The following is a 230686-nucleotide window of genomic DNA, read 5'->3' on the forward strand; positions in this document are numbered from 1 at the left end:
GCTCCTGCCGGCTACGCGCCTCCGTCAATGCCCGCTCCAGGCCGCGGCGGCGCGCGGCCCGGGCCGACTCCTCGGCCCGGGCGGCCGCCCGCTCGGCGGCGGTGGTGTCCGCCGCCCCGGCCGCACCGCTCCGCGTCCCCCCGCCGGTACGCCGACCGGGCGCACCCGCCGGCTCCCGGCCCTCCGCCACGGGCCCACCCTCCGGCTCGACCGGCCCACCCTCCGGCTCGGCCGGTTCGTCGGCGTCCGGCTCGACCGGTTCGTCGGCGTCCGGGCCGCCGACGATCAGGCGCAACTGTGGCCGGGGCACCTCACCGAAGCCGGCGTAGCTGGCCGCCCGGACCAGCCGGCCGGAACGGGCCTGCTCCGCAACCTCCACGTCGGCCAGTGCCGCGTTCAACGTCGCCTCGACCTCGGCCAGCGGCAGCTTCCCCGCGGTCAGCCGGAGATCGGCCTCCAGGCCGAGCGCCCGGGCCTGACCGACCAGCGCGGCCACCACGTGACGCCGCCGGGTGGAGAGTTCCCGCAGCCGGGCGCCTCGCAACTCCCGCTGCGCGGTGCGGAGTGCGGTGGAGAGTTCGACCAGCTCGGCCATCAGCTCCGGCCGGCGCAGGGCCAGCAGGTTCACCAGCCAGGCGGCCACCGTCGGCTTGCGCAGCCCGGCGATCTCCCGTGCGACAGCCGGGTCTCCGGCGGCCCGGGCTGCCGCGACCGCCTCGGCGCGCGCGGCGACGAAACCGTCCGGTGGAGCGGCATAGAGCCGCTCGACGAGATCACGGGAGAGGCCGGCCATGGCCGCATCCGGTCAGTCCCATCGAGACTCCTCGGTCACCGAATCGTGATGTCCTGCGCGCAGTCTGCCGGAACCAGGTCTGCTTCGCGGCGCGTCTGACGGAACACCTCCACACGGGGCAGGGAGGAACGGAGATGACAATGAACGGACGAAGCACCACCACGCCCGGCCCGGCCCACGGCCGCCGCCTGGCCAGGCTGCTCGGCACGGTGGCGCTGGCGGCCGCCCTGCTGCCCGCCGGCTGCGCCGCCGGCGGGGACGACGCCGGCTCGACGTCGGAGGCTCCGGCCGGGGCCGAGCAGGCGCAGCCCGGCGCGGCCGAGGCGCCGGCGGCGGACCGGGCCGAGGTACCGCCGGCCGCAGCCGGCGAGCGGGCAGCGGAGCCGTCGACCGAGTTGGGGGTCGGGCAGCGGGCCATCGTCTACACCGGATCCGTCACGGTCCGGGTGGACGATGTCGAAGCGGCGGCAGCCAGCGCGGTCGGCATCGCGACCGGCGCCGGTGGCTTCCTCGGCGGCGACAACCGGAGCAGTGACGAGTCACGTTCCGAGGCCACGCTCCAGCTACGGGTGCCGGCCGACCGGTTCGGCACCGTGGTGGAGGAGATCGCCCGGCTCGGCGAGCAGCTGCGCCGGGACGTCAAGACCGACGACGTCACCGAGGAGACCCTCGACCTGGATGCCCGGATCGCCACCCAGCAGGCCAGAGTGGAGAGTGGCCGCCGGCTGCTGGCGCAGGCGAAGTCCCTGTCGGACCTGGTGATGCTGGAGAGCGAACTCGCCAAGCGGGAGGCGGACCTCGCCTCGCTGGAGGCGAAGAAGCGGCGGCTCGCCGACCTGACCGCGCTCTCCACCATCACCGCCGTGCTGCTCGGGCCGAACGCCCGCGCACCCGAGGACGACGAGCCGGCGACCGGGTTCCTGGCCGGCCTGGAGGGCGGCTGGACGGCGTTCGTCGCGTCCCTGCGGATCCTGCTGACCGTGCTCGGCGCGCTGCTGCCGTTCGTCGTCGCGATCGGCCTTCCGGTGCTCGGTGGACTCTGGCTGGCCCGCCGGCTGCGTGACCGGTCCTCGCGGCGGCGGGTGCCGGCTCCGTCACCCCAGAGTCCGCCGGTGCCGGCCCAGTCCTCGGCTCCGCCGGACTGAGCCGTCCCCGGGCGGCCGGAGCGGGGCCCGCCGGATCGGACTGCACCCGGGCGGCCGGAGCGGGGCCCGCCGGATCGGACTGCACCCGGGCGGCCGGAGCGGGGCCCGCCGGATCGGACTGCACCCGGGCGGCCGGAGCGGGGTGGCCGGCTCAGCCGGCCATCGCCTTGAGCGCGGTGTGGGCGAGCAGCCGGACGCCGACCCCGATGGCCCGCTCGTCCACATCGAACGTCGCCCGGTGCAGGTCGACGTTGGCCGCCGTCCGTCCCACGCCGAGCCGGGCCAGCGCCCCCGGTACGTGCTCCAGATACCAGGAGAAGTCCTCGCCGCCCATGCTCTGCGGGGTCTCGGCCACCCCGACCGGGCCGGACGTGGCCACCGTCGCCGCGGTCAGCACCTGGATCGCCTCGGCGTCGTTGACCACCGGCGGGCGGCCCCGTAGGTATTCGACGTCCACCGTGGCGCCGGTCGGTGCGATCACGTCCCGCACCACCTGGGCCACGATCTTCGGCGCCTCGTCCCAGGTGTCCCGGTCGAGCACCCGGAGCGTGCCGGCCGCCATCGCCTCGTTCGGGATGACGTTGTACTGGGTGCCGGCCGAAGCCTGCCCGAAAACCAGCAGCAGGCCGCTGTTGGCCGGCACCCGCCGGTTCACCAGCGCCGGCACCTCGGTGACCAGCCGGCCGAGCGCGTCGACCAGGTCCACCGTCAGGTGCGGCCGGGCGGTGTGCCCGCCGGGACCGCTCAGCCGTACGGTGATGTTGTCCGCCGCCGCCGTGATCGGGCCGACCCGCAGGCCGACCCGGCCGACCGGCAGGTTGGGGTCACAGTGCACGGCGAAGATCTGGGTGACGTCGGTCAGTCCACCGGCCTCGATGACCTCCAGCGAGCCGCAGGGCAGGATCTCCTCGGCCGGCTGGAAGATCAGCCGGACCCGGCCGTCCAGCTTGCCCCGCCGGGCGAGCTGGGCGAGCAGCAGCCCCACCCCGAGTACGACGCTGGTGTGCACGTCGTGCCCGCAGGCGTGACAGGCTCCTGCCACGGTGGACCGGTAGGGAACGTCCTTCACGTCGGTCAGCGGCAGTGCGTCGAGATCGGCCCGGAGCGCGATCACCGGCCCGGACGGCCGCCCGTCGATGTCGCAGATCACCCCGTTGCCCTTGGGCAGCAGGCGCGGCCTCAGACCGGCTGCCGACAGCTCCCGGGCCACCAGCGCGGCGGTCTCGAACTCCCGCCCGGAGAGCTCCGGATGGGCGTGCAGGAACCGGCGGGTCGCGATCAGATCGGGCAGCCGGAGGTCGAGCATCCGGTCCAGCCCGGCGGGCAGGGGTTCGGCCCCCGGCGGCGTCTCGGACTCCGACGACGCCGGCAGGCTGCCGGTCGGCAGTTGCAAAGCACTCGTCACGTCGAATTCTCGATCACTGTGAATGGGATGGGACTCGGACAGCCTAGACCGCCGACGGTGACGCTGCGCAACCTCGTTCTGGTGATGATCAGACAGCACAGAGTCACGAAAGCCCTGGTAGGAGCGCTCAGCAACGTACGGAGCGCGACTCATCCCGCCATCAGACCCCGCCATCTGTGCCACACCTCCTACAACGCGTGACGGTTTCGCCGGTCACGATCTCGCTCGGCAGCAACACCGCCCGTCCGATTGTCGAGCTGTCCGGCGTTCCTGGCAGGACGACGGTGCAGCACCACCGGGTGGGGTGGCGGGGGTCCCCAGGGTGGCAGTCGTCGTCAAACGGACTGCGCACAGGCTGTCCGTCACTGCACCCGTCGGACCCGGCTAGCGTCCTGATACCCGCAATCCCACACCCGCACTCCCCGGCCCGGAGTGCAAGGAAGGGCCCCCTCTTATCGCTTTCTGTTGTAGCGGGGGCCCTTCCTTACACCTCAGAAGCGGTCGGTGGGGCGGTGGGTTCCCCAGACCTCGCGCAGGACGCCGCAGACCTCTCCGACGGTGGCCCGGGCCCGCAACGCCTCCTTCATCGGGTAGAGCACGTTCTCCGTACCGAAGGCGGCGGTGCGTAGGTCGGCGAGGGCGCGCTCGACGGCGGCCGCGTCCCGACCGGCGCGCAGCCGGGCCAGCCGGTCGCGCTGGGCAGCCTCGATCGCCGGGTCGACGCGGAGCGGCTCGTACGGCTCCTCCTCGTCGACCGCGAACCGGTTGACCCCGACCACCACCCGGTCACCGGACTCGATCTGCTGCGCCACCCGGTACGCCGAGGTCTCGATCTCGCGCTTCTGGAAGCCCGCCTCGATCGCCTCCACCGCCGAGCCGTACTCGGCGACCCGGTCCAGCAGGGCCCGCGCCCCGGCCTCGATCTCGTCGGTCATCGACTCCACCACGTACGAGCCGGCGAACGGGTCGACAGTGGCGGTCAGGTCGGTCTCGTACGCCAGCACCTGCTGGGTACGCAGCGCCAGCCGGGCCGCCTTCTCGGTGGGCAGCGCGATCGCCTCGTCGAAGCTGTTGGTGTGCAGCGACTGGGTGCCGCCGAGCACCGCGCCGAGCGCCTGCACCGCGACCCTGACCAGGTTCACCTCCGGCTGCTGGGCGGTGAGCTGGACCCCGGCCGTCTGGGTGTGGAAGCGCAGCATCAGCGACTTCGGGTTCACCGCCCCGAACTCGTCGCGCATCAGCCGGGCCCAGATCCGCCGGGCGGCCCGAAACTTGGCCACCTCCTCCAGCAGGGTGGTCCGGGCCACGAAGAAGAACGACAGCCGGGGTGCGAAGTCGTCGACGGCGAGCCCGGCGGCGAGCGCGGCGCGGACGTACTCGACCCCGTTGGCCAGGGTGAAGGCGATCTCCTGCACCGGGGTCGCCCCGGCCTCCGCCATGTGGTAGCCGGAGATCGAGATGGTGTTCCACTTCGGCATCTCCTTGCGACAATAGGCGAAGGTGTCGGCCACCAGCCGCAGCGAGGGCTTGGGCGGGAAGATGTAGGTGCCCCGGGCGATGTACTCCTTGAGGATGTCGTTCTGGATGGTCCCGTTCAACGCCGAACCGGCCACTCCGGACTCCTCGGCCACGAGCTGGTAGAGCAGCAGCAGCACCGAGCCGGGCGCGTTGATGGTCATCGAGGTGGAGACCCTGTCCAGCGGGATGCCGGCGAAGAGGGTCCGCATGTCGTCGACGGAGTCGATCGCCACGCCGACCTTGCCGACCTCGCCGTGCGCGATCGGGTGGTCGGAGTCGTAGCCCATCTGGGTGGGCAGGTCGAAGGCGACGGAGAGCCCCATGGTCCCGGCGGCGAGGAGCTGGTGGTAGCGCGCGTTGGACTCGGTGGCGGTGCCGAAGCCGGCGTACTGGCGCATGGTCCACGGCCGCGAGGTGTACATCGTCGGGTAGACACCCCGGGCGTACGGGAACTCGCCGGGCGCGCCGAGCCGGGCGTCGAGCCCCTCCGGCACGTCGGCGGCGTCGTACACTTCCTTGATCGGGAAACCCGACTCGCTCGACCGACGTTCGCTCATACCGGCATGGTAGAGCCGGTGACCGGCCCCTCTCCGGGGGCCCGGATCGCCGGCACCGGCCGGTGAGCGGCCCAGCACAGTGCGTCGGAGATCCTGAACGGTGCGTGACCTAATCAACACTTAAGGTCGAGTTATCGGGAAGTCCGGCGGTTGTCTTTCCCTTCTGCGGTCGGAACCCGCAATATAGGGGGGTTCTGTCCTGTGCCCCCTCGATTCTCTTCGGTGGCTTTTCTGTGACTCAGATCCCGACGTGGAGTGGCGGACCGGCCAATCCCACCAACGGACGTGCGGCACCCGGCATAACCATCGGCGGTCGGTACTCGTTGCGGGCGGCGGTCGGCCACGGCGGCATGGGCACCGTGTGGCGTGCGGCCGACACCCTGCTCCGCCGCGACGTGGCGGTGAAGGAGGTCGTGCTCCCACCGGGGCTGGCCCCCAGCGACCGCGACGCGATGTACGAACGCACCCTGCGCGAGGCGCGGGCCGCCGCGGCACTCCAGCACCCGGCGGTGGTGCAGGTCTACGACGTGGTCCACGAGGGTGGGCGGCCATGGATCGTGATGGAGCTGCTCGACGCGCGCAGCCTGGCCGACATGGTGATCGAGGACGGCCCACTCGCGCCGCGCGCGGTCGCCAAGATCGGCATCGCGCTGCTCGGCGCGCTCGAGGTGGCGCACGCGATCGGGGTACTGCACCGCGACGTCAAGCCGGCGAACGTGCTGATCTGCTCCGACGGCCGCTGCGTGCTCACCGACTTCGGCGTGGCCCGGATGCCGACCGACGTGCAGCTCACCACCCCCGGCATGGTGCTCGGCTCGCCACACTTCATCTCGCCGGAGCGGGCCATGGGGCAGGACTTCGGCCCGCCCAGCGACCTCTTCTCGCTCGGCGTGACCCTCTACACGGCGGTGGAGGGGCGGCCGCCCTTTGACAAGGGCGACCCGATCGAGACCATGCACGCGGTGGTGGAGGACCCGCCCGCGCCGCCATCCCGGTCCGGCCCGCTGACCCGGGTGCTCCTCGGCCTGCTGGAGAAGGACCCGGCCCGCCGGCTCGACGTGACCGCCTCCCGGACCATGCTGCGCGAGCTGCTGGCCGGCCCGCTGGCCAGCAACGCCGCCGGGCACATGGTCACCGACCCGTACGCGGTGGTGCCCAGCCAGCGGTCACCGTGGCAGCAGCCGGGGGCCACCGCACCGCAGTCACCGGCGGCGGCCCCACCGACCGCCGCCCAGCCGACCCGCGGCACGCGCCCGCAGCCGACGCCGAACGGCGAGATCGGCGGCCGGGCCATGCTCGCCCCGGGCGAGTCCCTGGCCGACCGGATCGCCCGGAACGCCCGCGAGGCCGCCAGCACCAACCGCGCCCCGGCGAACGGCGCCAACCCGCTGGACACCCCGACGGGCGCGATGCCGGGCGCGGCCGGCCGACGCGGCGGGCCGCTCGACATGCCGACCGGGGCGATGGCCGGGGCCGGTGGCCGGGCCGGCACGGTACACACGGCTCGCGGCGGCGGCCTCGGTCGCGGCCTGGCCGGCGCCCGGCAGGCCGGTGACTCGGTGCTGCGGACCGTCAGGGGCTGGCCCCGGAAGACGCAGCTCGCGGTGGCCGGCGGTGTCGCCGCCGCGCTGCTGGTCGGCGTCGTCGCACTCTCGCTCGGCGGCAGTGGTGCCGACCCGGTCAACCCGGCGCCCCAGGCGGCGCCGTCCAGCCCCGCGCCGGTCAAGGCGGCCTTCGCCACCCAGTCGCACAGCGCGAAGGGTGTCTCGGTGAACGTGCCGAAGGGCTGGAAGAAGAGCGGCGGCACCGGGTTCTACACCGACTACACCGATCCGGAGGACAGCGGTCGCCGGGTCCGCATCCTGGTGGAGAAGGGCCGGACCCCGATGAGCTTCATGAAGGTCGCCGAGAGCGGCCTGAAGAAGAACAGCACCTGCAAGAAGCCGTACGAACAGGTGGCCCTGCAGGAGGTCGAGGTCGGCGGCAGGCCCGCCGCCGAGCTGGAGTACACCTGCGGCGAGGGTGCCGACAAGCGGCACGGGGTCTGGCGGGCGATCACCGCCGACGGCAACGCCTACTCCTTCTACCTGACCACTCCCGACGAGCGGTTCGAGGAGAGCAGGCCAATCTTCGACGAGATGGTCAACTCGTTCCGGCTCACCGACGCCGGCTGACACCTCCAGGCTGGTCCCGCTCCCCCGGCCCGTCGCGACAGCCGCGACCCCCCGGCCGGGGCCGGGCTGCGGGCCGGGCCGGTCGACGTGCTATCACAGTCCGATGGCGGCAGAACCTCACCAGTCGGACGACGTACCCGCGGGCGAGCTGGCCGGGCTGCGGGCCCGGGCCCGGGCGTGGCTCGACGACGATCCCGACCCGGCGACCCGGGACGAGCTGCGCGGCGTGCTCGACCGGCTGCCGGCGAGCGCGGCCGAGCTGGCCGACCGGTTCGCCGGCCCGCTCACCTTCGGCACCGCCGGGCTGCGCGGGCCGCTGCGCGCCGGCCCGAACGGAATGAACCTGGCCGTGGTCACCGCGGCGGCAGCCGGCCTGGTCGGCTGGCTCGCCGGCCGCGCCGCGCCCGGCCCGCTGGTGATCGGGTACGACGCCCGGCGCGGCTCGAAGGAGTTTGCCGAGCGGACCGCCCGGGTGGCCACCGGCGCGGGGCGGCCGGCCCTGCTGCTTCCCCGGCCGCTGCCCACCCCGGTGCTGGCGTACGCGGTCCGGGCCCTCGGTGCGGTCGCCGGGGTGATGGTCACCGCCAGCCACAACCCGCCGCAGGACAACGGCTACAAGGTCTACCTCGGCGCCTCCACCGGCGGGCCCCGGGGCGCGGGAGCGCAGATCGTGCCCCCGGTCGACGCCGAGATCTCCACCGCGATCCGGGCGGTCGGGCCGCTGGCGGCCGTGCCGCTCGGCGAGCCCGGCGAGGTGCTCGGCGACGACGTGATCGCGGCGTACGTCCGAGCCACCGCCGGGGTGATCAGGCCGGACGGACCCCGCGACCTGACCATCGCGTACACGCCACTGCACGGGGTGGGCGGCGCCGTGCTCACCTCGGTCTTCAGCCGGGCCGGGTTCGGGGTGCCGGGCATCGTCGCCGAGCAGGCCGAGCCGGACCCGAGCTTTCCCACCGTGCCCTTTCCCAACCCGGAGGAGCCGGGTGCGGTCGACCGGCTGGTGGCGCTGGCCGGAAAGATCGGTGCGGATCTGGCGATCGCGAACGACCCGGACGCCGACCGCTGTGCCGTGGCCATCCCCGACCCGGAGCGCGGCTGGCGGATGCTGCACGGCGACGAGGTGGGCGTGCTCCTGGCCGACCACCTCGTCCGGCAGGGCCGGACCGGGCTCTACGCCACCACGATCGTCTCGTCGTCGCTGCTGCGCGCCCTCTGTCAGGCGCGTGGCCTGCCCTACGGCGAGACCCTGACCGGCTTCAAGTGGATCGTCCGGGCCGAGCCGGAGTCCGGTGTCGCCGAGCTGACGTACGGCTACGAGGAGGCGATCGGCTACTGCGTCGCCCCGGAGCAGGTACGCGACAAGGACGGGATCAGTGCCGCTCTCGTCTTCGCCGAGCTGGCGGCGATGCTGAAGGCCGGCGGGCGAACCGTGGCGGACCGGCTGGACGAGTTGGCCGCCGAGTTCGGCGTGCACCTGACCGACCAGCTCTCGGTCCGGGTCGACGACCTGGCCGAGATCGCGAACGCGATGACCCACCTCCGGACCAGGACCCCAGGCACGCTGCTCGACGAGCCGGTCACGTCGGTGCGGGACCTCGCCCCAGCGGCGGACGTGCTGATCCTGCGCACCCGCTCCGCCCGGGTGGTGGTCCGGCCCTCCGGCACCGAGCCGAAGCTGAAGGCGTACCTGGAGGTGGTGGAGCCGGTCCCCGACGGCGACGTGCCGGCGGCTCGGGAGCGCGCCGCCGCCTCGGTACGCGCGCTGCGTACCGAGACCGCCGCCGCCCTCGGCATCTGGTAGCCGGTGCGGTGGAGGGCGGTCAGGTCAGGTCCGGCTGCCCAACGCGGCGTCGATGGCCCGGGAGAGCGCGGCGATCACCAGCGCCACCGACGGGCGGATGGTGCTCTCCTCCAGGCTGCCGTCGTCGGCGAAGCCCGCACTCCGGGCGATCTCCGTCAGCCGCTTTCGGGCGTCCTCGGCGGCCGGACCGGTCAGCCCGAGGCTGGGCTGCACCCGGATCGCCGCCATCACGGCGGCGAGCGCCGCCGTCCGCTCGTCCGGCACGGCCTCGCCGGTCAGCGCGTCCACCAGCCGGCCCCGGACCTCGGCCTCCACCGAGGGGTCGAGCACCGGGTAGCGGTGGACGTGGATGTAGCCGAGTTCGGTCTCGTCGACGTCGCTGACCACGCCCCGGGCGCAGAGATCGCCCAGGATTCGGTCGCGCAGCCCGTGCCGGAGACGCTGCACCCAGGAGGCCGGCGTGTGTGGGGAGTCCGCCGCGATCCGGGCGAGCACGTCGTCGGCGATCGGGTCGCCGGTCGGGGTGGGGTCGGTGGCCACGATCGATCCGTCGGAGAAGGCGATCCGGCCGGCGAGCGCGAGTTCGACCAGCACTGCGGCGGCCATTCCCAGGTCGAGTCCGATCCGCGACCCGGTCGCCTTGCCGGACTTGTCGTCGTAGCCGAGCAGCAGTAGTTCCTCGGCCAACCCAACACCACTCATGGCCCGAGACGGTAGCCGCTCGGCGCCACCCGCGCATGCGTCCCGGCCGACGTGGTCGCCGCCGGTTCGCCGCCCGCCCCGGACCGGGCGGGGCGATCCGGCCGGATCAGAACCGGGGCATGCCGCCGAACTGCCGGTCGCCGGCGTCGCCCAGCCCCGGCACGATGAACATCCGGTCGTTGAGCCGCTCGTCTATGGCGGCCGTGACCAGCCGCAGCGGCAGCCCGGACCGGTCCAGCCGCTCGATGCCGGCCGGCGCGGCCAGGACGCAGAGTACGGTGATGTCGGTGCAGCCCCGGTCGGCGAGAAGCCGGCAACAGTGCTCCAGCGAGCCACCGGTGGCCACCATCGGGTCGAGCACCAGCACCGGCCGGCCGGTCAGGTCGGTCGGCAGCGATTCCATGTAGGCGCGCGGCGCGAAGGTGTGCTCGTCGCGGGCCAGCCCGACGAACCCCATCGACGCCTCGGGCAGCAGGCCGAGCGCGGAGTCGGCCATGCCGAGGCCGGCGCGGAGCACCGGGACCAGCAGCGGCGGGTTGGCCAGCCGGAGGCCCTCGGTCGGCGCGACCGGGGTGTCGATCGAGAACCGTTCGACCGGCAGGGAGCGCGCGGCCTCGTACACCAGCATGCTGGTGAGTTCGCGTAGCGCGGCGCGGAACGACGCCGAGTCGGTCCGGGCGTCGCGCATCACGGTCAGCCGCGTCTGGGCCACCGGATGGTCAACCACGAGTACGTCCACGGTCGCCCAACCTACCGGTAACGTCGCCCACCGTCGGTAACCTGTCCCGGCGCGCGATGCACGGCCGGCACTCGCGGGCCGCCCGCCGGCGTTCCCGAGCTACGCGCCGCCGGCGTTCCCGAGCTACGCGCCGCCGGTACGCCCGGACCGCGCGCCGCCCCCGTCGCCCCGTGACCAAGATCACATGTCAGGCCGGTGCGTAAACTTGCCGCCATGACGGCGACAACGGCGTCCGCGGTGGCGGCAACCGCATCGGCGCACTCCGGCCGCTCCGACCTCTCCGAGGTGGGGCGTTCCGAGGCGACCCTGCGGATCTTCCTGCACGGCCTACCCGGGGTGGATCAGGTCGGGGCGGAGCAGCGGGCGGCGATGCTCGGCACCCGCTCGATCAAGACCAGCGCCAAGGCGTGGGCGATCGACATGGCGATCCGGATGGTCGACCTGACCACCCTGGAGGGCGCCGACACGCCGGGCAAGGTGCGGGCCCTGGCGACCAAGGCGCTGCGCCCGGACCCGGCCGACCCGTCGTGCCCGGCGGTCGCCGCGGTCTGCGTCTATCCGACGATGGTTCCGGTGGCCGCCGCCGTGCTCGCCGGGACCGACCCGGACGCCATGCGGGCGCTACCCGGTGGAGCGGGCCGGGGACAGCTTCTGGCCGGGCCGGACCGGGCGCAGCCGCCCGGCGGGCCGGGCCGGGTGCATCTGGCCAGCGTCGCGACGGCGTTCCCGTCCGGGCAGGCGCCGCTGGAGGTCCGGCTCGCGGACACCCGTGCCGCCGTGGCCGCCGGGGCGGACGAGATCGACATGGTGATCAACCGGGGCGCCTTCCTCTCCGGCCGCTACCGCGAGGTCTACGACGAGATCGTGGCGGTGAAGGCCGCCTGCGGGGACGCCCACCTCAAGGTCATCCTTGAGACCGGCGAGCTGGTCACCTACGACAACGTCCGTCGGGCCTCCTGGCTGGCGATGCTGGCCGGCGCCGACTTCATCAAGACCTCCACCGGCAAGGTGCCGGTGGCCGCCACCCTGCCGGTCACCCTGGTGATGCTGGAGGCGGTCCGGGACTTCCGGGACGCCACCGGACGGCAGGTCGGGGTCAAGCCGGCGGGCGGGATCCGGACCACCAAGGACGCGATCAAATACCTGGTACTGGTGAACGAGACCACCGGCCCGGACTGGCTGCACCCCGAGTGGTTCCGGTTCGGTGCCTCCAGCCTCCTCAACGACCTGCTGATGCAGCGGACCAAGCTGAGCACCGGGGTCTACTCCGGCCCCGACTACTTCACCCTGGACTGAGCATGTTCGAATACGCCCCCGCGCCGGAATCGCGCGCCGTGGTGGACCTGAAGCCGTCGTACGGACTCTTCATCGGCGGCGAGTTCGTCGACCGCGATGCACGCGACGCCGACGGGGCCGGGGAGCACGGCGGCGGCATGATCAAGTCGGTGAACCCGGCCACCGAGGAGGTGCTGGCCGAGGTCACCGTGGCCGGCCCCGGCGACGTGGACCGGGCGGTCCGGGCGGCGCGCCGGGCGTACGACGAGATCTGGGCGCCGATGTCCGGCCGGGACCGGGCCAAGTACCTGTTCCGGATCGCCCGGATCGTCCAGGAGCGCTCCCGGGAACTGGCGGTGCTGGAGTCGCTGGACAACGGCAAGCCGATCCGGGAGTCCCGGGACGTCGATCTTCCGCTGGTCGCCGCGCACTTCTTCTACTACGCCGGCTGGGCCGACAAGCTCGGGCACGCCGGCTTCGGACCGGACCCCCGCCCGCTCGGCGTGGCCGGCCAGGTCATCCCCTGGAACTTCCCGCTGTTGATGCTGGCCTGGAAGATCGCCCCGGCGCTGGCCGCCGGCAACACCGTGGTGCTCAAGCCGGCCGAGACCACCCCGCTCAGCGCGCTGCTCTTCGCCGAGATCTGCCAGCAGGCCGACCTGCCACCCGGCGTGGTCAACATCGTCACCGGAGCCGGCGAGACCGGCCGGGCGCTGGTCGAGCACGGCGGGATCGACAAGGTCGCGTTCACCGGCTCCACCGAGGTCGGGCGGCAGATCGCCCGCTCGGTCGCCGGCACCGGAAAGAAGCTCACCCTGGAACTCGGCGGCAAGGCGGCGAACATCGTCTTCGACGACGCCCCGGTCGACCAGGCCGTCGAGGGAATCGTCAACGGCATCTTCTTCAACCAGGGCCACGTCTGCTGCGCCGGCTCCCGGCTGCTGGTCCAGGAATCGGTGTACGACGAGGTGCTCGCCTCGCTCAAGCGCCGGATGGCCCGGCTGCGGGTCGGCGACCCGCTGGACAAGAACACCGACGTCGGCGCGATCAACTCGGCAGAACAACTGGACCGGATCCGGGCGCTGAGCGAGATCGGGTCGAGCGAGGGGGCCGAGCGCTGGTCCCCGCCGTGCGACCTGCCCGATCAGGGCTTCTGGTTCGCCCCGACCATCTTCACCGGGGTCAGCCAGGCGCACCGGATCGCCCGCGAGGAGATCTTCGGACCGGTGCTCTCGGTGCTGACCTTCCGCACTCCGGCCGAGGCGGTGGAGAAGGCGAACAACACTCCGTACGGGCTCTCGGCCGGGATCTGGACCGAGAAGGGTTCCCGGATCCTCTGGATGGCGGACCGGCTGCGTGCCGGGGTGGTCTGGGCCAACACGTTCAACAAGTTCGACCCCACCTCGCCGTTCGGCGGCTACAAGGAGTCGGGCTACGGCCGGGAGGGCGGCCGGCAGGGTCTGGAGGCGTACCTCGATGTCTGAGCGGGTGGCGGTACGCAAGACGTACAAGCTCTTCGTCGGCGGGAAGTTCCCACGCAGCGAGTCGGGGCGGTCATATCCGGTGCAGAACTCCAACGTGGCACTCGCCTCCCGCAAGGACGTCCGGGACGCCGTGCTGGCGGCGCGGGCGGCGGTCAAGGGCTGGTCCGGCGCGACCGCGTACAACCGGGGGCAGATTCTCTACCGGGTCGCCGAGATGCTGGAGGGGCGGCGGGACCAGTTCGTCGGCCTCGGCGTGCAGGCCGCCGAGGTGGACGAGGCGATCGACCGCTGGGTCTGGTACGCCGGCTGGGCCGACAAGCTCACCCAGGTCTACGGCAACGCAAACCCGGTCGCCGGGCCGTACTTCAACCTCTCCGCGCCCGAGCCGACCGGGGTGGTCGGGGTGGTCGCCCCGGCCGAACCGGCGCTGCTCGGGCTGGTCAGCGTCGTCGCACCGGCGATCGTCACCGGCAACACGGTGGTGGTGCTGGTCGCCGAGGCGAGTCCGCTGCCGGCGGTCACCCTGGCCGAGGTGCTGGCCACCTCCGACCTGCCCGGCGGGGTGGTGAACCTGCTCACCGGCCGGCCGGCCGAGACCGCGCCCTGGCTCGCCGGGCACATGGACGTGAACGCGCTCGACCTGACCGGGGTCGCCGACCCGGAACTCGCCGCCGAGCTGGAGCGGGCCGCGGCCGGGAACCTCAAGCGGGTGTTGCGGCCCGGCGCCGGCCCGGCGGACTGGAGCGCCGACCCGGGGATCGGCCGGATGACGGCCTTCCTGGAGACGAAGACGGTCTGGCATCCGAAGGGGGTCTGACGAGGGCTTCCTCGTCTGGCACACTGCCGTCCCATGGGCGAGGCGGCGCCACAGACCCGGAGCAGTCTCGTCCGGGACCTGCGCGAGTTGGGAGTACGGGCCGGGAGCACGATCCTGGTGCACGCCTCGCTGCGGGCGCTCGGCTGGGTCTGCGGCGGCGCCCCGACGGTGGTCCGGGCACTGCTCGACGTGCTGGGCGAGGAGGGGACGCTGGTCGTACCGGCGTTCACCTGGGACAACCGTGACCCGTCCCACTGGTCGCACGTCCGGGTCCCCGAGTCCTGGTGGCCGGCGATCCGGGCGGAGCTGCCGGCCTTCGATCCCGCCGTCACACCCTGCCGCGAGCTGGGCATGATCGCGGAGACGGTCCGGACCTGGCCGGGGGCCGCACGCAGCGACCATCCGCAGACCTCGTTCGCGGCGGTCGGCGCCCGGGCCCGGGAGCTGACCGCCCGGCATCCGATCACGTCGGAACTCGGACCGGACTCCCCACTGGGTGCGATCGAGCTGGCCGGCGGAGACACGTTGCTGATCGGCGTCGGATACGAGCAGTGCACCGCGTTCCATCTGGCCGAGTACCGGCTGCCCGGCCTGGGCCACCGGACCAACCGCTGCGTGGTGACGACTTCGGAGGGCCTGCGGCGGTGGACCAGCTATCGGGCGGCACTGCTGGACGACCGCGACTTCGCCGAGCTCGGCAGGGATTTTGAATCGATCTCCGCAAATGCTGTTCGGGTCGGTAATGTGGGTGTCGGGAAGGCGATGCTGTTTTCCGTCAGCTCGGCGGTGACGTACGCGATGACCTGGCTGCCTCGTCGTCGCCCGGCGTCGGGCCAGCGCACGTCTTCCCACTGACGGCGGCACGCCGAAGGTGGGCAGATGGATGTACCCCCACGTTCCGCACGACCTGCGCCGACGACGTCGCAGCATCAACATTCACCGATCACCCCGGGGCAGCGGCACGGCTTTACGGCCGAGCAGTTCACAGCGCTGGGGCGGGGTGGCGGGAGCCGCGACGCGATCGAGGTCCTGGTCGCCAGCCAGCGGTCGAAGCGCCTGGTGCAGTTGCGTGAGGTCAACCGGAGAGCGCGGCGGTTCGGCGGCTCGGCCACGACCTCGACAGAACGGGCCTTCGCGCTGCTCACCACCGCCGAGGCTCGCCGGCCGAAAGCCGTACGTAGGGTGCTGGCCCATCCTTACCTCGACAACTGGGCGAGTACCTGCCTGCGGCAGTTCGACATTGGTGGCAGCGACGACGGGCAACCGCTCGGCGCCCTCGACTACCTGACCGCCCTGGCTGCGGCTGCGGCGGCCCTGGCCGGCATGCGGTTCGAGGTCGAGCTGCCGAGCAGCGGTGGGACCGTCGTACTGCCCACCCTCGGCGCCGTGACCGGCCTCGGCCCGGGTCCGGTGCGGATCGTCGGCGGACCGGGCCGGCTGGTCTTCGTCGGGTCCGCCCGGCGGGTAACGGTCGCGCTCCCCCACCAGCAGCCCTCCGAGCACTGGGCGCCCCGACGGCTCATGCAGGTCGGCGACGCACGCCACCGCTACCAGCTGGCGATCGAGGACCTGGACCCGTACCGGGACTGTTACCAGTGGCAACCGACGGACCGGCTGACTGATCGGGCCGCAGCAGGGCTCGGCCGGCGATTCCGACTGGCTTGGAAGCTGATCACCCGGCAGTTTCCCGACTATGCCACGGGGATTCGGGCCTCGTTGGTCTCCGTGGTGCCGCTCGCTCCGGCCGCCGAGGGCACGACCCGGGGCGCCACCTCGTTCCACGCCTTCGGTTCGGTGGCGATTTCCACCGTCACCGAACCGGAATCCCTCGCTCTGTCGCTGATCCACGAGTTCCAGCACATGAAACTGGTGGCCATCAACGACCTGATCGACCTGCACGGAGCGGACCCGGGCGGGTGCTACCTCGCCCCGTGGCGGTCCGACCCGAGGCCGCTGCCGGCTCTGCTCCAGGGGACATACGCGCACCTTGGGGTCTGCGACTTCTGGCGGCGCCGCCGGCGGGGCCTGACCGATCCGGCGGCCCTGCGGTCCGCGCACTTCGAGTTCGCGCTCTGGCGCCGACTGACCCTGCTCGCCGCCGACAATCTGCTCGAAACCCGCGTCTTGACCCGCCTCGGTGCCGCCTTCGTCGAGCCGATGGCGCGGGAGCTGGTCGCCTGGGGAAACGAGGCGGTGCCGTCCGACATCGACCGGTACGCCGCCGACGCGGCGCTCGCCTACATCATCCGGTGGCGCGTGACGAACGGCGCGACGCCCACAGACGATCTGGGCTGGCTGGCCAACTCGCCCCGGCCGGCCTGGCTGCCGGAGCGGGTGGACCTGGCCACCCTGTTCCCCGTCGCCACCGCGTCGCAACCGGCCGACCCGGTGGCAGCCGAGCCGCAGCTGGTCACCCTTATCCGGGCCACGATCAGTGGCGCCGAGCCGGGCACGGGCGCCGCCGCACCGACGCCGAGCCCCGCCGACCTCGCATACCTGGACGGCCGCTTCTCCGACGCGGTACGCGGCTACGCCTCGGCAGTCCGGCGGGGGGACATCGAGGGGTGGACCAGGCTCGCCGTGGCGTTCGGCCGTGAGTCGGATCTATCCCGGCGGGTGACCGAGCATCTGGGGTTGGCCCGCCGGTTGCACGAGGCGGGCGACGGCCAAGCCGATCCAGCCGACGTGCTGCGGTGGTTGGTTGTCCGGCTGACGAGGCGATAGCCGGTGGTCCGCACCGCAACCCGGTCTAGGACGGCTCAAGCTCGATGTCGATGTTGATGCGCTGGCCGTCACGGATCGCGCTGGTGTTCGGGTGTTCGTCGCCGAAGACCTGCCGGGACAGTTCGAGCGCCTTGCGAAGCTGCCGCTGGCCGTCGTGCCCGGCGCCGGTGTCCCGGAGACTGATCGCCAGGTTGGCCGTGGCCGCGATCGTGGTCGGATGCTCTCGGCCCAGCCGCTCCACCAGCTTGCCCTGACTGCGCTCGTCGAGCCGCCGGGCGTCCGCCGCGTCGCCCGTGGCGGATCGGGCGTTGGCCAGGTTGAGCCGGCAGGCCAGGGTGTAGGGGTGATCGTCGGTGAGGACGTCGGTGAACCGCTCGGCGGCATCCGTCAGTATCGGTAGCGCGGTCGCGGCGTCCCCGGCCCGGAGCAGGACGATGCCGAGATCGTTCTCCGCGCCGAGGGTATACGGATTGTCCGCCCCGAATTCCTTCTGGAAGTATGTCACCGCATCCCGTGCCTGTGCCTGTGCCAGGATGTGGTCCCCGAACGCGGAGCGGAGGCAGGCGGACTCCAACAAACACGCCTTGGTGTCCGGATGACGCTCGCCGAGGGCCTGATGGGATCGGCGCAGGGTGTCGTCGAGCAGCCCGACGGCATCGTGGGGACGGCCCATCCGGCGGGTCGTCACCGCCAGGCTCTTGGCCGCCCACAGCGTCACCCAATCGTCGTCGCCAAGCAGGTTCCGGGAACCCTCCAGCGCCTTCTCCAGCATTTCGCGGGACGCGGCGTGGTCGCCCAGGGCCCGGAGGTCTCGCCCGTAGGCGATTGCCGAGTACAAGGTCCACTTGTTCCGCTCGCCGAGCACCTTGCGCCGGCGGCGCAGGGTGTCCGCGTCGATCCGCGCGGCCTCGCCGTAGTTTCCGGCCAGACGCTCCGTCAGCGCCACGTTGTTCGCCGCGCTCAGCGTCCGGATGAAGTCGTCGCCATAGGTGGCGCGCCACCGCTGCCAGGAGGCGCGGTTCAGGTCCGCCGCCCCGCGGTAATCCCCCGAGTACAGCAGGTCGGCGGCGAGGCCGCCCGCCGCTTCCAGTGTGTAGAAGTGGTCGTCGCCGAGCAGCTCGGTGAGCCGGGGCAGCACCTCTCTGCTGTTGGCCAACGAATCACGGATGCGGCCGGCGGTCCGTAGTGTGTTGGCGAGCAGCACCCGCAGCCGCAGCGCGAGGGCGTCCTCGGTCTCGAACATCGTCGACCACTGCTTGAGCGCCCGCTCGGCCAGCTCCTCGCTGCCCGTGAGGTCGTCGCGCAGCCAGAGGTAGCGCACCATGTCGAGGACCAACTGTCGTGTCGCGTCGTCCCGGGACTCCAGCGCGCCGGAGGGTTCGAGGTGCGGGCGCAGTTCCTCGTAGGTCGACCAGTTCTCCGGGTCGTCCACCCCGCCCTGTCTCGCCGCCGACGTGGCCGCGAGGATCTCCTGCACCTGCACCCGGCTCTCCGCCCTCGCCTCGACGCTCATCGCGTCCCTGATAACCGTTTGTACCAGCCGGTGAACCCGGATCGCGTTGTTTGCCGGATCGACGCGGGCAAGCGCATAACGACCGATATCCTGGATCAGCGCGCCGTGCAGCAGCGGGTCACGCATCGCCCGGTCGACCTTGGCCAGCTCGTCGACCATCCTCGGCGTCTGGAGCAGCCAGGTCGGGATCGGCTCCGGCGAGAAGAACGAGAGCAGTTCCAGCAGACGGGCGGCGGCGGGTCGGCCTTCCCTCAGCCGTTGCAGCGAGAGATTCCAGGTGACCGCCGCCGAGGTCGGATAGCCCTGCGGCGGTTTCTCGGCCAGCATCTCGGGCAACCGGGTGTCCAACAGTTGCAGGTAGCTTCGCACCGGCATCGCCGTGGTGGCCAACCAGGCCGCCGCCTGCTCCACCACCAGCGGAAGATCACCCAGCCGCTCGGCCACGGCGTCGGCGTCGCTCGGCGCCATCGTCTCGACCCGACGGGAGATCAGCTCGACGCTCTCGGCCCGCTCGAAGACCCCGATCTCGAGATGCTCGGCAACCTGTGTCCAGCCCTGGTTGCGGGTGGTGACGATCACGTCGCCGGGCCCGTCGGGCAGGAACTCCCGGAGTTGCTCCGGCTCCTCCGGGTTGTCAAAGATGATCAGCCACCGGGGGAAACGGCTGCCCTGCCGCAACGCCTGGAGGACGGCGTCGACCTGTTCGTTCACGGTCGGCCCGGACGGCAGTTTGAGCTGTCCGGCGAGCTTGGCCAGCTCGGCCCGGACGATCTGCGGCTGGTCCGCCGAGATCCACCAGACGATCTCGTAGTAGGCGGCGAACCGGTGCGCGTACTCCAGGGCGATCTGGGTCTTGCCGACCCCGCCCAGCCCGAGCAGGGCCAGCGGCTGCGCCGTCGGATGCCGGTGCAGCCGGTCCCGCAGCGTCTCGAGGATCGCGGCCCGGCCGGTGAACGCCGGGTTCCGGGCCGGCACCCGCCAGACCGGTGGCAGCGCGGCCGGAAACCGCGGCCAGGTCTGGCTCTCGCCTGCCGCACCGGGCGACGACGGCACGTCCACCAGGTCGAGCGCGGCCAGCAGGGCTTCCCGGGCCCGCGTCGCCGAGACCCCGTGCAGGTCGATCACGTCCCGCTCGTCGATCGTCGGCGGGGTCGGGGTGGTGTCGAACCGGATCGGGATGATGAACCGGCCGGGTCCGTCGTAATCCTTCTCCTGCCCGCGCCGCCACAGTCGCGCGGCATCCCGGGAACGTGCGTACTCCTGGGAGAGCAGCACCAGCATCCGGTCGGCCCGGTCGACCTCCTCCACCGACAGCCGCTGCTCGACCAGCCGGCTGGACTGGCTGACCCGGTTCAACTCGGCCGCGATCCACTCGGCCCAGATGCGGTCCCGTGGTGCGTAACTGACCACCACCTCGCCCGGTCCCGGCGGCGTCCGGCGTTCGAAGTCGGCCAACCAGCGCAGCCGCCGGGCCTCGGGCATGAGGACCGGCAGCTCGACCGGCGAGCCGACCACGATCCCGGTCAACCGCTCGTACGCGGCCAGCAGGGTCCCCTCCTGGCGGGGCCGGTCGCCGAACGCGGCGAGGATCTCCTCGTAGGCGTAGTAGACCTTGTAGGGGATCTCGACGGAGCCCCAGTACTTGTCGGCGTTCTGCCGCTCCAGCGCCCGGACGAAGGGCTCGAACTGCTGCCGGGCGTGCGTACGGCTGCGCTCCAGCTTGGTCTGCTCGCCGTCCTCGACCCGGGTCGGCACCGGGAAGATCTGGATCGGCTGTCCGCGACGCTGGTTGCGGATCGAGCGGGCGATCGAGACCGCGCCCTGGATGCTCTGGGTGCTCATGGTGAAGCAGTTGACCAGCACGTCCGGTAGCACGACCGTGCAGATCCCGGCGGTGTCACTGAGCCCGGTCCGGCTGTCGATCAGGATGTAGTCGTAGTTCGCCCGCAGGTCCTTGCGGAGCGCGGTCAGGAAGACCGCCCCGCCGAGCCGGTCGTAGAAGTCGTCCCAGTTGAAGGTGCTGACCCGGGCCGAGTACTCCGGGACCTGCCGGCCCGCCGGCACCAGGTCGATCCCACCGTCACCGGGGAAGGGAAACTCCAGCGAACTGGCGTAGCGCTGGATCCGGGCCAGGTCGAGGACTTCGGCGGAATCCAGCACCCCCGAGCCGTCCTCGGCAGGCCGGGTGGCCGCCCTGGCGTACTCGCGGACCAGGTCGATCACCCCGTGCGAACCGCGCAACTCCTTGTCCACGAGGAACGGGTGGAAGTAGCGGTGCAGCCCGGGAGACTCCAGGTCCCAGTCGATGGTCAGTACCCGGTGGCCGTTGCTGGCCAGCAGCCAGGCGACGTTGGCCAGCGCCATCGTCCGGCCGGTACCACCCTTGTAGGAATAGAAGGTGATTATCCGGCCGAGAGGTTGCCGGTTGTCCTCATGGTCGATCATGACCATCCCCCCACCCGGTGCGTGGCGCGGCGCCGGCGTCCCCGACCGGCTCTTCCGAGTCGGGACGCTCCAGGTCCTCCGCGGCTTCGAGACTGAGAATCGGCCGAGGTTGCGGTATGTCCGATGCGCCGGCGTTCCGCGGTATGCCCGATGTGTTGGCATCCTGGCTCGACCGGTCCCACGGCGTCGGCCTCGGTGCCGGTTCCGGCCGCGGGACCGCCTCCGGCCGGACCGGTTCGGCGGGTGGGTGGAACGCGCTGCTCACCGCCCGCAGGTCGGCCTGGGCGACGGAGCCCGGATCGACCTCGGGCAGCCGGCGATCCTGCTGAACGGCCTCGCAGACCAGCCGGGCGAGGGCCAGCACGAACCGGTCGTAGTCCCGGCCGTTCTCCCGGAGCAACTCGCGCAGGCCCTCCCGCTCGTACGCCGGGCCGAGCCGGGGGTCGTGATGCTGGATGTGCCCCAGGAAGTCGGGCACCGGGGTCGGCACCCAGAAGATCGGAATCAACCGGGCCTGGCGCGGTCCGGCGGCCTGTTCCCATCGGCGGATCCGTTCACTGAACACCGCCCATTCCCGTCCGCAGAAGTCGCTGCGGAAGTAGCGCGGGGAGAACAAGGCGATCATTGTCTGAGCACGACAGAGCGCCTCGAACAATTGCCGGGGCCAGTGGTCCCCGAGGCGCAGCGCCCCGCCATCGTGAAACCCGACCGGGGTGCCGACGTCCTCGCCGGCAAGCGTCCCGATCTCCATGCTCAGGTCGACGAAGAACCGCTGGACGCGGGCCTGGTCGTCACGTCCACCATGCGCGTAGCTCAAGAAGAAGTACAGCACCGGTCCTCCCCGGACTCCGCGCCGTACCGACCGGGATATCCGATCAACGCCGAAGTGGGAGATCACCGTACGGCACGGAGCTGCCGAAATGCGCGTCGTTCGCGAGCCGTACTCATTATAGGAAGACCTCGCATCGCGCTCTCGTGCTGAGTCGTGCCATCGCCCCCGCCGTCGAGCGGACGGCGAATGTCGGGTGAGGGTTCGCGGCGACATCATTGGTCCATTACGGACCTTGCAGGATCGGACGGTCGGCGGGCTCGTCCTGGGCTGGCCGGCGGAAGACCCGGCCATGGCTGAAGATGCGATTCTGTGCCTCCTCCAGCGCCGCCACGAGGTCGACCTCGAACGCCTCCGGACTGTCGATCTCGATACGGACCAGTTGGTCCCCGCGCGCCAGGTGGTGCGGAAGTGTCCGGGCCAGACCGGCCCGGAGTTCGCCACCGTGCCGGACCGTCTCCGCGTCGGTCAGGCTGGACGGCGCCAGCACCGCGACGCTCGGCTCCGCGTGGCCGTCGAACTCGGCGAGTATCCGCTGGTAGGGCGCTAGTTTCGTAACCCACGCGTCGACCAGCAGCACGACGATCTCGTTGTTGCGCCGGGCCTGGTCGAGCCGTTCGGACAGATCGTCGAGGTCGGCGACGTCCGAGCCGAAGAGACGCTCGGCCGCAAGTGTGCGGGCGTGCGCGACCAGCGGCTCCGGCAGCGACGGCCGGTACGCGGCCCAGTCTCTCCCCCGCTCACCGTAGCAGCGCAGGTCGTCACGGACGGCGCCCATCTCCGCCCGACTCCCGGCCGCCACGACGAAGTGCACCCGCTGCGTCGCGGCATCCGCCAGATCCTTCCGCGGCGGCGTCTGGATGCTCGGTTCCAGCCTCGTGTAGTCGAATGCGTTCGGCACCGTGGCCAGGTCGAAGTTCGGGTTGACCGAGGGGACGAGGTGCTCCTCGGTCGAGGCCACGATCTGCCCGGCCAAGGAGGCGAGCAGTGCCTCGTAGCGCGCCCGGTGACTGCGCAGTCGGATGAGTTGCCGGACGGCCTCGCCGCCACCCTCCGCGACACCGCTGTCGGACCAGAGCACCGAAAGCAGTGCCGGAGCGCGCCGCCCGGTCTCCCGCTCGTACTGCCGGAGCCGCTCCGCAAAGATCCACCACTGCCGCCCGCACCGCTCGCTGAGAAAGTAGCGCGGCGAACAGAGGGCGACGAAGACCTGGCAGCCGGCCAGGGCGTTCCGGGTCGCCGTGGACCAGGGCGAGCGGCTGTCACTGTCGACCGTCTCGACGAATCCGACGTCGCCGTCCGCGCCGGAGACCTGTCGGACCTTGGCCGACAGGTCGTGGAAGAAGCGGAGCGCGTAGCTGTCGTCGTCACCCGCAGCACGACTCAGGAAGAACTGCGTCAACAGCTCCTCCTAGGGCGGGGACGATTCATGCGGCCGGGCTTCCTAGATCACGTTTGCCGAGAAGGCCCGCAGAGACAGCGGGTCCCATTCTGGAGGCACGGACGTCCCGGCCGCAAGCCGCAATGCGGACATGTCCGAGCAGCTGATCGGCAGGGTGAGGTCGACGTTTACCGGAGAAACCCGTGGTCCACGCCGCACATTGCCTCCCGGGTAACCTTGGACGCGCCGCCAGGAAGCGTCACCTTCCTTGCTACCTCATGGACGCACGTCATAGCTGATCAATCCGACCTGCAAATGTGAATCGTGCCAGGTCAACGCGGCTTTACCCGCCGTGTAGCGATCCGACCAATCTATCTGGTCACCCAATGGCTACGCAATCGCCTGCCGAGCGTGCATCATGTCTGTGCGGATGTCCACCGCCCCACCGGCCACCATCCGCGTCCCTAATCGTCTACCGGCAGGACGGGGGTCGTTCGGGTGACCGCGGAGCAGCCCGGTGTCCCGCACCGCCTGCACTTCTTCCTCAGCTACGCGCGCAGCGACGACGACCCCTACGTGGAGCGGTTCTACCGGGATCTCTGCGCCGAGGTCCGGGTCCGGGCAGGGCTGGCGAGCAACGCCGAGGTGGGCTTCTTCGACCGGAGCAGCATCGAGATCGGTGCGACGTGGTCGGCGGAGTTGGTGGACGCCCTCGGCAACGCCTGTTCGTTCGTGGCTCTCGTCTCCCCGCGATATTTCACCAGCGAGCCGTGCGGCCGGGAATGGCAGATCTTCGCCGACCGGATGCGGCAGCACGAGGCGGCCGGCGACGCCCGCCTGGCCGCGTTGCTGCCGGTGCTCTGGCTGCCGCCCCGGCAGGTGCCGGAGGTCGTGCAGGCGGTGCAGTACGACCGCGACGTGTTCAGCGAGGCGTACCGGCGGGACGGGTTGCGCCAACTCATGCGGTTGCGCCGCAACGAGGACGAGTACCTCGAGGCGATCAGCATCCTGGCCGACCGGATCGTGGACAACGCCACCACGGACCCCCTGACGCCGCTGCCGAAGCACCGGCGCGTCGACTTCGTCAGCGTCAGGAGCGCGTTCCATCCCGACGTGGAGACCAGGGATCCGACGGCCGGCGAGAACACACCCATCCGATCCCACGCCGATCATGTGCACTTCCTGATCGCCGCACCCAACCAGCGGGAGGCGAGCACCGTCCGGCGTGAGGTGCAGTTCTACGGCGCGGCCGCGCTGGACTGGGCGCCGTACCGGCCGTCGCTGCCGGACCCGCTGGCCAGCTTCGCCCGGGCGATCGCCGCCCGGCGCGGCCTCAGCTCGGAAGCGTCGCCCCTGCCGATGCCCACCGGGACGGGCGTGCCGACGAATGGCGACTCCATAGTGGTGCTCCTGGTGGATGCCTGGGCGACCCAACTCGACGACTACCGGCAGGCCCTGACCGAACAGGACCGGCAGGCCCCGGCCACCGCCGCCATGGTCCCGCGTAGTCACGAGGACCGCGAGACGCACGACAACTGGCGACGACTCTCGGACGGGCTGCGTAGCGTCCTGCTCCGCCGGGTGGCCAGCGGCGAGGCGCTCACGTTCCGGGCGGACATTCTCAGCCACCGGTCCTTCGACGAAGACCTGCAGGTGGTTTTGGAGGTGGCCCGCAACCGGCTCTTCGCAGAGGCCGACCAGGTCGACTCCGGGCCGGCACCGCCGCGTACCCGCCCGATTCTCCAGGGACCGTGAGGTGGTGTCGATGACGGCAGCAGCCGCAGCCGCGCCACCCAGGACCGCCGGACAGATCATCACCTTCTACTCGTACAAGGGTGGCACCGGCCGCACGATGGCGCTGGCCAACATCGCCTGGATCCTGGCCAGCAACGGGCACCGGGTTCTCGCGGTGGACTGGGACCTGGAGTCACCGGGGTTGCACCGGTTCTTCCACCCCCTGCTGACCGATCCCCAGCTGCACGCCTCGGACGGCGTCATCGACCTGGTGCGGGACTTCGCCGCCTCGGCGGTGCAGGGACAGCAGCCGGCAACAGCCCCGACGGCGACGAGCCCCGACGTCCGGCGCTATGCCGTCTCCCTGGACTGGCGGTTCGGCGACGGTGGGGAGCTCGACCTGCTGCCGGCCGGGCGGCAGGGGCCGGCCTACTCCGCGACGGTGAGCACCTTCGACTGGCCCAGCTTCTACGACCGGCTCGGCGGCGCCGCCTTCCTCGCCGAACTGCGCCAGAACCTGCGCGACAACTACGACTTCGTCCTGATCGACAGCCGCACCGGGTTGAGTGACAGCGCCGGGATCTGCACCGTGCTGCTGCCGGATGTCGTGTTGAACTGCTTCACCCTCAGCACGCAGAGCATCGACGGCGCGGTCGCCGTCGCTCGGTCCATCCGCCACCTCCGGCTGGACGAGCCGGTACGGATCCTGCCCGTGCCGATGCGGGTCGAGGAGGGCGAGCAGAGCAAGCTCGAAGCCGGTCGGGAGTACGCCTGGGTCCGGTTCGCGCCCTTCCTCGACCACCTCGATCCGGAGGTCCGGGCCCGGTACTGGGCCGACGTGGAGATCCCGTACAAGTTGTTCTACGCGTACGAGGAGATCCTGGCGGTCTTCGGCGACCGGGCCCGGCAGCCGGCCACGCTGCTCGCCGCGTACGAGCGGTTGGCCACCGTCCTCGGCGGCGCGCACGTCCGGCCGCTCGCGCCGCTGGACGAGTCCGTCCGGCGGCACTGGCTGACCCGGTTCGAGCGCACCCGGCCGCGGGCCATGACCCGGGTGCTGATCAGCTACGCGGCCGAGGACCGGGTCTGGGCGGAGTGGGTGGCCGGGGTGATGGCCGAGGTGGGGCTGCCGACCGTCCTGCGGGAGACAGCGGATCCGGACCGGGACGGGGTGGCGGAGCCGGAGCCCGCCGCCGACGCCGACCTCGTCACCGTGCTGCTCTCCGCGTCGTACCGACCGCCCCGCAGGTTCGCGGAGTGGCTCCGCCGCCTGACGGCAACCGCGGAACCCGGCCGGCCGAGCGTGCTGACCCTCTCGTTGGACGGGACCCCACCGCCGGAGGAACTCGAACGACTCGGGGTGTTGGACGTGGCCGGAATGGCTGCCGAGACCGCCCGCAACGGCCTGTTGGCCATCCTCAACCGGCCGGTCGTCGAGCCCGGCACCGGGCCCGGGGCACCCCGTTTCCCGGCACCGCCCCGGGTCTCCCGGCTGCCGTTGCGCAACGTGCGGTTCACCGGTCGCCGCCTGCTGCTTTCCCGGATCCGCGAATATCTGTCGACCCGGCCCGCCCCGGTCCCGCCGCTGGTCCTCAGCGGCATCGGCGGAGTCGGCAAGACCCAGGTGGCGAACGAGTACGCACACCGGTTCGCCACCGACTACGACGCCGTGTGGTGGATCTCGGCGGCCCAGAACAGCATGGCCCGAGCCGGCTTGATCGACCTCGCCGACGAACTCGGGATCGCCGGCGCGGCGACGACCGGAGACCGCATCCGGTTGCTGCTCGACACCCTGGAACGACCTGCCACGGACCGGCGGTGGCTGCTCGTCTTCGACAACGCCGGGGCGCCGGCCGAGGTGGCCGACCTCCTCCCGCGCGGCGCCGCACATGTCCTGGTCACGTCGCGGGATCCGGTGTGGGGCCAGGCCGGGGAGCTGGTCGAGGTCCGGCCGTTCGGTCGGGAGGAGAGCGTCGAGCTGCTGCGGCAGCGGATGCCGGCCCTGAGTCAGCGGGAGGCCGAGCAGGTCGCCGAGGCGCTCGGCGACCTGCCCCTCGCCGTCGAGCAGGCCGGCTCCTGGCTGGCGGCGACCCGGATGCCGGTCGACCGGTACCTTGCCCTGCTCGACCGGCAGCTGTCCCGACTGCTCGCGGAGAATCCGCCGGCCGGATACGAACGCGCGGGCGCGGTGACCTGGCTGCTCTCCCTGGACCAGCTCCGCGAGGAGAATCCGCCGGCGGCCCGGCTCACCGAGTTGCTGGCATTCTTCGGGCCGGAGCCGATTCCGGCGACGCTGCTCTACAGCCGCAAGCTGATCGAGGTCGTGGCCGCCGAGGACCCGGCGCTGCGCGACGACGCCACCTTCGCCGGGCTGATCGCGCAGGCCCGGCGGTACGCCCTGGCCAGTTTCAACGACGCGCTGGGCAGCGCCCAGATGCACCGGCTGGTATCGGCCGTCATCCGGGAGCGGATGCCGAGCGAGGTGGCGGCCGGATACCGGCGGCACGTACACCAGATCCTGGTCGCCGCCAGTCCGGGCGATTCGGAGCGCCCGGCGACCTGGCCGGCCTTTGCCGGCCTCTGGCCGCACGTGGAGGCCGCCGGCGCGCTGGACTCGACCGACGAGGACGTCCGGCAGCTCGTCCTCGACGTCGGGCGTTACCTCTTCCGCCGCGGCGACTTCGTCGCGAGCGCCGAATTGATGCAGTCCGCGCTCATCGCCTGGCGGGAGCTGTGGCCGGAGAACGACCTGAAGGTGCTGGCCGCCAAGATCTTCCTCGCCAACGCGCTCCGCCCGGCGGGCAGGTACCGCGAGTCCCGGCGGCTGGGCGAGGATGCCTACCGGGGGTTGCGGGAGACCGTGGGGCTCCGGAACCAGTACGCCCTGCTCTGCATGGCCGGGCTGGCGGCCGATCTGTGGACCGAGGCAGAGTACGGCCGGGCACGCGAGCTCGGCGAGGAGGCACTGCGCCAGGCGGTCGACCTCTACGGCACCGACCACCGCCGCAGCTACCGGGCGATGAACAACCTGGCCGTCACCCTGGAGAAGATCGGCAACTACAAGGAGGCCCGCCGGCTGCACGAGCAGGCGTACCAGGGCCGGCGGCGACTCCTCGGCGAACGCTTCCCGGACACGCTCTTCTCGGCCACCAACTACGGCAGGGTGCTGAGGCTCTCCGGTGATCTACGGGCCAGCCGGCGGGTGCTGGAGAGCGCGCTGAGCGGGCACCGCGACGTCCACGGCGAGGACCAGGCGGCCACCATGCGCACCCGGATCGAACTCGTCGCCACCCTCCGGCGGCTGGGCCAGCTCGACGCCGCATTGGCACTGGCCAGGACGACCTACGCCACCTTCACCGCCACCCGCCCGGTGACCAACGCGGATCGGCTCGCCTGTGCCAACACGCTCGCGCTGACCCTCTCGGCGCTGGGCAACCAGGTGGAGGCGCTCGAGTTGGGCTGGGATGTGGCGCGGCGGCAGAGCGACATCCTCGGCGACGACGCACCGGACACCCTCACGCTCAAGGGGAATCTCGTCATCTACCTGCGACGCAACGGCGAGCTCGACAGCGCCCGCCGCTTGGTCGACGGGGTGGTCGGCGGTCTGCGGAGCAACCTGGGCGCCGACCATCCGTACACCCTGCAGTGCTCGGTCATCGCGGCGAACGTCCGGTTCGCCCTCGGCGATCCGGCAGCGGCGCTGGCCATGGAGATTCCCGCGTACGACGCGATGATGCTGGTGCTGCACGAGACACACCCGGACGTGCTGGCGGCCGGCTGCAACCTGGCGGCGAGCCGGACCGCGCTCGGAGTGGTCGACGGGCTGGCGGAGTTTCGGGCCGATCTGCTGGCCCGGGCCACCCGAGGCGTCGGTCAGGAACATCCGCTCACCGCCGCGATTCTCGCCGGGGAGCGGGCGGAGTGCGAGATCGATCTGCTGCAGTTCTGAACGCGGGGTCGGCTATCCGGGCTCGCGCGTCCGCAGCGCGGAGAGTTCCGTGCTCAGCCGGGCGTGGATGTGACGGATCAACCTGGTCAGGTCACGGCAGTACACCGACGGGTTGTCGAACCCGTTCGCCGCGCGGTACCGGTGGGCGTAGAGACCGCCGCCACAGACCCGGACGAGCGGGCAGGCCCGGCAGCTGGCCGCGAGTCCGGCCAGGCCGGCCTGCCGGGCCTGGAAGGACGGCTGCGCGATCGCCTCGTCGAAGGTCGACGACGCCACGTGCAGCCCGGTGGCCGCCATGCCCTCCTCGGTGGTCTTCAGCGCGTCGCCCTGCTCGATCGCGCCGTCGGTCTCCACCGTGATCAGGTCGCTCGGGCTCAGCCCCACCACCTCGCTGCCGCTGTTTCCTCCCAGCAGCAGATCGATGAGGGATTCGAAGAGCCGGATGCGGGTCCGCTGCGGCCTGGTGGCGTACCACTCGTCGAAGATCTGGATCAGCCACTCGGCGTACGGCGCGTCGGCGGTGTCGGTCCGCCGGCCGGGTGGTGGTGTGCTCCAGTTGCCGTGCGGGAGCAGGAAGTCCATCCGGGGCGGGTCGAAGGTCAGCAGGTGCCGGTACACCTCGATCGGATCGTTCTCCAGGTTGACGGTGCAGAGGATCCCGCCGTACAGGTGCCGGTGGCGCTCCCGACGCAGCCGGTCCAGCGCCTGCGCGACCAGGCCGTGACTGCCCTGACCCCCGGCGAAGACCCGATGCCTGTCGTTCGCCGCCGCCGGACCGTCGAGGCTTACCCCGACCCGGATGCCATGCTTCGCGAACAGGTCGAGGAACGCCTCGTCCAGCAGCACTCCGTTGGTCTGGATTCGCAGGTCGACGGTGGTGGTGACCGGCACCGCCATCCGGACCGCGCGGGCGGCGTGCGCGAGGAGTTCCCGGCCGGCCAGCAACGGTTCGCCACCATGGAAGATCACGGTCAGCCGGCCGAGATCGTGCCGTTGGGCGTGCTCCGCAGCCCGCGTCGCCGCCAGCTCGACCACCGACCGGGACATCGTCCTCGGCCGGTTGCGCCAGGTCTGGTCGACGTGCTGGTAGACGTAGCAGTAGTCGCAGGCCAGGTTGCACCGGCTGTGGACTTTGAGCAGCACCTGCCGGATCGGTGTTCCGACCACCCTGTCGGAACCGGCAGCACCGCCCCCGATCACCTTCCCCGGCAGCGCCTCAGACGTAGTTGTTGAACGCTGCCACGGTGTCCTGGGGGTCCCGCTGGGCCGCATCGATGACCCTCCGGATCGAGTTGGCCAGCACGCTCTCGTCGTCGTCCAGCAGCAGCACCTGGGCCAGCGGGATGTCGTCGAGATCGACCAACTGTCCCTCGACGTCCGGTCCGACTCTCTTCATGCCGCACTCGTCCTCCGCCGCAGTATGTTAGACAGAGGTTACCGTGCGCCGCGATGGCGGCGGCTACCTCACCATGGCGGCTAGCTGACCGGAGCGACGGCTAGCTGACCGCTGTGACGCCGGACGGGCTGGGCAGCCGGCGGGTCGGCATCTTACGACACCGGGTAGTAGGCTGGTGCCGTGACACGACTCGGTGATCTCGAACGTGCGGTGATGGACGTGCTCTGGGACCGGGGCGCCGGTGCCGGGGCGACCGTACGCGAGGTCGCCGATGTGCTGCGGGACCGTGAGCTGGCCTACACGACGGTGATGACCGTGCTCGACCGGTTGGCCGGCAAGGGCATGGTGGAGCGCGAGCGGGAGGGGCGGGCCTGGCGATACCGACCGGCGGCAAGCCGCGAGGCGCACATCGCCCGGCTGATGCTCGACGCCCTGGACCTGGCCGGCAGCCGGGACGCCGCGCTGGTCCGGTTCGCCCGCTCGGTCACCGGGACCGAGGCCGAGGTGTTGCGGGCGGCGCTCGCCGGGGAAGCCGGCGACATCGCGGCGCACGCACCGGTGGAGCCCGGTGAGTCGGAAGCACCGACCAGGCCCGCGCAGGCCGATCGACCGCCCGCCGCGAACCGCGAGGCCTGAGCCGATGACGTACGCCGCGCACTTCGCACTCGCCGTGCTGGCCTGCTATCTCGCCGCCCGGATGCTGACCCGGTCCGGCCGGCTCGGCGCGGGGTGGGCCTGGCACAGCCCCCGGGTCGCGATCATCTGCTGGCAGGCGGTGGGGTTGGCCCTCGGGCTCTCCGCGATCGGGCTGCCGATCGCCCTCGGGCTCGCCCCGTACGAGCAGAGCACCGGCTCGGCACTCCGCTCGCTCACCAGCGACCTCGTCGGCGGCGGTGATCTTCCGCCCGGCATGGGTGTGACCCACCTCGGGCTGGTCGGGATCGGCGTGGGGGTGGCGGCGGTGCTGCTCGGCTCGACCGCACGCAGCCTGCTCGGTGCGCTGCGGGCCCAGCGCCGGCACCGGGACCTGCTCACGCTGGTGGCCCGGGACGATCCGGCGGCACCCGGCGCGCTGGTACTCGACCATCCCAGCGCGGCCGCGTACTGCCTGCCGGGGGTACGGCCGCGGGTGGTGGTCAGCGCCGGCACCCTCAACCTGCTCGACCGGGCCCAACTCGCCGCGGTACTCAGTCACGAGCGGGCGCACGCCGACGAGCGACACGATCTGGTGCTGCTCCCCTTCACCGCACTCTGCCGGGCCCTGCCCGGCGTCCGCTGGGTGCGCGCCGCACACGAGGCCGTGGCGTTGCTGGTGGAGATGCGGGCCGACGACAAGGCCCGGCGGCTGCATGCCGACGCCCCGCTCGCCGCCGCACTGCTGCGCTTCGCCGGTGCCGGCTCCCGGGTCACCCCGGCCGGCGCCCTCGGCGTGGCGGATGGCGGGCTCGACGTCCGGGTCCAGCGACTGTTGGTGGCCCGCCGGCCAGGCCGGCTGCCCGGCGCGACCGCGCTGGCACTGGCCGTGGCTCTGGTCAGCCTGCCCGTGTCGCTCTTCCTGAACTGACCCACGGATCTCTACTACATAACGTAGTAAGATGGCCCCGACCCGGAAGCTGGCCGAGAAGTTGCGTGGTAGATGGATCCCCGATGGTCACCGGCCGAGCCGGATGAGCCGCCGGGCCGACGCCTCGGCCCGGCACCGCTGAAACGCCGGCCGTTCGATCCCCGTCTGCTGCGCCAGGTGCCCGGTGCGCGGCGACAGCTCGGGCTGCTCGGGGTCCTCGGCGTCGCCGGCGCCGCGCTGGTCATCGCCCAGGCCACCACGCTGGCCACGGTGCTGGCCGAGGCGGCCGGCGGGCGGCTCGACCGGACCGCCCTGGCCGGATTCCTGGCCAGCGTGGCCGGACGGGCGGCCCTGCTCTGGGCGCAGGGGACGGTGGCGGCCCGCGCCGCGGCGACGGTCAAGGCCACGCTCCGCGCCGACCTGCTCGACGCCGTCGGCCGACGCGGACCGGGCTGGCTCTCCGGGCAGCGTACGGGCCAGCTCGCCACCCTGGCCGGGCGCGGGTTGGACGCGCTCGACGCGTACTTCACCGGTTACCTGCCCCAACTCGTGCTGAGCGTCACGGTGCCACTGGCGGTACTGGCCCAGTTGGTCTTCGCCGACTGGAGTTCCGCCCTGGTCATCGCGGTGACACTGCCACTGGTCCCGATCTTCGGGGCACTGGTCGGCTGGCAGGCCCAGACCGCCACCGAGCGCCAGTGGCGCCGGCTCGCCCTGCTCGGCGGCCACTTCCTGGACATGGTGCGCGGGCTACCCACCCTGCACCTGTTCGGCCGGGCCTCCGCCCAGGTGGCGGTGGTCCGGCGGATGGCGGACCGGCACCGGGCGGCGACCATGCGGACGCTGCGGATCGCGTTCCTCTCCGCCCTGGTACTCGAACTGGTCGCCACCGTCTCGGTCGCGCTGGTCGCGGTCCCGATCGGTCTCCGGCTGCTCGGCGGCGGGCTCGCCCTGCAGACGGCGCTGCTGGTGCTGCTGCTCGCCCCGGAGGCGTTCCTGCCGCTGCGCGCCGCCGGCAGCCAGTTCCACGCCAGCCAGGAGGGACTCACCGCGCTGGACGAGGCACTGACCCTGCTCGGCCGCGAACCGACCGAGCGCCCGGAGAGCCGGGTGGCGGCCAGCCAGCCGGAGGGTCGGCCGGCGGCCGGGCGGCCGGGCGGCCGGGCGGCGGCCGGGCAGCCGCAGAGCGGGACTGCGGCCGGGCGGCCCGAGTTGGCATCCGCAGTGGGCCGGGCAGACCAGCCGGCCGGCGGAGGGGCGGACGGCGACGGGCCGGACAGGCGCGGGCCGGACGGCGACTGGACAGGCGGTGAGATCCGGTTCGAGTCCGTGACGGTCGAGTATCCGCGCACCACGGCGCTGCGGGACGTCACCCTCACCGTCCGGCCCGGCGAGCGGATCGCCATCGTCGGGCCGAGCGGCGCGGGCAAGAGCACCCTGCTCAACCTGCTGCTCGGGTTCGCCAGCCCGACGAGCGGGCGGATCACCGTCGGCGGCACCGACCTCGCCGTCCTGGACCTGGACCGGTGGCGCCGGCAGTTGGCCTGGGTGCCGCAGCGGGCGCACCTCTTCGGCACCTCGCTGGCCGACAACGTCCGGCTCGGAATCCCGGACGCACCCGTCGGGGCAGTCCAGCAGGCGGCCCGGGACGCCGCCCTGGACGAGGTCGTCACCGCTCTCCCCGACGGCCTCGACACCCTGCTCGGCGAACGCGGCCACGGGCTGTCCAGCGGCGAACGGCAGCGGGTCGCGCTGGCCCGGGCCTTCCTGCGGAACGCTCCGATCGTGCTGCTCGACGAGCCGACCGCCCGACTGGACGGCGGGTCCGAGGCTGCCGTACTCGCCGCCACCCGGCGACTGGTCGCCGGGCGTACCGCGCTGCTCGTGGCGCACCGCCCGGCGCTGCTGGCCGGGGCGGACCGGGTGCTGCGGGTCGAGGACGGGCGGGTGACCGAGGAGACCGTCGAGCCGGCCACCGGAACCGGGGCGGCGCCCGACGCCAGAACGCCCCGGGAGGTGGTCGCGTGATGTTGCGGCCCGAACGTACGGTCTGGCGGCTGGCCCGGCCGTACCTCGGTCGGCTGGTCGGCGCCGGTCTGCTGGCCGCCGGTACCGAACTCGCGGGGCTCGCCCTGCTGGCGACCGCGACCTGGCTGCTGGTCAGCGCCGCCGGCCGACCGCCACTGGACACCCTCACCGTGGCGATCGTCGCGGTGCGGGCCCTGGCGATCGGCCGGGGAATACTGCGCTACACCGAACGGCTGGCCGGGCATGACGCCACTCTGCGGGTCGTCACCGAGGTGCGGACCAGGGTCTTCGCCGCGCTGGCCGCCCGGGGGCCGGACAGCGCCCGGCAGCACACCGCCCGACAGCACACCGCCCGGCGGCACACCGCCCGACAGGATTCCGCCGGCACCGCTGGGCAGGATCCGCCCGACAGCGCTCCGGAGCGTTCCGGGGATCTGCTCAGCCGGCTCGTCTCCGACGTGGAAGCGGTGCAGGATCTCCTGCTCCGGGTGCTGGTTCCCGGTGCCGCGGCGGCAACCGTCGGGCTGCTCGCCGTGGCCGGCGCGTCCGCCGTCGAGCCGCTCGCCGGGCTGGCTCTGGCCGGCGGGCTGCTGGTCGCCGGAGGGGCACTTCCGGCGCTGGCGGCGCTGCTCACCCGCCGTACCGCCAACCGGGTCGCACCACTGCGCGGCGCGCTCGCCGCCGACGCGGTGGATCTGACCTCGGGCGCCGCCGACCTGGCCGCCTTCGGCGCGACCCGGTCGGCGTTGGACCGGGCCGACGCCCGGGCCCGCGAACTGGCCCGCCTGGAACGTCGGACGGCGGCGGTGGGCTGGGCCGTGGACGGCCTCGCGGTGCTGGTGGCCGGAGCGACCAGCGTCGCGGTGCTGAGCGTGGCGCTCCGGACGGGGGTCGACGGCGTACTCGTCGCGGTGCTCGCCGTCGGCACGCTCGCCGCCGTGGAGGCGGCCCTGGCGCTGGTCGGGGCCGCCCGGCAGTGGATCCGGTCACGTGCGGGGCTGGGCCGGGTGGCCGACCTGCTGGTGACGCCCGGCGGCGGGCCGACCGCCGGGCCGACCGCCGGGCCGACCGCCGGGCCGGGCGGCGACCACGGTGCCGAGGAGGTCGCGGGACGGTTGCACTGCCGGGTCGAGCAGGTGGGTCTCCGCTACCGCCGGCAGGGCGTACCCGCGCTCGACGGCGTCAGCCTGGATCTTCCGGCCGGGACCCGGATCGCCGTCGTCGGTCCCAGCGGCGCGGGCAAGAGCAGCCTGCTCGCCGTGCTGACCGGCATGGTCCGGCCGGGCAGCGGGCGGGTCCTCCTCAACGGCGTCGACCTCGCCGACCTCCCCGTCGAGCGGCTGCCCCGGGTCGTCGGCGGACTGCTCGCCGAGGCACACGTCTTCCACGCGTCGGTCCGGGAGAACCTGCTGCTCGGTCGGACCGGGATCTCCGACGACGAGCTGGCCGGTGCGGCCCGGGCGGCCGGCCTGCTCGACTGGGTACGGCAGCAACCCGCCGGCTGGGAGACGATGGTGGGCGAGGACGGGGGCCAACTCTCCGGCGGGCAACGCCAGCGGCTGCTACTCGCCCGGGCGCTGCTCGCGGCTCCGACCGGAGTACTCGTGCTCGACGAGCCGACCGAGGGTCTCGACCCGGACACCGCCGACCGGGTGCTCGCCTCGGCGACCGCGTACGCCGGTCCGGACCGGACGGTGATCCTGGTCACCCATCGACTCTCGGGTCTGGACCGATATGACGACGTCGTCGTGCTCGTCGCGGGCCGGATCGCGCAACGGGGCAGCCATGCCGGGTTGGTGGAGTGCCCCGGTTGGTACCGCGACCAGTGGCTCCGCCAGACGCAGGCCGAACGCGACCGTCTCGCCGTGGGCTCCTGAGGGCGGTCACGACAGCCCGAGGGTGACCTCGCTGACAGCCCGAGCGGCGATCGGCAACCGCCGAGGGGCGATCCGGCGGCGCCGGTCGGAGCGGTCAGGCGGGTGCGCCCGGCGAGGCCGCCCCGCCGAGGAACCGCCCCACCGTCGAGCTGAACTCCTGCCAACTGCTCCGCTCACCGGCCAGGGCGCGGTGCCCGGCACCGGTCAGCTCGTAGGTCCGCCGCTCGCGGCCGTTGACGGTACTCCAGGCGCTGCTGACGTAGCCGGCCCGCTCCAGCCGGCGCAGCGCCGGGTAGATGGTGCCGGTCGGCAGGCTGAGCACGCCACCGCTGCGGGCCCGGAGCGCCTCGATGATGGCGTACCCGTGCAGCGCGCCCTGCTCCAGCACCGCGAGCAGCAGTGCATCGAGATGGCCGTGCAGAGCCTGGGCGTTCATAAGTAGCAAGCCTACTAATATGCGCAGGGAACTCCAACGGGGTGCCGGCATCCGCGTCCGCCGCCGGCCTACTAGGGTGTGTGCGCAGAGTCACCGATCCGCCGGCTCCCCCCGCCGGTTGGGTGCCCATATCGAGCGCACACGGAGGTCAGCGTGGCCCGCCAGTCGTCCCACCGGCCCGACACCGACGAGCCCGGCAACCAGCCGGCCGGAAGCGACGAAGCTGCCGGCCCCGGGCAGAACGGCTCCGACTCCTCGGCAACCCCCGACGACGCCGCCGGCGTCGACAGCACGACGGCCGGCGCCGCCGACCGGTCGCTGTGGGAAGACGTCCGGATCGACCCGGTCGAGATCGCCCTGCCCAGCGGCGCCGGCTTCACCCTGCGGGCGTACCGCCCGGAGGGGGTGCTGACACCGACCGACATCGAGGACCGGGAGCAGGACGACATCTTCGCCAGCCGGTCGCGGCGGGCCGAGGTCGATGACGAGGAGGACGGCGACGAGACCGTCGTGATCCTCGACGAGGACGTCGCCGACCAGTTCGCCGAGGCCGATCGGGAGGACGCGGAGCGGGCCGGCGGCCGCAGGGAGTCCGACGACGACACGGACACCACCACCACCGACACGGCCGAAGAGGAAGAGGAAGAGGAAGCGGAGGAGGCCGAGGATGTCCCGGCCTTCCTCACGCACCGCGGCAAGTTGCTGCTCTTCAAGACCCCTGAGGCACTTGTCACATTCGTGAGGTCGGGGGCACCGCACGATCTGGCCGAGCTGGACACCTGGGACCAGCTCGTCGAACGGCTCGAGCCGGCCGACATCGCACCGCTTGACGAGGATTCCTACGAGTTGGACCTCGTCGTGGAGAACCTTCGCGGCGGGCACGACGTCTGGGACCCGACCCTGCTCATCGAGGCCGGCGAGGTCGCCCGTGACCTCGCCTACGCGCTCCGGCTCCCCGCCGTACTGGATATGCTTTCTCCCGGCTCCAGCCTGGACGACCTCGACGAGGCGCTACGGGCCACCGCGGCCGGTGGTTTCGGCAGGATCCGGGGTCGGCGGCGACTCAAGAAAATCGGGGCACAAACCGCAAGTCTCGGGTGGCGCACGATTATCGGCAAGATCTCTGCCGCCGTGGACTGGCGCGACTGACCCCTTACCAGGGAGCATCAGTCTTTGGCACACCACCTGTGTCTCGGGAGGAGGACGACGCCGTGGCGCTCGTGCGGGTGTACTGCGGTCTGGCCTCTGCGGATGTGGCGGGTCGACCGGCTCCGGCCGGTACGACGCTGACCTCCGCGGTGGTCGATGACGCAGGCAGGCTGCTCCACGTCTGCGAGATCACCGACGATCCGGCTGGCTACGCCCAGCTCGGTACGGTGCTCGTCGAACGGAGCAGCGGACCGAGCGGCGCGGCGGTCGCGGCGGACAGCGACGACCACCTGGTGACCTCGCTGCTGAGTGCGGCCGGTCGTCCACTGGCCATTGCCGACGACGACTCCGTCGATGATTTCGCCGAGCGCTTCGCCGACGACGAGTCCGTGGAGGAGCGGGAGTCCGCCCCGGCCGAGCGGCGCGCCGTCGGGCTCGCCCGGGCCCTGCAGGCCGGCGCGCTCTCCGCGGCCAGCCTGCCCCCGCCGCGCGAGCTGATCAGCTTCAAACCGGTACTCGCCGCGCACGCCGCGCTCGCCAACGGCCGGCACGCCGCCGCCGTGGCTCTGCGCGAGGTGCTGCGCGAGCTCTACCCGGCCGCGCTGCGGGCCTATCCCGATCCGGCCGAGCCGGTCTCCCTGGCCGTGCTGGACGCCCTTCCCGAGCCGGGCATGTTCGGTGGGACCAGCGCTCGGGGTCGGGACACCTCGGTGGCCACCGATGCCATCGCCGCCCACCTCGCCGCGGACGGCGTCGCCGAGAGTGACGTCATCACCGAGGCGGTCACGGCGCTGCGGGTCGCGATCGCGGAGACACCGCCGCGGGGCATCACCAACAAGGCCTTCACCTCCGCCTCGGCCGAGGCGGTCCGGCAGGCGGTGGCGGCGGTACGCGCCTGCGACGCCGGTTGTGACGCGCTGATAGCCACCCTCTCCGCCCGGGTCACCCCAGCTCCGGGCCGGCGCGCGGCGGGGCGGCGCAGCGCGGGCGAGGCCGCCTCACCGACGCCGAGCGGCACCGGACTTTCCGGTCCGGCCCGCGAACCGGTGCCCAGTTCGGGCCGGCGTGGCCGGCACCAGCCGGCAGCGGCCAGCAACGGCCCCGCCACCCCGCAACCGCTGGGGCCGCCGCCGGTCGCACCGCCGCCGGTCGCACCGCCGCCCATGGCGCCGCCACCGGTCACTCCCGCCTCCGCACCCCCGCTCTCCCCGGCCGCGACGCTCGCCATGCCGGCGGTGCCGGTCTCCGGCGCGCCGCGCGGGTCCCGCTCGGCGATGCCCTCCTCGGCGCCACCGGCGTACCAGAACGATCCGCTGGCGAACCGGCCGGTCTCTGCGCCGCCGCCCCCGCCGCCCGGGATGACTCCGATGCCACCGACGCAGCGGGGGTCGATCCCGCCCGCCGACGCCGGCGAACCATTCCGGGCCACCCTGACCACGGCGGCGATCAACAGTGCCCGTAACGAACGCCGGCCGACCCCGATCACGCCCCGCCCCAAGACCAACGGGGACGGAGCGGCGCGCCCGGGCACGATCTCGGCCGCCGGCCTGACAGTCTCGGTGCCGGCCACCCGGCCCGAGCCACCGCCGCCGCCCGGCTCCCGTGCCAACTGGCCGCTGGTACCGGGCGATGACCACGACGACCGGGCGACCGGTGCGGGACACCCGGCGTACGGGCAGTCCGGTGAGCGGAACGCGCCGGTCAGCACTCCGCCCGGCGACGGCCGGGTGACCCCGCCGTGGCAGGCGGACGACCTGCCGCCGGAGCCTCCCACGCTGCGCCTGGTCGAACCGCCGCCGGCCGAGCGGGGCGGCCGCGGTGACCTGCCCGCCGACAACCCGCCGCTGCGCCTGGTGGAGCGGGAGGAGCCGGCCCGGGGCGGGCCGGGCCTGCCCCGGCGTGGCGTGGAGCCGACCGAGTCCCCCGTCTCCGACGACGACGGCGACCTGCTGATCTTCGCGGCCGCCAAGTCCGCCTGGTTCACCGGCCACGCCGAAGAGACCGAGGTCGAGTGGGCATCGACGGCCGACAGCGGTTGGCAGGCCGCCGAGCAGGCGGCCCGGCCCTCGGTGGGCGCCTCGACCAGCGCCGGCCTGCCCAAGCGGGTGCCACAGGCCAACCTGGTGCCCGGCTCGCCGCTGCGGGACGAGCGGCCACTGCGGATCGTGCGTGACGCGGCGCGGATCGCCGAGCACACCACCGGCTACTTCCGGGGCTGGCGGCGCGGCCAGGAGATCGGCGGCTACGCCGTCGGCGGCCGCCCGGGGCGGGAGGCCGCCGGTGGCTGGGACTTCAGTCGGGATCCGGACGAGCGGGCGGACAACCGCGACTACGAATACCGCTCCGCCGGCTACCGCTCCTGACCCCGCTGGACCCGACCACTCCCGCCCCCGCAGGACCCCACCACTGCTCGTCACCCGGTGGCACCCGCTCCTGGGCACGCTTCTGAATGCCGTCACGAGCCCCGCCGTGAGCCGGCGCGATCGGCCGGTGGGAGAAGCCGGCGGCGGCTGCGCGTACTCGGCTGGACACCCGCCGCCACGACCCGGTCCGCCGGTCGACGCCGGCCGCCGGCCCGTACGGCCCGAGCCGGCCGACTGACTGGCCACTCAGCCTCATACCTCGGTCCACCTGGTGTTTCTCGCCACACCCTGTGGTGTTGACGGCATCTGCCGCTTGCCGCAACATACCCGGGACCGTGGGCGACACCTACGACCAGCGCATGGAGGGTGGCAACGATGGCCAGACCGGCAGTCGAGGCGTGGACCCTGAGCGATGCGTGGACCCTGAGCCGCCGGGGACTCCTGGCGGCAGCGGCCACCAGCCTGCTCGCCGCCTGCGGGCGGGACGACGAGGGCGGCCCCGGACCGCGCGGGCCCGGCTCGACGGAGCTGGTCGTGGGCGCGAGTCTCGAACTGACCGGCGCCGGCCAGGCCCTGGGAGTCCTCCAGGAACGCGCCCTGCGGATCACCGCTGACAAGTTCAACGAGCAGGGCGTACCGGTCGGCAACCTTCGCCGCACCATCCGGCTGGTCGTCCGGGACAACGCCAGCGAACCACGGCTCGCCGCCCAGCACGCGACCGAGTTGGCCACCCGGGAGAACGTGCACGCGCTGATCGGCGGATGCCTTGCCGAGACGTCGCTCGCGATCATCCCCATCGCACAGCAGCAGCAGGTGCCGTTCATCTCCTTCGCCTCCGCCGACAACCTCACCGTGCCGCTGGCGCAGCGAACGTACATCTTCAAGCTCACCCCCGACTCCCGTGACGTCGCCCGCACGCTGGCCCCGCTGATTCGCTCCCAGGGCTTCGAACGGGTCGGCCTGCTGGTCGCAACGGGCGGGCACGGCGATTCGGGCCTACGGGCCGTCACAGCGGCCCTGAAGGCCGTGGACGTCGAACTGGTCAGGTCCGCCCGGCTGCCGCGGGCCGAGAACGCCGACTTCCGCCCGGCGGCCCGCCGGGTGGCCGACGCGGAGCCCGAAGCCGTCATCATCTGGGGCACCGCACCCTTCTCCGGCACCGCGGCCCGGGCGCTGCGGCGGATCGGCTACGAGGGCCGGCTCTTCTTCGACTCCGGCGCGGTCGCCGAGGACACCCTCTCGGAGACGAACGCACCGGCGGTCGAGGGCGCCTACGTGGTGCATCCCAGCTCGCTCGGAAGCTCGTCGCTGACGAACACCACCACGGCAGGACTGGACCGGCGGGATTTCATCTACCGCTACATCCACCTGCACGGCTCGTTCAGCGGATTCGCGCCGTATGCGTCGGACGCGCTCCGGCTCGTCGTCAACGCCGCCCGACTCGGCAAGAGCGTCGACCGGGGTCGGCTCCGCGCCTACCTGGGCAATCAAATTACCGACGGGATCGCCGGGGCGTACTCGTTCGCACCGATCCGGCACGGCGGGATGGAGCCGGACTCGCTCGGGGTCTTCACTGTCATCTCCGGAGCCTGGAGCCGGGTCTCCTGACCGTCCCGCGAGTCACGTTCGCAGCAGTCCGTTAGCGGCGGTCCGGCAGTCCGTTGGCCGACGTCCGTCCATCGAGCGACCCGGCGCAGCCATCAAGCGACCCGGCGCAGCGACCGGGCTGGAGGGCGCGGAACATCGCGGGTCACCGGCCGAGAACGGCGCATCACCACGCGAGGAGCGCAGCATCGCGGAGGGTGCGTCGCACCGCGACGCGGGCGTCGCCGACCTACCGGCGACCGTCGCCCCGGCGAGGGCCGGACGGCCTCGTCGGGCACGACGGCACCGACCCCACGGCCGGGCCTCCCGACGAGCGGCGTACCGCGCCGATCAGGCCGGGGCGACGGCGCGCGAACGCCGCATGGTGAGCACGTACTCGACCAGCGAGATCAGCACGTGCTTGGTCGACTCCCGGTTCCGGGCGTCACAGGCGACGACCGGCACCTCGTTCGAGATCGCCAGCGCGTCCCGCACATCCTGCGGGTCGTGGTACTGCATCCCGTCGAAGCAGTTGATCGCCACGAGGTACGGCAGCCGCCGGTGCTCGAAGAAGTCGATGGCCGCGAAGCAGTCGGCCAACCGACGGGTGTCCACCAGGACCACCGCCCCGATCGCCCCTCGCACCAGCTCGTCCCACATGAACCAGAACCGCGTCTGGCCCGGGGTGCCGAACAGGTAAAGGATGAGATCCCGGTCGATCGAGATCCGACCGAAGTCCATGGCGACCGTGGTGGTCGTCTTGCCCGGCACCTGGCGGGTGTCATCGACACCCACGCCCGCCGATGTCATGATCGCCTCGGTGGTCAACGGCGTGATCTCCGAGACCGATCCGACCAGCGTCGTCTTGCCGACGCCAAAGCCACCGGCGATGACGATCTTCGCCGATGTCACGCGCCCGGCTGTCGGGCGGTGCGACATGTCAGAGCCTGCGAAGTCCACTCAGCACCCTCTCCAGCAGTTCAGTGCCCACCGCGTCGTTCGAGTCGTCCAGGATTGTCGGTTCGTGCACCGCCACCAGGCCATCAGCGGCCATGTCGGCGATCAGGACCCGAGCCACTCCGAGCGGTAACTGCATCCGCGCCGCGATCTCCGCGAGCGACTGCAGCCGACCATCACACAGCGCGGCGATGTATTGATGCTCCCGGCCCTGGCCGCCATTGCCGTTTCCGGCGGACCGACCGCGCACCGTCGTCTCGACGAGCGCCTCCAGGGCGATGTCGAGCCTCGGCCGGGTACGACCACGGGTGACGGCGTAAGGCCGCACCAGAGCACCCGTCGGCTCGTCGCGTTCGGCCATCATCGCCGTTCACCTCCTTTCGCCGTACCCGAGGCTCAGAGCCTGGAGTTCGTCATTGTTCCATTGTCGTCGCACCGGCCGGCGAGCCACACCGGCCGGGGTACCACCTAGCTCAGCATCCCCGCCGCGGCCCGGGGCTGCGGCGTCAGCGCGTCGCCCACCCGGTCCACCAGCAGTGCCATCTCGTATCCGACCTGCCCGACGTCGGAACTGCGGGCGGCGAGGACCGCAAAGGACGAGCCGTCCGAGATGGACATCAGGAACAGGAAACCATTGTCCATCTCGACCACCGTCTGCAACACCGCCCCACCCTCGAAGCAGCGTGCCGCCCCCTGGGTGAGACTGACCAGGCCGGATGCGATCGCGGCGAGTTGGTCCGCCCGGTCGCGCGGGAGGTCCCGTGACGACGCCAGGAGCAGGCCGTCCGCCGAGACGGCGATCGCGTGGGCGACGCCGGGAACACGATCGGCGAAGTTGGCCAACAGCCAACCGAGATCCTGGGTAGATGTCATCCTTCATGCTCCTTCTGGCCGCCTGCGGTCGCGGGGCCCACCTCGGCCTGCGGGGATTGCTGCCCTGCCGGAGTCGCCTCCGGGCTGGTCGACTGGTCGTCCGTCGGGTTCGTGCGGCCACGCTGAACCCCACGGTGGTACGCGGACAGCAGCCCGCGCACCCCCTCAGGCGTGCGACGCTGCACCGAAGTGGTCGGCTTCTCCACGGCTCCGGGCACCAACTGGGCCATCGGCACCCGCTTGGGCAGCCCGGTCTGGGTGGTCTGCCCCTCCGGAGCGCCGGCGGCCGTCGTGGCCGCCATGGCTGCCCGCCAACCGTCGTCGGCGGCCGTACGCCAGCCGCCCGCCGACGCATCCGGTCGGCCGGTGCCGTTGGTGACCGGCCCGTTGCCCGGCTGCTGGCCACCGGGCTGCGGGCGCATCGTCGCCGCGTTGCCTGTCGATGTCGATACGGATGTGGCCTGGCCCATGCCGGGGACTGCGGTGTCCACCGCGACGGCCTGGCCAGCCGGCTGGGTGACCGAGCCGGCTCTCTGGGGTTGACCGCCGGTCTCCTCGGGCTTCCGGCGGGTCCGGAACCAGGCCGACTCCAGCTCCCGGAAAATCGGCAGTTCCATGGTCTCGTCGGCGAACTTCGGCCGGCTCTCCGCCGCGTTCGCCGCCTCGGCGGCGGAGGTCCGAGCCATCCGGGGCAGTTCGGCGGTCATGTCCAGCGCCGCGGCCAGGCGTTCCGGAACGGGTGGCGCGCTGGCCTCCCGGTCCGGTGTGTTCACCGGTGGCCAGGCCGGCGGTGCGTTGCCCGCCGGGACGGGCGGCTGCGCGACCGGCGGCGGCGCCTGCGGCGAGGTCAGGCCGAACGGTGGTGCGGAGACCGGTGGTGCGGAGACCGGTGGTGCGGAGACCGGCGGCAGTGCGTTCAGCCCGTTCGACTGCGGCTCCGGCGTGACCGGACGCTGCCGTGGGATGAACCCCGACATCGTGGTCTCGTTCGGCGAAAGACCCGACGGATCCGACTCGGCCGCCCGCCGCTGGGGCAGCGGCTCGGTGCCGTGCCCGTTGGGGGTCCGTGGCGTGAACGCGTCGTTGCCGTTGCGTGCCGCCCGGGCACCGGTCAGGTCGCCCCAGGCCGGCATGTCCCGGGGCCGGCCCGCCGGCGGACCGTCGGCATGCCCGCCACCGTTCATCGCCGGCTCGTACGGCCGGTCGTACGGCCGACCGTGCGGCGCGGTGTCGCGGTCGCCGAACCGTGGGGCCGGCGGCATCGCCGGACCGCTCTCCAGAGCGAGCGGGGCGCCGAACGTCGGCCGGGCGGACGGCTCCGGTGCGACGGGTCGGCCACCCGGCTGCTGCGGCCGACCGGAGAGCGCCCGGGGAATCAGCATCGAGGCGGGCAACGTGACATCGGCGACCGTGCCGCGGTCGTGACCGGGACGCAGTTCGACGATCACCCCGTGCCGGGACGCGAGCCGGGCGACCACGACCAGGCCCATCATCCGGGAGACGGTCACGTCGACCGCGGGCGGTGTGGCGAGCCGTTCGTTGAGGTCCTGCAACTGCTCGGCGGTGATGCCGATGCCCCGGTCCTCGACGAAGAGGGTCGCCCGGTCACCCACCCGACGGGCCTCCACCATCACCTGCGAGTCCGGCGGTGAGAAGGCCGTGGCGTTGTCGAAGAGCTCGGCGACCAGGTGCACCAGGTCGTTGACGGCGCTGGCCTGGACCTCGATGTCCCGGTCGACCGTGCCGAACTCGATCCGGGTGTAGTGCTCGACCTCGGACTGCGCTGCCCGCAGCACGTCGATCAGCGCCGCCGGCTCGCGCTGCACCCGGGTCGAGTCGGCACCGGCGAGCACCAGCAGGTTCTCGTCGTTGCGCCGCATCCGGGTGGCCAGGTGGTCGAGCTGGAAGAGCTCCGCCAGCCGGTCCGGGTCCTCCTCGCCCCGCTCCAGCCGGTCCAGGTGACCGATGAGCCGGTCGACCAGGATCTGCGAGCGGCGGGCCAGGTTGACGAACATCGTCGCGACCGAGGCCCGCAGCGCGGCCTGCTCGGCCGCGGTCCGGACGGCCTCCAGGTGGACCGCGTTGAACGCCTCGGTGACCTGGCCGAACTCGTCCTTGCTCCGCACGGGTAGCGGCTCGGCGATCTGGTTGGCGGCCTGCACGGGTGACATCTGTCCCATCACCTGCGGGTCGCGCAGCCGGGACACCGCGTGCGGCAGGCCGTACTGGGCGATGGAGAGCGCGCCGTGTCGCAGCTCGCGCAGCGAGCGGGCCATCGAGCGGGCCACCAGATATGCGAAGAGCACCGCCAGCAGCAGCATGCTGAGCAGCAGGCCGGTCTCCAGGAAGACCTGGCGCTGCACGTCGTCGCGGAGCGCGCTGGCCTCCGCCAGCACGTCGGAGTCGAGCCTGCCCTCCACCGCGCGGATCAGCTCGGCGTTGCCGAGCATCGCGGAGTCCCAGTCCTCGGCGTCGAACGGGGCGTCGGACATACTCTCGTCCGTCCGACCCCGGATCCAGCCGCCGTAACTGTCGACCTCGCGCACGTCGGCGCCGGTGACCGTCTCGTCGTAGAAGGCGGACTCGGGACCGGTGGCGATCGCCTTGAAGGTCTGCAACGCCTGCTGCTGACCGGTCTCGGTGGCGATGTAGTCGGTCTGCAGCGCCGCGGTGAGCCGGTTGTCGATCAGCGCACGGTGCACCACGACCCGGCGCATCGACAGGAACTCCTTGCCGCGCGCGTTGGCGGCGGCGGCCCGCATCCGGTCGCTCAGCGAGGAGTCGCCGGCGAGTTGCGAGGCGAGGTCCCGGATGTTCAACAGGTCGTTGATCAGACCCTCGTACGACTGTGCCGCGTCGGTCAGCTTCAACTTGGAGTTGATGACCTGGCTGCGGATCCCCGGCAGGTCGGCCAGGCCCTGGTCGATCTGGCCGAGCAGGGCGTCGAAGTTGGCCGGCAGCTCGTCGAGCTGCGCCCGGCGCTCGGAGTATGGCGCCTTGGCCCTGTCGACCTCGGGGTGCACCTTGCTGTAGGTCTCGCGGTTGGTCTTCCGGTCCGCGTCGTTGCGCGAGCCGAGCAGCAGCACCGCGCCCGCCCGCTCGTCCTGGAGCTCGTGCACCAGCCCTCCGGAGGCCTGGGCGAGCGTCGCCAGGGTGTGCGCCCGGTTCGCGTCGTCCAACGTCTCCATGTGGTCGACGATGCTGGTCGTACCGACCACGACGACCGCGATGGTCGGCGCGATCATGATCAGACCCAGCTTCGACCAGATCGGCATGTCGCGCAGCCGGCCGGCGACCGGCCAGCGGAGACGCGACAGGATCGGGCTTGCTGTCTTCGGCCGCTTGCTCACGTCACCGCCTTCCCATCCAGTACCCGGCCAATGGCCCAGGGCACCGCTGATCGACCGACCCGGGCGGGTCGGACCTCCGAGATTCCATCACGCCGCAACTCAAGAAGAAAGCCCAGGTTGTCACCGATTGAAAGCGCATCGGGATGTCCCGGCGATTCGACAGCAGTCTGTCTTTCTGGCGTTACCCAGGGTAGTCACGCATCCTGTCCATGCTCTACTGCCATCGACCCTCCGAAACCGGAAGGTCACCACTCGGCCCGAATCGGCCCGAACCCGGAACCCGCACCGCAACATATCGAACGTTGCCGGCACGGGAAACCCTACGCCCCCGCGTCGGGCGGCTGTACGCGGCTCCGGTCCCCACCGCGAGCCTGGCACTTCCGAGGCGGAGAAACCATTGCCCGACCGGTCCGCTCCGGCAAGGTCGAAGTGCCGGATTACGCGGTCCGTGCGGACAGCGGATGGCCGGCCGGACAGTCGGACTGACCAGCCCGGCAGTTTTAGCGACCGAAAGAGACACCGGCCGAGGAAATCGTCGGAATCGCCCCTGCTCAGCGCCATGCCGGCGTAGCGAGACCGGACGGACCGCACCAGCACCGAACCCGCGTACGCCTCAGGGCAGCACCGCGGCATACGCCGGTTTGATCACCTCGTTGATGATGGCGAGCCGCTCGTCGAACGGGATGAAGGCGCTCTTCATCGCGTTGATGGTGAACCACTGCAACTCCGCGTAGCCGTAGTCGAACGCATCGACCAGCAGCGCCATCTCCCGGGACATGGAGGTGCCGCTCATCAGCCGGTTGTCGGTGTTGACCGTGACCCGGAACCGCAGGTCCCGCAGCAGCCCGATCGGGTGCTCCGCGATCGACGGCGCGGCACCGGTCTGCACGTTGGAGGACGGGCAGAGTTCGAGCGGGATCCGCTTGTCCCGCACGTACGCGGCCAGCCGCCCCAGCACCGGCCGGTCGTCGCCGGGGGTGATGTCGTCGACGATCCGTACGCCGTGCCCGAGCCGGTCCGCCCCGCACCACTGGATCGCCTGCCAGATCGACGGCAGCCCGAACGCCTCGCCGGCGTGGATGGTGAAGTGGAAGTTCTCCCGTTGCAGGTATTCGAAGGCGTCCAGGTGCCGGGTCGGCGGGAAACCCGCCTCGGCACCGGCGATGTCGAACCCGACCACGCCGGTGTCCCGGTGCCGGACGGCCAGCTCGGCGATCTCCTGCGACCGGGCGGCGTGCCGCATCGCGGTCAGCAGCGTGCCGATCCGGATCGGCCGTCCGGCCGCCGCCGCCCCGGCGGCACCGTCGGCGAAGCCGGCCAGCACCGCCTCCACCACGCCGTCGAGATCGAGACCGCGTTCCAGGTGCTGCTCCGGCGCGAACCGGACCTCCGCGTAGACCACACCGTCGGCGGCGAGGTCCAGCGCGCACTCGGCCGCCACCCGGCGCAGCCCCTCCGCCGTCTGCATCACCGCCACGGTGTGCGCGAAGGTCTCCAGATAGCGCTCCAGCGAGCCGGAGTCGGCCGCCTCGACGAACCACCGGCCGAGTTCCGCCGGATCCGTGGTCGGCAGCGGGTGCCCCACCGCCTCGGCGAGTTCGACGATCGTCGCCGGGCGCAGCCCGCCGTCGAGGTGGTCGTGCAGCAACGCCTTGGGAACCCGGACGATCTCGTCGTAGCCGATTGCCGCCATGCACCGACCCTAGTGGCCCGGCCACCCCGCCCCGGACGGGCCCACCAGGCATCGAAGTATCGTGACCGGGTGCCTCCCGAGGTCCTGCGGCGGCTCCGCTGCCCGGTCTGCGGCCGGCCGCTGGCTGCCGTACCACCCGCCGCCGTGGTCGCGCTCCGCTGCCCGGCGGGGCACAGCTTCGACCTGGCCCGGCAGGGGTACGTCAACCTGACCGCCGGTCGGACCACGCACTCCGGGGACAGTCCGGCGATGGTGGCCGCCCGGGAGGAGTTCCTCCGCGCCGGCCACTACGACCTGATCTCGACCGCCCTCGCCGATCTCGCCAGCACCGTCGCCGGGGAGGCGCCGGAGGCGTACCCGGAACTGGTGGTGGACGCCGGGGCCGGCACCGGCCGGCACCTCGCCGCGGTGCTCGACGCCCTGCCCGCCGCCGCCGGGCTGGCCCTGGACGTCTCCAAGCCGGCGCTGCGCCGGGCCGCCCGGGCCCATCCCCGGGCCGGCGCCGCGCTCTGCGACACCTGGCGCGGCCTGCCGCTCGCCGACGGCGCCGCCGGGCTGCTGCTGAACGTCTTCGCGCCCCGCAACGGCCCGGAGTTCCACCGGGTGCTCCGCCGCGACGGCGCCCTGCTGGTGGTCACGCCCGCCGCCGACCACCTCGGTGAACTGGTCGACCTGCTCGGCCTGCTCCGGGTCGACCCGGCCAAGGAGGCGCGGCTCGCCGGCAGCCTGGCCGGGCACTTCAGCCAGGGTGCGACCGCGACACACCGGAGCACGCTCCGGCTCGACCACGCCGAGCTCCGCACCCTGGTCGGGATGGGCCCGAGCGCCTGGCACACCGACCCCGCCGACCTCGACCGGCGGATCGCCCGCCTCTCCCAGCCGACCACCGTCACCGTCGCCGTCCAGGCCACCGCCCACCACCCCACCTGACCGCCCACCTGACCGGCCCGCACCCCGCCCGCACGGATACATCCCGCGGGTGGATCCGCCGCCCGGCTCAGGTCGAGAGGTCGACCTCCTCCCAGCCGGCCGGCGGGTCGTGGAACGGCCCCCGGAACACCACCGACCACTCCAGCGCCCACCGCCGCTGCCCGATCGCGTTGCTGTCGATCATCCCGGGCAGGTGCAGCCCCTCCTGCTCGGCCTCCAGGTAACCCCAGTCCAGGCAGTAGTAGAAGTCGAGCACCGCAGCCACCTCCGCCGCGTCCCGGGGCGCCGCCAGGGTGCGGGACCGCCACTGCGTGAAGGTCTCCCCCGCCATCAGGTCCGGCAGCCGCTCCATCAACCGCTCGTCGCTGGGCTCGGTCGGGTCGAGATGCCGACTCAGCCCGAGTACCCAGGCCAGGGCGAAGACGGCGTCGTGGTGCAGTACGAAGGACCGGTGGTCGCCCCGGCTGCCGATCACGAACTGCCACTCCGGCGGTGTCACCCGCTCCACCAGGTGCGAGCTGAGCAGCCAGCTCATCCCCTCCTGCGGCGGCATGCCGAAGCACCGCGCCAGCACCAGGTGCAGTACTGCCGTGCGGGCCTCGATGTCAGCGGTGGGACGCAGCTCGACCGTGTCGCCCGGCTCCCAGACCAACGGAAACTGCTCCGGCGGCAGGGGCAGCCCCAACCGTTCCAGCTCGGCCACGTTCGCGGCACGGACCGCCTGCGGGTCGGGAACGAGAACGCTCACAGTGTCGTTTCCTGTCGCGTCGGCGCCGGTCGGGCGTGCCTCCGGCACCGGTTACGCCCGGGTCGACGCCGAACCGGACTCCGTGGTCCCCCGGCGAGCGAGGGTCCCCCGGCGAGCGAGGATAGCGGCTCGGGGACGCTCACACCATGCCCGCCGCGCCCACCGCCGCCGCTCAGCCGATCCGGTCGATGACCAGCGGCGTCGCGGCCGGCGGCCGGTCCGAGATCGACACCGCCGCCACGGCGTCCGCCCGGGCCGCCGGGATCCGTGCCGGGTCGTCGGCCCGGAGTTCGCAGAGCGGGTCACCGGCGCGGACCGGATCTCCCGGCTTCCGGTGCAGCAGCACCCCGGCGCCGGCGCTGACCGGGTCCTCCTTGCGGGCCCGTCCCGCGCCGAGCCGCCACGCCGCGACCCCGATCCCGTACGCGTCGACGCCGCCGACGTACCCGTCCCGCTCCGCCCGGACGACCTCCACCTCCGGGGCGGCCGGCAGCGGCGCCTCCGGGTCCCCGCCCTGGGCCCGGATCATCGCCCGCCAGACGTCCATGGCCCGGCCGTCCCGCAGTGCCGCCTCCGGGTCGGCGTCCGGCAGCCCCGCCGCCGCCAGCATCTCCCGGGCCAGCGCGACGGTCAGCTCCACCACGTCAGCCGGCCCGCCACCGGCCAGCACCTCCCGCGACTCGGCCACCTCGACCGCGTTTCCGACCGCCAGCCCCAGTGGCGTCGACATCTCCGTCAGCAGCGCGACCGTCCGCACCCCGTGCGCGCCGCCCAACTCGACCATGGTGCGGGCCAGCTCCCGGGCGTCCGCCTCCGACTTCATGAACGCGCCGGAGCCGACCTTCACGTCCAGCACCAGAGCCCCGGTGCCCTCGGCGATCTTCTTACTCATGATCGAACTCGCGATCAGCGGGATGGCCTCCACGGTGCCGGTCACGTCGCGCAGGGCGTACAGCTTCCGGTCGGCCGGCGCCAGCCGCTCACCCGCCGCGCAGATCACCGCGCCCACCTCGCCCAACTGCGCGATGAACTCGTCGTTGCCCAGGGTCGCCCGCCAGCCCGGGATCGACTCCAGCTTGTCCAGCGTCCCTCCGGTGTGCCCCAGCCCTCGCCCGGAGAGCTGCGGTACGGCGGCACCGCACGCCGCCACCAGCGGGGTCAACGGCAGCGTGATCTTGTCGCCGACGCCACCCGTGGAGTGCTTGTCCACGGTAGGCCGGCGTACCCCCGAGAGGTCCAGCCGCTCGCCGCTGGCGATCATCGCGGCCGTCCAGCGGGCGATCTCGCCGGCCGTCATGCCGCGCAGCAGGATCGCCATGGCCAGCGCCGACATCTGCTCGTCGGCGACCCGCCCCCGGGTGTACGCGTCGACCACCCAGTCGATCTGCTCGGCCGAGAGCGCCCCACCGTCCCGCTTAACCCGGATCACGTCAACCGCAGCGAACCCGCCCACAACTCTTCCTCACGTCTCCTGTCGCATCCCGGCTCCTGTCGCATCCCGGCTCCTGTCGCATCCCGGCCTCCCGGGCGGCGGCACAACCTGCCGGATCAGGAACCCCAGCGTCGGGGGATCTCGACCGGCGGCTCCCCCTCGCCCGCCCAGAACATCGCGCCGTCCGCGTCGACCACCACCACCCGGGGGGTACGGGCCAGCCCCCAGGTCACCGCCTCGTCCGGATCGTCCCAGCTCGGCGCCTCCTCCAGCACGCCGGTCTGCGCCCCGGCGGAGTCTCCGGCGGCCCGCTCCCAGTAACCCGTCCAGACCCGCCGCCCGCCCGACAGGTCGGGGTGCACGAAGACGGTCCCCCGCCCCCGCCACGCGGCCAGTTCCTCCGGCACCGGCGGCACCTTCACCGACGCCGCGATCGCCTCCAGGTCCTGCACGCCGAACGCGTGCGGCAGCAGCTCCGCCATCCGCAGCGGCACCGGATCCGCCTCGACCAGGCACTCCGGGCCACCGTTCTCCCAGAGCAGCTGCCGGCACCGCCCGCACGGCATCAGCGGCTCACCTGTCGCACCCACGCAGGAGAGCGCCACCAACCGACCGCCCCCCGAGGCGTGCAGCGCCGACACCACCCCGCACTCGGCGCAGAGCGCCACCCCGTAGCCGGCGTTCTCGACGTTGCAGCCGACCACGATCCGGCCGTCGTCGACAAGCGCCGCCGCGCCGACCGGAAAGTTCGAGTAGGGCGCGTACGCGTGCCGCATCACATCTGTCGCGGCAGCCCGCAGCTTTGCCCAGTCAATCTCCATCGCCACCCTCCCATCCTGCCGCGCCGCTGGTCAGCCCTTGATGTAGGGCTTACCGTCGGCGGCCGGCGCGCGTACCTTGCCGACCAGGCCGGCGACGGCCAGCAGGGTGGCGAGGTAGGGCAGCATCGCCAGGAACTCGCTCGGGATGCTGCTGTCGATCGCGCCCAGATAGGTGCCGAGTTGGTCGGCGAAACCGAAGAAGAGCGCCGCCAACAGGGCGCCCGTCGGGCTCCACCGTCCGAAGATCAGCGCCGCCAGTGCGATGAAGCCCTTGCCGCCGATCATGTTCTTGCTGAAGGTGTAGAGCGCCAGCGTGTACGACGCGCCGCCCACCCCGGCGACCATGCCGGCCAGCAGCACGTTCCGGTAGCGCAACCCCAGCACCTTCACCCCGAGGGTGTCGGCGGCGGTGGGATGCTCGCCGACCGAGCGGGTCCGCAGCCCCCACCGGGTGCGGAAGAGCGCCACGTGGACCACCACCACCAGGATCAGCGCCAGGTAGAGGAAGATGTTGCCCCGGAACAGCGCCGGCCCGATCACCGGGATCTCCGACAGCACCGGGATCGGCCACGCCTCGAACCTCGGCGGCTGGTTGTACTTCGCCGCCTCCGGCTGCATCAGCCGCTCGTAGAGGAAGCCGGTCAGCCCGACCGCGAGGAGATTCAGCACGATGCCCATCACCACCTGGTCGACCAGGTAGCGGATGGTGAAGATCGCCAGCAGCAGCGAGACCAACGCCCCGCCCAGCGCCGCCGCGACCAGCCCGACCCAGGCGCTCGCCGCGATGGTGCCGACCAGGGCACCGGCGAAGGCACCCATCAGCAGCTGCCCCTCGATCGCCACGTTCACCACGCCGGAGCGCTCGCAGAGCACCCCGGCCAGCGCACCGAAAATCAGCGGCAGGGCCAGGATGAAGGTGCCCCGGACGATGTTGACCAGCGGCATGAAGTTCTGCCCGGCCGGCGCCGCCGACACCTGCCAGCAGAGGAAGGAGAGCACCACCCCGACCACCGCCACGCCGAGCAGCGGGGTGAACCAGCGCCTCGCCGGCCCGGCCAGCAGCGCGGCGCCGGCCGCCGCCGCGACCAGCCCGAAGACGATCGCCCCGAGGGTGCCGTCGACGGCCAGCGCCGCCCCGCCCGCGTCCTCGCTCAGGGTGAACCGCGCGTCCGCCCCGGTGGCCAGCGCACCGAAGAGGGCCGCCGCGAGCAGCCCGAGCGGCAGGGCACCGGCGCCGACCCGGCGTTCCCGGGTCCAGAAGCCCGGACGCACCGCGACGGCGACGTCCTCGACAGCCATTGTCGACATGTACGCCTACCAGCCCTTCGCCATGCTCGTGGACAACCTGGCTGCCCGGGCGGCCCGGAGCCCGAAGATCGCCTTCACCAGTGCCGGTGCGGCGATGAAGATGACGATCAGCGCCTGCAACACGGTGACCAGTTCCAGCGAGATGCTGGCGTACGACTGCATCCGGTTGCCGCCGGCCTGGAGCGCCCCGAAGAGCAGGGCGGCGAGCGCGACCCCCCACGGCTTCACCCGGCCGAGCAGCGCCACCAGGATGCCGTCGAAACCGATCTGGGCGACCACCAGCGGGGTGAGCGCGGTGGCGGTGGTGCCGAGCACCATGTTGGCGCCGCCGAGCCCGGAGAGCGCTCCGGCGATCACCATCACCAGCACGTACGTCCGGCCGACACCGATGCCGGCGGTCCGCGCGGCGTCCGGGTTGGCGCCGACCGCGCGCAGCTCGAAGCCGAAGGTGGAGCGGTTGAGCAGCCAGCCGACCGCCCAGGTGACGGCGACGGCCAGCACGATGCCGAGGTGCACCCGCAGGTCGCTGCCGAGCAGCCGGGGCAGTTGGGCGGAGCCGTCCACCGGCCGGCTGATCGCGTCGGTCCGGTCCGGGTCGTGGATCCCGTTCTGCACGATGATCCAGGCCAGGAAGGAGAAGGAGACGTAGTTGAGCATGATCGTGGTGATCACCTCGTGCGCGCCGGTGCGCGCCTTGAGGAAGCCGGGGACGAATCCCCAGATCGCCCCGCCCAGCGCGCCGGCCAGCACCGCCACGATCAGGTGCAGCACCGGCGGCAGCGGCAGCAGGAAACCGGCGAGCGCGGCCAGGATCACCCCGATGGTGGCCTGCCCCTGTGCGCCGATGTTGAACAGGCCGCCCCGGAAGGCGAGCGACACCGCCAGCCCGGTGAAGACCAGCGGGGCGGTGTAGGTCAGCGTCTCCGAGATCGGCGCGAAGACCGGCTGCCAGCCGCCGGTGCCGTCCGCCCAGGCCTGCACCGCCGCCGGGTCGACGACCGCGCCCTTGAAGAGGTTCGCGTACGCCTCGCTGACCACCGTCCAGCTGGCGTCGAGCGCGTCGGAGGGCTGGGCGGTGAAGTAGCCCCAGGTGGCCAGCACGTCCGGGTCGGAGACGATGATCAGCACGGCGCCGATCAGCGTGGCCAGCACGATCGCCAGCACGGTGACCGTGACGGTGTTGGCCGCCCAGAGGTTCTGCACGAACGTCCGGAGCAGCAGCGCACCGCCGCCGTCGCGGTCGGCCAGCCCTCGGCCGCCGCCGGAGCCACCGCCGTCGTCGCCCGCCGTGGCGCCGGCCGGCCCGGCACCACCGCCGGCCGCCGTCGGGCTGGCCGGGTCGCCCGGCCCGGTGCTCGTCGTCTCCCGGCCCGGCCGCTTCCCGGCCGGGCTCGTCTCCGGCGACGCGGCGTCGGGCCGCTCCGGCGACGCGGGAGTGCTGCCGTCGGTCATCGAGCTTCCTCGCTACCGGGGACGTCGGGGGTCGGCTCGGCCGGCCCGTCCGGGGTGCCGGTCGGTGTGGCACTGTCGGACCCGGCTTCGGCTCCGGGCGCGGACTCGGCTCCAGACCCGGCTTCCGCTCCGGGCCCGGCTTCGGCTCCGGGTGCGGCTTCGGCTCCGGGTGCGGCTTCGGCTCCGGGATCGGTGATGCCGGCCATCAGCAGGCCGATCGCCTCGCGCGGGGTCTCCGGCCCGACCACGCCGAGGATCCGGCCCCGGTACATCACCGCGATCCGGTCGGCGAGTCCGATCACCTCGTCCAGCTCGCTGGAGACCAGCAGTATGGCGGTGCCGACGTCCCGCTCGTGCACGATCCGGCGGTGGATGAACTCGATCGAGCCGACGTCCACCCCCCGGGTCGGCTGGGCGGCGACGAAGAGCTTGAGCGGCCGGGACATCTCCCGGGCGATGATCACCTTCTGCTGGTTGCCGCCGGAGAGCGTGCCGACGGAGGCTTCGGCCGAGGAGGTGCGCACGTCGAACTCCGGGATCCGTTCCCGGGCCGAGGCGGTGATCGCGTCCGGCCGGAGCACCAGGCCGGAGCCGAAGGGCGGCCGGTCGTACATGTCCAGCACCAGGTTCTCGGCGACGCTGAACTCCTTGACCAGCCCGTCGACGCTGCGGTCCTCGGGGACGTAGCCCACGCCGGACCGCAGCACCCGCTTGGTCGGCCAGCCGTCGACGCGCTGGCCGGCCAGGCGTACCGAGCCGCGCAGCACCGGGCGGAGCCCCATCAGAGCCTCGATCAGCTCGGTCTGCCCGTTGCCCTGCACACCGGCGATGCCGAGCACCTCGCCGGCCCGGACGGTCAGGTCGACACCGTCGACGGCCCGCACCGCGCGGTCGTCGTCGACGACCAGTCCCTCGACCTCCAGCACCGGGTCGCCGGGCGCGGCGGTGCGCTTCTGCACCGTCAGGTTGACCGTACGCCCGACCATCAGTGCCGCGAGTTCGTCCTCGCTCGCGCTCGGGCTCGCGGTGCCGACGGTCCGGCCGCGCCGGATCACCGTGATCCGGTCGGCGATCGCCTTGACCTCTTTGAGCTTGTGCGTGATGAACACGATCGACTTGCCGGACTCCTTGAGCGACCGCATGATCCCGAGCAGTTCCTCGGTCTCCTGCGGGGTCAGCACGGCGGTCGGCTCGTCCAGGATGAGCAGGTCGACGTCCCGGGTCAGCGCCTTGAGGATCTCCACCCGCTGCTGCACGCCGACGGGCAGGTTCTCGACCACCGCGTCCGGGTCGACCCGCAGGTTGTAGCGGGTGGAGACCTCGGCCACCTGGCGGCGGGCCCGCCGCCGGTCGAGCAGGCCGACGATGCCGCCCCGGACCTGTTCGGCGCCGAGCATCACGTTCTCGGCGACGGTGAAGACCGGTACGAGCATGAAGTGCTGGTGCACCATGCCGATCCCGGCGGCGATCGCGTCGCCGGGCCCTCTGACCTTCAGCGGACTGCCGTCGACCAGGATCTCGCCCTCGTCGGGCTGGATCAGGCCGTACAGGACGTTCATCAGGGTGGACTTGCCCGCGCCGTTCTCACCGAGCAGCGCGTGGATCTCTCCGGGCTCCACCGTCAGGTCGATGTGGTCGTTGGCGACCAGCTCACCGAAGCGCTTGGTGATGCCCCGCAGTTCGAGTCTCAGCGCAGCCTCCTGGGGAGTGCGGGCGGATGGTGCAGCCTAGCTGCTGTGCGAAAACCGGTCGCCCCGATCGGCGCGGAGACACTCTCCACGACGATCGGAGCGACCGGATCGTCGACGTCGACGCCGTCCCGGTCGGCCGCCCGAGCGGGGTCGGGCGGCCGGGATCACCGGGTCACTTGGGCTGGCTGGCCGAGGTGACGGTGATCGCGCCGGAGCTGATGTCGGCCTTGAGCTTGTCGATCTCGGCCTTCAGCTCCGCCGGCACCTTGTCGTCGAACTCGTGGTACGGCGCCAGTGAGACGCCGTTGTTGGCCAGGGTGCCGAGGTAGCCGGGGTCGTGTGCCAGCTTGTCACCCTTGGCCGCGGTCACCACGGCGTCCTTGACGGCATCCTTGATGTTCTTGACGACGGTGGTCAGCAGGGCCGGGCAGTTCGGGGTGCTCTCGCAGCCGTCGACGTCGACCCAGATCACCGAGTACTTGCCGCCGGAGGCCTGCGCCGCCGCCGTGGTGCCCAGACCGGCACCGCCGGCCACCGGCATGATGATGTCCGCGCCCTGGGCGACCAGGGTGTCGGAGACCTTCTTGCCCTCGTCCTGCTTGACGAAGTCGTTGGTGAAGGAGCCGTTCTGGGTCTCCTTGTTCCAGCCGAGCACCTGGACGCTCTTGCCCTTGACCTTGTTGTACTGGGCAACACCGTCGACGAAGCCGTCCATGAAGATGGTCACCGGACCGATCTTCATGCCGCCGTAGGTGCCGACCTTGCCGGTCTCGGTCATCCCGGCCGCCAGGTAGCCGGCGAGGTAGCCGGCCTGCGCGGTGTCGAACTGCATCGGGAAGACGTTGCTCTCCGGCAGCTTCGCGTCGACGATGCCGAACTGCTGGTCGGGGTTTGCCTTGGCGATCTTCGAGGTGGCCTCGCCCATCAGGCCACCGACGGCGAGGATGAAGTCGCAGTCCTGGTTGACGTACTGGGTCAGGTTCGGCTCGTAGTCTGCCTCGGCCTTGGACGCCACGTACTTGATGTCGATGTTGTCGTCGGCGGCCTTGGCCGCCTCCAGCCCCGCCCAGGCGGAGGTGTTGAACGACTTGTCGTCGATGCCTCCCACGTCCGTCACCATGCACGCGGTGTACTTGTCGGCGGCGTCGCCGCCCGCGCCGTTATCGTCCGGAGCCTCACCACACGCGGCGGCTGCGCCCAGTGCGAGCCCACCTGCCGCGAGTACCGAGGCGATCCGCATCCCACGCACAGAGCGCAAGACGGTCTCCTTCCCATTGCGCACCGCCCACCGCGGTGGCAGCCCTGAGCCGGCCTGCGCATTTGCCGCCGGCTGTCCCACGTTACGGACGGGAGCGTACGCCCGCGCCTGTCCACCGGCCGACAATCGTGCCTGACTGTTGAGTGCCCGTTACCCTTACGTAACTTCAGGGTGCGGGAGATCACTCCCAGGGCCGCCCGATGCGTGACCTGGGGATATGGCCCGTCCCGTTTCGACCCGTTCCGCGCGGAGCCGTCCGCTCACTCGCCGCGACGACCGGGCCCGGGCCGACGCGGCAGGCGTCAGCGCCAGAAGACCGCCACGGCGGCGTTGACCAGGGTCAGCCCGATGATCGCCAGGAAGTGGCCGCGGTTGACCTGCTCCCGCCTGCGGGAGAAGAACACCATCACGAAGATCATCAGGCCGATCACCAGCTTCGTGACCAGCTTCGCCGGAGCCGGCTCGTCGCCGTCTCGCAGCGGCGCGGAGAGCCCGATCCCGGTCAGCACCTGGATGACGGCGCCCCAGAGCATCAGGGAGTTGATCCGGATCCGTCCGGTGACGTACTGGGCGGCGGCACCGCCCAGCAGCAGGGCGAAACCGATCAGGTGGGCGTAGAGCAGGATCAGCCGGAGAGGTTCCACGGCGGACATCCTCCCCCATCACCCCTCGCCGCGTCGTCCCCGCCCCCGGCGGTGCGGCGGCGGGGACGACGCGGCGGAGCGCCGGGGTCCCGGCGGAGAGGAGTCCGGCGCGGGGCCGCGCTGCTGGTGACCGGTGCGCCTCGGCTGGCGGCGGCCGGCGGCTCGGGGTGGAGTCAGGCCCGGGCGCGGGCCAGGTCGGCGGCGGCCGGTGGCTCGGCCGAGCCGGTGGCGGCTGCGGCGGGCGGCTGCCGTACGCGGCCGAGAGCGACCAGCAGCAGGCCGGCGGTGGCGTACCCGGCGAGGACCAGCAGCGCACTGGCGGCTCCGGCGCCGTCGAAGAAGGCCGTCGAGCGGAGCAGGGTGCCACCGGCACCGACCGGCAGCCACTGGCCTACGGCGCCCCACGGCTGGGGCAGCAGTTCCGGCGCGGCGGCGACGGCCGAGAGCGGGTTGCCGACCAGGAAGACCAGCACCGCGCCGAGCCCGAGACCGGCCCGGCCCAGCACCGCGCCGAGCCCGCAGACCGAGGCCGCCACGGCCAGCCCGACGAGCCCGAGTACCGCGCCGTTGGCCACGGCGTCGCCGGGGAGCAGGCCGAGCCAGCCCTGTAGCACCAGCGGGCCGGCGAGGCCGACCAGCACGCCGAAGCCGACCAGCCCGGCCAGCCGGGCGAGCCGGCTGGGCACCAGCAGGAAGAGCAGCGCCCCGGCGATCATGCCGGTCAGGGCGAGCGGCAGGAACCCGGCCGCGAAACCGGCACCGCGCGGGTCGTCGGGGTCGGCCGGCACGACGTCGACCACCGGCACGGGCTGGCCACCGGAGAACTCGCCGGCCGCCTGGGTGAGCAGCGCGGCCACGGCCGGACCCGCCGCGCTCGCGGTGTGCAGGGTCGGCCCGTCCGGGCCGACCACGAACGCGGCGTACGCCTCGCGGTCGCGCAGCGCCCGGTCGGCCGCCGCGCCGTCGGGGAGCCGGATCACCTCGAAGGCGCCCGGGGCGGCCACGTCGAGCTGCTCGACCAGCCGGTCGGTGGCCGGGGCCGGGCCGGCGACGACGATCGGCAGGTCGCGCGGTGCCAGGTTCATCGCCGGCCCGGCGAAGAGCGGCACGAGCAGCGACTGCAGCAGCACCACCGCGACGGCCAGCAGGACGGCGACCGCCAGCGGCCGGCGTGGCTGCGCGGTGGTGGGTGGCGGACCGGAGTGCTCCGGTGGACGAGTCATCTCGGCTCCTTCTAAAACGAATGCTCGTTCTCTTAGCTGAGAGTCCCTCCTCCGCCGAGATCCCGTCAAGAACGAGCGTTCGTTTTACAATGTGTGTCGTGCCACGCGTATCCGACGAACACCTGGCGGCCCGGCGGCAGCAGATCCTCGACGCCGCCCAGCGCTGCTTCCGGCGCAACGGCTTCCACGCCACCTCGATGCAGGATGTGATCAACGAGGCCGGCCTCTCGGTGGGCGCGGTCTACCGCTACTTCGGCAGCAAGCACGAGTTGGTCACCTCGATCGCCGAGTCCGTCCTTGACGACGCCGACGAGATCTTCGTCGCGCTCACCGAGGCGGCCCCACCGCTGCCCCTGATCGAGGCGCTGGACCGGGCGCTCCGGTTCATCGAGGCCCAGACCGGCCCGGAGGGCATCTTCCGGTTCGCCATCCAGGTCTGGGCGGAGTCGCTGCGCGACCCCGCACTGGCCGAGTTCGCCGCCCGCCTCTACGGCCGCGTCCGGTCCCGCTTCGTCGCCCTCGCCCGCCGGGCGCAACAGGCCGGCGAACTGTCGGCCGACGCCGACCCCGAGGCGGTGGGCGCTGTCCTGTTCGGCCTGATGCCCGCCTTCGCCCTGCAACGGGTGCTCACCGGCGGCCCGGACCCGAAGACCTATCTCGACGGCGTAACCGCCCTGCTGGCCAGCCAGGGCGTGCGACAGTAGGCAGCGGGAGGTCAGCTCTCCGCTCGGCCCTGCCGGCGGGCGTACTGGATCTTCCACGGCCCCGGTGGCCGGGCTACCATCGGCCAACCCGGGGTGGACGGCCCGGCCCCGGTGCGAAGTCCCAGCTACGCCACCACTGGCCGGCAGGGCGGACGGGAGTCACGCTGTGGTGTTGGCCAGGAACGCGACCGGAAGCAGCCGTCGCCCGGTGATCGCGTTCCTCGCGGCGGTCGAAGCGGTGGCGCTGCTGCTGGCCGCCGGCGTCGCCGCGGTCGCGACCACCCGGGACGACGGCGCACCGGCGGGCTCCGTCGCCACCACCCCCGCACCGGCGCCGACGCCCTCCGTGCTCCCCACCGATGCGATCGGGACGGCACCGGTCATCCAGCCCGGCCGTCCGGGCGAGCCGGCGCAGGTGCTCCGGCCGGACCAGCTGACCCCGCCGCCCGGTGCGCCGCACAACGCGGCCGACATCCGCTTCGTCACGATGATGGTGCCGCACCACGAGCAGGCGTTGCAGATGGCCGCGCTGGTGCCGCAGCGGGCGGGCAGCACCGGCGTGATCGCGATCGCCGACCGGATCCGGGCCGCCCAGCAGCCCGAGGTCGAGGTGCTGAAGGGCTGGCTGCGGGACCGCAGGCTCAACTCGCTGCTCGGCGGGACCGGGCACGAGCACCCGGACATGCACGGCATGCAGAGCCCGGAGGCGATCGCCGCACTCACCGCGACCACCGGCACCGCCTTCGACCGGATGTTCGTCGAGATGATGACCGCGCACCACCAGGGTGCCATCGCGATGGCTCAGGAGGTGCTCGCGAGCGGCGTCGACCAGCGGATCCGGGAACTGGCCCGGAACATCGCCTTCGAGCAGGCCGTCGAGGTCAACCGGATGCGCGAGGTCATCGATCCGCCGTCGAAGTGAAGCCTGCCGCGCCCGACAGCCCGGCCCCGCCACCCCACGGCAGTGCGGCCCCGCCACCACGGCAGTGCGGCCCCGCCACCAGACCTCACCGGCACCGCGCCGGTCCACGGTGGCCGCGGTGAAGCGCGGCTCGCCGTCCGGGGTGCTCCGGACGAAGACCTGCCGGACCGGTGCCGCCGCCGGCACCCGGAGGAAGACGTCGACGGTTTCGCCGAGCACGGGTGCCTGCTCCGCACGTGGTACGCCGACCCGTCGTGGTGCGCCCGGTGGGTTGCCCCGTCACTCCTTGATACCGCCGCCGGTGAGGCCGGAGACCAGGTGCCGCTGGGCGACGAGGAAGACGATGCCGGCGGGGATGGTGACCAGCACCGCCGAGGCGGTGAGGTATTCCCACTGCGGGTTGAACTGCGGCACGAACTGCTGGAGCCCGTACGCGAGGGTGAAGTTCCGGTCCTCCTGGATGAAGGCGGAGGCGTACGCGACCTCGCCCCAGGCGGTCAGGAAGGCGTAGAAGCCGGTGACCGCGAGCGCCGGCCGGGCCAGCGGCAGCACCACCCGCCAGAAGGTGGCGAAAGGGCCGCAGCCGTCGATCGCCGCCGCCTCGTCCAACGCGGTCGGAATCGAGTCGAAGTAGCCCTTGAGCATCCAGGCGCAGAACGGCACGGCGATGGTGAGGTTCGCGATGATCAGCGACGGCGGTGTGTTGATCAGCCCCAGCCCGGCCATGATCATGTAAATCGGCACGATCAGGATCGGCATCGGGAACATCTGGGTGACCAGGAAGACCATCATCAACGGGCGGCGCCCCGGGAAGTTGAACCGGGAGACCGCGTAGCCGGTGGTGGCGGCGATGAAGATGCCGATCAGCATGGTGAAGGCCGCGACCACTACCGAGTTGAGGAACCAGCGCAGGAACCTGGTCTCGGTCAGCACGTAGAGATAGTTGGCCAGGGTCGGGTCCTTGACCAGGGTCAGCTCGCTGCTCTGCACCGCGTAGCCGGGCTTGAACGACGAGAAGAGCACCCAGACGATCGGGCCGATCGCGATCAGCGAGGCGACGACCAGGGTGGCGTGCAGCAGCACGGAGCGCAGCGGCGACCGGCCCCTACCTCGGGCACCAGCGCGCCGGGCCTGGGTGGCGCGGGCGGCGGGGGCGACGACCGCACCGGCCGGCGGGACGCTGGTCTGGCTCATCGTCACCACACCTCGCCTTGCTTGCGCAGTGCCCGCCGGTAGAAGACCGAGAAGACGAGCAGGATCGACAGGATGAGCACCCCGTAGGTCGAGGCGAGGGAGTAGTTCCGGATCCCCTCGAAGGCGGCCCGGTAGGCGCCGGTCACCAGGATGTCGGTCTGGCCGGCCGGCTGGCCCTCGGTGACCAGGAAGATCACCGGGAACATGTTGAACGTCCAGATGGTGCCGAGCAGCACCACCGTCATGCTGACCGGGCGCAGCCCCGGCAGGGTGACGTTGACGAACCGCTGCCACGGGCTCGCGCCGTCGATCTCGGCCGCCTCGTGCAGCTCCCGGGGGATGGACTGCATCCCGCCGAGCAGCGCCACCATCATGAACGGCACGCCGAGCCAGATGTTGGTGACGATCGCGGTGAAGAGCGAGCTCCACCGGTTGGCGAACCAGTCGACCGGGTCGACCCCGAACGCGGTGAGCAGCGAGTTGGCCAGCCCGAACCGCTCGTTGAAGATGAACTTCCAGGCGAAGGCGCTGACGAAGGCCGGCACCGCCCAGGGGAGCACCAGCAGCACCCGGTAGAGGCCGCGCAGCCGCATCGGCCGGTTCAGCATGGTCGCCAGCCCGAGCCCGAGCCCGTAGTGGAAGACGACGCAGACCGAGGTCCAGATCAGGGTGACCAGGGTCCACTGCCAGAACTCGCCGACCTCGCCGCCGAGCACCCGGAGGTAGTTGTCCAGGCCGACGAACTCCCAGCGGTTGGGGTTGGGTCTGCAGTCCTCGGTGCCGGTGATGGAGCGGGTGCAGATCTCCGCCACCTGGTTCGCCTCGTTGATGTTCGTCAGCGAGATCCAGATGCCCCGGCCCAGCGGATAGAAGACCAGCACCGCGAGAACCACGACGACGGGGAGCACCATCGCCCAGGCGTACCAGTGTCTGTCCCAGCTCCGCCGCAGCCGGGACCGGCGGGCGGGGCGACGGTCGGGCGGCGCGGGCGCCGCCGCCCGACCGGCGGTCACGGTGCTCATCACTGCGCTCCAGGAGGGGAGCCGGCGGGGCCGCCGATGTCGGCCGGCCCCGCCGGGTTGCCAGGTGTTGCCAGGTGTCGCCGCCGGCCAGGCGCCGGCAGGTCGGATCACATGCCGTACGCGGGGACGACCTCGGCCTTGTACTTGCCGGCGACGCCGTCCAGCGCCGCCTTCGGGTCCTTGTTCTGCACCAGCACCTCGGTGGCCATCTGGTCCAGCGGCCCGAAGAACTGACCGCCCTCCGGGATCCAGGGCCGGGCCACGGCCGAGTCGACGACCGGCTTGAACGCCGAGATCATCGGGTTGGTCTTCACCGTGTCGAGCGCGTAGGCCGAGGTGCGGGTCGGCAGCAGGCCGAGCCGGTCGGCGACGTACGCCTGCGACTCCGCCGAACTCATGAACCTGACGAACGCGACGGCGGCGTCGACCTTCTCCTGGGGCATGCCGGACCAGACCACGTAGTTGTGCCCGCCGACCGGTGCGCCGGCCTTCACCGAGCCGGCCGGCACCGGGGCGACGCCGAGGTTCTCCAGGCCGCCGAAGGTGGGGGCGCTGCCGACGTTGTTGACCTCCCACGGCCCGTTGATGATCATCGCGACCTTCTTCTCCTTGAAGAGGGTCATCATCGTGCCGTACGCGTCGTTGGCGGCCGGCTTCGCCGCCGCACCGCTGGCGATCAGGTCCTTGGCGACCTGCAGCCCCGCGACGTTCTGCGCGGAGTTGACGACGATCTTCTTCGCCTGCGGGTCGACCAGGTCGCCGCCCTCGCCGTAGAGGAAGGGCAGCAGGAAGTAGCCGGCCGGGTTGAGGTAGAGCCCCTCCACGCCGGTCTTCTGCTTGATGGTCAGCGCGGCGGTCTTGAGGTCGGCCCAGCTCTTCGGTGCCTCGGCGATGCCCGCCTGGTTCAGCAGTTCCTTGTTGTAGAGCAGGGCCAGCGAGTCGGTCACCTGCGGCACGCCGTAGGTCTTGCCGTCGTACTTGTTCGCCGACAGGGGGGTGGCGAGGAAGTCGGACTCGTCGGCGAGCAGCTCCGACCCGTCCAGCGCGTAGAGGTAGCCGAGCGAGGCGAACTCCGGCACCCAGGCCACCTCGGCCCGCAGGATGTCCGGGGCGCCCGTCTTGGCCTGGGCGGCCGTCTTGAACTTGTTCTGTGCCTCACCGAAGGGCACCGACTGGTAGTTGATCGTGACGTTGGGGTACGTGTCGTTGAACTTCGCGATGAGTTCCTGGAACGCCGGCCCCTCGTTCTTCGGGTCCGATGTGTCCCACCACGTCAGTTCGGCTTTCAGGGCGGCGGGATCGGTTGTCGACTTCGGATCCGCCGCCTCGTCGTCGCCGCACGCGGCGAGCGTCAGAGCGAGGGCCGTGGACGCGAGTACGACGACCCCCTTGGCCATGCGACGCATGTGCGCTCCTAGGGTCTGCCTGCTGGGTATCGGCGGGACAGTAGCAAGGTGTTGCTGATTTCGAAACCCCTTGCACATCTGCTTGCAACAACTGCCTCCGGATCGTCATCTTGACCGTCCCGCTCGTCGCTTTTGTGCGCCTCCCCGGCACGGACCGACCGGTGGTACCGCCCCATTCGTCGCCACGCGGAGCTCGCCGGCGGCCGGCACTGCAAGTTCTTGCCGTGACCTACGCAAGAAACGTTCGATGGGCTAAGGTTCCGCCATGCGTGCACGACTGGCCGACATCGCCCAGCAGGCCGAAGTGAGCGAGGCCACGGTGTCGCGGGTGCTCAACGACCGCCCCGGAGTGGCGCCGGAGACCCGGCAGGCCGTCCTCACCGCGCTCGACGTGCTCGGCTACGAGCGGCCCGCGCGACTGCGCAAGCGCAGCGCCGGACTGGTCGGGCTGGTGGTGCCGGAGCTGGAGAACCCGATCTTCCCGGCCTTCGCCCAGGTGGTCGAGTCCGGGCTCGCGCAGGCCGGCTACACCTCGGTGCTCTGCACCCAGACCCCGGGCGGCGTCACCGAGGACGAGTACGTCGAGATGCTGCTCGACCGGCAGGTCTCCGGGATCGTCTTCATCTCCGGGCTGCACGCCGACACCGCCGCCGATCCCGCCCGCTACCGCACGCTGATCGCCCGGCCGCTGCCGATCGTGCTGGTCAACGGCTACCAGACCGGGCTGCCCGCGCCCTTCGTCTCCTGCGACGACCGGGAGGCCGGCGAGTTGGCCGTGGCGCACCTGGTCGCGCTCGGGCACCGCCGGATCGGCCTGATCACCGGGCCCGGCCGGTTCGTGCCGGTGCAGCGGAAGGTCGCCGGTTTCAAGGCCGCGATGAAGCGCCTGGTCGGCCTCTCCGACCGGGACCTGGACGAGCTGGCCGAGCTGTCGCTCTTCGGTGTGGAGGGTGGCGAGGCCGCCGCCGGCCGACTGCTGGACCGGGGCGTGACCGGGCTGGTCTGTGGCTCCGACCTGATGGCGCTGGGCGCGGTCCGGGCCGCCCGGCAGCGCGGCCTGTCGGTACCGGCCGACCTCTCGGTCGTCGGCTACGACGACTCGCCGCTGATGGCCTTCACCGACCCGCCGCTGACCACCATGCGGCAGCCGGTGACCGCGATGGCGGTCGCGGCGGTACGCGCCCTGGTCGACGAGATCCACGGGCACGCCGCGCCACACTCCGAGTACGTCTTCCGGCCGGAGCTGGTGGTGCGCGGCTCGACCGCGGTCGCGCCCGGGGTGGCCGAGCGGCCCACGACCGAGGCGCAGCCGTCGGCGGAGTTGCCGCTCCCGGTCTGAGTGGCGGCGTTTCTTGCGCAAGGAATGCTTGACTCTTGCAATGCCGGCCCGGCATCCTGCTCTGACACCCTCCCGGCATACCGCGCCCGACGCCCGACGAACGGAACCCCTGATGAGCGTCTCCCCCGCACCCGGCCGGCCCGCCGAAGACTGGTGGAAGTCCGCGGTGGTCTACCAGGTGTACGTCCGCAGCTTCGCCGACGCCGACGGTGACGGCGTCGGCGACCTCGCGGGAGTCCGGAGTCGCCTGCCCTACCTGCGCGACCTCGGGGTGGACGCGCTCTGGCTGACCCCGTTCTACCGGTCGCCGATGGTGGACGGCGGCTACGACGTCGCCGACTACCGGGACGTCGACCCCGTCTTCGGCACCCTCGCCGACTTCGACCACATGATCACTGATGCGCACGCCCTGGGACTGCGGATCATCGTCGACATCGTGCCGAACCACACCTCGGACGCGCACCCGTGGTTCACCGCCGCCCTGGCCAGCCCGCCCGGCTCCGCCGAACGTGACCGCTACCTGTTCCGGGACGGCCGGGGGCCGGGTGGTGACCTGCCGCCGAACGACTGGGAGTCGATCTTCGGCGGTCCGGCCTGGACCCGGGTCCCGGACGGCCAGTGGTACCTGCACCTCTTCGACCCGGCCCAGCCCGACCTGAACTGGCGGCACCCCGAGGTACGCGCCGAGTTCGAGGACGTACTCCGGTTCTGGCTCGACCGGGGCGTGGACGGCTTCCGGATCGACGTGGCACACGGGATGATCAAGGCGGAGGGGCTGCCGGACGTCGGCGACGGCGTCCCGGCCGGCCAGCGTCAGGTCGAACTGCTCGGCCGGGCCCGGCTGCCCTACTTCGACCAGGACGAGGTGCACGACATCTACCGGGCCTGGCGTCCCATCCTGGACAGCTATCCGGGTGGCCGGATGGCGGTCGCCGAGGCGTGGGCCGAGACACCGCAGCGGCTGGCCCGCTACATCGGCCCGGACGAGTTGCACCAGGCGTTCAACTTCGACTTTCTCGACGCCACCTGGTCGGCCGACTCGTTCCGCAAGGTCATCGACACCGCGCTGGCCGAGGCGACGATCGTCGGCGCGCCCACCACGTGGGTGCTCTCCAACCACGACAAGCAACGGCACGTCACCCGCTACGGCGACGGAGCCCTCGGGCTGCGCCGGGCCCGCGCCGCCGCACTGATGATGCTCGCCCTGCCCGGCAGCGTCTACCTCTACCAGGGCGAGGAACTGGGCCTGCCGGAGGTGCTCGACCTCCCGGACGAGCTGCGGCAGGACCCCGCGTTCCGCCGCACCGGGGAGAGCCGGGACGGCTGCCGGGTGCCGCTGCCCTGGAGCGGCGACGTCCCGCCGTACGGCTTCGGTCCGGCCGGTGCCGCCCCGGCCTGGCTGCCGGCCCCGCCGACCTGGCGGGCCCGCTCGGTCACCGCCCAGACCGGCGTCCCGGACTCGACCCTGGAGCTCTACCGGGCGGCGCTGCGGCTGCGCCGCGACCACCCCGCACTGCCGGGCGACCCGGCTGGTGCGGGCGACCCGGCTGGTGCGGGCGGCCCGGCTGGTGCGGGCGGCCCGGCTGGTGCGGGCGGCCCGGCTGGTGCGGGCGGGGTGCGGTGGCGGGAGAGCGAGCCGGGAGTGCTCGCCTTCAGCCGTGCGGCGCCGGCCGGCGCACCGGAGTTGACCTGCGTGGTCAACTTCGGCGACGAGCCGGTGACGGTACGGGATTACGGCACGCCGATCCTGACCAGCGAACTCCTGGCGGGCGATGCCGACGGTACGACGCTGCCGACCGACACGGCCGGGTGGTTCGTCCGGCCGGTAACCGGGTAATTCCTCGAGCGACCTGGTCGTCGTCGCGCCCCGCGCCGGCGGGCGACCGGGGCTACGACCCCTTTGTGGTGGAGGGGATGGTGGGGCCGGTGTCCCGGGAAGCGCGCGCTCCCCGGGGCACCGGCGTTTCACGAGCCTGCCGGCGTTTCACGACCCTGCCGGCGTACCACGACCCTGCCGGCGTTTCACGACCCTGGCGAGCTGAGTCGGGCCGAGCCGGGTCAGCGGTGCGGCCGGGTGAGCATGGCGGCGATCCGGGCGATGCCGGCGCGGACCTCTGTCGCGTCCGGCGGCTGGCCGGCCTGGACCGGCCGGCGGGTGCCCTCGCCGATCACCTCCTCCGCACCGAGGTCCTCGTAGTCGCCGTAGATGCTGGTGTCGGCGAGATCCGCCGCCTCGTCCTCGGCCGCGGCCGCGAGCTGCGCGGCGGCGATCTCCGCGCGGATCTCCTCGGCGGAGACCCGGGGCAGCAGCGGCTCGACCACCGCCATCAGCTCCTCGTCGGCGACGACCGACTGGGCCAGCGCCAGCGCGTGGGCGCGCTCGTACGGGCCGCAGACCACCGGCTCCCACTCCTCGTCGTCGTCGAGCGGTCCGAAGGTGATGATCCAGGGCAGGGCGAGGATCGGCGAGTCGTCCGGCAGTTCCAACGTCACTAGTGCGCCCACGCGACCCATCATCGCGGTGACCCGCGTGTCATTAGTGGCATTTGCCCGAATAGCAGTCCTGGTCTCTTTCCTCTCACGCCGGGCACTCCGGCCGGCTCATTCGGTCGACGGCGGCTCCGGGCGGGCCGGGTCGGGCACCCGGGGTGCGCGGGTCAGGTCCAGGACCCGCCCCTGGTGACTGGTTGCCGCCAGCGCCGCCCCGAAGAGCAGCAACTGGTTGAGCAGATAGAGATAGATCAGCAGGCCCACCGCGCCGGCCACCACCGTGTACGCCGGGTTCCGCTCCCAGCGCACCACGTAGTAGCGGCCGACCGAGTTCAACAGCGTCACGCCCAGCGCCACCAGCAGCACCGCCGGCAGCCAGCGCCGCAGGCTCATCCGCAGCCGCGGCACGGCGAGCAGCAACGCCGAGGCCAGCAGCATGTTGACCATGAATGCCAGGAACCAGCTACAGATGGTGAGGATGATCGAACGTGCTCCCAGCAGCCAGCTCAGCAGCGATTCCAGCGCGTCCACGGCACCGATCGAGAGCCCCAGCAGCACGAAGATCACCAGCAGTACCGCCAGGTCGACCAACTGGCGCAGCACGATGTAGCCCGGATGCTGGGCCAGCCCGTGGATCAACCGCTGCGAGGAGCGGATCGACTCCACCCAGCCGATCCCGGTGACCGCCAGCAGGATCAGCCCGACGATGCCGGGACGACCGCTGCTCTGCCGGATCTGCTCGGGATCGACGAACGGAAGGTTCCGCTGGAGAAACCCGACGACCACCTCGCCGCTCTCCGCGCTGTCGCCGAGCAGCGCCGCCAGCACCGCGTACGCCACCAGGCCGAGGGCGAAGACCGCGAAGAAGCCGTAGTAGGCGATGGCCGCCGCGAGCCGGGTACCGAGCACGTCCGTGTAGCGGCCCACGGCCCGGGCGAGATGATCGAACGACGGCGACCGCTCCCGGTATGCCGTCAGCCGGGCGTCGATCCGCAGCACCACCCGCTCGAACGCGTTCACGCCGACATCCTTGCCCATCGCCACCGGGCGTGGGTGCAGCAACGGCCCGGCACGCCACGACCGCGACGGCTGCCGCTCAGCCGCCGAGCGGGAAATCCCGGCGGGGCTGCCAGCGGGCCTCGCCGCTGTGCGAGAAGAGGGTGAACTGCTCGACCTTGAAGAGTGCGGAGAAGTCGGCCAGGTCCTCGTACACCCGGTCCAGTTCCTCCGGCGCGACATCCTGGGCGACCGTGACGTGCGGATGGTACGGAAACCGGCTCTCCCGGCGCAGCTCGGGCGCCCGCCCGATCGCCGCGGCGAGCAGCTCGCACTCACTGATCCCGGCCGCGACCGCCACGAAGACCACCTCGGTGATCGGCCGGAAGGTGCCGGTGCCGCGCAGATGCAGCGGGTAGGGCCGGTGCGCCGCGGCGACCTCGGTCAGGTGCCGCTCCACCGCCGGCAGGCTCGCCACCGGTACATCGGTCGGCCCGAGCAGCGTCAGGTGGGCCGGCACGTACGCGGCCTGCGGATCGCCGGCCTCCGCCCGCCGCCGGGTCAGGAACTCGCACCACGGCTCCGGTACGTCGACGGCCACCCCGACCCGGGTCATCGACGTCCCGGAATCCTGCGACCCGTCCGCGACAACCACACTCCGCTCCACTCACCCGGGGCCGGCACCGCACCGACCGGCGACTCGTTGCCGGCGTCCGGTGGCTGGCACCACCGGGACCCGGCGTCAGCCGGCCCGCATGCCGGGAAGGAACCCGACCCGCTCGTACGCCTCGCGCAGCGTGACCGAGGCGACCGCGCGGGCCTTCTCCGCGCCGATCGCGAGCAGCTTGTCAAGCTGCGCCGGATCGTCGAGGTAGCCCTGGGTGCGCTGCTGGATCGGCCGGACGAACTCCGCCACCACCTCGGCCAGGTCCTTCTTGAGGTCGCCGTAGCCCTTCCCCGCGTACGCCGCGACGAGATCCTCGATGCCGCGGTCGGTCAGCGCGGCGAAAATGGTCAGGAGATTCGAAATCCCCGGCTTCCCCTCGGGATCGAAGACGATCTCCCGCCCGGTGTCGGTCACCGCCGACCTGATCTTCTTGGCCGACCGGGCCGGATCGTCGAGCAGCATGATGATCCCGGCCGGTGACGAGGACGACTTCGACATCTTGGCGGTCGGGTCCTGCAGGTCGGTGATCTTCGCGGTGTCGCGCAGGATGTACGGGGCCGGCACCGTGAAGGTCCGGCCGAACCGGGTGTTGAAGCGCTGCGCCAGGTCGCGGGTCAGCTCCAGGTGCTGCCGCTGGTCCTCGCCGACCGGCACCGCGTCGGCCTGGTAGAGCAGGATGTCGGCGGCCTGCAGGATCGGGTACGTGAAGAGGCCGACGCTGGAGCGGTCGGCGCCCTGCTTCACCGACTTGTCCTTGAACTGCGTCATCCGGCTCGCCTCGCCGAACCCGGTGATGCAGCTCAACACCCAGCTGAGCTGGGCGTGCTCCGGCACCTGGGACTGGACGAAGAGGGTGGTCCGCTCCGGGTCGAGGCCGACCGCGAGGAGCTGCGCCGCCGCGATCCGGGTGGAGTTGCGCAGTGCGACCGGGTCGTGCCCAGCGGTGATCGCATGCAGGTCGACCACGCTGTAGAAGGTGTCGTGCGTGTCCTGCATGGCCACCCAGTTACGCACCGCGCCCAGGTAGTTGCCCACGTGGAACGAGTCGGCGGTCGGCTGGATCCCGGAGAGGACCCGGGGCCGGGCAGGAACGTCGGACATGCCGGCAATTCTGACAGCAACCCTGGGAACGTGTCCCGACGCCCCCGTGCCATTCCGCCCGTTACCTTTTTGATCGTCCCCATCCGGGGACTGCTCGGTCGCTCGGTCCGGTATGACTTTCTGCCCCTGTCGTACGCATGATCCGGGGGGTGTTGTCGCCGGGCCGGGTGGCGTCGGCGGACCGCTGATAGGGACCCGGCCACCCCGTCCGTGGGGTAGGTCTCTCCGTAACGTGGATGCCGGCAGTCCGGCGCTGTGACCAGCGGCCGAGCCAGGACATCGCGGTGAGGAGGGCAGGCTGTGCACGACGGGTTCGGCGTCTTCATCGGACTCGATGTGGGCAAGGAAGGACACCACGCGGTCGCGTTGAACCGTGAGGGCAAGCGGCTGCACGACGCGACCCTGCCCAACACCGAGACCGGGCTGCGGAAACTGTTCGACAAACTCGCCCGCCACGGCCGGATCCTGGCCGTGGTCGACCAGCCCGCCTCGATCGGTGCGCTGCCTGTCGCGGTCGCCCGCGCCGGCGGCCACCAAGTGGCCTACCTGCCCGGTCTGGTCATGCGCCGGCTGGCCGACCTGCACCCCGGCACCGCGAAGACCGACGCCCGCGACGCCTACGTCATCGCCGACGCCGCCCGCACCCTGCCCCACACCCTGCGTCGGGTCGACACCGGCGACGAGACCCTGGCCGAACTGGAGGTGATGGTCGGCTACGACGACGACCTCGCCAGCGAGGTCACCCGCGTGGCCAACCGCATCCGGGGCCTGCTCACCCAGATCCACCCACCCCTGGAACGCGTCCTGGGACCGAAGCTGCAGCACCCCGCAGTACTCGAGGCGCTCTCGCGGTGCGGCGGACCCACCGGTCTGCGCAAGGCCGGCCGGGCGAAACTCACCGAGATCGTCAAGGCCCGCGCGCCGCGCATGGGCACCCGCCTGGTCGAGCAGATCTTCGCCGCACTCGACGCGCAGACCGTCGTGGTCCCGGGCACCACCGCCGCCGAGACCGTCCTTCCCCGACTCGCCGACAACCTGCGTGACCTGCTGCGACAACGCGACCAGGTCGCCGAACAGGTCGAAGGGATGCTCGATACGCACCCTCTTGCCCCGGTCCTGACGTCGATGCCCGGCATCGGCGTCAGGACCGCAGCCCGAATCCTGCTCGAAGTCGGCGACGGCAGCTCGTTCCCCACCCCCGGCCATCTGGCCGCGTACGCCGGCCTGGCCCCGGTCACCCGCCGCTCCGGCACCAGCATCCGCGGTGAACACCCACCCAAGGGTGGCAACAAGCAGCTGAAACGCGCGTTCTTCCTGTCCGCGTTCGCCGCTCTCGCCGACCCGCTCAGCCGCGCCTACTACGACCGCAAACGCGCTGAGGGCAAGAAACACAACGCCGCCCTCATCTGCCTCGCCCGCCGCCGCGTCGACGTCCTCCACGCCATGCTCCGCACCCAGCGGCCATACCAGCCCAAAACGGCGGACGAACCCCGCCTCGCTGCTTGACACAACCCATAGGGACACCCCCCGGCCACCCGCCCCCGTCGCCGTCACGCGCGGCGTGCGGTGCACGAACCGGGGAACCGACCGCCACCTCGGTGACTCGTACCCTCGACACCGGAGTCGGCCGGCGACTTCGCCGCAGCCCGCTGCGCCGTACCGCCGGGCCGGGGAGGACAGCGCTTGGTACGCAATCGGGGCGGGCACGGCGCCGGCCGCGGGCAGGGCGCGCCGGACGAGGCGTTGGGCGAGCTGTACCACGCCTGTTACCGGCGCCTGGTCGCCCAGGTCTACGCCTTCACCACGGACCTGGCCGAGGCACAGGACGTGGTGCAGGAGGCGTTCGCCCGGGCCATCGCCCGGCCGCGGGGGTTGACCGACGTGGACAACCCGGAGGCGTGGCTGCGTACGGTCGCGGTCAACGTGGTCCGGCGGCGCTGGCGGCGGCGCCAACTGCTGGACAGGATCCTGCTGCGGGACCGTCCGGTGGCCCGGCTGGTCGAGTCCGCACCCGGACCGGAGCGGACCGACCTGCGGCAGGCCCTGGCCGACCTGCCGGTCAGCTATCGGGAGGTGATCGTGCTGCACTACTTCGCCGACCTGCCGGTCGACGAGGTCGCCACGCTGCTCGGCGTGGCGACCGGCACGGTGAAGTCCCGGCTGTACCGGGGGCGGGCGGCGCTCGCCGAGCGGCTCGGCGACTACCAGGAGACCGGCGACGAGCCGGCAGGACCCGGTGACCCGGCGGCGGTCACCGGAGGGGACCCACCGACCCGGATGCGACCGGGCGGCTCGACCGGGGTGAGACATGCCTGACGACCGGGAGTTTTCCGATCCGACCCTCGACGTACGGCTGGCAACCGGCCGGGCGGCCCTGCTGGACGACATCGACCAGCCACCGCTGGCCCGGATCAGGGACCGGGCGGCGGCCCGGCGGCGGCACCGCACGGCGAGGGCGGCCGGTGGTGCCGCCCTGCTCGGCGTGACGCTCGCCGCGGTCCTGGCGATCCAGTTCTGGGCGCCGGACGACACCGACCGGTTGCCGCCGCCGGTCGCCGACGCACCGCCCGGCGGTCCCGTCTACACCGGCGCCGGCATCACCATCAACGGCCTCACCGAGGCAGCGGTCGCGCACGTGCCCGGCACGATCACCGACGTCGAGTTCGCCGATCCGGACCACGGATACCTGCTGACCCGCTGCCCGACCGCCGACGAGTGCCCGGCGAGTGTCGCCCGTACCTCGGATGGGGGCCTGAGCTGGCAACACACCGAACTGCCGGCGGAGATCGCCGGCCAGCAGCCGCTGGACCTGGCGGCCTTTCCCGGCGGCCGGCTGCTGATCACCGTGCCCGGCGGGGCGTTCGCCTCCACCGACGGCGGACGAAGCTGGCCGGCGGCCGGGACCGGGACCAGCGGCACCGCCGACGCGACAGGAGCTCCGGCGGCGAGCGGTGACGCCCTGCTCCGGGCCGGTCCGGGCAGCGGCCGGTGTGGCCTGGAGGTGCAGGTGTGGCTGCCGACGCCCCCCACCACCGGCGTCTCCGGCAACCCGGAAGCGGGGCCGACCGGACCGCACGCCCCGGCGACCCGGCCCGATCTCGACGTCTGCTGGGTGGCCCCGGCCGCCACCGCCGACGGCGCCTGGTGGGTCGGCGGCTTCCGGGACGGTGCGCCGGCGGCGGCGGTGACCCGGGACCGGGGAGAACACTGGCGTACGGTGCGGCTGCCCGGAGCCGCCTCGGCGGCCCGTACGGTCGAGGTGACCAGCCTGGGCAGCCAGGCGTACGCGACGGTGCTCGGCGCCGACTCGACGGTGCTGGCGCTCCTGCACTCCGGCGACGGCGGTGCCACCTTCACACCGACCCGCTCCGCCGGAGCCGGCGCACCGGCCGGCTTCGCCGGGGCGGTGGTGCCACTGCTGGACGGCCGACTACTGGTCGCCGGCACCGACCGGCACCTCCACGTCAGCGACGACGACGGTGCGACCTTCCGCCGGGCCGGCGGCAGCCTGCCCGTCGTCGGCCGGCTGGACCGGACCGCCGCCGGATACGTCGCGTACGACCTCTTCGGCTCCGGCTGGGCCGCCTACTCGGCAGACGGCGCCACCTGGCGCAAGCTCCAGGTCAACTGATCCGGCACCTGCTGCTCCGACGGCCGGGCCGCCGAGATGCCGACCCGGGCCACCCGCCGGCCCTCCACCGCCAGCACCAACAGCAGCCAGCCGCCACCACCGCCACCACCGGAGCCGTCCTCCGGATCGCCGCCGTTGCGGAACCCGCCCGTCGACCGTCCGGCGCCGCCGCTGCCGCCAGCCGCCTGCACACCCGGCACCCGTACCTCGTCGCCTCGGACCGGCAGCCGTCCGAGGGCGGCCATCACGAACCCACCGACCGTCTCGTACGGCCCCGGTGGCAGCGCGAAGCCGGCCCGCTCGGCGAAGTCGGCGAGGTTGAGCCGGCCGTCCACCTCCGTCGGCCCGCCGACCGGCACCGGGTCGGGTGCCGTGTCGTACTCGTCGTGTATCTCGCCGACCAGCTCCTCGATGAGGTCCTCCAGGGTGACGATCCCGGCCGTCCCGCCGTACTCGTCGATGACGACCGCGAGGTGGTGGCGCTCCCGGCGCATCTCGGTGAGCGCGGCCAGCACCCGGAGGCTGGCCGGGATCTTCTTCACCTCCCGGGTGAGGTCCCCGATGGTGGCGCAGGCGTCGTCGTCGGGGCGGAGCAGCACGTCGCGCAGGTGCACGAAGCCGATCACGTCGTCGGAGGTACCGTCGACCACCGGATACCGGGTGTGCGTCTCGACCCGGACGAGTTGGGCCGCCTCCGTCAGGGGCAGTCCGGCGGCCAGGAAGACCACCTCGGTCCGGGGCATCATCACCTCCCGGACCAGGCTGGCGCCGGCAACGAGTACCTCGTCGATGATCCGCCGTTCCACCGGGTCGAGCCGGGTGTTCGCGGCGACCAGGTCGCGCAGTTCCGCCTCGCTGATCTGCTCGCGACCCGCCGTCGGGCTGGCCCCGAGCAGCGCGGTGACCAGCCGGGTCGAGCCGTCCGCCGCCCGTACGACGAGCCGGGCCAGGGCCCGCGCGAGCGGGCCCGGTCGCCGTCGAGTACGCCCCGGCGATCGTCGCCGGGGCCCGGTACTGCCACCGTCCCGCATGTCAGAGATGGTAGACACCACACGTGCACAATGCGGGCATCTGTCAACCTGCTTCATCCCCGACCGATGTTCGACTCTGTGCAGAATTGGCAGAACGTGGTGGAATGCTGGGGGCGTGCGGTCGAGGAGCCCTGCAGTGGTCCGCCGCGCGACACTCGAAGATGCACCGGAGCCAGAAGGAGCCACAGGCGTGAAACTGCTCGTCACCGGAGGTGCCGGCTACGTCGGCAGCGTCGTCACCCGGCTGCTGCTGGACGCCGGACACGAGGTGGTGGTCCTCGACGACCTGCGTACCGGACACGCCGAGGCGCTGGCCCCGGAGGCCACCTTCGTCCGGGCCGACGTCGCCGAGGCCGCCACCGTGCTCACCCCGGACGCCGGGTTCGACGGCGTGCTGCACTTCGCCGCGCTGATCGCCGCCGGCGAGTCGATGGTCGAGCCGGAGCGCTACTGGGCGGTCAACACCGTCGGCTCGCTGGCGCTGCTCGACGCCGCCCGGATCGCCCGGGTGCCCCGCTTCGTCTTCTCCTCCACCGCCGCCGTCTACGGCAACCCGACCGAGCTGCCGATCGAGGAGACCGCCGCTCCGCTGCCGACCAACACGTACGGCGCCACCAAGCTCGCCGTCGACCTGGCGCTCACCTCGATGGCCACCGCGCACGGCCTCGCGGCGGTCTCGCTGCGCTACTTCAACGTCGCCGGGGCGTACCTGCGGCCCGGGGTGGCGCTCGGCGAACGGCACGACCCGGAGACGCACCTGATCCCGATCGCGCTCCAGGTCGCCGCCGGCCGCCGCGACAAGCTGCAACTCTTCGGCGACGACTACCCGACGCAGGACGGCACCTGCGTCCGCGACTACATCCACGTCGAGGACCTGGCCCGGGCCCACCTGCTCGCCCTGGCGGCGGCCCAGCCCGGTGCGCACCGCGTCTACAACCTCGGCAACGGCAACGGTTTCTCCAACCGGCAGGTGGTGGAGGCGGTCCGCGAGGTGACCGGGCACCCGCTGCCGGTGGAGATGGCACCGCGCCGCTCCGGCGACCCGGCCGCGCTTGTCGCCTCCGCCGCGCGGGCCCGCGCCGACCTGGGCTGGATCCCGGCCAAGCCGGGCCTGCCGGAGATCGTCGCCGACGCCTGGACCTTCTACCAGGAGCAGATCCTGGGCGGCGGTGCGGCGGCATGAACAGCCACCCCGACGGACCGGCGGGATCGGTCACCGACCGGGCCACCGCCGGCTTCACCAGCGAGTACGCCGAGCCGCCCGCCGGAGTGTGGGCGGCACCCGGCCGGGTCAACCTGATCGGCGAACACACCGACTACAACGACGGTTTCGTGCTGCCCTTCGCGCTGCCGCAGCGCACCGTGGTCGCCGCCGCACCGGAGCGGGGACGGCGCTGGACGGTCTGGTCCGAGCAGGCCGGTGAACGGATCTCGTTCGGCCGGGCCGACGCGGCCGAACCGGGCCGGGTCTCCGGCTGGGCGGCATACGTCGCCGGGGTCGTCTGGGCACTGCGCGAGGCCGGTCACGACGTGCCCGTCGCCCGGCTGGCGATCACCTCCGACGTACCGCTCGGGGCCGGGCTCTCCTCCTCGGCGGCGCTGGAGTCCGCCGTACTCACCGCACTGGTCGACCTCGGCGAGCTGGACCTGCCGCTCGCCGACCGGCCGGCACTGGCCCAGCGGGCCGAGAACGACTACGCCGGGGTGCCCTGCGGCATCATGGACCAGTCGGCGTCACTGCGCTGCCAGCCAGGACATGCACTCTTCCTCGACTGCCGCAGCCTCGCCGTCGAGCAGGTGCCGTTCGACCTCGACGCCGCCGGCCTCGCCATCCTGGTGATCGACAGCAACGCGCCGCACCGGCACGTCGGCGGCGAGTACGCCGCCCGCCGCGCCGCCTGCGAGTCGGCCGCCGCCGCACTCGGCCTGCCGGCGCTGCGGGACGTCGCCGCCGACAAGCTCGACGCCGCCCTGGCCCGGCTCGACGACGAGACGGTACGCCGCCGGGTGCGGCACGTGGTGACGGAGAACCAGCGGGTGCTGGAGACCGTCGAGCTGCTCCGCGCCGGCCGGCTCGCCGAGATCGGGCCGCTGCTGACCGCCTCGCACGCCTCGATGCGGGACGACTTCGAGATCACCGTCCCGGAGGTGGACACCGCCGTCGAGGCGGCCCTGGCCGCCGGGGCGTACGGTGCCCGGATGACCGGGGGCGGCTTCGGCGGCTGCGTACTCGCCCTGGTCGACGCGGCGGCGGCCGACACGGTGGCCTCCGCGGTGACGGAGGCGTACGCCGAACGCGGCTTCCGCGCACCGACCCCCTTCACCGTGACTCCCGGGGCGGGAGCCCAGCGGGTGCGCTGACAGCGCCCCGACCAGCGCCCCGACCAGTTCGACGACCAGCTCGACGACCAGCTCGACGACCAGCTCGACGGTAGCGGGCCGCATGGGCGCGGCGGCCGGGAGGCGGTCTGTCTCCACAGAGACTGTCGAGCTGCCCCGCCTGCGCCTCCGGCAGCCCTGCCACCGCACGCCGATGCACGGTGGAGACCGTCACCTGGACACCAGAGGCGTTATCCGGCATCGATAACGCCTCTGGTGTCCAGGTCACCGATCCTGTCGGGCACCACCCGCCACGGTCGGACAGCCCGGGTGTGATGAGTGTGCGCCTCTGCCGGTCGGCGTGGAGGCGCTGGTGGTCGTAGCCTTGGGCCATGGGCCATACCGCGAGCAAACTGATCGCTGCGGCAGCGGGTGCGCTGGTGGGCGCCGCGGTCGCCAAGGAACTGGACAAGCCGCCGGAGCAACGCACCTGGCACGGCGACGTCGTCGGCGTACCCTACGACTTCCGCCCGCCCACGGCGGAGAAGCTGCGCCGGTCGATGTGGAACCCGGACGACTCACGACTGCTGGTGCCGCACGCCTTCGGCATGGGCTGGAGCATCAACTTCGCCGCCCTCAGCGCCCTTGCCGCCCAGGTGCGTCAGGAGGTCGACACGGCCGACGACCGCCGCTGACAACGAGCCCGCCGGATTGCCGTGTGCCGTCACTCGACGAAGGCGAGGCCCTGCTCCGCTAGCGCGGCGTCCAGGATGCGGATCGCCTTCGGCCCGACGCCGTGCAGGGCCAGCAGATCCCGGCGGCTGTGCGTGGCCACCTGCGCGAGCGTCGTGATGCCGGCGTCGAGCAGGGCACTGTTGGCCGGTCGACCGATCGGCGGCAGGTCGCCGATCTGGGCGGGCACGTCGCGGGTACTCATGCGGTCACGTTAGCCCGGCCAGGTAACCGCGGTGGCCGCCAGGCCGGCGCACCGGTGCGGGGGCGCCCCTCGTCAGGTGACGACGAAACGGCTGGGCTCGCGCAGCACCTCGCGCGCGGCCGGCAGGTCGGCCAGCCGGGTCGCCAGGGTGGCGAGCGCGAGCCGCTGCGGTAGCGCGCTGTTGAACTTGAGCCCGGTCAGCGCCTTCTCGTCGACCTCCGGCAGGCAGAGCCGGTCGGCGGCGTCCGCGATCCCGCTCCGCCACTGCGCGGGGGTCAGGTCCCGGCGCAGCCGGAGGTAGAGGTCGGTGTGGTCCTGCATCGGATCGGTGAGGTCGGCCAGTGTGCTGGTCAGGGTGGCGTTGGCGCGGAAGCCGGCCCAGGTCCACCAGCGCACGTCACCCGAGGCGAGCCGGGTGACCACCGTCCCGCCCGGATGCGCGGCCGGCAGGTGCTGCTCCCGGAGTTCCCCGAGCTGGTCGGTGGCCCGTCGGGTGATAGCCACCGGTGGTTCCGCCCCGAGCACCACCGCACGCATCGCGCGGCTCAGCTCGTATGAGAGCCCGGCGATGCCGGCGCTGGTCCAGCGGGCCTTTCCGCCGCCGTCGACGGGTTCGACGAAGCACCGGCGGCGGTGCCAGTCGATGTAGGTGACCTGCCAGCTCCGACCGCCGAGGAGGAGCCGGCGTGGCCCCGGCACCTGTTCGGCCAGCAGGCTCGGGTCGATCCGGCCGAGTTCGGTGCGCCCGGCCAGCACCGTGAACTCGGGCGGCGCGGTGAAGACCGCCGTCATGCCCATGAAGTGGCGGTGCCCGAACCGCAGCTCCGCCTCCGGGCCGATGAAGAGCATGTCGCCGTCCCGCTGCAGGTAGCCCTCGTCGACGAGATGGCGCAGGATCACGTCGGCGGCGGTCCTGGTGAAGGGTTCGAGCCCGTTCCACCACTCGGGCCAGACCTGCCCGCCGACCTGCCGCTCCTGCAGGCAGAGCGCCAGAATCTGCTGGGCGACGATGTGCCGTGGCTCGGGCGGCGGGATCACCGGCTCCACCCAGCCGCGTCCCCAGAGCAGCAGCAGGCCGGCGGCGCGGAGCAGGCTCGGCCGGTCGGGTGTCAGGAAGAGGCAGTTGCGGGTGGTGCCGGGTCGCCGCCCGGTGCGGCCGAGCCGTTGCAGCAACGACGCGACGGAGCGCGGCGCCCCGATCTGGACGACCCGGTCGAGGTCTCCGACGTCGACGCCGAGTTCGAGGGTGCTGGTGGAGACGATGACACAGTCCCGGGCCTCGGCGAACGCCTGCTCCGCCCGCCGCCGTTCGTCGAGCGAGAGGGAGGCGTGCGAGAGGAACGTGCTGACACCCTTTGCCCGGAGCAACTGCCCGAGCTGTTCCACGTCCTGGCGGGACTCGCAGAAGACGAGCCGCTTCTCGCCGCCGTGCAGGGCCGCGATCACCGTCGCGGCGTTCGCGAGCGAGCCGACGTAGTCCAGCTCGATCTCTCCGGGCGGCACCGCGGTGCCGGGCGTGGTGGCGGCCGGCACCGTCGACCCGGGCGCGGGCGGGTCGAGGTGCGGCGCCACGACCCGCCCCGGCCGGCGCCCCGCCGCCGCGCCCTGCAACCAGTCGAGCAGCTGCGCCGGGTTGCCGACGGTCGCGGAGAGCCCGATCCGCTGCAGCGGCCGGCCGATCGCGTGGCCGAGCCGTTCGAGTACGGCGAGCAGGTGCCAGCCCCGGTCGTCGCCGGCAAAGGCGTGCACCTCGTCGACGACCACCGCCCGCAGGTCGGCGAAGAACCGGTCGTGGTCGACGTTCACGCTGACCAGCATCGCCTCGATCGACTCCGGGGTGGTGAGCAGCAGGTCGGGCCGGTCGCGCAGGATCGCCTTCCGGGTCGGGGCGGTCACGTCGCCGTGCCACACCGCGACGCGGCGGCCGAGCCACGAGCCGTAGGCGGCGAGCCGGGGTTCGAGGTTGTTCAGCAGCGCTTTCAGCGGGCAGACGTAGAGCACGGAGAGGCCGGCCCACTGCTCGCCGGCCATCCTGGACAGCAGCGGGAAGACCGCCGCCTCGGTCTTGCCGCTGGCGGTGGCGGCGAGCAGGACGGCATCGTCCCCGGCGAGCAGCGGCGCGACCGCGGCCTCCTGCAACTCGCGGAGCTGCCGCCAGCCGAGCGTGTTGACGATGTGGTGCAGCAGCACCGGGTGGAGCCGCTCGGCCGCCTGGCCGTCGGCAGGCCCAGCGGTCACGGCAGGTCCAGCGCGGTCACGGCAGGTCCAGCGCGGTCACGGCAGGTCCAGGACGGTCACGGCAGGTCCAGGGCGATCTCGTCGGCCCGGGTGGCGTTCCGTTCCACCTCGGTCAGTTCGGCGTCGGCGACGGTGGGGGCGAAGTCGCGGCGCGGGTCGAAGTCCGGGTGCAGCTCGATCGGGTCCAGCACCCCGGCCACCAGCTTCTTCAGGTAGAGCCGGGGAGCGATCCCGACCTTCCCGCCGAGCCGGCCGGCGAGCGCGGTCGCCAGGTCGGCCAGGTACGCGTCGTCGGCGAGCCGGAGCAGCCGGTCCCGGGCCGGGTTGCCGGCGGCGAAGAGGTCGCGTACCCGGGCGCCGAGTTCGACGAGCGCGTCGGCGGTGAAGCCGGGCAGGCGCAACTGCACCGCCCGGGGGTTGTCGAAGCGCGGGTCGGCCGGGAAGTCGGTGGCGAGCCGGCCGGCGAGCGGGGCCAGCCGGGCGACACCCTGCGGCCCGTCGTAGAAGGCCGGGGTGCCGGTGATCACCAGGTACAGCCCGGGGAAGCGGCCGGAGTGCACCTCGTCGACGAGTTGCCGGAGCGCGTTGAGCGCCTTGTCGCGGGCGTCGGAGCGGACCCGTTGCAGGGTCTCCACCTCGTCCAGCACCAGCAGCAGGCCCGGATATCCGCAGTCGCGGAGCACCGCCAGCAGCCCCTGCAGGAAGCCGAGCGCGCCGAAGTGGTCAAGGTCGCCCCGGATGCCGGCGTGCCGGCGGGCCGCCGCCGAGACGTGCGGCTGCCCGCCCAGCCAGGCGAGCACGGCGTCGGCCCCGGCCGGGTCACCGGCGGCGACGGCGGCCCGATAGCCCCGGAGCGCGTTGGCGAAGGTCGGCGCGGTCCGGCCGACGACGCCGAGCCGCTGGCCGAGCAGGTCCTCGACGGCCCGGTCCACCGCCGCCTGGTCGGCCGGGTCCACCGTCCCGCTGCCGAGGACGTCGTCCTCCAGGGCATAGAACCAGGCGTCGACGACGGGGCGCAGCGCGCTGGGCGGGAAGGTGGCGGTGCTCAGCCGTTCGGTGAGCCGCCGGTAGACGGTCTCCAGCCGGTGCAGCGGGGTCTCGTTCTCCGAGATCTGCACCTCGGCGGTGGCGAGGTTGGCCCGCTTGGCCTGCTCGGCGAGCCAGCGGGCGAAGAAGGTCTTGCCGGAGCCGTACTCGCCCCGGATGGCTTTGAAGACGGCGCCGCCGGTGCGTACCGTGTCGATCTCCTCGGCGACGGCGGCGGCGAACCGGTCCAGGCCGACGGCGAGCAGGTCCAGGCCGGTTTCGGGTACGGCGCCGCGCCGCAGCGCGTCCAGCACCTGGCGACGCCGCGCACTGCTGACCCCGCCGCCGATCCCGGTGCCGCTCACGACCGCCGCCCCGCCGACGACGGCGGCAGTTGGAACTGCTCGCGCAGCAGCGCCAGGTCCAGCCGGACGGTACGCCCGTCGTCGACAAGCGAGAGCACGGGAAAGTTGTCGACGTTGAAGATCCGCTGGAGCGTGGTGACGAATCCGGTGGCCCGTGCGGGCTGCTCGCCGGCCTTCTCCGCGACGAGTACGGCCGGCAGCACCCCGTTGGCGTCCAGCAGCGCCGTCAGGGCTCCCCGGATCTTGCCGATCGGCACCTTTCGGGGTGTCAGCGAGTGCTGTGCCTCGAACATCTCCGATCCAAGCAGCGCGTCGACAAGCGCCCCGGGCCCCTCGGCCCGCTGCGGTGCCGCCCCGCCGCCTGGCGGGGCGGTCCCGGTCACCTCCTCGACGGCGGGCAGGTCGAAGAGCGTGCTGCCCGGCTCGGGAGCCGGCACACTCCGCCGCGCCCCGGACCGCTCCCGCCGGGTCGGCGGCGTCCCGCGCCCGGTCGCCGCTGTCGCCCGCCCGGCGGGCGACGTCGGGGCCGCCGGCAGCGCCTGACCCGGCACGGTGCCGTCCGGCGTGGCCGCCGTCCACCATGCCGGCTGCTGCGGGCCGAGCAGGCGCCAGCCGGGCGGGGCCGCCGCGCCGAGCGGCAGCAGGGCGAGCAGCGGCACGGTCACCTCGGCCAGCGAGGCGCCGCCGTGGTAGCCGGCCTGCCGGGGCAGGTAGCGCAGCTGCGGGTCCCAGAGCGCGACGACCCGCCCGCCGTCGGCGACCACCCGGGGGCCGGCGAGTGCGACCTCGCCGTCGCCGGCCGGGGCCGGATCGGTGCGGTGCCGGGCCGACGCCGGGTCGGCGGCGATCGGCCGGGCGCTGGTGTCGCGGTCCAGCACGTGCCCGTGGTCGCTGGTGACGATCACCGCCCGGCCCTGGTAGCGGGCGTAGTCGAGCAGGGCGCGCAGCGCACCGAGGTTGTCGAGCCGCCAGCCGGCGTCGGCGCTCTCCCGGCCGTACCGGAGCGCGTCGTCGACGGTGTTGACGACGACGCCGACGACGGTGCCCGGGTCGCCGAGCGCCTGGATCAGTTTGTCGCTGAGCACCTCGCCCGCGTCGCCGGTCAGGGTGCTCTTGTGGAACAGCGACGCCGGCCGCCCCTGCCAGAGCGGGTTACGTTCGAACGCGGCCCGCTCCTCGGACTGGCCGCCCGCGCGCAGCTCCCCGGCCAGCAGCGACGTACGCGACACCGCCGTCACCGTCGGCAGGGCCGCGACGACCCCGCGCCGCCGGGGGTCGGCCTTCCGGCCGGGGCGGACGGCCAGCGGGTCGTACTCCAGCCAGCCCTGCCGGGTGAGCTGGTCGGCGAGGTCGGCGGCGATGGCAGCGGTCATCCCGTCGACCACGACGACGAGTACCGGCCGGTTCTCCTCGCGGACCACCGGGGCGACGACCCGGGACAGCACCGTCTCGACGGTGAGCAGCTCCGCCGTTCCCCCGCCACCGGCGGCGGTCCACTCGGCCAGCCGGGCGGCGAAGTCGCGGTCCAGGTCGCGGCGGCGCTGCCGCACCTGGTCATGGATCAGCCGGTAGGTCGCGGCCAGCTCGGCGTGGGCATCCTCACCGGTCCAGACGTGTTCGAGTGCGAGGTCGACCCAGGACCACTGCGCGACCTGCCGGCCGATTCCCTCGGCGACGCCGGGCGGCGGTGCGGCCGGCTCGGCGAGCCAGCGGGCGAGCCGCAGCGCCATCTCGGCCCGCTCGACCCGGTGCGGGTAGTGCGCCGCGAGGCGGTGTGCGGCCAGCCGCGCGACCGCCTCGGCGGCGGCCGGCAGTGTCTCCGGCAGCACCTGGCGGCGGGTGACGGTGTCGCCGAGGGCGCGGGCGACCTCGCCGAGCCGGTGGGTGAAGCTGGCGCGGAGGATGTCGCTGTGCCGGGCGGCGCCGGTCGCGGCGAAGCCGAGCAGCAGTTCCTCGGCCCGGTCGAGCACGGTGTAACCGAGCTGGCGCGGGTCGAGCCCGGTGTGGCCGGGCTGGCGGGGGTCAGCCTCGGGGTGGCCGGGCTGGCGCGGGTCGCGCCCGGCGCGACCGGTGTGGCCAGGTTGGCGCGGGTCGCGCCCGGTGCGGCCGGTGTGGCCGGGCTGACGCGGGTCGCGCCCGGTGTGGCCGGTGAGGGCGGCGCCGTCGGAGAGCAGGCCGAGCATGGTCTCGTGGGCGGCGGCGGCGAAGGCGGCGACGACGTCCCGGTCGAGGTGGATCCCGCCGAGGTACTGCTCGACCCGGCCCTGGGCGCGCAGGCTCTCCGGGTCGTCGGCGGCCCAGAGAGCCCCGCAGACCAGTCCGAGCGGCAGGGTGTCGGTGACGTGCCCGACGTCGTGCAGTGCGGCCAGCATCCGCAGCGCCGGCCCGAACTCGTCGCCGAGCCAGCCGAGCAGCCCGACCCGTTCCGCCGCGGAGAGCGCGCTCAGGGCCTGCGGCGCGGCCGGCAGGGCGCTCCAGCGCAGCAGGGTCGCCGGGTCGATGTCCTCGGCGGCGGTGCCGAGCCGGCCGAGCTGGAACCGTTCGACGGTCAGGTGGCGCAGGGCGGTGTCGCGTTGCAGGACGATCCCGGGAAGCTGCGGCCAGCCGCCGGGCGGGGTGGCCTCCAGCAGCGCGCGCCCGGCCCAGGGCAGGTCCTCCAGCCGGGAGTCCGACTGCCGGGCGCCGAACGCCTCCCTGATCAGCGTCCACGGCTTCATGTCGATGATCCGGTGCTGGTGCACCCGGCTGAGGATGCCGATCCCGAGATCCTGCTCGGAGAGGTCGGTGAGCAGCACGGTGGGCAGGTCGTGCGCGTCGGCGACCTGCTCCCAGACGGCCAGGACGGAGCGGCAGGCGACGACCCGGACCTGGAGCTTGTCGTCGACGGTCAGGATCGGGTCGTACGGCCACTCCGGCACCGCCTCGACCAGCAGCACCCGGGGCAAGCCGTTGCCGGTGCGCTGGTTGCGGAGCCGGGGTCTGATCCGCTGGGCGAGGGTGCGGGGGTTGACCGGCAGCGCCCGGTGGGACGATGCGGTGACGGTCACCGGCGTACCCGCCAGACGACCTCTATCCGGCTGCCGGGGTGGCGGCCGGCGACCTTGCGGAGCGTCTCGACCAGCTCGGTCAGGTCGTCGCCGTCGAGCAGCACGCTGCCCTGCTCGGTCGGGCCGGTGTCGCGCACCGCACGGTCGGCCGCCATCACCGGCTCCCGGGCCGGCGCAACGGTCACCCCGGGCGTCACGTCGGGCGTCGCCGGGCGGGGCTGGCTGCGGGTGACCCGGCGGAGCAGGTCGGTGCTGCGGCTGCGGGCCCGGCTCAGCGCCGCCGCGAGCGGGGTGGTCAGCTCGTCGTCGTTGGCGGCCCGGCGCAGCGCCGACAGGATCTCCGCCGCCTCGGCCGCCCACGGCTCGGCGAGGTCGTCGAGGAGGTCGAAGGTGTCCCAGGAGGTGTTCCGGAGGGCCTGGACGATGTCGTCGGCGCTCCGGATGCTCCGCCCGGCCCGCTGTGCCGGCCCGCCCAGGTCGGTCCGGGCGAGCTGGGTGATGATGTCGATGTCCCGGTGCCGGCTGTCCAGGCCGTCGAGCAGGTCCCGGGCCGCGTACGCGGTGTGCAGCCGGCCGGCGGTGGCGGCCGGGTCGAGGCCGAGCCGGTCGGCGCGCCGTTCCAGCTCGTCGACGAGGCGGTGCGCGGCCTCCCGGTGCTGCCGCGCCTGCCGGGAGAGGTCCTGCACGAACATCGCGACGAGCCGCCCCCGGGCCAGGGTCGGCCCCATGAAGCCGAAGAGGTGCATGGCCCGCTCCCGGGCCTCGGTCCAGTCGTCCTCGGCCGGCCGTTCCGGGGTACGCAGCGCCAGCTCGCCGTTGATCGCGGTGAGTTCGGGTTGCGGGGTCAGGATCGCGCCGTGCCGGACCCAGGTCCGGTCGGTCTGCTCGGCGAAGGCGGCCAGCACGAGCTGGGCCACCGCCGGTTCGAGGCCGCGCGGCTGCGGCTCGTCGAGCCAGCGCAGCAGGTCGGCGACGCGCAGGTCCCCGCCGATCGCCTCCTGGTTGGCCCTGCGCTGGAAGTGCTCGACCCAGTCCCGGCCGAGCACGACCGCCGCCTCGTGCATCACGCCGAGGCCGAGCGGGTTGACGACGCGGCGTACGACGGTCCGGTCCTTCTTGTCGACCTCGGTGCGGTCCTCGCCGGACTCGACGGCCCGGCGGACGTACTCCAGGGCGGTCTTGAGGTCGGTGACCCGCAGCGGTTCGCCGCGCCGGTCCGGGTCGAAGTCCGGGTGTGCCGGATACTGCGCGGAGAGCATCTGGTCGGCGAGCCAGGGCAGCACCGCGCTCAGCTTCGCGCCGACCGGCAGGGTCAGCTCGCGCGGGTCGCTGAGGCTGAGCAGGTGGTCGGTGTAGGTGGTGAGCACGTCCGCGGCCTGCTTGTTCGCCACCCCGTACGCCTGGCGCAGCACACCTTTCATCGCGACCAGCAGTGCGTCGCGCTGGTTGGTGAGGGTGGCGTGGGCCCGGCGCCGGTCGTCCTCGCTGAGGTGCCGGGCGGCGGTCTCGAAGCGCTGCGCCGCCTGCGGACCGCTGAGCAGGGCGTCGAGCAGCACGAGCCGGCCGAGGTCGTGCTGCCGGCTGGTGGTGAGGGTGGCCGGGATCCAGCAGACGGTACGCGCGGTGAAGCTGAACCCGAGCACCCGGTTGCGGTCCTCGGCCGGGCTGTGCGTGCCCTCGTCGAAGGGGTAGTCGACGATCAGCCGCCAGGTCTGCGGGGTGAACGGGTGGAAGGCGTCCTCGCGCAGTTCGTCGGGGTCGCGGATGTTGCCGTAGACGACCTCGATGCCGCGCCGGCTGCCCCGCCAGACCAGGTGCGCCTGGTCGAAGTAGCCGTCGGTGGCGGTGATGCCGAGTTCTTCCCAGAGCAGCCGTTTGACCATGTTCTGCCGGCCGCCGTCGGAGTCGAGGTGCCGGGCGTTGTTGAGCACGCTGCCGACGTCGACGCCGACGAGTTCGAGGCGTACCCCGTCACCGTCGAGCATCTTGATCTCGCCGAACCGGGCGGCCCACTGCTCGATCTTCCGGCCGATCAGGCCGACCTCGCCGCCGGGGATCGGGCTGGTGATGCTGCCGTGGTTGAGCGCGGAGAGCTTGCGCGGGGTGAGGTTGTGCAACGCTGGCACCGAGGGGGCGAGGGCGGCCAGCAGCAGGGTCTTGACGATCCGGTCGTCGCCGGTGAAGGCGCGGACCCGGGCGGCGAGCGCCCGGTCGAGCGGCTCGCCGCGCCGGGCGCGTTCGAGGTCGTCGTCGCTGACGCCGTGCTCGGCCATCAGGTGTGGCCGCAGCCGGTTCTGGTAGAGCTTCTGCGCGGTCTCGAACTCGACCTTGAGCCGCTCGGTGAACGGCTGGTCGCCGCCCCGGCTGAGCACGTCGTAGAGGTCGCCGAGCGGGATGAGTTGGCCGAGCCGTAGCTCGTCGCGGCGGTCGACAAGCATCTGCCGCATCAGTTTGAGGCCGGTGCGGGAGCGTTGCAGGGCGCTGGAGACGTAGACCAGCGTGGAGAGGAAGGCGGGGCTGAACGGATAGCTGAGCCGGAAGGAGTCGAGGTCGGCGCCGCTGCCGGTGTCGGTGCCGAGCAGTACGTCCCAGACGTCGGAGCGGACCCGGGTGATCCGCTCGAACGCCTCGTTTATCGCCGCCTCGGCGGGGGCGTGCTTCTTCTCGTCCTCGCCGACCCGCTTGAGCACCCGGGCCCGGGTGATCTCCGGCAGGTTCCGGTCCTCCAGGTTGATCACGTCGAACCGGCCGCTGGCCAGGTTGAGGGTGTCGTGGAAGGCGAGGTCGTGCGCACCGGTGACGTCCTCGCCGACGAGTTCCCGCAGGTCGCGCTGGCGCGCGATGAAGGTGACGATCGGGATCGGGCGGCTCGCCTCCGAGCCCTCCACGAAGTTGGTGATCTTCTGGATCTCGCGGGCGACGAAGCGCTGGTCGCCGATGCTGTTGGCGAGCCAGAGGATCAGCTCGTCGAGGAAGAGCACGAGGCCGTCGTAACCCAGCTCCCTGGCGTGCGCGGCGATCTCGGTGAGCCCCCGGTCGAGGGAGACGAAGCCCTCCTTGTCTTCGAGAGCGTTCCGGAAAAATCCCTGCTGCCAGGTGCTGAGCAGGTCGTTGACCAGGTCGCGGCGGATGCTGTCCTCGGGGGCGGCGGCGAAGGCGGCGTCCAGCTTCTCGCTGGTCCAGCCGTCGGTGTCGCCCCAGTCGTCTTCCTCCTCGCCGCCGGGCAGGCCGGCGATGAACGCCTGGTCGCCGATCTGGGCGCGCAGGTGCTGGCTCTGGTCGAGCAGCGCGTCGGTGCGGTGCACCGCCGGGATCCGGGCCTCCGGGTGCAGCCTGCGGACATACTCGACATAGCCGCCGAGGACCCGCTGCTCAAGCGACTTCGCCCCCATCATGTGATAGGGCACGAGCAGGAATCGCCGGCCGTCCAGCCAGCCGTCGTGCCGGGCCAGCAGCGGGGCGAACTCTTCCCGGCGGCGCGCGGCGTGCTCGCCGCGCAGCAGGGCGTGCAAGGCTGCCATGAAGTGTGACTTGCCGGAGCCGAACGAGCCGTGCAGGTAGGCGGCCCGGGAAACCCCGGTGGTGAGCGCGTTCTGGATCAGCCGGAGCGCCTGGTCGAAGTTGTCGACCAGGCGGGGCGGGATGACGTACTCCTTGAAGGTCGCCTCGGCGTCGGTGATGCCGTCGGCGAGCCGGAGCACCAGGTCGCTCGCGGACGGCGACTCCGGGATGACGATGACGTCGCGCAGCAGCGGTGGGGGGGTCTGCTCCGGCATGGCTACACCGTATCGGAACCGTCACCCCAGGCCAGTGACCCGGACTCGGGTCCGGGACGCCCTGTCGCGGCGGCCCGGACCAGGCCCGGCGGGGTCGGTTCGGCGGTGGTGCCGTAGGCGCGGCCCCAGCGGTCCCGGCAGGCGTAGGAGAGGCTGGCGTGGATCCAGTTGTCGTCGTTGTCGCGCAGCACAGCCAGGCCGCAGTGCCGGCAGGGACAGACCCGGGGGTACGGCGGAAGGGTCCCGCCCCGGGCCGGCCGGCTCACCGATCCTCCGTCCGGTCGCAGTAGCTGGCCGAACCGGTCGGCTTTTCGATGCTCGTGTTGTCGATGCGCCAGCAGGAGCCGCCGAGGACGCTGTCCCAGTGGCAGCCGGGATGGTCGGCGGCCCGGACACAGACCTCGCCGTCGGGTCCCGGGCGACCGCAGGTGACCGGCTCGTGGTGGTTCCACTGGTCGGCGCGGGACAGCAGGGCGGGGGCGGCGGTCAGCTCGGGGCGGAGCAGGAGGAGCGCCTCGGTGTAGGCGGCTGCTTTGCTGCGGGCGGCGAGCAGGCCGTGGGCCGGGAAGGTGACGTGCAGGGTGTAGCGGCGGCGGGGTTCGGTGGTCCGGCCGAGGGAGCGGAGGCGCAGGTTGGGGCTGGTCTCGCGGGCGGCGTGGAGGCGGCGGTGTGCGTCGGGGTCGGTTGGTAGGTCGGGCGGGGTGGATGGGTTGAGGGCGTGGGCGAGGGCCGCGCGGACGGCCTCGGAGACGTCGGCCCGGTCGAGGACCGCGAAGAGATCGGCGTACGAGTCGGAGGGTGCGGTGTCGGCGGCCGGGTCGGGGTGGGGGTCCTCGGGTGGGGTCCGCTCGCGACGCGACCGGTCCCAGTGCGGCGAACTGTTCTGCGTCACGTAGACCTCCAGGCGTTGATCGTCGTGGGTGAACGGTGCACTACAGAGAGCATGGACGAGGCGCCCGTGTTTTGCAACGTCGCATCAGCAGAGAACTTTTTCGAAACTCGGCGAGAGTTGACTCGGTACTGCGATGAAGCAATCATCAGCGTTGGTTGCCGGAAGGGGTGAGTGGTGGCGCAGATTCCCAGCCCGACCATCAGGGCTCGCAGACTCAGACGGGAGTTGCGGCGGCTCCGTGACCACGCTGGTTTGATCGCCGAGGACGTGGCCGCCGACCTCGGCTGGCATCGAACCAAGGTGATCCGGATCGAGCAGGGCCACTCCCGCGTCACACAGAAGGATGTCCAAGACCTGCTGACCCTCTACAAAGCTACCGAGGAGGAGCAGGCATCGATCGCCAGTCTGGCCCGGCAGGCGCGTCAGAAGGGCTGGTGGAACGCGTATGGTGATGTGCTGCCTGACGCCTACGTGGGCTTCGAGGCCGAGGCTTCGTCGATCAGCTCATACGAGAGCCTCCTCGTTCCGGGCCTGTTGCAGACCGAGGAGTACATCCGGGCGACCATCCAGGCCGGACGGACAACCGCCGACGAGGACGAAGCCGATCGGATCGTCGCCGCCCGACTGGCACGCAAGGCGCTCTTCTCCCGAGACGTGCCGCCGAATCTCTGGATCGTGCTGGACGAGGCGGTGGTCCGGCGAGTGGTCGGAGGACCGAGCGTGATGCGCGCACAGGTCGCCCGTCTCATCGAGGGGTGCGCGAACCCATCAATCGTGTTGCAGGTGTTGCCGTTCACTGCCGGAGCCCACGCTGCCATGAGCGGGCCGTTCACGATCCTGGGCTACGACGATGAGGCGCTCGACCCCACTCTCGTTTACGTCGAGAACGATACGAGCACGCTCCTCATGGACAAGGAGTCGCAGGTGGCCCGGTATAGACTCAGCTTCGACCACCTACGGGCGAAGGCGCTCGATCCCGACCGCTCGGGTGAGTTCCTGGCTCGGGTCGTGGATGACTATCCCAAGTAGCCCTGCAAGGAGACGATCGATGACCGCCCCCGACCGGAAGCCCGTCGCCTGGTGCAAGAGCAGCCGCAGTAGCCCGAACGGCTCAAACTGTGTCGAGGTCGCCGACCTGGCTGGGACCGTCGGGGTCAGGGACTCGAAGGATCCGACAGGGCCGGTGCTCCGGTTCACCCCGCACGCCTGGGCAAGCTTCACTAACGGTCGCCGACTCACGGCGCGCTGAGCGGCAGGGCCTGAGCCGAAGGATCCCGCCTGCAGCGGCAGCGCCGAATGCTCGTTCGGAGGCTGACGTCCGCTCATGGACAGAAGCCGAACCACAGCCGCAGGCTGCGAGCAGCATCCGCTCCCGGCGAGATTGGTATCAGCGTGCCATCAGGCGGCAAATGAGGATGCGGCATCTCGCTCGCCTGCGCTGACCGCCTCAAGACCGCAGGCGACTGCCTGAATGGCCAACCGATAGGAGCCATCGGGATAGTGACGGAGCCGACAAGAACCGCTTAGCGTGATCTCACGCGCACCGAAAGCGAGGCCGGGATGTACTTCAGCGACTACTTCGGCATCGCGGACCCGGACCAGCACGACTGGTTCGATCCTACGCTGGAGCGCGATACCCTGCTCTTCGTCGATCCGTTCCTTCTCTTCAGTGACACTGAGGAGAAGTGGCGCAAGTCGCATGATCGCCTTATCGGGCATTTCCAAGACGCACTCGAGCTACTCGCCCAGACCGGGATGAATCGGCAGCATCAGTATTACAAGCGGGTTCTTATCCTCATGGAGTCCAAGGAGCCGAAGGAGTTCCGGCTCGGGTTTGCAACCAAGAAGGGAGTCGACGGTAGCGGCTCAGGGAAGTGGCTGGCCGCACAAATAGTGGAGGCGATGGGAGAGGCGATCAAGCGCGGCCTGAGCGATATCGAGCACTTCGAAGAGCTAGGTATACTCGTAGAAGGTATCGACAAAGACCGAATTTCGGACCTGGCGTGCAATCTCTTGAAGCCCGAGTTCATTCAGTACACGCAACATATCTGCCACAGCCTCGGCATTGAGATGCACGAAGTAAGAGTTCCCCACAGCAAGTTCGACGAGCAGCGCCGACGATGGATGCCAGCGACACATATACTGCCGGTAGATCAGAAGGACAAAGCAATCATTCTGGTCCCGAAGCGTTTTCTCCGCGAACTCCCCACCTTAAATGGCTGGGACTGGGTGGATGAGGATTCCATTCGCGATGACCTGAACATCGAGATTTCACGGAACATCAAGAAGTCGGAGATCGTCGCACTTGCCAGACAAAATCCTCAGGCGTTACGTGCTTGGATCCGAAGCAAAGCGTCTTCAACAATCCCCGATCCGTACGACGTCCTGCATGACCCAAAACTGCTCGTCAAATGGCGGCGAGCCGCCAGTCAGGCTTTGGACGCTGAGCCATTCACTGGCTTCCCTCCAGTTCGAACCGAGGAGGACCTCATTGAGTTCGTTCGGTTCGGGGTCGAAAAGTTCCGTCATTGGGCGGAGAAGAAAGGTGGGTGGCGGGTCTTTTGGCAAGACGCAACTTACGAGAACGCCATTCCCGAGCCGTCCATGCAACTTCTTTTCCTCGCCGTCATCGATAGCTATTGCGAGATGGCGGGTATACAGGTGGACCGAGAGGTCGAGACTGGAAGGGGTCCAGTCGACTTTACCTTTAGCGGTGACCGACGCATGCGGGTGATCGTGGAGATGAAGAGACTGACGAGTGGCAAATTTTGGCATGGTCTTCAGACTCAGACGCCCATCTACATGAACAGCCAGCAAGTACGGCGCGCTATCTACCTAGCTGTAAGAGACTCGGACACGTCGGCCATGCGAAAACGCTGGCGTGCCATGTCAGATGAAGCTGCCCTAGTAAGCGACAGGCATTCGGTTCAAGTGCTCGTTGAAGGTGTCGACGTACTTCCCAAGGATTCTGCGAGTAGGGCCCAGTTGTAGCGTCGCGCCACCTCCCGAATCCGTCGGTCGCCGTTCATTCATCAAGCTTGTTGCGACTATCCAGCGCATTCAATCCGGTAAGAGAGGAAGCCAGTCGATAAACGTACCCAGGGCGTTCGACGCGGAGGGGACTAGAGTGGCCACCGGCTAGCGTAGCCGGCAGCCGCTGATGGCAGCGCTTGGCTCAGCGAATCGACACAGCAGCGTAGGGTTCGACCTCGGGGTTGCGGGTGCTGGCGATCCTGCACGGCAAGGCTGGTCCGGTGAGGTACTCGTATCGGGAGAGTACATGGTGAGAAGCACCCACGTCCGCATCTACACGGTGCGACCTGAGCGGTTGGACGAGTGGGTAGCCAAGTGGCGTACGTTGGTGGTGCCGCTACGCCGGCAGTTCGGATTCGAGATCTCCGGCTCCTGGGTCGACCGGGAGCGCAGCGAGCACATTTGGGTGATCTCCTACGACGGGGACGACTCGTTCGAGGAGGCCAACGCCCGCTACTGGGCGTCGCCGCAACGGAAGGCTATGGACCTCGATCCATCGCAGTTCTTGCTCGCTGAGCAGGTCCGCCAGGTAGAGACAGTGCTGTAGATCCCTACTCGTGCTGGACGGGCAGCAGATGCGCACGGCGCTCGTCGGCCGTCAGGCCCCGGAACACCCGGGCACGCGCGGTGGCCGCAAGTTCCTGTGAATCGACCTCGACCGCCCAGATGCGGGCGGATGCGTCGGCGGATCCGGTGACCACATGTTCGCCGTCCGGCATCCAGGCGATGCTGGTGACGGCGTCGCGATGCACCCCGATGATCTCGGACCGGAACTGGTGGTCGTGCTCCCAGAGGCGGACGGTGCGGTCGTCGGACCCGGAGGCGAGCCAGCGACCATCGGGGGACCAGGCGACATCTCGCACCCGGCGTTCGTGCCCGGTGAGGACCTGGGCGCAGGTGCCTGCGGAGAGATCCCAGACGCGGATGGTCCAGTCTGCCGAGCAACTGGCAAGGGACTGTTCGTCGGGCGCCCAGCACACGCCATCGACATAGTTCTGGTGCCCGGCCAAGACGATCACGTTGCCCGGGTTTTCCATGTCCCACACTCGCACGATGCGGTCATCAGAGCCTGATGCCAGGTAGCGACCGCTGGGCGAGAAGGCCAACGACCCGACCCAGTCCGTGTGGCCCCGAAGGGTGCCGGCAACGGTTCGCGTGCGTGCGTCGAAGAGATGGATGGCGTTGTCTTTGCCGCCAGCGGCGAGCCTCGTCCCGTCCGGTGACCAGGCGAGCGACTCGTACTCCAGACCGTCGGTGAGCAGCACGTTCTCACCATCGGCTTCGACGAGGCGCACTGAGCCGTCCTGCAAGGCCACGGCCGCGGTGTCGGCGCCCGGGGGCAGCGCCACCGCGACGACGGGCGCCCCCATCGCGACGGTTGACCGGCCGGGCGTGAAGGGCGTCCAGCGGCGCACGGTCGCGTCAGACGAACCTGTCACCACCACGCCTGCATTCGACACCGACACGGCGGTGACGCGGTCACGATGGTCGGCCAGGATCGCCCGCTCCGCCCCTGGTGGATACACGGACCAGAGCCGAGCGGTGCTGTCGCCGGAGCCGGTGAGGACGCGTCGGCCGTCCGGGGAAACCGCCACACACCAGAGGGTCTGCGAGTGACCACGCAGCGCGGCGATCTCTCGCGACTGGTGCACGTCCCACACTCGGGCCGTGCCGTCGCCGCTGCCGAACACGATCCGTTCTCCATCCGGCGTCCACGTGATCGACCAGATGGGGTCGCGGTAGCCACCGATGGAGGTGTGCTGGTCACCGGTGCACGCGTCCCAGAACCGGACCGTCTGGTCTCCCGAGCCGGTCGCGATCCGCTGCCCATCCGGCGACCATGCCACCGCTTCGACGAAGTCCTGGTGCCCGCTCAACCTGACGTCCGGACGACCAGTAACCACGTCCCACACGATCACAGTGCGGTCATGGGAGGCAGTGGCGAGGCGGGTGGAGTCCGGAGCCCAGTGGACACCCCAGACGTCGCCATCGTGGCCGGTCAGCGCGGTCCGAGGTTGCCAGGAGGCGGTGTCCCACAGTCGGACGGCGTGATCGCGGCTTGTACCAGCAAGCAGTGTTCCGTCCGGCGACCACGCCACCCCTCGGGCGGAGTCACCGCACTCCAACACCTCGATCTCGGCCCCGGTTTCCACGTTCCAGACCCTGACCGTGGCATCCCGGGACGCCGTCGCGACCTTCGTCGCATCCGGTGACCAGGCGACGGCCTCCACCATCCCGGTGTGCCCGCGCAGCACGCGCAGCACCGTTTCGCCATCGGTGTGCCAGATCCGTGCCGTGCCATCCCGCGAGGCGGTCGCCACGTGCCGCCCGTCGGGAGACCAGGCGACGCCGCGCACCGCGTCGGTGTGGCCGGCGAGCACGGCCTCACCATGGCTGAACGCCAGAGCCGCCATCAGCGCATGGCGGGCGATCGGCGTGGGCGGGCACTCGACGAGCGCGGCCGAGGTGAGCAGGATCGCCAGCTCCGGATATCGGTCGATGTTGGTCATCGCGTACCTGCCGACCGACTCGGAGACGCGGCGGAGAAACGCGGTGTCCCGCGCCTGCGATGCCTCCACAAGTGCGCGGGCGCGCGGCGAGTCCTGGCCGGCGGAGACCATCGCCTCCAACCACTGCCCTGCCAGCTCAAGCCGGGCGCCGGTGAGCAGATAGTCCGGGCTACGCCCGGACCGCAGCCAGTCGCCCGCCCAGCGGTCCAGTTCCGTCCGCCGCTTCAGCGCCTCCGCCCGCGCGGCGACCTGCTGGCGCAACGGCGGCCACTGTCGGAACAGCGCCTCGTGGGCGACCTGCACAATCGGCACGCCGTCGGAGACGTCGGTGGTCAGCAGCCGCGCATCGGTGAACACCTGCACGATCCGTCGTTCGTCGGCGGAGAGTTCGGTTGTCGGCACTCTGCGCCGCGTCGGCTCTGGGCCTTCCATTGCCACCAGGCGAAGCAGGGTGGAGAGAATCGCCTCTGGCTCGTGGTAGCCGCGCAGCTCGGCGAGGACCGTGTCTGCCTGCCGGGCCAGAGCCCCAGCGACCCCGCCCAACTCATCGTACGCCCGCCGGGTTGCCACCCGATCCGGGCCGGTTGCAAGATAAAGCTCCTGTAACAGGTACGCCAGCAGCGGCAGCGCGTCCGCTGTTCCGGTGTCTTCGACGATCTCGTCGACCAGTCCGGGCTCAAAGCTCATCCCCGCGAGCCTGGCCGGCTGCTCGATCACCGCCACCAGGTCGACGGGACGCACGGTGCCCAACGCCACCGGCGCCGCGAACAGCGACGCGTGTTCGCCGACGAGGACATCCGACAAGAACTCGACCCGCAGCGTGGCCAGCACCCACAGCCGCCGGTCCGCAGCCAGCGCGGACGCGATCCGACTGAGGAACAGTTCCCGCTCGGTGGGTCCGGAGAGGGTGATGAGTTCCTCGATCTGATCGATGACCAGCAGCACCCGGCCGAATCGGTTGCCGCTGCTGACCCGCCACCTCGCCAGTGCCTGGGCAAGGCCGTCTGGTCGGGAACGCAACTCCCGCAGCAGTGCCACTCGGTCACTACCGGATAGATCTGCTGCCATCGACACCATCCTGGCCAGCGGTTCTCCGGCCGGGGCAACGGTCGGCAGGACATGCCACCGATGACGCCGCAGGCGCGGCACTACACCCGCGTGCACCAGAGAGGACTTCCCACTGCCGGACGCCCCCGTGACGCATACAAACCGGGAGGATCCTTCGGCGCCAAGGGCGTGCAGCCGGCCTACGAGATCCGAGACCTGCGCTTCACGGCCAAAGAAGACCGCTGCATCTTCCTCCTGGAAGGCCGCAAGCCCCGGGTACGGCGAACGGTCCGCGCTCCACGTCGGCCGCCTACTGCGCGGGTTCTCCCACCAGAAGACGACCGCGTTTCCCAGGAGCAGGCCGGCCAGCAAGATGACCAGCGCTGGCCCTGCAATCGTCTTCATCAGCCCGACGAACCATGAGCTGTCGTCGTTGGCGAGGATGTTGGTCGCCAGTTCGAGGAACACTGCCACGACCAGGAGGGACAGTTGCAAGACTCCTGATGAGCATCGCCGCTGCCCCAAACCTTGCCTCCCCACCATCCGGCCGCATCTACAGTAGTCGACCGCAAGCATTCAGTAACAGGGCTGGACCCACGGAGGGGTGCGGCTCTTCTGGAGTGATGGCTGGCCTCTGGGCCAGACTCAGCCTACATCGGGGTCACGAAGTCGACGCGGCGCGCTTGCTGGGGCGACGAGACCTGCGGCCATCGCCTGCGGGTGACATACCACGGAGATATTTACGACCCCGTTCAATGATTTGGGTGGTGACGTGCTCACTCTTGGCGAGGCGGTCGTACATTCGGATCTTCCGTGCCCGATCCGCCTTGGCGTACTCATCCTTGATCAAGGCAACCAGCTCGTGTGCCGTAGTGTTGGGGAAGCTCTTGTCGAGAACATGCGCGACATCCTTCGGGCCTGGCTGCTCCTCGCCCGTTAGCGCCATGCCAAGCAACATTGCTAAGTGATAGCGATAGTCGTCGACCGCACTGAGCCCCTCCTTGATGAGTAGATAATCACCAGCGGCCCTGAGGATGTCGATGCATGCACCATATGTCGCTAGATCCCAAGACGACTGAAACGCCTTCTCATAGATCTCCGGATCAAAGATCTTGCCAGGGCTGACACGGGCGATGTGAGGCGTCTGCACCAGCACGCTCAGCACGGCCTGCCCCATCTCGTCAATGCTGACAATGCGATCCACTGGCTTGTTCTGGTTGAAGTAGTAGCGGCGCCGCCGCTCGTAGAACAGATCCCGCTGCGCTAGGTACTCCTCGATTTGCCGCTGCACCTTGTCCGTCGCACGTAGAGTACTCGGCCCGAACGGGGTTTGACTGTTTGTTGCCCGAATAATCCGCTCACGCCGGGTATTCTCCGCTGCCTCGATTACCTTTACGAGAACGCTACGCTCGTCCCGCCCTGGACCATTTGCCCTTCGTTTGAAGATTTCATGAGACGTCTGCAAACCATTGACGATTTGCGGAGACTCCAGCTCAAGGACCTTGTTCGCCGGTTGCACTTTTGACGCGACGATCGTTACACCATTATTGAGCCACCAGAAGTCTTCCCCCGGACTCGACGTCTCCAATGTTTCCTGGATGCTTTTGTTGACCGCCGTTTCACCCTCGTAGTCACGGACGTTCGCCTCGAAGAGAGTGGAGTCTAGTTCACCTGTACGGGTAGTGATGAACTTGTCATAGTCCGTCAGTCTCACGACGCCGATGTACCCACCGATGCTTGTCGAGATGGGATTTTCAGCCAGCATGAGCTTGCGGGTTGTATTGTCAGGCTTCCGTACCATGTCACTCAGGCGGACCGCATCAAGGAAGTCGACACGCGGAAGGCAGCCACCAAATAGATGCTTCAAGCAAGCGTTGAGTTCGACAGCCTTTCGCTCAATCGAAGGGTGCAGATGGTCTGCCTTCAGTGCTGCGAATACCACAGAGATGTGCAGTTCCGGCATGTCGAGACGGCGGTATGTGTCCAGGAATCGACGAGTAACCTCGATGACTCGGCGATTGGCGAACTCAATTAGCGCGTCCTCATCACGCCCAAAGTCAAGTAACTTCGGCAGAGTTACCAACAATTTGTCGACAGGCGGCTCGGTAAAGCCGGCCGTATTCTTAACTTGCATCAACACAAGATCGATCGTCGCTCGCCGCCCGAAGTTGTGGTGATCATCATCCCGGAGACACATGGAATTCACGAAAAGGTAGGCAGCATCAATCCCGCAGTCTTTTTCGCCGTCAACGATTCCACTGAGAAGATCGTCGTGTCCGGGGCTAAACTGCTGCCGAAGGTAATGACGCGCGGCAAAGAAAGTATGGTGATCGACTGCGGATAGTTTCGGCGCAGACCTCTGATGGTCCTTCTCGACCATCGATTTAAGCAGGATCACATCGTTGCTACTCAAGCCGCTTATCCTTCCCACGCTGCGGAACGTACAGTGCCTCGTGACTGGGGTTGCCCCCGATCTCCTCAGCACAACATTATGGTCACCGAGATGGCCGTGCACCTCAAGCTGCAAGCGATGGAAAGAGATCCATTCTCATAGCCTGCGGACAGCGACAATTAGGGCATTCATGAGTAGGCAGCAGGATCAGTTCGCCGTCGGCCACGATTCGGGGTAGTCGGACGCCAGGCAGACAATTTATCTTCGGTGAGGCCGTGGTTGTTTAGGCGATCAGTGAGGAAGCCGTCGTAGATGGCGTCGGGAGAGTCCCCGATCTCCGGGTCGAACTCGCCGTGCCACTGCTTGACCCAGGGCAGCACTTCCCGCAGCCCGGCCAGCAGCGGCGTCAGCTTCCCGGCCGGCCAACCCGCCTGCTCATCACGCTGCACGATGAGTACGGCCAGCGCCTGGGCCTGCTCGCGATGGTCCCAGCCAGCCCAGCCGATCAGCAGCGACGGATCGTTGTCCCGACCCGCCTGCGGGTACGAGATGAACCGCTCCTTTGATACGTCGAGCTTGCCCCGATTGCTCCAGTAGCTGTTCTTGCGGAAGTCGGCCGGCTTGTACTTCTCCGGCACCGGGATCTGATCCCGGATCTTCCGCTTGGCTGGCTCGTCGGGCGCCGCGTCCTCCTGCCGTTGCAGGTCCCACACGTGCTCCCAGCCGGCCCGCTTCTCCAGCCCAGTGGCGGTATACCGCAACGCCGCCAGGTACGGCACATGCTCCGGCTCGATCAGCTCGGCGAGCAGGGCCGACAGATCCTTGCCCGGATCGTAGAGATCCGCCACGGCGAGGAAGTCCGGATCCCGATGCAGCTCGTCGGCAAGCTGCGCGACCGACAGCGGACGAGGCTGCGGAACGCCGTTCTCGTCCGGGGCATACCACAGCTCATGTGCCTCGCACCGGTCCAACAGCCAGTCCCGTAGCGCCCTGTCGAGCAACCGATCCCAGCCTTCGGTGGCCCACCGCCGCTTACACTCCGGCCGCTCGATCAACGCCAGATAGCGGTTCTGCTCGATGACCGCGATCCGCTTCTCCACCACCGCCCGATACCCGGGTGCCCAGTGCTCCGGCAGCTCGGTAATCGGCGTCGACCCGTGCCGCGCGAACCACTGCGTCTCGGCCTTACCTGCCGCCATCTTGCGGGCAAGCACGATCTCGAAGGCCCGCTCACCGAGCCGCAACTCCGGCACAGACTCAGCCGGCGCGGTCAACTCGTCCGGCAACAGCCCGTACTGGTGGTAAACCTGCCAGTCCAGCTCCTCCTGGAGCGCGATCATCCGCCCGCGCGTCGACTCCCACTCAGCCTCCGCTGCGGACAACCGCTCCCGCGTCGGCACACACTCCCCCGCGACCGCCGCCGGACTCACCGCCGTCAAGCGCTGCGCCGCCCCATCCAACCCCCGAGCCAACTCCAGCGGGTACGCCTCCGGTAGCGGAAACTCCTGCAGTTTAGTGCCGTTGAACTGATAGAATCTTTCCCAGTCGTCACTTGTGAATCCTCCTCCTTCGCCACGTATCCCCTTATCGTGACTCACCTGTTTGAGCCAGAAGCAGGCGGTAGAGCTATTGAGGCAGCCCAGCAATGCCAAATGTTCTCTCTCCCCCACCTCCTCGGGAAGCTTAATTACGGGCGCAGTCTGCTTGAAGAGCCTCCCACCGCGGTCAAGGCCGAAGTGATTATGAGTCGCGACCTCCGCGTACGCGATAGAAAGGACAACGGTTAGTTTGTGTGCCGTCAATCTGCCATACTCACTCCATTTCAACCCAACTTGAATCTTGCTTCGCCCACCAAACATCTGATTGTTACTGAGCGACGTGCGCCCAGGCCACATGAATTTTAGAAGCTGCGGCACCTCCTCAACGACAACTGGTTTGAAGTCGGATCCGTAAGGTAAGACTGCCCACATCGGCGAGCGTAGGCCCCACTCGCGAATTCCGTCACCCAGAAGCATCGGACGAGTGAATTCTGGAGGGACTCCCAAGCGCCGAAAGGCGGGTTTCGGCTGAATATAGAGATCATCCTCAAGGGTGAAGCTTGTGATCCCGATCGACGTACTAATCGAACCTAGAGTCTTTCCCGCATGACTGGCGATTTTGGCCATGACCGAACTTGCCCCGCCCCCAGACAAGCTCCACGGAAAGGAGCTAAACACCTCCCGTGGCCGGTCGACAGTAGATAGCCACTCGCTCTCGGAATCCGGATGACTATACTGGCCCAGAATTGCCCGCCAAACCTTGCCCTCTGCTGGACGCTCCGGCACACCCGGTTCTCCACGTATACCCATAACTGTACGAATAGTTGCGGCGCGCTGGGCCTTGGGTGTCCGACGTCCGACTAGGATTACCGTAGGCGTGCCATGATTGGGTATGTACGCACCAGAGGTGTCGATGACATACCTCAGGTCAATTTTTTCGGTTAAGTAGTGCTCGATAAGCTTTCGGCCGAACTCGCGCTTCATGAATGAGTTCGAGGTGATCTGGCCAACATAGCCCGATCCACGCCCATCGCGTTCTGGTCGCTTCCCCAGTTCAAACAGGCGTTGCACATAAGGTACTGATAGAGCATACTTTCCAGAACAAACCTTATCGTAATCCCCACGGTACCGCTCGTTGAGTTCCTTATCCTTCGGCGTAACATATGGCGGATTCCCGACGACAACGTGATATCGCCCCTCGGCCAGCAACTCCGGGAAGTTGTCTATATCCTCGGTGGCATACCGAAACCGGGCCAACTTATCTACGTCATCGAAGAGGGTTGCCTGACGGTTCTTTATCAGCGAATCGCCAACGGCGATCTGAATCGGGAAGGCGTATTTGCGAGCCTGTTTGAAGTCTGCGAAGTGGGCGCCACGCATCGCTTCCAGCAGCAGCCGAAACCGGGCAATCGCGACCGCGAACGGGTTGATGTCCACCCCATGTACCGACTCCAGCGCCGCCCGCACCATCTCCCACCGGTCCCGCTCCGGGTCCTGCTCCTCCCACTCCTTCATCAACCTTCGGAAGATCCCGAGCAGGAAGTGCCCCGACCCACACGTCGGGTCGATCGCCTTGATGGTCTCGTGGCCGAACTCGTTGATCGCCGGGGTCAGCGTGAGGTCGAGGATGAACTCCTCCACGAACTCCGGCGTCTGCAACAGCGCATACCGCTTCCGCGCCGCCTCCGACAGGTCCTGGTAGAGGTCGCCGAGGAACCGGGTCCCCCACTCCGGGTCGGTGAAGTCGTGCACAAGCGTGCCGGCCTGGTCGCGGCGTCGCCAGAACGCGATGAGCGCCTTGGCCGCGTCGTGGCTGATCGGGATCCGGTACGCCGGGTTGTGCTCGGGGTCGAAGAGCAGCCGCCCGGCCTGCGTCCCGCCGATGTGCTCAAAGGATGCCAGCAGCCAATCCCGGTCGGTCCTGTCCCGATGGCGCCGAAAGTAGTCGTCCTGCGACTCCTCGGCCAATACTGCCCGGTCCTTCTCCGGCCCGGCCAGATAGCAGACGTCGCCGAAGAGCCCGTTGTCCTCGCAGAACCTGACGAAGACCGAACCCAGCACCCAGGCCACCGCCGTCTGGGTCACCCGCTCGTCCCGCCACGCCGGCCAGGTCGCCGCCGTGCGCTTCAATCCAAACGCCCGGTCGTACTCCGACCGCAGCTTCGTGTAGTGCTCGCCGGAGTCGCCGATCTGCTCGACCAGGTCCTTCTCCAACGCCCTGACCTGGCCCTGAAGGTCCTTCAGCAGCGCCCGACGATCGATCACAGTCCGTCCACCTCACGCTTGGCCCGCACCGAACCGCCCCACCGTACCGGGCTGGCGCCGCCGCTCTCCGCAGCCGTCCGGCCGCAACCCGTGCACCACCCGTCCGCCGGGCGGACGCCGATCACAGCGTCGCGGGCGGCGAACAGAAGAGATGTTGTGGCCCGTTCAGCGGATATTTCCCGCGACCGTCGGCGGGCCGGCTTCGGCGCGGCGGCCTCGCTCTGCATCACGACACCGAGGCAGAAGACCACGTCCCGCACCGGCTCGGGCAGCGTGACCGTGGCGACGTAGGGACGGCGACCTTCCAGTGGCAGCGAAACCGAGAACTCCTCGCTGACGTCCTCGCCGGGCGGGACGACCGTGCCTTCGATGGTGCCGACCGCGTCGGCGTTCACCCCGGGCAGGATGGCGAAGGTGCGCTTGGCCAGCTCGACCGTGCCGTCCTTCCGGGCGGTCACATAGACGTCGTAGGCGTGCGAGGCGGCGTCCCCCTCCACCCCGACGTAGCCGACGATCGGCTCCGCGCCCTGGTTGCGCAGCGTGTAGCGGATGGCCAGGGCCTCTGGCCGAGGAGTGATCTCGGCGTCGAAGCTCGACCCGACATCGTCCGGCCCGGCCCCACGTGGGTGCCCGGGGCTGACGTGTTGTTCCCGTAGTCGTAGACGTGCGCAAACTCGTGGCACAGCCGCCCTGGCCGTCGGCGCCAGCCCGGACATGCTCAGGCACAGCCGGGCCACGACCTCGTGATGGCGGTACGCAACCATCCGATCACTTGGCTATGGTGTGGCCCATGTCTCTGGTCCGGATGGCGCTCGGCAACTACCGGTGCTTCGCCCAGCGGCAGGACATCGAGCTGCGCCCGATCACGGTGGTCCTCGGCCGCAACAACTCCGGTAAGAGCGCCCTGGTCCGCGCCCCGGTGCTGCTCGACTCCGGCATCCACACCGACGCGCCGACCCCACTCGACCTGGACGCCCTCGGCGAAGGGCTGGTCGGCCTCTTCGTCGACCTGATCCACGGCCGCCGCCCGCACGGCAGCGTCAACCTCGCCCTGACCATCGACGGCCCGCTCTCGCCGACCCGGCTCAGGGCCACGGTGCAGAACATCAACCGTGACCGCTACGACACCCAGGTGGTCTCGGAGCTGGAGCTGTCCCAGTCCGGGATCCTGTGGGCCCGCCTCGAATGGGAGCTGAACGACCCGTCCGAACCACCTCGATACTCGGTCGAGTTGGGCGACCAGGCGTGGAGCGACCTGCCGATCCCGTTCCACGGACTGCTACCCGCCGAACCGCCCCTGCTGCGGCGAGACGACGCGTCGCTGCCGAACGAGATGGTCAACGCGTTGCTGCTTGCGCTCGGCGACTTCCGGGAACGCTTCCCCGCCGTCCGCTATTTCGGACCGTTCCGGGAGCAGCCGCAGCGGCGCTACCTGCTCCCCGCCCGGATGCCCAAGGAACTCGGCAGCACCGGCCTGCACGCCGCCGGCATCCTCGCCAGTGACACCGCCGGCCGGCAGGGCGAGCTGATCCGGCAGGTCAACGCCGGTCTCGCCGAACTCCTGCCCGGTTGGAGACTCGATCTGGTCAGCCGGGGTGAGGTCTGGTCCGTCGTACTCCGCTCGGCCGCCGGCACCGACTTCGCGGTCAACCTGGCCGACGCGGGCACCGGGGTCGCGCAGGCACTGCCGATCTTCGTGCAGCGGGCACTCGACGTGGTCAGTCCGCCGGATCGACCCGTACTCGAAATTATCGAGCAGCCGGAGCTGCACCTGCACCCGGCCGCGCACGCGGACCTCGCCGACCTCTATCTCGCGGCGGTCGAGGCGACCCCCGTCCGCTTCCTGATCGAGACGCACAGCGAGACGTTCCTGCTCCGGCTCCGGCGACGCATCGCCGAAGGAAAGGTGGACCCCGACACCGTGGCCGTCTACTTCGTGGAGCAGGCAGACGGCTCCGCCCAGGCTCGGCGGATCACCATCGACGCCGACGGCAACCTCGACTACTGGCCGACCGGCGTCTTCTCCGAGGACTACGCGGAGACCCGGGCGCTGGCCCGGGCCCAGTGGGCGAAGCGAGACGCCAGTGCGAGTTGAGCTGGCCCCGGAGATCTTCGCGGACACCGACGAGCACACCGGACCGTACGCCCTGTCGGACCTGCACCGTCTCTACGACCTGCTCCGCTGCTTCGCCGAGGAGCGGCACGAGTGGGTCGTCGCGGACGTCGCCGTCGTCGCCGCGGTACGCGACTTCGTGCCGAGGCACCTGCCGCAGCTCGCCGACACCTACGTCGCGCTCGCCGAGGACGCGGCGGTGGCCGTCAACGCCTGGACCGGCACCACCCAGGCGACCACCGACCCGATAGCCGTGTCCCGGGCCGACCTCGCCGATTATGCCGAGGACCTGTGCCAGCGTGCGGTGATCGTGGTGGAGAACCAGGAGTCCGACGGCTACTTCCTGGAGACCGTCGCCTACGTACTCAATCATCAGCGGATCCTCACCGCGCTCCGCAACCGCTGGGTCGAGATCGGGCACGGCGGCGGCAGCGACCTGGTGAAGGCGGCGCTGGCCGCCGGCAACCGCTTCCGCCGGGTGATCCGGGTCGTCGCCGTCCTCGACAGCGACCGGCTCATCCCCCGCCAGCGGACCGGCAGCCACGACAAGGCCACGACCCTCCAGGAGTTGGACATCGGCGTGCACGTCCTGGTCCGTCGGGAGGCGGAGAACTACGTACCCGACAGGGTGCTCGCCGGCATCGGCCAGCTCGCCGAGGCGTCCGCCCGGCTCGACCGGCTCAAGCACCTGACGCCGGAACAGCGCGGCCACTACGACATGAAGCACGGCTTCAGCCGGCTGCACCGGTCGGCGGAGGTGACCGGCGCCCACCAGCAACTCTTCCCCGACCTCGACCACCGGACGCGGTCCGCCCTGCACGACGGCTTCGGCTCCGACCTGCTGAGCCGGATGTACACCTACCGGGAGGCGCTCACCGAGCACGACTTCGCAAGACTCGGTGACGGCGTCGTGGCCGAGCTTCGCGAGCTGCTCGCCACCATCGCCGGCAAAATCTGACGGTACGACGACAAGCTGCCACACCAGCGGAAGCAGGGAGAACGGATGGCCGTGCGGGCCGAGGACTTCAACATCAGGGTGGAGGTGCTGCTGCTGGAGCAGCTCCTCGACGAGGTCCGCGCCGGCCGGCTCCGGGTTCCCCGCTTCCAGCGCCCCTACGTCTGGCACCCGCACCAGATGCTCGACCTCTACGACAGCATCGAGCGCGGCTATCCGATCGGCAGCATCCTGGTCTGGGAGACCAGCCGTGCCCTGCCCAGCCTAGACCGGGTCGCCGACATCGAGGTCCCGCCCGCCCCGGAGGGCACGGTCGCATACCTGCTCGACGGGCACCAGCGGCTCTCCACCCTCTTCGGCACCCTCGTGCACCGCCCCGAGCCGGCCGGCACCGGCCGGGACCGGCAGTGGTGGATCTATCGCACCCTCGGCGCCCCGGACCAGCGCGACCTGCTGTTCCAGCACTGGGGCAGGCATGCCCCGCCGGCCAACCTGCTTCCCATGCAGGCGGTACTGCGCACCATGGACTTCCTCGCCCACGCCCGCCGCCTCGCCCGCGATCCGACCACCGCCGACACCTCCGACGCCCTGGTCGACGAGGCCGAGCAGGTCGCGCAGCGGATCAAGGCGTACAAGATTCCGGTGATCCGGCTCTTCGGCGGCGACCTGGAGCACGCGGTCGAGGCGTTCTCCCGGGTCAACAGCAGCGGCCGGCAGATCAGCCCGGACCAGATGGTCTCCGCGCTCACCTACCGGACCGAGCAGGGCGAGACCCTCAGCGACCGGATCGCGTCGATCCGGGAGAGCATCGCCGACAGCGGGTTCGGCGACGTCGCCGCGGAACCGGTCTTCCAGACCATCGTGGCGATCACCGGCGAGGACGACGTGCAGGGCGCCCGCTGGACCGCGCTCGCCGACCGGGTCGGGCCGACCCTCGACGGGATCGTCGCGCAGGCCGAGGTCGCCCTGCACCGGGCGGTCCGGTTCCTCCGGTACGAGGCGGGCGTGCCGGTGGCCTGGCTGGTGCCGTACCCGCAGCAGCTCATGCTGCTCGGGCTCTTCTTCCACCACCGGCCCGACCCGGACGGCGCGCAGAGCCGAGCCCTGGTCCGCTGGTTCTGGAACACCTCGTGGTCGACGGCCTTCGTCGGCAACAACGCCTTCCAGCTCCGTCGCGCCCTGCACCAGATGCGTGCCCACGCCACCGGCCGGGCCGGGCTCAGCTCCCAGGGGCAGTACGCTCAACCGCTGCCCGAACGCTTCGACACCGAAGACGGCCGGGTGCGTGCCTTCCTGCTCTGGGAGCTGAGCCACTTCGGCCAGCGCCACGGGCTGGACGGCGAGCCGATCGAGCTGGTCGACCTGCTCGCCCGATCCGGGCCCGGCGCCTACCGCCGGGTCGTGACAGGTATCCGGGACGCGTCCGGCATCGCCAACCGGATCGTCCTGCCCACCCCGCCCGGCGTTCCCGTACGCGACGCACTGCTCGACCTGCCGCCGGCCCGGCTCCGGACGGTGGCGGTCAGTCACGGCATCCCGCCGGCCGCGCTGGCCCGGCTCCTCGCCGACGACCGCGACGGTTTCCTCCGGGAACGCACCGCGACCCTCGCCGGCCTGGAACAGGAGTTCATCCAGGAGACCGGCGCGGAGTTGGCGGCCGACGAGTCGGCCCGGGAGAACGGCCCCTGATCATCCGCCGTACGACTCGACGACCCCGGAGATCCGTCCCGCTAGGAACGTCCCGTCAGGAACGTCCCGTCAGGAACGGCCTGTCAGTACGGCGGGAGGTAGTCGGTCGTCGTGATGCCGGCGTCACGGCTCGAGCTCACGATGGTCTCGGCGCTGGTGCAGCTCGCGTTGGATGCGATGCTGCCCGGGCTCCGCCAGTAGCCGTACCGGTAGGTCGCCTTCTTGCTCGACTGGTTCGTGCAGCGAGCCCAGGCCCGGTAGTACCCGCTGCCGGACTTGCACACCGCGGCGTTGCTCCGCGTCCTCACCAGTTTGCTGCAGTTGGACGGGATCGCCTCCGCCGGTGCGGCCGAGACGACGACCACGCCCAGGCTGGCCACGGCCGCCAATGCCACGGCCGCGGCGATCCGCCGCACCCCGCCGGCCTTCCGGCCAGGCTGTTTCGCTTCCACGTGCACGGTTGTCGCTCTCCTTCGATGAACCCGATCAGCACTCGCATGATCGACAAGTGCGGTTGGCACCGTAGGCCGGCAATGTCACCCACGCAACGTGTGTTCAACCTGCTCCCTGCGGCACGCATACCTCCTGGTTGGACATGATTCCGACTCCGGGGCTGCCGTTGGGATGCAGCACGAACTTCAGCCCGGGATTCGCCCAGGAAGGCCAATCCTGATCGGAGGGTCGGGGTGGTGCGGGCATCGACGTTATCCACAGGTTCCCGACTGCAGGGTGACGAGGCGGTCGCACTTCGTGCTATAACCTCCGAGGCGATTTCACCTGTAACCGGGGGTAACGGGATCATGGAGACAGCCGAGCCGGGCTGGCGACCCGAGTATCGGGGCGGTGACGCCCGCGTCGGGGCTAGCCCAGGTAGAGGGCTGAGCGCGCCCTCCTCTCCTGGTGCACCCGCAGAGGGGAGCTACCGTGCCTAAATCCGGCAGGGACCTGGGGGTGGACCTCTACGAGCTATGGGTCGCAGGCGACAGGATGTTGCCGGAGGTGGCGCACCAGTTCGCGGACGCCGGAAAGCTGTTTGGCCAGACAGAGTCGGGAGACGGCTACTTCTCCCGTCCGGCCGAGATCGGCGGTGGCGGCTATGGCCCGGCGCAGCAGGCCTTCGCCGAGTTGCGGATGACCATGTCCGCAATCTTCCGGGACAGTCAGAGCAATCTGGAGCTGGCGGGGCAGGCCCTCAAGATGGCCGCCGACAACTATGCGACTTCGGACCAGGCGGCCGTGGATCAGTTCAACGCTATGAAGAACGATGCCGGGCAGGGACGCTTCTGATGGCCAGCTACACCTACGAGACCCTTGCCGCCGGGGCGGAGGCGTTGCGTGCGGCTGCCATCAAGACGGCCTGTGAACAGGCGGCGATCCCTCCTCTGCCGGAGGCCCAGTCCGGCCAGCAGAAGCAGGACGTCATCGCTATCGAGGGGGCGTTCGCCGGCGTACCGGCGATGTTCTATCCGTTTCTGACCATGCCGGGACCGGCCGACTTCGAAGGCATCCTCGCCGATCTGGAGACGAGCGCTACGGTTCTGATGACGACCCAGAACTCACCGGATCCAGGGCTCAGAATCCCTGCGCCGAACAACGACAAGTTTTCCGCTGTAACCACTGTTGGCGACAACCTGGCGAGTTGGAGTGGCGCCGCCGCGCGTGAGTTCAAGTCGCAGTACCTCGACAAACTGCCATCTCAGCAGGCCGGCCAGTTCAACGTCGTCGTGACCTGCATGAAGCTGATCCAGCAGGAGCAGGCCATCTGGACGGAGGCCCGCAAGAACGTCGCGGATATCGTCAACCAGGCCATCGAGGTCCTGGAGAACATGCCGAGGCGGTGCAGCAAGGACAACTGGACCGTGGCGTTCACGGTGGTCGCCGCGGTGGCGGGCATCGCCACCGTGCCGCTCGGCGTCGCCGCTGCCGGCACCGGCATCCTGGTCAGTCTCGCCGTGGCCGACAAGGTTGCTGGGGGCGCCACCCTCTTGTTGGAGGATGACCCGCCGGAGAACCGGCGCTTCGAGGCGTCGACGGCCGATGGCGTGATCCGCGAGGTCGACCGCGGGGTGAAGGAGCTGATCGCGCGTATTGTCGAGCAGGAAGGCAAGATCGCGGCGGTGTTCAGCGGCGCCAACGCATTGGTCCAGGCCACTCGGGATATGTTCGTGCCAAAACGGCCACTACTTGCGAAGGCAACCCCAGCAAACGTTACCGACCAAGACATGCTGGGTTTTTCGAGCTGAAGAGGACGGACAAGCCATGGGCGCGATGGCGGACCGGATCAACGCGATCCATGTACATGCCTCGGCACCAGGCGGCGGGGTGCATGGTGAGGTACGCGGGCACGACGGGGTCGAAATCTACTTCTCGTCCGGCTACTACGACCAGGCGAACGAGCGGCAACTCGAACGCCAACTCGAAGGCTTGGCCCGGCTGCTGTGGACGGCCCGGGAGCGCGCCGTGCAGGCGAGCATGGCGGCGTTCAACGTCTACCCCGACGAATCCATCTCGTCGTATGAGGACGAGAAGTTCCACGAGGAGCGCGCCCAACTACTCGCCGTCGGCCGCTCGGACGACGACCGGATCACCATCTCGGTGCGCGGAATGCAGGAGTGGCGGGTCCAAGTCGCCGCCGGGACGCTCGAGGCACTCAGCGAGCGCTCCTTCCTCGCCGGGCTGCAGGCCGCCGCACACCGGCTGATCAGCGACCAACTCCAGCAGGTTAACCAACTGAAGGTGCGGGTGTACCAGTGAGGCGCCGGACTATCCTGCTCGCCAGCACGGCCGTGGTCGCACTACTGGTGGCGGCGAGCGTGTGGTGGCTGCTGCGGCCGGACGATGCCCCAGAGGCCGCCGCCTGCCCATACCCGGTGGTCTCCAGCGAGGTGACCTCGGCGAGGCCGATCGGAGACGACCGGACAACGATCCCGGCGCCGTCAAGCGGCGCCCTCACGGTGACCGAAACCGGCTTCACACAAATCGCGAACAAGGGCGAGGTCAGCATCGGTGCCGTCGTCGAAAACACGAGTTCCCAGGTGGCATACCAGGCCCGAGTGATCTTCGAGGCTTTCGACGCGGACGGCAGCTACGCGCTGGGCGAATCCGGGCGGTTCAACTACTTCTTCGAGATCCCGATCGTCCGGCCCGGTGAGCGTGCAGTCGTCGGCACATACGCCTTCCTGAACCGGGACAGCTTCAACCGGACCGGCGTCTTCATCACCGTTGCCCGTGCCAGCCTGGACCTGGTGCAAACACAATGGATTCCGGAATCGGACACGGAGACGTTCCCGGCGATCAGCGCCCGACTCCACCCGGACAGGCCACCATTGGCTCAGGACGGTGCTGTCACCGTACATTTCACGGCGAATTCCAGTGCCTGCCGAGAGCTCGGCAGTCGAGGCAATATGGTGGTGTTCCGTGACACTACCGGAGGGGTGGTCGGCGGCTCCTACTATCCTTCCCGGAAGGAAGACGTCTGTCCCGGGGGGGACTCCACTGGGCGGGCCCAGGTGTTCGACAGCAAACTGCCGGACGCGGATCTCGCTCGCACCGAGATCAATGTCTACTGCGATCTGACCCCGAGCAGCCACCTGCCGGCCGGCCCAACCCAGCCCGTCAACTGACCGGGCGGGCACCGGGCGGGCGGCCGTTCCGGTGTTCGTTCGCGACCCAGGCGTCCGGCAGGGTGACCCACTCGTCCTGGGCCACCGGCACCACCGTGGCGTCGAGCCGGGGAAGCTGCCCCGGATCCTCCATCGGACAGAGCAGCCACACCGCCCCCGCCCCACCCCGGGCCAGGTCCGCCAACTCCTCCAGCAGCTCCATCGCGCCATACCTAACCAGCGGTGCGGCGTCGAAGAGCAGCAGCGGCAGCCGGCGGTCCGGCAGGGCCAGCAGCTCCGGCCGGAGCTGCTGCCAGGTCCGGGTCGCGAACTCGGCCAGCTTCAACGCGTCCCGGGAGTTCGGGTCGGCCGCGTCGGCGGCGAGCACCGTCTGCCAGGTCGGCTTCGGGCGGGCCTCGACGAGGGTACGCAACTGCGCCAGGAACCGCCCCGCCACGTTGCACGGCCGCGCGTTCCACCGGCTGACCAGCTCCTGCTGGGCGGCCGGATACCGGTCGGTGCGCACCGTCAACGCCCGGAACCCGCCCTCCTCGCCGGTACGGCCGAGCTGCTCCTCGGCGCGGAACGCAGCGGCCAGCTCCGGCGAGGCCGCGTTCCACATTGTCATCCTGCTGTCGGTCGAGCGCCGCTGCTGCGACGACATCCTCGTCGACGAGCCGGCGCCGGGCCGGGCGTGGTAGGCCCCGTTCCGGTAGATCAGCGGGAACCCGGCCTCGGCGAGCAGGTGTCCCAGCCGGGGATGGCTCGGCAGCGGCGGCATCTCGGGAAACCGTGCCCGGACCCGTTCCTGGATGTCCTTCTCGCGCAGCTCGGCGGGGCGGTCGGCGACCGACGGCGGCACCAGGCCGGCCTGGGTCAGCCGCAGTGCCCGCACCGGGTCGAGGTCGCGGGGATAGATCTCCAGCCGGGGCGAGGCCGCCGCCCGAGCTGAGGCCACCGCCGCCAACTGCACCATCCGCCGGTCGTCGAGCCGGAACCCGCCATCGCCGACGGTGACGGCGGCCAGCTCGCGCAGCACCGTCGCCGGGCTCGGCAGCACCTCCAGCTCGGCGAGCCGGTCCGCCGCCTTGCCGAGGGCGTCGGCGAGGTCGAGCAGCGCCGGTGCGGACGGGGTGTCCGGTGACTCGTCGGCCGCCACCTCCAGGGCGATCAGCAGCCGGTCCCGGTGCTGGCCGGCCGGCGCCGGGTCGCCGTGCCGGCGTACGGCGAATCTCGGCTCGTCCGCGAGCGGGTCGATCTCGACGGCGGCCCGGACCACGGCGAGTGCCACCGCCCGGCGTACCGGTTCGGCGTCCTCCGCCGATCCGCGTCGCATCAACAGCGCGGTAGCGAGTTCGGTCGCCTCCATCACCCGGCCGCTCTCCGCGAGCAGGGTGATCAGCTCCGCGCGGACGCTGGCCAGCACCCGATCGGCGTGCCAGCGCTTGCGCTCGGCCATCAGGTACTGCGCCACCCTGCCCGCGCTGACCCCGATCCGCTTCGCCACCTGCGCCTGCAACGGCCAGGGTGGCAGGTCCGGCAGCGCACCCGTCTCGTCCGGCAGGCCGAGCAGCAGCCGCACCGCCTCCACCTGCTTCTGGTTCGGATGCTGTGGCACCAGGAAGGCGGTGACCGCGTCCAGCCCGATCCGGGCGAGGTCCGCCGGTGACCTGCCGTCGGCACCCTGCTCCGCTTCCGCGCGTACCGTCTCGGCGGTGATCTCGGCACGCGCCTCCGCGCGGTTCCGCGACGGCGCCGGACCGGCACCCTGCTCGCCCAGGCGTGCCCGCCACTCCCGCAGCCGTTGCTGCAACTCGCCCCGGGTCTTGGCACCGAGACCGGGCAGGGTGAAGAGCTGCTTCGAGCCCAGCCCGAGCAGGTCGCCGACGGTGGTGGCGTCGAGCCGGTGCGCCGCCGACACCGCCCGGGGGGTTAAACCGGAGGCTTCGAGTACGGTCGCCCGGGTCGCCCTCGCCGCCGCCTCGTCCCGGTCCGCGACCGTCGTCTCGACCTCGACATCCGGGTGTTCCGAAGCCGCCGGATGCGCGGAGCCGACCGGGGCGGTGTGGTCGGACTGCCGGAACACCTGCTGCCAGGCGTCCCGCATCTCCTTCAGCGACGCGTGCCGCTGCGCGGCGTCCCGGTGCAGCGCCCGGTGGAAGAAGCCGACAAGCGCGCCCCGGATCGCCGGGTCGAACGCCTCGACCGCCAGCACCGGCGGCCCCTCGGTGTGCAGCGGGTTGGTGAGGTCGTCGCCCCAGACCGGGATTTCGCCGGAGGCCATCTCGTGCAGGGTGACCGCGACGGCGTAGCGCTCGGCCTGCTCGTCGTAGACCGGCCGGCTGGTGGTGCCGAGGAACGGGTCGAGATAGCGGGGCGTGCCCGCCTCGATCTCGTCGACCGGCAGCGCGGCCAGCGAGAAGTCGAAGAGGACGAGCTGGCGGGTCCGGTTCGGCCGGATCCTGATCGCGATGTTGTCCGGCTTGATGTCCCGGTGGAATACCCCCTCGCCCTGGAGGTGGTCGACCGCGCCGAAGAGGTAGTCGGAGTACGTCTCCAGCTCGTCGACGGTGAGCCGACCGTCCTCGCGGAGCTTGCGGGCGAGCGTCGTCTCCCCGGCGTGCTCCAGCACGATCATCCAGCGCGGCGGTACCTCGATCGGCTCCTCGCGGGCGAGCCGGATCACCCGGGAGTCCTTGTGCAGCCCGCGCAGCACCTGCGCCTCGTGGGTCAGCCGGGCCGCCTTCTCGTCGGAGAGCGCGACCTTCAGCACCTCCAGGGCGCCGGTCCGGGTGTTCTGGGCCAGGAAGGCCCGGGAGGTCGAGCCGGTGCCGAGCTTCTTCCGGATCTGCCAGTCGAGGACCGTGTCGCCGATCTTCGCCTCGAGGGCGTCGATCTTCTCCTCGGCGACGGCTGGCGGTGCGGTGAACTCCTCCTCGACCAGCTGGAGCATCTCCAGCAGCTCGGCAACGGTGGCGAGCCGGCGCGCCGGTATCGGGGCGGTCGCCGCCTGCACCAGCTCGTCCATGAACTCCGAGACCGAGTCGACCGACGACGACGGGCGGAGGCCGTCCTCCCTGGCGAGCCTGGCCAGCAGTTCGGCCCGGCTCGCGGCCGGCGGCTGGCCGGAGAGCAGGAGGTAGGCAAGGGTGCCGAGGCCGAAGACGTCCAGTGCCACCGGGTCCGGTGCCGGCGCGCTCAACTCCGGCGCCAGGTACGCCTCGGCGGAGCGTTCCAGGTGCGGGCCGAGCCGCGACGACGGGGAGATGCGCAGCGCGTCCGCACTGCCGCCGACCGAGTCGGGCCCACGGGTCGCCGCCTGCCAGTCGCTGATCTGGAGCTGCGGGCGCAGCCAGGCCGCCTCCTCCGACTCCCCGCGCTGCCGCTGTCCCGGCGTGACCAGTACGCCCCGGGCGGAGAGGCTGCGGTGGTAGAGCCGGCGGCCGTGCGCGTAGCCGATCGCCTCGACGAGTTGCCGGACCATGCCGATCCGGGTGCCGACGTCGAGGCGCTCGCCGTACTGGGCCATGAAGTGGTCCAGCCGGACCGCCCGGGGATCGTGCCGGAAGATCAGCGCCGGGCCGCCCTCGTGCGGTTCCATCGTGTCGACCTGCACGATCCCCGGATGGCTGATCCCGTGCAGGGCGATCATCTCGCGACGGGCGGCCCGCTCGATGCTGGCCCGCTCCGCCCTGGCGGAGTTGCGCTCCAGGAGGTAGATCCGGATCCGGCGGTGCTCGTGCGCGAACTGGGCGTGCTGCGCCAGGTGGTCCTGCCAGGTCGGGCCGACGTCGAACGGCTTCGCTTCGAGCTGCCACGAGCCGACCTGCTCGTAGCGGCGGCTCCGCGCGATGCCCACCTCCCTGAGCAGCTTGGGCAGCGCCCTCGACACCTCCGGCGTCACCTGCCGGCGCTCGTCGCGGGGCAGCGCGCCGAGCAACTCGGACCAGATCCCCGGCAGCGCTCCGGCCGGCTGGCCCGGGTGCGGCTCCGGCCCGTACACCCAGTGCAGTTGATGCTCGTCGAGCCTGACCTGGAGATCCGGCGCGGAGAGGAAGACCGCGCCCTGGATGAACGGCACCCGCACCTTGAGTCTCTGCTTCGCCGCCTGCCGTTCCAGCAGCGAGCGGAGCCGCTTGGCCTTGAGGTCGGCCAGGTGCAGCGGGTTGTCGAAGGTGCGGACCGTTCGGTCGTTGTCGGCGATCCAGTTCGCACCGCTGTTGGTCAGCCGGCCGTGCAGGCTCTTGATCTCGACCAGGTAGAGGCCGGCCCGGGTGGCGACCAGCAGGTCGATCTCGTAGACGTGACCGGTGTCGGCGGTGAAGGTGAAGTTCGACCAGGCACGGTACGGCTCGGCGTCCGGCAGAAGCCGGCGGACGTGCTCCAACGCGGCCCGTTCGTGGTCGAACTGCGACGGCGTTATCGTCGTCCACCGTCCGTCCTGCATCGGTGCACGCCTCCCTGTTCCGTCCACGCCGGTGTCACGTCCGCGCCGGTGTCACGTCCGCGCCGGTGTCACGTCCGCGCCGCCGTGCCCGCCCCGCGCGGGTCGGCGGCAGGCATCCCAGCGTAGTTAACCCGCGACAACCCGCGCGCTCAGGTTATCGGCGGACAACGTCCGGTGGCCGGCCCGGGTGGCGAGCTTTTCGACCGAGCGCCGGGCGTACGTTACGGCGGCAACGGCCCGGAACCCCTTCCCAACCGGGTAGGGGTCCCGGGCCGCTCAGCGACAGCCCCAGGTCAGCGGCGCCACGTCAGCGGCGGCGCCAGGTCAGCGACAGCCCCAGGTCAGCGGCGCCACGTCAGCGGCGGCGCCAGGTCAGCGAGAAGCCGAAGACTCCGGCGACCGCCGCCAGCACCCCACCGATCGACGTCCACAGCCACCGCATGGACAGCGCGGGCACCCAGTCGAAGATGCCGCCGTCGTCGGCGGCGGCTGCCCGACCGGGCGGCGCATCCGACCCGTCCGTCGAGGTCAGCACCGCGCCGGGTCGGGCCGGCGGAGCCAGCGGCGCCCGCAGCTCGCCGTCGTCGGCGCTCGAGCCACCGTCCGTGGTGCCGATCAGCAGGTCGACCTCGACCGGCAGACCGAGGTCCGCCTCCGGCAGCTCGACGACCGACAGCTTGGCGTAGTACGTCCCGGGGAGCGGATCACCGGACCACGGCTCCGCCCACGACCGTACCCGGCGCAGCACGCAGCCGAGGCGTACCTCGGTGGCGTCCCGGGCGGCCGTCGGCGTCTGCGCTCCTGCCGTGCACGCCTGCCGGCGCCGCAGCCCGTCGAAGACCTCGATGCTCCAGGTCGACGGGCCGGACCGTTTCGCACCGGCCGGGAAGCGGAGTGTCGCCGCGATCTCCGTCACGTCGCCGGCCTCACCCGGGAACGACCAGTAGAGGTAGTCGCCGGTCGAGGCGTCGAGGCGTACCGGCTGGCCGGCGGTGACCGGCGCGGCGGTGAGGAACGACGTGCCGGCCCGATCCAGGGCTGCTGCCCCGGGTGACGGGGTGGGGGCGGCCAGCGCGGTTGCCGGAGACAGCACTCCGGCCAGAACGGCCGGCACCGCCAGGGCTGCCGCGACGGCGGCGGGTCGAATCCGGGTACGCATCAGTTCGTCCTCCAGGTCGCGATCCACCACCGGGTCAACCAGCCCGCCAGTACGCCGGTGAGCAGACCGGCCACGGTCAGCACGCCCAGCAGCAACCAGCCCCGGCCGAGCCCTGGCGCGGCGGGCGGGTCCGAGGCGTCCACCACGTCCACGACCAGCTCGAACGGCAGGCCCGGCTGCCCGTCCTGCCGATCGACCGGGGCGAACGAGTTGCTGATCACCAGACAGACCTCGGTGGGCCGCCCGTCGTCACCCGCTGCGGCGCTCGGCGACGCCTCCGGATCGCCCGACGACGTTCCGCCCGACGACGTTCCGCCCGACGACGTTCCGCCCGACGACGTTCCGCCCGACGACGTTTCGCCCGACGACGCCTCCGGTTCGCTCGCCGACCAGCGCAGTCCTGCGGAGAGTACGTCGGTGCGCCCGCTGCCCGCGTCCGTACCCCGGACGAGTTCCCGCCCGTCGACGGCGGTGGCCCGCAGCAGCACCCCGTAGTCGGGGTGGACCGGGCGGTCCGGCGCGACGCTGACCGCCGCCCGCAGTTCCTGCCCCTCGGCCACCGGCACCCGGTACCACCGGTGCTCGGCGGACTTCTGTCGGTCGGTGTAGACGCCGGGCCCGAGCAGCGGCGCACCGGCGCACTCGCGGGCGCCGGCGACCGGCGTCGGTGCGGGAGCGTTCAGGTCCTCGGCCCGTCGCACCAGTTGCTTGATCCGGTCGGTGAGTTGCTCGGGCGTCTGCGCGGCGGCGTACGTTCCGCCGGTCGCGCCGGCGATGCAGAGCAGCTGGCGGCGGACCTTCTCGTCGGGGGCGAGTCCGAGGGTGTCGACCACCAGCCTGGTCCCCTGGGCCGCCAGCTCCCGGGCGACGTCACAGGGGTCCGGCGGGGCGCAGGTGTCCTCGCCATCGGTGATCAGCACGATCCGCCGGTTGCCGCCGTCGGTGCCGAGGTCCTCGGCGGCCCGGCGCAGCGCGAGACCGATCGGCGTGTGTCCGGTGGGCCGCAGCGTGGCGATCGCCTCCTTGGCGACCGCCCGGTCAACCGGCCCCACGGGTACGAGCTGCTGGGTGTCCCGGCAGGCCACCTTCTCGTCCTTGCCCTTGTATGTCGCGCCGAGTACCCGGATGCCGAGCAGCGTGTTGTCCGGCAGCGCGTCGACCACCTCGTTGAACGCCTGCTGGGCAACCGAGATCCGGCTCCGGCCGCCGATGTCGGCGGCCCGCATCGAGCCGCTGACGTCGAGCACCAGCTCGACGCGGGGCGGTTCGGCGGCGGCCTCGGGTTCGGGCTCGTCGGCGAAGGCAGGCAAGGTCGTGAAGGGACAGAGGACAGTGGCCAGTCCTATCAGGACTGACAGGGATCGTGTTCCGTTGAGCACCGGGACATCCTAGTGATCAACAGATGTCCCTGAATCCCGCTCCCCTCGCCCCTGTCGCCGGTCCTCCGGCCCGGCCCGCCACCGCAGACCGTCAGCCGGTCTCGACGATCATGCCGGCGGCGACGGTGCGGTTGGTGGCCTCGTCAATCAGGATGAAGCCGCCGGTGGTGCGGTTGCGCCGGTACTCGTCGGCGAGCAGTGGCACGGTGGTCCGCAGCCGTACCCGGCCGATCTCGTTGAGCCTCAGCTCGGCGGCGGCCTCGTCCCGGTGCAGGGTGTTGACGTCGAGCCGGTAGTGCAGCCCCCGGACCACCGTCCGCGCCGTCCGGGTGGTGTGCTTGACCGTGTATTTACCGCCGACGCGCAGCGGTCGGGTCTCGTCCATCCAGCAGAGCATCGCCTCGATGTCCTGGGCCACGGTCGGCGCGTTGTGCGGCCGGCAGATCAGATCCCCGCGCGAGATGTCGATCTCGTCGGCCAGCCGCACGGTCACCGACATCGGCGGGAACGCCTGCTCGACCGGCCCGTCCGCGGTCTCGATCGCGGCGATCCGGCTGGTGAACCCCGACGGCAGCACCATCACCTCGTCGCCCGGCTTCAACACCCCCGACGCCACCTGGCCGGCGTACCCCCGGTAGTCCGTCACGGTGGTCGACTGCGGCCGGATCACGTACTGCACCGGGAACCGCACATCCACCAGGTTCCGGTCCGAGGCGATGTGCACGTGCTCGAGGTGGTGCAGCAGCGACGGCCCCTCGTACCACGGCATCTTCTCCGACCTGGCCGCGATGTTGTCACCGTGCAACGCCGAGATCGGGATGACCGACAGGTCCGGCGCCTCGAGCTTTGCCGCGAACGCGGTGAACTCGTCGGCGATCCGCTCGAACACCTCCTGCGACCAGTCGACCAGATCCATCTTGTTGACGCAGAGCACCAGGTGCGGCACCCGCAGCAGGGAGGTCAGGAACGCGTGCCGCCGCGACTGCTCGACCAGGCCCTTACGCGCATCCACCAGGATCAACGCCAGATCCGCCGTCGACGCACCCGTCACCATGTTCCGGGTGTACTGGATGTGCCCCGGCGTGTCCGCGATGATGAACTTCCGGCGCGGCGTCGCGAAATACCGGTACGCCACGTCGATCGTGATGCCCTGCTCCCGCTCGGCCCGCAACCCGTCGGTGAGCAGCGCCAGGTTCGTGTATTCGTCACCCCGGGCAGCGCTGACCGCCTCCACCGCCGCCAACTGATCGGTGAACAACGACTTCGTGTCATACAACAACCGGCCGATCAGCGTCGACTTACCGTCGTCGACGCTACCGGCCGTGGCGAACCGCAGCAGATCCATCGCCCGGGACTCCACCGGCACCACCGAGGCCGTCATCAGAAGTACCCCTCCCGCTTACGATCCTCCATCGCCGCCTCGCTGACCCGGTCGTCACCCCGGGTGGCACCCCGCTCCGTCACCCGGGTCGCCGCGATCTCCTCGATCACCAGCTCCACCGAGTCCGCCGCCGAGCGCACCGCCGCCGTGCACGAGGCGTCCCCGACCGTGCGGTACCGCACCCGCTCCACGAACGGCGTCTCGCCGTCCCTCGGCCGGATGAACTCGTTGACCGCGTAGAGCATGCCGTCCCGCTCGATCACTTCCCGGTCGTGCGCGTAGTAGATCGACGGCAGCTCGATCCGCTCGCGGGCGATGTAGTGCCACACGTCCAGCTCGGTCCAGTTCGACAACGGGAACACCCGGATCGACTCTCCGGCATGGTGCCGACCGTTGTAGAGCGACCACAGCTCCGGGCGCTGGTTCTTCGGATCCCACTGCCCGAACTCGTCCCGGAAGCTGAACACCCGCTCCTTCGCCCGCGCCTTCTCCTCATCCCGCCGCGCCCCACCGAACAACGCGTCGAACCGGTATTTCTCCACCGCGTCGAGCAGCACCGGCGTCTGGATCCGGTTGCGCATGCCGTCGGCCGGCTCCTGCACCAGCCCCGACTCCAGCGCCTCCGGCACGCTCGCCACCACCAGGTGCAGCCCCATCCGTGCCACTCGCTGATCGCGGTAGTCCAGCACCTCGGGGAAGTTGTGCCCGGTGTCGACGTGCATCACCGGGAACGGGATGCGGGCCGGCGCGAACGCCTTCTCGGCCAGCCGCAGCATCACGATCGAGTCCTTGCCACCGGAGAAGAGCAGCACCGGCCGCTCCAGCTCGGCCACCACCTCGCGGAACACGAAGATGCTCTCGGCTTCCAACTCGTCGAGATGCGACACCCGGTAGGTCGCCGGCTGACTCATGCCGTCACCATCCGCTGGTGCTGCTCGCCCATGGGATTCCAGACCCTTCCGGTCGGTTAAGTCTCCAGGCCTCGCCTAGGGTACCCGGAGATGGCGTTGCAGCGCTGCCAGCAACCGGGGGGCGAGATCCTTCCGGCACACCACGAGATCCGGCAACCGGGGATCGGCCTGGTTGTATTTCAGCGCGGATCCGTCGATTCGGGAAGCGAAAAGCCCGGTGGCCGTCGCCACAGCGACCGGAGCGGCCGAGTCCCACTCGTACTGGCCACCCGCGTGCACGTACCCGTCGACCTCGCCGCCGATCACGGCCGCGATCTTCGCCCCGGCCGAGCCCATCGGCATCAGCTCGGCGCCGAGCTCGGCGGCCAGGTCCGTGAGGAAGACCGGCGGCCTGCTCCGGCTCGCCGCCAGCCGGATCCGCCGGCCGATGCCGTCCTGGCCGTCCGCCCCGCTCCCGCCGCTCCCGCCGCTCCCGCCGGTTCCGCCGCTCCCGCCGGTTCCGCCGCTCCCGCCGCTTCCGCCGCTCCCGCCGCTTCCGCCGCTCCCGTCGGTCGCCGCCGCCAGCGACATCGGCGGATACGCCGGCGGCTGGTCCGTGGCGAGCACCCGGTGCTGGGCCGGGAGCGCGACCGCACCGGCGGCCAGCCCGTGCGGGGTGCCGGCCCGGCGGGCCCAGAGCCCCACGTGCACCGCCCAGTCCGCCCGGCCCTCCTCGGAGAACTCCCGGGTGCCGTCCAGCGGGTCGACGATCCAGACCCGCTCGGCGGTGAGCCGCGGCGCCACCTCCGGCTCGGCTCCGGCGGCCCAGGCCAGCCGGGCGCCCTCGTCCTCCTCCGAGAGCACCGCGTCGGCCGGGCGCCACCGGGCCAGCTCCGTGCGGAGGAGTTCGTGCGAGACCTTGTCGCCGGCCGCCTTCAGCGCCCCTGGGTCCGAATGCCCCATCTCGGCGCGCAGCTCCAGCAGCGCCTGGCCGGCCCGGCCGGCCAGCCAGCGGGCGAACTCACCGTCGATCACCGGTGGCGCGGCCATCAGCGCACCCCCGGAATGCCGGCCTCGCCGCTGACCCGAAAGCCGCCGCTGACCCGAAAGCCGCCGCTGACCCGAAAGCCGCCGGTCACCTGAAAGCCGCCGCTGACCTGAAATCCGCCGGTCACCTGAAAGTCGCCGGTCGCCGGCCCGTCGCCGGTCGCCAGAAATGAGATCATTCCACTCAGCCTCCTCACCCGAGGCGAAAAGACTACCGGTCGGGATGCGGCGGACCGGAGGACCGGCCCCCGCCACACCGTGTTGGGCGATTCGCCAGCGCCATGCGACCCGCCGCGGGAGCGCACCGCCGGACCGCGCGCCCCCGCCGCACCGGCCCCGCGGTCCGTCCGTCGCCGCTCAGCTTCCGTGGTACGCGTTCTGCGCCCACTCCAGGCCACGGGTCACGACCGCCTCCGCCACGTCGGCGGCCCGGTCCACCAGGAACTCCAGCTCCTTGCGCTCCACGGTCGAAAAATCCGAGAGTACGAAGTCGGCCGGATCCTGCCGGCCCGGTGGCCGCCCGATCCCGAACCGCACCCGCAGATAGTCCTTCGTCCCCAGCGACTTCGACATCGAGCGCAGCCCGTTGTGGCCGCCCTCGCCGCCGCCGCGCTTGCACCGGAGCTGCCCGTACGGGAGGTCCAGCTCGTCGTGCACCGCGACCACCTGCTCGACCGGCACCTTGTAGAACTGGGCCAGGGCCGCCACCGGGCCACCCGAGAGATTCATGTAGGTCATCGGTTTGGCCACCACCAGCTTGGGGCCGCCGAGTCCGAGCCGCCCCTCGGCGACCTCGGCGACCGCCCGGCGGTGCCGGCCGAACCTGGCACCGACCCGCTCGGCGAGCAGGTCGGCGACCATGAAGCCGACGTTGTGCCGGTGCCGGGCGTACTCCCGGCCGGGGTTACCGAGCCCGACCAGCAGCCACGGACCATGCTCCTCCGCCACGTCGCTCCCCCAGTTCCTGTGCTGCTCCCCGACCCGCTGTCACCGCCGCTGTCCGGCAGCCACACCCTGCCACCAGTACGGAAACAGGCGCCCCCGACCTCCGGGAGCGCCTGTCAGACGATGCTCGTCGCCGCCGCTCAGGCCTGCGCGGAAGCCTGCGCCGGAGCGCCCTCGTTCTCGCCCCGGGCCTCGGCGGCCTCGGCGCCGGGGCCCTCGGCACCGGCTTCCTCCTCCGCCTCCTCGGTCGGCTCCTCGCCGGCCTCGGCGGCCATCTGCTCCGCGGTCGGTGCCTGGCTGATGAGCGCCAGGAGCTGCTCCGGGTCGCCGGCCAGTTCCACACCCTGCGGCAGCCGGACATCCCCGGCGGTCACCTGGGCACCGACCTCGAGTCCTTCGATCGACACCTCGAAGCCCTCCGGCAGGCGGGTGGCGTCAGCGGTCACCGAGAGGGTGTTCTGCTCGTGCACGACCAGGGTGTTCCGGGCCGGCTCGCCGGTGAGGTGCACCGGCACGTCGACGGTGACCTTCTCGCCCCGGCGGACCAGCAGCAGGTCGATGTGCTCCAGCGTGTCCTTGATCGGGTCACGCTGGATGGCCTTCGGCAGCGCGAGCGCCTGCGTGCCGTCGCTGATCTCGATCGCGAACAACTGGTTGGCGCCGCCGTGCCGGATGGCGGCGGCGAACTCACGCGCGGGTAGCGCGATGTGCTTGGGCTTTTCGCCGTGGCCGTACAGCACGGCGGGTACCTTGCCGGCCCGACGGGTACGACGGGCACCACCCTTGCCGAACTCGGTGCGGGGCTCGGCGCTGATCTTTACCTCGGACACGGGAAGACTCCTGATACGGTCATCACTGCGGCGCTACGTCGGCTGGCGGTTGGCGGTGCTAGGGCGAGGGGCTCGCTGGGGGCCTCTTCTGCGTGGCCACTGCCCGGAGCACCGCGTCGATGACGGTGCATCCGTGCGGCGCTTGCTTTCAGCGGCCCGCAGGGCACCCTCGCCGTGGCAACCGCACCAGTCTACCCGAGCCCCGATACGGGTTTGCGCCGGTCCCCGCCTGCCCGGAGGGCACCATTCGCGATCCGCCAATTCCACCTGTGGACCGCCGGCCCCAATCCCATGGACGAGGCGCGGAACCGTCAGCTCAGTCCGCCGAAGAGGGTGGTCACCGATCCGTCGTCGAAGACCTCGCGGATCGCCCGGGCCAGCAGCGGCGCGATGGAGAGCACGGTGAGCTTGTCCAGCTGCTTCTCCGGCGGCAGCGGCAGGGTGTTGGTCACCACCACCTCGCTGATCCGGCTGTTCTTCAGCCGTTCGGTCGCCGGGTCGGAGAGCAGGGCGTGGGTCGAGGCCACCAGCACGTCCGCGGCCTTCGCCTCGTGCAGGATCTCGGCCGCCTTGCAGATGGTGCCGCCCGTGTCGATCATGTCGTCGACGATCAGGCAGACCCGTCCCTCGACGTCCCCGACCACCCGGTTCGCCACCACCTGGTTGGGCTTGGAGGGGTCCCGGGTCTTGTGGATGAAGGCCAGCGGGCAGCCGCCGAGCCGGTCGGTCCAGCGCTCGGCGACGCGTACCCGGCCCGAGTCCGGCGCGACCACCGTCATCGGGCGGCCGGCGTACTTACGCTGGACGTACTCGGCCAGGATGTCCATCGCGAAGAGGTGGTCGACCGGCCCGTCGAAGAAGCCCTGGATCTGCGCGGTGTGCAGGTCGACGGTGAGGATCCGGTTGGCGCCGGCCGTGCGGAGCAGGTCCGCCACCAGCCGGGCCGAGATCGGCTCCCGGCCGCGGTGCTTCTTGTCCTGCCGGGAGTACGGGTAGAACGGCAGCACCACGGTGATCCGCTTGGCCGAGCCGCGCTTCAGGGCGTCGACCATGATCAGGGTCTCCATGACCCACTTGTTCACACCGTGCGTGACGGACTGCACCACGAAGGCGTCCGAACCACGCACCGACTCCTTGAAGCGTACGAAGATCTCGCCGTTGGCGAACTCGTACGCGTCCGACGGTGTCGGCGCCACCCCGAGCACCTCACCGATCTCCGTTGCCAACTCCGGGAATCCCCGTCCGGAGAAGAGCATCAGGCTCTTGCGATTTTCGGCGACGATGCTGCCCATCGGCTCGTCTGCTCCCGTTTGTCGGTGGGTCATCCGGCGTTGGGCCAGAGACTATTCGGTTGCAGTATCTCCCGAGGCCGGACGACCTTCACCCGCTACGGGCCCCCGGTGGATTGCCTCACCTTCGCTTGCGCCCGGCGCCCCCCGTCCGGCACGTTCCGCCGCCCCCGCCGCCCCCGCCGCTCCCGCACCGTCGGTCGCTCCGGCCCGCTCGGCGGCTGCCGCCGACTTGGTGCCGGCCCGGCGGCGCAGCACCCAGCCCTCCACGTTCCGCTGCTGTGCCCGGGTCACCCCGAGTGCCCCCGGCGGAACGTCCTTGGTGATCGCGCTACCCGCCGCGACGTACGCCCCCGCGCCCACCTCCACCGGGGCGACCAGGCTCGTGTCGCAGCCGACGAACGCCGCCTCACCGACCGTGGTGTGGCTCTTGCGCACCCCGTCGTAGTTGACGAAGAGCGTCCCGGCGCCGATGTTGGCCCGTGCCCCGATCGTGGCGTCACCGACGTACGTCAGGTGGGGCACCTTCGCCCCCTCGCCGATCTCCGACTTCTTCACCTCGACGAAGGTGCCCACCTTCGCCTTCTCCCGCAGCGTCGCCTCCGGCCGCAGGTACGCGTACGGCCCGACGCTCGCCCCCGGGCCGACGTTCGCACCGACGGCGTGCGTGCGCAGCACCGTGGCGCCGGCCCCGACGGTGGTGTCGATCAGGGTGGTGTCCGGGCCGACCATGGCCGCCGGGCCGACGGTGGTCGCCCCGCAGAGCTGGGTGTTCTGGTCGACGATCGCGTCCCGGCCCAGGGTGACCGTGACGTCGATCCAGGTCGTCGCCGGATCCAGGATGGTCACCCCGGTCCGCATCCAGTCCTCGTTGACCCGGTCCCGCAGCAGCCGGCGCAGCGCCGCCAGCTCGACCCGGTCGTTGCAGCCCAGCGTCTCGGTGGCGTCCGCCGCCACGTGCACCGCCACCGTCTCGCCGGTCGCGGCGAACTGGCCGAACACGTCGGTGAGGTATTCCTCGCCCTGGTCGTTGTCGGTGGAGAGCTTGCCCAGCGCGTCCCGCAGCAGCCCCGCGTCGAAGGCGTAGATCCCGGCGTTGATCTCCCGGATCGCCCGCTGGGCGGGGGTGGCGTCACGCTCCTCGACGATCTGCTCCAGCCCACCGTCGGCGCCCCGGACGATCCGGCCCAGGCCGGTCGGGTCGGCCACCTCGGCGGCGAGCACCGTCGCCGCCGCGCCGGCCGCCTCGTGGGCGGTGACCAGCTCGGTGACGGTCTCCGCTCGCAGCAGCGGCACGTCCCCGTTGAGCACCACGACGGTGCCGGTGGCGTCCGGCGCACTCTCCAGGGCGATCCGGACCGCGTGGCCGGTGCCGTGCTGCTCCGCCTGGAGCACCGGCTCGGCATAGCCGGCGACCTCGCCGAGGTGCGCGGTGACCTGGTCGGCACCGTGGCCCACCACCACCAGCGTGCGGTCCGCCGCCACCGGCTCTGCCGCCGCGAGCACGTGGCCCAGCAGGGTACGGCCGAGGATCGGGTGGAGCACCTTGGGTAGCGCCGACTTCATCCGCTTGCCCTCACCGGCGGCAAGGACGACGACGGTACGGAGGCGGGGCTGAGACACGAGAATGCTCCCGTCAGAACGGCCGGCAGTATGCGGCCTCATGCTAACCAGGCACCTACGGCCATGGGCGAAGCTCCCGGGAGAGGATTCGAACCCCTACAATCAGGACCAAAACCTGACGTCCTGCCATTAGACGACCCGGGATGGGCTAAAGGGGACAAAGTCCCCACCGGTCGGAGAGCATCTACACCCTACCGCCCCGCTCCCAGATCCTCATCCGTCATCCCCCCGCATGATCCCTTCGATCTTCCAGTACAGCCGGCTGGATCCGGCAACCTCGACGACCAGGCAGTCGCGGCAGACGACCAGGCAGTCCCGGCACTCGTCACCGACGTTTTGGCGTTCGTCGCAGGGCGCTGCCCGTCCCGCACAACTCGACGGCGCGGGCCCGCAGCTCGTCCTTTGCGTTGGGCCGTTTCGTCCATCCCGGCGGGGGAACATCCCGCAACAACGCGGCCAGCCGGTCCTTACCGACGCCGGGGCGCCGCCGGATCTTCCCGGCGGGCAGCAGCTCCACGGTGCGCGGCCGGCGCGCCTCGGCGGCGAGTGGATCGACCATGACCAGGAGGTTGGGAGCCGTGTACGACAAGGCTCGTCGATCGACTGCCAGCCGATTTTCAGGTTCGCGTCCATGGCAGTCTACGTAGGCGTAGGTTACGGTGACGTAGGCGTAAGTTATCGACCTTTCCCCTACGCTCAGTGAGGTGCCATGTCGTCCGTCCTCCTCGAACCACCGGCCTCCAGCGCCACGAAGGGTCCCAAGCCGCTCACCGACGGCGTCCAGTCGAGGGGCATCCTGATCGCCCTCTGGGCATTCGTCACGATCCCCTTCCTCGCCCTGATCGCGGCCGTGCCGGTGGCCTGGGGCGGCTGGCTGAGCTGGACCGACATCGCGATCGCCGGAGTGTGGTACGTCGTCTCCGGCCTCGGCATCACGGTCGGCTTCCACCGCTACTTCACGCACGGCTCGTTCAAGGCCAAGCGCTGGCTGCGGGTCACCCTGGCGGTCGCGGGCTCCTTCGCCATCCAGGGGAACATCACCCAGTGGGTCGCGGACCACCGGCGGCACCACGCCTTCTCCGACGTCGAGGGCGATCCGCACTCTCCGTGGCGGTTCGGCGCCAGCGTCTGGGGGCTGACCAAGGGGCTGTTCCACGCGCACGTCGGCTGGCTCTTCAACCGGGAACTCTCCAACCGCGAGCGGTTCGCCCCCGACCTGATCGCCGACCGGGACATCAACCGGGTCGACCGGCTCTTCCCGCTGCTGGTGGTCATCTCGATGCTCACCCCGGCGCTCGTCGGCGGCCTGGTCACCTGGTCCTGGCAGGGCGCGCTGACGGCGTTCTTCTGGGCCGGGCTGGTCCGGGTCTCCCTGCTGCACCACATCACCTGGTCGATCAACTCCGTCTGCCACGTCTACGGCGAGCGCCCCTTCGAGGTCCGCGACGGTGACCGGGCCGCCAACTTCTGGCCGCTGGCGATCCTCTCCTTCGGCGAGAGCTGGCACAACCTGCACCACGCCGATCCGACCTGCGCCCGGCACGGGGTACTGCGCGGGCAGGTCGACATCACCGCGCGAGCGATCTGGCTCTTCGAGAAGGTCGGCGCCGCCTACGACGTGCGCTGGCCGAAGCCGGAGCGCGTCGCCGCGAAGCTCCTCAAATCAGCACCGTCGCGGTGACCCGGGACGCGCCCGGGCACCCGCCCACGAGCGTCTGCCTGGCAGGATGGCCAGGTGACCGAGCGCGGCGAGGGCACCACCAGGGACGACACGAACCGGCGCGGCATCGCCGGACGGCGGCGGGATGACGGGGTGACGGACGGCGCGCCTCCCGACCGTGGCGCCGGACGCAGGCAGCTCCAGGCTCCGGCGCCGCCACCGCCGCCCAAGGCCGGTTCCCGGGTACGGATGTCCGCGGCGCAGCGCCGGGAGCAGCTCATCGCCATCGGCCGGCAGGCCTTTGCCGAGCGCGGCTTCGACGCGACCTCGATCGAGGAGGTCGCCGCCCGGGCAAAGGTCTCCAAGCCGGTGATCTACGAGCACTTCGGCGGCAAGGAGGGCCTCTACGCGGTCGTGGTGGACCGGGAGGTACGCGCGCTGCTCGACCGGGTCACCACGGCGCTGACCGCCGGGCATCCCCGGGAGCTGCTGGAGCAGGCGGCGCTGGCCCTGCTCGACTACATCGAGGAGGAGACCGACGGCTTCCGGGTGCTCGTCCGGGAGTCGCCGCTGCTCTCCGCGACCGGCAACTTCAGCAGCGTGATGAACGACGTGGCGCACCAGGTGGAACACATTCTGGGGGCCGAGTTCAAGAGCCGGGGCTACGATCCGAAGCTCGCCGAGCTCTACTCGCAGTCGCTGGTCGGGATGGTGGCGTTGAGCGGCCGCTGGTGGCTGGAGGTACGCAAGCCGCGTAAGGAGACGGTGGCGGCGCACCTGGTGAACCTGGCCTGGAACGGCCTCTCCCACCTGGAGGCCAAGCCGGTCCTGTTGACCCGGCGCGGCCGCTGACGCTCACCCCGAGGGTTCGCCGGGACGGCGGGCCGGTCTCAGCGGCGGGGGAGGCTGCCCGACCCACCCTGCAACTCGCTCTCGATCTCCGGGGGACCGGGCGGGCCGACCTTGTCGTACAAGCCGGTGGCCAGCAGCACCAGGCCGAAGAGCATCGACACGATGACGGTGGAGATCGAGAAGTTGAGGATGTTGGCCTCGGTCTGCAGGACGGTCAGCATGACCAGCGCGACGACCAGGAAGACCACCCCGGCGGTCAGGTTCATCAGGTGACCGAGGTTTCCCCAGTGCACCGCGCCGAAGATCACGATCAGCCCGAACACCACCGAGACCAGCGCGAACGCCATGTTGGTCCGCAGCCCCAGCACCCAGTGGCTGCCACGGCTGAAGAAGTCCTCGCCGGCGGTCTCCACCAGGCCGAAGACCCCGAAGACCACGATGTAGAGGCCAATCAGCCCGGCAAGCACCCGGTAGACCGGCCTGGCCGGGTGGTTGACGGGAATGTGCGCCATTGCCCCTCCTCGACGCCACGAGCGACGTTCCTAGCGGATTGTCACCCGGGACGACGCGGAGCACCCGGTGAACGGGCGGATCGGCACCCCGCCGGCTCAGAGCACCGGGCTCAGAGCACCAGTCGGCCGTCCCGCCAGGCCTTGGCCTCCTCCTCGGAACCGACCTTGCCGTACATCCCGGCCATCAGCAGGGCCACGCCGAGGACCATCAGCACGATGGTGGTGGCGACGGTGAAGTTCAGGTAGTTGGCGTCGGTCTCCAGCACGGCCAGCCCCGCGAGGCCGAGCGCCATCAGGCCGTAGCCGAGCCACTTGTCGACGACGATGTCGACGTTGCGGCCGACCAGGGTGGCGAGCAGGATGACGAGGCCGAGCCCGACGGAGATCACCGAGTTGCCGGGGTTGGTGCCCTGGCCCAGCACCATGGTGTCGTCCTGGGCGAAGAACTCGCCGCCGCCGGCCTCGACGAAGCCGAGGACGCCGAAGGCCACCAGGTAGAGGCCGATCAGCCCGGCGATCATCCGATAGATCGGCCGCGCGGGGTGGTTGACGGGGTTGTGGCCCATGGTCAGCAGTCTCCAACGCCGTTCGGGGTGAGGGTCGCTGGCGATTCTTCCGCATGACCCCGGGGTGACGCCGCACACCCCCGCCCGGCCAGGCCGCCCCGAGCGGCGAGTCCAGGTCCCGGCGTGGTGCTCAGCTCTCGGGGACCTGCTCGGCCAGCGTCAGCCAGGCCTCCTCGGTCTGCTCCCGCTCGGCCCGTACCGCCCGGAGCTGACCGTCGAGCTCGGCCACCCGACCGTAGTCGGTGGCGTGCTCGGCGAGTTGGTCGTGCAACGCCGCCTCGCGCTGCTCCAGCTTGCCGATCTGCCGTTCCAGCCGGGTCAGCTCCTTGCGGGCCGCCCGCAGCTCTCCGCCGGAGAGCGCCCCCTCGGCCCGCTCGGCACCGCCCTCCGCCCCGCCGCCACCCGCCCCGCTCGGCCCGCCGCCACCCGCGGCCGGCCCGGCGCCGTTGCTCCCGGCGGCTGCCGGTGTCGGTGCGCCCGGTGCGCCGGCCCGGGCCAGGTACTCGTCGATGCCGCCCGGCAGGTGCACCAGCCGGCCGTCGCCGAACATCCCGTACACCACGTCGGTGACCCGCTCGACGAGGTAGCGGTCGTGGCTGGCCACGATCAGCGTGCCGGGCCAGGAGTCGAGCAGGTCCTCCAGCGCGGCCAGGGTGTCGGTGTCCAGGTCGTTGGTCGGCTCGTCGAAGAGCAGCACGTTCGGCTCGGCGGCGAGCAGCCGCAACAGTTGCAGCCGACGCCGCTCGCCACCGGAGAGGTCGGTGACCGGAGTCCAGAGCCGCCGGTCGTCGAAGCCGAAGATCTCGGCGAGTTGGGAGGCGTTGACCTCCCGGTCCCCGAGTACGACCCGGCGGGCCACCTCCTCGACCGCCTCCAGCACCCGGAGGTGCCCGGGCAGTTCGGCCAGTTCCTGCGACAGGTACGCCGGCCGCACCGTGGACCCGGTCCGCAGCTGCCCGCCGTCCGGCTCGCGTACCCCGGCGAGCAGTCGCAGCAGGGTCGTCTTGCCGGCACCGTTCGCGCCGACGACCGCGATCCGGTCACCGGGCCCGACCTGCCAGGTCAGCCGGTCGAGGAGCAGCTTCTCCCCGGCGGTCAGGGTGACGTCGGTCAGGTCGTAGACCTGCCTGCCGAGCCGGGCGGTGGCGAGACGTTGCAACGACACGCTGTCCCGGGGCGACGGTACGTCGGCGATCAGCGCGTTCGCGGCGTCGATCCGGAACCTCGGCTTCGAGGTCCGGGCCGGCGGGCCGCGCCGCAACCAGGCGATCTCCTTGCGCAGCAGGTTCTGCCGGCGCGCCTCGGTGGCGGCGGCCACCCGTTCCCGTTCGGCGCGGGCCAACGTCCAGGCGGCGAAGCCGCCCTCGTAGCCGCGTACCGTCCGGTCGGCCACCTCCCAGGTGCTGGTGCAGACGGCGTCGAGGAACCACCGGTCGTGGGTGACCACCACCAGCGCGCCGCGCTTGCCGACCAGGTGCCGCGCCAGCCAGTCCACCCCGGCCACGTCGAGGTGGTTGGTCGGCTCGTCCAGCACCAGCAGGTCGGCGGTGCGGACCAACAGGGCGGCCAGGGCCACCCGGCGCCGCTCGCCGCCGGACATCGGCCCGACCGGCTGGTCCAGCCCGAGGTACGGCATGCCGAGCCCGTCCAGGATCGCCCGTACGCCCGCGTCGCCGGCCCACTCGTGCTCGGCGCCGAACCCCTCGTCGAGCCAGGCGGTGCCGAGCACCACGTCCCGGACCCGGGCCCCGGGATCGAGCACGAGGGTCTGCGGAAGCCAGGCGACCCGCAAATCGCGGCGGTGCGTCACCCGGCCGCTGTCCGGCTCCTCGGTCCTGGTCAGCAGCCGCAGCAGGGTGGACTTGCCGGCGCCGTTGAGCCCGACGACGCCGACCCGGTCCGAGTCGTCGAGCCCGAGGGAGACGTCGGCGAGAAGTTGCCCCGCCGCGCCGTAGCCCTTGGAGACCCGGTCCAGATTGACGATGTTGGCCATGTGCCTACACGGTAGTTCCGGGCTCAGCCGACCCGGGCGCCGGGGACCGGCCCGTGGGCGGTGCGGACCGCCCGGCAGAGCCCAGACGCATCCAGTTCGGCGGCGACCCGCTCGGCGTGCCCGCCGTCGCCGGCCAGGAAGACGCAGGTGGGCCCGGAGCCGGAGACGATCCCGGCGAGTGCCCCGGCCGCCTCGCCCACCTTCAGGGTCTCGGCCAGCGCCGGGCGCATCGAGAGCGCGGCGGCCTGCAGGTCGTTGCCGAGCGCCCGGCCGAGCCGGGCCGGGTCCCGGCCACGCAGCGCGGCGAGCAGCGCGTCGGCGTTGCGCAGCGGCGGCGGGGCGGCGTGTTCGGCACGGAGCCGGTCCAGCTCGCGGTAGGCGGCCGGGGTGGAGAGGCCGCCGTCGGCGATCGCCACCACCCAGTGCCAGGTGACCGGCCGGGCCAGGATCGGGCTGACCGTCTCGCCGTGGCCGGTGCCGAGCGCGGTGCCGCCGTATACCAGGAAGGGGACGTCGGAGCCGAGCCCGGCGGCGATGCCGGCAAGCTCGTCGCGGCCCAGCTCCGTCCCCCAGAGCGCGTCGCAGGCGACCAGCGCGGCGGCGGCGTCGGCGCTGCCGCCGGCGAGGCCGCCGGCGAGCGGGATCTGCTTGCGCAGGTGCAGCCTGGCGTGCGCCGGCACACCGGCGTGCGCGGCCAGCGCCCGGGCCGCCCGGATCACCAGGTTGGTCTCGTCGAGGGCCAGTTCACCGGCGCCCTCGCCCTCCATGGTCAGGGTGAGGGTGTCGCCGCGCCGGGCGGTCAACTCGTCGTGGATCGAGATCGCCTGGTAGACGGTGTTGAGCTCGTGGTAGCCGTCCGGCCGCAGCGGGCCGACCCCGAGATGAAGATTGATCTTCGCCGGGACCCGGACCTTGACCGGGCCGGAGATCCTCGGCCGCGGACGCTCGTCGGAGTCGTCCGGCCGCCATGCCTCGGTCATGCAGCGCTGTCCCGCACCCGCGGCCGGGCCTCGAACGGCATGGCCGGCGTCGGCACGTCGGCCGATCCGGCCATCGGCGCACGGCGGTCGCCGACCAGCCCGCACGGGTACGCCGGATCGACGGGCTCGGCCGTCACGCCGGCCACCTCCTGCCACACACGCCGTCAGCCTACTCGGCGGGTCGGGCGGGCACAGGGGCCGACGCGGCGATCGCGGCGAACTCGGCCACGGTCAGCGACTCGCCCCGGGCACCGGGATCGATCCCGGCCGCGACCAGCGCCGCCGCCGCCCGGTCCGGGCCGCCGGCCCAGCCGGCCAGCGCCGCCCGCAGGGTCTTGCGGCGTTGCGCGAACGCCGCGTCGACCACCACGAAGACCTCTTTCCGGGGTACGTCGTCCCGGGGCGGCTCACGGCGGGTGAAGGCGACCAGCCCGGAGTCGACGTTCGGCACCGGCCAGAAGACGTTCGGCGGCACCCGGCCGGCGGGGCGGGCGTCGGCGTACCAGGCGAGTTTGGCCGACGGGACGCCGTAGGTGCGGGAGCCGGGGCCGGCGACCAGCCGGTCGGCCACCTCCTTCTGCACCATCACCAGCCCTTGCCGCAGGCCGGGCAACTCGGCGAGCAGGTGCAGCACCACGGGCACCGCGACGTTGTAGGGCAGGTTCGCCACCAGCGTGGTCGGGGCCGGGTCACCGAGGTCGGCGGCGGTGATCCGCAGCGCGTCGGCGGGGTGCACGGTCAACCGGGCCCCGCCGTCCGGCCCGGTGTGCCGGTGCACCGTCTCCGGCAGCGCCCCGGCCAGCACCGGGTCGAGTTCGACGGCGTGCACGTGCCCGGCGACCGGCAGCAGCCCGAGGGTGAGCGAGCCGAGCCCCGGCCCGACCTCCAGCACCACGTCGTCAGGGGTGAGTGCGGCGGCGGTGACGATCCGGCGCACGGTGTTGGGGTCATGCACGAAGTTCTGGCCGAGCCTCTTCGTCGGGGTCACGCCCAGCCGAGCGGCGAGTTCCCGGATCTCCGCCGGTCCGAGCAGGTCTGCGGCCACGCCCTCCGAGGGTACGGGTCGGCACACCGCCCCCAACGCCCCGCCCCCAACGCCCGCCCCCCAACGCCCGCCCGCCCCCCAACGCCCGCCCCCAACGCCCGCCCCCGGCGGCCGCCGGGCCGCGAGGGCTTGACCTGTACCTCAGAGGCGTTATCCGAGGACGTTGACGCCTCTGAGGTACAGGTGAGCGGCCCGCCACAGCGGTGGGGCGGGTGCTAGGGCGTACCGGCGAAGTGGCAGGCGGCGACTCGGGCGGTGGTTGTGTCGGTTTCCGGGACGCGCAGCACCGGTTCCTGCACCGTGCAGACGTGCTGGGCGATCGGGCAGCGGGTGTGGAAGCGGCAGCCGGACGGCGGGTCGACCGGGCTCGGCGGGTCACCGGCCAGCACGATCCGCTGCCGACCGCGGTCCCGCGGATGCCGTACCGGCACGGAGCCGAGCAGCGCCCGGGTGTAGGGGTGGGCCGGATCCTGGTAGACGGTGGCGGCCGGGCCGAGTTCGGCGAGCCGACCCAGATACATCACCGCGACCCGGTGCGAGACGTGCCGGACCACGCCGAGGTCGTGCGCGATGAAGACCAGTGCGATACCGAGCCGCTGCTGCAACTCGGCGAGCAGGTTGACCACCTGGGCCTGCACCGAGACGTCGAGGGCGGAGACGGGTTCGTCGCAGACCACCACCCGGGGCTCGGTGGCCAGGGCCCGGGCGATGCCGATCCGCTGCCGCTGCCCGCCGGAGAACTCGTGCGGGAACCGCCGCATCATGTCCGGGGCCAGCCCGACCATCTCCAGCAGCTCGGCGACCCGGTCCCGGCGTACCGCCGCACCCCGGGCCAGCCGGTGCACGTCGAGCGGTTCGGCGACCACGTCCAGGATCGTCATCCGGGGGTTGAGCGAGGTGACCGGGTCCTGGAAGACCATCTGCACCGCGCGGCGCAGTTCCCGGCGGCGGGCACCGCGGGCGGTGCCGACGTCGAGCCCGGCGTAGCGGACCTGGCCGGCGTCGGGGCGTTCCAGCCCGACCAGCAGCCGGGCGAGGGTGGACTTGCCGCAGCCGGACTCGCCGACCACGCCGAGCGTCTCACCGGCCGCGACGGTCAGGTCAACCCCATCCACCGCATGCACCCGGGACCGGCTGCCGAGACTCCGCCCGGCCCGGTAGGACTTCATTAGGCCGGTGGCGACCAGCAAGGGTTCGCCGCCGGAAGCCGCCGGACCACCGCTCGGCGAGGCGGCGGTCACCGGGCCGGTGGTCGAGGGGCCGGCGGAGGCGGAGAGCACCGTCGGCAGGCCCGGTGCGCCGGACCGCTGGCCGGGCGGGCCGGCGTCGGTAATGGGCGGGGTGGACCCGGCCGGGCCGGAGGAGGCTGCGCCGGGCCCGGCCGGGTGCTCAGAGGGTGACATCGACGGCCTCCTCGGCGTGGTGGCAGGCGGCGGTCCGGCCGGGTGCGGCGAGCGACCGCCGCTCCGGGCGTACGCCGACACACTCCTCGGTGGCCCGGTCGCAGCGCGGGTGGAAGGCGCAGCCGCTCGGCAGCGCCAGCAGGTTCGGCGGGCTGCCCGGGATCGGCCGCAGCCGGTCGCCCGGCTGGGCCAGGTCGGGTACGGAGCGCAGCAGCGCCGCCGTGTAGGGGTGGGCCGGCCCGTCGAGTACCTCGGTCACGGTGCCGGTCTCGACGATCCGGCCGGCGTACATCACGGCGACCCGGTCGGCGATCTCGGCGGCCACCCCGAGATCGTGGGTGATCAGCAGGACACCCATCCCGAGTTCGTCCCGGAGCCGGTCGACGAGTTGCAGGATCTGCGCCTGCACGGTGACGTCGAGCGCGGTGGTGGGCTCGTCGGCGATGAGCAGCCGGGGGCCGAGGGCGACCGCCATGGCGATCAGGATCCGCTGCCGCATGCCGCCGGAGAACTGGTGCGGGTAGTCGCGTACCCGGCGGTCGGGGGCCGGGATGCCGACCAGCCGGAGCAGCTCGGCGGCCTCGGCCCGGGCGGCGCGGCGGGAGAGCCCCCGGTGCAGCCGGAAGACCTCGCCGAGCTGGTCGCCGATCGAGAGCACCGGGTTGAGCGCGGAGAGCGCGTCCTGGAAGACCAGCGACATCGTCCGGCCGCGCAGCCTCCGGACCTGCTCCGGCCCGGCGCGGGTCAGGTCGTGCCCGGCGACCACGGTCTGCGCGGAGCGGACCCGCACGCCACCGCCGTCGAGCAGTCCCATCACGGCGCGGGCGGTGACCGACTTGCCGGAGCCGGATTCGCCGAGCAGCACGAGCACCTCACCGGCGGCGATGTCGAGGTCGACGCCGCGTACGGCGGGTACGGTGCCGCGCCGGCCGGTGAACGTGACGTCGAGGCCCCGAACCCGCAAGGCGGCCGGCGCGTCGGCCGAACCCGCCGCATGGGCCGCACCGGCCGCAGCCGGCGGGTCGGCCGCAGCCCGCTGACCGGCTGCCGCCGTCGGGTCGGGGTCGGATGACCGCTGAGAGCTTTCCACCTCGCTCGTCACTACACCTCCCGAATTTCCGTGATGTTTCCCGGCGTAACGATTTCTGGCAAGCCGCCCGTGTTCTGCGCCGGAGTTGGGCAACATGTTGACACGCTGCGCCTGATCCTGGCAATCTCTGGTCCCACATCGCCGACATTGCACACCCAGTTCAGGTCAGGGCGCCGAAATCCACCGCGCGACCGCCGACCCCTGGGACGACCCGAAGGAGGGAGCGGCGTGCTCGACCCGGCCACCCGCTACACCGGATACACGTCCTACAGCTACCTGGAGGCAGGCACCGACTACCGGGAGTTCACGCTCGCCCCGGAGATCGGCCGGGTGCCGGCGTACCAGGGGATCTCCCTCTCCGACGGGCAGCGGGACCGGGTACGGCGGCTGCTCACCGACAACATCGTCATCTCGCTGCACGACCACCCCTCGGTCTTTCCGGAGGAGATCGGCCAGACCGTCGACTACAACCGGACCGCCCGGCACCACACCGGCTACGCCGGCCTGGCCCGCTCCGGGATGACCGCCGTCTTCGACAACATGATGGACGGCACCTGCTGCGTCACCAGCCAGATGGGCTGGAAGTGGACCGACGTCGTCGCCGACCTCGGGATGCGGCTGTCCGACCTGGCCCACCAGGACTACCTGATCCGGGTCGAGAAGCTGGCCGACATCCGGTATGCCCACGAGACCGGCCGGATGGGCCTGGTGCTGGCCACCGAGGCCGCCACGATGATCGAGAACGAGCTGGACCGGATCGACATGCTCTACGGCTTCGGGGTCCGGCAGATGGGCATCGCCTACAGCGAGGCGAACACCCTGGGCAGCGGGCTCAAGGAGCGCGGCGACGGCGGCCTGACCTACTTCGGCGAGAAGGCGGTACGCCGGATGAACCGGCTCGGCATCGCCATCGACGTCTCGCACTCCGGGGACCGTACGTCGATGGACGTCATCACCGCCTCCACCAAGCCCATCTTCATCACCCACGCCGGGTCGCGTACCGTCTGGCCGACCAACCGGATGAAGCCGGACGAGGTGATCCGGGCCTGCGCCGAGCGCGGCGGGGTGCTCGGCCTGGAGGCCGCACCGCACACCACGCTCTCGCCGGCCCATCCCGAACACAGCATCGAGTCGGTGATGGACCACTTCGTGCACTGCGTCGACCTGGTCGGCATCGACCACGTCGCCTTCGGCCCCGACACGCTCTTCGGCGACCACGTCGGCCTGCACGACACCTTCGCCGCGCACCTCTCCATCGCCGAGGCGCACGGACACGTCGAGCACCCCCGGGTGCCCTACGTCGACGGCCTGGAGAACCCGGCCGAGTGCTATTGGAACATCGTCTCCTGGCTGGTCGGCCACGACTACTCGGACGACGAGATCGGCAAGGTCCTGGGGGGCAACATCATGCGCGTCCTTGAGGAGGTCTGGTGATGCGTACATTCCGGCGCGCCCTCGCCGTGGCGGCGGGCACGCTCTCGATAGGGCTGGCGGCAACCGCCTGCTCGCCCAGCAATCCCGACAGCGACTCCGCCGGTGGCGGCGGGTCGGCGGATCGGCTCACGATCGGCACCACCGCCGACGTGCTCAACTACAACCCGCTGGTCGGCAACAGCCGCACCGACACCTGGGTCACCAACCTGATGTATCCCCGGATGATGAGCATGGGGATGGACGGGGTCCGCGGGCCCTACCTGGCCAGCAAGTGGGAGTACCTCGACGGCGGGCGGAAGGCGAAGTTCACCCTCCGGGACGACTTCACCTGGAGCGACGGGGAGAAGGTGACCGCCGAGGACGTGGCGTTCACCATCGACGCCGTCGCCAAGGAGAAGATCGGCGTGGTGGCGGGGCTGATCTCGTCGTACCAGAAGTCCACGGTCATCTCCCCGACGGAGATCGAGTTCCAGCTCTCCCAGCCGGACGGGACCTTCCTGGAGAACGTCGGCTTCTGGATGCCGGTCGTGCCGGAGCACGTCTTCAGCAAGGTCGGCAGCGTGCAGAAGTTCGCCAACGACTCGAACTGGGTCTCCGCCGGGCCGTACAAGCTGACCACCGTGGAGCGGGGCCAGCGGTACGTGCTGGAGCGGATGGAGAACTTCCCGCTGGTCGAGGGGGGTCCGAAGTCGAAGGAGGTGGTCTTCCGGGTCTTCCCCGACGTCAACACCGAGGCGCTGGCACTGCGCAACGGCGACATCGACCTGATCGCCAACGCGCTGCCGCCACCGCTGGCCAAGACCCTGGAGGGCGACAGCAAGATAAAGCTGGTCACGGTGCCGTCGCTGGGCTGGGCGCACATGCAGTACAACACCGCCCGGAAGCCGCTGGACAAGCTGGAGGTGCGGCAGGCGCTGGCCGCCGCCGTCGACTACGAGGCGATCCGCCGGGTCGCGTTGCAGGGCAAGGCCGTCTCCTCCAACTCCTCGGTGCTCACCCCGACGCTGAAGCAGTGGCAGGACCCGTCCGCCAAGGAGTACGCGCACGACCCGGCGGAGGCGAGGTCGCTGCTGACCGGGGCGGGTTTCAAGGACGGCAACGGTGACGGGCTCTTCGACGGGCTCAGCCTGCGGATGATCTACGACCAGGCGGACCCGAACATCTCCAAGTGGGCGCAGCTGGTCCGGGACTCCAGCAGGGAGGCCGGGATCGAGATCAAGCTGGAGGGCCTGGAGCGGAACACGTACGTGGAGAAGTACACCGCCCGGGACTACGACATCTACGCCGGCTCGTGGGCGATCATGGAGAACCCGCCGGCCAACCTGGCGCTGGCCTTCAAGTGCGAGGGCTTCATCAACTACGCCAACGCCTGCGACCCGGAGCTGGACGCCCTGATCGACCAGGCCCGGTCGCAGCTGGACCAGGCCGCCCAGAAGGCTCCGATCCAGCAGGCCGCGAAGATCATCACCGACAAGGTGTACGACAACGTGCTCTACGTCGAGGAGTTCACCATCGCGCACTCGGCCCAGTGGTCCAACTTCCTGGTCCAGCCGAGTGAGCTGCTCTCCATCGTCAACCCCGTCTCCGTGGCCCAGGCCACGAAGAGCTGACCCGAGGGTTGTTAGGAAGGGCCCCCGCTACAACAGAAAGCGATAACGGGGGGCCCTTCCTTACACCTCAGCTTGAGGAGGAGACGTGCCTGCTGGGGCTCGGTTCGTCACGCGCCGGCTGCTGCGTGGGGTGCTGACGATGTGGTTCGCGGTGACCGTGACGTTCTTCCTGTTGCGGCTCCTGCCCGGCGACCCGGCGCTGGCGGTGGCGGACCCCGGGATGACCGAGGAGCTGCGCGCCGACCTGCTCCGCGACTACGGCCTGGACCGGCCGCTGGCGGTGCAGTACTGGGAGTACCTGACCCAGCTGCTGCACGGCAACCTCGGGGTGTCGTTCCGGCAGAACCAGCCGGTGCTGGACATCCTGCTGGAACGGCTGCCCTGGACGCTGCTGCTGGCCGGCTCCGCGCTGCTGGTGACCGTCGCGCTCGGCATCCCGCTCGGGGTGGTCGCGGCGACCCGGGCCAGGGGCACCCTGGACCGGCTGATCCAGGTCGGCGGGATCACCGGGCAGTCGCTCTTCATCCCCAGCATCGGGGTGCTGCTGCTCTACGTCTTCGGGGTGCAGCTCGGCGTCCTGCCGATCGGCGGTGCGATGGGCGACGACGTCTACGGGCTGGCCGCGTACGGCAGCATCGCGCTGCACCTGATCCTGCCCTGCCTCTCGCTGGTGCTGGTGCAGCTCGGCTCGTACGTGCTGACCCTGCGCAGCACGCTGATCGACGCGCTCGGCGAGGACTACTGCACGCTGGCCCGGGCCAAGGGCCTGCCGAACCGGAAGGTGGTGTGGCGGCACGCGCTGCGCAACGCGCTGCTCCCGACGACCACCCTGGTCGGGCTGCAACTGGGCTTTCTGGTCGGCGGGGCGGTGCTCACCGAGTCGATCTACGCGTACCCGGGGGTGGGGCGGGCCATCTTCGAGGCGGTCGGCCAGCTCGACTTCCCGGTGCTGCAGGGCGCGTTCCTGATGCTCGCCTTCGCGGTGATCGCCGCCAACCTCCTCACCGACCTCGCCTACGGACTGCTCGACCCGAGGGTGCGCACGTCATGACGACGACGACAGACCTGATCGTGCCGCCGCCCGGCGACACGCCACCGCCCGGCGACCGGCCACCGCCCGGCGGGACGCCGCCGCCGGGCGGGACGCCGCCGCCGGGCGCGGCCTCCGGTGGGAGTGGCGGGCTGCCGCCGTCGGAGTCGGTCGGGCGGCAGACCTGGCAGGCGTTCCGGCGCAACCCCCTCGGGCTGGGCAGCGCCGGGATCCTGCTGCTGCTCGGCCTGGTCGCGGTGGCCGCGCCGCTGATCGCCGACTACCCCAGCGGGTACGGCGAGCAGGTGCTCGCCGGCCCCGGCGCCGGGCACTGGTTCGGCACCGACGACCTCGGGCGGGACGTCTTCGCCCAGGTGGTCTGGGGCACCCGGGTCAGCATCGTGGTCGGCCTGGCGGCCAGCCTGCTGGCGATCGTGATCGGCGTGCTGGTCGGGGTCGCGGCGGCGTACTTCCGCCCGGCCGACCTGGTGCTCGGGATGATCGTCGACGTCTCGCTCTCGCTGCCGGTGCTGCCGCTGATGATCCTGGTCGCCGCGCTGGCCGGGCCGAGCGTGCCGACCCTGGTGGTGGTGATCGCGGTCTTCAGCTGGCCGGAGGTGGCCCGGGTGGTCCGCTCCCAGGGGCTGGCCGTGGTGCCGATGCCGTACGTCTCGGCGGCGCACGTGATCGGCGGTTCGCACCTCTGGGTGATCCGCAAGCACGTGCTGCCCGGCGTCGCACCGGTGGTCGCGGTCTCGGTGGTGCTGACCACCTCCCGGGCGGTGCTCTCGGAGGCCGGGCTCTCCTTCCTCGGCCTCGGCGACCCGAACAGCTGGTCGTGGGGGACGATCCTGCACCAGGCGCAGCGCTCCGGCTCGCTCGCCACCGCCTGGTGGACCACGCTCTTTCCGTCGCTGGCCATTCTGCTGCTGGTGGTGGCCACCACCCTGCTCGCCGTGGCGTACAACGACGCCCGCAATCCGAGGACGAGGTGACGAGGCCGGTGCGACTGGCTCCCTCCTTTTACGACGCACTGCGTGCACGGGTCCGCGCCGAACTGGACCGGGCCGGGCTGGACGCACTGCTGCTCGACGATCCGCTCGACGTGGCGTACCTGACGGGGTTCGCGCACTTCCCGAACGAGCGCCCGGTCGCCGCCTACCTGGCCCGGGACGGCGCCGTGCTGCTGCTCGTCCCGGACCTGGAGCGGGAGTACGCGGCCGACCAGCGCGCCGCCGCCGAACTGGTGGTCTATCCGGAGTTCCCGGGTGAGCGGAGCCCGTGGCAGGTGCTCCGGGCGGCAGTGCCGGCGGCGCCGGTCCGGGCCGGTTACGCCCCCTCCACCTCGGTCGCCCGGGTCGCCGGCATCGGCGCCGCCTTTCCCGGTACGGCGTGGGAGTCGAGCGACCTGGTCGGCACGCTGCGGCTGCGCAAGACCCCGGAGGAGATCGCCCTGCACACCGAGGCGGCCCGGATCGCCGACGCGATGCTGGCCGAGGGGGTCCGGCTGGTCGCCGAGGCGGTGGCCGGCGGTGAGCTGCCCACCGAGACCGAGCTGGCCGGGCACGTCACCCGGTACGGCGCCGCGAAGATGTACGCCGAGCACGACGACGTCGTGGTGGTGCCGATGCTCACCGGCGGCCTGGTCTACGGCGGCCCGAACTCGGCCCAGCCGCACCGGCTGCCCGGCGGCGACCGGCTGCGCCGCGGTGAGCCGTTCATGCTCTCGCTCGGCTGTGCCGTCGGCGGCCGGTTCGTGGAGAGCGAGCGGACCTTCCTGCTCGGCGGGGCGACGGCGGAGCAGCGTCGCTACTACGAGGTGGTCCGGGAGGCGCAGCAGGTCGGCACGGAGGCGCTGCGCCCGGGGGTGCGGTGCGTGGACGCCAACCGGGCCTGCCTGGAGGTGATCCGCCGGTCCGGGCTCGGGGAATACCTGCGGCACCGCCAGGGGCACGGGATCGGGCTCGGCTTCCACGAGCCGCCCTGGGTGGCCGACGGTGACGAGACGGTGCTGGAGCCCGGGATGGTGCTCTCCAGCGAGCCCGGGGTCTACGTACCCGGGCACGCCGGCTACCGGATCTCGGACACCGTACTGGTGACCGAGGAGGGGCCACGGCGGCTCACCGGCTATCCCCGCGACCTCGACGAGATCACGATCGGAGCATGACCATGAGCAGCGGACCGACCATGGTGGAGATCAACGGCAATCGCCTCAACGTGCTGGTGCTCGGCGACGACGCCGGAACGTGCGGCGGCGAGACGCGCGGCGGCGAGAGGCGCGGCGGCGAGAGGCGCGGCGGCGACGTGCCGGGGAAGCCGGTGATGATCGTGCACCACGGCGCGCCGGGGCTGGGTTCGATGGCGGAGCCGAGGGCGGCGTTCGCGCCCTTCGCCGACGAGTACCGGGTGGTGGTCTTCGACGCCCGGGGATCGGGGGCGAGCGAGGGGAACGAGCCGTTCACCCACGAGCAGTGGGCCGCCGACGTGGACGGGCTGCGACAGTGGATCGGCGCGGAGCGGATAGTGATGGCCGGCGGCTCGTACGGCGGCTTCATCGCGATGGAGTACGCGATCCGCTATCCGGACCGGGTCGCCGCGCTGGTGCTCCGGGACACCGCCGCCGACAACGCCAACCAGGAGCTGGCGCTGCGCAACGCCCTCGCCTCGGCGCGGGTCGAGATCGACCGGGTGAAGCTGGACCGGATCATGTCCGGGACGGTCCGGGACGACGACGACCTGCGGGACTGCTGGGCGGAGATCCTGCCCCTCTACGACCACGACCTGGACTGGGCGAAGGTGCGGGAGCGGGTGGCCGACACCCCCTACCGGTACGCCACGCACAACTTCGCATTCTCCGTCAACCAGCCGAACTACGACATCAAGCCGTTGCTCCCCCGGATCTCCTGCCCGACCCTGGTCACCGTGGGTAGACACGACTGGATCACGCCGGTGGAGTGCAGCGAGACGATCGCCGGGCTGATCCCCGGCGCGAAACTGGTGGTCTTCGAGCACTCCGGACACTCGCCGCAGCTCGAGGAGGCGGAGCGGTTCCAGCAGGTGGTCCGGGAGTTCCTGGCCGGCGCAGCGGCGCCGCAGGCATGATCCCCGGCGACGTGTACGACCTCGACCCGACCGACCGGCGCATCGTCGCCGCACTCCAGGTCAACGGCCGGGCAAGCTGGACGGACATCGCCCAGCTCACCGGCACCTCGGTCACCACCGTGGCCAGGCGGGCGCAGCAGTTGCTGGCCGACGGGCTGGTGAAGGTCGCCGCCGCACCGCAGCCCGGCGGCGGCCCCGCCGACCTGCTGATCGTACGGATCCGCTGCGCGGCCGGCAGCCAGCTCCCCGCCGCCCAGGCGCTGGCCGCGATGCCGGAGATCCGCTTCGTCGCGCTGGTGACCGGGGTCTACGACCTGGTCGCCGAGGTGCTGGTGCCGAAGGGGACCAGCCTGCACAGCGTGCTGCTCAACGGCCTGCAGAAGATCCCCGGGATACAGGGCAGCGTCGCCGACCTGGAGCTGCACACCTACAAGTCCACCCACGAGTGGTCCCGGCACCTGCTCGGCACGGAGAGCCAGCTCGTCGCCCCGCCTCCGGTGCACGACTGCCCGCCGGCGCACCTCGACGAGCTGGACGAGCGGATCATCTCGGCACTGCGCGAGGACGGCCGGAACAGCTTCCAGGCCGTCGCGGGTGGGCTCGGAGTCAGCGAGAGTACGGTGCGGCGGCGGTTCGAAGCGCTCTACAACGCCGGCTGCGTACAGGTGATCACGCTGGTGCCGGCGGCGGCGCTCGGCTTCGAGGCGGAGATCCTCTTCTGGCTCTCGGTGGCGCCGTCCCGGCTCGACGCGGTGGCCCGGGAGCTGGCCGCGCTGCGCGGCGTCCGCTACGTCGCCGCCACGCTGGGCCAGGAGTCGCTGATGTGCGAGGTGATCCTGCCGAGCCACGCCGACGTCTTCGAGTTCACCACCAAGACCCTCGGCAGCATCGACGGCATCCAGGCGTGGACCGCCGGGGTGCAACTGCTCACCGTCAAGCGGGGCTTCGTGATCACCCCCTGGGCGGCCCGACGGCTCGCCGCGGAAGGGCTGGGCGAGGCCGCACCGCCGGCCGTGCCCAGCGGCGGCGCCGCGACCGGCGGCAGCCCGTCCGGCAACGGCCGCGCCACCCGGGGCCGCCGGCCCACGGCCTGACCCGGACCGCCGGCCCACGGCCCCGGCTGCCGAAGCTCGGCTGCCGGGATACGCGATCACCAGGGGCCGAAGACCCGGTCACCGGTCGCCGAGATCGCCGCGCAGAGCTCGCCGAGGTCGGCACCGGTCGTCTCGGCCAGCGACCGGACGGTCAGCGGAATCAGGTACGACGCGTTCGGCCGCCCCCGGTGCGGCATCGGGGTCAGGTAGGGGGCGTCGGTCTCCACCAGGATCTGGTCCAGCGGGGTGACCCGGGCCGCCTCGCGCAGCCCGGCGGCGTTGCCGAAGGTGACCGTGCCGGCGAAACTCAGCAGGTAGCCGCGCCGGACACATTCGGCGGCGAACTCGGCGTCACCGGAGAAGCAGTGCAGCACCACCGTCTCCGGGGCGCCCTCGGAGTCGAGGATCCGCAGCACGTCGGCGTGCGCGTCCCGGTCGTGGATCACCAGGGGCTTCGCGTACCGCTTGGCGATCGCGACGTGCGCCCGGAAGCTGGCCTCCTGGGCCGCCCGGCCCTCGTCACCGGTCCGGAAGAAGTCCATCCCGGTCTCGCCGACGCCGCGTACCCGCTCCTCGGCGGCGAGCGACTCGATCTCGCGCAGCGCCTCGTCGAGGTCGGCGAGCCGGGGCGCCTCGTTCGGATGCAGTGCCACCGTGGCCAGCACCCCCGGTTGCCGCCGGGCCAGCTCGGCACCCCAGCGGGACGAGGCGACGTCCACGCCGACCTGCACGAGCCGGTTTACTCCCACCTGTGCCGCCACCTCGACGGCCGCCGCGACCGGGTCAGCGGACCTCCCGTTGCCGCTGCACGGCGGTGTGCCGGCCTCGGAAAGGGTGATGTCGAGGTGGGTGTGACTGTCGATCACGGGTACCGGCAGCGGCTCGGGGGCCGGGGGAAACTCCCCCGCCCGGCGGGCGCCCCGCTGGCGGCGGCTCTCGGCTGGCTGGCTCATCGCCGTCAGCATCACACATCGGCCCGGCCCTCCGGCACACACCCGGCACGTCCAGCCCGCCAGCGCACGCCCAGCCCGCCAGCGCACGCCCAGCCCGCCAGCGCACGTCCAGCCCGCAAGCGCACGCCCGGCAGGGCGTCGGCTCGGGCGTCGGCTCGGGCGTCGGAATGCGCGGCCGGCCGAACCGGCGGGTAGGGGCGAACCGAACCGATGGGTAGCGGCTAACCCGAACCGGCGCCGGCCGGCCAGCCGAACCGCCAGTTCGGTGCCGGCGCGCCCGGGCCATTCCCGCCCGGTAACCGGATGTTCACCGGGACGGTGCCGATCGGTCTTAGCGTCGGCGCGGTGAGCGTGACCCCGCAGACCGGTAACGTGTCCCCGCCCGCCGGTGCGGCGACCGGGACGTCGGCCGGTCTGCGGGTGCGCTACGGCGACACCGCATACCCGGCCGAGGAACTCGCCCGGGGTGCCGCGTACGAACTCTTCAGCACCGACCCGGTGCCGGACTTCACGCCGGACCGCCGCCCCGACGCGCGCTACCCCTGGCACCGGTACGCACACGCCAGCGAGGTGGAGCCGCTTCCCGACGCCCGCGTGACCGGCGCCGGCACCGGAGCGGGTGAGCGGGCGAACGGCCTCGGTGTGCCGGACACCCCGCTGATGGCACCACTGCACCGGGCCCGGAGCTGGTCGCAGATCCACACCCTCAGCCAGAGCCCGTCCGCCGCCCAGGACCCGCTGCTGCGCGCGGTGCGCGAGTCGGCGACCGTGCAGCGCGGCAGCCAGATGGTCAAGGCGCTCTCCGCCCAGCAGTTCGCCGGCTTCCTGTTGCGCGGCTGGCTGCCGTACGGCTTCTGCTACCGGGAGTACGACGTCGCGCACCTGCGGACCCCGACCGACCAGATGCTGCTGCGCACCGACGCCGAGGCCGGACGGGCCGTGCCCGAGGTGGCGTACCTGCTGCGCTGGCGGGCGACCGACCCGATCGACTACGTGACGCCGCTGACCGACGGGCACCAGGGCCTGATGACGATGCCGCCGCACGACCGGGTCGGGCCGCCGGTGCTCGGCACCGGGTTCACCCCGAGCGGGCGGCACCTCATCCCCGAGTTCGTCACCCGGGACTTCGCCGACCTGCCGTTGCCGGCGAACGCGGCACTACTGGCGCACACCCCCGACGGCGACGAGGTGGTGCTCTACACGTACCAGCCGGAACAGCGCGGCTGGCTGCGGATGGCCGGGCCGCGCTGGCGGCACCTGCTGGCGGCGGCGCCCGGCGTCCCGCCCGACCAGGATTACGTCTCGACCGGCGACGCCATCCGGTCCACCCTGCTGATCGGCGGCTACCGGGGGCAGGAGCACGAGGCGGTCGCCGACCCGCCCGGCGAGTTCCGGGTGCTGGCGAGGACCCGGGCCGCCCGCTATCCGGTGGAGACCCTCACCCGCCGGGCCCGCTACGTCACCTGGCGCGACAGCCGCTGCCTCGTGCTCCGCGAGGAGGGCGGCTGGTTGCGGGTACGGCTCTGCCGGCCCGACCCGGACAACGTCGCGGCGCTCGGCGCGCAGTGCTACGAACGCGGCGTCTACGAGGCCTGGGCACCGGGGGTGGAGATCACGGACGACCAACTCGTCGACAACCCGTACACGCTCTGACGGCGCGCGAGCACGGCGTGCCGGACGTGGCGCCGCCGGCCGGCCGCGCGGACACGGGCACTTCCCCGGCGCGACGCCGCCGGGCATTGTGTCTTCCGTGAGCGACGTCGCCCTCTACTACCCGTACGTCAACCTGCCCGACGACGCCTGGGTGAAGGCGGCCGCCCTGCACTGGCCCCGGCTCGGCCGGATCCGCCCGTCCGGCTACTACGACCTGCGAGACTCCGACACCGTCAAGCGACTCAGGGACGAACTCGGTTTCGTCATCGACGTCCGGCCCGGCGGACGTCGCCGGTCCTGGGTGGACGGCGCCGTCCTCGCCAGGGTGGACGGCGACCACGTCGACCGGGGTCGACCGGAGGAGGTCGAGGACCAGGTCGACGCGCTCTTCTTCGACTTCCTCGACCGCTACCGCGCCGACCTGACACCCCGGTACGGTGCCGAGGCGCTCGGGGTGGCGTCCCTGCCCCCGCCGGGCCTCTCCGACGGCCTCCCGCCGCTCGATCCCCGGCTGGAGAAGATCCATCCGGGCAAGATGTCCTACCGGCTGGCGCAACGACTGGCCGACGACGGGTTGCTGGTGCACCGCAGCTACTCCTGGCGCCGCGCCTCCGACGGCAGGGTGCTGCACAACGCCGACCTGGCGATGCACGCGCGCCTGGCCGGCGTCTACCTCTCCCTGCTGGCCGACGTGGTCGCCCGGGAGAACAGCATGACCCCCCTCACCGACCAGCCACTCGCCTCGGCCGTCACCTCGGGCTGGACGATCGAGGCGATGGCCCGGATCCTGCTCGGTCACGACGGCGAGGACGGCGGTGCCGGGACCGGGGAGGACACCGGGGCGTCGACGGACTACAGCCACGCCTTCGCGGTGCTGGCCCTGGAGACGGTGCTGCCACGCGACCTCGCCGCCGTGCCGGTCGAGCGGATCATCGAGGCGCGGCGCCGGCTGCTCCCGCAACTTCTGCGCTATCGCGAATTCCTCGACTCGCTCACCCCGGACTTCGTGGAGATCAGTGCGGTCCGGGACCCGGAGGTGCGCGCCGCGAAACTGCACCACCACGTGCAGAGCAGGATCGCGCATCCGCTCGAGGAAATGGAACGCACGCTCGGCCGCCTCGGCATGCAGCCGGTCCGGGCCGTACTCACGCTCCAGACCCTCGCCCCACCGGCGGCGTTGGGCGTCCTGGCGAACGCCGCTCACCTCCCACCGGTCGTCACCGGCGCGGGTGTGGTCGCGGGCTGCGTCGTCGGCGCCGTGGGCAGCGCGCTCGACCAGCGCAGGCAGGTCCTCGCCGGCCATCCGACCGGCTATCTGCTGGAACTGCGGCAGGAGTTGGGCCCCTCCGACACCGTCGCGCGGATCCGCTCCGCCATCCGGCGGGCCATCCCGGAGCGACGACGCGGCCTATAACCGCTGCGCCGTGATTGCGCCGCCTGCCGGAAATTTCCGCCGCTAACATCACTGTCGATGACCGCAGCCGGATTACCGCTCGGTTGTCGGCACAGGCGGCCCTGCCGATACCACGGTGCCACCGCGCACCCGGCCGCCGATCCTGCCCCATCCCCGTGCGGCATCTCGTTTCGCAATCCCACGGCACTTCATCAGGGAAGAGAGGTGCGTCGCCATGGACCAGGACCGGACGACCGTGCCTCGCCGGCAACTCGGCCGCTATCTGCGCCGAGCTCTACGTCAGCATGGAGGATTACGCCGATCGCATCCGCCAGTACCACGGTGAACTGATACCTGGGCTGTTGCAGACTCGGCAGTACATGGAAGAGATCATGCGTATCGGCCGGCCGGACTGGACCGACGACCAGCGCGAACGCCGGGTCGAGTTGCGGTTGAAGCGGCAGCGGCTGCTCGTCCGCAAGCTTCCGGCGGCACCGCAACTGGACGTGGTCCTGAGCGAGGCGGTGCTGCGCCGTCCGCTGGCCGATCACGCCGCAATGGTCGAGCAGTTGCAGCACTTCATCGTGTCGAACGAGCGTCCCAACGTCCGGCTCCGGGTGCTGCCGCTGGCCGTCGGGCCGGAGCGGGGCCGAGGGCGAATGCGTCGAGGTTGCCGACAACCTTTCCGGACTGGTCGCGGTGCGCGACAGTCAGGACCCGCACGGCCCGATCCTCACCTTCACCCCGCTGCCCTGGCGCCGTTTCGTCGACGCCGTCCAGTCGCACCGCCGCCGGTAGCCGGTGCCCCGGACTGGCGACCTGGACAACAGAGGCGTTATGCGGCATGGTTAGCGCCTCTGTTGTCCAGGTGACGACCGTCGGCCCGCGAGGTGGCTCGCCGGGCACGAGCCGGCGGCGCGGCGGATCGGGTGCGTCAGCCTCGGGCCGGTGTGGGCAGGTGCTGGCCGAGCATGTCCTGGACGATGACGCCCTCGTCCACCGCCCGCTGGCCGGCGTAGCAGGTCCAGCGCAGGCCGGCGGTGTCCACGCCGACACATCCGCCCGCGACGTTGCCCTGCTCGTCGACGAAGAACTCCTTGCGGTCCTCGAAGTCGGGAACCCTCGGCGTGGTGGGGCGCTTCGCCTCGGGAATCGTGGAGATGTCGATCTCCATCGGATCCTCCGGGGCACGGTCGAGGGTGCAGGTGAAGACGACGCCGTCATCCGTCGTACACGTCGGGTCGGTGCCCTCGAAGATCGTCGCCGCGCCCGGCATGCCCCGGGCGACCGTCTCGGGGGCCAGCAGCGCGACCGCGGCGGCAGCGGCGCCGCCACCGACCGCCAGCACACCGGCGGTGACGGCAGCGAGGAACGCGGTCCGGGAGCCGAAGAGCCGGCGATGCTGCCGCCTGGGGGTGGCCGCGGCGATCTCCCGGCTGACGGCGTGTTCGAGTTCGTTGCCGAGCCGGACCAGGTCGGGGTGCAGGTCGTTCGTCATCAGGATGCCCTCCTCGTCTGGGTTGCCCGGGTCGGGCCGGTCGGTCGGAGCCTGTCGCGCAGCGCCGTGAGCCCTCGGGAGACCCGGATCCGGGCGGCGCCGGGCGAGCAGTCGAGCGCGTCGCCGATCTCCGCGTAGCTCCGGTCGTGCAGCACCCGCAGTTCGACGGCGCTGCGTTGCGCCGCCGGCAGCGCCGCGAGCGCCGCCTCCAGTTCCGCGTCCAGGCCGTCGACCCAGCTCTCGTCGGGGATCGCGCCGGACAGCTCGGTCCGGACCCGCAGCCGGGCGCTGGCCTCGGCGAAAACGCGCCGGTCCCGCACCGCCCGCAGCAGCAGGTTGCGGGCGATGCCGAAGAGCCACGGCCCCGCCGACCCCGCACGCCTGTCGACGAAGCGGTGCCGCGACTGCCACGCCTGGGCGAACGTCTCGGCGGTCAGGTCCAGCGCCGCTTCGTGATCGTTGGTACGCCGGCGGCAGAACCCGTGGATCGCCGCCGCGTACCGGTCGTAGAGCTCGCGGAAGGCGTGTGCGTCGTGGTCCGCGGCCACGAGCAGTTCGAGGTCGGTCCTCATCCGCGTTCCGCCCGGCCGGCCTGCCTTCGGAGATGCGTGGTCGCCAACGTGTCCCTCCCAGGTTGTCGGTGCTCTCACACCTTTCCTATGCCGGACACCTGGTCGGTTGTTTCACTCGCCGCCGGACGGGTGGGAACGGGTGGGCGGGTCAGGGCTTGCGGAGCAGGATGCCGCACTCCATGGACCGCTGGTTCTCCGGTGGCGACTCCAGGTAGGGGCGCAGCGGCTCGTCGACGTGCTCCAGCGTCGGCTGGTCGGGGTCGGGACGCCAGTCGACGACCTTGACCAGGCCCGGCTCGACCGTCTCCGCCGGTTCCAGGCCGCGCAGCAGCTCGACGACCTCCTGCACCGTACGGTTCCGCCAGGTCAGGCCGAGCCGCCTGGTCATCTCGTTGCCCTCGTCGACTGTCGCCTGGTCCACCCCGCACACCTGCGAGAACGCGAGGTAGCTGCCGGGCGGGAGCACCCCCCACACCTTCTCGAACATGCTCCGCAGCCTGTCGTCGTCGACGATGGAGTGGCCGATGGAGAGGAAGAGCGCCGCCACCGGCCGGGAAAAGTCGATCAACTTGCGCGTCTCCGGGTCGCCGAGGATCCGCTCCGGATCGGTCATGTCCGCCGCGATCACGGTGGTGGTCCGGTCGTCGGCGAGAAGTGCGCGGCCGTGCGCCAGCACGATCGGGTCGTTGTCGACGTAGACCACGTGGGCGTCCGGCTGGAACTGCTGGGCCACCTGGTGCACGTTGGCCTGGGTCGGCAGCCCGCTGCCCATGTCGAGGAACTGCCGGATCCCGCTGTCGCGGGCGAGGTAACGGACCAGGCGGTAGAGGAAGAGCCGGTTGTTCCGGGCCTCGGTGACACCCTCCGGGAACTGCTTGTGTACGGCCAACACCGCTGCCCGGTCCACCGGGAAGTTGTCCTTGCCGCCGAGGCAGTAGTCGTACATCCGAGCCGGGGTGGGCACGTCCTGCCGGATCAGGGGCATGCTTCCGTCATTGGGCGCGGTCACAACATCAGCTCCACACTCGACAGCGCCGCTCGCCGCGACGCGGGGTGGCGGACATGGGGATGGAAAGCGTACCGGCCGGAGGGCTCAACCGCCGAGCCGGGCGAGTTCCTCGTCCACGATCGACGGGTCGAGTTTGCGGAACACCGGCTTCGGCGCGGCCAGGGCCCGGCCCGGCTCGACCGGCACCGACTCCCACCTCGCGCCAACCGTGTAGTCCCCGGTCAGCACCGGGTACGACGGCCCGCCGTCGAGGTCGTCGACCTCCACGATCGACGGCATCGGCGCGTGCACGCCGGTGCCGCCCAGCAGCTCGTGCACCTTCTGCGCCGAGTGCGGCAGGAAGGGGGTGAGCAGCGTGTTGGCGTCGCTGACCACCTGGAGCGCGACGTGCAGGACGGTGCCCATCCGGGGCTTGTCGGCCTCGCCCTTCAGCTTCCAGGGAGCCTGCTCGGAGAGGTATTTGTTCGCCTCCGCCACCACCCGCATCGCCTCGGCGATCGCCTGCTTCTGCCGGTGCCGGGCGATCAGGTCGCCGACGGTGGTGAACGCCGACCGGGCGGTGGCGAGCAGTGCCTCGTCGGTCTCGGTGAGCCCGGCCGGGTCGACCGGCGGGATCGCACCGAAGTTCTTCGCCGCCATCGAGATCGAGCGGTTGACCAGGTTGCCCCAGCCGGCGACCAGCTCGTCGTTGTTCCGACGCAGGAACTCCGCCCAGGTGAAGTCGGTGTCCTGGCTCTCCGGGCCGGCGACGGCGATGAAGTAGCGCAGCGCGTCGGCGTCGTACCGGGCCAGGAAGTCGCGTACGTAGATCACGACCTGGCGGGACGAGGAGAACTTCTTTCCCTCCATGGTCAGGAACTCGCTGGAGACCACCTCGGTCGGCAGGTTGAGCCGGCCGAGGTCGCCGGGCTCGCCGCCCCGGTCGCCGTCGCCGTCGTAGCCGAGCAGCAGCGCCGGCCAGATCACCGAGTGGAAGACGATGTTGTCCTTGCCCATGAAGTAGTAGCCCCTGGCGTCCCCGTTCCCGGTGTCCGCCCCCCACCAGCGCCGCCACGCCTCCGGGTCGCCGGAGCGCCGCGCCCACTCGATCGACGCCGACAGGTAGCCGATCACCGCGTCGAACCAGACGTAGATCCGCTTGTCGCTGCGGTCGCGCCAGCCCTCCAGCGGGATCGGTACGCCCCACTCCAGGTCCCGGGTGATCGCCCGGGGCTGGAGGTCGTCCAGCAGGTTCCTGGAGAAGCGCAGCACGTTCGGCCGCCAGCCCTCCCGGCCGTCCAGCCACTTCCCCAGCGCCTGGGCGAAGGCGGGCAGGTCGAGGAAGAAGTGCTCGGTCTCGACGAACTGCGGCGTCTCCCCGTTGATCTTCGAACGCGGGTCGATCAGGTCGACCGGGTCGAGCTGGTTGCCGCAGTTGTCGCACTGGTCGCCGCGGGCGTGCGGGTAGCCGCAGATCGGGCAGGTGCCCTCGATGTAGCGGTCCGGCAGGGTCCGGCCGGTCGACGGCGAGATCGCCCCCATGGTGACCTTGGGCACGATGTAGCCGTTGCGGTACAGCGTCTCGAAGAGCTCCTGCACCACGGCGTAGTGGTTGCGGGTGGTGGTGCGGGTGAAGAGGTCGTAGGAGAGGCCGAGCCCGTGCAGGTCCTCGACGATCACCCGGTTGTAGCGGTCGGCCAGCTCACGCGGGGTGACCCCCTCCTTGTCCGCCTGCACCTGGATCGGGGTGCCGTGCTCGTCGGTGCCGGAGACCATGAGTACGTCGTGACCGGCCATCCGCATGTACCGGCTGAACACGTCGGAGGGGACACCGAAGCCGGAGACGTGGCCGATGTGGCGCGGGCCGTTGGCGTACGGCCAGGCAACCGCCGCGAGAACGTGACTCATGGGAAGCAAGCCTAGTGACCGCCGTCGGCACACCGCGAACCAATGCCGGACCTGGCCCGAGGGGCACGGCGCGGAGCCGGTCCCGGACGGGACATCGAAAGGTGCTGTAAGGAAAGATCCCCAACCTGCCAATATTCAGACTGATATCCGACTTTCTTATCCTTCGACACGCCTGGTCGGCTGCCCGCCCGAGCCGGGGCAGCGTTGTCCAATGGACGGGTGACGGGCCACGAGGGTGGGCAGCGAGCAGCGGAAACGCGTCCCTGTCCGGCTGAACCCGATCCGTCGGCGGCCGCCACGCCCCCACCGGATCCGGCCACGCCCCCACCGGATCCGGCCGGCCCCTCTCCCGTACCGGTCGAGGAGCGGACGCCCGACGGAGCCGACGCGCCGCCCGTCGAGAGCAGACCCTCCCGCGACGGCGCACTCTCCGGCGACGTCGAGCCGGCTCTCCCCGCCGACGCCGAGCCGACCCCGGCCGCCGAGGGCGGGCCGGCGCCACACCAGCGGCCCGCACCGGGGTACGAGCCCGCACCGGCCGGCCCGTTCCGGGGTGCGACCCCGGCGCTCGGCTCCGCCCGGCTCGGCGCCCCCGGCTCGCTCAGCGGACCGTCCGGCATCGAGCCGACCACCGGCGCCCCGCTCACGATGTTGCCCCGGCGGGCACCCAGGGCCGCACCGGCCTGGGACCGGCCGACCGGGGTGTTGCCCACCCAGCCGGGCGCGGATCCGGAGGCGGCCGACGAGGACGACTTCTGGCTGCCGATCGAGGAGGTCCACTGGGACGGCACGCCCGTGCAGCCCACCCCGCGGACCTGGTACGGGCGGCCGAAGAAGGACCCGGCCGCGAAGGCGGCCCGGCAGCGGGTGGCCAGGCCGCCGAAGCCGCAGCGGCATCCGGCGCTCGGGCTGGCGGGCGTGATCCTCTGCTCCCTGCTCACCAGCTTCTTCGCCTGGGTGACCGCCGAGCCGTTCTGGCTCGCCGTCGGGCACGGCGAGCCGGGCGTGGCGACGGTGGTGGGCTGCACCGGCCGAGGGCTGGGACAGCAGTGCCGAGGCGAGTTCCTCGCCGACAGCGGCCTCTTCCGGGTGCACGACGTCCGGCTGATCGGGGTCGACGGGGATCACCGGGATCCCGGCACCCCGCTGGTGGCGCGGATGACCGGCGCGGAGAGCGCGAAGGCGTACGTCGGTGCGGGCTCCGGCCTGCTGCACCTGCGCTGGATGCTCGGTTTCGGAGTGGTGCTGCTCTGCGCCGCCGGAGCGGGCTGGGTCACCGGCGCGCTGCGGCTGCCCGACCGCCGGACCCGACACGCCACGATCCTGGTCAGCATCGCCGGCCCGCTGCTGCTCACCGCCGGCTTCCTCGTCGCCGCCTTCTGAGCCACCACCCGCTGGGCCACCACCCGCTGAGCCACCACCTATGGCCTGCGGGGGCGTGTCCTCATCACCCGTGGACGGCGGCGTAGACGTCGCGGCGGCGCAGGCCGTACTCGGTGGCGACGGCGGTGACGGCGTCGCGGCGGGAGCTGCCCCGCGCCTCCCGTTCGGCCACCGCGGCGCGCAGGTCGGCGACGTCCGGGGGCGGCGCGGCGACCGCCGGGGCGCCCGCGACCACCAGGGTGATCTCGCCGCGTGGCTCCCCGGCGGCGGCCCACTCCGCCAGCTCGCCGAGGGGGCGGCGGAGCACCTCCTCGTAGGTCTTGGTCAGCTCGCGACAGAGCGCCGCCGGCCGGTCGGCACCGAAGGTGGTGGCCAGGTCGGCGAGGGCCGCGGAGACCCGGTGCGGCGCCTCGAAGAGGACGAGGGTGCGTTCCTCGGCGGCGAGCGCCCGGAGCCGGGCCCGGCGCGGGCCGCCGGCGCGGGGCAGGAAGCCCTCGAAGCAGAATCGGTCGGTGGGCAGCCCGGAGAGGGCGAGCGCGGTGGTGACCGCGCTCGGCCCGGGTGCCGCGGTGACCGGTGCCCCGGCGTCGAGCGCGGCCCGGACCAGCCGGTAGCCGGGGTCGGAGACGCTCGGCATGCCGGCGTCGGTCACCAGTGCGACGAGCGCGCCGTCGCGGAGGGCGTCGACCAGGTCGGGGGTGCGACGTTCCTCGTTGCCCTCGAAGTACGACACGATCCGGCCGGTGATGGTGACGTCCAGGTCGCGGGCGAGCCGGGTGAGCCGGCGGGTGTCCTCGGCGGCGACGATGTCGGCCTCGGCGAGGGCCTCCCGGAGCCGCGCCGAGGCGTCGCCGGGGTTCCCGAGCGGCGCGCCGAGCAGGATCAACCGGCCGCTACCGGGTGATTTTCCCACGTACCAGCCCTCTCATCGATAGTCGTCATCGCATATAGCGAGCGTCGTGCCCCGTTTCGCCCCTTGGCAGCCTACGATCACGGGGTGACTCTGGCGTCGACAGCGCAGACCGAGAGCCCGGGCAGTGCCGGGCCGCCGGCAGCTCCGGTGGTCGAGGTAGCCGCGATCACCCCGGGGGCGACAGCCACCGCAGAGCGGTCCCAGCACCCCGCCGGGGGCGTGCCGGCGATCATCAGACGCCGGCTGGCGCCCTTCGACGCCCGGCTCGAACCGTGGTCCTGGCTGGCCACCGCCGTCGTGGTGCTGATCGCCGGCATCCTCCGGCTGGTCGGGCTGAGCAACCCCAAGGGCAAGATCTTCGACGAGATCTACTACGCGACCGACGCGCACAACCTGCTGCTGCGCGGCATCGAGTGGGACGAGAAGAACAATACCGCCGCGTACGTCGTCCATCCGCCGCTCGGCAAGTGGATGATCGCGGTCGGCGAGTGGATCTGGGGCTACAACGAGCTGGGCTGGCGCTTCTCGGCCGCGATCATCGGCACGCTCTCCGTACTGCTGCTGATCCGGATCGCCCGCCGGATGTTCCACTCGACCGTGCTCGGTTGCACCGCCGGGCTGCTGATGGCGCTGGACGGCTTCCACCTGGTGCTCTCCCGCACGGCCCTGCTCGACATCTTCCTGATGTTCTTCGTGCTGGCGGCCTTCGGCGCCCTGGTGCTGGACCGGGACGCCCGGCGCGCCCGCTGGCTGCGGGCGGTCGAGTCCGGCCTCGACCCGAGCCAGCCGGGCCGCCGGCACCGGCCGGCGTTCCGATGGTCCGACGGGGTGCCCTGGTGGCGGCTGCTCGCCGGGGTGCTGCTGGGCTGCGCGTTCGCGGTCAAGTGGAGCGCGCTCTACTTCGTGCCCGCCTTCGCGCTGCTGGCCGTGCTCTGGGAGGTCGGCGCCCGGCGCTCGGCCGGAGTACGCCGACCGTGGCGGGACACCTTCCTCGACGAGGGCCTCTGGTTCGTCGGCGCCGGGGTGCTGATCGGTGTCGTCTATCTCGCCAGTTGGTCGGGCTGGTTCGCCAGCGACAACGGCTACTTCCGCAACTGGCGGGCCGACACCGGCCAGTCCAGCCTGCCGGTCATCGGCGACCTGCAGAACCTGTGGCACTACCACGCCGAGGCGCTCAAGTTCCACTCCGGCCTGGACGACACGCACGTCTACCAGTCCTGGCCGTGGCAGTGGCTGCTGCTCGGCAGGCCGGTCGCGTTCCACTGGTCCGACCAGGGCGCCTGCGGGGCACCGAGCTGCGCCTCGGAGATCCTGCTGCTCGGCACCCCGCTGCTGTGGTGGTCGTTCCTGCCGGCGCTGGCGGTGCTCGCCTGGCTCGGCCTCGCCCGGCGGGACTGGCGGCCGCTGGCGATCCTGCTGCCGGTCGCCGCCGGCCTGCTGCCGTGGTTCTGGTTCGCGCAGGAGGGCCGGACGATGTTCTTCTTCTACGTCGCGCCGGTGGTGCCGTTCATGATCCTGGCGGTGACCTACGTGCTGGGTGTGATCACCGGCCCGGCCCGGGCACCGGCGCCCGCGGTCGCCTCGGCGGGCGGTGGTGCCGGATCGGCCGGCGACGGCGATCCGGGCGGGCGGACGAGTGACCGCCGCATGATCGGCGCGATCGTCGCCGGCACCTACGTGCTGCTGGTCGCGATCTGCTTCGCCTACTTCTATCCGATCTTCGTCGGGCAGCTCCTGCCCTACGCGGAGTGGTCGAGCCGGATGTGGCTCGGCAACCGCTGGATCTGATCTCCGGGGGGCGGGAGCGCAGGACCGGTGGGCTGCGGTTCGTCACGGCCCTGCCGTACGTCACGCCACTGAAATCCGTCACGCCCTGCCGTACGGCGCGTCCATGGTAGACACCGTGCCGCGTTGGTGTGGTGAGTGCGGCCGGCGCGGGCCACGGAGGCGTGCACCCGGAGGCGTGCACCCGGAGGCGTGCACCCGAAAGTGTGGCGGACACAAAGGTGCGCGCCCCGATCGCCTGCCACGGGGGAAGCGGGCGATTGGGGCGCGCACCAAGGAGCTTAACCACCCTGGATCAGTGGCACAACGGGTGGTGTCAGGTCAGATTTCCGACCGACGCACCGCCAAGCAGAACGGGCGTATCGGGCGGAGCGCCCGGACGGGCATCAGCCTCCCGACCTGCGGCGTCCTCCCGCCGGCACCGGGGGCGTTTCCGGGTCACCGGGGTGGTTTTCCCCGGGCCGGCACCGGTCCTTTCCCCGTGTCGACCCGCCCGGACCCATCGACATGGTTACGAAGTCGTTATCGGATGCGCACGGCGTGGCCGGGGCGACCCTGACGGCGGGAAGGAGCTGACACTCAACTGACCCGAAGAGCCCACTGTCGGGCGCAGCACCCGATGGGCACACTGTGGCGGTGACCGGACGACCGCGTTCAGGATCCGCCCCGGCCCGCACCCGGCTCCTTCTGGTCAGCCTGGTGGCTGTGCTCGCCGTCAGCTCCTGTGACGCGGCCGGCACCGACGACCCCGGAGACGCCGCGCCGAGTTGGTCGGGCGGTGCCGACCCGACCCCCGGCGGCACGGGCGCTGCCCGACCCGCCTTCACCGGCTGGTCCGACCCGGCTCTGGTCGGCAAGCCGTACGGCACCAAGGTGAACGGCCTGCTCACCTTCCGGGGCAACCCGACCCGGACGTTCTACGGCACCGGCCCGATACCTCGGACAACCCCGGTGAGGCAGTGGCAGTTCCCGCGCAGCGGCGGCCTCTGCGGCGAGTCGACCGACGAGAAGGGCACCCGGGTCTGGTGCGGTACCGGCTGGACCGGGCAGCCGGCGGTCTTCGAACGGGACGGCCGGACCTGGGTGGTCTTCGGCGCGTACGACCACAAGGTGCACTTCCTGGACGCGGAGACCGGCGAGCGGATCATGCCGGACTTCCCGACCGGTGACATCATCAAGGGCTCGGTCACGATCGACCCGGACGGCTTCCCGCTGGTCTACACCGGCTCCCGGGACAACTACTACCGGGTGATCGCGATCGATCGGGGACGGCCGACCGAGCTGTGGAAGCTCTCCGCGCGGGCGGTCTCGCCGACGATGTGGAACGACGACTTCGACGGTGCCGGCCTGGTGATCGACGACTACCTCTTCCTCGGCGGGGAGAACAGCCAGTTCCACATCGTGAAGCTCAACCGGAAGTACGGCAGCGACGGCAAGGTCACGGTCAGGCCGAAGCTGGTTTTCAACGCCCCCGGCTGGGACGCCCAACTACTCCGCGACATCGGCGACCGGATGGTCTCCATCGAGAACTCGGTGGTGATCTCCGGCAACGTTGTCTACTTCGCCAACTCGGGCGGTCTGGTGCAGGGCTGGGACATCAGCGGCCTGAAGAAGGGGCAGAAGCCGAAGCGGGTCTTCCGGTTCTGGACCGGTGACGACACCGACGCCTCGATCGCCGTCGACGAGACCGGCGCGCTCTACGTCGGCTCGGAATACGAGCGCGGCACGGCCCGGTCGAAGCAGGTCGGGCAGATGATGAAGCTGGATCCACGGCGGGGCGCGAACCCGAGCGTGTGGCACGTGGACGACCACGCCCGCAAGCCCGCCGGGATCTGGGGCAGTCCGGCGCTGCACCGCGACATCGCGATCTTCGACACCCAGGGCGGCGAGGTGCTCGGTGTCGACCGGGCCACCGGAGCCGTACGGTGGCGCTTCGCGCTGCCCGGCCCGACCTGGCAGTCGCCGGTGGTGGTTGACGACGTACTCGTGATCGGAGACTGCGCCGGCGTGCTGCACGCCTACGACGTCGCCGACACCTCGGTGGCGCCGAAACCGCTCTGGAAGGTGAAGCTGGGCGGCTGCATCGAGTCGACCCCGGCGGTGTGGCGGGGCCGGATCTACGTCGGCACCCGGGCGGGGGGCTTCCACGCCATCGCGGCCCGCTGACCCGCTGCCGAACTCCCGACATAGCGTCGCCTGGCCCACCACCTGCTGGTCCCAGATCGACAGCGCGGAGAACAGGATACGCGGGCATCGTGGAGAACGCCCTGCGGGCGACCACGGCCGCTGCGCAAGTCATGACTGGTACGCACACGTCCAGACGATTCGCCCCGGACGCCGGGCTGACCGCAGTCGATACGCCGACAGTTCGGCATGCGATCACCGTTCACGTGTGACGATGGCACCGGCTGACCCCCGGCCGGGCGCCCGAGACGTGCACTCTCCGGATCGTTTCCGGAGCACTGTCGTGCTGGCCGCCGCCCTGTTCCCGCAGGGCGGCGCACCAGATGGCGCGTGGTCAACCACTGCCACTCGCACTGGTCTACCAAGGGGGGAAGGACCACATGACCGACAATCTGAAGGACCGGCCGGTATCCAGGCGGGACATCATCCGCATCTCCGGCGGCGGCACGCTCGCCGCCGTGGCGCTCGGCTCACTCGGCGTACCGGCGCAGGCTGGCGGGAGGAGTACGCCGGAGGTCGGCGGTCCGGCCGCGACACGAGCCGGCGTGGCGGCCGGCGGCAGCGGCGGGGTGGGCTCGGCCGCGGCGAGTTCCGGTGCCGGGACGCGGCTGCGCACCACCGGAGCCGACCTGCTGATCCGGGACGGCTCGCCGCACTGGTGGCTCAGCCCGGACATCTGGGCGGTGCCCGGCACCGACCCCAACGGCCCGCCCGGGACGCCGGCCGCCGGTGACGTCGCCTACGTCTGGGCCCGGGTCGAGAACACCGGACGCGAGGACGCCGTCGGCGTCCAGGTGCGGTTCTACTGGGGCAATCCGTCGGTGCAGATGCTCTACAGCACCCTCAACCTGATCGGCACGGCCTACGCCGACGTCGAGGCGGGCGACACCCAGGAGGTGCTCTGCCTGGTGCCGTGGAACGTCGTCACCGTCAACGACGGGCACGAGTGCCTCGTCGCCGTCGCGAGCCTGCCCGGCGACCCCGCGCTGCCGGACGCCGTCGACCCGCCCGGCTACCCGAACGTCGCCCAGCGCAACCTCACGCTGGTCGGCGCGGAGGAGAAGGACGACTTCAAGCTCACCCTGACGGTCAGCGCGCCGAAGCGGGCGCCGAAGAAGATCCGGATCAGCGCCGAGATCGGTGGCGAACTGCCGAAGGAGGCACTCTGGACGCTCGGACTGGCCGAGCGCCGGCCGGTGGAGAAAGCGGTCGTCGAGGTCGGTTTCTCGCCGAAGCCGATCACCGACCCGAACGACGGGATCGGCGAGCCGGAACTGGTCGTGGAGGTGCCGGCCGGGCGCAGCGTCCCGGTGCACCTGACCGTACGCGGCGGCACCGGGCTCGGCACCGGCGAGTACCAACTCGTGGAGGTACGCGAGGACGACGGGGAACGGCTGCTCGGCGGGATCTCCTTCGCCGTGGTCGGCAAGGAGGAGAAGAAGTGAGCCCGACGCCGATGGTCGTACCGACCCGACCCTTCGCCATCGAACCGCTGACCAACGTCATGCTGCCGGACGGCATCTTCGACAACGCGCTCTACAAGCTCCGGATCGCCTGCCACTACACCAACACCTCCGGCGGCGACCTGACCAACGTCACCCTCTACCTGGAGAGTGTCGGCGACCCGGGGATCGCGGTGACGGGGCAGACGTACACCTTCCCGACGATCCCGGCCGGGGCGTCCGTACTGGTCTCCTGGGCGGCCGACTTCCAGCACGCCACCCCCGGCAAGCCGCTGGTCAGCTTCGTCGCCAGAGCCGACGGCTTCAGCTCGGCCCGGTCGATCCGGCAGATCTTCGTCTCGCAGACCCGTTACGACCAGGCCACCGACACCTACTCGGTCACCGTCCCGGAGGGGCGGCTGGAACTCTCCAAGCCGACCGTCATCGCACCGCCCAAGGGCAGCGTCTGGTACCCCGGCGAGAAGCCCGGCGACGACAAGGAACGTCCGCCCTGGACCGGGCCGTACGTCCCGACCGGCTGCACCATGGTCTGGGTGCCGAACCCGGCGTACCCGGGGACGCACGGCGAACTGCCCTTCGACGACCCGTGGTGGAAGGTCCTCGGCTGGATCGTCTTCGCCATCGCCGCGTTGGTCGGGATCATCGCCGCGGCGCTCGGCTCCGGCACCTTCAACGTCGGCGTCAAGGGCAAGTTCGAGGAGACCGATCCCGGGCTTGGCGTCGAGTGCTGCACACCGGCGCCGGGCGACGGGCTCAAGGGCGGGGTCACGGTCGCCGGGGTGGCCGGGGTGGTCGCCTCGGTCGCCCTGGCGGTCGGGCTCGCCGACGACGCCGATCCACACTGGCGGGGGCAGACCGCCACGCCACCCGCTCCGGGCGAGCTCACCACCGGTGAGCGGGTCGAGGCGCACTGGCGGCTCCTCGACGAGCCGCACGCCGGGCGGGCGTACCGGACCCAGGTCGAGTGGGCGTACCAGCGGATCACCACCGGTGCGACGTACCAGCACGCGGTCTCCGAGGAACAGACGAACGTGCACGTCACCGAGGACGTCAAGGTGATCACCCCGGACACCGTCGCCTCGCCGGGACTGCTCTGGGTCCGCTCCACGTTCACCCGGCCCGGTGGTGCGCCCTACGCCGGCCCGGAACTCTACGCGTTCGCGCTGTTCCGGGCGCCGCAGGGGCTCTACTTCCTGGTGCCGTTGACCGACGACGGGGTCGGCTTCGACGCGCGCCCGGGCGACGGCGAGTACACCGCCGGGCTCCATCTGCGGGACGCGCTGAAGGAGCTGGAGAAGGCCGGCCAGCAGCCGTACGGGATCTGGAAGGTCTTCGTCTTCGCCCAGGACGTCAACCGGGTCCCGCCCGGCACCCCGGCGGAGATCGCCGCCCAGACCATCGGCGGCTTCTTCGTGGCCAGCGCCATTCAGCTCACCTTCGACCCCAACGCACCCTGCCCGCTGGAGGCGCAGGGCACCATCAAGGTCGTCTGATCCGGCGATCGACGGCGGCGGTGCGGCGGGGGTCGCTCGACTCCCCGCCGCACCGCCGCCCGTCTCCGCATCCGCATCCGCATCCGGGTCCGGGTCCGGATGCGGATCCGCTGGTGTGGCGTGGCGGTCAGTCGCAGGTCCAGCGGACAGCGGCGATGGCGGCGTCGTCCGGGGCGGTCGAGACGTGCCCGCCGACCACCCGGCCGTCGTCGCTGATGGTCACCGCTGCCGGTCCCTCCCGGCCGGGTACCGCTCCGGCCGGCAACGGCAGCGCGAGCGGCCGCGCACCGGCGAGCACCGCCGGGGTCTCGATCCCGGTCGCGTCCCGGACGAAGCCGGCCGTCCAGCCGTGCCGGTTGACCGCCGCCGCCCACGGCAGGCCGGTCAGCGGAGCCGCCTCACCGGTACGCAGGTTCCAGCGGGTGGCCACCGCCTTCTCCTCGGTGCCGGGCGGCGGAGCCGACCAGCCGAGCACCCAGCCACCCCGGATCGACGCCGTGGCGCTGGTGCCGCCGTAACCGTCGGGTGGGGCCAGCGTGCGCGGCGTGCCGTCCGGCGACCAGACCGTCATGCGCGGGGTCGACTCCGAGCCGGCCGGGTGTACCCCGCCGACCACGGTGCCGTCGTCGTCGATCCCGGTGGCGTAGCCGGAGTATGTGCCCTCCGGGGTTTCCAGTCTGATCGGCCGGCCCGCCGCGTCCGCCGGCCAGACCACCGGTCCGGACCCGCCGACCACCGTGCCGCCACCGGTCGGCGCCCCGCCACCGCTGCTCGGGCTGCTCGCCTTCGCACCGGCTGGCCGGCCCTGGTAGGTCAGCGTGTGGAGGTCGCCGAGAATGTCGCCACGTTCGTTGATGTCCACCACACCCCGGGCGCTGCCGTCCGGGTCGGCCAGGTCGACGAAGCGGCCGTCCCGGTAGACCCAGCTCATCCGGGTGGCCGTCCCGTCCCGGACCGCGATGCCGTCGCCGGCGACCGTCCCCCGCGAGTTGACCACCAGCCGGGGCGGGTCGGTGGTCGGCGGGTCGAGCACTGTCAGTGCGCCCCGGTCCCATTGCAGCGTCCACGTACGCGCCGACCGGAGATCCCGGGCCACCCCGACCAGATACCGCCCGGTCGGGTCGCCGTCCAGTACCTGGCTCTCGGTGGCGCCCTCGGGCACCGGTAGCCGCTGCGGCACGCAGCGGGTGGGTGCGGGCGGCGGATTCGGGTCGCCGGATGTCGGCGTGCCGGGGGTTCCGGCAGCGGATGTCGGTGCGCCCGGTGTGCCGGCGGCGGACGCCGGCACACCGGGCCGGGCGATCCGGCCGGTGTCCGGGGCAGGAACGGCGAAGCCGCCGTCGCGTACCGCCGCCAGGGTGACCGGGACCGCCACCAGGACGACGGCGGTGGCTCCGGCCAGCCCGCCGCCGGCCACCAGCCGCCGGTTCCGGACCCGGCGCCGGCCTGCCCGGAGCAGGACGTCGATTTCCAGAGTGGAGGGACGGTCCGGCTCCACGTCCAGCGGGCGCAGCAGGCTACGGGCGGCGTCCTCGTCGTACTCGTGCATCTCATCTCCTCCCCGAAGGGTGCCGGCCAGCGTCGCCGACGACCGGACCCGGTCGCTCGTCGAGACCCGGTTGGTCGTCGAGCAGCCGGCGCAGCGCGGCCAATCCGTGGAAGCTCTGGCTCTTGACCGTCCCGGGAGCACAGCCCAGCACCTCGGCCACCTCCGCGACCGGCATGTCGCAGAGGAACCGCAGCACCAGTACGGCACGCTGCCGGCGGGGCAGCCGGTCCAGCGCGGCCCGCAGCACCGTCCGCTCCTCGACGTCCGGCCCGAGCCGTGGGAGCGGTTCGGGCGGCGCCTCGGTGAGACGCACCCGCTTCGACCACGGCCGCCGCTTCTCGGACTGGAAGAAGCGGACGAGGGTGGCTCGGGCGTACCCGTCGAGGTGCGCCACGGTGCGGATCCGGGGCCAGTGCACGTACAGGGTGGTGAAGGTCTGCTGGACGAGATCGTCGGCCCGGTGCGCGTCGCCGCAGAGCAGGTACGCCAACCGCCGCATCCTGGGCAGCGCGGCGGTGACGAACTCGACGTACTCCTGCTCCCAGTGCGGCGGCATCCGCTCGGCCCTCCCGGTGACGACTCCGGCACTGAGATGCTCGCCGGGCCACGTCCGGTTGTATCCGGTGGAGCGGATTCTTCCCGAGGCGGTGGCTGTCGTCTCACGACAGCGGTCGCTGTCCTGCCCCGGCGCGGCGGTCGCTATTCGGTCATGCCGACTGGGTCGGAGCGGACGAAGGCCATCGTCCAGCAACCGTCGGCGTCCTGCCCGGGGCGCAACTCGTAGAGGTGGTCGGCGCAGGGCCGGCCCGGGCCGGGCTGGCCGGCGTGCCCGTCCCGACTGTTCAGCACCCAGCGTCGCGGTGGTCCACCACCCGGTCCGGCGGGCAGTTGCCGGGTGGCGCCGTCGGCGGGACCACCCGCGAAGCGTACGGAGACCCACTCCACGGCTTCATGTTATGTGGCGGCGGCCCCGGCGCGGCCCCGATCGCCAGAGCCCAGCGGAGGATGGCAGTTGCCGGAGGAGAACCCTGCCGCTGACCCCGTCCTGCCCGCTCATGATTCTGTTTCCTCCCCGTCCCTTGATGTCAGGATTCCGCCGGAAGGTCGAGGATGCGAACGAGCCAGTCCCGCCATCGGCCGCGAGCCTGCCGCCCGAGTCGGGCGTTCGTGGCCTGAAGGGCGAACCCATGGAATCCTCCCGGCCACACGTGCAGCTCGGCGTTGCCGCCGGCACGCCAGATGCGGCTCGCGTAGTCGACGATCTCGTCCCGGAACGTCTCCATCGTGCCGACATCCAGAAAGGTCGGGGGCAGTCCGTCGAGATCGGCCGCCCGGGCGGGGGCCGCGTAGGGATCGACGTCGGCGGTGCCCCGCCCCGTGCCGAGCAACGCCTCCCAACCGAACTCGTTGGATCCGCGATCCCATACGCCGATGCCCACCATCTGGCGCGCCGAGTACGAGTCGTTGCGGTCGTCCAGCATCGGCGACAGAAGCAACTGGCCGGCCAGCCGCGGACCGCTGCGGTCCCGTGCGAGCAGGGCGGTGGCGGCCGCGAGACCACCGCCCGCGCTCGCGCCGGCAATCACGACGCGGTTCGGGTCGACGGACAGCTCAGCCGCATGATCGGCGGTCCAGGCCAAACCGGCGTAGCAGTCCTCGACCGGCGCCGGATGGGGGTTCTCGGGAGCGAGGCGGTAGTCGACCGAGACCAGGGCCAATCCGATTTCCGCCGCGAGGGCGAGGAGGGGGACCAGGTCATTGCCCTGGTTGCTACCCATGACCATGCCGCCTCCGTGCACGTAATAGATCACCGGAGACAGCGTCGGCGCGTCCCGTGGACGGCAGACGAGAAGGCCCACGTCCGGGCCGCCGGCAGGCCCCGGGACCCGGTGGCGCTCCACGACGAGGCGGCCACCGCCCGAGAGGTCCTCCTCTGGAACGGTCATCGTCGCCATGGTGGCGCGTAGCTGCGCGAGCATGTCCGGGGTGATGGTGGACGGAACCATCGCAGTGAAGGCCGCCAGTAGGTCCCGGAGTTCCGGATCGACCTCGGGAGCCCGTCCGACCTTGGGAGCCCGTCCGACCTCGGCATCCGTCATCCCATCCGTAACGCTCACCGAATCACTCCATCTCGACCGCGACAACGAGGACGTTGTCCTCACCTGCGGACAACGCTAGTCCTCAACTGAGGACATGTCGCGCGAGACTCGGGTGAGCATTGACACAGGCACCACGCACGCCCTGCGGTCGGATCGGGGTGCCGCCGGACGGACTTCAGGTAAGGCAACGCATCGCCACGTCGACGGAGAGCATCAACGTGGCACGACATGGGCTGACGGCGCCCATCACCCGGAGGCCCTGGAGAGTGGTGACCAGGAACGTGGCAAGTTCTGCGGGACTTCGGTCGGCCGGGATCTGGTTGCGGAGCTGAGCTTCGGCGATGGTGTCGAACAGGGCCGCCTCCAGCGACTGCGTGGTTGCCCGAAGCCGCTCGGCGACCCGACCGTCCCGGTGGGCCCGCTCGGTCGCGGCGCCGACGATCAGACAGGCCTGACGACGGCCGTCCTGGACGATGTCGTCGACGACGCCCACGAAGACCTCTCGGATGACCGCGCGGGCGTCCTGTCCGGCACGCAGCAGGTCAGTAAGCGGAGCGGCGTAGCGCTGCCGGTAGAGGTCGAGCGCCGCCAGGTAGAGGCCGTCCTTGCTACCGAAAGCGGCATAGAGCGAGCCGCTGCCGAGGCCGGTCGCGTCGGCCAGGTCACGCATCGAGGTGCCCTCGTAGCCCTTGCGCTGGAACAGCTCCATGGCTGCGGTCACGGCGGCGTCGGTGTCGAACTCCCGTTGCCTTGCCACGCCTCCACGTTAACAGTTCTGGATCGTCCGACCAAGAACGACCCGGCGCTTTGCTCGCAGGTGACCCCCGACACGCCCGTATTCTTTGTCGGTCGCTCCAGAAAGCTTTATCGTCGTCGCATCGCTGGAAGGAGCAACATGTCACCAACAGGTGTGGGCATCATCGGCGTCGGCGGGTGGGCGTCCCAGTCGCACATCCCCGTGATCACCGCGTCACCCGACTACGCGCTACGCGCCGTCAGCACATCCCGGCGCACTTCGGCAGCCGCCGCCGGGGAGCGACTGGGTGTGGCTGCGTACCACGACCATCGGGAGCTGCTGGCGCACCCCGGCATCGAACTCGTGGTCGTCGCGGCACGGGTCACCCAGCACGTCGACCTGATCGAGGACGCACTCAAGGCAGGCAAGGGCGTTTACAGCGAATGGCCGCTCGCCAACGGCCTCGCGCAGGCCACCCGGCTCGCGGAACTCGCTCGGACCACTCGGGCCCGTACCGTGGTGGGGCTCCAGGGCCGGTTCGCCCCCGAGGTGCGATACGCCCGGGACCTGATCCGGGACGGCTACGTGGGCGAAGTGCTGGGCACCACGATGGTCGGCTCGGGAATGGTCTGGGGTGGCCGGGTCGCCACCCGCCAGCAGGCCTACTGGTTCGACAACACCGCCGGCGCGACCCTGCTCACCTCGGCCGTACTACACGCACTCGACCCCCTGCACACCATTCTCGGTGAATTCGCGTCGGTGACTGCGAACCTCGTGGTCAGCCGGAAGGAGGCCACGGTGGTCGAGGACGGGTCGACCATTGCCGTCACCGCCCCCGACCAGGTCGGGCTGGTCGGCACACTCGAATCCGGCGCGGCCGCCTCGGTCTTCTACCGGGGTGGCGCGTCCCGAGGTGACAACTTCCGCTGGGAGATCAACGGCACCGACGGAGACCTGGTGCTGACAGCCGGCTGGGGCAACGTACAGGTCGCCCAACTCACCCTCGCCGGCGGCCGCAACCCGGACACCACCGTCATGCCGCTGGAGGTGCCATCCCGCTACACCTCAGAGGTACCTGCCGGTCTGGCCGGCACACCCGCGGACGGCGTCGCGCGGCTCTACGACAACCTGGCGCGCGGGCTGCCGGTGCCCGACTTCGAACACGCGCTGACCCGGCATCGTCTGATCGACGCGATCGAGCGGTCATCGGCCTCCGGTAGCCGAGTCGTTCTGGCGGAACGGGAGTGACGGCGGCTCATCGTACGAGGAAGGCGGAGATTCCCGCGGCGCGAGCCGTACCGTCGCCGTCCGGGCCTGCCGAGCGACGATGCCGTCCGAAAGGGAGCCGTACTTCCGTACGTAGGCCTGGTCGATGTCGGCCTGCAGCTCAGGCTGGTCTGTCGGGGGCAGATGCGCGAATGTGACGTCGACGGTCTGCCCGTCGACGCGGCGCGCGCGACCTGGTCGTGCGACATTGGCTGCCAACCCGCCTCAACTCCTCTCCGGTGGCGCCGAAGCCGACGCGTGACACGGCCAGGTCGCCGCCGATCGTGAAGGAGTGCCGGGTCGGATCGGTCATGACCCCCGCCTGTCGGACGGAGACGTTGATTCCTCTCTGTCCGGTAGAGGGGTCTCGTCGTCGGCGGACCAGGATGCGAGAATTCGCAATCCCTCCTCCGCCGCGCCGCCTGGCTCGGCAGTCATCACCATCAGTGTCTGGTCGGGATCGTCCGGGCTGATCCAGGTGTCACAGTCCAGGGTCAGCGGACCGACGACGGGGTGTCGGTAGCGCTTCTGCCCGTAGCTGGCGTTGGAGACGACCCGGTCGTTCCACCAGTTCCGGAACTCCGGACTGCGTACCGTCAACTCGCCGACCAGCGCCGCGAGTCGTGGGTCGTCCGGGTTGCCGGCCGTTTCCAACCGCAGCGTTGCCGCGCTGGTCCGGGCGGCCTCCTCCCAATCGACGAAGAGGTCCCGGCTCGCCGGGTCGAGAAACAACAGCCGGGTATAGTTCCGCTCGGCCGCGGTCAATCTGCTGAAGTCCTGATACAGAGCTGCGGCCGCCGCGTTCCAGGCGAGGATGTCGTAATAGCGTCCGAAGACGATTGCGGGCGAGTGGTCGAGCCGATCCAGCATTCGCTGGATCGAGGGTCGCACCCGTTGCGCCGGCCGATGTCGACGCCCGGTCAGCGTCTTTCCGGCGAGTTCGTAGAGGTATGCCTGCTGCCCCTCGTCCAGGCGCAGCGCGCGTACCAGTGATCCGAGCACGGTCGCCGACGCCCGCAACCGGCCCTGTTCGATCCGGGTGTAGTAGTCCACGCTGATCGTCGCGAGCCGAGCGACCTCGTCTCGTCGCAGCCCGGGAACCCGCCGTACGGTGCCATCTTCCGGCAGCCCTACCGTTGCCGGCGTGAGTTCCGCCCGGCGCGCTTTGAGGAACGCGCCGAGCTCGGACTGCGACGACGGTTTTGCTGTCATATCCCCATTGTGACGCCCTGTGACCGGAGGAGGGAGGGGAAGGGTTTTTCCCAGGCAGCTCCTGCCCAGACAACCTGCTGGTCCGGCTCCAGCCAAGGCACGGGCACGCGTCGGCGAAGGGCACGACGAGATTCGAGCACCTCGCTCCGCGTCGGCGAAGGGCACGCATCGGCCCGGGCGAGTCGCGTCGACGTTGTCACAGCGGTCCGGTGCCCTCGTATAGCGCCCGGTAGCGACCGTAGAGCGCCGACGCCTCGTCCCCGAGCGCCACGGGGTCCAGCGTGTTGTGTGCCACCCCGGACGAGGCCGGGAGGACGAGGGTCCCGAGGTCGATCGCGTTCGCGTTGGCGAACCGCTGTGCCGCCGCCATCGCAGCGGCCCTGTCGATGACCGCGTCGGCCTCGCTGTAGACCAGTCCCAGACTGCGCAGGCCGGTTCGGCGTGGCTGGCGTGGCAGGCCGAGCGCGATGCGCAGGTACTGAGTCACCGCCGCCAGCGAGTAACCGCGGGACGTTGTGCGGTCGGGAAGCAGGCGGCGTCCGTACAGGAAGGCGAGCGGGCGGAGTGCGATCACCGGCACCGTCCGGACGTCGGGGCGGAAGAACGGCGACAGCAGGAGCATGCGCCTGACATCCTCGTGCTGCCCGGCCAGCCAGGCAGCGAGTACGGCGCCGCCGGATATCCCCACGACACCCACCTCGTCGCCGAGGCCCCGGACGATCCGGAGCGCCTCCTCGGCGTAGCGTCTCAGCTCCGCGGCGTTCAGCAGGTGGTGGCCGTTCGCCTCGACGGTGCCGTGCTGGGGGGCACGCGGAATCCACACGTTGTATCCGCCGTCGTGGAACTCCTCGGCCAGTCCGTCGTACTGCTCAGGGGCATGGGTGTAGCCGTGCAGCATCAGCACCGCCCGCGCCGTCCGGTGGCCGTGACCGCACAGTCGGCTGCGGGACCGCTGGCGTACGCGCGGGTCCTGGGCTTCGTCTCCGATGACGGATTCGGCAGCCGTGATCGCCGTCGAGAAGGCGGAGATCCGCGCCGGCGCCTCGCGCGAGTTCATCGTCGTCGATCCTCGCCGCGGCGCCGCCAGAGGGTGCCGGGCCGACACTCACCGGTCCACCGCAAGGTCATTCGGGCAGGGGCGGCGTGACGCCGTCGAACCAGTTGGGGATCTCGCGGTTCGCCTGGGCCTCACGTTCGCCATCGATCCGAATCGCGTTGAGCCGGGCCAGCTGGTCGTCGCTGAGGGTGACGGCGGCAGCGGCGGCGTTCTGTGCGAGATATGACACCCGGCGCGTGCCGGGAATCGGAACGACGTCCGGGCCCTGGTGCAGCAACCAGGCGAGCGCCACCTGGCCCGGTTCGGCATCGACTTCGGCGGCGATCTGGCGAACTACGGCCAGCGATAGCTGGTTGGCGTCGAAGTTCTCGTCGGAGAACCACGGCATCGACCGCCGGTGGTCGCTCTCGTCCAGTTCCGCGCGCGACGCGAGGGTCGCCGTCAGCGCACCCCGGCCGAGCGGGCTGTAGGGGATGACCGCGATGCCGAACTCGCGGGCGACGGGCAGGACCTCGTTCTCGATCTGCCGTTGCCACAGCGACCATTCCGTCTGCACCGCGGCGATGGGGTGCACCGCGGCGGCCCGCCGCAGGGTGTCCGCGCCGGCCTCGGACAGGGCGATGTGTCGCACCTTGCCCTCGGTGACGAGTTCGGCCATGGCCTCGATCGTGACCTCAATGGGCGTATCGGGGTCGATGCGGTGCGCGTAGTAGAGGTCGACATGGTCGGTGCCGAGCCGGCGCAGTGACTGTTCCAACTGACCGCGCAGGTAGGCACGGGTGCCGTCGAGCCGCACCTGCTCGCCCGGCCGCGACGGAAGCACGATGCCGAACTTGGTCGCCACCACGAAGTCGTCACGATGGCCCCGTAGTGCGCGCCCGAGGATCTCTTCGCTCGGTCCGTACACGTCTGCGGTGTCAAGGAGGGTAACGCCGAGTTCGGCCGCACGTTCCAGGATCGCCCGCGCCGCCGCGTCCTTGTCGTAGCCGCTCTGGCCGTAGTAGTCACCGAAGCTCATGGCGCCGTAGCCGATGGCACCGACGGCGAGCCCTCCTGGGCCGAGTTTGCGCTGCGGGATTGTCATGTCCGTCCTTCAGATTGGCGGCACGGACGATATGTCCACGCCTGCGGACAAGGATATGTCCACGAGCGTGGACTTGCAAGTCGGCCGCCTATCCTTGAACGGTGACCGACGACTCGGCCTCGACCGGCTACATGTCACGCAAACGTGACGCCGCAGCCACGAAGCAGGCCATCCTCCACGCCGCACGCACCGTGTTCACCCAGTCCGGCTACGACGGGGCCGGGGTACGCGAAATCGCAGGGCTCGCCGGGGTGGATCCGCGCCTGATCGGGCGATACTTCGGGTCGAAGGAGCAACTGTTCACCCGGGTGGTCGAGGACGCCTACGCCGACCACCTGATGATGACGCCGGAGACCAACGCCGAGGCCGCTCGGGCACTGCTCTCCGACCCGACCGCGGCGCACGCCGCCGGCATGCTCCTGACCCTACGATCCGCCTCCAACGAGCGGGCCGCCACGATCATGCGGGACAGCCTCGAACGCAACTTCCAGCGCGTACTGGCCGACGAACTCGCCGGCCCCGATGCCGCTGCCCGGGCCGCTCTGCTCGTCGCCGTCTGCACCGGCGTGCAGTTCATGCGCAACGTGCTGCGCAGCAGCGAACTCGTCAACGGCGACGCCGGTACGCTCGCTGTCTATCTGAGGGCCGCGCTGGACGCGATCGCCGCCGCACCGTCCGCCCCGGCGGCAGAGTAGGCGCGGCAGCCGCGCACCGGGTGCGAGGCTGCCGCGCACGGGCGAGGCCGACGACCGACCTCAGGCGTTCGCGTTCACCATTCGCTGGTAGCCGTCGAGATACGGCTGTTCGACGGGATCGGGACGGTCGGTGGCGAGCATCGCCCGATGCCAGTACGGATAGATCGCGGGAGGCTGGGTCGCGGTGTCGACGGCGGCGATCTCGTCCTCGGTCAACGTCAGTTCCAGCGCGGCGAGGTCGTCGCGCAACTGCTCCTCGGTCCGGGCGCCCAGCACGATCCCCGTGACGCCGGGCCGCTGTCGCAGCCACGCCAGGACCACGCGGGCCATACTGACGCCTCGGCCGTCGGCGACTCCGGCCAACACCTCGATGATGTCGTATGCGCGCTCCATGTCGACGACGTGCGGCTCGGCCCACTCCGTGCCCTGGCGGGTGGTCGGAGGCACCGCCTGCCCGCGACGAACCTTGCCGCCGAGCAGACCTTCGCCGAGCGGGCTCCAGACATACGTGGCGAGACCGGCGTCCCGGGCGGCGGGCAGGATGTCGTACTCGGTCTGCCGGTTCTCCGGGGTGTAGTTGACCTGCTGTACGACTGGAGCGACCAGGCCGTGTAGCCGGGCCTCGTACATCGTCTTCGTGATCTGCCAGCCGGAGAAGTTCGAGACTCCGGTGTAGCGGACCTTGCCCGAGGTGACCAGGGCGTCGAGAGCGGACAGGGTTTCCTCGATGGGCGTGATTCCGTCCCACTGGTGCAGGTACAGCAGGTCGAGATGCGTGCGGCGCAACCGCCGGAGGCTCTTCTCCACCTCGCGCACGATGTGGGCGCGCGAGGCGCCGCCCTGGTTGGGTGCATCACCAAGCGGCATGCGGACCTTGGAGGTGACCAGGATGTCGTCGGTCCGACCGGCGAGGAGCTCGCCAACGATCTCCTCCGCTTCGCCGAACGAGTACATGTTGGCGGTGTCGATCATGTTGACACCGTGGTCGAACGCGATGTCGAACAGCTTGCGTGCCGCGGCGACGCCCAGTCCGCCCGCAGGCTTGAACATGGGGTGCGAACCCATGTTCAGTGTTCCCAGCACGAACTCGGAAACGAGCAGTCCGGACCGGCCCAGCGGTTGATAGCGCATAATTCCTCCTTAGCCCGCCCGGATCGCTTGAAACCGCTACGCACCGGGTCGGTCATGTTCCACCGGACACGTTCGTTCCGGCGCGTCGGGCATCGCTCCGGTGTCATCGGCCGAGATCTCCGGCAGCGTGGCGGAGGGCGCCGAAACGTCCGACTGTGGTGGCGACGGCCGGCGCCCCGCGTGACAGCTAGACCCTGACGGCCCGTGCCGCGAGATGGTGGTTGAAGAAGGGTACGAGTTCGGCGACGACCTCTGGGACGTACCGGTCGTACAGGTCGACGTGGGTTGCGCCGTCGACGCGGTGCAGACGCTTGGGCTCACGAGCCTGTTCCATCGCCCGCTCCGACATCCAGGCGGTGACCGCTTCCGTGCCCACGACCATCAGTAGCGGGCGTGGGGCAAGCATGTCGATGAGGTGGAAGGCGTTGAAGTTCACGATCCTGTCGATGCTGGTGAGCGTGAACTCCTTCGCCGAACGGGGATGCTGTCCCCGGTCGGTGCAGTAGTACTCCCAACCGTCGAACACGTGCTGGCCGCCGGCGCGAGCCTCTTGTTCGTTGGCGGGGAAGATCGGCGCCATGCGCGGCCGCCCGCCGGCCGCCTCGGCGGTGCGGGCGGCGGCGGCCGCGTCGAGCACGCCCTGAATCACCGACGGGTCCTGGGTACCGTCGGCGCCGACCCGGTTGGCCAGGCCGGTGTCCACGGCGCTCACCGTCGCCACGGCCCGGATTCGGTGGTCGGTCACCGCGGCCGGAACGACATAGCCGCCGGAGGCGCAGATGCCGAGCCCGCCGATGCGCTCGGGATCCACCTCGGACCGGGTCGTGAGGAAGGAGACGGCGTTTTTCAGGTCCTCGACCCGCTGCGCGGGGTCTTCGATGCCGCGCGGCGTTCCGCCGCTCTCGCCCTGGTAGGCCGCGTCGAAGGTCAGTGCGATGAGGCCGGCGTCAGCGAGCCGCCGCGCGTACGCGGCCGCGGTCTGCTCCTTGACCCCACTGGCCGGGTGGCCGACGACCACTGCGGCAAGGGGCTCCGTGGCGGCGTTCTCGGGAGTGTAGAGATGACCGGCGATCATGACACTGGCGCTCGGGAACGAGACGTCGCTTCTCATGTCACCAGCGTGCGTCGCGGAACGCACGTCGAGGAGAGACCAGATCCTGCCCGGGAAGGTTTGCTCCCCGGCTACGGCTACGGCTACACCGACAGGGTCGACAAGCTCGCCAATGTTTCTACACGTACCTCGTCAGCAAACTGGGCAGACAGATCACTCACGCCCTCGCCCGGTGCTGCCACGACCGCCCCCTCGGCATACAAAGTAGTTATGCGCCTGTCACCCACCTCACCCGTTCGGCTTGAGTTTGCCCGCCACGTGCCTCGGTCTGAGGCTCCGCCTGCCGGTCAAGTGACGGTCAAATGATCAAAGGCGGGCTCTCGATCATCCGAGAACCCGCCCTTGACCTGCTGCTTTGTGGTGGAGCTGAGGGGATTTGAACCCCTGACCCCCTCGATGCGAACGAGGTGCGCTACCGGTCTGCGCCACAGCCCCTGGAAACCGGCCCGCGCCACGAGCTTGCGGGCGAGCCGGCGACAAGGCTAACAGGTCGGTTACCCCGGGCGCGAACCAGCCCCGACCGTCGAGGTGCTGGGCCGGGGGCCATTCCGATTACCGGAAGATGGCCCGGGACGTTACCTGCGTCCCGGCTCTCACCTACCGCCAGCCTCGTAGGGACGGCCACGGAGGCCGCCGGCACGGCGGTAGGAGACCGAGCCGGCCGCCCGGCCACCGCCGCCGCTGGCCGCCGGTGGCAGGTCGGCCAGGCGGTTCATGTCCAGCGCCGCCCGGCGTACCGCCTCGCGCTGTGCCGCGAGACGACGCTGCGCCTCCCGCCGGACCTGTGCCCGGCGGGCCTGGGCACGCCGGACCTCCGCCTGCCGGGCGGCCAGCCACGCCGCCTCCCGGGCCTCCGCCCGCCGCCGGCGGCGCTCGGCAACGGCGCGGCCACGCAGGTGTACGAGGTACGCGGCCAACAGCGTGCCGGTGACCGAGAAGCTGATCCAGAAGCCGGAGCTGACCAGCATCACGCCGATCAGCTCGACAAGGTTGAGTAGTAGCAGGGCGGCGAAGACCCGGCGCCGCCGGTAGACGGCAGGGGTGTGCCGGCCGGGTGGGCGCCGGCGGCGGGCGCGTCCCGGGTTCCGGGGTACCGCGCTCAGCCGGCGGCTCCGCCGAACGCTTCCGGGTGGCCCGGAGACCGGCGCACCGGGGCCGGTGGCCGGCGAGACGGGCTCGGCACCGGTCAAATCAGTGGACGCGGCACCGGAACGTAGCGTGATGATTCGACCGCGGGGTGGATTCAACGGCTGTCGGCCCGGGACGCTACGCCGCCGCCGACGGCGCTGCAGCACCCGCGCCGTCGACTGCGCCCGCTCCGCCGCCAGCCGCTCGGTGGCGTCGTACCGGCGGACCAGAGCCGGCGCGAGGGCGAGCAGACCGGCTGCGGCGAGGACGGCGAGGAGCACCGAGGCCGGCACCCTCATCCCTCCCGTCACCCACCTGGGGCAACCAACCGGACGAGCATGCCCGCACCCCCGGTGCCGCCGCGGTAGGCGCGGATTCAGCCCGGAGCTGATGCGGATCCGTCCGACGTTGCCGCACGTCCCGATTACTTCAGGTTACGGGGGCAGCGCACGAATATCGTGCGGCACGCCGGCCGACCTGCGAACAGGAAGATCAACAGGGTGGACCGCGGGGCCCGGCGGAGAGGGGCGGCCGGCGAATCGGAGCCAGGAGGTGGACCGAGCCGGAGCCGCGAGAGGGGCGAGCCGGAGCTAGGAGGCGGCGGCGCGCAGTCGGTGCCAGCGGGCCAGCAGCCCGCCCTCCCCGGCGACCTCCTCGCTGGTCATCGCGTAGCCGATGTGGTCACGCCAGGCGCCGTCGATGTGCATGTAGCGCGGGTGGTAGGCCTCCTCGCGGAAGCCCAGCTTCTCGACCACCCGCCGGGACGGCCCGTTCTCCGGCCGGATGTTGACCTCGATCCGGTGCAGCGCGCCCGGCCCGAACGCGTGGTCGACGGCGAGTGCCATGGCAGTGGGGATCACCCCGCGCCCGGCCACCCGGCCGTCCACCCAGTAGCCGACGTACGCCGAGCAGAAGGCGCGGCGCACGATGTTGCCCAGGTTGAGGTGCCCGACCAACCGCTCCCGGCCGCCGTCGACCAGGCAGACGGCGAACGGCATGCTCTCGCCCCGGCGTGCCTGCTTGCGCTGGTCGCGGTAGACCCAGCGGAACGCGGCCGGGGAGTTGAGTTCGTCCCAGCGGCCTGGCGGGAACGACTCCCAGGGCGCCAGCCAGGCCTGGTTGGCGCAGCGGATTTCGGACCACGCCGTGGCGTCCGACCGCCGGTACGGCCGCAGCAGCACCGCCCCGTCCCGCAGCACGACCGGCCAGCCCGGGGTGGCAGCGAGGTTCACGCCCGATGTCCCGTCGGCAACCCACGTCTCCTCATCGACGATCCAACGCCGTTCGGCAAGGCCGTCACCGACCCGTTCGGCAAGGCCGTCACCGGCGCCGGTCCAGCAGGAGGACATCCACGGTGGAGCCGGCCGCCGCGCTGGTCACCCGCTCGCCGAGCACCATCAGGCCGTTCGCCTCGGCCAACCCCGAGAGAGTGTACGGCCCGCCGCGCAACGGCTGCACCGTGTAGCCACCGCCGCGCCGCTCGGCCACGTGCGCCGGCCGGAACTCCCGCAGACCGGCCGGGGAGGAGACCGTCTCCAGCAGGTGTGCCCGGACGCTGGGCCGGAACACCGGCTCGGCGCCGGCCAACAACTGGATCGCCGGCCTCGCCAGCACCTCGAAGCCGATCAATGCCGCACCGGGCTCCCCGGGTAGACACACCACCGGCACCTCCTCGGCTCCGACCGTACCGAACCCGAGCGCGCTCCCGGGATAGAGGGCGACCTCCATGAAGGTGACCGGACTGGCCCGACCACCGTCCCGGCGGGAGAGCACCCGGCGGATCATGTCACCCGGACCGGTGCCGCTGCCACCCGTGGTGATGATCAGGTCGGCCCGGAGTGTCTGGTCCTCCAGCAGCCCGCGCAGCCCCTCCGGATCGTCGTCGCAGATGCCCACCCGGTACGCCAGCGCACCCACCTCGGCCGCCGCCGCCGTGAGCGCGTGCGAGTTGACGTCCACCACCTGCCCCGGCTGGCTGGCCCTGCCGACGTCGACCAGTTCGTCCCCGGTCGCCACGATCACCACCCGGGGACTCGGCCGGACCACGACGTGCCCGATGCCGGTAGCCGCGAAGACCGCGACCAGGGCCGGCGAGATGTACGAGCCGGAGCGGGCCAGCAGCGTACCGGCCGGCAGTTCCTCGCCGGCCCGGCGCAGCCCGTAGCCGCGCTTCGGAGTACGGAAGATTTCCACCGCCGCCATGCCCTGGTCGGTCCACTCCACCGGCACCACCACATCGGCGGCGATCGGCAGCGGCGACCCGGCGGCCACCGAGAAGCACGCGCCCGGGGTGAGCCGTACGGGCCGCCAACTCGCCGCGCCGAGGTCACCGACGACGTTGAGCCGCACCGGCCGGGAATCGCCGGGACGGGCGGCACCGTAACCGGCCCGCCCGGCACCCGCGATGTCCTCCCAGCGGGCCGCGTAGCCGTCGATCGCCGCCTGGTCGAAGGCGGGATAGGCGTGCGGCGCGACGACGTCCTCGGCGAGCACGTTGCCGTACGCCTGGGTGAGGTCGAGGTCGAGCGGAGGGAGCGCCCGCAACCTGCGCAGCACGCTGCCCAGGTAGTCGGCGAGCGGCGTCAGCTCGTTGGCGGCCGCCTCGGCATCGGCCGTCGCTGTCACACCGTCACCTCACCGGGGGCTGTCATGTGCGGCGGCCGGCGTCGGAGGCGACGAACTCGCCCAGCCACTGCCGGAACTCCGCACCCAGATCCTCGCGCTCGCAGGCCAGTTGCACCACAGTCTGCAGGTAGCCCAGCGGCATGCCGGTGTCGTAGCGGGTGCCACGGTAGACGATCGCGTGCACCGGCGTACCCTCCTTCAGCATCAGCCCCATCGCATCGGTGAGCTGGATCTCGCCGCCGCTGCCCCTGCCGGTACGCCGGATCGCGTCGAAGATCCCGCCGGGCAGGACGTATCGGCCGAGTACCGCCAGGTTGCTCGGCGCGTCCTCCGGCTTCGGCTTCTCGACCAGGCCGGTCACCTCGACCACCTCGCCGAGGTCGGTCAGTGCGGGATCCGCCGGCTCCACCGAGGCGATGCCGTACCGCTTGGTCTCCTCCGGCGGCACCTCGAAGAAGGCGAGCACGATGCCGCCGGTCCGGGACTGGAGGTCGAGCATGGCCGGCAGCAGCGGCTCGGCAAGATTCACGAACTCGTCGCCGAGCAGCACCGCGAACGGCTGGTCGCCGACGTGCGACTCGGCGTACCCGACGGCGTGGCCCAGGCCGAGTTGCTCCGGCTGCCGGCACGTGTAGATCTGGGCCAGCTCTCCGGGGCGGCGCACCGCGGCCAGCAACTCCGGGTCGCCCTTCTCCTCCAGCCTCGCCTCCAGGTCCGGCCGCCGGTCGAAGTGGTCGACCATGGCAGTCTTACCCCGACCCGTGATCAGCAGCACGTCGTCGAGCCCGGCCTGGGCGGCCTCCTCGACGATGTACTGCAGCACGGGGCGGTCGACGACCGGCAGTAGTTCCTTGGGCACCACCTTGGTGGCGGGCAGGAACCGGGTGGCCAGGCCGGCGGCCGGGATGACCGCCTTCACCGCCCGCCGTCCGGCCGTCGGGGTGGAGGAGTTGGCTGGGGTCGCTGCGTGGTCCGGCATGTCGCGAGACTATCGGCCACGACCCTGACGCGGCGGTTGTGGCCCGGATAACGCGCCGTCCGGGCCGCTCTCCGCGCTGACCGGTCCAGCTCCGTCCGGGCCGCTCTCCGGGCCGACCGGTCCAGCTCCGTCCGGGCCGACCGGTCCAGCTCCGTCCGGGCCGACCGGTCGATCTCGGTGCGGACCGGCCTCCCTGCCGTCCGCGGCGGTCCATTCGTCGTCCGGGCCGGTCTCACTGTCGTCCTGGCCGGTCCTTCCGACGACATGCGGACCGGCCCGCATGTCGTCGCGGACGGGTTCCGCGCCGCGCGAGCCGAACGCCGATCGGCCACCGGCTCGGGGCAGCCCGTCGTCCGGAGGCGTCGCCCCGGTCCGAACCGGTATCTCCTGAATCGTCAACCGCCCCCGCGCGCTGGCCATCCGATAGGTGTCCCGGCCTGCGGCCTTCGCCGCATAGAGCGCCTCGTCGGCCGCGACCAGCAACTGTGGGCCGCTGGCGGCGTGGTCGGGATAGACGGCGACGCCGATCGACACGGTGACCGAGACCAGCGCCCGGATCGGGGCGACAACGCCGGGCCGGGGCCGGATCGCGATCGGGGTCTCCCGGACGGCCGCTCCCAGCCGCTCCGCCACCCTTGCCGCCCCTCTGGCGTCGGTCTCCGGCAGGAGTACCACGAACTCCTCGCCTCCCTGCCGGAAGGCGAGGTCGACCTCTCGCATGGTGCCCCGGATCCGCTGGGCGAACTCGGCCAGCACCGCGTCCCCGGCCGCGTGCCCGTACGTGTCGTTGACCTGCTTGAACCGGTCGAGGTCGAGGGCGAGCACGCTGAGCATCCGGCCGAAGCGGCTGGCCCGTTCGATCTCCCGCCGGACCGACTCGGTGAGGTAGCGGTAGTTCCAGAGCCCGGTCAGCGGGTCGGTCAGCGACAGCCGCTGCGCCTCCTCGTGCACCCGGACGTTCTCCATCGCCACCGCCGCGTGATCGACGAAGCTGCGCAGGGTTACCAGGTCGGAATCGTCGAACTCGTCCGCACCGAGCCGGTCGTAGAGGGCCAGTACGCCGATCGTGGGGGACCCGCCGGACGGCAGCGGGCCGGTCGAGAGCGCCCTCGCCGGAACCGCCGTACCGGGCTCGGCCGCCGGACCGGGTCGACCTGCCGTCGTCGCCGGGCGCGCCGGCCGCCACCCGGTCATCGTCTCCGGGACCACCTTCGCCACCGGCTCAGGAGCCAGCCCCGGCACCGGCTCGCAAGCCAATCTCGACACACGCTCCCACTCGGGCACCGGCACCGGCTCCGGTGCCCGCAGCGACATCCGCTCCAACTCCGGTGCCCGCGCCGGCATCCGCTCCAACTCCGGTGCCCGCAGCGACATCCGCTCCAACTCCGGTGCCCGTGGTGGCGACAGCGCCGGCAGTGCCACGGACGGCGGAGGCGGGACCCGGCCACCCGTGCCGGATACCGAGAGCGGCACCGCGACGTACGTCCGGCAGCGCGGCTCCCGGCCGTAGAGGCGCGGCCCGTCCCGGTCGAGCCGGCCCCGGCGCGGCTCACCGGTGGCCGCGACCCTGCCGAGCAGCCCTTCGCCGAGCGGCACCCGCAGCGCCGGCAGGTTGCCCGAGCCACGCCGGTCGAGCCCTTCGGCGCACTCGCCGACCAGCACCCCGGTCCTCGGGTCGAGCAGCAGCACCACCCCGGCCCGGGCCCCGGTGGCCGCCATCACGGCCCGGAGCAGCACCTGGAGGATCCGGTGCAGGTCGTGCGTGCTGGCCAGGGTGTCGCCGAGCATCGCGAGCTGTTCACGCAACTGGTGCCGGCTGATCACCAGTGCCCGCAGATACGACTCTGCCTCCCGGGTCATCCGGTTGAAGCTGTCGGCGAGCCGCCCGACCTCCTCGGGGGCGCGGACCCGTACCCGGGTCGCCAGGTCACCCTCGGCGACCCGGTCGGCAGCCCGGGTCAGCTCGGCCAGGGGGCGGGTGGTGGCCCGGGCCAGCCGTCCGGCGGCCAGCACCGCGAACACCCCGGTGAGCAGCACGACGAGGCCAAGCGGCCCGTAGCGGGCCGCCGGCGGGTCGCGGGGCACCGACAGCACCAGCGGCAGCGGCTGGCCGGGGGCCGGACCGACCCGCCGCACGAAGCGGCCACCGTCCGCCCGGACGATCGTGTCACCGGAGATCCGTCGGGCGGCGGCGAGCACGGCGGCCCGGGAGCCGGTGGACTCGGTACTCCGTGACTCGGCGCCCTGCGGACCGGCATCCGGGGACGTACCCACCGGGTTGATCCCCCACGGCGGCGCCCCGGCGCCCGGATACGGCCCGGCCGGGCCGCCCACCGCCGGATCACGTGCATCTCCCGAGCCACCGGCGTCCACCGGACCGCTCGCGTCCGCCGGGCTATTGGCGTCCGCCGGGCCGCCGGACGCGGAGCCCGGTGCCGGGCCGGTGTCCGGCGGCACCACGGCCTGGGGCGTCGCGGCGGATTCGGGAACATCACCGAACAGGGTCACGGCGGTCCCACTGACGGCGGCGAGTTGCTGGACGAACGCCTCGTCGAGCACCTGCGCGGCCCAGACCGCGCCGATCACCGCGCCGGACCGGTCCCGGAGATCCACCCGGGCCGCCAGCGCGCGGGGCTCCGCTTGACCGGCGCCGACAGGGCCGGTGCATGACGCCCAGGGCTGCGCCGGCGCAGCCGGGGTGGCGAAGGTGACCACACCGGTCGCGTCGCTGATCAACACGGCGGCGGCCAGACCACGGGTCACCGCCTCGCCGGCCGCACCGGTGCGGTCGGCCGGATCTGCGAGTACGGCGAGCGCACCGGCCGTGGCATGCAACTGTCGGCAGAGGGCGCCGACCGACGTACGCACGGCCTCGGCGGCGAGGTTGAGCCGGTGCTCGGACTGGTGGCGGCTTGCCGTGGCGACCGTACCGGCGACGCAGAGCGCCCCGAGCAGCACCGGCCCGAGCACGACGGCGAGGAAAGCGGTGGTCAACCGTCCGCGCAGCGTCACTCATCCCCCCGGAAGCTCGGCACCCGATGCTGCGATGCTGACCCCAACCGCAATGGTTAACCGGCCTGCCCCCGGGAGTGTTACGTGCCGGAATTTTCGGATGACAGCGTCGGCCCGACCAAGTCCGGGCTCCGGGCCACCATGCTCGCCCGCCGTCGGGCGCTGCCGGCTCCGGCCCGCCGGAGCGCCGCCGAGCGCCTCCGGGCCGACCTCCTCGCCCTGATCCGGCGGGTACGACCACGCCGGATCGCCGGCTACGTACCGGTCGGCGCCGAGCCCGGTGGACCGGAGCTGCCGGAGGTACTGGCCGAGGCGCTGGGAACGACCGGCCACCTTCTGCTGCCCGTGCTCCGGCCCGATCTCGATCTCGATTGGGCCCCCTACGGCGGCCCGGGTTCGCTGGTCGCGGCCGGCCGAGGGCTACGACAACCCGGCACCGGCCGGCTCGGCCGGAGCGCGATCGGATCCGCCGAGTTGGTCGTCGTGCCGGCACTGGCCGTGGACCGGCGCGGGATGCGGCTCGGTCGCGGCGGCGGCTCGTACGACCGGGCCCTGGTCCGGGTCGCGGCCGAAGCTCTGACCGTGGCGTTGTTGCACGACGGCGAGTTGGTCGACTCGGTCCCGGGGACGGATCACGATCGTCCGGTCCGTGCCGTGATCACCCCGGCCGGAGGGTTCCAGCACCTGATCACCGGTTGACCGGCCCGTCGACCAGCCACCGACCACCCGTCGGCCCGGCATCGACCAGCCAACGACCGCAGGTACCACGTGGTGACCGGGCCCGCCGGAGGTCGGCCTCGACACTTCCGCTGGACGAAAGCGGGTACGATGCCGCACCATTGGCACTCGGATACGTCGAGTGCCAACCGATTTGCAAGATCCGGAGGAGAACGTGCCCACCTACCAGTACGCCTGCACCGAGTGCGGCCACCAGCTCGAGGCGGTGCAGTCCTTCACCGACGAGCCGCTGACCGAGTGCCCGGCGTGCGACGGGCGGCTGCGCAAGCTCTTCAACTCCGTCGGCATCGTGTTCAAGGGCTCCGGCTTCTACCGGACCGACTCCCGCGGCAACGGTGCGGAGAATGGCAACGGCGCGGCGGCCAACTCCGACTCGTCGAAGGGCGACTCCGCGAAGACCGGTTCCGGGGGCGACTCGGGATCGAGCGGCGGCGGCACCGCCAGTTCGGCTAGCGGCAGCGGCGGATCCGGCTCTGCCAGCGACTCGACGAGCACCTCGGGCAGCAAGCCGAAGGCGACGTCGTCCTCCTCGACCAGCACGAGCTGACTCCGGCCTGGCCGGCGGCGGAACGGTTATCCACAGGCGCCGACTTGTCCACAGGGCATGGATTTCCCGTCCCCGTGCCGGGCCACCCTCGCTAACCTGCTGCGCACCGGACGGCGCCGATCCCGCTGGCACCGCCGGTCGAGGGAGGTTCGTCGTGGCACCCGACCGCACGCCCGCGCATGGCGACGCCACACTGCGACCCGTCCGCTGGTCACGTCCCGGCACCGGCTCACTGCTCCGCTGGGCGCTGGTCGCCGCCCTGTTGGCGCTCGCGCTCGGCGCCTTCCACCTGCACCGATCGCCCTCGTCCTGCCCTGCGCCCGCCTCGACCTCCGGCCGGGCCGAGGTCCGGCCGGGAGACCGGGTGGATCTCCTGGCGACGCGCGGCGGAGAGCAGGCCGGCCGGGCACCGAAGCCGACCATCCTGGCGACCCGGGCCCTGGTGCTCGACGTCTGGAGCCGGGCCGGACCGACGGTGTGGCCGGTGCGATCTACCTCGCCGTCCACCCCCGACTAGGCACACCACACCATCGGCATGCCGGAAGCCACCCGCTTCGCGATCATCATGCGCTCCTAGCCCAGGCGTCGACCGGGCGTCGACCGGAGGGACGACGCTCGGGCGTGCGGGCCGGGACGTCGGTCGTTCGGTCAGCCCCAGTGCGGCGGACGGTCGGCGAGTAGCCGGTCGTCGTTGGAGTCGGGCCACTCGCCCCAGCCCCGGTCGGTGTCGTCCACGGACTGCTCCGGCAACCGCACCCGCGAGTCCCCCGTCGCCCTGACCGGCCGACGATCGTCCTGCCCCGCTCGGTCCGGAGCGGCATGCGCGGTATTCCCGGCGCGGTCTTGCGCGGCAAGGGCAGCGTTCTCGGCACGGTCCCGCGCGGCACTCACGGCGCGCTGCTCATCCGTCCCGGGCACCCGGCAAGCGTACCCGGCACCGGTGGCCCGCCGTTCCCGCCGGTGTCGCCCGGCGCGGGACCGGCGACGGCTCAACTTGGTAGCGTCGGACAGCGTGACGACGCAGAGCGGGAGCTCTCCCGACGATGCCTTCTGGCGTCGACCCACCGGACCACCCGCCGACGCCCCCGGGTCCACGGAGACGCCGGGGTCGTCACCGACCCGGCCGGAGAACCACTATCCCGGCCCGCCGCCGAGCACCACTCCACCGCCGGGCTGGCGTCCCCCCACACACGTGCAGCCGGCACCGCCCCGGCCGCTACCGCCCCAGGATCACCCCGCCCTGGACGCCGCCGAGGGAAGCGCCCGGACGTTGACCTACGGCATCGGCATGGTGGGTGGAGCGGTGATCCTGGTGCTGATGTGCCTGCTCTGTTCCCGAGCGTTGTTCTGAGGCAGGCAGGCTGTTGTTCTTGCGGCTGTCTCTGCGGCCGGCTAAAGAACCCCCTGCCAGACCGCCTTGGCGCCGGTGTCACCGGTCAGGTAGACGTACCAGACGCTGATCCCGGCCAGGACCACCACACCCGCGCCGAGGAGCAGGCCCAGCCATCCGGGCACGGCCCGTCGGACCCGAGGACTGGTCACGACGAGCAGCAGGACGGTCAACGCGCCCAGGGCGCTGCTCCACCAGAGTGTCAGTTCGCCGTAGCCCTCGTGCTCCGTCACCATCTGGAGGATCTCCGGCGGATAGTTGTTGGCGATCAACACGTCGCGCAGTTCCTCGCCGGAGCGCAGCGCGAAGAACGCGGCGAGCGGTGCGGCCACTGCCAACACCGCCGCCGCCCAGTCGAGCCTGCTGCGGAACCGGGGCAGCACCACGTAACCCGTGGCCACCAGCGCGAGCAGCGGCACGAAGACGACGGCCGCATGCACCAGCAGCGCGTGTGCGGGGAGCCCCATCACGTCCCTGAACACCGGTGCCTCCTAACCGCTCCCACCGGGAGCCTCCGAGAGTACGAAGACGCGAGTCACTCGACCTGCGGTCTACACCCGTACACGGCGATCGAGTCCGTCCGGTTCAGGCCGGTTCCCGCGCCGGTGCGGTCGCCCGTAGCCGGTGTGGCGACTGCCACCGTCGATCGGCATCCGCCTTGTTGCTCCCCGTTCCGCGTGCTGTGATGGTGAGATGACTGGCGAGGAACTGCTCCGGTCGAGGGGCCTTCGGGTCACCCGGCCCCGCCTCGCCGTTCTGGAGGTGCTGGCCGCCGGCGGGCACCTGGAGGTGGACGAGATCACCCAGCGGGTTCGGCAGCGCCTCGACTCCGTCTCCACCCAGGCGATCTACGACGTGCTCGGCGCGCTCTCCCGAGCCGGGCTCTCCCGCCGGATCGAGCCCGCCGGGTCACCCGCCCGCTACGAGGCGCGGGTCGGCGACAACCACCACCACGTTGTCTGCCGGGGCTGTGGCAAGATCGCCGACGTCGACTGCGCGGTCGGCTCCGCCCCCTGCCTCGACCCGATCTCGCACCACGGGTTCGAGGTCGACGAGGCCGAGGTCACCTACTGGGGTCTCTGCCCGAGCTGCCAGCTGCGCCGGGCCACCGACGACTGATCCGACGGTGGGTCGCCGCCGACACCTCCGGGTCCGCCGACACCTCCGGGGACCCGCTGTCACGCCTCCGGCAGGTCACCCGTCACACCTCCTCCGTGGGTCCGCCGCCGCCCGGCCCGGTCGGCGCGAGGGCCCGCTCCATCGCCGACCAGGGCTCCCGGGCGGGGGCGTCGGCGCCGGCCGGGCAGGTGCGGCGGTAGTCGCACCAGCCGCACCTGGCGCCGGGCGCCACCGGGAAGGCTTCGTCGGGATCGGTGCCGTCGGCGACCGCCCGCTCGGCGGCGACGATGTCCCGCGCGGTCTCCTCCGCCCGGGAGAGCTGCCGGGCGAGCGACTCCGCCGAGTGATCGTGCCCGGCCACCGTCCGGGTCGGCAGGTGGTGCAGCTCCACCCGCCGGCAGGGTTTACGGAAGACCCGCTCGGCGGCGTAGGCGTAGAGGGCGAGCGCCTGGGAGCCACGCGCGTCGTCGGCGTCCAGTCCGGCGCGCCCGGTCTTGTAGTCGACGATCACCAGCTCCGGGCCGTCCGGACCCGGCCGCGAGTCGATCCGGTCCGCGCGTCCGTTGAACGCCAACACCCCGGTCTTGACCGCCACCACGCGCTCGACGCCGACCGGCTCGTCACCGGGGTCGAGGGTCTCCACGTAGGATTCCAGCCACTCCAGCGCGCGGCGGAACACCCTCCGCTCCTGCTCCTCGTCGCGGTAGCCCTCCCGGACCCAGGTGCCCTTGAGCAGGGTGGGCAGCGCCTCTGGGCGGCGGCGGTCAGCCGGCAGTGCGTACCAGCTGCGTAGGGCGGTGTGCACGCTCGCGCCGAGCGAGTTGTGCGCCCAGGGCGGACCCTTGGGCGGCGCCGGGCGGTCGAGGTAGGAGTAACGGTAGCGGCGCGGGCAGTCCGTGTACGCGCCGAGCTTGCTCGGCGTGCAGACGAAGAGGCGCTCGGGCATCCCGTCGAAGCCCAACTGCTCGGGCTGGGCGTCACGCGGACGAGGGGGCCGGCTGCCGGCGGAGGATGGCCTTCGCACGCCCCCGATCCTGCCACGCCGGTCCGACATCCCCGTCGATCCGCAGCCCCGTCCGGAGTGGCGCGGCCCCGCCGGGAGTGGCGCGGCCCCGGCGGGAGTGGCGCGGCCCCGCCGGGAGTGGCGCGGCCCCGGCGCTCCGCAGCTCCCCCGGGCCGGAGTGGTGCGGCCCCGTCGGGGGTTGCGGGGGCCGAGCGGGTCAGCCGGCGCCGAGGTGTGCGGTGACGAAGGCGGCGACGGAGTCGGCGATGAGCTGCACCGCGATCGCGGCGAGCAACAGGCCGGCGATCCTGGTCAGCACCTCGATCCCGGCTGGCCGGAGCACCTTGACCACGACGCCGGAGAAGCGCAGCGTCAGCCAGACCGCGAGCATCACCGCGACGATCCCGACCGCGATCGACAGGTAGTCCGCGCTCCCCTCCGCCTGCTGCACGAAGAGCATGGTGGCGACGATCGCGCCGGGACCGGCCAGCAGGGGCGTGCCGAGGGGCACCAGCGCGATGTTCGAGGTGTTCTGCTCGCCGGGATCGTCGGACTTGCCGGTCAGTAGCTCCAGCGCGACCAGCAGCAGGAGCAGGCCGCCGGCGCCCTGGAGCGCCGGCAGGTCGATGTGCAGGTAGTCCAGGAGGGTCTGCCCGGCCACCGCGAAGACCACGATCACCCCGAGGGCGAGCGCCACGGCCTGCCACGCGGCGCGTACCCGCTCCCGCGCCGGAAGCTGACCGGTCAGGGCGAGGAAGATCGGCACCGTGCCCGGCGGATCGGTGATCACCAGCAGGGTCACCAGGACCTCACCGAGCAGCTTCAGATTCACGCGATCACGGTAGCCGGCTATCCTGCGGCGTCTGTCGAGGTCAGTCCCGGTCGGTGAGCACCGGCACACCGCTGGCCGCCGCCACGATCCGCTCGTACGCCTCGAGTCCGGTCGTGTGCGCGCCGAGCCGGACGCTCTTGTGCGTGCCGTGGAAGTCTGACGAGCCGGTGACCAGCAGTCCCAGCTCGCCGGCGAGGGCCCGTACGGCGTCCCGCTCAACCGGGGAGTGGTCCTCGTGCTCCGCCTCCAGGCCGGCCAGCCCGGCGGCGGCCAACTCGACGATCAGCGAGTCGGGCACGGTCCGGCCCCGGCGGGTGGCCCGGGGATGAGCCATCACCGGCACCCCGCCGGCCTGCCGGACCAGCCGCACCGCCCGGAACACGTCGATGTCGTCCTTCGGCAGCCGGTAGCGCTCACCGAGCCAGTTCGGGGTGAATGCCTCGTCGGTCGTCGCCACCACGCCGGCCCGGATCAGCGCCTGGGCGATGTGCGGCCGCCCCACGGTGCCACCGGCGGCGGCGATTCGGATCTCCGCCCAGTCGATGTCGACCCCGTCGGCGCAGAGCATCGCCACGATGCGCTCGCCGCGGACCTCCCGGGCGGCGCGTACCCGGGCAAGCTCGGCGACCAGCTCCGGTGAGTGCGGGTCGAAGAGGTAGCCGAGCAGGTGCAGCGGGATCGAGGGCTCGGTGCCGTACCAGCGGCAGGAGAGTTCGGCACCCCGGACCAGGGTGAGTCCCGCCGGCCGGGCCGCGGTCGCCGGCTCCCACCCCGCCGTGGTGTCGTGGTCGGTCAGGGCTAGCACGTCGAGCCCGGCCTGTCGGGCGGCGCGGACGAGGTCGGCCGGAGTGAGGGTGCCGTCGCTGGCGGTCGAGTGGGTGTGCAGGTCGATCCGGGGACGGCCGCCGGTGTTTCCCGGCGGGACCGGTCCGGGTTTGTCGCCGGCGCTCACCGCCCGTCGTCCGGTGCTGCCATCCTCGGCACGAGCTGCCACTCCTCCGACACGCCCTCGGGCAGCGGCACGGTCTCTCCGGTGCCATCGGTGCGGCAGCGTACGACCTGCTCGGCGTCGCCGGTCACCAGCGTGCGCTCGTCGGCCCAGACCGGCGCGACGGCGGCGGTGACCGGACAGGAGACGACCCCTGTCACACCGTCGAGGACGCGATCGACCTCGATCAGGGCGACCTCGGAGGCGCGTTGCCGCACCAGCCAGCGGCCGTCCGGACCCAGCGCGCCGCCGGCGGCCCCGGCATCCAGGCCCAGCCCGCAACCGCCGCTGCGCACCCCTTGCAGCCGCCCGCTCGACGCGGCGATGCTGGCCAGGCAGTTCCGCGGGCCGTCTTCCTCCCGGACCAGCCCGACCAGGCCGTCGCCCCGGACCCCGTAGATCGCCGTCACCTCGGCGTTACGGATCGGTTGCCGCTGCGGCCGGGCCAGGTCGACGAAGCCGTAGCCACGCGAGCCGTCGGAGACCACGACCCGGTCACCGCTGAACGCCACCGGCCAGGTGCCGGCCGGCACCTCGACGTGATCCATCAGGGCCAGCCCATCGGGACCGACCCGGGCGATGTAGAGGGTGGTGTCGAGTTGGAAGGCGAGCCGGTCCCCGTCCGCGCTCAGCGCCCATCGGTCATCCTCGCCGCTGAGCGCCACCGAGGTGCCGTCGGGACGGAGGAACCGGACCTGTTTGGCTCCGGCGTACACCCAGCCGCCGGGGACCCGGTAGGCCCGGGTCACCTCGCCGACCCCGCCGAGGCTCAGCCGCCGGCCGTCGGCGGTCCAGAGCCGGCCGCCGCTGCGGATGTCCAGCCCGACTCCGGTGTCCCGCCCGGATGGTGGCGGCTCCACCGGGGCGACCGTCACGTCGGCCAGGGAGTCGACATTGAAGCCCGCCGGCCCGGCGGTCGTCCGGTCCGGCAGCCAGCCGCCGCCGAGCGTGGTGGCGCCGGCGGTGACCACAACCAGCGCGGCGGCCACCGCGACCAGCGAGCCGACGGCGCGGCGCCGGCGGCTGACCCGGCCGCGCCGGATCACCCGGCCGGCCGGGTCGTCGGCAGCCGGCGCCGTGTCGACCCGGGCGGCGAACATGTCCCGCAGCGAATCTTCCAGCATGGCCGTCACGCTTCCGCTCCGACCGCCGGTACGGGCGGAGCCGGCACCGCCAGGGCGGCTGCCGGCCGGCGGACCCCTGCCGGGCGCTGCCTGGGCAGCTCCGGCGGCACCGGACGTTGACCTTTAGCCGTATCGGCGGGCCCGAACCGCCCGGCGTCGCCGCCGCCGTCACCGGCGGGCGCGGCGGTTGGGCCGGCCTCGGCCTCCTGCGGTACCGCGCGATCGGCCTCGGCGCCGAGCCGGCGGCGGAGCGTGGCGAGTGCCCGCGAGGTCTGGCTCTTCACCGTCCCCGGCGAGATGTCGAGCAGGGCGGCCGTCTGGGCTTCGGAGAGATCCTCGTAGAACCGGAGCACCAGGACGGCCCGCTGCCGGACGGGCAGGGTGCGGACGTGCCGCCACAGCCGGTCGCGTTCGAGCTGCTCCTCCATCTGGTCCGGAGCCGGCCGCTCCGGCAGCACCTCGGTGGGGCGCTCGCCGTGCCAGCGCCGCCGCCACCAACTGGTCGCGGTGTTGATCAGGACCCGCCGGGCGTACGGTTCGACCGCCTCGATCTCGCCGAGCCGCTTCCAGGCCAGGTAGGTCTTGGTCAGCGCGGTCTGCAGCAGGTCCTCGGCGGTCGCCCAGTCCCCGGCCAGCAGGTAGGCCGTACGCAGCAGGGCGGCCGAGCGGGCCGCGACGAACTCGCGGAACTCCTCTTCCACCGAGTGTTTCGGCGCCACCGCCGCCTCCCCCCGCCGTGCCAATTCGAAAGGCTGCCACAGCCTGAGCCGCAGGTCTACGGCGGAAAGGCGGGATTCGGCTCGATGTTCGGGCGACGGATGAGCCGGCCGGCGCCGGCGTCACCAGTGGTGTCGCCGGCGTCACATCCGCCGCCACCCGGAGGCGCCAGGCCGGGCCGTCAGGCGCCGTCGTCGGCCTTGGCCTCCTCGGCCTCCTTGCCCAGCCGCGCCTCGACCGCCTGCGGCTCGTACATCTCCTCGACCACACGCAGGTAGAGCTCGTTGGGGTTGGGAAGATACTTGATCTCGCGGAGCGCCTGCTCCTGGCCGGCGGACTCCAGGACGAAGGTGCCGTAGTTGAGGGCGCGGCCGAGCGGGGTCTGCTCGTATTTCATGTCGGTGACCCGCAGCAGCGGCATCATCGCGACCTGTCGGGTGATGATCCCGTTCACCACCATCACCCGCTTGTTGGTCAGGATGAAACGGTCGAAATACCAGTCCGCCACCCGCCAGGCCACCCAGCCCATCACGCCGAGCCAGATCAGCACCGCCACGGTGGTCAGCGCGCCGACCTCCTGACCGGCGAGGAAGCCGGAGAGGTAGCCGAGCACGAAGGTGGCGAGCAGGCCGATCAACAGCGGAGTGGCCAGATAGATCTTGTGCCGCTTCCACTCGCCCCGGTAGCGCTCGGTCGGGAAGAGGTAGCGGGCGACCAGCGAGGTCGGCTCGTCCTCCAGCGGCAGGACCCGGCGCGGCCCCAGCGGCATCCCGGAGGCGTCGACCCGCAGACCGGCGAGCTCCTCCTCGGAGATCTCCGGACCCTGGTCGGGGTCGCGGACCCAGCCCCGGGTGCCGGCCCGGCGCTCGCCGTAGCCGATGCCCTCGGAGTAGCTCGGCCCGTCCGAATAGGAGGGGCCGGCGGAGTAGTCCGGGCCGGTGCCGAACTCCGGCCCCTCGTCCGGTTGCACCCGGGGGATCGGCTCGGTGTCCCGCTCGCCCCGTCGACGGCCGTCGTCGTCCTCGGGATCGGGGGGTCCACCCGACGGGTTGCCCATCGGCGGCGGCTAAGCGACGAGGTCGGTGAAGAAGTCGCCGAAGCCCTGGGCAACGTCCAGGATGCTCGAGCCCAGCGACTTGAAGACGTCGGCGGCCGACGACGGCTGGTAGGCGATGAAGAAGATCAGGAAGGCGATACCGCCCCAGGTGAAGACCTTTTTAAGCATGGCGGGCCATCCCTCCGTGCGGTGCCGGGTTGCGAGCCGCGGCAAAACCCAGAGTAGCAGTCGGCTGTGCTGCGGGAAATAATCCGCGTACGCCCTCCGCCCCAGCCTGGCTGGCCATATCAGACCCTCCCGTGCAGGTAGGGGGACGGAGCACCGTACACAAGTTCGGGTGGTGTCCACTCGGTCAGGTCGTGGAGTTCGACGTCTTCCGCGAGGAGGTAACCCGCACTCGCCGGCCAGGCTATCGCATAGAGCCAGATCCCCCGAGCTTCGCCGGCGCAGGCGCTCCGGTCTGTCGGAGATTTTACTGGCCATAGTGGAGTGGGATGGCCGTCCGCCCTGACCTTGGCGTGCGCGATCCGCTCGGCGGAACCTGGGCCGGGGTCGGTCAGCGCCTCGGCGAGTTGCGGCCCGGGATCGAGCCCGACCGCGCCGGCCAGCCGGGTGCCGAGGCCGACTCCGGGCTCCTCGGCGACGAGGATCAGGTCGGCGGGGCCGCCGCCGAGCGGATCGGGCCCGGTGCAGGCCACCGCGGTTGCGCGTACGCCGCTCCGGTCGTCACCGGCCCACCCGACGCCGGTCATCGTCCAGCCCTGCGGAAGCGGCCACGGGCACCAGAGCGGCATGGAGCCGCCGCGGGTGCCCGGGACTCCGGCGTCCCGGCCGACCCCGGGATCGCGGTCGGCGGTGATATCGCGGTCGGCGGTGATCCGGTCGACGACGCTGGCCACGATCTCCGGACCGATGTGCTCGGCGACGTGCAGCGGAGGGACGGGGCCGCAGTCCGGACAGCGCCAGGCAGTGTGCATCAGGTCCGGTGCTCGGACCGGACCGCCACAACGGGGACAGCTGACCGCAACTCCCACGACAACTACAGTCCACGCCCCACCGCCCTTCAGTCAAGGCGAACCGGCCTTTTCGGTCGTTCTGCGTACGGTCGGGGCACCTTTGCCCGTCCCGCAGCAACCTGACCGGCCGCGCACGCCATTCAGAATTCTCCGTTAGGCGGTGGTATATCCCCGTACGTCCGGATCCACGCGTGCATGGCGATGCCGCTTGCCACTCCGGCATTGATCGACCGGGTCGACCCGTACTGTGCGATGGAGAAGACCGCCGAGCAGGCCACCCGGGCCGGCGCGGAGAGCCCCGGCCCCTCCTGCCCGAAGAGCAGGACACAGCGGCGCGGCAGCACCGCATTCTCCAGCGGCCGCGACCCGGGCAGGTTGTCGATGCCGATCAACGCCAGGTCGGCGGCGCGGCACCAGGCAAGGAAGGTCTCGATCGTCTCGTGGTGCCGGACGTGCTGGTAGCGATCGGTCACCATGGCGCCGCGCCGGTTCCACCGCCGCCGCCCCACCACGTGCACCTCGGCCGCCAGGAAGGCGTTGGCGTTGCGGACCACCGTGCCGATGTTGAAGTCGTGCTGCCAGTTCTCGATCGCCACGTGGAAGTCGTGCCGCCGCAGGTCCAGGTCGGCGACGATCGCTTCCCGCCGCCAGTAGCGGTACCGGTCGACGACGTTGCGCCGGTCGCCCCCGGCGAGCAGTTCCGGGTCGTAGCGGGGGTCGGCAGGCGGCTCACCCGGCCACGGCCCGACTCCGACCTCTCCGACCTCTCCGACCTCGAGTTCGACCTCGGCACCCTCCACGAGTCCCGAGGGTACGGCCCCACCACCGCCGGCCGCCCGGCGCAGCCCTCAGCCGGTCGGGCGCAGGCCCAGTGCCTCACCGAGTTGGTCGAGGACCCGCCGCTGCTCCGGATCCACGGGGTCGCCGAAGGGGCGGGGCCGGCCGTCGGAGCCCGCCGCCCGGCAGACCCGTGCGGCGACCGACTGCACCCATTGCCGGTAGGCGGCCGAGTCGGCCGGGTCGGCGTGGCGCGCCAGCGTCTCGACCACGGCCCGGCAGGAGAGAAGCAGCTCGGCGAGGTCGCCATCGGCGGCGCCGGCGCGGACCGGCGCCGACCGCCCGTCGTCGGACTCGGCGTAGATCGCCGCGACCACCGACCGGACCAGTTCGCTGTCGAAGGACCGCCCGGCGGCGATGCCGTCCAACCCGGCCAGCCCTGCGGTGACCGTTCGGACCGGATTGTCCGGCCCGGCCGACGAGGCCGCGACCATCACCCGGCCGGGCAACCGGACGAGCAACTGCCACTCGTCGGGCGGGTAGCCGGCCGTGGTGCCCGGCCAGACACCGTGCGGGACACCCGGCGGGTCCGGGGATCCGGTCTGACTCATGGCGGCCTCCCGCCTCAGCATATGCCCCTACTGAGCAGAAGGCCCGGTTCCACCCGAAAAGTGCGCCACCGGTGTCGCCCGGCCATCCGCTCCGGGGTGGTGCTCACAGGTGCGGCGGTGAACAGTCGCCCCCGCGACAGGGGGCCCGCGCGCATCCGGCGGTCGGTGTGTCGAATCGACGGGAGCCGCCAAGGTGCGGAAAGACTCCGGACGCAATGAGCGGCGGGGCCCTCCCCGGCACCCGCCGCCCACGCTCTGATGGAAAGATTCTGCCCGACGCGACCCACCGGACAGAAGAGTCCGACCCGAGACAGCGGTCACAGTTACCTTTTTGTAATGTTACTGTACGTGCCCACGCGTACGCACCCCGGCATCCGTTATGTCACCTGTTTTCGCTTGTCGACCGGCGACTTTCCGGATCACAGCCCGGCTGGCCAGCATGATTCTTGGAAACGCTCCCATGACTCTCCGTCATCATGGTATGTCGGTCATGTTTCACTTCCAGGTCCGCCCGGCAAGGATCGCCGTCGATACCAGACCGGAAACGGACCTCGATACCAGGCCGTAACGTGAGCTATGGCACGATGCCCGTTTCAATCTCCCCGGCCGGGGAATTCGGAGGGCGTCAGCCGGGTTCCCCCAGTCGTGAGACCAATTGCGGTGATCGGAGTGATCAATGGCGACCGTTGAGCTGACCACAGCCAACTTCGACGAGGTGACCGAGAAGCCGGGCACTGTGCTGGTGGACTTCTGGGCGGACTGGTGCGGTCCGTGCAAGCGGTTCGCGCCGGTCTACGAGCGATCCTCGGAGAAGCATCAGGACATCGTCTTCGGGAAGGTCGACACCGAGGCGCAGCAGGAGATCGCCGCGAAGTTCGACATCCGATCCATTCCCACGATCATGGCGATCCGGGACGGCGTGATCGTCTTCGCCCAGCCGGGCGCCCTGCCGGAGTCGGCGCTGGAGTCGCTGATCGAGCAGGTCCAAGCCCTCGACATGGACGACGTACGCCGGCAGTTGGCCGAGCACAGTCACTGACGCGCTCGCCGAGACCCTTCCGGCCGGACACCGCGGGTGTCCGGCCGGAGTCGTCTCCGGGCCGGTGTCGACGACCGAACTCGGCTCAGTCCACGTGGGCGAGATAACCCGAGAGGGTGCGGTCCAGGATCTCCGGGCCGGGCAGCGCCCAGACGCCGGCGTTGAAGACCTCGACCTCGATCGGCCCTCGGTATCCGGCGGCCTCCACCGCCTCCCGGAACCGGCGCAGCTCGACACAGCCGTCGCCGGGCAGGGCCCGGCCGAGCAGCACCCCCTCGGGGAGCGGGGTGGCCCAGTCGGCGACCTGGAAGCAGGCGATCCGCTCCTCCCGGCCGGCCCGGTCGAGTTGCGCCCAGACCTGGTCGTCCCACCAGATGTGGTAGGTGTCCACCACCACGCCGACCGTCTCGACCGGATGCGGCGCGGCCAGGTCCAGTGCCTGGCCGAGGGTGGAGACGACGCAACGGTCGGAGCAGTACATCGGGTGCAGCGGCTCGATCGCCAGCCGTACCCCGGCGGCGCGGGCGTGCGGCACCAGGTCGCCGATCGCCTCCCCGACGTGTGCGCGGGCCGCGTCCACGTCCCGGCTGCCCGCCGGCAGTCCGCCGGAGACCAGCACCAGCACCGGCGCCCCGAGAGTGGCGGCCTCGTCGATCGCCCGGCGGTTCTCGTCGTACCAGTTTGGGGTGTTGAAGAAGCCGCCCCGGCAGAGCGAGGTGACCGCGATGCCGGCGTCGCGGACGAGCGTCGCGGTCTTCTCCAGGCCGTGTTCGAGGGTCTCCTCCCGCCAGAGCCCGACCTGGCGTACCCCCGCCGCCAGGCAGCCGGCCACCAGGTCGGGGATCGGCCAGTACCTGGCGGTGGCCTGGTTGAACGAGAACCGCGCGGGGACGGTGCTCACCGGCTCCGCTCCCCGTCGAGTTCGGGGATCTCGATGCGCCGGCCCTCCCGGGCGGCGGCGAGACCCAGCTCGGCGAGCTGTACGCCGCGCGCGCCGGCCCAGAGGTCCCAGCCGTACGGCTCGTCGGCGACGACGTGCCGCAGGAACAGCTCCCACTGCGCCTTGAAGCCGTTGTCGAACTCCTCGTTGTCCGGCACGACCTGCCACTGCGACCGGAAGTCCTCGGTCGCCGGCAGGTCCGGATTCCACACCGGCTTCGGCGTGCTCGCCCGGTGCTGGATCCGGCAGTTCCGCAGCCCGGCGACGGCGCTGCCCTCGGTGCCGTCGACCTGGAACTCGACCAGCTCGTCCCGGTAGACCCGGACCGACCAGGAGGAGTTGATCTGGGCCACGATCCGGCCGGACTGCCCCGGCCGCTCGATCTCGAAGATGCCGTACGCGGCGTCGTCGGCGGTCGCGTCGTAGCGCTCGCCGGCCTCGTCCCAGCGCTGCGGAATGTGGGTGGTGACGTGCGCGGTCACCGCGGCGACCCGGCCGAAGATCTGCTCCAGCACGTAGTGCCAGTGCGGGAACATGTCGACGGTGATGCCACCGCCGTCGGCGGCCCGGTAGTTCCAGGACGGCCGCTGCGCCGCCTGCCAGTCACCCTCGAAGACCCAGTAGCCGAACTCGCCGCGCACCGAGAGGATCCGGCCGAAGAAGCCGCCCCTGACCAGCCGGTCGAGCTTGCGCAGGCCGGGCAGGAAGAGCTTGTCCTGCACGACGCCGTGCTTGATGCCGGCGGCGTCGGCGAGCCGGGCCAGCTCGACCGCGCCGGAGAGGTCCTCGGCGGTCGGCTTCTCGGTGTAGATGTGCTTCCCCGCCTCGATCGCCAGCCTCAGCGCCTTCTCCCGCTGGGCGGTCACCTGCGAGTCGAAGTAGATCTGCACGTCCGGGCGGGCCAACGCGGCGGGCAGGTCGGTGCTCCACTCGGTCAGCCCGTGCCGCTGCGCGATCTCCTGGAGCTTGGCCTCGCTCCGGCCGACCAGGATCGGTTCCGGCCAGAGCCGTCGGCCGTCGGGCAGGGGCAGCCCACCCTGTTCCCTGATGGCAAGCAGGGACCGGACCAGGTGTTGCCGGTAGCCCATCCGGCCGGTCACGCCGTTGAGCACGATTCCGATCGGGGTGCGGCCCATGTACGTCGCCTCCTCAGGCTGGCTGATCCGCGGTGCCACTTGTCGAGCGCGCGGGGTTGGGTGTGGTGGGGTCGACCTGGCGCGCGATGGTCGCGGTGGAGCACGCCGTACGCCGGTAAGCGCTTTCCCGAGCACGCTACCGACTACCTCCGGATTCCGGCAAGGCCATCCCACCGCCCCGACGATCTTCCGCAGGCCGCCGGCGCGGTGCGCCCGCACCGGGCCCGCCGCCGGTGCGGGGCCGTCCCTGACGGGCGTGAATGCCCCGGACCCGGCCGCGCTATCCTCACCTGCAACCGGCCACCGGGCGGTCGGGGAAGGACGGGGCGATGGCCACTCTGGCGGATGTCGCGCGGCGGGCCGGCGTGTCACCCGCCACCGCGTCCAGGATCATCAACGGCAGCCCCAAGCCGGTGACCGACGCCCTGCGCGAGCGGGTGCTGGCCGCGGTCGAGGAGTTGCAGTACGTCCCGAACGCGCACGCCCAGCAGCTCGCCCGCAACCACCGCAGCGCGGTCGGGGTGATCGTGCACGACGTCTCCGACCCGTACTTCGCGGAGATCACCCGTGGCCTGCAACGGATCGCCACCGAGCACGGCCGGCTGGTCATCATCTGCAACACCTACCGCGACCCGGACAAGGAGCTGGAGTACGTCGAACTGCTCCGGGCCAACCAGGCCGCCGCGATCATCCTCGCCGGCTCCGGCTACCACGACGAGCAGTTCACCCTCACCCTCGACGCCAAGCTCCGGGTCTACCAGTCCACCGGCGGCCACGTGGCGGTCATCGGCCGGCACGAGCACTCCGGACACGCGGTCATCCCGGCCAACGAGGCCGGCGGCCACCTGGTCGGCACCGAACTCTACGGTCTCGGCCACACCCGGATCGGTGTCGTCGCCGGTCCCCGGCACCTGACCACCACCACCGACCGGATCGCCGGGCTGCGCCGGGCCGCGCGCGAGCACGGCCAGAAGCTCACCGCCCGGCAGATCGTCTACGGCGACTTCGACCGCTCCGGCGGGGTCAGCGGCGCCGCCGCCCTGCTCGACGCCCAGCCCGGGATCACCGCCATCGCCGCACTCAACGACTCGATGGCGATCGGTGTGCTCGCCCTGCTCCGTTCCCGGGGCATCGACGTGCCCGGCCGGATCAGCGTGGTCGGCTTCGACGACATGCCGATCGCCCGCGACCTGACGCCCGCGCTCACCACGATCCGGCTGCCGCTGGCCGACATGGGCGCTCGGGCGATGACCCTGGCGCTGCAACCTCCCGAGCCGCTGAACACCCCGCAGGTCGAGCACGTCGCGGCCGAACTGGTCCGCCGGGAGAGCAGCGCGCCGCCCGCGTCCGACAGGTAGCCGCGACCCGTTGTCCGGCCGCGAGGTGCCGGTGGGCCGGCGCGCGGCGTGGCGAGTTGCGCAATCTATCGTACGCATGTTCGAATAGGGCCCATGCGCTGGGAAAACCTGTCGTCGGCTCCCCCCGACACCGGCACCCCTCCAGGGGCGGCGCCAGCGGCTCCACCCCTGCCGCTGGCGCTGCCCGGCGCGGTCGCCCGCACCTTCGACACCCCCGGTTTCGCCGGCATGACGTTCTACGAGGTGCGCGCGAAGTCGATCATCAACCGGGTGCCCGGCACCTCGCGGGTGCCGTTCCAGTGGACGATCAACCCCTACCGGGGGTGCAGCCACGCCTGTGCCTACTGCCTCGCCGGTGACACGGCGATCCTGCTCGCCGACGGGCGCACCCGGCCCCTCGCCGAGCTGCGGATCGGCGACCAGATCTACGGCACGGTGGCACAGGGCAACCACCGGCGCTACGTCCGCACCGAGGTGCTGGCGCACTGGTCGACGGTGAAGCCGGCCTACCGGATCACGCTCGACGACGGCACGGAGCTGACCGCCAGCGGCGACCATCGGTTTCTCACCCCGCGCGGTTGGAAGCACGTCGTCGGCGCGATGCCCGGCGAGCCGCCCCGGCCCTACCTCGCGGTCACCGACAGTCTGGTCGGCACCGGCCGGGCCACACCCGGGCCCGCCGACCTCCCCGCCGATGGCCTCGCCGGGACCATCCTCGGTGGCCGGGCCGCGCTGCGGATCCGCCGGATCGAGCCACTCGACCGCGAGCTCCAGCTCTACGACATCACCACCGGCACCGGTGACTTCGTCGCCAACGGCGTGGTGAGCCACAACTGCTTCGCCCGGGGCACGCACACCTATCTCGACCTCGACCCCGGGCGTGACTTCGACAGCAAGGTGATCGTCAAGGTCAACGCCGGTGAGCTCGTCCGCCGTGAGCTGGCCGCGCCGAGGTGGTCGGGCGAGCACATCGCGATGGGCACCAACGTCGACTGCTACCAGCGGGCGGAGGGGCGTTACCGGCTGATGCCGCAGATCCTGGCGGCGCTGCGCGACTTCGCCAACCCGTTCTCGATCCTGACCAAGGGCACCCTGATCCTGCGCGACCTGCCGCTGCTCCGCGAGGCCGCCACGGTGACCTCGGTCGGCGTCTCGATGTCGGTCGGCTTCGTCGACGAGCGGATGTGGCGCTCCGTCGAGTCGGGCGCGCCCAGTCCACGGCGCCGGCTCGACGCCGTACGCGAGCTGACCGACGCCGGGTTCGCGGTCGGGGTGCTGATGGCCCCGATCCTGCCCGGGCTCACCGACACCGACGAGTCGATCGAGGCAACGGTGGCGGCGATCGCGGCGGCCGGCGCGGTGAGCGTCACCCCGCTGCCGCTGCACCTGCGGCCCGGTGCCCGCGAGTGGTACGCGCAGTGGCTGGCCCGCGAGTTCCCGCAGTTGGTGCCGCGTTATCGGGCGCTCTTCGGCCGGGGCTCCTACCTGCCGCAGGACTACCAGCGTGAGGTGACGGCCCGGGTGCGCATGGCGGCCCGCCGCCACGGCCTGCACCGCTCCGAGCCGGGCGAGGCCCGGCAGGTGCCGGCGCCCGCCCCGGCGCCCACCATCGAGCAGCTCACCCTGCTGTGAAGCCCTGGCGGTGCGGAGGCAACCCGGACGGGCGGTGGGCGGGCGCGAGCTACAGTCGCGTGGTGCGTAGCGCCCAACAGATCCTTGCCGAGGCCGGCGTGATCGCCGTGGTCGGCGCCTCCCGCGACCCGGGCAAGCCGGCACACAGTGTCCCGCTGTCGATGCAGCGGTACGGCTGGCGGATCATCCCGGTCAACCCGGTGGCGGACGAACTCTTCGGCGAGCGTGTCTACCGCTCGCTGGCCGAGATTCCGCACCCGGTCGACCTGGTCGACGTGTTCCGGCCCGCCGAGGACGCCGTGGCGGTGGTCCGCGACGCGGTCGCGATCGGCGCGCCGGCCGTCTGGTTGCAGCTCGGCATCGTCTCCGGCGAAGCACGGCGGATCGCCGAGGAGGCCGGCATCGACTACGTCGAGGATGCCTGCCTGGCGGTGGAGCGTGCGGCGGCCGGGCTCTCCCGTCGAGACTGAGCGACCGCCTCGATCACCATCCCCGGGCGTGCCTCCCCGCCCCCCGGGCGTGCCTCCCCGCCACCATCGGGTGGCACCGTCCCGGACATCCGCCCTGCCAGCGGTGCTGGTGGGTAGCGTCCCGGATGAGGAGGCGACGCCAATGAGCTACCCAGGACCGGGTGAGCCGCAGGATCCGCAGGGATTCCCGGCGCAGCCCTCACCCGGGTACTACGGCCAACCCGAACGGCGGTCGGGGACGAACGTGCTGGCGATCCTCTCGCTGGTCTTCGCCTTCGTCTTCGCGCCGGCCGGCATCGTCCTGGGGCACCTGGCCCGGCGCCAGATCCGGCAGACCGGCGAGCAGGGCAGCCAGCTGGCGACCTGGGGACTGATCCTCAGTTACGTCTTCACCGCGCTCTACGTGCTCGGCTGCTGCGGCTGGCTGGCCCTGGTCGGCTGGGCCGGCTCGGAGGGCGACGGCGGCGCGTACTGACCGCCGTCGGAACCGGCCGACCGCTGGCTACCGGTACTCCGCCTCCCGCACGCTGTTGCCGCCGTCCACCACCAGCATCTGCCCGGTGATGTACGACGCGGCCGGCGAGCAGAGGAAGGCGATGGCCGCGGCGACCTCGTCCGGGGTGCCGGGTCGGCCGACCGGGGTGCCGAGCCCCTGCTTCAGTTCGGCCATGGTGGAGGCCGCGGTGTAGATGGTCCCGGGTGCGACCGCGTTGACGGTTACCCCGTCGGCGATCATCTCCATCGCGAGCGCACGGGTCAGCCCGACCACACCGGCCTTCGCGGCCGCATACGCCGCCTCTGTCGGCAGGGCGTTGACCGGTCCGGCGGTGGCGGCCAGGTTGACGATCCGCCCCCAGCCGCGTTCGGCCATGCCGCCGATGAAGGCCCGGCTGCACAGGAACGCGGTGCTGAGATTCCGTTCGATCTCCCGATGCCACTCGTCGTAGCTCAACTGCGCCACCGGCCGCAGCACCTCGGGGCTCGCCCTGCTGGCCAGGCCGGCGTTGTTGACCAGCACCTCCACCTCGCCGAGCTGCTCGACGATGGCATCCGCCAGCGCGCCCACCTCGGCCTCGTCGGTGAGGTCGGCGACGAACCCCGTGGCACCCAGCTCGGTCGCCCGCTCGTGGATGCGGCGGGTGGTCGAGACGATCGCCACCCGGGCACCGAGCGTGGCTAGCCGGCGGGCGGTCGCGTACCCGATCCCGTCCGGACTGCCGGCGCCGGTGACCAACGCCACCCGCCCGTCCAGGCGCATCGTCACCGGCTCGGCGTCGCCGCCTGGCAGCCCGCCGCCGTTGCCGCCCGGGTCGAGGCTTTGGTCGAGGCTCTGCGGGACGGTGCCCTGCGAGCCGGTACGGGGCCGGCGGGCCAACGCGGGACGCGTCGCGTCCCGACGAGGCCGATTACCGGATCTGTCCCCGGCGCGCGCGTCGAATACCATGCCCGCGATCCTGCCCGGTCCAGGCGATACGGGCAACGGCGCACCGCCGGAGCAGCCGGCGGGCACCGCCGGTCGACCCGGGACCGGCCGGATATGGGAACACCCCGTTGGCGTACGGCGACTACCCTGGCGACGCATCCGAACGGACGAAGTGAGAGACCTCGAATGACCGACCCCCAGCAGAGCGGCTACTCCGGCGATCCGTCCTGGCAGGCGCAACCACCCGCCCAACCGGGCGCCTACCAGGATTCGGGCTACCAGCCCATGTACCAGGATCCGACGGGGCAGGCCGTCCCCGCCCAGCCCTACCAGGCGGGATATCCGGTCCAGGCCTACCCGACCGACACCGACCCGATCAGCGGCCAGCCGGTGATGGCTCCGGGTTATCCACCGCCCGGCTATCCGGTCGCCACTGCGGGTCCGTCCACCAACGGGCTCTCCATCGCCGCGATGGTCGTCTCCATCGTGGGTGCGCTCGGGCTCTGCGGGTACGGTCTGGGCGGCTATCTCGGCGCCGTCGGGGCGATCCTCGGCCACGTCGCCAGCAAGCAGATCCGCGAACGGGGCGAGGGCGGCGCGGGGTTCGCCAAGGCCGCGATCATCGTCGGCTGGATCGCCACCGGGATCGCCATCCTCGCCACCATCGCCCTCGTGATCTTCTTCGTCTGGTTGGCCAACCAGCCGTCGACCTACGACAGCGGCTTCTGAACATCCGGACCGACAGGGAGACGCCGTGAACCCAGGCAGCACCGGTAACCCCTCCGGGCCCGTCGGCGACGCCGGCCCCACGACGACGCCCGTCGAGCCAGCGCAGCAGCATCCGGGACCGGCCGGCGGCGCGCCGCAGCCGGGCTGGCCGCCGCCCCAGCCTGGTTATCCCGGCTACCCCTATGTGCTGCGCCGGCCGACCAACGGCATGGCGATCGCGGCCTTGGTCACCGGGATCGTCGCCCTGTTCAGTTGCCAGGTGGTCGGCGCGGTCGCGGTCTACCTGGCCCGGAAGGCGCGTACCGAGATCGAGGCGAGCGGCGAGGAGGGAGCCGGCTTCGCCACCGCCGGTCTCGTGCTCGGCTGGGTGTCCCTCGGGCTGGCCGCACTGGGTCTGCTCGTCTTCCTCGCCTACCTGGCCTTCATGGGCGTCCTCTTCGCCACCACGGCGAGTACCTCCGGCTGATCCGGGAGCACCGGTCGCGCTGGGACAGCGCGGCCGGTCGGCCGTCGGTGGCGTTCAGTTGCCGGTGTCGGAGCGGCGGGGCCTTCCCGCGACCAGCAAACAGAGTCCCCAGTGCGGGGCGGCTCCACCGGAAGTTACTCGATTGCCATGCCGCTGGAGTGCGGCCGATCCACGGTCAGGGCAACGGACCTGTCTCGGGTGGCACCGGCAGCGGCTCCGGGACGGTTTCCGGCTCGGTTTCCGGCTCGGCGCGCCGGTCGTTCCGCGCCTCGCCGTGCAGCACCACGGCGACCCCGGCGAGCAGCAGGGCGAGCCCGGGCAGGGCGGCGGCCCGGGGCACCTGGCCGAGCCAGGCCCAGGCGATCAACGCGGCGCCGGGCGCCTCGAGCAGGAAGAGCACGCTGATCGTCGTCGCGGAGATCCGGCGGAGCGCGTAGTTGAACATCGAGTGGCCGAGCAGTTGGGCCCCGACCACCAGCCCCAGCACGGCGAGCCAGGTCGAGGCGGCGTACCCGCCGAGGCGTACGCCGCCGGCCAGGCAGACCACCAGCAGCGCCGTCGCGCAGACCCCGTAGCAGATGGTGGTGTAGCCGAGGGTGCTGATCGTGCTCCTGGCCCGCTCGCCGAGGGCGGTGTAGACCGCCGCCGCCATGCCCCCGGCGACCGCGAGCAGGTCACCGGCGACGGCCCAGCCGGAGATCCCGAAGTCGGCGCCGACCGCCCAGATCGCCCCGGCCACCGCCAGACCGATGCCGACCCAGCCGAGCGTGGAGAGCCGCCGCCCCTGGCCGAGCGCGATCAGCCCCTGCCAGACCGGCTGGGTGACCACCAGGGCGGTAGCGGCGGCCACCGAGGTCAGTTTGGCGCTCGGCATCCAGGTGGCGAAGTGCACGGCGAGGGCGAGGCCGGCCAGCGCGCAGTAGCCGGCGTCCCGGCGGCCGGTCCCCCTGGTCAGCGCCCGGAACTCCGCCCGGCGCCGCAGCAGCGCGACCGGTCCGAGCACGCTGACGGCGAGGAAGTTGCGCCAGAAGGCGATGGCCAGCGCGGGTGCGGCGGCGAACGCGATCAGCGGCGCCGACGACGAGACCGCGACGATGGCGACCGCGACCGCGCCGACACTCAGCGGGTCGATCGGAGCGCGGGGCAGCGGTACGGCGGCAGGCACGGAAAAATCCTCACATGTCACTAGGGGCCACCATCTAATCCACAAGCCGTTACGATCCTCCGATCGCACGCACCTGCTTCATCCGGTTCTGGAGGCTGCTCCCCCATGCCCACATACCGGCTACCCGCGTACCGGGCGGTGCTTTTCGACTTCTTCGGCACCCTCACCTGCGCCACCCGGCGCGGCGATCGGCACGCGGCAGTCGCCGCCCTGCTCGGCTGCGGGGTGGACGTCCTGGTCGATGTGCTCGACCGCTCCTTCTACCTGCGCGCCACCGGAGCACTCGGCGATGCCACCGCCACCCTGCGCTGGGTCTGCGCGCAGGTCGGTGCCCGGCCGTCCGACGCCGACCTGCGGGCCGCCGTCGCCGCCCGGGTCCAGGCGGTACGCGCGGACACCCGGCTCCGCCCCGATGCGGTGACGGTGCTTCGCGCCCTCCGGCGCCGAGGTCTCCGCATCGCGCTGGTCAGCGACTGCACCCACGAGCTTCCCGCCTTCCTGCCCCACCTGCCGGTCGCGCCCCTGCTCGACGTGCGGGTGCTGTCGGTGCAGGTCGGCTGCTGCAAGCCCGATCCGGCGATCTATCTCGCCGCCTGCCACCGGCTCGACGTGCCCCCCGAAGACTGCCTGTACGTCGGCGACGGCGGCAGCCAGGAGCTGACCGGCGCCGCCCGGACCGGGATGACGGCGATCCGGCTGGCCGCCGCCGATCTCCACGGTCACCTCGTCTTCAACCAGGACCAGGGCTGGGCCGGCCCGACGCTCGCCTCGCTGTCCGAGGTTCCGGGGCTGCTGGACGTACCCGCGTCGGGCCGGCCCCGGTCGGAGCCGGCGGGTTCCCTGCCGGTTCCGGGTGGGGCAGGATGCGGGGTGTGACCGAGGAGCAGGACGGCCCGGCCCCGCCGCCGCTGGTGACGGAGGCAATGAAGAAAGCAGCCGTGGCGTGGGTGGCGGTCGGTGACCGACCGGCGGTCGCGCTCTGGTGCGTGCCGCTGGACGGCGGGCTTTACGTGGTAAGCGGTCCCGGCGAGCAGCCGGCACCGGGGCTGGCGGAGGCCGGCACCGCCACGGTGACCCTGCGTGGCGACCATGGCGGGCAAATCGTCACCTGGCCGGCCGAGGTGAGCCGGATCGCGCCGGAGAGCGAGCGGTGGGCGGAGGTGGCCCCCCAGGTGGCCGCCAAGCGGCTCAACGCCAGCGGCAGCCCGGCGGAGGTGGCGCAGCGCTGGACGGCCCGCTGCACGCTCGTCCGGCTGGCCCCGGCCGGGGCGCCGCTGGCCGCCGGGACGACCCTGCCGGACGGCTCGCTGGCCGCCGCGCCGCGCGAGACCACCGCGATCCGGCGCACCCGCCGGCCGTTCCGGCTGCACCGGGTCCGGCGCCGCTGACCGCCGAGACGGCGGCGGCACCGGGACGTGGGAACGAAACGCCGCGCGCCTCAAGGGGCTAGGCGCGCGGCGGACGTCAACGATCGTCCCACCCCGACGGGTACGGCGTCTACCGCCAAATCGCTAATTTCCTCACTCTAGGTGAGAGCCGGACTTGCCGGCTACGTCGTACCGATTCGCTCCCGCCGTCCGGGTACGGCCGGCCCGGCGGGTCATCCGGCGACGTAGCATGGCGTATATGTCTGCTCCAGCCGTTCCCGGCCAGGAGGCGACCGCCTCCGGCACCGACTCCGCCGACCGGCCCACGAACCCCGTCGAGGAGGCGGTGCACGCCGCGCTCGCCACCGTCGACGATCCGGAGATCCGCCGGCCGATCACCGACCTCGGGATGGTGCGCTCCGCCGTGCTCGACGCCGACGGCACGGTACGGGTGGAACTGCTGCTCACCGTCGCCGGCTGCCCGCTGCGGGACAAACTGCGCACCGACATCACCGCCGCGGTCGGCGCGGTGCCCGGGGTGACCGGGGTCACCATCGACTTCGGTGTGATGAGCGCCGAGCAGCGGCAGGCCCTCCAGGCCCGGTTGCGCGGCGGCGGGCCCAGCCAGGAACCGGTCATCCCGTTCGCCCAGCCCGGCTCGCGCACCCGGGTCTACGCGGTCGCCAGCGGCAAGGGCGGGGTCGGCAAGTCGAGTGTCACGGTCAACCTGGCCGCCGCGCTCGCCGCCAAGGGGCTGGCGGTGGGTGTCGTGGACGCGGACATCTACGGCCACTCGGTGCCCCGGATGCTCGGCGTCGACGGCCGGCCGACCCGGGTGGAAGACATGATCATGCCGCCCGAGGCGCACGGGGTGAAGGTGATCTCGATCGGCATGTTCACCGACGGCAACGCGGCGGTGGTCTGGCGGGGTCCGATGCTGCACCGCGCGTTGCAGCAGTTCCTCGCCGACGTCTACTGGGGCGATCTGGACGTGCTGCTGCTCGACCTTCCGCCGGGCACCGGCGACGTGGCCATCTCACTGGCCCAACTGCTGCCCAACGCGGAGATCCTGGTGGTCACCACCCCGCAGACGGCGGCGGCCGAGGTGGCCGAGCGGGCCGGCGGAATCGCCCTGCAGACCCACCAGCGGCTGGTCGGTGTCGTGGAGAACATGTCGTGGCTGGAGCTCCCCGACGGCTCCCGCATGGAGGTCTTCGGCTCCGGCGGCGGCGCGACGGTCGCCGAGTCGCTGACCAGGGTGGTCGGCGCGCAGGTGCCGCTGCTCGGCCAGATCCCGCTGGACACCCGGGTGCGCGAGGCCGGCGACGCCGGAAACCCGGTCGTGCTCGCCGAGCCCGACGCACCGGCGGCCGAGGCGCTCAGCGCGGTCGCCGACCGGCTCGCGTTGCGCCGCGAGTCGCTGCTCGGCAAGCCGCTGGGACTGCGCCCCGCCGGCCGCTAGCCGAAGGGGAGGCGTCCGGACCGACGCCGACGTGGCGTGTCCGACCCACGCCGACGTCAGGTCGCGTCGGCGTCGTAGGCGACCTCAGGTCGCGTCGGCGTCGTAGGCGCGGCGCGGTGCCACCGGGGCCACGTCGGTGCCGCTGCCGGAGGGAGAGCCGTCGCCGGCACCGCCCGTCGAGGCACGCGACGACGAACGGAAGTCCGCCGCTGCCGCCACGTCGTCGACCTCCCGGCGTACGTCGGTCAGGTCGGAGCGGAGCTTCTCGAAGGTCCCCTCCAGCGGCTTGCGGATCGCCTGCTCGTCTTCCTCGCTCAGCAGGTGCTTGCGAATAAACGCCTTCGGGTGCAGGTCCTCCAGCTGGATGTCGGTGCCGAGCTCCCGACTCAGGTCGCCGGTGGCGTTGCGGGCCATGTTCCGCAGGTTCCTCAGCATCCGGAGACCGTCGCTGATCACGGTCGGCAGCCGGTCGCCGAAGATCAGCAGGGCGACCAGCAGCAGCGCGCCAATCTCCCACCAGTTCAGGTTCTCGAACACGGCCGCCTCCTCGTCACCGCTCCCGGCAAGAGTACGCACGTCGTGGGTGGCGGCGGGAGGGGGAGGAAGGTCACTTCACGTCCGCGGCCAGGGTCACCGAGGCGGCCTGCCGCTCCGAGCCGCGCCGGTATTCGACGCTCACCACCGAGCCGGGCGCGTACTTGCGGACCAGCGCGATCAGGTCGCTCGGGTCCTCCAGTGGCTTGCCGTCGAGCTTGAGTACCACGTCGCCGGCGCGCAGTCCCGCCTCGGCGGCCGGCCCCGCCGGGTCGACCGAGGAGATCCGCACTCCGCCCGACCCGCCCGAGCGCGCTCCGCCGACTGTCGCGCCGATCACGGTCCGCCGGGCCCGGCCGGTGTCGATGATCTCCTGGGCCAACCGCTTGGCCTGGTTGATCGGGATAGCGAAGGCCAGACCGACGTTACCGGCCGTCTCCTCGTCGACGGCCGGTGTCTGGATCACCGAGTTGACCCCGATCACCCGACCGCCGCCGTCCACGAGCGGGCCGCCGGAGTTACCCCGGTTGACGGCGGCGTCGGTCTGGATGGCGGCGTAGTAGCGCACCTGTCCACCCGCCTCGCCCTGCCGGAACGTCCGGTCCAGTGCGCTGATGATGCCCGCGGTGACGGTGTTGGCCAGCGACAGCGGCGTGCCGAAGGCGAGCACCGGATCGCCGACCGCCACACCGTCGGAATCGCCGAACTCGACCGGCTGGAGGCCCGTCCGGGAGACCTTGATCACGGCGATGTCCGCCTCGGGATCCTTGCCGACCACCTCGGCCGGCGCGGTGGAGCCGTCGTTGAAGACCACTGTCGCGCTGTCGGTGCCGGCCCCGACCACGTGGTCGTTGGTGATCACGTAGCCGTCCCGGGTCACCACGAACCCCGAACCGAGCCCGGTACCGCCGTTGCCGCTGACCCGGACCGTGACGACGCTCGGAAGCAGCCGCTCGGCGACGCCGGCCAGTGACTCGGGCGGCCGCCGGGCTGCGGGGGGCGGTTCACCGGGGGCCGAGCCGAGCGCCGTCGTACCGCCGGCGCCGCGTCCCACCGCGAAGGCGTAGCCGAGCGACCCACCGAGCGCGCCGGCCAGGAGCGCGGTGATCAGCGAGACCAGGAAGACGGAGCCGAGGCCCCGGCGCCGCGCGGTGTCCGGGTCGGTCACCGGCTCGGGGGCGGCACCTGCCGCCGCCTCCGGCGACGCCTGCACCACGACTGCCGCCGGAGCGGCCGGGTTACGCCACGGGTCGTGCAGCGCGTCGGACCACCACGGGGAGGACCCCGGTCCGGGGACCGCTCCGGGCGTCACCCGCGCGCCGGCTGCCGGTGCCGCCGGCGATGGGGGGTACGCCGGCGCCGACGTCCCATCGGGCTGGCGCCAGTTCCAGCCGTCCGTCACGTTCGCTGCCTCCCAGTCCGTCCCTGAAGCCGGATGCCGCGCGGGCACGGGCGACCGCTTCCGGCCGCAGCGTCCGGGTTCCGCATCCAGGATCGCACGGATGGCGTAATACCGGTCATCGGTTGGTCCGAGGGTGTGCTCATCCCGATCACCTGTCGCGCCGGGGCACGGTCGCCGCCCGAGGCAGGCGCCTGCCGATCACGCGTCGCCACCCTTAGGCTCATACCGCAACCCCCGCCCGCCCGGTCCGACTCCGACCACGGGCCGGTTCACCGCCACCCGTTCCAACCGCGCCCGCACCAGTGCCACCCGCTCCACCGTCACCCGGCGAACCCGCCGCCCGCAAGCCCGGACACTCGCAGATCCGCAGACCCGTTCCATCCCCAGCCGAGTCCCCTCGCCGCCCGGAGGTGCCCCATCGCCACGGTCGCCCGGTCAGTCAGCACGACGACCGCCCAAGCACTCCAGTTCGCCGAAGCGTACGTCGCCGAGGACCTGGTCCTGCGTACCGCCCGTAGTCTCGCCGGCGAGATCGGCCTCGATGCCGTCACGCCGGGGACCGGTGCCACGCTGCGACTGCTGGCCGCCGCCGGGAGTGCGCGGGCCGTCGTGGAGATCGGCACCGGCACCGGGGTCAGCGGGCTCTGGCTGCTTCGCGGCATGCGCACCGACGGCATCCTGACCACGATCGACCTGGAGACGGAGCACCAGCGCATGGCCCGGCGGATCTTCCAGGAGGCGGGCTTTCCCGCCGGACGGACCCGGATCATCACCGGCCGGGCGCTCGACGTGCTGCCCCGGCTCACCGACGGTGCCTACGACCTGATCTTCGTCGACTCGGACGTCGCCGAGTATGGCGCCTGCGTCGACGCCGCGCTGCGGCTGCTGCGCCCAGGTGGCGTACTCGCGCTGCACGGGGCGCTGGCCGCCGGGCGGATCGGCGACCCGGCCGCCCGGGACGTGGAGACGGTGACGGTCCGCGAGGTGGTCAAGGCGGTCCGCGAGTCGGAGGAGTGGACCCCGGCGCTGCTGCCCACCGGCGAAGGACTGCTCGTCGCGGTCAAACGCTGACCCTCGCGGTCAGGTGCCGAGCGGTCAGGTGCCGAGCTGGAGTGGTCCGGGGCCGGCTGGAGGCCGATCAGCCGGGTCGGTCGGCCAGCCAGCGCAGCAGCGTGCGTACGCCCCAGCCGGTGGCGCCCCTCACGAGTTCGCCGTCGTTCCCCTCCGACCAGGAGGGCGCCGACATGTCGACGTGCACCCAGCGGTCCCGCAGGTCGCCGACGAACTCACGGAGGTAGAGCGCGGCGAGCACCGATCCGGCGCCCTGGGTCGGTGCGCTGTAGAGGTCGGCGATCTCACTGCCGAGATAGTCCGTGTAGTCGGCCGGGAGCGGCATCCGCCAGGCTCCCTCCCCGGCCGCGCCGGCCGCCGCCAGCACCTCCTCGGCCAGCTCGTCGGTGTCGCTGTAGAGGGCCGCCGTCCGCTTGCCCAGCGCGACCGCGTTGGCGCCGGTGAGGGTGGCCAGGTCCAGCAGTACGTCCGGGGCGAGCCGCTGCACCGCGTAGCCGAGCGCGTCGGCGAGCACCAGCCGGCCCTCGGCGTCGGTGTTGGTGCTCTCGCTGGTCACGCCGTTGTAGTGCCGGATCACGTCGCCCGGCCGGTATGCCGAGCCGCTGACCATGTTCTCGGCGAGCGGGGCGAGCGCGGTGACCCGGACCGGCAGCCCGAGCGCCGCCGCGCCGATGGTCGCGGCGACCACGGCCGCCGCACCGCCCATGTCCTTGCGCATCAGCCTCATCGCGTCCCGGGGCTTGATCGAGACGCCACCGGTGTCGAAGGTGATCCCCTTGCCGACCAGCACCACGTGCCGGTGCGCGCCCTCGGGCCGCCAGCTCACCTCGACCAGCCGGGGCCCCTGGGCCGATCCGCCGCCGACGGCGAGGATGCCGCCGAATCCCTCGGCGGCGAGCCAATCCGGCTCCCGGACCTCGACCGTCAGCCCGGACCGCCCGGCGGCCGCCTCGACCACCCGCTCGGCGAACCAGGCCGGAGTCTTCACCGACGAGGGGGTGTTGGTCAGGTCCCGGGCGAATCGGGTCGCCTCGGCGACCGACCGGGCGGCCTCCAGCGCCGCCCGGTAGGGCTCGGAATCGGCGACCGCGAGCAGCACCTCGGCGAGGGGCGGCGGGTCGCCGGCGGCCGCGCCGGGGTCGGGCATCCGGAACCGGTACGACGCGAGCCAGATCCCCTCGGCGAGCCCGCGTGCCACCTCCGGGCCCGCATCGACCGGAATCGCTATCGTGATCGAACTCTCATGTGTGGCGGCCCGGACCACCGCCGCCCCGGCGGCCCGCCACCCGGCCTCGTCGCCGGCACCCACGCCGACCAGCAGCAGCCGGGTCGGGTCGCCCTGCGGCCGGATCGACAGGTGCAGCGCGCCCGCGTCGGCGGGCTGGTCGAGGTGGGGGAGCAGGTCGGTCGCCTCGGTGGCCAGCTCGTCAGGGAGGGCCAGGCAGGTCGAGAGCAGCCGGGCTCTCGGCGCGGTGCCGGCGGCGGGTCGGCCGGTGCCGGCGGCGGGTCGGCCGGGCTCTCCGACGGGCCCGACGGGCAGGGCCAGGGTGTCGAACCCGGCCGGGTCGGTCACCAGACGGATCGACAGCACGCCGACGCCACCTCCAGACGATCTTGTGTGGGCGGTAGAGACCGTACCCCGCCCGACATCACCCTGGGCCACCGGCGGCATCGCCGGTGGCCCAGGGTGAAAACCCCGCCGGACGGCAGGGCCGCCCGGAGGAGTCGGCGTTCACTTAGCCGGCGGCGGCCTTCAGCGCGTCACCGAGCGCGTTGGCCTCGTCGGGAGTCATCTCGACGACGAGCCGGCCACCACCCTCCAGCGGAACCCGCATGACGATGCCCCGGCCCTCCTTGGTGACCTCCAGCGGACCGTCGCCCGTCCGCGGCTTCATCGCCGCCATGTTGTCTCCCCTCAGACCTTCATCAGGGTCGGTGGGTTACCCCACATCCATTTGGTCAGCATCACCGCCCAAGGCCGCGGTGCCGACCAACGATTTTCCCTGATGAACACCGCCGGACCCAAACCGAACCAGCATTGATGTAACAGCATCTAGCATATCTTGAGAAGGGCTGTCACAATGTGCGGTCATGCAGGCACGGTCGGCACTCTTCGACCTGTACGGCGACTATCTCCGTTCAAGGGGTGGCCGCGCACCGGTGTCCGCCCTGGTCAAACTACTATCCCCGCTCGGCATCGCCGCACCCGCGGTCCGCACCGCGGTCTCCCGGATGGTCCGACAGGGCTGGCTGCACCCCCTCCGGCTGGCCGCCGGACCGGGCTATCTGCTCACCCCGAGAGCCGCCCGGCGGCTGGACGAGGCGGCCAGCCGGATCTACCGGACCGGCAAGATCGGATGGGACGGCCGATTCGACCTGATCGTGCTCGAAGCCGGGACGAACCGGCGCGACCGGCAACGCCTCGCCGCCAACCTGAGCTATCTCGGCTACGGAATGCTCGACGAGCAGACCTGGGTCGCCACCCGTCCCGGCGAGGACGTGGACGGACTGCTCGCCGAGGCCGGGGTGCGCTACGAACGGTTCACCGCCGCGCATGCCGCCGGCACGCCCGGGGCGATGGCGGTGGTCCGGCGGGCCTGGGACCTCGAGGAGATCGCAAAGGCGTACCAGGACTTCGTCTCCGAACAGCGGCCGCTGCTCTCCGCCGTGACCGTACGCAGCGGTGACCAGGAGGCGTACGCGGCCCGGTTCCGGCTCGTGCACGCATGGCGTACCTTCCTCTTCCGGGACCCGCAGCTACCGCCGGCACTGCTGCCCGAGCGGTGGCCGGGGACCAGCGCGGCGGCATTCTTCGACCGGCACGCCGCCCGGCTCCGGCCGGCCGCCGACCGCTTCGTCGAACAGTGTCTCGACGGTGCGCACCGGATCCCCCGACAGAAGGGCCAACACAGGTGACCCAGCCGTTGCTCGTCGACCGCTCCGACTCCGTGGTCACGCTGACCCTCAACCGGCCGGCGGCGATGAACGCGCTGGACGTACCGCTGAAGGAAGCCCTGCGGGACACCCTGGCCCAGTTGGAACACGACCGGTCCTGCCGCGCGGTGGTGCTGGCCGGTGCCGGCGCCGCCTTCTGCGCCGGACAGGACCTGCGGGAGCACGCCCAGACCCTCGCCGCCGGCGGCACCGACCCGCTCGGCACCGTCCGGACCCACTACAACCCGATCGCCTCCCGGCTGGCCAGCCTCCCCAAGCCGGTCGTCGCGGCGGTACGCGGCATGGCGGCCGGCGCCGGCGCCGGGCTGGCCTTCCTCGCCGACTTCCGGATCGGCGGCCCCGGCACGAGCTTTCTGCTCGCCTTCGCCAGGGTCGGCCTGGCCGGCGACACCGGCGCCTCCTGGTCGCTGCCGCGGCTCGTCGGCCACGCCAAGGCGGTCGAGCTGCTGATGCTCGCCGAGCCGGTGGCGGCGGAGGAGGCGTACCGGCTCGGGCTGCTGACCCGGATGGTCGACGACGATCAGGTGCTGGAGACCGCGCAGGAGCTGGCCGCCCGGCTGGCGGCCGGGCCGACGGTGGCGTACGGGGCGATCAAGCGGCAGCTCTCGGTCGGTGACGCCGGCACCCTCTCCGAGGCGCTCGCCGCCGAGGCGCAGGCGCAGACCATCTGCGGCGCCACCGCCGACCACCGGGCCGCCACCGCCGCCTTCGTGGCGAAGCGCCCGCCGACCTTCGAGGGCCGCTGACCCCGGGCCGCGCGGACGCGGGCTGTCGGATGCGACCAGCGGGTCCCGGCCACGCTGATCGATCTCGATCGGCGGCCTTACCGGGCTCGTACATCGGCCGCCTATGGTCGGTCGCATGGTCGATCGGGACGCTGTCGTACACCTGCTGCGCCGCGCCACCTTCGGGCCGACGGCCGAGGAGGTGGAGGCGGCCGTACGCGCCGGGCCGGCAGCGACGCTGGACCGGTTACTCGGTCCGGTCGGTGCCGATTCCGGCGCGGCGGCCACTCCCCTGCCCCGGCTCGGCGCCGACCCCTACGCCGGCATCGACAAGACCTCCAGCCGCGAACAGCGGCAACAGGCACAGAAGGCGCGGGCGGACCAGGTGCGGCTGCTCGTCGACTGGTGGCTGGACCGGATGGTCGCCGCCGAGCACCAGCTCACCGAAAAGCTGGTCTTCTTCTGGCACGGGCACTGGGCGACAAGCGTCCGCAAGGTCAGGTCGGCACAGCTCATGCTCGGCCAGCTCGAGACCTTCCGGCGGCATGGCCGGGGCCCGTTCGAGGCCCTGGTCCGGGCGATGGTCGCCGACCCCGCCCTGATCATCTGGCTGGACGGGCAGAAGAACACCCGGGCCGCCCCTAACGAGAACCTCGCCCGCGAACTGATGGAACTCTTCACCCTCGGCATCGGCCACTACACGGAGGACGACGTCAAGGCCGGGGCGCGGGCGCTGACCGGCTGGCAGGTCGACCGGCGCACCGGGCAGGCCCGGTTCGTGCGGCGGCGGCACGACCCGGCCGAGAAGACGATCCTGGGCCGGACCGAGGCGTTCGACGCCGACTCGTACGCCCGGCTGCTCGCCGCCCGTCCCGAGGCCGGCGCCTTCGTCGCGGCCCGGCTCTGGGCCCGGTTCGCCGGCACGGAGGTGGCGCCGCCGGAGACGCTGGGCGGGACGGGCGGCGGCACCGCCGAGCTGCTCCGGGCGCTCTTCAGCCACCCTGCCTTCGGGCAGGCCCGGGGCGGGCTGGTGAAGCAGCCGGTCGAGTGGGCCGTCGGCGCGATGCGCCAGCTCGGCATCCGGCCCGGAAAGCTCCCCGAGCAGCAGCGCAAGGAACTCGCCGCTCGGCTGGCCGGAATGGACCAGGTGCCGCTGCGACCGCCGAGCGTCGGCGGTTGGCCGGCCGGATCGTCCTGGCTGACCACGTCGTCGTTGCAGGCCCGGATGCGGCTCGCCGCGCTGCTGGCCGGCGCGGCGGCCCCGGAGGCGACCCGGCGGCTCACCGCCGCGCCCCGCGCCGGGCGGCCGGACGCCCTGGCCCGGCTGCTGGTGGTCGACCGCTGGACGCCACGCACCCTGGCCGCCCTGACCCCGCTGGCCGACGACCCGCGCCGACTACTCGTCGCCGGGCTGGTCAGCCCCGAATACACCGTCGGCTGACGAGGAGGCGACGAGACGATGGACATCCTCACCCGACGCAGGTTCCTGATCGCGAGCGGCGTGACCGGAGCGGGCGCGCTCGCGGCCGGTGCCGGCGCGTACGGCCTCTCCGACCTGCTCGCCACGGCCGGCGACCGTGACCCGCAGGCCCGCACCCTGGTCCTGGTCACCCTCTACGGCGGCAACGACGGGCTGAACACCGTCGTTCCGTACGCCGACCCGGCCTACCATGACGCCCGCCCCGAGCTGGCGTACTCGGCCGAGGAGGTGAAGCGGCTGGACGAGCAGGTAGGGCTGAACCCCGCACTGGCCGGGCTGCACCGGCTCTTCGGCGACGGCCGGCTGGCGATCGTACGCGGTGTCGGATACCCGACACCGGACCGTAGCCACTTCCGGTCCATGGACATCTGGCAGACCGCCCGCCCCGACCGGCCGGAGCAGACCGGCTGGCTCGGCCGCTGGCTGGACGGGGTGGGCGGGGATCCCCGGCTCGCGGTCTCCTTCGAGCCGACACTGCCGCCGCTGCTGGCCGGCGCCGCCAGCGCGGGCGCGGCCGTGCCGGTGACCGAGCGGAAGGCCCGGCGCCCGGTCGGCGACCCGGTCCTGGCAAGGCTCGCCGTGCCGGAGCCCGGCGAGCCGGCCGGCCAGGCCCGGGCCGCCGCATGCTTCGCCGACCTGCGCGCCGTCGACGCCATGATCACCGAGGTACGCGACGCCGCCGCCACGGCCGAGGAGGCCGACCCGGGCGGCGACGAGCAGCCTCCGGCGACCGCCACCGGCGGGGCACGAAGTTCCCTCGCCGCCCAACTGGACCTGGTCGCGCAGTGCGTCGAGGCCGGGGTGTCGAGCCGGGTCTTCTCGGTATCGCTCGGCGGCTTCGACACCCACGCGGACGAGAAGCAGCTCCAGGCGGTGCTGCTCGGCCAGGTGGACAAGGCGCTGACCGGATTCGTCGACCGGATGGCCGACACCGAGGCCGGCCGCAAGGTGGTGATCGCGGTCTATTCCGAGTTCGGCCGGCGGGTCCGGGCGAACGCCTCGGACGGCACCGACCACGGCACCGCCTCCGACGTCTTCCTGCTCGGTGCCGGCGTCCGGGGTGGCCTGCACGGCGAACCGCCGAGCCTGACCGACCTCGACGACGGCGACCTGCGGTTCACCACCGACTTCCGGGACGTCTACGCCACCCTGCTGGAGCGGGTGCTCGACACCGACCCGGGGAAGGTGCTGGCCGGCTGGGAGGGCCGGCTCACCGGAGTGCTGACCTGACGAGCCCGCCCGCCTCAGTCGTCGTCCTCCTCCGGATCCTGGTTGGCCTCGGCGCCGAGCACGAACGCCTGCATCGCCAGCTCGTCGCCGGACGGGGCGACAAAGGCGGGCAGCTCTCGGGGACCGAGTTCCTGGACGTACGACCAGAAGAGCCGGACCGCCTCGGACGGTGACGCCGCCTCGATCGGCAGGTGCAGGCTGACCAGGAAGTTACGCCGGTCCGGCGCCGGACCGACCCGCCCGGCCAGCTCCTGGTAGAGCGCGGGGTCGACCGGGGTGACCGGGCCGACCACGGCGAGCCGGTCGGCCGGGACCGGCGCGTCGAAGACCTGCCGGGTGTACGTCACCGCGAGCGCCGCCGCCTCCTCCTGGCCGGACTGCGGATCGTCCGGATCCCGCTCCTCCACGCCGTCGGCGTCGAGCACCCGACCCAGCGCCACCACCAGCGGCGGCTCCTCGTCCCGGACGACCAGGACCGGGTCGCCCGGTCCGGGCCGGAGCCCGCCGCCCAGCCCGGTCAACTCCAGGGTGTCGTGGTGGAAGAGCCGCTCGGCCTCGTATCGCTCGCCAGGAATGACGACTGCCCACGTCCTGGCCGGACCCGCTGCGCTCATGTCGCTATCCCATCACGGCGGCGGCGGGCGGCTTCACGTGGCAGCCGGCGAGGTGGTCGTCGACCATGCCGGTCGCCTGCATGAGCGCGTATGCCGTGGTGGGGCCGACGAAGCGGAAGCCGCGCTTCTTGAGCGCCTTGGCCATCGCCACCGACTCCGCCGTGACGGCGGGCACCTCCGCGAAGGACCGGGGTCGGGCCGGCCGGGCGGCCGGGGCGAACGACCAGAGCAACGCCGCCAGACCGTCCGGCAGGTCGAGCGCGGCCCGGGCGTTGGCGATCGCGGCGTCGATCTTGGCTCGGTTGCGCACGATCCCGGCGTCGGCCATCAGCCGGGCGACATCGGCGTCACCGTAGCCGGCCACGGTCTCCAGGTGGAACCCGTCGAAGGCGAGCCGGAACGCCGGCCGCTTCCTCAGGATCGTCAGCCAGGAGAGCCCGGACTGGAACGCCTCCAGGCTGAGCCGCTCGTAGAGCGCGTCGTCACCGTGCAGGGGCCGGCCCCACTCCTCGTCGTGGTAGGCGGCATAGTCGGCCGTGCCGGCCCCCCAGCCGCAGCGTGCCAGCCCGTCGACCCCGGTCACCAGATCAGTCACGGCACCAACGGTAGGCCAACGGCCCGACAACCTGCCGGTGAGCGAGGCCACCGCTCCAGGCACCACCGCTCCAGGCGTCACCGCTCCAGGCGTCACCGCTCCAGGCGTCACCGCTCCAGGCGTCACCGCTCCAGGCGTCACCGCTCCAGGCGTCACCGCTCCAGGCGTCACCGCTCCGGGAGTCACCGCTCCAGGCGCCGGTCGGGTCTCGGCCGCCGGTCGGATCCAGGCGGCCGGGTCAGGGCAGCCGGTCAGGGCGGCCGGTCAGGGCAGCCGGCCGCGCTCGACCAGCCGGGCGAACCGCTTGAGCGCCTGGCTGAGGCCGAGCTTGGAGCCCGGCCAGAGCACCGGCCAGGCGACCCGACCGGCCGATCCGCCGGGCAGGTGGAACCACTCGTGCCAGACCACCTGGGTACGGTCCCGGTCCATCTGGGTGCAACGCAGCACCCCGGGGCCGCGCAACAGGTGCCCGCAGTGCACCACGCGCACCTCGTACGGCGCGTCCATCCGGACCACCCGCATCTCGTCCCGGAGCACGGCCGGGCCGACCGTGGTGACCGCCTCCACCAGGCTGCCCTCGCCACCGTCCCCCTCGACCAGCCGGACCCGGGTGAACGGGATCCACTCGCCCTGCCGCTCCCACGCGGTCAGCGCGGCGAAGACCCGAGACGCGGGAGCCGCGACGATCACCGTGGCGGTCACCTCCCCGGCGCCGGGCTGGGCTGCCGCCCGGAGCCCTTCGGCGCCGTCCGGATCCGGGCCGTCCCGATCATCGGCGCTCACGCCCGCTCCGACTGCTCCGCCGGTCCGCCCTGCCCTGTCGGCGCAGCGGACCCGTCCGGCACCCGAGAGGGCTTCGACTCGGCAGGCCGCTCGGCCGGCGTGGCGAACTCGCCGTCCTCCGCCTCGATCACCGATCCACCGGCCCGGATCGGCCGGGTCGCCGCCGAGTCACCGCCGTCCGTCCGTTCCCCGACCCGTTCCGCCGCCGGTTCCGGTGACCGCTCCACCGCCCGCTCGTCCTCGACCCGCTCCGCCGCCCGCTCGTCCTCGACCCGCCCCTGCACGGCGGTCTTGTCCGCCGGAGCCGCAGCGGGCTGCGCCGGCGCGGGCCTGGGCTCCGGCGCGGGCACGGGCACGGGCTCGGGCACGCGTGTGGACCCAGGATCGGGCTGCGCCTGCTGGTCACGGGCCGCCGCCTCGGCCACCAACGTACGGGCGGAGGGACCGTCGAGCGCACCGTCCGGCGCGACGCGGGCCGATCCGGCCGGTACGAGAGCCGCCTCGCGCGCCCGGCGGAGCACGTCGGCGTCGTCGGTCCGACCCTCCCGGAGCGCGGTGACCTCCGCCTGGAGCACCCCGATCAACTCGTCCTTGTAGCCGATGTCATACGCCGTGCGCCGCAGCGCCTGGTCGACCTGGGCCATCCGGTAGCCCCGCAGGGCCGTGTCAAACCGCACCTGCCCGACATCCGTCTCCAGCAGCGGCCGGTTGCCGGGCAGCGGCACCGCCCGGCCGTCCGGCTCAGCTGTGCCCAATCCCGAATCGGAGCCGGTTACCAGCACTGTCACGCCGAAGACCACTGCCGCGACGGTGAGCGCCACGACCAAGAGGAGCAGAACCTGACCCATCCGCCGATGGTGGCACGACGAGCCGGGCCCGGCGACCCCGCCACCCCGGTCGTCATCCTTCGACAGGCATGAAACCCTGCCGGCTGGTTCACCACCCGGCCCGCTTCTGACGGACCGCCCCGGCTAGCGTGATCGACGCGTCACGGCGGAGCGGACGCGGGCACGGCGCGGGGGACGCGGATGGCGCAGGAGGAGTGGATGGCGGAGGCACATCGACCCGGCCAGCGCACCCTTCGACTCGGGCGGCGCACGTTCGCCCCCGGTGACCTCGCCGTGATGGCGATCGTGAACCGTACTCCGGACTCGTTCTTCGACCGGGGCGTGACCTTCGCCGCCGACAGCGCCCTGCGGGCCGTCGAGCGTGCGGTCACCGAGGGCGCGGAGATCATCGACATCGGTGGCGTCAAGGCCGGACCCGGCGACGACGTGGACGTGGCAGAGGAGATCCGGCGTACCGTCGGCACCATCGCCGCCGTCCGGGCCGCCTTCCCCGACGTGGTGATCTCGATCGACACCTGGCGGGCCGAGGTCGCCGTCGAGGCGGTCGCGGCCGGGGCGGACCTGCTCAACGACACCTGGTCCGGCGCCGACCCGGCGCTGGCCGAGGTGGCCGCCGCGACCGGGGCGGGGCTGGTCTGCTCGCACGCCGGTGGGCTGACGCCGCGTACCAGACCGCACCGGGCGGCGTTTCCGGACCTGCTGGCCGACGTGGTGGGGACGGTCATCGGGCTCGCCGACCGCGCGGTCCGGCTCGGGGTACGCCCCGACGGCATCCTGATCGACCCCGCGCACGATTTCGGCAAGAACACCCGCCACTCGCTGGAGATCACCCGTCGGCTCGACGAGCTGACCGGCACCGGCTGGCCGGTGCTGGTGGCCCTCTCCAACAAGGACTTCATCGGGGAGACCCTCGACCTGCCGCTCGACCAGCGGCTGGAGGGCACCCTGGCGGCCACCGCCGTCTCGGCCTGGCTCGGCGCCCGGGTGTTCCGGGCACACCAGGTACGCCCGACCCGGCGCCTGCTGGACATGGTCGCCTCGATCCGGGGCGACCGCCCGCCCGCACTGTCCCGCCGCGGCCTGGCCTAGCCGCCCCGCACGCCCCTGTCCGGCGCTGCCCAGCGGTTAGGAAGGGCCCCCGCTACAACGGAAAACGATAAGCGGGGGCCCTTCCTTACTGGGTCCAGCGGAGGATGTTCTTTCGCCAGGCGTAGAGGATGCCCAGGGCGAGCACGGCGACGAAGATGGCCATCTCGACGACGGTGACCAGGCCGAATCCAGGCCGGTCGAAGACCACCGCCCAGGGGAAGAGGAAGACCGCCTCGACCGCGAAGAGGACGTAGAGGTAGGCGTAGACGTAGTAGCGAATCTGCATCTGCGCCCAGTCGCTGCCGACCGGATCCAGCCCGCACTCGTAGTTGGCGCGCTTGCCGGGCGGGTCCGCCGGGCGGGCCGGACGGAGCACCCGATTGGCGGCGAACGCCCCGACGAAGACCAGTACGCTGGCGAGCAGCAGCAGCCCCAGCGTCGCGTACGACCCGAGGTATCCGGTCACGTACGGCAGCCTACCGCCCCGGTGATCTGGATTACGACACCGCCGCGGAGGCCGGACGAAAGCGTACCAATCATCCCGTTACAGCGTCCCATGTGACGGACCTTTAGCAAGGATCACCTAACGACCGACGTAGGCTCTGGGAGGAAGGACTGGAGCGGGTCCGGCCCCTCATCCCCACCGCCGACCCGCCACCGGCGCTCAAGGAGGAGACGTGACCGAGCACGGCGAGGTCACCCCTGAGCTCGACCCGTCCGATCGGGCCGAGCGAAGCGAGGTGCAGCAGTGAGCAAGCAGGTCCAACAACTGGATCGGGTGGTCATCCGCTTCGCCGGCGACTCCGGTGACGGCATGCAGCTCACCGGCGACCGGTTCACCTCGGAAACCGCTCAACTGGGCAACGACATCTCGACGCTCCCCAACTTCCCGGCCGAGATCCGCGCACCCGCCGGCACCCTGCCCGGGGTGTCGAGCTTCCAGGTGCACTTCGCGGACTACGACATCCTGACCCCGGGCGACGCCCCCAACGTGCTGGTCGCGATGAACCCGGCCGCGCTCAAGGCCAACCTGGCCGACCTGCCGCGCGGGGCCGACATCATCGTCAACACCGACGAGTTCACCAGGCGCAACCTGGCCAAGGTGGGCTACCAGGTCAGTCCGCTCGACGACGGTTCGCTGGACGGCTATGCACTGCATCCGGTCGCGCTCACCTCGATGACCGTCGGCGCCCTCGCCGAATTCGACGTCTCGAAGAAGGACGCCGAGCGGGCCAAGAACATGTTCGCGCTCGGCCTGCTCTCCTGGATGTACTCCCGGCCGTACGCGTCGACGATCGCCTTCCTGGAACGCAAGTTCGCCGCCCGGCCGGAGCTGGTCGCGGCGAACACGGCGGCGTTCAAGGCCGGCTGGAACTTCGGCGAGACCACCGAGGACTTCGGGGTCCGCTACGAGGTCAAGCCGGCGAAGATGAGCCCCGGCACCTACCGGAACATCACCGGCAACGCCGCCCTCTCGCTCGGCCTGGTGGCCGCCGGGGTCCGCTCCGGGCTGCCGGTCTTCCTCGGCGCATACCCGATCACCCCGGCCTCGGACATCCTGCACGAGCTCAGCAAGCACAAGCGGTTCGGCGTCACGACGATGCAGGCCGAGGACGAGATCGCGGCGATCGGGGCGGCGCTCGGCGCCTCCTACGGCGGTGCGCTCGGCGTCACCACCACCTCCGGCCCCGGCGTGGCGCTGAAGGGCGAGACGATCTCGCTGGCCGTGGCCCTGGAACTGCCGCTGGTCGTCGTCGACGTGCAGCGGGCCGGACCGTCGACCGGGATGCCGACCAAGACCGAGCAGGCCGACCTGAACATGGCGCTCTTCGGCCGGCACGGCGAGGCGCCGGTCGCGGTGGTCGCCCCGCGTTCGCCGTCGGACTGCTTTTACGCCGCCCTGGAGGCGGCGCGGATCGCGCTCACCCACCGCACCCCGGTGATCCTGCTCTCCGACAACTACGTGGCGAACGGCTCCGAGCCGTGGCTGCTGCCCGAGGTCGACGCCCTGCCGGACCTGCGCGTCGAGTTCGCCACCGAACCGAACGGTGAGGACGGAAAAACCTTCCTGCCCTACCTGCGCGACCCGGCGACACTGGCCCGGCCGTGGGCCATCCCCGGCACGCCGGGACTGGAGCACCGGATCGGCGGCCTGGAGAAGGCCGACAGGACCGGGGACATCTCGTACGACCCGGCCAACCACGACTTCATGGTGCGGACCAGGGCGGCCCGGATCGAGGCGATCGAGGTGCCGGACGTCGAGGTGGAGGATCCCGACTCGGACGCCCGGGTGCTGGTGCTCGGCTGGGGTTCGACGTACGGGCCGATCGGCGCGGCCTGCCGTGGGCTGCGCCAGCGCGGCCTGCCGGTGGCCCAGGCGCACCTGCGGCACCTGGCGCCGCTGCCGGCGAACCTTGGCGAGGTGTTGGCCCGCTACGAGCGGGTGGTGATCCCGGAGATGAACCTCGGCCAGCTCGCCCACGTGATCCGGGCCCGCTATCTGGTCGACGCGATCGGATACAACCAGGTCCGGGGCCTGCCGTTCACCGCGACGGAGCTGGAGACCATGCTGGAAGAGGTAGTCAAGAATGCCTGAGTCCGTCGCCCTCAAGCTCACCACCAGGGACTTCAAGTCCGACCAGGAGGTGCGCTGGTGCCCCGGCTGCGGCGACTACGCGATCCTCGCCGCCGTCCAGTCGTTCATGCCCGAGTTGCAGATCCCCCGGGAGCGGATCGTCTTCGTCTCCGGCATCGGCTGCTCGTCGCGTTTCCCGTACTACATGAACACCTACGGGATGCACTCGATCCACGGTCGGGCCCCGGCGATCACGACCGGGCTGTCGGCCTCCCGGCCGGACCTGTCGGTCTGGGTGGTGACCGGAGACGGTGACGCGCTGTCGATCGGCGGCAACCACCTGATCCACGCGCTGCGCCGGAACGTCAACCTCAAGATCCTGCTCTTCAACAACCGGATCTACGGGCTGACCAAGGGGCAGTATTCTCCCACCTCCGAGGTCGGCAAGATCACCAAGTCGACGCCGGTCGGTTCGGCGGACGCGCCCTTCAACCCGCTCTCGCTGGCCCTCGGCGCCGAGGCGACCTTCGTGGCCCGGACGATCGACTCGGACCGCAAGCATCTCCAGTCGGTGTTGCGGGCCGCCGCCGAGCACGAGGGCTCGGCGTTCGTGGAGATCTACCAGAACTGCAACATCTTCAACGACGGCGCGTTCGAGGAGCTGAAGGAGCCGGCCACCCGGGACGACTACCTGATCCGGCTGGAGCACGGCCAGCCGATCACCTTCGGGTCGACCGGACAGTTCTGCGTCGTGCACCCGCCGGGCGGGTTCGGACTGGAGGTACGGGAGACCGCCTCCGTGCCGGCGGAGGAGATCGTGGTGCACGACGCCACGGTGACCGAGCCGGCGTACGCCTTCGCGCTCTCCCGGCTGCCCGGCTTCGACCTGCGGAACACCCCGATCGGGATCCTCCGGAACGTGCGGCGCCCCTCCTACGACAGCATCGTGCAGGAGCAGGTCAGCACCGCCCGGTCCAGGACCACCGGCACCCCGGAGGAGCAGCTCGCCACCCTGCTCAACAGTGGCGACACCTGGACCATCCTCTGAGCTGACCGACGGGGGCGTCAGCGGTTCTGGTCGGCGGGACTGACGGGACTGCTGGCGGCGCGGTCGTCACGGACGTACACCAGCATGTCGCCGGTCTCGATGGCGGTGGCCGCCTGATCGGAGAGCGAGACCACCTTCCCCCGCCGGACCAGGGCGATGACCAGTGACTCCAGTTTGCGGGGCGAGACGCCGACCTCGTTGCGGGTGGCCGAGCGCATCGCCAGCGCCATCCCCTGCCCGGGGGTGAGCAGGTCCTCCACGACGTCGATCAGGGGCGGCGCCGAGGTGGAGACGCCGAGCAACCGGCCGGCGGTGGCCGACGAGACGATGACGTGGTGCGCCCCGCTCTGCCGCAGCAGCGGCGCGTTCTCGGCCTCGCGTGCGGCGGCGATGATCCGGACCTGGCCGGCGGTGAGCTGCCGGACGGTCAGGGTGACCAGCACCGAGACCTCGTCGCTGTCGGTGGCGATGATCACGGACTTCGCGTGCCGGACGTGCGCCTCGTTCAGCGTGGACGACCGGGTCGCGTTTCCCTCGACCACCACCAGGCCGGCCGAGGTGGCCTGCCGGACCGCCGCCGGGTTGCGCTCGACGACGAGGATCCGCCGCTTCTCGAAGCCGGTCTCGAGCAGTGCGGAGATCGCGCTGCGGCCCTTGGTGCCGTAGCCGCAGATGATGACGTGGTCCTTCACGGTCCTCCTCCACCGCGTCAAGCGGAGGTTGGTGCGGTACTGCTCGGTCAGGACTTCCAGGGTGGTGCCGACCAGGATGATCAGGAAGAGCACCCGGGCCGGGGTGACCACCAGGACGTTGGTCAGCCGAGCGCCCCTGGTCACCGGCGTGATGTCGCCGTATCCGGTGGTGGAGAGGGAGACCACCGCGTAGTAGAAGGAGTCGAGGAGGGTGATCCCGTCCTCGTTGAGGTCACGGTAGCCGTCCCGGTCGAGGTAGACCACTGCGACGATCAACAGTACGAGGCCGATCGCGGCGGCCAGCCGCTGGCTCAACGCCCGCAGCGGCCCCCGGTGGATGGCGGGAAAGTGGATCATCGCCCACCCTGCCTCATCGCTACCCCCGCCCGCACGCCCACAACATAGCGCGGATCATCGCACCGGGTCGGCCGGCCGACCGTATCGGGGGCGGCCCATTCCGACCAGCGCCAGGACCAGCGGCGGGACCGCCCGGACGGCGCCGGGATGCGGGCCGGCGCCCGGCCATGCATCGAGCTGAAATTTTGGTGCGATGCGTTGCGCTGGGTACCGCCGAATTAGCACGCTGTGACGTCAGATGCGGTCATTCGCCCCACCGACCGCCGCGTTCGACAGAGCCTGCGCCGCCTGGAGGTGCCGTGACCACGCTGCCCGCTCTCCCCCATCTGGCCGCCGGCACCATACTCGAGCTGCGCAAGGAGGACTGGCGGTACGGTGGGCACCCACTCCGGCTCCGCGTGGAGCAGGTCCGGCACGACATCTCCCACTACTACCGGGAGGAGTGGGTCTGGATCGTCGGCGAACGACTCGACGCCGACGGTGCGGCACAGGGCCGGATCGAGGCACTGGTCCGGGTCGCCGCACTGGTGGGGGCCGGCTGAGAGGGCACGACCGGGCAGACCGGCCGGGAAAAGGGGCCCGGGAACCGTACGGCCCAACGCCGATGGTCGATCGACGGCTTGCGCCCCGTGCGCCGGTGTGAAAATTTCCTTCCAGCGACATAAGCACGTCGGTACAAAGCGCCGACAGCGCGCCGCCGTGCCCATCGCCCACCCCCCGGGGAGCCCAACGAAGGGACGCACCGCATGAAGCCATATCGGCTCGCAGCCGCCGGGCTGGCCGTAGCGCTGCTCGGTTCGCTCGCTGCCGCCACACCCGCGAACGCCACGCCCACGCGCACGGTCACGCACACGGCCACGGCCACGGCCGCATCCACGCTGACCACCCTATCCGCCGGCACCGGCTGCGCGACCGACGCCACCACCCCGAAACGACAGTTCCGGGCGATGTGGATCGCGAGCGTGGTCAACATCGACTGGCCGACCAGGGAGTCGTACACCGCACCGGACCGGATCGCGGCCCAGCAGGCGGAGTACCGCGGCTGGCTCGACCTGGCCCAGCGACTCAACCACAACGCCGTGGTCGTGCAGGTCCGGCCGACCGCCGACGCCTTCTGGCCGTCGCCGTACGAGCCGTGGTCGGAGTACCTGACCGGAACGCGCGGCCAGGACCCGGGCTGGGACCCGCTGGCGTACCTGGTCGCCGAGGCGCACCGACGGAACCTGGAGTTCCACGCCTGGTTCAACCCGTACCGGATCTCCATGCCGGACGGTGCCGGCGCCGACATCGACAAGCTGGCCCCGGGACATCCGGTGCGCCAGCACCCGGAGTGGGCCGTCGCCTACCCGGCCAACGCGGCCGGGTCCCGGCTCTACTACGACCCGGGCATCCCGGAGGTACGCCAGTTCGTCCAGACCGCCATGCTCGACGCGGTCCGCCGCTACGACATCGACGGAGTGCACTTCGACGACTACTTCTACCCCTACCCGGCGGCCGGGCAGGACTTCGCCGACCAGGCCACCTTCGAGCGGTACGGCGCCGGCTTCGCCAGCAAGGCGGACTGGCGGCGGCACAACATCGACCTGCTCGTCCAGGAGATGGGCCAGCGGATCAAGGCGGTCAAGCCCTGGGTGAAGTTCGGAATCAGCCCCTTCGGCATCTGGCGGAACGCCGCCGCCGACCCGCTCGGCTCGGAGACCAACGGCACGCAGTCGTACGACGCCAACTTCGCCGACACCCGCAAGTGGGTGAAGGAGGAGTGGATCGACTACATCGTGCCGCAGGTCTACTGGAACATCGGTTTCACGGTGGCCGACTACGCCAAGCTGGTGCCGTGGTGGTCGGAGGTGGTCGCCGGCACCCGGGTGCAGCTCTACATCGGGCAGGCCGACTACAAGATCGGTGATCCGGCGCAGCCGGCGCCCTGGCAGGACCCAGCCGAGATGTCGAAGCACCTCGCGTTCAACCGGGACCACCCGGAGGTCGACGGCAACATCCACTTCAGCGCGGTGCAGGTCCGGGCGAACAAGCTCGGCGCCACCGACATCTACGCGGCCGAGCACTACTCCCGGCCCGCGCTGATCCCGACCATGCCCCACCTCCCGGCGAAGCCGCTGATGTTCCCGGTGCTGACCGGCGCCACCCGGCAGGCCGACGGGGTGAAGCTGCGCTGGCGGCAGCCGGTCGACGGGTTCGGGCCGTTCGCCCGGGCGACCTCGTACGCGATCTACCGCTTCGACGGGATCGACCTCCCCGGCGCCTGCGGCTACGCCGACGCCGGCAATCTGGTCGGCACCGTCCGGGCGACCGGCAGCTCGGTGCAGTCCTGGCTGGACGGCAGCGCCGAGCCCGGCCGGCGCTACAGCTACTACGTGACCGCGCTCGACCGGCTGGCCAACGAGAGCCGGCCGAGCCCCCCGTGGTTCGTCCTGCGCTGACGAGCCGGACCGACCGGCGCTGATCACCGTGAAGGCTCCGAGGGGGTACGCCACCTCGGAGCTTTCGCCTGTTCTGGCGCCTGTCAACGAAAATAAAGGTCCGATAGAGATCGGCAGGCGACGATTCCCCGAGACTGGTCACCACGTAGATCACCTACCCGGTGACCTGCTCCGTCCCGCCCTGGGCCGCCCCACGAGGGAGCCCTCTCCTCCGGAGGTAACCGCCTTGTCCCGTCGCCTGCTGACCACCCTGACCGCCGGTACGTTCGCCGTACTGGTGCTCCTCGGCTTCGCCGCGCCCGCCTCGGCCGCGGTGACGCCCGCACAGAAGCTCTCCGTGCTGTCGAGCTGGACCCAGACCAGCGCCAGCAGCTACAACTCCTGGAACTCCGCCCGCACGAACCAGGGTGCCTGGGCCGAGTACGCCTTCAACTGGTCCACCGACTACTGCTCGTCCAGCCCGGACAACCCGCTCGGGTTCAACTTCGAGCTCTCCTGCTACCGGCACGACTTCGGTTACCGCAACTACAAGGCGATGGGCCAGTTCGACCCGAACAAGGCTCGCCTGGACAGCGCTTTCTACGAGGACCTGCAGCGGGTCTGCGCGACGTACAACTCGTTCGTGCGCCCGGCCTGCTACAGCCTGGCCTGGACCTACTACCAGGCGGTGCGGATCTTCGGCTCGGTGGTCGTTGCCCAGGCGGACCTGGACAAGGCCGCCAAGCTCAAGGCCGACGGTGAGCGCCGGGCGGCAGCGGCCGGGGTCTCCCTCCGCTGATTCCCACGTCGCGGGTCTGATCCCGCCGGGACCGGCGCCGATTGCCGTCGGCGCCGGTCCCGAGCTGGTTCCGGGCCGGTTCCGGGCGATGTCGAGGCGCGGTTTCGCCCAGCCGAGGAACCTCACATACATCCTCGCCGGGTCGGGACCGGGCTCAGGACTGAGTTGTCGGTGATCCGCCATTGCCGCCTGAAGCCCCGGACATGACGCAGGAGGAGTGGGGCGCGCACGATCAAGCTTCGCCGACGCACGTCAGCTCGGTGGTGCGAGCCGGCCCACGTCCCCGGGCCGGTGCAGACCGAGGCGTACGCGCGGACGACGTTGGCGGGAGCCGGCCGGTCAGGCCCGGCTCCCGCCTCAGGTCGTGCCGATCACCGTCCGCCGCCTGTCTACAGCGGCTTCGTCACCGCCGCGTACGCGTCGATGATGCCGTGCCCGTAGAAGCCGTTGAAGTTGCGACCGCCCGCGCAGAAGGCGTCGAACTCCGCCGGCCGGCCCACGTCGGTGTAGCTGACGAGGCGCGGCGTCGGGCAGGCACGCTCGCTGGCCGTCCGGTAGAGGTGCTTCTCCACCCGGTCCGGCGCCAGGGTCAACCCGCCGCGTCCACGGTCGGGCTTGCCGTACCTGCTGACAATCAGCGCGGCCACACCGGCGGCGTGCGGCGACGCCATCGAGGTGCCCTGCAGGTAGGTGTAGTACCCGCACTCCCCGTTGCGCCGGCAGTCCTTGAAGACGGCGCCCTCGGAGTCCGGCAGGATGTTGCCGTCCTCGTCGACCGCCCCCTCCTCCTGGAGGACGTGCAGCGGGTACGTGGACAGAATCATGTTCGCGTCGGTCTGGAAGCTGTCGGTGCCCAACCCGTCGCGGTACCACCCACCCGGTGCCGCGACCGAGATCTGCTCGGTGCCGTAGTTGGAGAAGTCGGACTTGCGCCCCGACGGCCCCAACGCCGACACCCCGATCACGTGCGGGCCCTCCACCGGCAGGTCCCAGCAGCTGTCGTTGTCGATCGGCCGGGGGTACGGATCGGCGCCGTAGTCCGGGCTGCTCGTGTCGGTACGCGGTGCCCCGAGGTCCTCGTGGTTGTTGCCGAGCGCGCCGACCAGCGTCACCCCGTGGTTGT

194 protein-coding genes, 2 tRNA genes and 5 pseudogenes (2 of these 201 cut by a window edge) are annotated in these 230686 nt (G+C 71.6%); 85 read left to right on the top strand and 116 right to left on the bottom strand.

What is annotated here, in order from left to right:
- A protein-coding gene (locus tag ACN28C_RS01270; RefSeq protein WP_422771788.1) for a hypothetical protein crosses the window boundary here: on the bottom strand, positions 1-793 show its 5' portion. The gene continues 248 nt to the left of window position 1, outside the view; 793 of the gene's 1041 nt are visible here — the first part of the coding sequence; the start codon lies at positions 791-793; its stop codon lies off the left edge, out of view.
- 140 nt (positions 794-933) lie between these two features.
- Here ACN28C_RS01270 and ACN28C_RS01275 point away from each other — a divergent pair, with 140 nt between their 5' ends.
- The gene (locus ACN28C_RS01275; RefSeq protein WP_422771789.1) at positions 934-1938 is read left to right on the top strand and encodes a DUF4349 domain-containing protein; all 1005 of its coding nucleotides are present in this window, start codon (positions 934-936) and stop codon (positions 1936-1938) included.
- A 151-nt stretch (positions 1939-2089) separates the two neighbouring features.
- Here the strand turns inward: ACN28C_RS01275 and ACN28C_RS01280 are convergent, their stop codons facing one another.
- On the bottom strand, positions 2090-3343 hold the full coding sequence (locus tag ACN28C_RS01280; protein ID WP_422771790.1) for an amidohydrolase: 1254 nt from the start codon (positions 3341-3343) through the stop codon (positions 2090-2092).
- Positions 3344-3834: 491 nt separating this feature from the next.
- The gene (locus ACN28C_RS01285) at positions 3835-5418 is read right to left on the bottom strand and encodes an acyl-CoA mutase large subunit family protein (protein ID WP_422771791.1); all 1584 of its coding nucleotides are present in this window, start codon (positions 5416-5418) and stop codon (positions 3835-3837) included.
- Positions 5419-5651: 233 nt separating this feature from the next.
- On the opposite strand from ACN28C_RS01285, the gene ACN28C_RS01290 reads away from it, so the two are divergent.
- Positions 5652-7592 (top strand): protein kinase domain-containing protein, encoded by a 1941-nt coding sequence (locus ACN28C_RS01290; RefSeq protein WP_422771792.1) that lies wholly within the window; start codon positions 5652-5654, stop codon positions 7590-7592.
- A 103-nt stretch (positions 7593-7695) separates the two neighbouring features.
- The gene (locus ACN28C_RS01295) at positions 7696-9396 is read left to right on the top strand and encodes a phospho-sugar mutase (protein WP_422771793.1); all 1701 of its coding nucleotides are present in this window, start codon (positions 7696-7698) and stop codon (positions 9394-9396) included.
- A 24-nt stretch (positions 9397-9420) separates the two neighbouring features.
- On the opposite strand, the gene ACN28C_RS01300 is transcribed toward ACN28C_RS01295, so the two are convergent.
- Together ACN28C_RS01300 and upp are read right to left on the bottom strand one after the other, a co-directional pair.
- On the bottom strand, positions 9421-10098 hold the full coding sequence (locus ACN28C_RS01300; protein ID WP_422771794.1) for a GOLPH3/VPS74 family protein: 678 nt from the start codon (positions 10096-10098) through the stop codon (positions 9421-9423).
- Positions 10099-10204: 106 nt separating this feature from the next.
- Positions 10205-10837, bottom strand: coding sequence for a uracil phosphoribosyltransferase (gene upp / locus ACN28C_RS01305; protein ID WP_422771795.1), 633 nt, complete (start codon positions 10835-10837; stop codon positions 10205-10207).
- Positions 10838-11050: 213 nt separating this feature from the next.
- Between upp and deoC the strand changes: the two genes are divergently transcribed.
- The 5 genes from deoC to ACN28C_RS01330 are packed head-to-tail and all read left to right on the top strand — an operon-like array spanning position 11051 to position 17137.
- Positions 11051-12133 (top strand): deoxyribose-phosphate aldolase, encoded by a 1083-nt coding sequence (gene deoC, locus ACN28C_RS01310; protein ID WP_422771796.1) that lies wholly within the window; start codon positions 11051-11053, stop codon positions 12131-12133.
- A gap of 2 nt (positions 12134-12135) precedes the next feature.
- Positions 12136-13596 (top strand): aldehyde dehydrogenase family protein, encoded by a 1461-nt coding sequence (locus ACN28C_RS01315; RefSeq protein ID WP_422771797.1) that lies wholly within the window; start codon positions 12136-12138, stop codon positions 13594-13596.
- Entirely contained in the window at positions 13589-14413 is an 825-nt protein-coding gene (locus ACN28C_RS01320) for an aldehyde dehydrogenase family protein (RefSeq protein WP_422771798.1), read from the top strand. Before ACN28C_RS01315 ends, ACN28C_RS01320 begins: the two co-directional genes overlap by 8 nt.
- Before the next feature lie 33 nt (positions 14414-14446).
- Positions 14447-15268 (top strand): aminoglycoside N(3)-acetyltransferase, encoded by an 822-nt coding sequence (locus tag ACN28C_RS01325; protein ID WP_422771799.1) that lies wholly within the window; start codon positions 14447-14449, stop codon positions 15266-15268.
- 24 nt (positions 15269-15292) lie between these two features.
- On the top strand, positions 15293-17137 hold the full coding sequence (locus tag ACN28C_RS01330) for an HEXXH motif domain-containing protein (RefSeq protein ID WP_422771800.1): 1845 nt from the start codon (positions 15293-15295) through the stop codon (positions 17135-17137).
- A 25-nt stretch (positions 17138-17162) separates the two neighbouring features.
- On the opposite strand, the gene fxsT (ACN28C_RS01335) is transcribed toward ACN28C_RS01330, so the two are convergent.
- The 3 genes from fxsT (ACN28C_RS01335) to fsxC all read right to left on the bottom strand — a co-directional run bounded on the left by fxsT (ACN28C_RS01335) (position 17163) and on the right by fsxC (position 23326).
- The gene (fxsT, locus tag ACN28C_RS01335; RefSeq protein WP_422771801.1) at positions 17163-21095 is read right to left on the bottom strand and encodes an FxSxx-COOH system tetratricopeptide repeat protein; all 3933 of its coding nucleotides are present in this window, start codon (positions 21093-21095) and stop codon (positions 17163-17165) included.
- Positions 21082-21927 carry a TIR-like protein FxsC gene (locus ACN28C_RS01340; protein WP_422771802.1) on the bottom strand — a complete coding sequence of 282 codons (846 nt, stop codon included), beginning with the start codon at positions 21925-21927 and terminating at the stop codon, positions 21082-21084. The genes fxsT (ACN28C_RS01335) and ACN28C_RS01340 overlap by 14 nt, the downstream gene beginning before the upstream one ends.
- Before the next feature lie 223 nt (positions 21928-22150).
- The gene (gene fsxC, locus ACN28C_RS01345) at positions 22151-23326 is read right to left on the bottom strand and encodes an FxsC protein (RefSeq protein WP_422771803.1); all 1176 of its coding nucleotides are present in this window, start codon (positions 23324-23326) and stop codon (positions 22151-22153) included.
- 477 nt (positions 23327-23803) lie between these two features.
- Here fsxC and ACN28C_RS01350 point away from each other — a divergent pair, with 477 nt between their 5' ends.
- Entirely contained in the window at positions 23804-25060 is a 1257-nt protein-coding gene (locus ACN28C_RS01350; RefSeq protein ID WP_422771804.1) for a TIR-like protein FxsC, read from the top strand.
- A gap of 10 nt (positions 25061-25070) precedes the next feature.
- Entirely contained in the window at positions 25071-28988 is a 3918-nt protein-coding gene (fxsT, locus tag ACN28C_RS01355; protein ID WP_422771805.1) for an FxSxx-COOH system tetratricopeptide repeat protein, read from the top strand.
- A gap of 12 nt (positions 28989-29000) precedes the next feature.
- Here the strand turns inward: fxsT (ACN28C_RS01355) and ACN28C_RS01360 are convergent, their stop codons facing one another.
- A complete protein-coding gene (locus ACN28C_RS01360; protein WP_422771806.1) occupies positions 29001-30155 on the bottom strand; it encodes an FxsB family cyclophane-forming radical SAM/SPASM peptide maturase in 1155 nt (384 codons plus the stop codon).
- A gap of 49 nt (positions 30156-30204) precedes the next feature.
- Positions 30205-30384 carry a hypothetical protein gene (locus ACN28C_RS01365; RefSeq protein WP_421496982.1) on the bottom strand — a complete coding sequence of 60 codons (180 nt, stop codon included), beginning with the start codon at positions 30382-30384 and terminating at the stop codon, positions 30205-30207.
- 180 nt (positions 30385-30564) lie between these two features.
- Between ACN28C_RS01365 and ACN28C_RS01370 the strand changes: the two genes are divergently transcribed.
- The 4 genes and pseudogenes from ACN28C_RS01370 to cydC form a co-directional block, all read left to right on the top strand.
- Positions 30565-31020 (top strand): BlaI/MecI/CopY family transcriptional regulator, encoded by a 456-nt coding sequence (locus ACN28C_RS01370; protein WP_422771807.1) that lies wholly within the window; start codon positions 30565-30567, stop codon positions 31018-31020.
- Positions 31021-31024: 4 nt separating this feature from the next.
- Positions 31025-31948, top strand: a complete 924-nt coding sequence (locus tag ACN28C_RS01375; protein ID WP_422771808.1) for a M48 family metalloprotease — start codon at positions 31025-31027, stop codon at positions 31946-31948.
- A gap of 138 nt (positions 31949-32086) precedes the next feature.
- Positions 32087-33976 (top strand): thiol reductant ABC exporter subunit CydD, encoded by a 1890-nt coding sequence (gene cydD, locus ACN28C_RS01380; protein WP_422774923.1) that lies wholly within the window; start codon positions 32087-32089, stop codon positions 33974-33976.
- A pseudogene (cydC, locus tag ACN28C_RS01385) lies at positions 33895-35853 on the top strand (thiol reductant ABC exporter subunit CydC); the annotation flags it as partial. The gene cydD and the pseudogene cydC, both read left to right, overlap by 82 nt.
- A 94-nt stretch (positions 35854-35947) precedes the next feature.
- Here the strand turns inward: cydC and ACN28C_RS01390 are convergent.
- On the bottom strand, positions 35948-36289 hold the full coding sequence (locus ACN28C_RS01390) for a PadR family transcriptional regulator (protein ID WP_422771809.1): 342 nt from the start codon (positions 36287-36289) through the stop codon (positions 35948-35950).
- 153 nt (positions 36290-36442) lie between these two features.
- On the opposite strand from ACN28C_RS01390, the gene ACN28C_RS01395 reads away from it, so the two are divergent.
- The 3 genes from ACN28C_RS01395 to ACN28C_RS01405 all read left to right on the top strand — a co-directional run bounded on the left by ACN28C_RS01395 (position 36443) and on the right by ACN28C_RS01405 (position 41409).
- Complete coding sequence (locus ACN28C_RS01395) at positions 36443-37438, top strand: DNA primase (RefSeq protein ID WP_422771810.1); 996 nt, start codon at positions 36443-36445, stop codon at positions 37436-37438.
- 38 nt (positions 37439-37476) lie between these two features.
- Entirely contained in the window at positions 37477-39801 is a 2325-nt protein-coding gene (locus tag ACN28C_RS01400) for a transposase (RefSeq protein ID WP_422771811.1), read from the top strand.
- 375 nt (positions 39802-40176) lie between these two features.
- Positions 40177-41409, top strand: a complete 1233-nt coding sequence (locus ACN28C_RS01405; RefSeq protein WP_422771812.1) for an ABC transporter substrate-binding protein — start codon at positions 40177-40179, stop codon at positions 41407-41409.
- Between the two features lie 327 nt (positions 41410-41736).
- On the opposite strand, the gene ACN28C_RS01410 is transcribed toward ACN28C_RS01405, so the two are convergent.
- The 5 genes from ACN28C_RS01410 to ACN28C_RS01430 all read right to left on the bottom strand — a co-directional run bounded on the left by ACN28C_RS01410 (position 41737) and on the right by ACN28C_RS01430 (position 48258).
- Positions 41737-42324 carry a GTP-binding protein gene (locus tag ACN28C_RS01410; RefSeq protein WP_101369592.1) on the bottom strand — a complete coding sequence of 196 codons (588 nt, stop codon included), beginning with the start codon at positions 42322-42324 and terminating at the stop codon, positions 41737-41739.
- Between the two features lies 1 nt (position 42325).
- Entirely contained in the window at positions 42326-42703 is a 378-nt protein-coding gene (locus ACN28C_RS01415) for a DUF742 domain-containing protein (protein WP_101371820.1), read from the bottom strand.
- A gap of 107 nt (positions 42704-42810) precedes the next feature.
- Positions 42811-43215: a roadblock/LC7 domain-containing protein gene (locus ACN28C_RS01420; protein ID WP_421496973.1), complete on the bottom strand. Its 405-nt coding sequence runs from the start codon at positions 43213-43215 to the stop codon at positions 42811-42813.
- Positions 43212-46565 carry a nitrate- and nitrite sensing domain-containing protein gene (locus ACN28C_RS01425; protein ID WP_422771813.1) on the bottom strand — a complete coding sequence of 1118 codons (3354 nt, stop codon included), beginning with the start codon at positions 46563-46565 and terminating at the stop codon, positions 43212-43214. Before ACN28C_RS01425 ends, ACN28C_RS01420 begins: the two co-directional genes overlap by 4 nt.
- Before the next feature lie 613 nt (positions 46566-47178).
- On the bottom strand, positions 47179-48258 hold the full coding sequence (locus tag ACN28C_RS01430; protein ID WP_422771814.1) for an adenosine deaminase: 1080 nt from the start codon (positions 48256-48258) through the stop codon (positions 47179-47181).
- 69 nt (positions 48259-48327) lie between these two features.
- Between ACN28C_RS01430 and ACN28C_RS01435 the strand changes: the two genes are divergently transcribed.
- Entirely contained in the window at positions 48328-49188 is an 861-nt protein-coding gene (locus ACN28C_RS01435; RefSeq protein ID WP_422771815.1) for a putative RNA methyltransferase, read from the top strand.
- A gap of 67 nt (positions 49189-49255) precedes the next feature.
- Here ACN28C_RS01435 and ACN28C_RS01440 read toward each other — a convergent pair whose 3' ends face one another.
- The 9 genes from ACN28C_RS01440 to ACN28C_RS01480 form a co-directional block, all read right to left on the bottom strand.
- Positions 49256-49936, bottom strand: a complete 681-nt coding sequence (locus ACN28C_RS01440; RefSeq protein ID WP_422771816.1) for a DUF4272 domain-containing protein — start codon at positions 49934-49936, stop codon at positions 49256-49258.
- A 172-nt stretch (positions 49937-50108) separates the two neighbouring features.
- A complete protein-coding gene (locus ACN28C_RS01445) occupies positions 50109-51389 on the bottom strand; it encodes a thymidine phosphorylase (protein ID WP_422771817.1) in 1281 nt (426 codons plus the stop codon).
- A 95-nt stretch (positions 51390-51484) separates the two neighbouring features.
- The gene (locus ACN28C_RS01450) at positions 51485-52189 is read right to left on the bottom strand and encodes a cytidine deaminase (RefSeq protein ID WP_422774924.1); all 705 of its coding nucleotides are present in this window, start codon (positions 52187-52189) and stop codon (positions 51485-51487) included.
- 30 nt (positions 52190-52219) lie between these two features.
- Positions 52220-53497, bottom strand: coding sequence for an ABC transporter permease (locus tag ACN28C_RS01455; RefSeq protein ID WP_422771818.1), 1278 nt, complete (start codon positions 53495-53497; stop codon positions 52220-52222).
- Positions 53498-53503: 6 nt separating this feature from the next.
- Complete coding sequence (locus ACN28C_RS01460) at positions 53504-54949, bottom strand: ABC transporter permease (RefSeq protein ID WP_422771819.1); 1446 nt, start codon at positions 54947-54949, stop codon at positions 53504-53506.
- The gene (locus ACN28C_RS01465; protein WP_422774925.1) at positions 54946-56640 is read right to left on the bottom strand and encodes an ABC transporter ATP-binding protein; all 1695 of its coding nucleotides are present in this window, start codon (positions 56638-56640) and stop codon (positions 54946-54948) included. Before ACN28C_RS01465 ends, ACN28C_RS01460 begins: the two co-directional genes overlap by 4 nt.
- 172 nt (positions 56641-56812) lie before the next feature.
- Positions 56813-57880 (bottom strand): BMP family lipoprotein, encoded by a 1068-nt coding sequence (locus ACN28C_RS01470; protein ID WP_422774926.1) that lies wholly within the window; start codon positions 57878-57880, stop codon positions 56813-56815.
- A gap of 320 nt (positions 57881-58200) precedes the next feature.
- Positions 58201-58542, bottom strand: a complete 342-nt coding sequence (locus ACN28C_RS01475; protein ID WP_422771820.1) for a hypothetical protein — start codon at positions 58540-58542, stop codon at positions 58201-58203.
- A 173-nt stretch (positions 58543-58715) separates the two neighbouring features.
- On the bottom strand, positions 58716-59765 hold the full coding sequence (locus ACN28C_RS01480) for a hypothetical protein (protein WP_422771821.1): 1050 nt from the start codon (positions 59763-59765) through the stop codon (positions 58716-58718).
- Between the two features lie 98 nt (positions 59766-59863).
- Here ACN28C_RS01480 and ACN28C_RS01485 point away from each other — a divergent pair, with 98 nt between their 5' ends.
- Complete coding sequence (locus ACN28C_RS01485) at positions 59864-60469, top strand: TetR/AcrR family transcriptional regulator (RefSeq protein ID WP_422771822.1); 606 nt, start codon at positions 59864-59866, stop codon at positions 60467-60469.
- Between the two features lie 172 nt (positions 60470-60641).
- Positions 60642-61391, top strand: coding sequence for a DUF305 domain-containing protein (locus ACN28C_RS01490; RefSeq protein WP_422771823.1), 750 nt, complete (start codon positions 60642-60644; stop codon positions 61389-61391).
- Positions 61392-61670: 279 nt separating this feature from the next.
- On the opposite strand, the gene ACN28C_RS01495 is transcribed toward ACN28C_RS01490, so the two are convergent.
- The 3 genes from ACN28C_RS01495 to ACN28C_RS01505 form a co-directional block, all read right to left on the bottom strand.
- Complete coding sequence (locus ACN28C_RS01495; protein WP_422771824.1) at positions 61671-62585, bottom strand: sugar ABC transporter permease; 915 nt, start codon at positions 62583-62585, stop codon at positions 61671-61673.
- Between the two features lie 2 nt (positions 62586-62587).
- On the bottom strand, positions 62588-63607 hold the full coding sequence (locus ACN28C_RS01500) for a carbohydrate ABC transporter permease (protein ID WP_422771825.1): 1020 nt from the start codon (positions 63605-63607) through the stop codon (positions 62588-62590).
- Between the two features lie 107 nt (positions 63608-63714).
- Positions 63715-65013 (bottom strand): extracellular solute-binding protein, encoded by a 1299-nt coding sequence (locus ACN28C_RS01505; protein ID WP_422771826.1) that lies wholly within the window; start codon positions 65011-65013, stop codon positions 63715-63717.
- A gap of 265 nt (positions 65014-65278) precedes the next feature.
- Here ACN28C_RS01505 and ACN28C_RS01510 point away from each other — a divergent pair, with 265 nt between their 5' ends.
- Positions 65279-66352 (top strand): LacI family DNA-binding transcriptional regulator, encoded by a 1074-nt coding sequence (locus tag ACN28C_RS01510; RefSeq protein ID WP_422771827.1) that lies wholly within the window; start codon positions 65279-65281, stop codon positions 66350-66352.
- 112 nt (positions 66353-66464) lie between these two features.
- Positions 66465-68189, top strand: coding sequence for an alpha-amylase family glycosyl hydrolase (locus ACN28C_RS01515; protein WP_422771828.1), 1725 nt, complete (start codon positions 66465-66467; stop codon positions 68187-68189).
- A 221-nt stretch (positions 68190-68410) separates the two neighbouring features.
- Here the strand turns inward: ACN28C_RS01515 and ACN28C_RS01520 are convergent, their stop codons facing one another.
- The 4 genes from ACN28C_RS01520 to trpS all read right to left on the bottom strand — a co-directional run bounded on the left by ACN28C_RS01520 (position 68411) and on the right by trpS (position 71606).
- A complete protein-coding gene (locus tag ACN28C_RS01520) occupies positions 68411-68857 on the bottom strand; it encodes a hypothetical protein (protein ID WP_422771829.1) in 447 nt (148 codons plus the stop codon).
- Between the two features lie 96 nt (positions 68858-68953).
- Positions 68954-69862 carry a YihY/virulence factor BrkB family protein gene (locus ACN28C_RS01525; RefSeq protein WP_422771830.1) on the bottom strand — a complete coding sequence of 303 codons (909 nt, stop codon included), beginning with the start codon at positions 69860-69862 and terminating at the stop codon, positions 68954-68956.
- A 76-nt stretch (positions 69863-69938) separates the two neighbouring features.
- Positions 69939-70454, bottom strand: coding sequence for a 2'-5' RNA ligase family protein (locus tag ACN28C_RS01530; protein WP_422774927.1), 516 nt, complete (start codon positions 70452-70454; stop codon positions 69939-69941).
- Between the two features lie 126 nt (positions 70455-70580).
- The gene (trpS, locus tag ACN28C_RS01535) at positions 70581-71606 is read right to left on the bottom strand and encodes a tryptophan--tRNA ligase (RefSeq protein ID WP_422771831.1); all 1026 of its coding nucleotides are present in this window, start codon (positions 71604-71606) and stop codon (positions 70581-70583) included.
- A gap of 300 nt (positions 71607-71906) precedes the next feature.
- Here trpS and ACN28C_RS01540 point away from each other — a divergent pair, with 300 nt between their 5' ends.
- From ACN28C_RS01540 to ACN28C_RS01550, 3 genes are all read left to right on the top strand, one after another.
- A complete protein-coding gene (locus tag ACN28C_RS01540) occupies positions 71907-73112 on the top strand; it encodes an IS110 family transposase (RefSeq protein ID WP_422769885.1) in 1206 nt (401 codons plus the stop codon).
- A 177-nt stretch (positions 73113-73289) separates the two neighbouring features.
- Positions 73290-73922: an RNA polymerase sigma factor gene (locus tag ACN28C_RS01545; protein ID WP_422771832.1), complete on the top strand. Its 633-nt coding sequence runs from the start codon at positions 73290-73292 to the stop codon at positions 73920-73922.
- Positions 73915-75237, top strand: coding sequence for a hypothetical protein (locus ACN28C_RS01550; protein WP_422771833.1), 1323 nt, complete (start codon positions 73915-73917; stop codon positions 75235-75237). Before ACN28C_RS01545 ends, ACN28C_RS01550 begins: the two co-directional genes overlap by 8 nt.
- On the opposite strand, the gene ACN28C_RS01555 is transcribed toward ACN28C_RS01550, so the two are convergent.
- Entirely contained in the window at positions 75192-76268 is a 1077-nt protein-coding gene (locus tag ACN28C_RS01555; RefSeq protein WP_422771834.1) for a hemolysin family protein, read from the bottom strand. The genes ACN28C_RS01550 and ACN28C_RS01555 overlap by 46 nt on opposite strands.
- A 190-nt stretch (positions 76269-76458) precedes the next feature.
- Between ACN28C_RS01555 and galE the strand changes: the two genes are divergently transcribed.
- From galE to ACN28C_RS01570, 3 genes are all read left to right on the top strand, one after another.
- Positions 76459-77451, top strand: coding sequence for a UDP-glucose 4-epimerase GalE (gene galE / locus ACN28C_RS01560; RefSeq protein WP_422771835.1), 993 nt, complete (start codon positions 76459-76461; stop codon positions 77449-77451).
- A complete protein-coding gene (gene galK / locus ACN28C_RS01565; protein WP_422771836.1) occupies positions 77448-78629 on the top strand; it encodes a galactokinase in 1182 nt (393 codons plus the stop codon). Before galE ends, galK begins: the two co-directional genes overlap by 4 nt.
- A gap of 350 nt (positions 78630-78979) precedes the next feature.
- A complete protein-coding gene (locus ACN28C_RS01570; protein WP_422771837.1) occupies positions 78980-79282 on the top strand; it encodes a DUF5808 domain-containing protein in 303 nt (100 codons plus the stop codon).
- Positions 79283-79311: 29 nt separating this feature from the next.
- On the opposite strand, the gene ACN28C_RS01575 is transcribed toward ACN28C_RS01570, so the two are convergent.
- From ACN28C_RS01575 to ACN28C_RS01605, 7 genes are all read right to left on the bottom strand, one after another.
- Complete coding sequence (locus tag ACN28C_RS01575) at positions 79312-79524, bottom strand: DNA-binding protein (RefSeq protein ID WP_422771838.1); 213 nt, start codon at positions 79522-79524, stop codon at positions 79312-79314.
- Between the two features lie 72 nt (positions 79525-79596).
- Positions 79597-81762, bottom strand: a complete 2166-nt coding sequence (locus ACN28C_RS01580; RefSeq protein WP_422771839.1) for a DEAD/DEAH box helicase — start codon at positions 81760-81762, stop codon at positions 79597-79599.
- A 56-nt stretch (positions 81763-81818) separates the two neighbouring features.
- Positions 81819-83153, bottom strand: a complete 1335-nt coding sequence (gene brxD, locus ACN28C_RS01585) for a BREX system ATP-binding protein BrxD (RefSeq protein ID WP_422771840.1) — start codon at positions 83151-83153, stop codon at positions 81819-81821.
- Complete coding sequence (gene pglZ / locus ACN28C_RS01590) at positions 83150-86200, bottom strand: BREX-2 system phosphatase PglZ (RefSeq protein ID WP_422771841.1); 3051 nt, start codon at positions 86198-86200, stop codon at positions 83150-83152. The genes brxD and pglZ overlap by 4 nt, the downstream gene beginning before the upstream one ends.
- Entirely contained in the window at positions 86197-89976 is a 3780-nt protein-coding gene (locus ACN28C_RS01595) for a hypothetical protein (RefSeq protein WP_422771842.1), read from the bottom strand. The genes pglZ and ACN28C_RS01595 overlap by 4 nt, the downstream gene beginning before the upstream one ends.
- A gap of 2 nt (positions 89977-89978) precedes the next feature.
- Positions 89979-90242 carry a hypothetical protein gene (locus ACN28C_RS01600; protein ID WP_422771843.1) on the bottom strand — a complete coding sequence of 88 codons (264 nt, stop codon included), beginning with the start codon at positions 90240-90242 and terminating at the stop codon, positions 89979-89981.
- Positions 90239-90868: a hypothetical protein gene (locus ACN28C_RS01605; RefSeq protein ID WP_422771844.1), complete on the bottom strand. Its 630-nt coding sequence runs from the start codon at positions 90866-90868 to the stop codon at positions 90239-90241. The genes ACN28C_RS01600 and ACN28C_RS01605 overlap by 4 nt, the downstream gene beginning before the upstream one ends.
- A gap of 174 nt (positions 90869-91042) precedes the next feature.
- On the opposite strand from ACN28C_RS01605, the gene ACN28C_RS01610 reads away from it, so the two are divergent.
- The 4 genes from ACN28C_RS01610 to ACN28C_RS01625 all read left to right on the top strand — a co-directional run bounded on the left by ACN28C_RS01610 (position 91043) and on the right by ACN28C_RS01625 (position 94448).
- Positions 91043-91897: a helix-turn-helix domain-containing protein gene (locus ACN28C_RS01610; RefSeq protein ID WP_422771845.1), complete on the top strand. Its 855-nt coding sequence runs from the start codon at positions 91043-91045 to the stop codon at positions 91895-91897.
- A 19-nt stretch (positions 91898-91916) separates the two neighbouring features.
- Positions 91917-92117: a DUF397 domain-containing protein gene (locus ACN28C_RS01615; protein ID WP_422771846.1), complete on the top strand. Its 201-nt coding sequence runs from the start codon at positions 91917-91919 to the stop codon at positions 92115-92117.
- A 311-nt stretch (positions 92118-92428) separates the two neighbouring features.
- A complete protein-coding gene (locus tag ACN28C_RS01620; protein ID WP_422771847.1) occupies positions 92429-93859 on the top strand; it encodes a hypothetical protein in 1431 nt (476 codons plus the stop codon).
- Between the two features lie 289 nt (positions 93860-94148).
- Positions 94149-94448: an NIPSNAP family protein gene (locus ACN28C_RS01625; protein WP_422771848.1), complete on the top strand. Its 300-nt coding sequence runs from the start codon at positions 94149-94151 to the stop codon at positions 94446-94448.
- Positions 94449-94452: 4 nt separating this feature from the next.
- Here the strand turns inward: ACN28C_RS01625 and ACN28C_RS01630 are convergent, their stop codons facing one another.
- The 4 genes from ACN28C_RS01630 to ACN28C_RS01645 all read right to left on the bottom strand — a co-directional run bounded on the left by ACN28C_RS01630 (position 94453) and on the right by ACN28C_RS01645 (position 104417).
- The gene (locus ACN28C_RS01630) at positions 94453-98001 is read right to left on the bottom strand and encodes an AAA family ATPase (protein WP_422774928.1); all 3549 of its coding nucleotides are present in this window, start codon (positions 97999-98001) and stop codon (positions 94453-94455) included.
- 118 nt (positions 98002-98119) lie between these two features.
- Entirely contained in the window at positions 98120-99871 is a 1752-nt protein-coding gene (locus tag ACN28C_RS01635; protein WP_422771849.1) for an AIPR family protein, read from the bottom strand.
- A 167-nt stretch (positions 99872-100038) separates the two neighbouring features.
- Positions 100039-103653, bottom strand: coding sequence for a BREX-2 system adenine-specific DNA-methyltransferase PglX (gene pglX / locus ACN28C_RS01640; RefSeq protein WP_422771850.1), 3615 nt, complete (start codon positions 103651-103653; stop codon positions 100039-100041).
- Positions 103650-104417 (bottom strand): hypothetical protein, encoded by a 768-nt coding sequence (locus tag ACN28C_RS01645; RefSeq protein ID WP_422771851.1) that lies wholly within the window; start codon positions 104415-104417, stop codon positions 103650-103652. The genes pglX and ACN28C_RS01645 overlap by 4 nt, the downstream gene beginning before the upstream one ends.
- Before the next feature lie 26 nt (positions 104418-104443).
- Between ACN28C_RS01645 and ACN28C_RS01650 the strand changes: the two genes are divergently transcribed.
- The 3 genes from ACN28C_RS01650 to ACN28C_RS01660 are packed head-to-tail and all read left to right on the top strand — an operon-like array spanning position 104444 to position 108410.
- Positions 104444-105748 (top strand): DUF3696 domain-containing protein, encoded by a 1305-nt coding sequence (locus ACN28C_RS01650; protein WP_422771852.1) that lies wholly within the window; start codon positions 104444-104446, stop codon positions 105746-105748.
- On the top strand, positions 105738-106724 hold the full coding sequence (locus ACN28C_RS01655) for a hypothetical protein (RefSeq protein ID WP_422771853.1): 987 nt from the start codon (positions 105738-105740) through the stop codon (positions 106722-106724). The genes ACN28C_RS01650 and ACN28C_RS01655 overlap by 11 nt, the downstream gene beginning before the upstream one ends.
- 45 nt (positions 106725-106769) lie before the next feature.
- Positions 106770-108410 carry a GmrSD restriction endonuclease domain-containing protein gene (locus tag ACN28C_RS01660; protein WP_422771854.1) on the top strand — a complete coding sequence of 547 codons (1641 nt, stop codon included), beginning with the start codon at positions 106770-106772 and terminating at the stop codon, positions 108408-108410.
- A gap of 83 nt (positions 108411-108493) precedes the next feature.
- On the opposite strand, the gene ACN28C_RS01665 is transcribed toward ACN28C_RS01660, so the two are convergent.
- Positions 108494-108868: a hypothetical protein gene (locus ACN28C_RS01665; RefSeq protein ID WP_422771855.1), complete on the bottom strand. Its 375-nt coding sequence runs from the start codon at positions 108866-108868 to the stop codon at positions 108494-108496.
- Between the two features lie 493 nt (positions 108869-109361).
- Here ACN28C_RS01665 and ACN28C_RS01670 point away from each other — a divergent pair, with 493 nt between their 5' ends.
- From ACN28C_RS01670 to ACN28C_RS01685, 4 genes are read left to right on the top strand one after another with little or no spacing between them, the layout of a single operon-like run.
- Positions 109362-109697: a hypothetical protein gene (locus ACN28C_RS01670; protein WP_422771856.1), complete on the top strand. Its 336-nt coding sequence runs from the start codon at positions 109362-109364 to the stop codon at positions 109695-109697.
- Entirely contained in the window at positions 109697-110653 is a 957-nt protein-coding gene (locus tag ACN28C_RS01675; RefSeq protein ID WP_422771857.1) for a hypothetical protein, read from the top strand. The genes ACN28C_RS01670 and ACN28C_RS01675 overlap by 1 nt, the downstream gene beginning before the upstream one ends.
- 16 nt (positions 110654-110669) lie before the next feature.
- The gene (locus tag ACN28C_RS01680; protein ID WP_422771858.1) at positions 110670-111164 is read left to right on the top strand and encodes a hypothetical protein; all 495 of its coding nucleotides are present in this window, start codon (positions 110670-110672) and stop codon (positions 111162-111164) included.
- Positions 111161-112033 (top strand): hypothetical protein, encoded by an 873-nt coding sequence (locus ACN28C_RS01685; protein ID WP_422771859.1) that lies wholly within the window; start codon positions 111161-111163, stop codon positions 112031-112033. Before ACN28C_RS01680 ends, ACN28C_RS01685 begins: the two co-directional genes overlap by 4 nt.
- Here the strand turns inward: ACN28C_RS01685 and pglW are convergent.
- The 14 genes and pseudogenes from pglW to ACN28C_RS01755 form a co-directional block, all read right to left on the bottom strand.
- Positions 112026-116459, bottom strand: a complete 4434-nt coding sequence (gene pglW / locus ACN28C_RS01690; protein ID WP_422771860.1) for a BREX system serine/threonine kinase PglW — start codon at positions 116457-116459, stop codon at positions 112026-112028. The genes ACN28C_RS01685 and pglW overlap by 8 nt on opposite strands.
- 355 nt (positions 116460-116814) lie before the next feature.
- Complete coding sequence (locus tag ACN28C_RS01695) at positions 116815-117618, bottom strand: peptidase (RefSeq protein ID WP_422771861.1); 804 nt, start codon at positions 117616-117618, stop codon at positions 116815-116817.
- The gene (locus ACN28C_RS01700; protein WP_422774929.1) at positions 117618-118976 is read right to left on the bottom strand and encodes a VWA domain-containing protein; all 1359 of its coding nucleotides are present in this window, start codon (positions 118974-118976) and stop codon (positions 117618-117620) included. The genes ACN28C_RS01695 and ACN28C_RS01700 overlap by 1 nt, the downstream gene beginning before the upstream one ends.
- Positions 118977-119088: 112 nt before the next feature.
- Entirely contained in the window at positions 119089-120378 is a 1290-nt protein-coding gene (locus ACN28C_RS01705; protein ID WP_422771862.1) for a sulfate adenylyltransferase subunit 1, read from the bottom strand.
- Complete coding sequence (cysD, locus tag ACN28C_RS01710) at positions 120378-121289, bottom strand: sulfate adenylyltransferase subunit CysD (RefSeq protein ID WP_422771863.1); 912 nt, start codon at positions 121287-121289, stop codon at positions 120378-120380. Before cysD ends, ACN28C_RS01705 begins: the two co-directional genes overlap by 1 nt.
- A 75-nt stretch (positions 121290-121364) precedes the next feature.
- Positions 121365-121715 (bottom strand): annotated as a pseudogene (locus ACN28C_RS01715) (inositol monophosphatase family protein); the annotation flags it as partial.
- Between the two features lie 114 nt (positions 121716-121829).
- Positions 121830-122318 (bottom strand): annotated as a pseudogene (locus tag ACN28C_RS01720) (inositol monophosphatase family protein); the annotation flags it as partial.
- A complete protein-coding gene (locus tag ACN28C_RS01725) occupies positions 122318-122494 on the bottom strand; it encodes a hypothetical protein (RefSeq protein WP_422771864.1) in 177 nt (58 codons plus the stop codon). The pseudogene ACN28C_RS01720 and the gene ACN28C_RS01725, both read right to left, overlap by 1 nt.
- A gap of 178 nt (positions 122495-122672) precedes the next feature.
- Positions 122673-123263, bottom strand: coding sequence for an aminoacyl-tRNA hydrolase (gene pth, locus ACN28C_RS01730; RefSeq protein WP_422771865.1), 591 nt, complete (start codon positions 123261-123263; stop codon positions 122673-122675).
- A 137-nt stretch (positions 123264-123400) separates the two neighbouring features.
- Positions 123401-124090, bottom strand: coding sequence for a 50S ribosomal protein L25/general stress protein Ctc (locus ACN28C_RS01735; RefSeq protein ID WP_422771866.1), 690 nt, complete (start codon positions 124088-124090; stop codon positions 123401-123403).
- A 311-nt stretch (positions 124091-124401) separates the two neighbouring features.
- Positions 124402-125382, bottom strand: coding sequence for a ribose-phosphate diphosphokinase (locus ACN28C_RS01740; protein ID WP_422771867.1), 981 nt, complete (start codon positions 125380-125382; stop codon positions 124402-124404).
- Between the two features lie 51 nt (positions 125383-125433).
- Positions 125434-127002, bottom strand: a complete 1569-nt coding sequence (gene glmU, locus ACN28C_RS01745) for a bifunctional UDP-N-acetylglucosamine diphosphorylase/glucosamine-1-phosphate N-acetyltransferase GlmU (RefSeq protein ID WP_422771868.1) — start codon at positions 127000-127002, stop codon at positions 125434-125436.
- A 73-nt stretch (positions 127003-127075) separates the two neighbouring features.
- Positions 127076-127146: transfer RNA gene (locus ACN28C_RS01750), tRNA-Gln, on the bottom strand.
- Positions 127147-127327: 181 nt separating this feature from the next.
- Positions 127328-127561 carry a hypothetical protein gene (locus ACN28C_RS01755; RefSeq protein WP_422771869.1) on the bottom strand — a complete coding sequence of 78 codons (234 nt, stop codon included), beginning with the start codon at positions 127559-127561 and terminating at the stop codon, positions 127328-127330.
- Between the two features lie 150 nt (positions 127562-127711).
- Between ACN28C_RS01755 and ACN28C_RS01760 the strand changes: the two genes are divergently transcribed.
- Together ACN28C_RS01760 and ACN28C_RS01765 are read left to right on the top strand one after the other, a co-directional pair.
- Complete coding sequence (locus ACN28C_RS01760; protein ID WP_422771870.1) at positions 127712-128683, top strand: acyl-CoA desaturase; 972 nt, start codon at positions 127712-127714, stop codon at positions 128681-128683.
- Positions 128684-128911: 228 nt separating this feature from the next.
- Positions 128912-129514 carry a TetR/AcrR family transcriptional regulator gene (locus ACN28C_RS01765; protein ID WP_422774930.1) on the top strand — a complete coding sequence of 201 codons (603 nt, stop codon included), beginning with the start codon at positions 128912-128914 and terminating at the stop codon, positions 129512-129514.
- Between the two features lie 38 nt (positions 129515-129552).
- Here ACN28C_RS01765 and ACN28C_RS01770 read toward each other — a convergent pair whose 3' ends face one another.
- From ACN28C_RS01770 to ACN28C_RS01805, 8 genes are all read right to left on the bottom strand, one after another.
- Positions 129553-130026 (bottom strand): DUF4383 domain-containing protein, encoded by a 474-nt coding sequence (locus ACN28C_RS01770; protein ID WP_422771871.1) that lies wholly within the window; start codon positions 130024-130026, stop codon positions 129553-129555.
- 110 nt (positions 130027-130136) lie between these two features.
- Positions 130137-130592: a DUF4383 domain-containing protein gene (locus ACN28C_RS01775; RefSeq protein WP_422771872.1), complete on the bottom strand. Its 456-nt coding sequence runs from the start codon at positions 130590-130592 to the stop codon at positions 130137-130139.
- A gap of 130 nt (positions 130593-130722) precedes the next feature.
- The gene (locus tag ACN28C_RS01780) at positions 130723-132585 is read right to left on the bottom strand and encodes an ABC-F family ATP-binding cassette domain-containing protein (protein WP_422771873.1); all 1863 of its coding nucleotides are present in this window, start codon (positions 132583-132585) and stop codon (positions 130723-130725) included.
- A gap of 23 nt (positions 132586-132608) precedes the next feature.
- Positions 132609-133565, bottom strand: coding sequence for a 4-(cytidine 5'-diphospho)-2-C-methyl-D-erythritol kinase (locus tag ACN28C_RS01785; protein ID WP_422771874.1), 957 nt, complete (start codon positions 133563-133565; stop codon positions 132609-132611).
- Positions 133562-133702 carry a hypothetical protein gene (locus ACN28C_RS01790; protein ID WP_422771875.1) on the bottom strand — a complete coding sequence of 47 codons (141 nt, stop codon included), beginning with the start codon at positions 133700-133702 and terminating at the stop codon, positions 133562-133564. The genes ACN28C_RS01785 and ACN28C_RS01790 overlap by 4 nt, the downstream gene beginning before the upstream one ends.
- A 32-nt stretch (positions 133703-133734) precedes the next feature.
- Positions 133735-134610, bottom strand: coding sequence for a 16S rRNA (adenine(1518)-N(6)/adenine(1519)-N(6))-dimethyltransferase RsmA (gene rsmA, locus ACN28C_RS01795; protein WP_422771876.1), 876 nt, complete (start codon positions 134608-134610; stop codon positions 133735-133737).
- A gap of 215 nt (positions 134611-134825) precedes the next feature.
- A complete protein-coding gene (locus ACN28C_RS01800; protein WP_422774931.1) occupies positions 134826-135779 on the bottom strand; it encodes an ABC transporter ATP-binding protein in 954 nt (317 codons plus the stop codon).
- Between the two features lie 220 nt (positions 135780-135999).
- A complete protein-coding gene (locus ACN28C_RS01805; protein WP_422771877.1) occupies positions 136000-137115 on the bottom strand; it encodes an ABC transporter ATP-binding protein in 1116 nt (371 codons plus the stop codon).
- 216 nt (positions 137116-137331) lie between these two features.
- Here ACN28C_RS01805 and ACN28C_RS01810 point away from each other — a divergent pair, with 216 nt between their 5' ends.
- From ACN28C_RS01810 to ACN28C_RS01840, 7 genes are all read left to right on the top strand, one after another.
- Positions 137332-138537, top strand: a complete 1206-nt coding sequence (locus ACN28C_RS01810; RefSeq protein WP_422771878.1) for a dipeptidase — start codon at positions 137332-137334, stop codon at positions 138535-138537.
- Positions 138537-140147, top strand: a complete 1611-nt coding sequence (locus ACN28C_RS01815; protein WP_422774932.1) for an ABC transporter substrate-binding protein — start codon at positions 138537-138539, stop codon at positions 140145-140147. The genes ACN28C_RS01810 and ACN28C_RS01815 overlap by 1 nt, the downstream gene beginning before the upstream one ends.
- Before the next feature lie 85 nt (positions 140148-140232).
- Positions 140233-141198, top strand: a complete 966-nt coding sequence (locus ACN28C_RS01820; protein ID WP_422771879.1) for an ABC transporter permease — start codon at positions 140233-140235, stop codon at positions 141196-141198.
- A complete protein-coding gene (locus ACN28C_RS01825; protein ID WP_422771880.1) occupies positions 141195-142172 on the top strand; it encodes an ABC transporter permease in 978 nt (325 codons plus the stop codon). Before ACN28C_RS01820 ends, ACN28C_RS01825 begins: the two co-directional genes overlap by 4 nt.
- 8 nt (positions 142173-142180) lie before the next feature.
- Positions 142181-143344, top strand: coding sequence for a M24 family metallopeptidase (locus ACN28C_RS01830; protein WP_422771881.1), 1164 nt, complete (start codon positions 142181-142183; stop codon positions 143342-143344).
- Positions 143341-144279, top strand: a complete 939-nt coding sequence (locus tag ACN28C_RS01835) for an alpha/beta fold hydrolase (RefSeq protein WP_422771882.1) — start codon at positions 143341-143343, stop codon at positions 144277-144279. The genes ACN28C_RS01830 and ACN28C_RS01835 overlap by 4 nt, the downstream gene beginning before the upstream one ends.
- Positions 144276-145373: an Lrp/AsnC family transcriptional regulator gene (locus ACN28C_RS01840; RefSeq protein ID WP_422771883.1), complete on the top strand. Its 1098-nt coding sequence runs from the start codon at positions 144276-144278 to the stop codon at positions 145371-145373. The genes ACN28C_RS01835 and ACN28C_RS01840 overlap by 4 nt, the downstream gene beginning before the upstream one ends.
- Positions 145374-145429: 56 nt before the next feature.
- Here the strand turns inward: ACN28C_RS01840 and ACN28C_RS01845 are convergent, their stop codons facing one another.
- Positions 145430-146338 (bottom strand): TatD family hydrolase, encoded by a 909-nt coding sequence (locus ACN28C_RS01845; protein ID WP_422771884.1) that lies wholly within the window; start codon positions 146336-146338, stop codon positions 145430-145432.
- A 333-nt stretch (positions 146339-146671) separates the two neighbouring features.
- Here ACN28C_RS01845 and ACN28C_RS01850 point away from each other — a divergent pair, with 333 nt between their 5' ends.
- The 4 genes and pseudogenes from ACN28C_RS01850 (at position 146672) to ACN28C_RS01865 (ending at position 150170) form a co-directional block, all read left to right on the top strand.
- Positions 146672-147979: a hypothetical protein gene (locus ACN28C_RS01850; RefSeq protein ID WP_422771885.1), complete on the top strand. Its 1308-nt coding sequence runs from the start codon at positions 146672-146674 to the stop codon at positions 147977-147979.
- Positions 147980-148076: 97 nt separating this feature from the next.
- Positions 148077-149393 (top strand): DUF6236 family protein, encoded by a 1317-nt coding sequence (locus ACN28C_RS01855; protein ID WP_422771886.1) that lies wholly within the window; start codon positions 148077-148079, stop codon positions 149391-149393.
- A 284-nt stretch (positions 149394-149677) separates the two neighbouring features.
- A pseudogene (locus ACN28C_RS01860) lies at positions 149678-149968 on the top strand (Scr1 family TA system antitoxin-like transcriptional regulator); the annotation flags it as partial.
- Positions 149919-150170, top strand: a complete 252-nt coding sequence (locus ACN28C_RS01865; RefSeq protein WP_422774933.1) for a DUF397 domain-containing protein — start codon at positions 149919-149921, stop codon at positions 150168-150170. The pseudogene ACN28C_RS01860 and the gene ACN28C_RS01865, both read left to right, overlap by 50 nt.
- Before the next feature lie 136 nt (positions 150171-150306).
- Here the strand turns inward: ACN28C_RS01865 and ACN28C_RS01870 are convergent, their stop codons facing one another.
- The 4 genes from ACN28C_RS01870 to metG all read right to left on the bottom strand — a co-directional run bounded on the left by ACN28C_RS01870 (position 150307) and on the right by metG (position 154338).
- Positions 150307-150870 carry a hypothetical protein gene (locus tag ACN28C_RS01870; protein ID WP_422771887.1) on the bottom strand — a complete coding sequence of 188 codons (564 nt, stop codon included), beginning with the start codon at positions 150868-150870 and terminating at the stop codon, positions 150307-150309.
- Entirely contained in the window at positions 150870-151442 is a 573-nt protein-coding gene (locus ACN28C_RS01875) for an RNA polymerase sigma factor (RefSeq protein WP_422771888.1), read from the bottom strand. Before ACN28C_RS01875 ends, ACN28C_RS01870 begins: the two co-directional genes overlap by 1 nt.
- Positions 151443-151590: 148 nt before the next feature.
- Positions 151591-152451 carry an SAM-dependent methyltransferase gene (locus ACN28C_RS01880; protein WP_422771889.1) on the bottom strand — a complete coding sequence of 287 codons (861 nt, stop codon included), beginning with the start codon at positions 152449-152451 and terminating at the stop codon, positions 151591-151593.
- Positions 152452-152535: 84 nt separating this feature from the next.
- Positions 152536-154338: a methionine--tRNA ligase gene (gene metG, locus ACN28C_RS01885; protein WP_422771890.1), complete on the bottom strand. Its 1803-nt coding sequence runs from the start codon at positions 154336-154338 to the stop codon at positions 152536-152538.
- Between the two features lie 219 nt (positions 154339-154557).
- Between metG and ACN28C_RS01890 the strand changes: the two genes are divergently transcribed.
- Positions 154558-155721: a hypothetical protein gene (locus tag ACN28C_RS01890; protein WP_422771891.1), complete on the top strand. Its 1164-nt coding sequence runs from the start codon at positions 154558-154560 to the stop codon at positions 155719-155721.
- 64 nt (positions 155722-155785) lie between these two features.
- On the opposite strand, the gene rsmI is transcribed toward ACN28C_RS01890, so the two are convergent.
- A complete protein-coding gene (rsmI, locus tag ACN28C_RS01895; RefSeq protein WP_422771892.1) occupies positions 155786-156634 on the bottom strand; it encodes a 16S rRNA (cytidine(1402)-2'-O)-methyltransferase in 849 nt (282 codons plus the stop codon).
- 84 nt (positions 156635-156718) lie between these two features.
- On the opposite strand from rsmI, the gene ACN28C_RS01900 reads away from it, so the two are divergent.
- The 4 genes from ACN28C_RS01900 (at position 156719) to ACN28C_RS01915 (ending at position 163559) form a co-directional block, all read left to right on the top strand.
- Positions 156719-158422 (top strand): dolichyl-phosphate-mannose--protein mannosyltransferase, encoded by a 1704-nt coding sequence (locus ACN28C_RS01900; RefSeq protein WP_422771893.1) that lies wholly within the window; start codon positions 156719-156721, stop codon positions 158420-158422.
- 633 nt (positions 158423-159055) lie between these two features.
- Complete coding sequence (locus tag ACN28C_RS01905) at positions 159056-160585, top strand: PQQ-binding-like beta-propeller repeat protein (RefSeq protein WP_422771894.1); 1530 nt, start codon at positions 159056-159058, stop codon at positions 160583-160585.
- A gap of 398 nt (positions 160586-160983) precedes the next feature.
- Positions 160984-162048, top strand: a complete 1065-nt coding sequence (locus ACN28C_RS01910) for a hypothetical protein (protein WP_422771895.1) — start codon at positions 160984-160986, stop codon at positions 162046-162048.
- Positions 162045-163559, top strand: coding sequence for a hypothetical protein (locus ACN28C_RS01915; RefSeq protein WP_422771896.1), 1515 nt, complete (start codon positions 162045-162047; stop codon positions 163557-163559). Before ACN28C_RS01910 ends, ACN28C_RS01915 begins: the two co-directional genes overlap by 4 nt.
- A gap of 127 nt (positions 163560-163686) precedes the next feature.
- Here the strand turns inward: ACN28C_RS01915 and ACN28C_RS01920 are convergent, their stop codons facing one another.
- The 5 genes from ACN28C_RS01920 to ACN28C_RS01940 form a co-directional block, all read right to left on the bottom strand.
- Positions 163687-165108, bottom strand: coding sequence for a hypothetical protein (locus ACN28C_RS01920; protein ID WP_422771897.1), 1422 nt, complete (start codon positions 165106-165108; stop codon positions 163687-163689).
- A 1-nt stretch (position 165109) separates the two neighbouring features.
- Positions 165110-165664: a SigE family RNA polymerase sigma factor gene (locus ACN28C_RS01925; RefSeq protein ID WP_422771898.1), complete on the bottom strand. Its 555-nt coding sequence runs from the start codon at positions 165662-165664 to the stop codon at positions 165110-165112.
- A 143-nt stretch (positions 165665-165807) separates the two neighbouring features.
- Positions 165808-166053 (bottom strand): hypothetical protein, encoded by a 246-nt coding sequence (locus ACN28C_RS01930; RefSeq protein ID WP_422771899.1) that lies wholly within the window; start codon positions 166051-166053, stop codon positions 165808-165810.
- Positions 166054-166193: 140 nt separating this feature from the next.
- The gene (locus ACN28C_RS01935) at positions 166194-167225 is read right to left on the bottom strand and encodes an alpha/beta hydrolase (protein ID WP_422771900.1); all 1032 of its coding nucleotides are present in this window, start codon (positions 167223-167225) and stop codon (positions 166194-166196) included.
- 157 nt (positions 167226-167382) lie between these two features.
- Positions 167383-167964 carry a TetR/AcrR family transcriptional regulator gene (locus tag ACN28C_RS01940; protein WP_422771901.1) on the bottom strand — a complete coding sequence of 194 codons (582 nt, stop codon included), beginning with the start codon at positions 167962-167964 and terminating at the stop codon, positions 167383-167385.
- A gap of 138 nt (positions 167965-168102) precedes the next feature.
- Here ACN28C_RS01940 and ACN28C_RS01945 point away from each other — a divergent pair, with 138 nt between their 5' ends.
- Positions 168103-169191 (top strand): Gfo/Idh/MocA family protein, encoded by a 1089-nt coding sequence (locus ACN28C_RS01945; protein WP_422771902.1) that lies wholly within the window; start codon positions 168103-168105, stop codon positions 169189-169191.
- Here ACN28C_RS01945 and ACN28C_RS01950 read toward each other — a convergent pair.
- From ACN28C_RS01950 to ACN28C_RS01965, 4 genes are all read right to left on the bottom strand, one after another.
- Entirely contained in the window at positions 169147-169428 is a 282-nt protein-coding gene (locus ACN28C_RS01950; RefSeq protein ID WP_422771903.1) for a DUF2255 family protein, read from the bottom strand. The two genes, ACN28C_RS01945 and ACN28C_RS01950, sit on opposite strands and share 45 nt — an antisense overlap.
- Positions 169429-169518: 90 nt before the next feature.
- Positions 169519-170421 carry a helix-turn-helix domain-containing protein gene (locus ACN28C_RS01955; RefSeq protein ID WP_422771904.1) on the bottom strand — a complete coding sequence of 301 codons (903 nt, stop codon included), beginning with the start codon at positions 170419-170421 and terminating at the stop codon, positions 169519-169521.
- Between the two features lie 196 nt (positions 170422-170617).
- A complete protein-coding gene (locus tag ACN28C_RS01960; protein ID WP_422771905.1) occupies positions 170618-171478 on the bottom strand; it encodes an alpha/beta hydrolase in 861 nt (286 codons plus the stop codon).
- 67 nt (positions 171479-171545) lie between these two features.
- A complete protein-coding gene (locus ACN28C_RS01965; protein ID WP_422771906.1) occupies positions 171546-172562 on the bottom strand; it encodes an aldo/keto reductase in 1017 nt (338 codons plus the stop codon).
- A gap of 101 nt (positions 172563-172663) precedes the next feature.
- On the opposite strand from ACN28C_RS01965, the gene ACN28C_RS01970 reads away from it, so the two are divergent.
- Positions 172664-173257 carry a TetR/AcrR family transcriptional regulator gene (locus ACN28C_RS01970; RefSeq protein ID WP_422771907.1) on the top strand — a complete coding sequence of 198 codons (594 nt, stop codon included), beginning with the start codon at positions 172664-172666 and terminating at the stop codon, positions 173255-173257.
- Positions 173258-173317: 60 nt separating this feature from the next.
- Here the strand turns inward: ACN28C_RS01970 and ACN28C_RS01975 are convergent, their stop codons facing one another.
- The 8 genes from ACN28C_RS01975 to ACN28C_RS02010 form a co-directional block, all read right to left on the bottom strand.
- Positions 173318-174388, bottom strand: coding sequence for an aldo/keto reductase (locus ACN28C_RS01975; protein ID WP_422771908.1), 1071 nt, complete (start codon positions 174386-174388; stop codon positions 173318-173320).
- 187 nt (positions 174389-174575) lie between these two features.
- Positions 174576-175526 (bottom strand): alpha/beta hydrolase, encoded by a 951-nt coding sequence (locus tag ACN28C_RS01980; RefSeq protein WP_422771909.1) that lies wholly within the window; start codon positions 175524-175526, stop codon positions 174576-174578.
- Between the two features lie 331 nt (positions 175527-175857).
- Positions 175858-175934 (bottom strand) — tRNA-Ala (locus ACN28C_RS01985).
- A 158-nt stretch (positions 175935-176092) separates the two neighbouring features.
- Positions 176093-176926: a hypothetical protein gene (locus ACN28C_RS01990; RefSeq protein ID WP_422771910.1), complete on the bottom strand. Its 834-nt coding sequence runs from the start codon at positions 176924-176926 to the stop codon at positions 176093-176095.
- Between the two features lie 291 nt (positions 176927-177217).
- Positions 177218-177859, bottom strand: coding sequence for a GNAT family N-acetyltransferase (locus tag ACN28C_RS01995; protein WP_422771911.1), 642 nt, complete (start codon positions 177857-177859; stop codon positions 177218-177220).
- A gap of 88 nt (positions 177860-177947) precedes the next feature.
- Entirely contained in the window at positions 177948-179252 is a 1305-nt protein-coding gene (gene glp / locus ACN28C_RS02000) for a gephyrin-like molybdotransferase Glp (RefSeq protein WP_422771912.1), read from the bottom strand.
- Positions 179253-179274: 22 nt separating this feature from the next.
- A complete protein-coding gene (locus tag ACN28C_RS02005) occupies positions 179275-180231 on the bottom strand; it encodes a UTP--glucose-1-phosphate uridylyltransferase (protein ID WP_422771913.1) in 957 nt (318 codons plus the stop codon).
- A 9-nt stretch (positions 180232-180240) separates the two neighbouring features.
- The gene (locus tag ACN28C_RS02010; protein ID WP_422771914.1) at positions 180241-183225 is read right to left on the bottom strand and encodes a diguanylate cyclase; all 2985 of its coding nucleotides are present in this window, start codon (positions 183223-183225) and stop codon (positions 180241-180243) included.
- 102 nt (positions 183226-183327) lie between these two features.
- Here ACN28C_RS02010 and ACN28C_RS02015 point away from each other — a divergent pair, with 102 nt between their 5' ends.
- The 4 genes from ACN28C_RS02015 to ACN28C_RS02030 all read left to right on the top strand — a co-directional run bounded on the left by ACN28C_RS02015 (position 183328) and on the right by ACN28C_RS02030 (position 185879).
- The gene (locus tag ACN28C_RS02015) at positions 183328-183942 is read left to right on the top strand and encodes a 5-formyltetrahydrofolate cyclo-ligase (RefSeq protein WP_422771915.1); all 615 of its coding nucleotides are present in this window, start codon (positions 183328-183330) and stop codon (positions 183940-183942) included.
- A gap of 160 nt (positions 183943-184102) precedes the next feature.
- Complete coding sequence (locus ACN28C_RS02020) at positions 184103-184528, top strand: FmdB family zinc ribbon protein (RefSeq protein ID WP_422771916.1); 426 nt, start codon at positions 184103-184105, stop codon at positions 184526-184528.
- A gap of 154 nt (positions 184529-184682) precedes the next feature.
- A complete protein-coding gene (locus ACN28C_RS02025; protein WP_422771917.1) occupies positions 184683-185045 on the top strand; it encodes a hypothetical protein in 363 nt (120 codons plus the stop codon).
- Between the two features lie 495 nt (positions 185046-185540).
- Positions 185541-185879, top strand: a complete 339-nt coding sequence (locus ACN28C_RS02030; protein WP_422771918.1) for a translation initiation factor 2 — start codon at positions 185541-185543, stop codon at positions 185877-185879.
- 41 nt (positions 185880-185920) lie between these two features.
- On the opposite strand, the gene ACN28C_RS02035 is transcribed toward ACN28C_RS02030, so the two are convergent.
- Positions 185921-186400 carry a hypothetical protein gene (locus ACN28C_RS02035; RefSeq protein ID WP_422771919.1) on the bottom strand — a complete coding sequence of 160 codons (480 nt, stop codon included), beginning with the start codon at positions 186398-186400 and terminating at the stop codon, positions 185921-185923.
- A 211-nt stretch (positions 186401-186611) separates the two neighbouring features.
- Between ACN28C_RS02035 and ACN28C_RS02040 the strand changes: the two genes are divergently transcribed.
- Positions 186612-187037 carry a Fur family transcriptional regulator gene (locus ACN28C_RS02040; RefSeq protein WP_422771920.1) on the top strand — a complete coding sequence of 142 codons (426 nt, stop codon included), beginning with the start codon at positions 186612-186614 and terminating at the stop codon, positions 187035-187037.
- Positions 187038-187119: 82 nt separating this feature from the next.
- Here the strand turns inward: ACN28C_RS02040 and ACN28C_RS02045 are convergent, their stop codons facing one another.
- The 10 genes from ACN28C_RS02045 to ACN28C_RS02090 form a co-directional block, all read right to left on the bottom strand.
- Positions 187120-187983 carry a RecB family exonuclease gene (locus ACN28C_RS02045; protein WP_422774934.1) on the bottom strand — a complete coding sequence of 288 codons (864 nt, stop codon included), beginning with the start codon at positions 187981-187983 and terminating at the stop codon, positions 187120-187122.
- 274 nt (positions 187984-188257) lie between these two features.
- Positions 188258-188872: a MarC family protein gene (locus tag ACN28C_RS02050; protein ID WP_422771921.1), complete on the bottom strand. Its 615-nt coding sequence runs from the start codon at positions 188870-188872 to the stop codon at positions 188258-188260.
- Between the two features lie 40 nt (positions 188873-188912).
- Positions 188913-189824: a PHP domain-containing protein gene (locus tag ACN28C_RS02055; RefSeq protein WP_422771922.1), complete on the bottom strand. Its 912-nt coding sequence runs from the start codon at positions 189822-189824 to the stop codon at positions 188913-188915.
- The gene (locus tag ACN28C_RS02060) at positions 189821-190984 is read right to left on the bottom strand and encodes a hypothetical protein (protein WP_422771923.1); all 1164 of its coding nucleotides are present in this window, start codon (positions 190982-190984) and stop codon (positions 189821-189823) included. Before ACN28C_RS02060 ends, ACN28C_RS02055 begins: the two co-directional genes overlap by 4 nt.
- A 5-nt stretch (positions 190985-190989) precedes the next feature.
- Positions 190990-191727 (bottom strand): SigE family RNA polymerase sigma factor, encoded by a 738-nt coding sequence (locus tag ACN28C_RS02065; protein ID WP_422771924.1) that lies wholly within the window; start codon positions 191725-191727, stop codon positions 190990-190992.
- Positions 191728-191882: 155 nt separating this feature from the next.
- A complete protein-coding gene (locus ACN28C_RS02070) occupies positions 191883-192758 on the bottom strand; it encodes a PH domain-containing protein (RefSeq protein ID WP_422771925.1) in 876 nt (291 codons plus the stop codon).
- A 9-nt stretch (positions 192759-192767) separates the two neighbouring features.
- Complete coding sequence (locus ACN28C_RS02075; protein WP_421496853.1) at positions 192768-192926, bottom strand: hypothetical protein; 159 nt, start codon at positions 192924-192926, stop codon at positions 192768-192770.
- A 119-nt stretch (positions 192927-193045) separates the two neighbouring features.
- Positions 193046-193792, bottom strand: coding sequence for a DUF6758 family protein (locus tag ACN28C_RS02080; protein ID WP_422771926.1), 747 nt, complete (start codon positions 193790-193792; stop codon positions 193046-193048).
- Between the two features lie 122 nt (positions 193793-193914).
- Complete coding sequence (locus tag ACN28C_RS02085) at positions 193915-194574, bottom strand: TrmH family RNA methyltransferase (protein WP_422771927.1); 660 nt, start codon at positions 194572-194574, stop codon at positions 193915-193917.
- A gap of 48 nt (positions 194575-194622) precedes the next feature.
- The gene (locus ACN28C_RS02090) at positions 194623-195162 is read right to left on the bottom strand and encodes a hypothetical protein (protein ID WP_422771928.1); all 540 of its coding nucleotides are present in this window, start codon (positions 195160-195162) and stop codon (positions 194623-194625) included.
- A 676-nt stretch (positions 195163-195838) separates the two neighbouring features.
- Between ACN28C_RS02090 and trxA the strand changes: the two genes are divergently transcribed.
- Positions 195839-196201, top strand: a complete 363-nt coding sequence (gene trxA / locus ACN28C_RS02095; protein WP_422771929.1) for a thioredoxin — start codon at positions 195839-195841, stop codon at positions 196199-196201.
- An 85-nt stretch (positions 196202-196286) separates the two neighbouring features.
- On the opposite strand, the gene ACN28C_RS02100 is transcribed toward trxA, so the two are convergent.
- Entirely contained in the window at positions 196287-197102 is an 816-nt protein-coding gene (locus tag ACN28C_RS02100; RefSeq protein WP_422771930.1) for a sugar phosphate isomerase/epimerase family protein, read from the bottom strand.
- On the bottom strand, positions 197099-198277 hold the full coding sequence (locus ACN28C_RS02105) for a Gfo/Idh/MocA family protein (protein ID WP_422771931.1): 1179 nt from the start codon (positions 198275-198277) through the stop codon (positions 197099-197101). Before ACN28C_RS02105 ends, ACN28C_RS02100 begins: the two co-directional genes overlap by 4 nt.
- 329 nt (positions 198278-198606) lie before the next feature.
- Between ACN28C_RS02105 and ACN28C_RS02110 the strand changes: the two genes are divergently transcribed.
- From ACN28C_RS02110 to ACN28C_RS02125, 4 genes are all read left to right on the top strand, one after another.
- A complete protein-coding gene (locus ACN28C_RS02110) occupies positions 198607-199635 on the top strand; it encodes a LacI family DNA-binding transcriptional regulator (protein WP_422771932.1) in 1029 nt (342 codons plus the stop codon).
- Between the two features lie 93 nt (positions 199636-199728).
- Complete coding sequence (locus ACN28C_RS02115) at positions 199729-201267, top strand: Rv2578c family radical SAM protein (protein WP_422771933.1); 1539 nt, start codon at positions 199729-199731, stop codon at positions 201265-201267.
- 62 nt (positions 201268-201329) lie between these two features.
- Positions 201330-201737 carry a CoA-binding protein gene (locus tag ACN28C_RS02120; RefSeq protein WP_422771934.1) on the top strand — a complete coding sequence of 136 codons (408 nt, stop codon included), beginning with the start codon at positions 201330-201332 and terminating at the stop codon, positions 201735-201737.
- A 142-nt stretch (positions 201738-201879) separates the two neighbouring features.
- Positions 201880-202212: a DUF4190 domain-containing protein gene (locus ACN28C_RS02125; protein WP_422771935.1), complete on the top strand. Its 333-nt coding sequence runs from the start codon at positions 201880-201882 to the stop codon at positions 202210-202212.
- Between the two features lie 27 nt (positions 202213-202239).
- On the opposite strand, the gene ACN28C_RS02130 is transcribed toward ACN28C_RS02125, so the two are convergent.
- Positions 202240-203181 carry an SDR family NAD(P)-dependent oxidoreductase gene (locus ACN28C_RS02130; protein ID WP_422771936.1) on the bottom strand — a complete coding sequence of 314 codons (942 nt, stop codon included), beginning with the start codon at positions 203179-203181 and terminating at the stop codon, positions 202240-202242.
- A 165-nt stretch (positions 203182-203346) separates the two neighbouring features.
- On the opposite strand from ACN28C_RS02130, the gene ACN28C_RS02135 reads away from it, so the two are divergent.
- Positions 203347-203889, top strand: coding sequence for a DUF4190 domain-containing protein (locus tag ACN28C_RS02135; protein ID WP_422771937.1), 543 nt, complete (start codon positions 203347-203349; stop codon positions 203887-203889).
- Between the two features lie 25 nt (positions 203890-203914).
- Positions 203915-204355, top strand: a complete 441-nt coding sequence (locus ACN28C_RS02140) for a DUF4190 domain-containing protein (RefSeq protein WP_422771938.1) — start codon at positions 203915-203917, stop codon at positions 204353-204355.
- Positions 204356-204530: 175 nt separating this feature from the next.
- On the opposite strand, the gene ACN28C_RS02145 is transcribed toward ACN28C_RS02140, so the two are convergent.
- On the bottom strand, positions 204531-205520 hold the full coding sequence (locus ACN28C_RS02145; RefSeq protein ID WP_422771939.1) for a DMT family transporter: 990 nt from the start codon (positions 205518-205520) through the stop codon (positions 204531-204533).
- A gap of 105 nt (positions 205521-205625) precedes the next feature.
- On the opposite strand from ACN28C_RS02145, the gene ACN28C_RS02150 reads away from it, so the two are divergent.
- The 3 genes from ACN28C_RS02150 to ACN28C_RS02160 all read left to right on the top strand — a co-directional run bounded on the left by ACN28C_RS02150 (position 205626) and on the right by ACN28C_RS02160 (position 208349).
- Entirely contained in the window at positions 205626-206396 is a 771-nt protein-coding gene (locus ACN28C_RS02150; protein WP_422771940.1) for an HAD family hydrolase, read from the top strand.
- Positions 206384-206908 (top strand): hypothetical protein, encoded by a 525-nt coding sequence (locus ACN28C_RS02155; protein WP_422771941.1) that lies wholly within the window; start codon positions 206384-206386, stop codon positions 206906-206908. Before ACN28C_RS02150 ends, ACN28C_RS02155 begins: the two co-directional genes overlap by 13 nt.
- A 238-nt stretch (positions 206909-207146) precedes the next feature.
- Complete coding sequence (locus ACN28C_RS02160; protein WP_422771942.1) at positions 207147-208349, top strand: Mrp/NBP35 family ATP-binding protein; 1203 nt, start codon at positions 207147-207149, stop codon at positions 208347-208349.
- Positions 208350-208433: 84 nt separating this feature from the next.
- Here the strand turns inward: ACN28C_RS02160 and ACN28C_RS02165 are convergent, their stop codons facing one another.
- Both ACN28C_RS02165 and ACN28C_RS02170 read right to left on the bottom strand, forming a co-directional pair.
- Positions 208434-208886, bottom strand: coding sequence for a preprotein translocase subunit TatB (locus tag ACN28C_RS02165; RefSeq protein WP_422771943.1), 453 nt, complete (start codon positions 208884-208886; stop codon positions 208434-208436).
- 70 nt (positions 208887-208956) lie between these two features.
- A complete protein-coding gene (locus ACN28C_RS02170) occupies positions 208957-210285 on the bottom strand; it encodes a S1C family serine protease (RefSeq protein WP_422771944.1) in 1329 nt (442 codons plus the stop codon).
- Positions 210286-210780: 495 nt separating this feature from the next.
- Between ACN28C_RS02170 and ACN28C_RS02175 the strand changes: the two genes are divergently transcribed.
- Positions 210781-211356, top strand: coding sequence for an O-methyltransferase (locus ACN28C_RS02175; protein WP_422774935.1), 576 nt, complete (start codon positions 210781-210783; stop codon positions 211354-211356).
- A gap of 67 nt (positions 211357-211423) precedes the next feature.
- Here the strand turns inward: ACN28C_RS02175 and ACN28C_RS02180 are convergent, their stop codons facing one another.
- Positions 211424-212947, bottom strand: coding sequence for a leucyl aminopeptidase family protein (locus ACN28C_RS02180; RefSeq protein ID WP_422771945.1), 1524 nt, complete (start codon positions 212945-212947; stop codon positions 211424-211426).
- 145 nt (positions 212948-213092) lie between these two features.
- Positions 213093-213260, bottom strand: coding sequence for a DUF3117 domain-containing protein (locus tag ACN28C_RS02185; RefSeq protein ID WP_007455245.1), 168 nt, complete (start codon positions 213258-213260; stop codon positions 213093-213095).
- A 187-nt stretch (positions 213261-213447) separates the two neighbouring features.
- On the opposite strand from ACN28C_RS02185, the gene ACN28C_RS02190 reads away from it, so the two are divergent.
- From ACN28C_RS02190 to ACN28C_RS02205, 4 genes are all read left to right on the top strand, one after another.
- Positions 213448-214272, top strand: a complete 825-nt coding sequence (locus ACN28C_RS02190; protein ID WP_422771946.1) for a PaaX family transcriptional regulator C-terminal domain-containing protein — start codon at positions 213448-213450, stop codon at positions 214270-214272.
- Positions 214269-215057: an enoyl-CoA hydratase-related protein gene (locus tag ACN28C_RS02195; RefSeq protein ID WP_422771947.1), complete on the top strand. Its 789-nt coding sequence runs from the start codon at positions 214269-214271 to the stop codon at positions 215055-215057. The genes ACN28C_RS02190 and ACN28C_RS02195 overlap by 4 nt, the downstream gene beginning before the upstream one ends.
- 115 nt (positions 215058-215172) lie before the next feature.
- On the top strand, positions 215173-216477 hold the full coding sequence (locus tag ACN28C_RS02200; RefSeq protein ID WP_422771948.1) for a DUF1800 domain-containing protein: 1305 nt from the start codon (positions 215173-215175) through the stop codon (positions 216475-216477).
- Positions 216478-216495: 18 nt separating this feature from the next.
- Positions 216496-217746, top strand: a complete 1251-nt coding sequence (locus ACN28C_RS02205) for a DUF1501 domain-containing protein (protein ID WP_422771949.1) — start codon at positions 216496-216498, stop codon at positions 217744-217746.
- 14 nt (positions 217747-217760) lie between these two features.
- Here the strand turns inward: ACN28C_RS02205 and ACN28C_RS02210 are convergent, their stop codons facing one another.
- The 4 genes and pseudogenes from ACN28C_RS02210 to ACN28C_RS02225 form a co-directional block, all read right to left on the bottom strand.
- The gene (locus ACN28C_RS02210; protein WP_422771950.1) at positions 217761-218360 is read right to left on the bottom strand and encodes a hypothetical protein; all 600 of its coding nucleotides are present in this window, start codon (positions 218358-218360) and stop codon (positions 217761-217763) included.
- Positions 218361-218364: 4 nt separating this feature from the next.
- The gene (locus tag ACN28C_RS02215) at positions 218365-218955 is read right to left on the bottom strand and encodes a DNA-3-methyladenine glycosylase I (RefSeq protein ID WP_422771951.1); all 591 of its coding nucleotides are present in this window, start codon (positions 218953-218955) and stop codon (positions 218365-218367) included.
- Positions 218956-219219: 264 nt separating this feature from the next.
- Positions 219220-219738, bottom strand: coding sequence for an SRPBCC family protein (locus ACN28C_RS02220; protein WP_422771952.1), 519 nt, complete (start codon positions 219736-219738; stop codon positions 219220-219222).
- A 494-nt stretch (positions 219739-220232) separates the two neighbouring features.
- Positions 220233-220586, bottom strand: a pseudogene (locus tag ACN28C_RS02225) (DivIVA domain-containing protein); the annotation flags it as partial.
- A gap of 198 nt (positions 220587-220784) precedes the next feature.
- Here ACN28C_RS02225 and folP point away from each other — a divergent pair.
- Positions 220785-221675 carry a dihydropteroate synthase gene (folP, locus tag ACN28C_RS02230; RefSeq protein ID WP_422771953.1) on the top strand — a complete coding sequence of 297 codons (891 nt, stop codon included), beginning with the start codon at positions 220785-220787 and terminating at the stop codon, positions 221673-221675.
- 85 nt (positions 221676-221760) lie between these two features.
- On the opposite strand, the gene ndhC is transcribed toward folP, so the two are convergent.
- The gene (gene ndhC, locus ACN28C_RS02235; protein ID WP_422771954.1) at positions 221761-222141 is read right to left on the bottom strand and encodes an NADH-quinone oxidoreductase subunit A; all 381 of its coding nucleotides are present in this window, start codon (positions 222139-222141) and stop codon (positions 221761-221763) included.
- Positions 222142-222423: 282 nt separating this feature from the next.
- Between ndhC and ACN28C_RS02240 the strand changes: the two genes are divergently transcribed.
- Together ACN28C_RS02240 and ACN28C_RS02245 are read left to right on the top strand one after the other, a co-directional pair.
- Complete coding sequence (locus ACN28C_RS02240; protein WP_422771955.1) at positions 222424-224271, top strand: 2-oxoacid:acceptor oxidoreductase subunit alpha; 1848 nt, start codon at positions 222424-222426, stop codon at positions 224269-224271.
- Positions 224264-225298, top strand: a complete 1035-nt coding sequence (locus ACN28C_RS02245; protein WP_422771956.1) for a 2-oxoacid:ferredoxin oxidoreductase subunit beta — start codon at positions 224264-224266, stop codon at positions 225296-225298. The genes ACN28C_RS02240 and ACN28C_RS02245 overlap by 8 nt, the downstream gene beginning before the upstream one ends.
- A 17-nt stretch (positions 225299-225315) precedes the next feature.
- On the opposite strand, the gene ACN28C_RS02250 is transcribed toward ACN28C_RS02245, so the two are convergent.
- The gene (locus ACN28C_RS02250) at positions 225316-226347 is read right to left on the bottom strand and encodes a potassium channel family protein (protein ID WP_422771957.1); all 1032 of its coding nucleotides are present in this window, start codon (positions 226345-226347) and stop codon (positions 225316-225318) included.
- A 299-nt stretch (positions 226348-226646) separates the two neighbouring features.
- On the opposite strand from ACN28C_RS02250, the gene ACN28C_RS02255 reads away from it, so the two are divergent.
- From ACN28C_RS02255 to ACN28C_RS02265, 3 genes are all read left to right on the top strand, one after another.
- Positions 226647-226889: a hypothetical protein gene (locus tag ACN28C_RS02255; RefSeq protein ID WP_422771958.1), complete on the top strand. Its 243-nt coding sequence runs from the start codon at positions 226647-226649 to the stop codon at positions 226887-226889.
- A 204-nt stretch (positions 226890-227093) separates the two neighbouring features.
- Positions 227094-228785 (top strand): glycoside hydrolase family 10 protein, encoded by a 1692-nt coding sequence (locus ACN28C_RS02260; protein ID WP_422771959.1) that lies wholly within the window; start codon positions 227094-227096, stop codon positions 228783-228785.
- A 226-nt stretch (positions 228786-229011) separates the two neighbouring features.
- Entirely contained in the window at positions 229012-229563 is a 552-nt protein-coding gene (locus ACN28C_RS02265; protein WP_422771960.1) for a phospholipase, read from the top strand.
- 389 nt (positions 229564-229952) lie between these two features.
- On the opposite strand, the gene ACN28C_RS02270 is transcribed toward ACN28C_RS02265, so the two are convergent.
- On the bottom strand, positions 229953-230686 hold the final stretch of the coding sequence (locus tag ACN28C_RS02270; protein ID WP_422771961.1) for a S8 family serine peptidase. Its footprint extends 940 nt past the window's final position; the window shows 734 of its 1674 coding nt (coding positions 941-1674); its start codon lies beyond the right edge, outside the window; the stop codon is at positions 229953-229955.

The sequence above is a fragment of the Plantactinospora sp. WMMC1484 genome (assembly GCF_049315195.1).
Taxonomy (GTDB): domain Bacteria; phylum Actinomycetota; class Actinomycetes; order Mycobacteriales; family Micromonosporaceae; genus Plantactinospora.

What these genes read in the sequence shown, in the direction of transcription:
- deoC (WP_422771796.1), top strand. Translation starts at nt 11,051, where the DNA reads ATGACGGCGACAACGGCGTCCGCGGTGGCGGCAACCGCATCGGCGCAC.
- ACN28C_RS02205 (WP_422771949.1), top strand. Translation starts at nt 216,496, where the DNA reads ATGGACATCCTCACCCGACGCAGGTTCCTGATCGCGAGCGGCGTGACC.
- ACN28C_RS02245 (WP_422771956.1), top strand. Translation starts at nt 224,264, where the DNA reads ATGCCTGAGTCCGTCGCCCTCAAGCTCACCACCAGGGACTTCAAGTCC.
- ACN28C_RS01955 (WP_422771904.1), bottom strand. Translation starts at nt 170,421, where the DNA reads ATGACAGCAAAACCGTCGTCGCAGTCCGAGCTCGGCGCGTTCCTCAAA.
- ACN28C_RS01760 (WP_422771870.1), top strand. Translation starts at nt 127,712, where the DNA reads ATGTCGTCCGTCCTCCTCGAACCACCGGCCTCCAGCGCCACGAAGGGT.
- fxsT (WP_422771801.1), bottom strand. Translation starts at nt 21,095, where the DNA reads ATGATCGACCATGAGGACAACCGGCAACCTCTCGGCCGGATAATCACC.
- ACN28C_RS01405 (WP_422771812.1), top strand. Translation starts at nt 40,177, where the DNA reads ATGGCCAGACCGGCAGTCGAGGCGTGGACCCTGAGCGATGCGTGGACC.
- ACN28C_RS02135 (WP_422771937.1), top strand. Translation starts at nt 203,347, where the DNA reads ATGACCGACCCCCAGCAGAGCGGCTACTCCGGCGATCCGTCCTGGCAG.
- pglW (WP_422771860.1), bottom strand. Translation starts at nt 116,459, where the DNA reads ATGCAGGACGGACGGTGGACGACGATAACGCCGTCGCAGTTCGACCAC.
- ACN28C_RS02190 (WP_422771946.1), top strand. Translation starts at nt 213,448, where the DNA reads ATGCAGGCACGGTCGGCACTCTTCGACCTGTACGGCGACTATCTCCGT.
- ACN28C_RS01415 (WP_101371820.1), bottom strand. Translation starts at nt 42,703, where the DNA reads ATGGCCGAACGCGACGAGCCGACGGGTGCTCTGGTGCGGCCTTACGCC.
- folP (WP_422771953.1), top strand. Translation starts at nt 220,785, where the DNA reads ATGGCGGAGGCACATCGACCCGGCCAGCGCACCCTTCGACTCGGGCGG.
- ACN28C_RS02155 (WP_422771941.1), top strand. Translation starts at nt 206,384, where the DNA reads ATGCGGGGTGTGACCGAGGAGCAGGACGGCCCGGCCCCGCCGCCGCTG.
- ACN28C_RS01300 (WP_422771794.1), bottom strand. Translation starts at nt 10,098, where the DNA reads ATGAGTGGTGTTGGGTTGGCCGAGGAACTACTGCTGCTCGGCTACGAC.
- ACN28C_RS01775 (WP_422771872.1), bottom strand. Translation starts at nt 130,592, where the DNA reads ATGGGCCACAACCCCGTCAACCACCCCGCGCGGCCGATCTATCGGATG.
- ACN28C_RS01780 (WP_422771873.1), bottom strand. Translation starts at nt 132,585, where the DNA reads ATGGCCAACATCGTCAATCTGGACCGGGTCTCCAAGGGCTACGGCGCG.
- ACN28C_RS01945 (WP_422771902.1), top strand. Translation starts at nt 168,103, where the DNA reads ATGTCACCAACAGGTGTGGGCATCATCGGCGTCGGCGGGTGGGCGTCC.
- ACN28C_RS01570 (WP_422771837.1), top strand. Translation starts at nt 78,980, where the DNA reads ATGGGCCATACCGCGAGCAAACTGATCGCTGCGGCAGCGGGTGCGCTG.
- ACN28C_RS01990 (WP_422771910.1), bottom strand. Translation starts at nt 176,926, where the DNA reads ATGAGGGTGCCGGCCTCGGTGCTCCTCGCCGTCCTCGCCGCAGCCGGT.
- ACN28C_RS01975 (WP_422771908.1), bottom strand. Translation starts at nt 174,388, where the DNA reads ATGCGCTATCAACCGCTGGGCCGGTCCGGACTGCTCGTTTCCGAGTTC.
- ACN28C_RS01575 (WP_422771838.1), bottom strand. Translation starts at nt 79,524, where the DNA reads ATGAGTACCCGCGACGTGCCCGCCCAGATCGGCGACCTGCCGCCGATC.
- ACN28C_RS01480 (WP_422771821.1), bottom strand. Translation starts at nt 59,765, where the DNA reads ATGACTCGTCCACCGGAGCACTCCGGTCCGCCACCCACCACCGCGCAG.
- ACN28C_RS01680 (WP_422771858.1), top strand. Translation starts at nt 110,670, where the DNA reads ATGGGCGCGATGGCGGACCGGATCAACGCGATCCATGTACATGCCTCG.
- ACN28C_RS01870 (WP_422771887.1), bottom strand. Translation starts at nt 150,870, where the DNA reads ATGACGAACGACCTGCACCCCGACCTGGTCCGGCTCGGCAACGAACTC.
- ACN28C_RS02090 (WP_422771928.1), bottom strand. Translation starts at nt 195,162, where the DNA reads ATGAGTCAGACCGGATCCCCGGACCCGCCGGGTGTCCCGCACGGTGTC.
- ACN28C_RS01875 (WP_422771888.1), bottom strand. Translation starts at nt 151,442, where the DNA reads ATGAGGACCGACCTCGAACTGCTCGTGGCCGCGGACCACGACGCACAC.
- galK (WP_422771836.1), top strand. Translation starts at nt 77,448, where the DNA reads ATGAACAGCCACCCCGACGGACCGGCGGGATCGGTCACCGACCGGGCC.
- ACN28C_RS01325 (WP_422771799.1), top strand. Translation starts at nt 14,447, where the DNA reads ATGGGCGAGGCGGCGCCACAGACCCGGAGCAGTCTCGTCCGGGACCTG.
- ACN28C_RS01675 (WP_422771857.1), top strand. Translation starts at nt 109,697, where the DNA reads ATGGCCAGCTACACCTACGAGACCCTTGCCGCCGGGGCGGAGGCGTTG.
- ACN28C_RS01375 (WP_422771808.1), top strand. Translation starts at nt 31,025, where the DNA reads ATGACGTACGCCGCGCACTTCGCACTCGCCGTGCTGGCCTGCTATCTC.
- ACN28C_RS02040 (WP_422771920.1), top strand. Translation starts at nt 186,612, where the DNA reads ATGACTGGCGAGGAACTGCTCCGGTCGAGGGGCCTTCGGGTCACCCGG.
- ACN28C_RS01800 (WP_422774931.1), bottom strand. Translation starts at nt 135,779, where the DNA reads ATGAAGTCCTACCGGGCCGGGCGGAGTCTCGGCAGCCGGTCCCGGGTG.
- ACN28C_RS01530 (WP_422774927.1), bottom strand. Translation starts at nt 70,454, where the DNA reads ATGACCCGGGTCGGGGTGGCCGTCGACGTACCGGAGCCGTGGTGCGAG.
- ACN28C_RS01770 (WP_422771871.1), bottom strand. Translation starts at nt 130,026, where the DNA reads ATGGCGCACATTCCCGTCAACCACCCGGCCAGGCCGGTCTACCGGGTG.
- ACN28C_RS02125 (WP_422771935.1), top strand. Translation starts at nt 201,880, where the DNA reads ATGAGCTACCCAGGACCGGGTGAGCCGCAGGATCCGCAGGGATTCCCG.
- ACN28C_RS01555 (WP_422771834.1), bottom strand. Translation starts at nt 76,268, where the DNA reads ATGCGGGACGGTGGCAGTACCGGGCCCCGGCGACGATCGCCGGGGCGT.
- ACN28C_RS02210 (WP_422771950.1), bottom strand. Translation starts at nt 218,360, where the DNA reads ATGAGCGCAGCGGGTCCGGCCAGGACGTGGGCAGTCGTCATTCCTGGC.
- ACN28C_RS01515 (WP_422771828.1), top strand. Translation starts at nt 66,465, where the DNA reads ATGAGCGTCTCCCCCGCACCCGGCCGGCCCGCCGAAGACTGGTGGAAG.
- ACN28C_RS01815 (WP_422774932.1), top strand. Translation starts at nt 138,537, where the DNA reads ATGCGTACATTCCGGCGCGCCCTCGCCGTGGCGGCGGGCACGCTCTCG.
- ACN28C_RS01925 (WP_422771898.1), bottom strand. Translation starts at nt 165,664, where the DNA reads ATGCCGCCGCACTGGGAGCAGGAGTACGTCGAGTTCGTCACCGCCGCG.
- ACN28C_RS01295 (WP_422771793.1), top strand. Translation starts at nt 7,696, where the DNA reads ATGGCGGCAGAACCTCACCAGTCGGACGACGTACCCGCGGGCGAGCTG.
- ACN28C_RS01430 (WP_422771814.1), bottom strand. Translation starts at nt 48,258, where the DNA reads ATGGCGGCAATCGGCTACGACGAGATCGTCCGGGTTCCCAAGGCGTTG.
- ACN28C_RS01390 (WP_422771809.1), bottom strand. Translation starts at nt 36,289, where the DNA reads ATGAACGCCCAGGCTCTGCACGGCCATCTCGATGCACTGCTGCTCGCG.
- ACN28C_RS01470 (WP_422774926.1), bottom strand. Translation starts at nt 57,880, where the DNA reads ATGCGGATCGCCTCGGTACTCGCGGCAGGTGGGCTCGCACTGGGCGCA.
- ACN28C_RS01420 (WP_421496973.1), bottom strand. Translation starts at nt 43,215, where the DNA reads ATGACATCTACCCAGGATCTCGGTTGGCTGTTGGCCAACTTCGCCGAT.
- ACN28C_RS01910 (WP_422771895.1), top strand. Translation starts at nt 160,984, where the DNA reads ATGACCGACAATCTGAAGGACCGGCCGGTATCCAGGCGGGACATCATC.
- ACN28C_RS01500 (WP_422771825.1), bottom strand. Translation starts at nt 63,607, where the DNA reads ATGAGCACCGTGACCGCCGGTCGGGCGGCGGCGCCCGCGCCGCCCGAC.
- ACN28C_RS01695 (WP_422771861.1), bottom strand. Translation starts at nt 117,618, where the DNA reads ATGCGTACCCGGATTCGACCCGCCGCCGTCGCGGCAGCCCTGGCGGTG.
- ACN28C_RS01705 (WP_422771862.1), bottom strand. Translation starts at nt 120,378, where the DNA reads ATGACGGCCTCGGTGGTGCCGGTGGAGTCCCGGGCGATGGATCTGCTG.
- ACN28C_RS01845 (WP_422771884.1), bottom strand. Translation starts at nt 146,338, where the DNA reads ATGCTGACGGCGATGAGCCAGCCAGCCGAGAGCCGCCGCCAGCGGGGC.
- ACN28C_RS01645 (WP_422771851.1), bottom strand. Translation starts at nt 104,417, where the DNA reads ATGGTTGCGTACCGCCATCACGAGGTCGTGGCCCGGCTGTGCCTGAGC.
- ACN28C_RS01920 (WP_422771897.1), bottom strand. Translation starts at nt 165,108, where the DNA reads ATGCACGAGTACGACGAGGACGCCGCCCGTAGCCTGCTGCGCCCGCTG.
- ACN28C_RS01785 (WP_422771874.1), bottom strand. Translation starts at nt 133,565, where the DNA reads ATGACCGAGGCATGGCGGCCGGACGACTCCGACGAGCGTCCGCGGCCG.
- ACN28C_RS02105 (WP_422771931.1), bottom strand. Translation starts at nt 198,277, where the DNA reads ATGGGCCGCACCCCGATCGGAATCGTGCTCAACGGCGTGACCGGCCGG.
- trxA (WP_422771929.1), top strand. Translation starts at nt 195,839, where the DNA reads ATGGCGACCGTTGAGCTGACCACAGCCAACTTCGACGAGGTGACCGAG.
- ACN28C_RS01630 (WP_422774928.1), bottom strand. Translation starts at nt 98,001, where the DNA reads ATGGTGGGGAGGCAAGGTTTGGGGCAGCGGCGATGCTCATCAGGAGTC.
- ACN28C_RS01460 (WP_422771819.1), bottom strand. Translation starts at nt 54,949, where the DNA reads ATGACCGACGGCAGCACTCCCGCGTCGCCGGAGCGGCCCGACGCCGCG.
- ACN28C_RS02250 (WP_422771957.1), bottom strand. Translation starts at nt 226,347, where the DNA reads ATGATCCACTTTCCCGCCATCCACCGGGGGCCGCTGCGGGCGTTGAGC.
- ACN28C_RS01835 (WP_422771882.1), top strand. Translation starts at nt 143,341, where the DNA reads ATGACCATGAGCAGCGGACCGACCATGGTGGAGATCAACGGCAATCGC.
- ACN28C_RS01960 (WP_422771905.1), bottom strand. Translation starts at nt 171,478, where the DNA reads ATGAACTCGCGCGAGGCGCCGGCGCGGATCTCCGCCTTCTCGACGGCG.
- ACN28C_RS01410 (WP_101369592.1), bottom strand. Translation starts at nt 42,324, where the DNA reads ATGTCGCACCGCCCGACAGCCGGGCGCGTGACATCGGCGAAGATCGTC.
- ACN28C_RS01275 (WP_422771789.1), top strand. Translation starts at nt 934, where the DNA reads ATGAACGGACGAAGCACCACCACGCCCGGCCCGGCCCACGGCCGCCGC.
- ACN28C_RS01320 (WP_422771798.1), top strand. Translation starts at nt 13,589, where the DNA reads ATGTCTGAGCGGGTGGCGGTACGCAAGACGTACAAGCTCTTCGTCGGC.
- trpS (WP_422771831.1), bottom strand. Translation starts at nt 71,606, where the DNA reads ATGTCCGACGTTCCTGCCCGGCCCCGGGTCCTCTCCGGGATCCAGCCG.
- ACN28C_RS01595 (WP_422771842.1), bottom strand. Translation starts at nt 89,976, where the DNA reads ATGCCGGAGCAGACCCCCCCACCGCTGCTGCGCGACGTCATCGTCATC.
- ACN28C_RS02115 (WP_422771933.1), top strand. Translation starts at nt 199,729, where the DNA reads ATGCGCTGGGAAAACCTGTCGTCGGCTCCCCCCGACACCGGCACCCCT.
- ACN28C_RS01650 (WP_422771852.1), top strand. Translation starts at nt 104,444, where the DNA reads ATGTCTCTGGTCCGGATGGCGCTCGGCAACTACCGGTGCTTCGCCCAG.
- ACN28C_RS02110 (WP_422771932.1), top strand. Translation starts at nt 198,607, where the DNA reads ATGGCCACTCTGGCGGATGTCGCGCGGCGGGCCGGCGTGTCACCCGCC.
- ACN28C_RS01455 (WP_422771818.1), bottom strand. Translation starts at nt 53,497, where the DNA reads ATGTCGACAATGGCTGTCGAGGACGTCGCCGTCGCGGTGCGTCCGGGC.
- ACN28C_RS01840 (WP_422771883.1), top strand. Translation starts at nt 144,276, where the DNA reads ATGATCCCCGGCGACGTGTACGACCTCGACCCGACCGACCGGCGCATC.
- ACN28C_RS02075 (WP_421496853.1), bottom strand. Translation starts at nt 192,926, where the DNA reads ATGCTTAAAAAGGTCTTCACCTGGGGCGGTATCGCCTTCCTGATCTTC.
- ACN28C_RS02045 (WP_422774934.1), bottom strand. Translation starts at nt 187,983, where the DNA reads ATGCCCGAGCGCCTCTTCGTCTGCACGCCGAGCAAGCTCGGCGCGTAC.
- ACN28C_RS01330 (WP_422771800.1), top strand. Translation starts at nt 15,293, where the DNA reads ATGGATGTACCCCCACGTTCCGCACGACCTGCGCCGACGACGTCGCAG.
- ACN28C_RS02185 (WP_007455245.1), bottom strand. Translation starts at nt 213,260, where the DNA reads ATGGCGGCGATGAAGCCGCGGACGGGCGACGGTCCGCTGGAGGTCACC.
- ACN28C_RS01365 (WP_421496982.1), bottom strand. Translation starts at nt 30,384, where the DNA reads ATGAAGAGAGTCGGACCGGACGTCGAGGGACAGTTGGTCGATCTCGAC.
- cysD (WP_422771863.1), bottom strand. Translation starts at nt 121,289, where the DNA reads ATGAGTCAGCCGGCGACCTACCGGGTGTCGCATCTCGACGAGTTGGAA.
- ACN28C_RS01765 (WP_422774930.1), top strand. Translation starts at nt 128,912, where the DNA reads ATGTCCGCGGCGCAGCGCCGGGAGCAGCTCATCGCCATCGGCCGGCAG.
- ACN28C_RS02130 (WP_422771936.1), bottom strand. Translation starts at nt 203,181, where the DNA reads ATGGTATTCGACGCGCGCGCCGGGGACAGATCCGGTAATCGGCCTCGT.
- metG (WP_422771890.1), bottom strand. Translation starts at nt 154,338, where the DNA reads ATGAGTCACGTTCTCGCGGCGGTTGCCTGGCCGTACGCCAACGGCCCG.
- fxsT (WP_422771805.1), top strand. Translation starts at nt 25,071, where the DNA reads ATGACGGCAGCAGCCGCAGCCGCGCCACCCAGGACCGCCGGACAGATC.
- ACN28C_RS01625 (WP_422771848.1), top strand. Translation starts at nt 94,149, where the DNA reads ATGGTGAGAAGCACCCACGTCCGCATCTACACGGTGCGACCTGAGCGG.
- ACN28C_RS01755 (WP_422771869.1), bottom strand. Translation starts at nt 127,561, where the DNA reads ATGGTCGATCCACTCGCCGCCGAGGCGCGCCGGCCGCGCACCGTGGAG.
- ACN28C_RS01660 (WP_422771854.1), top strand. Translation starts at nt 106,770, where the DNA reads ATGGCCGTGCGGGCCGAGGACTTCAACATCAGGGTGGAGGTGCTGCTG.
- ACN28C_RS01505 (WP_422771826.1), bottom strand. Translation starts at nt 65,013, where the DNA reads ATGCGTCGCATGGCCAAGGGGGTCGTCGTACTCGCGTCCACGGCCCTC.
- ACN28C_RS01510 (WP_422771827.1), top strand. Translation starts at nt 65,279, where the DNA reads ATGCGTGCACGACTGGCCGACATCGCCCAGCAGGCCGAAGTGAGCGAG.
- ACN28C_RS01315 (WP_422771797.1), top strand. Translation starts at nt 12,136, where the DNA reads ATGTTCGAATACGCCCCCGCGCCGGAATCGCGCGCCGTGGTGGACCTG.
- ACN28C_RS01615 (WP_422771846.1), top strand. Translation starts at nt 91,917, where the DNA reads ATGACCGCCCCCGACCGGAAGCCCGTCGCCTGGTGCAAGAGCAGCCGC.
- ACN28C_RS02060 (WP_422771923.1), bottom strand. Translation starts at nt 190,984, where the DNA reads ATGCTGGAAGATTCGCTGCGGGACATGTTCGCCGCCCGGGTCGACACG.
- ACN28C_RS01965 (WP_422771906.1), bottom strand. Translation starts at nt 172,562, where the DNA reads ATGACAATCCCGCAGCGCAAACTCGGCCCAGGAGGGCTCGCCGTCGGT.
- ACN28C_RS02200 (WP_422771948.1), top strand. Translation starts at nt 215,173, where the DNA reads ATGGTCGATCGGGACGCTGTCGTACACCTGCTGCGCCGCGCCACCTTC.
- ACN28C_RS01725 (WP_422771864.1), bottom strand. Translation starts at nt 122,494, where the DNA reads ATGATCTCATTTCTGGCGACCGGCGACGGGCCGGCGACCGGCGACTTT.
- ACN28C_RS02005 (WP_422771913.1), bottom strand. Translation starts at nt 180,231, where the DNA reads ATGCCGGACCACGCAGCGACCCCAGCCAACTCCTCCACCCCGACGGCC.
- ACN28C_RS02070 (WP_422771925.1), bottom strand. Translation starts at nt 192,758, where the DNA reads ATGGGCAACCCGTCGGGTGGACCCCCCGATCCCGAGGACGACGACGGC.
- ACN28C_RS01825 (WP_422771880.1), top strand. Translation starts at nt 141,195, where the DNA reads ATGACGACGACGACAGACCTGATCGTGCCGCCGCCCGGCGACACGCCA.
- ACN28C_RS01450 (WP_422774924.1), bottom strand. Translation starts at nt 52,189, where the DNA reads ATGGAGATTGACTGGGCAAAGCTGCGGGCTGCCGCGACAGATGTGATG.
- ACN28C_RS02260 (WP_422771959.1), top strand. Translation starts at nt 227,094, where the DNA reads ATGAAGCCATATCGGCTCGCAGCCGCCGGGCTGGCCGTAGCGCTGCTC.
- ACN28C_RS01495 (WP_422771824.1), bottom strand. Translation starts at nt 62,585, where the DNA reads ATGAGCCAGACCAGCGTCCCGCCGGCCGGTGCGGTCGTCGCCCCCGCC.
- ACN28C_RS01740 (WP_422771867.1), bottom strand. Translation starts at nt 125,382, where the DNA reads ATGGGCAGCATCGTCGCCGAAAATCGCAAGAGCCTGATGCTCTTCTCC.
- ACN28C_RS01620 (WP_422771847.1), top strand. Translation starts at nt 92,429, where the DNA reads ATGTACTTCAGCGACTACTTCGGCATCGCGGACCCGGACCAGCACGAC.
- ACN28C_RS01285 (WP_422771791.1), bottom strand. Translation starts at nt 5,418, where the DNA reads ATGAGCGAACGTCGGTCGAGCGAGTCGGGTTTCCCGATCAAGGAAGTG.
- ACN28C_RS01550 (WP_422771833.1), top strand. Translation starts at nt 73,915, where the DNA reads ATGCCTGACGACCGGGAGTTTTCCGATCCGACCCTCGACGTACGGCTG.
- ACN28C_RS02150 (WP_422771940.1), top strand. Translation starts at nt 205,626, where the DNA reads ATGCCCACATACCGGCTACCCGCGTACCGGGCGGTGCTTTTCGACTTC.
- ACN28C_RS02160 (WP_422771942.1), top strand. Translation starts at nt 207,147, where the DNA reads ATGTCTGCTCCAGCCGTTCCCGGCCAGGAGGCGACCGCCTCCGGCACC.